Here is a 230686-nt window from a genome sequence, read left to right as displayed (position 1 = left end):
CTTGCCGTTGCCGAGGCTGATCGCCACGTGCGCGGCCGACGGGCGACCACCGGTCATCGGGTCGGAGGAGAAGCTGAAGAGCAACGCGCCCGGGGTCTTGAGCGCCTGCTCCACCGACATGGTGGTGCCTTCCTTGGCCAGCTCCCGGTACTGCAGCCACGAACCGTCGGGCATCTTCACGCCGGCCTGGGCCGAGGCCCATTCGACCAGCTCCGAGCAGTCGAACACGCTCGGGTTGGGGTCGTTGGCGTTGACCTCGTGGCCGAAGACGTACTTGTCGCCGGTCTGGGCGACCGCGGAGTTGAGGAACGTCTGCAGCTTGCTCGCGTCACCGCCCGCCACCTGCTGCTGCTGTGGCACGACACCCTGGTTGGCCACCGGCGAAACAGGGGTCGGCGCAGGTGCCGCGGCGGACTGCGCCGCCGCCGCGAGCTGCTCGTCCAACGGAACGCCCGAGGCCGCGCCCCGGTCTCCGGCACCCTGCGCGGGAACGCCGGGAACGCCCGGCTGGCCAGGAACGCCCGGCTGGCCAGGGACACCGGGCACGCCGGGTTGACCGGGTATCGCGGGCTGGCCCGGTATCCCAGGCTGGACCGGCACATTGCTACCCGGCTGGACCGGGACACCGTCGCCTGGTTGGACCGGCACGTTGCTGCCGGGTTGGGTGGGCACGCCGGTGCCGGTGACGCCTTGCACGTCCTGTGTCCCGGGGGCGCCGGTGCCTGCCGGCTGCGCAGTACCCGGGTTCGCAGCAGTGCCGAGCGCCGCGTCGCGACCGGCGAGCAGGTCCGAGTCCAGCGGGACACCGGACGCTTCACCGTGCTCGATGCCTGCGGCTGCCGCGTTGGGCGCGGCGACCTGCTGGACGTTCACGTTGTCGCTGGCAGCTGCGGTCGACGTGGCGGTGGATGGCGTTGGCGCTACGCCTGGACCGCCGCCACGCGCATCGCCTGCGGACGTGTGGTCGCCGTAGCCGGACACGCCCTCCCACATGCCACGGTTCGGGCCGTCGCCGTACGAGGCTGCTGCGGCTTGCGCTTCCATCTTGTAGCGCAGGTATTTCGCGGCCGCGCCCTTGTGCGTGGTCGTCCAGGGCGAGATGTCGTCGCCGCCGTGGGAGACCTTGAACGCCGCGCGGGCGTTCTGCACGGGGTCGAACAGGTCCACCGACTCGAAGGCCGGGTGGGCCCGCTGGTTGATCTGCCAGAGGCCTTTGCTGTTCTCCCCGACCGGATTGTGTGCTGAGCTGTTCCCCCTGGACTCGGCCAGGGCGATCGCAGTCATCGTCGCGGCACGATCCGGGGAGAAACCGGCTTCGCGCGCGAACGCGTAGATCTGCTCCGCCGTGTATCGCGCCATACGTCCATTATGTTTGACGTGACGGGTGCGTGGGTGGCATTTCGTGTGCCCAAAAGGGCACGGTTTGCGCTGGTTGGCCCCGGTTGGTGTTAACTTCGGCCAAAAGCCGTGAAAGGGCCGGGGGTGACGTGCGCGACGAGGACCGGCTGCGATCAGCGCCGCCGTGGCAGGTGATGGCCGATACGCTGCTGCAGCGCGAGGCTTTGGTGTGCCGGTTGGGCGAAGGCCTGTTGCCGCACGACTTCGCGGGCCTCTACATCGGACACGACGAGGTCGACCGGATCCTGGCCGAGCTGCCCGGCGCGTCCGGCCCTGCGGCGCAACGCGTCGAGGCGTTGCTGCAACAGCTCGAGCCGGAACTTGTCCTGGCGCGTAAGCAGTTCAGCGAATCGCTCGCCGAAGAGCGCTCCACATTCGACCGGCTCGTCCGTACTGCGCAATTGGACGAGCAGGCCGCGCAAGCGTTGGCTTTGCTGCTGGCGGTGGAACGCTCGCCGCACCGGATGCGGCTGGTCGCGTATTTCCAGGACAACGTGCAGTTGCCGCGGCTGACCGTCGCGAGCCTGTCCCGCATGCTCGAATCCGGGGCCCGTTGTGTCGCACCGGACGCGCGGCTGCGGACGGCCGAGCTGATCGAGATCGGCACCGAAGGCCCATGGGCGACCAGGATGTGCTGGCCCGCGCCCCGGCTGACGTGGGCGCTCGCCGGGGACGACTCGGCCGACACCGGCCTCCCGGCCGGTACCCGGCGCTTGGATCCCGTTGGCAGCGGCCCGGTTTCGGCGGAGCTGCTGCTGGTCACCGGTGCCGACCCGGACAGCAGGCTGGCCGCGGTGCGCGAACGCTGGCCTGGCAAGGCTTTGCTGGTCTGCCCAGTCCCGTCGTCGCCGGCCGAGTGGGCCGCGGTGGTCCGGGAGGCCGGGGTGGGGGACCGGGCGATCGTGCTGGAGCTGGAGGATCCGCCCAGCCGGACGGCGGCCGACCGGATCGATCGGGCCGCGCATCTGAGCTGGGTGCTCAGCTCGCCGCGGGAGCTCGCGCTGGACGCTCTGCCGCGTCGATCCTGGCAGGAGGTCCGGCTGGAGTCCGGGCTGGCCGAGGAAGCGGACTGGCGGCAAGCCCTTGGCGTGCCGCCGGATCCGGCTTTCCCGTTGTCCCGTGAGCAATTGCGGCTGGTGACCGCGGCTTCCGCGGGCAACGCGGCGCAGGTCGCGTCGGGCGTGCGGCGGCTGGCCGGTGGGCACCTCGACGGCTTGTCGGTCCGAATCCGTCCGAAGAGGACGATGTCGGACCTGGTGTTGCCCGGTGATCAGACCGCGCAGATCCGGGAACTGATCGCCCGCTACAAGCGTCGCTCCTTGGTCTACCGGGAGTGGGGATTCTCCCCATTGCCGTCGACCGGCGTGGTCGCGCTGTTCTCCGGGCCGTCCGGTACCGGAAAGACGCTCGCCGCCGAGATCATCGCCGGTGAGCTCGGCCTGGATCTGTACAAAGTGGACCTCTCGTCGGTGGTCAGCAAGTACATCGGCGAGACCGAGAAGAACCTGGAACGGATCTTCGGCGCGGCCGCGGCGGGCGACCTCGTGCTGTTCTTCGACGAGGCGGATTCCTTGTTCGGCAAGCGATCCGAGGTCAGCGACGCGCACGACCGATACGCCAACATCGAGGTCGCGTACCTGTTGCAGCGCCTGGAGTCCTACGACGGGCTCGTGGTGATGGCCACCAACCTGCAGCGCAACATCGACGACGCGTTCCTGCGTAGGATCTCCGTGGCGATCGACTTCGAGGCGCCGGACGAGCCGCAGCGCAAGCAGATCTGGCGCCAGGCGTTCCCCGCGAGCGCGCCCGTGCACGACCTGGATTTCGACTTCCTGGCCAAACAGTTCCGGATCACCGGCGGGATCATCCGCAACGCCGCGCTCGGCGCGGGTTTTCTCGCCGCCGACGAGGCCGGCCCGGTGACCATGGAACGCGTCGCCCTCTCGCTGAAGCGGGAATTTCAGAAACTGGGGCGGCTGCGGACCGAGGCCGAGTTCGACCGCTATTTCAAACTGGTGAATGGGGACGGCGATGCTGAACCTGCTTGACGAGTCCCTTGAGGAGTTCCTGCGCGCGGTCGTGCCGTTGCCCAAACGCGAGGTGGACATCTCCTTCGACGCGCCGGACAAGGACTGGTCGGCCCGGGTGTCCCGGCCGACGATCAACATGTACCTCTGGGACGTGCGCCGCAACATCACCGACCGTGAGTTCGGTCTGGAGACGGTGCACGACGAGAACGGCCGCCCGCACCGGCGTTTCCCGCTGCCCAGAGTGGACTGCCGGTACCTGGTGACGGCGTGGACCGCCGACATCCGCGACGAGCACTCACTGCTCGGCGCGACGATGTCGGCCCTGTTGCTGCACAGCGAGATCGAGACCGAGTACCTGCAGGGCTCGTACCAGAAGATCCAGCCCGTGCCGACGATCGAGATCGCCTCGGGCGACGGCCGGGACAACTCCGACTTCTGGTCGGCGCTGGGCGGACAGCTCAAACCGGGTCTCGACGTCAAGGTGACGGCCACAGTGGACAGTGCCATCATGCTGCCCGTCGGCCCGCCCGTGCACCGCTACGCGATCATCACCTCCGCCGGCGACACCGTCTCATCGGAACGCAACTTCGTCGCCGGCCAGACCACCGAGGAGCCCGGCACGATCATCGCCACCGAGCACGGCGCCGCCGAGATCGACGAGGACGGCAAGTTCTTCGTCCAGGCCGAACCCGGCGACAAGATCACCGTCAACGGCAAGCCACGCGGTGAGGTCCCGGCAACCGGCCCAGTGGAGCTGAAGGCCCCGCCCGCCGCGAAGCGAGGCCGACGCACGTCTTCCTGACCCGTGTTACTGGGAAGCCGCCGTGAGGTACTGCATGGCGGCGGCTTCATCGGTGAGCCAGCCGGTGTAGTCGCTGGGATCGTTGAACAGTTGAGCGAACCGGTGCGCCACCGCGGGGACGGTCTGCGCGGTCGCGAGGGTGGCCACGACGTGCCGGGGCGCCGGTAGCAGCAGGTCGTTGGAGAAGCGGGTGGCGTGCTGGGCGGTGTCCCAGAAGCGATCGAAGCTGCGGCGCATGAACTGCTCGTCGAAGGGTTCGGCGCCCTGCTCGAGGATTGTGCGCTGATAGGCTGCGGCGCAGTGGGCGGCCATGTTGGCGCCCTGACCGGCGATGGGGTCGTTGGTCACGGCTGTGTCGCCCATGGCGAGGACTTTCGCGCCGGAGTCCAGCGTGCCGACCGCGTCGCGGACCACCGGGCTGATCCTGCCGTGCAGGAAGTCCAGCGGCCCGGCGGGTTGCGTGCCCTCGGTGATCGGGGCCAGCCAGGGGAAGTGGTTGCGCAGGACCTTCTCGGCCTGCTCGAAGAACTGGCCGGCGTCGGTGATGTCCGACCAGCAGTCGATCGGGCCGCCGTTGATACCGGAGAAGTACAGGCCGTGGACCGGTCCGTTCACGCTCAGCACCGGCAGGGAGAAGAACTCGCCGTCGGCGCACAGGCCGAACGTGACACCCTGATACCAGTCGGGTGCCTCAGAGCCGGTCGGCACCACGTAAATCAGTGAGATCCCGCGCTGCGGTTCGGAGAACACCGAACGGGAATCGTCGCGGGCGAACAACTTGCCGAACTGCGGGCCGCGGCCGGCCGCGACGAGGACGAGTTCGAACTCCCGGGCCAGCTCTTCGAGATCCTCGGGCGTCATCCGGCTGAACCGGACTTCACCGCCGCGATCGGCGAATTCGGTCAACCAATCGGACATCTTGACGCGCTGGTCCACCGACTGCCCGGGGTTGTCCAGCGGTGCCTGCCAGGAGATCGCAGGGCTCGTCGTGCCAGCCTCACCGGCAGCACCGAACGCGATCCCGTTCACCGGCGGGACCCGACCGTCCCAGAAATTCAGTCCCTGGTCGCGTTCGAACCGCAAAGCCTTGTCGAACATGCACTGGTTGGACAACACACGACCGGTCCGCAGCTCCTCGGCGGACCGGTCGGTGACGACGGTGATCTGGTATCCATGTCGCTGGAGTCCCAAGGCGAGCAGCATTCCCGCTTGTCCGGCCCCCACGATGACGATTCGGCGCATGCTTGTGAGTACATCACCAACGAGACTTCCCGCGTGGACCGAAAGAGTGTACGAAGGGGTCCGGTTGGTCAGGTCCCGGCTGCGGCCGCCGCCATGAGTTTGGCCCGGACCTGCTCCAGCATGGAATCGGTGGCCTTGCTTGGGTGGCCCGTGTCGTACGGTGGCTGCGGGTCGTATTCGATCTCCAGTTGGATACGTTCGGCCTCCTGCGGGCCGTGGATCTGCCCGACGAGCCACAACGCGAGATCGATGCCCGCCGACACCCCGGCGGCGGTCGCGATCTTGCCTGCCTGCACGATCCGCTTGTCCGGCTGGGAGATCGCGCCGAAATGGCCGAGCGCGGACTGGGCGATCCAGTGCGTGGTGGCCGGTAGTCCCTGCAGGAGCCCGGCCGCCGCGAGAATCAGCGCGCCCGAGCACACCGACGTCGTCCAGGTGGTCGCCGGATGGACGGCACGCAGCCAGTCGAGCAGTTCCTGGTCGGCCATCGCGGCCTGGGTCCCGGTTGATCCACCCGGCACGAGGACCAGGTCGGGCGCAGGCGTGTCGGCGTACGTATGGGTTGCGTTCAGAGCGAGGACGCGGCTGTCGGTGACGACCGGCCCTGGCATGCCGGCGACGAAGCGGAGCTCGGCGTCCGGCATCGCGCGGAGCACTTCGTATGGGCCGATCGCGTCTAGAGCTGTCATTCCTGGGTACAGAACAAATGCGAGCTGCATGCAGTTGACGGTATCGCCACGAAGGCGTCGTTTTCGGACATCTCGCCCACGCTCGCTGCCATGCGTACTTCGCCGTCGTCGGTTAAAATAGTGAGCGTTGGCAATATATGGCGTGTGCAACAATTGTTCACGCCGGTAGTCATGCTGAAAGGACCTTCGCAGTGCCGGAAATCCCGACCATCAGGCTCAACAACGGTGTGGACATGCCGCAGCTCGGCTACGGCGTGTTCCAGATCCCGGAGGCGGAGACCACCGAGGCCGTCACCGCCGCGTTGCAGGCCGGCTACCGCAGCATCGACACGGCCGCCGCGTACGGCAACGAGGAAGGTGTCGGCAAGGCGATCGCTGGCTTCCCAAGGGAACAACTCTTCATCACCACCAAGCTCTGGAACTCCGACCAGGGGTACGACGAGACACTGCGCGCCTTCGAGAAGAGCGTGTCGCTGCTCGGCCTGGACTACCTGGACCTCTACTTGATCCACTGGCCCGCGCCTGCGCAGGATCGCTACGTCGGCAGCTGGAAGGCCCTGATCCGGCTGGCCGACGAGGGCAGGATCAGCGCCATCGGTGTGTCGAACTTCCAGCCCGCGCACCTCGAACGGATCATCAACGAGACCGGCCGCGTGCCCGCGGTCAACCAGGTCGAACTGCACCCGTTCCTGCAGCAGAGCGAACTGCGAGAGGTGCACGCCAAACTCGGCATCGCGACCGAGGCCTGGAGCCCGTTGGGTCAGGGCGGCGAGCTGCTGACCAACCCGGCGATCACCGCGGTGGCGGAGAAGCACGGACGCACAGCGGCCCAGGTGGTCCTGCGCTGGCACCTGCAACTGGGCAACGTGGTGATCCCGAAGTCGGTCACGCCCAGCCGGATAGCCGAGAACATCGACGTGTTCGGCTTCGTGCTGGACGAGTCCGACCTGACCGCGGTGTCCACACTGGACATGGGACACCGGATCGGGCCGGACCCCGACCACTTCGCCTGAGACCTAAGGCGTGTCGATGTGCAGCGTGATCGCTGAGACGTCAGCGGTCACGTGCTCGATCGTGCCTTCGCCGCGAGCCGAGGCGTGGATACCGGTGCCGCCGACGATGGCCAGCGGATGCAGCTTGCCAGGCTCAGGCACCAGCCGGACCTGCATGCTGCTCGCGTGGATCTCCCCGCCGGGCAGCCGGAAGACCAGCTTGAGGTGCACGACCAGCTTCGGCGGGACAGTGACGATGACGTCGACCACCATCCCGGTCAGTGACCCGTCGCCGATCGACGCGCCCGTGGCGTCCCGCAGCGCCAGATACATGATGAAAGGTGCGCCCACCGGCGGGCTGAGCGGAAGCGTGTTCTTGGCCCTGGTCGAATTGAAGCTGACAGTCTGAATGGATCTCGGGCCTGCGGTGACGGCGGCCGTCCCGGCCGCGGCCGCGGGCACTGCGAGAATCGCCGACCTGCGCGACAAGCCACCCATGTTCAAGACCACTCCCTTCTCGCGTGCGCTCCACATCGGACGTTAGGAGGGGAGAGGCCAGAACAGGCCGAATTTCAGTCCACCACCAGGTGATTAGGCCGAACGAGGGCGGTATTGGCGACACTCCGTCGCGGAAGTTCACCATTTCGGCTTAAGGCCTAGGCTGGAGCACCCCATCCACAAAGGTGTCGACCTTCTCGTTGTAAAAAGCGACCAGCCCGGCGATCTTCTGGCTCTCCGGCAGAGGAGTGTCGTAGTACCAGGCGACGTCCTCGTGCATCCGATCGCCGACCTTGGCAGAGTAGTACGACGCCTCACCCTTGTACGGACAAGCGGTACGGGTGTCACTCGGCTCAAGAAGGTCCATCCGAACAGCAGTCTTCGGCAGGTAATACCTGGTCGGCAGACTGGTCTCGAACAGCAACCGGGCATTGCGGGACTCAGCCACCGTCACACCGTCGATCTTGACCCGCACATGCCGCGAACTCGCCAGAATGTCAACCCGCTTGTACGGATCTCGAGGATGAACATAGATCTCCTCATCCTCCTCGAACCAGGAATCCATCGCCGCGAAGTCAAAACGAACCAAACCCCGCAACTCCTCAATAGGAGAGTCAGCGTAGATGCGGGCGGCGTCCACAGCCTCCTTGCCACCAGCCTTGACCGTGAACAAAGTCGCCTCACCCCGGCTCGGCGAACGATCAGTATTACCCGTACCGATCAGTTCGACCCGAACATCCTCCCGCGGAATGTAGTACGCAGGATAATAAGGAATCTCCCAGACAAACACCGGGGTCAACGTATCGGCGACCAACACCCCACCGAGATAGACCCGAACACGCTTGGCCCCCTGCTCCACCCGGACTCGCCCACGCGCAGTTGCGTTCATACCCTCCTCAACCCCACCCCCACACCAAAGATTCCGCCCCAGACCCGTGGCCCCGAACGGAAACCAACCCTGAAGGTCTGGCGTGCCGGGTTCGCGTCCAGGGGCGCTGCCCCCGCCTGCCAGGACGCTTCGGCGGGGCGTGCCGAAACAGGGAATCCCGGCGCGAATGGGCCGTTCGCGCCGGGATCACCTGAATGGAGGCGGGTTATGGTTCGATTGTCACCTTGATTGCCTCGCCGGTGCTGACTGTGTGGATTGCGTCGAGGACTCCGTCGAGGGGCATGCGGTGGGTGATGAGGTCGTCGACGGGGACGGCGCCTGATGCGATCAGGTCGAGGGCTCGTTTGTTGTGGTCTGGGCTGGAGCCGTTGGCGCCGACGATGGTGAGTTCTCGGTAGTGGACCAGGTTTGAGTCGCAGGCGATGACCGGGTTGTCTTTGGGCAGGCCGCCGAAGAAGCTGATCCGGCCTCGGCGGGCGGCCATTTTCAGGGCTTCTTCCTGGGCTTTGCCTGCTGCGGCCGCCGTGATCACCACGTCGGCGCCGCGGCCGTCGGTCAGGCGCATGATCTCTTCGGTGGGGTCGGCGTCCGCCGCGCAGATCGCCGCGTCCGATTTGACCAGGGCGGCGGCCATTTCCAGGCGCTGGCGGGAGAGTTCGACCAAGTAGACTGCTTCCGCACCACGCGAGCGGGCCAGTCGCACGTGCAGGCAGCCGATTGGGCCCGCCCCCACGACCACGACTGTGTCGCCCTCGCCCACCCGGGCCAGTTCCTGTCCGTTGAGGACGCAGGCGAAGGGTTCGGCCACTGAGGCTTCGGCGTAGGACAACGAATCGGGGATTCGGTTGAGACCGTCCACTTTGAGCACAGCGTGCGGGACGGTCATGTACTCCGCGAAGCCGCCGTCGTAGTGGTAGCCCATTGAGCGCTGGTTCGGGCAGATGGTCATCCAGCCGCGCTTGCAGTCCGGGCATTCGCCGCAGGGGATCGCGGCGATCACCTGGACACGATCGCCCGGTGTCCAGCCGTCCACTTCGGAGCCAACTTCTACTACTTCACCGGCTATTTCGTGGCCGATCACGCGGGGTGGGTCGATGTGGTGGTGACCGTGCCTGAAGATCTTCAGGTCGGTTCCGCACGTGGAACAGTTGTGCACCTTGATCTTGAGCTCCTGGCTGCCGGGCGACGGCTCCGGTGCCTGCTCGATCCGGATGTCCCCGGGCGCGTAGAAGCGCGCGACCTTCACGTGTCGTTCTCCTCGTCCATTGTGTGCAACAGGCCCAGCACTGTGTCCGTGTCCTGGGCGTCGCGCAGCTGCGCCGCCTTCTCGGAGTCCATCAGGATCATCGCCAGCGACGAGAGGATCCCGACCTGTTCGGTGCCGTTGGCCGCGATGCCTACGCAGAGCTTGGCCTGGTTGCCTTCGCCCCAGTCCACTCCGTCCGGGAACTGCAGCACGACAAGGGAAGTCCGCAGTACGTACTCGCGGGACTTGTCTGTCCCATGAGGAATCGCGACGCCCTCGCCGATGAATGTCGAGACCGACGCCTCGCGTTCGTGCATTGCCGCGAGGTAGCCCGCCTCGACCGCGCCGATGTCCAGCAGGGCGCGACCGACCTGGTCGATCGCGTCCTTCTTGCCGGTCGCGGTGCGGCCGAGGTGGACGCCCTCGGCGGAGAGCAGCGTGGCGCGCTCAGTCGGCAAGGGACCCACCGTCCCGGATCACAGCCTCTACCTGGTCGAAAACCGGGTCGCCGAGGAAGCTCTGGAAACCGAGGACCACGGTCTCACCGGTCGTCTTGCGCGCCCGGGCGAGCAGAGTCGTCTGGCACAGCACGACATCCGCGTCGGCCGGGATCTCGTTGACCGGGGTGTGGGTCACGGCGACCTTGTAGGGCTTGAGCCGCTTGGCGAGCTGGGAGGCCACCATCACACTGCTTCCCATGCCCGCGTCGCAGGCGATCACGACCTTCTTGATCGCCGAACCCTCGATGCTGCTCATCGCTGCGAAACTCCTTTCAGGACTTGACTGTGCCGCCGCCCGCGATCTGCTGTTCGCGTTCGGCCTCCTTGTTGCCCCGGCCGAACTTCATCAGCAGTGCGGCGATCACGAAGGACACTGCTGCCGAGATGGCGATACCCGCTATGACGCCGAGGTATCCGCCCTTCGGTGTCACGGCGAGGACCGCGAAGATACTGCCCGGCGACGGCGAGGCGATCAGTCCGGCACCGGTGATGCTGAAGACGAACACGCCGGCCGCGCCACCGGCGATGGCAGCCAGGATCAGCCGCGGGGCCGCCAGGATGTACGGGAAGTAGATCTCGTGGATGCCGCCGAGGAACTGGATCACGATCGCGCCGGGTGCGGTGGACCGCATGGCCTTCACGCCGAACAGGGTGATCGCGAGCAGGATTCCCAGACCGGGACCGGGGTTGGGCTCGATCAGGAACTCGATCGCCTTGCCGGTCTCGGCCGAGTGCGTCACGCCGAGCGGGGACAGCACGCCGTGGTTGATGGCGTTGTTGAGAAACAGCACCTTGGCCGGTTCCACGATGATCGACACCAGTGGCAGCAGCCCGGCGTCCAGCAGGAACTGCACGCCGTTGCCCAGCGCCTTGGTGATGCCCTCGACGACCGGGCCGATGGCGATCGAGCCGACCACGGCCATCGCGCCGCCGATGATGCCTGCGCTGAAGTTGTCCACCAGCATCTTGAAGCCGGCGCCGACCTTCGTGCCGACCGAGTTGTCCCACAGCTTCAGCAGGAACGCGGTGAGCGGGCCGATGAGCATGGCGCCGAGGAACATCGGGATGTCCGCGCCGACAGCGATACCGACTGTGGCCACGGCACCGACCACGGCTCCGCGCTGCCCGTGCACCAGCCGGCCGCCGGTGTAACCGATCAGCACCGGCAGCAGGATCTTGATCATCGGATCGACGAGTTCGGCCAGCTGGGCGTTGGGTGTCCAGCCGGTCGGGATGAACAGTGCGGTGATCAAGCCCCAGGCGATGAAGGCGCCGATGTTGGGCATCACCATGCCGGCGAGGTGCCCGCCGAAGCGTTGCACGGAGGCGCGGAGCTGGTGCGCCTTGCTCGGCGCGTCGTCAGTCTTTGTCATCGTCGACACTTCCTGTTGCTCGCTGTGCGTTCAGTTGTCCCCGCGAAGTTCCCGGCCTGTCGTGATCCTCGGATGCACCTCGACCAGATGCGGCCGGAGGTCGTCCGGTCTCGGCATGGTGCTGCCCGGCAACGACACCGCTGCGGCACCCCACGCCACCCCGGATACCAGCGCCTGCTTGCCTTTCCCTCCCGCGGCCAGGAAACCGGCGAGCATCGAGTCACCGGCCCCGACCGAGCTTCGTGCCAGTACAACGGGTGCCTCCGCGTGCCAGACGCCCTCACTGTCCACAAGCACCGCGCCGTCCCGGCCGAGGCTGGCCAGAACGGCCTGGGCCCCCAGATTCCGGAGCTGCTGGGCCGCGCTGATCACGTCGTCGACCGTCGACAGTGGACTCTGCACGGCTTCTTCGAGCTCGTGGTGGTTGGGTTTGATGAGCGCGGGTCCCGCGGACACCGCGGCGCGCAGAGCCGGTCCGCTGGTGTCCACGGCGACGTGGACGTCGTCGTTGGCCAGCCGGTGGATCAGCTCGGCGTAGAAGTCGGGGGAGACGCCCGGGGGCAGGCTGCCCGCGAGGACCACCCACGACGCGTCGTGCGACGCGTTGATCACCGCGTCGGCAAGGGCTTTGGCCTCGGCCGCGGTCAGTCGCGCGCCGGGTTCGTTCAGCTTGGTGACCGTGGCGTCGGGCTCGATCACGCTGACGTTCATCCGGACCGGGCCGAGTGCGGCGACCCGCACGACCTCGATGGAGTAGTCACTGAGCAGGCTGATCAGCTGCTCGCCTTCGGCGCCGCCGGCCGGTACGACCGCGCGTGCCTTGATTCCGTTGCACACCAACGCTCTTGCGACGTTGATGCCCTTGCCGCCGGGCTGGACGTGCACGGCGGTGGCACGATGCAGGCCGCCTCGCACGAGCGCGCCTACCTCGACCGTCCGGTCGATGCTCGGGTTTGCCGTCACCGTGACGAACACGCTCGCGTTCACCTCCATGGCCCCGGAGTTGGGTTTAAGTGATTGTGCATGTGTTCATGTTGGTTTGCAAGGGGCTGTGTTGCTGACGGGCAGTAACCAACATAAAGTCACATCATGTACGCGGAGGAACGGCAGCAGGTGATCCTCGAACGCGCCAGGGTCAAGGGGCGGGTGGACGTCGCCGCGCTGGCCGAGGAGTTCGATGTGACCACGGAGACCATCCGGCGGGACCTGACTGTGCTGGAGCGGCACGGGGTGCTGCGCCGCGTGCACGGCGGCGCCATTCCGGTGGAACGCCTGGGTTTCGAGCCCGCGCTGTCGGTCCGGGAAACCGTGATGACCGACGAGAAGGACCGGATCGCCAAGGCCGCCCTGGCCGAGTTGCCCGACTCCGGAACGATCATGCTGGACGCCGGTACGACCACCGCGCGCCTGGCGGACGCGTTGCCGGTGGATCGCGAGCTGACGATCGTGACGCACTCGGTGAACATCGCGCTCACGCTGATCACCCGTCCAAATGTGACGGTCATGCTGGTCGGTGGCCGGCTCCGCAGTCGGACGCTCGCTTCCGTTGACGCGTGGGCATTGCAGGCGCTGCGCGACACGTTTGTGGAGGTCGTGTTCATCGCGACGAACGGGGTCTCTGTCGATCGTGGACTGACAACGCCGGACCCTGCGGAGGCCATGGTCAAGCGTGCCGCGATCGCCAGTGGGCGCCGGTGCGTGCTGCTTGCCGACCACACGAAGGTCGGCAACGACCACTTCTCCCGGTTCGCCGATCTGAGCGACATCGACACGTTCATTACCGACGGCAGCATCGACGGCGAGGTTGCCGCCGAGATCGCGGCTGCCGGCCCCAGGGTCGTCCAAGCTTAACCACTTAAAACCAACTAAACCCACCCGTAACCCTTGCTTAACCACATGGGGTGTGGTTACCGTGGGCTTCTCTACAGCTCTCGCGACAGAGGAGCGACATTGGCGACCATCCGCGTGAAGATCGGGTCCTCGGTCGGCCTGCACGCCCGTCCCGCCGGCCTGTTCGTCCAAGCCGCCGCCAAGCAGCCCGTCCAGGTCACGATCGGCCGGACCGGTGGCAAACCTGTGCCGGCCGCGAGCATTCTCGCGGTGATGGCGCTGGGCGTTAAGCATGATGAGGAAGTCGAGCTCACCGCGGACGGCGACGGCGCCGACGCCGCTCTCTCGGAGCTGGCAGCCCTGCTCGCCCGCGACCTCGACGCCGAGGAGCCCGCCGCAAGCTGAATATCGGTCAGTGAATACGGACCCCTAGCCGTTGTCCTGACACACCAAGGCCCCCGCAACGCTGCGGGGGCCTTGGTGTGTGATCGCGAGGATCAGCCGCCTGGCTGCACCACGCCGTTGGCCGTCAACTTGTACGGCGCGTACTGCGCGACCTGCTCAGTCGGCTCGTCGTAGGCCACGACCGCGACCACTGTCGGGAATGCCGACATCAGCAGCAGCTGGGTGCGGTTGAGGTTGATCGTGGACTTGCCGTTCGACTCGAGCTGCAGGGCGAACGAGTACTTCTCGTTGATGCCGATCAGCTTGACGTTCCAGTTGTGCACCGGGGTCGGGCGGATCTGCGTCGGGGACTTGAACGCGGCGATGTTGGCACCGTCGCTGACCGCCGCGCCACCGAGGGTGACGTCGTCGATCTTCAGGCCGCCTTCGTTGACGCCACCGTCGCTGACGTACTGGAAACCGAGCAGCACGGTCTGTCCGGCGTATGCGGACAGGTTGAACGTGTGCGGCTGGAAACCGGCCGTCGTGCCGTTCAGGCCGGGGCCGAGCGGCGCGGGGACGGTCTTGTCCCCGGCGACGGGTGTGTAGGTCGCGCCGCCGTCGGTGGAGACGACCACGTAGCCGTAGTCGAATCCGAACTCGGCGCCGTACTTCGCGAGGAAGCGCAGCGTCGGGTCGGCCGTCGGGACGGTCACGGACAAGACCGCGGTGGCGTTGGTGTTGTTGCCGTCGCCGGACCACAACACCGCGTTGCCTGGACGGTCAGCGTCGTTGGTGACGCTGGTCCACTTCAGTGGCAGCGACGGGAGCGTCTTGGCTCCCTCGAAGGACAACGACCGCAGGTTCCACCCTGGGATCACCTTCTTGTCCGCCCCCTGCAACGGCACGTAGTCCGCGCCGTTGGGGGCCGCACCCGGCGTCCGGTTGAGGGTGGTGTTGGCCAGGTTCAGCGTCGAGCGCAGGCTCGGCGTGGTGACCCGCTTCTTGTCGACACCGAGCACGATGCCGTGCCTGGACTCGACGATCTTGTCCAGCAGCGCCATCGACTGGAAGTCGTGCAGGACCTTGTACATGTCCGGCGCGCCTTCGGCGTCCAGCGCCGCGTCCAGGCTCGCCAGGCCCTGCTTGGCCCCGTCGCGGTGCAGCTTGGACATGATGTCCAGGCCGTACCGGTCGTAGAGGAAAAGCATGAACGAGTAGGCGATGCCGTAGTCGGCGAGCACGGCGTTCGGGTTGTCGCCGTCGCCCCACAGGTTCAGCGAGTTCTCCGGACCGCCGCAGTCTCGCGGGTTGGTGTTGAACGGTGTCTGCACGATGCCGAAGCCCTGGAAGCAGTACAGGTGGCTGTCGGCGCCGCGGTCGAACACGGTCGCCTTGCCGTCGACGTAACCGACCAGGGTCTGTGCGAAGTCCGACAGGCCCTCGTTGATCCAGTTACCTTCGAACGGGTCGGTGTAGTAATGCAGCAGGTGCTGCCATTCGTGGGCGAACACGCCTTCGTAGAGACGCGGCCGGGCCGGCCTGCTGGTGCACAGGTCGTTGGTCGGCGCGTCGACCGGATTGGCACCGGTACGGTGCGCCCAGTCGAAGGCGTCAATGGTCATCACGTTGCGGTCGAACACCTCGTTGAAGAACGCCGAGAAGAAACCGGCGATCTGCGTCGGGTGCGCCGGGAAGTCATAGAAGTTGTCATCCCGGACGTTGTCGATCAATGTGACCGTTTTGTCGCCATCGCCGGTGAAATCACCCGCGATAGTGGCGTGGCTGCCGTCCCGGTCGGGTGGCGTCGAGAATGCCGACGTCTCCTTGGGGAACATGTTGTTGTCGAACTCGTTGATCAGATCGGCGACCTGCGCGTCGGTGACGTCGGTCGATCCGGGGATCTGCGCGCGGCAGTCACCCGCCGGGTACGCCCGGTCGTTGGCGACCCAGACCTCGATCTTTTGGCCGACACCACGCAGCGTGTAATCCTTGCGGTACGCGCTTCCGGTGGTGTCGTCCAATCCCAGCCACTGCCGGACCGTGCCCACAGGCGGCGTCGCGGCCGCCGCGGCGGCCCTGCGCTGCGTGGTCCTGGCCTCGTAGCGTTGGGGAGTTTCTACCTTCACCCCGTTGATTGTGGAAGGTTCCCGGGTCAGATGTCTGATATCGCTCGGTGCGGCCGAGGCAGGTGGTGCCGCGGCGGCAGGCGATGCCGAAATTGCCGGGATGAGTGGAACGATGAGGACTGCGGCTGCTGCCCCGACTATGCGGCGGCGTGCCATGAAACCCCCTCCGGGTTGCTCTACTCGATCGTGGGTCCCACATTCAAACACTGCGCAACGCGGGATGATAGGGCGAAAAGGTGGCATCTACTCGCTGTCAATTACCGGGCGGCACGCATGGGTGTAGAACATTGTTTTTGTAACGTTATCCGGATCATTTGGCGATAGGTGTGGGCTGCTTGCCCCGCCTGCAATGAGACTGCAACGAAACGGAGGAGGGTGGTAGCCGCAAAGCCCAGGACGGGGGAGCGGTGAAGGGACTCAAGCGGGCGCACATCAGCGTGACGGCTGTTGTCGCGATGCTGCTTGGCGGCATTGTCGTGGCCAGTACCGGTGAGGGGGAACCGGCCAACGACGTGCGCCTGTTGTCGGGAGCGGCTTGGCTGTCGTCGTCCAAGGTGGGGCAGGTGACCCTGCTGGACGGCAGTTCGGCCGAGGTCGCCGCGCAGGTGCAGGTCGCGTCCCCGGGCACCGCCCTTGAAGTGGCACAACTGGGCACCACGGCGTACGCCGTCGACCAGTCCGCGGGCACACTCCGCCGGGTCGACGGCGCCACATTCGAGATCGGCGCGCCAGGAGCACCTATTCCGGGCACCAGCGCGGGACTGACCGCGATGCCGGGCCGCGATGTTCTGTACACATTGGACGAACGTCGTGGTGTCCTGGCCAACGCCGACCCGCGCACCCTGGCCCGCCGCGGCGACCTGGTGCCGCTCGCCAGTGAACTCAGCACGGGCTCCGCGGTGGTGGACGCCGCGGGCACATTGTGGGCCATCGACAAGCTCACAGGCGATCTCACGTATGTCGCGAACGGCCAACGCAGGGTGCGGGAAAAGGTGGCCAAATCCGGGGCGAGCATGCTCGCGATCGTCAACGGTAACCCCGTTGTCGTGGACACCACCGCGCGTAAGACGATCAAGATCGACCGGGCCAACGGCCGCACCGGCGGCACCATCGATCTCGACCTGCGCCCGACCGACACCGTGCAGGTGACCGGGTCCACCCACTCCGACAAGCTGTATGTCGTGGCCAGTCGCGGTGTGCTCAACGTCTGCGACCTGGCAGCCGAGACATGTGAGAGCACGATCCCGCTCAACGCCGACAGCAAGTACGGCCCGGCTGTCGAAGCGGGAAACCAGGTGTTCCTGCCGGACTACAGCACCGGCCAGGTCCTGATCGTCGACGTGGCCAGGCGTCAGATCACCGCGAAGCCGACCGTGCTGTCCCCGCCGGTGCCCTTCCAGCTGTTGACCCGGGACGGCGTGGTCTTCTACAACGACACCAATTCCGAACGTGCCGGCGTGATCGAGTTCGACGGCGGCATCCGGCGGGCGGCCAAGTACGACCCGGCTGATCCTGGCCGTGGGGTGAGCAGTCCGGTCAAACCCGTCAAACCCCAGGCCCCGCAACCCGCCCAGCCTCAGCCGAATCAACCCCAGCCTCAGCCGAACCAGCCGGCTCCGGCGACCTCCGCGAAGGTGCCGCCGCCGACCGGGCCGGATCCGTCAGGTCCTGTTGTTTCCCCGCAGGAACCGGACAGCGGCAACCCGGCCGATGCTCCGACCGGTGTCACACCGCAACCGCAAGACCCGCAACCGCAAGACCCGGCGCCGGACCCCGTAGAGCTGGAAATCACGATGAGCAAGGCGACGCCGACCGCGAACGAGCCGATCACACTGCAGGTCGCCAACAAGAAGGGCGCCGCACCCAGGAGTGCACAGTGGACATTCGGGGACGGCGACGAGGGCACCGGACTGACCACGACACACAAGTGGGCAACGGCCCGGCCGACGCCATACCTGGTCACCGTGACCGCGTTGATGCCCGACGGCCGGACCGCTACGACTTCGGTCAATGTCACAGTGACCGAGATACCCCGCTTCCGGATCACGGTGTCCCCGCCGGCCGGGGGAAGGATCACCGGCGGCGGAATCAACTGTCCCGGCACATGTTTCGTGGATCTGCAGCAGCACACGCAGATCACGCTCACAGCTCAGCCGGACGACAAGCACCTGCTCGGCAATTGGGGCGGGGCGTGCGGCGGGAACGTCGCGACCTGTGATGTGACAGCCGACGCGGCCAAGACCGTGTCCCACACTTTCCAGCCACGCCCGGACCCGAAGTTCACCCTGACAATGGTCGCGCCGAATGGCGGGGCGATCGTCGCCAACGGCATCAAGTGCCCGCCGACCTGCCGGGCCGACTTCGATCCCGGCACCCAGGTCCGGGTGACCCCGGAATCGCGGGGCCGCACTTTCTACCTGTGGACCGACGACTGTGCCCAGTCGCGCAACAATCCCGGCTGCACTCTGACGATGTCCGCAGACCGCAGAGTTTCCGCGACATTCCTGGTCAACCCTTTCCTCAACGGGGTCTCGTGTACGGTCCAGCCGGGAAAGGCCTTCCGCTGCACGGCGGATGCCGGTCCGCAGGAGTTCTCCGAAGGAACCACCTGGACCTGGGGCGGCGAAGGCCATATCACCCACAGCTTCGTCGAAGGCGACAAGTGCCCTGAGACGAACTTCGACGTCACCGTGAGATTCGCCGGCACCAGCAGGTCGACGAGGGTTCAGAACTGCCGGTGAATCGCTAGAGGGGGAACTCGGCCAGGTTTTCGAAGTGCGGACGGCCCGGGCTGGAACGGTCGGCTATCAAAGCCACCGATTCCGCCTGCCAGCTGCCTGTTATCGGCTCGCCTGCTATTTCCTTGGGAACATGGCCCCGGGCCACGACTATGTCGGCCTGGAAGGGCTGAGGATGGGTCACCGGGACCAATGCCACGGTGGCGTCGAATACCGCCGCGGCCAGGTCGTCAAGGCCGGATACCGGAACGCCCAGCCATTGCCCGCCCAGTATGCGGGTTTCCGGGCCGAGAGTGCAGCCGGCCGGTTCGGCGTCCGCCAGTTCGTCGGCCAGGGCTGTGGTCAGGGGGCCGACCAGTCGTAGGTCGACGTGTCCCAGTGGGCGGAGTTTTACCATCCACTGCTCCGGTTTCGACCAGTTGACGCCTGGTTGGCGCGGCAATCCTTCCAGCGTGGCCACTATCTCGGGTGGTGGCCAGACCGCCACAGCCAACCGCGTCATCGGCGCTCACCAACTCGATTTGCGTACTCCCGGCAGTTCTCCCTTGTGCACCATCTCGCGCAACCGGATTCGTGACAACCCGAAGGCGCGGAAATAGGCGCGTGGACGTCCATCGACCGCGTCACGGTTGCGCAGCCGGGTGGGGCTCGCGTCGCGAGGTTGCTTGCGCAGCTCATGCTGGGCGGCCGCGCGCTCTTCGAAGGTCGAGCCGGATGAGCTGATGATCTGCTTGAGCACGGCCCTTCGTTCGGCGTAGCGGGCGACCACCTGCTTGCGCTGCTCGTTCTTCGCGACCTTGGACTTCTTGGCCACCGAACCTCCTGATAACGACATCCATTTTCAAGTAGGGTAGCATGCTGGTCGCAGTGACCACAGTGGACGGCCGGAGCCTGATGGTGCGCGCCGATTGGTCCAGGCCTACCGCAGGGGCCTGGTGCGCTAAGTTCCCGGGTCGGATAGGGCACCAGTCCCTGTTGCCCGGGATACCGGGCGCCCCATGCTGTGATCTATCCGAGGGGTGAGCAATAGGTGGCCGTCGCAGCGGGGTCCGCGACGGCCACCTGTTTGGATGTCGGTGTGACCATCGCCGTCGGGATCTTCGAGCTCTTCACCTACGCGATTCCCGGATCGCTCTATCTGGCCTTCTTCGCCTACGTCGTGGGCCGGGCGCACTGGATCGACCTTGCCGCGGTGACCCGCATGCCGGTGTTCCTGCTGGTGGTCGCCATCGTGCTGATCAGCTACCTGATGGGCTACCTGGCCTATCCCGTGGGCGAGCTGGCGAACAAGATCGTTCCCCGGCACCGGCAAAACCACACACGCAACGACTTCCTCCGCCGCAACCCGGCCGCGAAGGACCGCGAGTACGTCAACGCGGACCCATTCCTGTTGCTGGCCGCCTTGCAACTACACGACAACGAGGTCGCCACCGACGTGACCCGGCTGCGCGCGACCGGCCTGATGCTGCGCAACAGCGCGCCACCGATGCTGTTGGCAGCCATCGCCGCGATCGTCGAACTGTTCGTCGGCCACAGCCCGGTGTTCGCCAGTACCTGCGCGGTGCTGTTCCTCGCCGGGTTCTTCGCATTGATCGTGCAGGCCCGACGGCTGGGACGCTGGGCAAGCATGCGCACACTGGAGTTCGGCTTCTGGCTGCCGGACATCGACGAGAAATTCCGCGCGGACTCGTGAAAAACGCAGGCGCGATCTGCTGGCCGGGTTCTAAGGTTCGCCAGTGCGCTTGCTCGCTGTGCTGATGATTTTCGCTGTGCTCGGCTGTGCTCCCGCGCCGGGTCCTGACCAGGCACCGCTCGATCCCGCCGATCCCGCGAGCCTGCAGTCACACTGGTGGAGCTGGGCTGCGTCCGCGCCGCCCGAGCGGGATCCGGTGAGTGACGACTCGGGCGAGTTCTGCGCGGACCGTCAGCCTGAACAGGTGTGGTTCGTCGCGGGTTCGTTCGGCGAGCCGGTCCAACGCACCTGCGATGTCCCGGCCGGCCGGAAGATCGTCGGCCCCGTGATCAACCTGTGGGCCAAGACGGACGGGCACTGCGTCAAGTTCATGCTGGAAGCCGAGGACAGGGCCACCCTGGACGGGATTCCGGTCCCGGTCACCACGCTCGACGCGGTGCCGATCAGCATCAAGGGCGTCGAGGGCAACAACATCACCGGGACAGGCCGGACGATGCGAGTCCAAGGCTGCGGGTTGTGGTTCACGATTCCCGCGCTGCCGGAAGGCGAACACGCGCTGGTGATCAGCGGCACCAGCGGTGACTTCGCCGTCGATGTCAAGTATCGGCTGATCGTGGCAGCGGGAGTCTGACGGCGTTCGTATCATGGAGGCATGAGCCGTAAGCCGTTCGGCGTCAGTTTCGAGACATGGATCGACAAGCAGATCCGTGAGGCGACTGAGCGCGGCGAGATGGACAACCTTCCGGGAGCGGGCAAGCCGCTGCCTGGTGCGGGTCGGCCGCACGACGAGCAGTGGTGGATCAAGAACTACCTGAAGCGGGAAGGCCTCACAGCTGAGTCGATGCTGCCGACGCCTTTGCAGCTGCGCAAGGAGATCGAGCGGTTGCCGGAGACGGTCGCGCAGCTGGCTTCGGAACGCGATGTCCGCGAGGTTGTGGCGGATCTGAATCGCCGGATCGTGGAATGGCTGCGAGCACCGTCCGGGCCGCTCATCCGGGTGGCCAGGGTCGATGTGGATGCTGTTGTCGAGCAGTGGCGTGCGGACCGGCCTGTGCCTCCGGAGCCGCCTGCGCGGCCGGAGCCGGTGCGGAAGAAAGCCCGATGGTGGCGGCGGCTCTAGGAGATCGACTGGCGACATCCCGGCCTGGCTTGCGAAAGCCAGGCCGGGGGCGCGCATCACCGGACGACTGCGACCACTTCGACGTAGTCGTTGGGGGCGTCCAGAGTGCCGTCGGTGGCGCGGTTGTAGCTCTGGTAGACGTCTGTCAGGTCGGCGGCGAGACTGGCCTGGCCTTCGGCGTCCAAGGCGGCGAAGGCCATCCGGGTGGGGCCGTACCAGGTGCGGAAGTAGTCGAGCATGTGGTCGGCCGACCGGTACTTGAACGGGTACTGGCGGACGGTGACGCGCAGGCCGGTGATCCGGTCGCCGAACAGTTCGCGCAGCCGGTCCTCGCTGCCCCATTCGATCGCGGGACGGACGCCCGCGGGCGGCGGGACGTGCTTGCCGGTCACCCGGAACACGTCGCCGATCAGCGATTTCGGCGCCCAGTTGACCATGCCGACGCGGCCGCCCGGCCGGCAGACCCGGACCAGCTCGTCGGCGACCTTCTGCTGGTCGGGGGCGAACATCGCACCGAAGGTGGACAGCACCACGTCGAAGCTGTTGTCGTCGAACGGAAGCTGTTGCGCGTCGGCGATCTGCGTGCGCAGCGGCAGTCCGTAGGCCTCGGCGACCTTGCGCGCGGACTCCAGCAGGTGGTCGACGAAGTCGGTCGCGGTGACATCCGCCCAACGCCGTGCGGCGGCAACGGAAGCCGCGCCGTTCCCGGCGGCGACGTCGAGCACCTGCTCGCCGGGACGGATGTCGACGGCCTCACACAGCAGTTCGCCGTGCAGCACGATCCGCGAGCCGATCCGGGCGAAATCCCCGGCAGCCCAGGTCGCCTGCTGGCGGTCGGTGATGGCCTGGTAGTTCGGGACGATGGCGGTCATGGGTGGAGCTCCTCGATCGGGGTCTGGTCCATCCCACAGTGCGCCACTCACCCATAACATGAATCCGTTGTGGATACCTAGGTCGTCACGCCGGCATACCTACTTCTCCCCGGGCGAAAGTCCCAGCTCAGTCAGTCGGGCGGCGATGTCACGCCGCGTGCGTGCGCCGAGTTTGTCGAACACAGCGGCCACGTGGTTGTCGACGGTACGCACGGACACCACGAGCTTCTCGGCGATCTCGCCATTGGTCATCCCCAGCCCCAGCAGCCGCGCCACTTCCAGCTGCCGGTCGGTCAGCCCGGCCGGATTGATCCGGGTGCGGGTGACCGGTCCACGGGGAATCCGGGCCACGCCCAGCTCACGCAACTGCGCACGCACGCGCCGGGCAAGCGGTTCGGCACCCAGCCCGTCGAGTGCGGCCAGCGCGATCAACATCTGCTCCGGCTCGCCGCTTTCGGCCAGCGCCAGGGCGTGTTCGTACGGACTGCCGCCCAGCTGCCACGCGGACGCCGCCTCCTGCCAGCGGCCCACGCTCAGCAGCGCCCATGGGTGGCGGCTCGCTGTGTCGTGGTGGACCTTGCCTCCGGCCTTGCTCAGCCAGAACCCCAGCTCGGCCCGGATCGCCACAGAGCCGGAGTCCCACGCCTCGGTGTACACAGGTTCGAGCAACGCACGCATTGCAGCGTGGTCGCCGTCGAGCCATGCGGCCTCGGCGAGCGCGCCTGCCACGGGGCCGATGTACTGCAGTTCCCGGCTATTGTGGGCCAGCTTCTCCGCCTCGGTCAGAAGGGCCATACCGTCCGGCTGGCCGCGGCGGATCTGGACCCGGCCGTAGGCCAGCAAAGCGGGGCACAGGGTCGGCGGCGCGTCCGCCGCTGCCGCCATCGAGGACTGTGCGTCCGCGACAGCCTGCTCCCAGGCGCCGGTGGCCAGCCCGATGGCGGCCCGTAGCGCGGTGAAGTGGCTGAAGTACATCAGGTTCTCGGACTCGCCGGCCAGTTCCAGCGCGTCCGGCAGGTATTCGCTGGCCTCGTCGGGCAACGCGTCTTCCAGCAGGGCGCAGATGATGTTCACGTGTGCCCGGCAGGCGTCGTCGATGGCGCCCGCGGCCAGCGCCACCTGCAGGCTTTCCTCCACCATTTCCCGGCCCTTGGTGGAATCCAGGTGCCACAGGGCGGAACCGACGTTGTTCAACGCGTGCGACAGGATGGCCGGGTCGTCGACGTTGCGGGCCAGCGCGATGGCGAACTGGCCGATCCGGATGGCCTCCTCGCTGCGCCGGGCCAGCATGTGCAGCTGGCTCTTGTTGCTCAGCGCGAGGGCCAGCAGCCGGTCGTCGCCCGCGCCGGACAGGACCTTGATCGCCTCGTCGGCGCTGGCCTGCATCTCCTCGGTTTCGCTGATGGCCCAGCAGATCCGCGACAGCCACCGTAGATCGGCACCGAGCTTGAGCGGATCGCCGAGCCGGCGCCGCAGTTCGATCGCCTTTCGCTGCGCGAGCAAGGCCGTCTGCGACTTGCCGATGGTGTGGCACTCGATCGCGTACATACTCATCAGGTCGGCCCGCTCGGCCTCGGAGAACCGGTCACACCGCTCGAGCACCAGCCTGAGGTGCGCGGCGGCCTGCCGGTGCGAGCCGACCTTGGCCGCGTCCCGGGCGGCTTTCGGTCCGTAGTGGATGATCGCGTCGTCCGCGCCCGCCTCGGCGGCGTGGTGCATGATGCGGGAGAGGTCCGTGCCCTCCCGGGCGGTGAGGGCGTTGAGCACGCGCTGGTTGAGCTCCATCCGCCGGCCGCCGGGCAGGCCGTCGGCGATGGCCCGCCGGATCAGCTCGTGGCGGAACCCGGTCCGGCTGGGCGAGACGTCCAGCAGGCCGCGCTGTTCCGCGGCGGCGATCGAGGAGATACCCCCGGGCAGTAGCGCCTCCAGCAGTCCGCGATCCACAGTGGACGGTATGACGGCGAGTTGTTCCAGCGCCTGCTGGGTTTGCGCGTCCAGGGTCTGGACCCGGGCGGTGACCGAGTCCACGATGGTGACCGGTACCCGGCTGACGTCCGCCGAGGCGAGGATCTCGGTGACGAAGAACGGATTGCCGCCGGTGACCTCGTAGACCTCGCGCGGATCCAGACGGCTGGGCGCGGTCAGCCGGAGCACGGCCGGCTGGGACAGACGGGGGAGCTTGAGCCGCCGGACGCGAGGCGCCCGCGCGGCCAGTCCGAGCACACGCTGCAGCGGGTGCATGGCGTCGATGTCCTCGTCGCGATAGGTCAGCACGAGCACCGCGGGCATGTTGGCCACCCGCCTGACGAGATAGCTCAAAGCGTCCAATGTGGCGTCATCGGCCCAGTGCACGTCCTCGATCGCGAGCACGCTCGTGGTCGCCGACCAGCTCAGTTCCGCCTGCAGGGCGTCGAACACCCGGTCGCGGTCGCGGCCTTCGCGCAGTGCCGTGGCAAGGTCGGATCCGACTGAGCCGAGCAGGTCGCGAAACGGGCCGAACGTGCGGGGTGTGGCGAGGTCGTCGCAGTAGCCGACGAGCAACCGGCCCTGCGGCGGCAGCACCGCCCGGACCGCGTTGATCACGCTCGACTTGCCGATCCCGGCCTCGCCGAACACCAGCACCACCGAGCCGGTCCCGGCGGCCGCCTCTCGCGCGGCCGCCTCCAGTTCGGCGATCTCGTGTTCACGCTCGAGCACCTGGGGCACGCCATGATGGCCTCCTGCATGGAAACCACGCTCGGCGCTCACTGGTCACTCTCCGCTTCACAAGTGCTGCCCGATCGCTCAGACATCGATTTCGCGGAGTGACACGTTATCAATTCGCGCCAGAATCACCGCTCCTGCGGGCGGCTACTGCGCGGCCAGCAACGCGATCGCCTCGGCGCGGCCGGCGACCCGCAGCTTGGCGTAGATCGACGAGAGATTGTTGCTGACAGTCTTGGGCGCCAGGTACAGCTCGCGCCCGATCGCGGCGTTGGTCATCCCGGTCCGCAGCAGGCCGGCGATCTCGTGCTCACGAGTGGTCAGCGTGTCCACGCCGACGGGGGAGCTGAGCAGCCTCGTGATCCGGCTGGCGATACCGCGGCCGAGAATCACCTCACCGGCCGCGATGCCCAGGATCGCGGGCGCGACGCTGGCCCGTTCGCCCTTGACCAGATAACCGCGGGCGCCCGCACGGAACGCGGTACGCACCGCGGTGTCGTCGTCCACGGCCGTCACGACCAGTACGGCCGTCTTGGGAGCGGTCTGCGCGACTGTGCGGATCGTGGTGGCGCCGTCCGCCAGCTGCGGGTCCAGGACGAGCACGTCCGGTCTGTGCCGCAGCACGGCACGAACAGCCTCGCGGCCGTTCCCGGCCGCGGCCACCACCTCGATATCGTCCACTGTGGATAATGGCGCCCAGTCGTGCGGCCTGCTGTCGGCGAGCACCACCGTCACGGCGGCCGCGCGGGCATGCCGGGTGACAACAGGTACTGCGGACATGGCTGGCATTGTCCTCAGCGGTGTTGCAGTTTCTTTGCAGTCGATCAAGGCGTCATCCTGCCGTAGGGGTGGCGACGGCCGTGGTCTCCCGCAGGATGGCCACATGCAGCCCGCGTGTGGCCGGTGCCGGGTCGACGCCGAGTTCGTGGGCAAGAGTCATTCGGAGCCGGTGGTACACCTGGAGTGCTTTGGATGTCTGGCCGGCGGCCTGGTATGCGCGCATCAGCAGCCGGCAGGCCGCCTCGTCGAACGCGTCCGCCGCCATCGCGGCCTCGGCCGCCGACTGTGCCGAGGACACGTCGTCCATGTGCAGCGCGGCTTCCGCGGCCGCGTGCCAGGCCTGGCGGACCAGGTGCGTGCGCTGGGTCCGGGCCGGCTCGGCCCAGTCGGCGTCCGGGAACTCTGGCAGCACGAGTCCACGGTCCAGCAGATGAGTGGCCCGCCAGGCGGCCATCAGTGCCGCCGCGGGCTGGCCCGCGCTGATCCGCCGTTCGGCCTCGCCGACCAGTCCGGCCGCCTGGTCGAGATCGATGCGGACCTCGTCGTCGAGCCGGTATCCGCCGCGGCCGCCCAGAATCGCCGACGCGCCAAGCGATCCACGCAACCTGCTGATCAGAGTCGCGATGTTCGCGGCCGGATCCCGCGGCGGCCGCTCGCCCCAGACGGCGGCTGCGAGGCGGTCGACCGACTGGTATCCGCGGCGCACAGCCAGGCACGCCAGCAGTGAGCGTCCTTTCCGGCTGCTGATTTCCGCGTCCTTCAAAGCGGATCCGTTCACCGACACGGCCAGGCCGCCGGCCAAGCGCACGCTTATTGCGGCCGGTGGCTGATCGGTCAGTCTGCCGGTGGCGACTCTTCGTGCTGTTCTGGTCACTTCTGCGACCTCCCCCTGCATTCCACGGTGATGTCCGATGTCTACCGGTGGAAGTGATCCATCCGCATCCGATCGCGGTACCCAGATCAGCGGGGGTGGTTACCTATTTCGGCCGGATCGGCTGCCCGGCGGCCATTTCCGGCGGGGGATGGACCTGAGGTTAGCGCACCGATCGCACTGACGTAAGAGTCCGGCGGGTGGTAACTCTTCGACGTCAGTGCGGGAAAGGCTTTCACTGCAACGCAACTGCAACCTTTTCGGTGATCCTGCTTGAGTCACAAGCAAAAGCGAAAACTCCCTGGAGTCCCGGATGTCCGAACACCAGCCGCCCGCGGCCCCGCCGCCACTGAATCCCCAGCCCGCACAGCAGTCCCGGCGCGGCAAGATCATCAGGTTCGCGGTCCTGATGGTGATCCTCTGCGGCCTGGTGGTGGTCGCGATCGTCGCCGGCCGCACCTCCGCGACCAACGCCGAGGTCGGCGAATGCGTTGAGCGCACGGGTGACAACTCGCTGTCCATGGTGGAGTGCGGGGATCCGGCCGCGCAGTACAAGGTCGTCGGCCGCAAGGAGAACCTCAAGCAGTACGGCAACATCAACGTCTGCGACGAGTTCGACGACGCCACCGACCGCTACTGGGAGGGCGAGCAGGGCGGCGAAGGCTTCTTCCTCTGCCTCGCCCCGGTCAAACGTCCCTGACGGCCGGGTCCGGTGATGTGCGCAGCGCCGACACCATGCGGCTGATGACGGCGACATACTCGGCTTTCAGTCGTGGTTTGTCCTCATCGGTCGCCTCGGCCAGCGCCATCCCGGCCGCGCCGAGCGCGCTGTACAACACCCTCGTCAGGCTCTCCAGCGGCAGCGGTTCGATCGTGCCGCTGTCGATCAGCACCCTGATCCGCCGTTCGACGTGCCTGTACGCGAGGTCCTGACCGGCAAGCTGCCAGTGCACCAGACCCAGCGCGGCCGGTGCCTCGATCCACACGATGCGGCCGTAGACCGGGTCACAGCTGCGCTCCAGGAACGCGTCGAGCGCGGCGAACGCTGCCGACCACGGGTCGCTCGCCTGCTCGGCCGCGGCGTCGGACAACGCCATCACCTCGATCTCCAGCTGCTCGAACACCGCCGTGAACAACGCGGACTTGCTCGAGTAGTGGTGGTAGATCGCGCCGCGGGTGGCCTGGATGTCGCCCGCGATGTCCTCCAGCGACGTGCCGGCGAAGCCGTGCTCGGCGAAACGCCGGGTCGCTGCCGCCAGCAGAGCGGTGCGAGTGGCCTCCGAGTACTGCTCCCGGCGGCTCTTCGTGGTCGACATGCGCAAAGCATAGGACATACACTGCGTATGTCACCGACGCGGTGTATGTCGCGTCACCCTCGGTCACAACAGTTTGGGGACTCTGATGACCGACCTGATCGAGCCTGATGCGTTGCTGTTCAACCCGTTCATGCCCGGTTTCTTCGAAGACCCGTACCCGCAGTACAAGATGCTGCGCGACGAGGACCCGGTGCAGAACCACCCGCTGGGATTCTGGTTCGTCTCCCGCTTCGACGACGTCTCCGCGCTGCTGAAAGCCGGTCTTTCGGTGGAGGTGGGCAACCTCGCGCCGGGGGTGATGATGGATCAGCTGGACTCGCTGGGCATAGAGGACGGCAAGCACGGCGTGCTGAACATGTCCATGCTCGACCGTGATCCGCCTGATCACACCCGGCTACGTTCGCTGGTCACGAAGGTGTTCACACGGCGGGCCGTGGCCGCGCTCGAACCGAAGATCGTCGCCCTGGTGGACGCCGTGCTCGACCGGATGGCCGAGAAGGGCAGCTTCGACCTGGTCGAGGAACTGGCGTTCCCGCTGCCGTTCGCGGTGATCTCCGAGATGCTCGGCATGCCGCCGACCGATCACGCCCGCATCCGTGAGCTCAGCGGAACGCTGGTGCGGTCGCTGGAGGTCGTCACGGACGAGGAGGTCGCGCGGGCGATCGTGAACGCGGACATCGAGCTGGCCGCGATCACCCGTGACCTCATCGAATGGAAGCGTGCCAACCCCGGTGACGACCTGCTGACCGCGTTGATCGCGGCCGAGCACGAAGGCCAGGTGCTCAACGGGGACGAGCTTGTCGCGCAAGTGGTCCTGCTGTACGTCGCCGGACACGAGACCACGGTCAACCTGATCGCCAACGGCGTGAACGCGCTGCTGCGTAACCCCGATCAGCTGGCGTTGTTGCGTGAACGGCCCGACCTGGCGGGCAACGCGGTCGAGGAGTTCCTTCGTTACGACTCGCCCGTGCAGCAGACCCGGCGCATCACCACAGCGCCGTACACACTGCGGGACAAGGAGATTCCGGCCGGCACGTTCGTGCTGGCATGCCTCGGCTCGGCCAACCGGGACGAGCGGTTCTTCGGCGCGGACGCCGGTGAACTGCGGATCGACCGGCCGGAAGCGCGCCACCAGGTGTCCTTCGGCGCCGGGCCGCACCACTGCCTCGGGGCGGCCTTGGCCCGGCTGGAAGGTCAGGTCGCGGTCAGCCGTCTCGTGCAACGGTTCCCGGACCTGGCCTTCGACGGCCAGCTGGAGTGGAACGGCCGGATCAACCTGCGTGGCCCGGCGAAGTTCCCGGTTCGCGCCACCTGAACCGGCCCGCAGCGGCCAGCAGTCCAAGGGGGACGGTCGTCGCCGCGGCGATGAAGAAGATGGTGCCGTAAGCACCGGCTTCCGCCAGGCCGGCGACCGCCCCCGCGGCCGCGGCGCTGCCCGCGAACAGTGCGGTGGCGAACAACGAGATCATGGTCGCGCGGGCAGCCGGCACAACCTCGGTCGCCCAGGTCTGGATCGACGAGTGCATGGCCGTCCACGCCAGGCCGAACAGCAACGCGGCCACAACCGTGACCGCGGGATTCCGTGAGACCGACAGCAGCGCGCAGGCGATGACCGCCGCCGTCGCACCGATCGCGATCAGCTTGGCAGCGTGCAGATTCTTCGACATCCGGCCCACCAACCGCGTCGACATGAACACGGCCAGCCCGTATGTGCCGGTGACCGCCCCGGCGACGGCCGCGCTCGCCCCCGCCGCCTCGACCGCGGGCGGCAGAACAGTCAGCACGCCGAGCAGGACTAGACCCTCGGTGAACGCGAGCAGCAGAACGAACAACGCTGCTTTGGTACTGATCACCTGCCGGACCGCCCGCAGGATTCTGCTGTCCTTGCGAGTCATCGGCGGCTGGGGGAGCCGGCGCAGCACAACCGCCAGGACCAGCGACGACACCCCGGTCAGAATGAATGTGCCACGCCAAGTGACAAGTTGTGCCATCAGTCCGGCCCCCACCGAAGCCGCCGCGATCCCCATGGCAGTGCCGACCATCAGGCGCGTGATCTCCGGCTGCCGCCCCCGCGCGGGCACGGTGTCCCCGACATAGACCAGGCTCGCCGGGTAGGCGGCCCCGAAGAACCCACCGGCCAGCCCTCGCGTGATCGCCAGCCACACCGGTGTCCACACGAAGGCCGCCGCGATCGTCGAGATCGCGGCGGCCAACAGCGTCAACCGCATCGTCCGGACCAGCCCCAGCCGGTCCGACACAGTGCCCCAGACCACCTGCATGAGCCCGTACACAAGGAAGTACACACTCGCCGCCCGCACCACCTCACCCAGCGACACATCCAGGTCCCCGGCGATGGAGATGAGCATCGGCGGCATGGCGAACCGATCCAGCGTGCTCACAAACGTTGTCATCTGAAGCAGCCGAATAGCCCGCATTCCCCGACGGTACTTCACAGTCAAACGTTTGCAGGCACCCTAGCCGCCGAGGGCGACGCGTTCGATCTTGACGGGTTTGGCGGGCAGGCCGTCGAGTGGCCCGCGTTCGCTGGGGATGATGCCGTTGGCGACGATGCGGTCGAGGGCGTCCATGCCGCGGACGACTTTGCCGAGGACGGAGTAGTTCGGGGGGATGTTGGCGAAGGAGTGCACGATGAAGAATTCGGAGCCGTTGGTGCCGGGGCCCTGGTTGCCCATGGCTATGGTGCCGCGCGGGTAGGTTTCCTTGCCGGTGACCTCGTCGGGGAATTTGTAGCCGGGACCGCCCTTTTCCACCTCGATGAGGTCGCCGCACTGCAGGACACCCAGGCGTGCCGAATTGGTCAGCCGGAAGCATTCGGTCTTGTTGTAGAACCTTTGCAGGACAAGGCTGATCATGTTGTGGACGGCGCAGGGGGCGGCGCCTGCCCGGTTGAGCTGCACCACGACCGGGCCGTAGTTGGTCTTGAAGGTGACGTTGACGTGGCCCTTGGTGAGGGCGAACGGCAACGGGCGCAGGACCGGCCGGGCGGCCGGGTTCTCCGGGGTCGGCGTGAACTCGCAGCGCACCAGTGGCGGCGCCGGGGTTGCCTGCGCGGGAACGGTGATCAAACCGGACGTGAACACGGCGGCGACAACTGTGCCGAACAGCCTTCGGAGCTTCATGGCAGGACCATATAGCGGTTACTGATTTTCCGTCTTATTGATATCTTCGCCGAGAGTTTTCCCTTATGGTTCAGGAGGTTCCGCGTGAGAAGGGTACTGGCGATCGTTGCTGCCATGCTCGCGGCAACGGCGTTACCCGCGTCGGCCCAGAGCGTCCAGGCCGCGCAGTCGCACTTCGAGAAGATCATTTTCGACGGTGGTGGCGATGACGTGCTCAACGGCATCCGCTACCACTCGTTCCGCATCCCCGCATTGGTCCGCACCAAGAGCAACACGCTGATCGCCTTCGCCGAGGGCCGCGCGGACAACAACGAGGACTACGGCAACATCAACCTGCTGTACAAGCGGTCCACCGACAACGGTCTCACGTGGTCCAAGCTCGACGAGGTGATCGGCGCCGGTCAGGGTACATGGGGCAACCCGACCCCGGTGGTGGACGGCGAGACCGGCAAGATCTGGCTGTTCATGAACTACCAGCCCGAAGGCCACGACCCTGTCGACTCCTGGGACGACCGCCAGGTCTGGATGTCGGTCAGCAGCAACGACGGTGTCGGCTGGGCCGCGCCGGTCAACATGTCCGAGACCCTGAAGCCGAAGAAGACCGGCAGTGGCAAGGACTGGAACTGGGACGCGGTCGGCCCCGGCGTCGGCATCCAGACCACGTACCGCAACGCGGGCCGGCTCGTGATCCCCGCGCAGCACCGCAACATCTACAGCGACGACAACGGTCTTACGTGGAGGGTGCAGCTGTTGCGCACCGCCGCGAACGCGCCGATGGAACAGACCGGCGAGTCGACGATCCTGGAACTGGCCAACGGCCAGCTGTACCGCAACGATCGGCCGACCACCCCGGTCTGGGAGACGGACAAGCGACGCATGGTGTCACGCGGCACGATCGAATCAGGCTTCACGCCGTTCGCGGCGGCCGAGTGTCTGCTTGACCCGAAGAACGAAGCATCCACCATGCGCTACAACGCCGACGCCCCGGCGCGGCTGGCGTTCGTGAACTCCGCGAGCACGTCCACCCGCACCAAGATGCGGATCCGGATGAGCGAGGACGAAGGCAAGACCTGGAGCTACAGCCGCCCGTTCTCCGACGCGCCGTTGCCGTTGGAGGGCGGCAACTACAAGGAAGGCGGCTACTCCAGCATCGCCAAGACCGCCGACTACCACGTGGGTGCGCTGATCGAGGTCAACGAGAACACCGACAGCAGTTCCACCTCGCACCGGTCGATCGCGTTCCGCAAGGTCAACCTGCCCTGGATTCAGGGCGGAGTGCGTGAGCCGGGCTGCAATGGCGGATAGTAGAAAGGACGCATGACCAGTTCCCACCTTCCTGGCGCGATCCAGTTGCCCGACGGGACCTGGATTCGTGGCCGGGGTCTGCGTAACCCCGAGCCGGACGGCCCTGAGCCGGAGTTCGGCCTCTACCTGGGCGGTTCGAAACTGCGTAGCAGGCACAGCATCCGCTGGCCGCACGAATGGATCGACTGGCCGGACTTCCTGTTGCCCCGGGACACCGATGCCGCGATCCGCAGTATCCGTGCGTTCCACGACCTGGCCAAAGAGGGCAAGCAGGTCGAAGTCGCGTGTGGTGGCGGTGTCGGGCGTACCGGCACCGTCGTGGCGTGCCTGGCCGTCCTGGCAGGCACGCCGTCGGCTGACGCCGTCGCCTGGGCACGCGAGCACTACAACCACCGGGCGGTAGAGACGCCCTGGCAGCGCAAATGGGTCTTGCGCTTCGGTGACCGGGCACAGATCGGCTGACCAAGGACCGGACTGTTGAACCCCCAATGTCCCGTTGGTTGCATCCGGCGCAACCAACGGGACATTGGGGGCACATCACCTAGCCGTTGGGCCATGTGTGGACGGGGTTGTTCTCGTGCATGTGGGCGATGTATCGCTTGAGCATCACCCGCAGGGCCTGGTGCCGCTCCAGGTTCTCCGAATCCTGGATCCGTGCGACTTCGGCGACCTGCCAGGTCGAGCCGTTGCGGCCGGTCAGGCAGCGGTCCTGGATGATGCCCAGCAACCGGTCGCGTTCGGCGGGATGCACGCCCCAGCGGTCGAGGCCCTGGTAGGCCAGCGGCAGCAACCGGCGCAGGACAAGCTCCGCCGCGGGGACGAAACCCACGCCAGGCCAGTAAAGCTGGGCTTCGATGCCGTGCCGGGCACCGGTGTGGAAGTTCTCCTCGGCCGCGCTGAACGACATCTGCGACCACAACGGACGTTCGGCTTCGGCCAGCATGCGCACCACACCGAAGTAGAACGCCGCGTTCGCGAGCGTGTCCACAACGGTCGGCCCGGCAGGCAGGACGCGATTCTCCACCCGCAGATGCGGCGTCCCGGCCACCACGTCGTACACCGGGCGGTTCCACCGGTAGATCGTGCCGTTGTGCAGCCGTAGTTCCGTCAAAGCAGGGATATTGCCGGATTCCAGTGCCTCGAACGGGTCTTCGTCCTCCAGGATCGGCAGCAGCGCCGGATACAGCCGGACGTTTTCCTCGAACAGGTCGAACACCGAGGTGATCCATTGTTCGCCGAACCACACCCGGGGCCGCACACCCTGGGCTTTCAGTTCGTCCGACCGGGTATCGGTGGCCTGCTCGAACAGGGGAACGCGGGTTTCCTGCCACAGGTTCTTACCGAACAGGAACGGGGCGTTGGCCGCGAGCGCGACCTGGACGCCCGCGATCGCCTGGGCGGCGTTCCAGTAGGCCGAGAACTGCATCGGGCTGACCTGAAGATGCAGTTGCGCACTCGTGCAGGCACTTTCCGGCGCGATCGAGTCACAGGTGACTTCCAGGCGTTCGGCGCCTTCGATCGAGATGTGCATGTCCTCGCCCCGCGCGGCGAAGATCTGGTCGTTGAGCAGGGCATACCGCGGATTGGCCGACAACGAGTCGTGCGTCAGGTCAGAGCCGCGCAAGGTCGGCAGAATGCCGATCATCACCATGTGCGCGCCGCGTGACCGGGATTTCACCTCCGCCGCGTTCAGGCTCGCGCGGACCTGCTCCTCGAAGGCGGTCACGCCACCGTCGGCGAGTTCCCGCGGCGCGACGTTGATCTCGATGTTGAACTGGCCGAGTTCGGTCACGAAATCCGGATCGGCGATCGCACCCAGCACCTCGGCGTTTTTCATCGCCGGTTCGCCTCGCTCGTCGACCAGGTTGAGCTCGATTTCCAGGCCGGTCATCGGCCGTTCGAAATCGAACCGGGACTCCTGCAGCATCCGGGCGAACGCGTCCAGGCAACGCCGCACCTTGTGCCGGTAGCGCGTCCGGTCCTCCCGGCTGAACGTCCGGCGCTCGACTTCTTGACCCATCGCCTCAGCCTCCTTGGATCCACAGGCCGATCAGGCCGCGGAAATGCGCGATGAACTTCTCGTGCTCGGCCGGTGGATAGGTCGTCCGCACGGTTTCGACCAGCAGGGCGTCGAAGTCGGGGGAGGATACCCAGTCGCGGACCATGTCGTCCACACTGGACAGAGAGGTGGCGCAGAACTCGTGGTAGCGCGCGGTGTCGAAGTAGTCGTCGGCCAGCTTGAGGTACTCCGCGAGCTTCTCGTCGTAGGCCAGGGCGGAGTCGGCGACCTCGAAGTACCGCCGGGTGTCCAGGTCCAGCTGGGCGCGCCTGCCGGTGACCGCGCAGAACACCGACCACTTCAGCAGGGCCCCGATGGCCCACGGGAAGTAGTAGTGCAGCGAGGTGATCGAGATGTCCGGGCAGGCGTTGGCGTAGTCGATCGGGTAGACCTCGGAGCCGACGACCAGGCTCTCGCAGGAGTTGAACTCCCAGCGGAAGAACGCGTTGATCAGCCGGGAGATGGTGACCACCTCGGTCCCGGCCTGCTCGGAGAGAAACCCGTGCTGCACGGCGTATCGCTCGTGCATCGGCTTCTCCGGCTGGAACCGCATCACCATGGTGTCCGGGCCGATGGTCAGCGACCGCGCGAACGAGTCGTAGCCCTCGACCGAGGCCTGCAGGTGCATCAGCATCTCGCCGGACGAGTCGTAGGCCGAGTGCAGCGCGTCCGCGTCCCCGATCCGGGACACACCCCGCCACGCGCCGCCGTCGTACGGCTTCATGAACAGCGGATAGCCGACCTGCTCGGCGACCGCGTCCAGATCGAACGGCCGGTTGTACTTCGACGCTGTGTAGGCGTATTTGGCGTGATCGACCGGGTTCTTGTACGGCACCAGCCAGGTCGAGGGCACCTTCAGCCCGAGCCGCATCATCGCGCAGTACGCCGCGTGCTTCTCCATCGACTGGAACGTGAACGGGCTGTTGAGCAGGTACACGTCGTCCATCAACGCGATCTTCTTCAGCCATTCGCGCGGCACGTAGTACCAGTACGCCAGCCGGTCGATCACCAAGTCGTAACGCGGTTTCGCACGCAGGTCGAACGGCTCGATCGTGATCCGCTCGGTCCGCAGCGTGTGTTCGGTGTTCCCGGCGCGCACCGGCCCCAGCCGTCGCACCAGCTCCTCGAACGCGCGTGGCCAGTCCTCCTCGGTCCCCAGCAACAGGCCCAGCAGATGTTCCGTGCGATCCGGCATGCGCGCGTCCTCCTTGGGCAGGCAGCTAACAGAAGCGGGGCAGATGGTGGGCGACCTGGTTACGCCACGACGGCCAGTCGTGCGGCACGTCGTGACCCCAGACGTCGAGTTCGCAGCGCAGGCCCTTGTCCTGCAACAGGCCGGCCATGTGCCGGGTGGAGGGCAGCGAGCCGGTGGTGTCCTCCCACTGGCCCTGGCCGACGACCAGCAGGATCGACAGCCGCGACCGCAGCCAGTCGAGATGATCACCGTTGAGGTTCGGCACGAAGTCGGCCGGGTTGGCGAAGTACAGCGCGTCGCCGCGTTCTCCCCAGCCGTGCCAGGAGGACGCGTCGTAGTTGCCGGAGAAGCCGAGCGCGAGCGGGAAGAGGTCGGCCCGTCGCAGGCTGAACAGCACCGAGTGGAACGCGCCCAACGAGCATCCCATTGTGGCCACCTCCCGCGGTCCGCCACTGTCAGCGTGGATCATCGGAAGCACCTGATCAAGCACCCAGGACTCGTACCCGTCGTGTTGCCGGGCGCGTTCCTCCAGCGGGATCGACCGGTTGGACCACGAGGCGCCGTCGTAGGAGTCGACGCAGTACAGCTTGACCCGCCCGTCGTCCAGCAACGGCCGGACGGCGTCGATCATCCCGTTGCTCTCCCAGTCCCACGCCCGGCCCTGCTCGGACGGGAACACCAGGAACGGACGGCCGTAATGGCCGTACGCGATCACCGTGCCGCCGCCCACCTCCACCTGATCACGTCTCAACGTCAGCTCTCCCAGACAGTCCGCAGCAGCTCGGTGAGCGCCGGCTCGAACGCATCCCGCCACCCCACATAGTTGTGCGCGTCCGGCACCTCCACCAGCCCTGTCGGATATCCGAGTGCGACGAGGGCCGCGGCCATCTGACGGTTGTTGGCCAGGTTCTCCTCGGCCAGGCCGCACGTCAGGGTGGCCGGGACCGGCTGCCCGCGCGTGGTGCCCCGCACGATCCCGCTGACGAACCGGGTGACCCTGCCGTAGCGGCTGTACCCGGACTCCTGCGGGTCCAACCGCCGGTCGAAAAAGGACCCGGACTGCAGAAACAGCCCGCCGAACAGGCCCGGCCTGCGCCGCTGGGCGTGCAGCATGCCCAGCGCGCCGAGGCTCGCACCCATCCCGACCACGGGTTTGATCACCGGGACCAACGCGCGGATGGCCGGCAGGACACTGCGCGCGAGCATCCGGGCGTGCGCGGGATTGCCGGAGTACTCGTCGTCACGATCACCTGGTTGGAGCAACGCGACCCGGTGCTTGATCTCGAACGACGCGGCGAACCTGGTCAGCCCGGCAAGCCGGTCGTACTCCGGCCCGTCGTGGGCGACCAGCAGCGGCATCGGGCCTTCACCAGGCGACCACAACCGGACCGAAATCCCTGGGACGGGCACGTCGGCATAGTCTCCGCCGGACGCCTCCAGCCAGGCGGGTGCGCGGTAGTCGGGGAACTCCACGACCGACTTGTCCCCGAAAGCGCCCGGTGCCCGAAGCGGGTTGCCGGGATCGCAGATCTCCTCGAAACCGCCGTCACGGTGACGCAGCTGCAGCCTGTATTCCATCCGCCACACCGGCGGCCGGGACAACGGCAACGTCCAGACGCCGTCGGCGTGGGTGAACTCCAGTTGCGCGTTCGGCAGCGAAAGAGCCGGCAGCAACCGCACACCACTCAGCGTCGCCTGGCCGTCCGGGCCGCTGTCGGGCAGCCGGAACGTCACCGAACCCTCGGTGACCACCGGGCCTGCCTGGACGGTCGTTTCGTCTGCCGTCGATTCCTGCACGGACACCACACTCTCATGGCGCGGCGCGGCGGCGTGAATTCCCGATGGGCCGCGTACCCGGAGATCGTTTCGGCCCGCGTGCCAACGAGATCCACTTTGTCGTCCACAATGTACTGAAAAGCTGTTCGCACGGTGGTACACCAAAGCGGGTACCGTTAGGCCGTGCCGCCTAGTATGCGTCGCGACGCCGAGACCAATCTGCGCCGGGTCCTCGGGGCCGCGGCCGAGGTCTTCGCCGCGGAAGGGCTCGGCGCGACCCTGGCTGACGTGGCCAGACACGCCGGAGTAGGGGTCGGCACGGTTTATCGGCGGTTTGCCAACAAGGACGATCTGATCTACGAGGTCTACCAGGCCAAGATCCGGGAGACCGAGCAGCAGGCCCGGCAGGCCAGCGAGGCCGACGACGCCTGGGCAGCCTTCGTACGGTTGTTCAAGCAGTCGATCCGCGACCTCGCGGCCGACAAAGGCCTGTGTGAGCTGACCACCGGCGGGTTCACCCAGTCGCTCGGCTGGGCCCGTGGCACGCCGCCCGCCCGGCTGGCCGCGTTGCTGCGGGAGAACCAGGAAGCCATGGGCGTGCACCTGGTCAAGCTGGTGCAACGCGCCAAGCAGGCCGGTGAGCTGCGCGAGGACTTCGACGCCGGCGACATGATGGTGCTGTCGGCCGCTGTGCAGGCCACGATCGCGTTCGGCGGCTCGGAGTATCCGCAGGTCTCGCAGCGTACGCTCGGGTTCATCCTGGACGGCCTGCGCCCGGCGGGCGCGAGCAGCCTGCCCGCGCCGCCGCTCACCGAGGACGACCTGGCCAGGCTGCGTCACCGCCTTTGAACGGCGGCGTAGGGTCCGGATATGACGACGAGCGCGGGACTTCTTGTCGATGCCTTCGGCCGGATTCAGGAGGAAGTGCACGCCGCGGTGGCAGGTCTGTCCGCGGACGAACTGGCGTACCGGATCAACGGTGAGGCCAACTCGATCGCCTGGCTGATCTGGCATCTGGCCCGGGTCCAGGACGACCATGTCGCCGGCGCGGCCGGTTTCGCCCAGGTCTGGACGGCTCAGGGCTGGGCAGGCCGCTTCGATCTGCCCTTCGGCGACTCGGAGATCGGATACGGCCAGGACAGCAGGAAAGTCGCTCAGGTCAAGGCCTCGGCGGAGTTGCTCACCGGCTACTACGACGCGACCCACGAGCAGACCATCGGCTACGTCAAAGGCCTTACCAGCAAGGACCTGACGAGGATCGTCGACGAGAACTGGGATCCGCCGGTGACGCTCGCCGTGCGCCTGGTCAGTGTCGTCTCCGACGACCTGCAACACGTCGGGCAGGCAGCGTTCATCCGCGGCCTGCTTTAGAGCACACCGAACTCGTTGCCCTCCGGGTCGGCCATCCCGGCATTGTGTGGCGTTCTGGGCCCCACCGTAAGATGATCGCCGGTTGAGACAAAGCAGCCACCGAGAGATCATCGCCGAGTCCGACCGGCATGCGTGCCGGGCGGCCACACTTAGGGAGACGTGTGGACGTTCTGGGCGCACCCCCGAGAACAGGCCAGCCACTGCGGGTCCTGCTCGTGGAGGACGACGACGGCGACGCCTTCCTCGTTACCGAGCTGCTGGCGGACCTGTCCGAACACATTGTCGTGCGCCGAGTGGACACTCTGGCCAGCGCGGTGAGCGCGCCGCTGCGTGCCGACTGTGTGCTGCTGGACCTGCAGTTGCCGGACGCGGTCGGGCTGACCGCGCTGACCCGGCTGAGACAGCACTCTCCGGAGACCGCTGTGGTCGTGCTGACCGGGCAGCGTGACGAGGCCATCGGCGTGGCCGCGGTGGCTGCGGGGGCGCAGGATTACTTGGTCAAGGACCAGGTCGACGGTTTGTTGCTGGTCAAGGCAATGCGGTACGCCTGGGAACGCAAACGGGCCGAGGAGGCCGAGCGTCAATTGCTTCAGCAGCAACTGGTCGCCGACGAGAACCGCCGGCTGGAGCGTGGCCTGCTGCCCGCGCCGCTGATCAGTGACGAGAACCTGAACCTGGTCGCGCGTTACCGCCCCGGCCGGGACGGATCGTTGCTGGGCGGGGATTTCTACGATGCCGCGGAGCTGCCGGACGGCACGGTGGAAGTGGTCATCGGGGACGTCAGCGGGCACGGGCCGGACGAGGCCGCGCTCGGCGTGGCGTTGCGAATCGGCTGGCGTTCCCTGGTTCTGGCCGGGTTGCCGACCAGCGAGGTGCTCCGGACAGTCGAGAAAGTGCTGCTGCACGAACGTATCAACCACAGCTTCGTCACGCTCTGCACGATCACCATCCGGCCGGACCGCCGCTCGTTGCGGATGCGGCTGGCCGGTCATCCGCCACCGCTGCTGATCGAGGGCGACGCCGGACGGCTGCTTCCGATGGACAATCTCGGCGTCCCGCTCGGCCTGATGCCGGACGCCGTCTGGGAACCTGTCGATGTCGACCTGCGCCCGGGCTGGTCGTTGCTGCTCTACACCGACGGCGTGTTCGAGGGCAAGGTCAAGGGCCAGACCGAGCGGCTGGGCCACGAGAACATGGCAAACCTGCTGATGGCCGACCTGCGGGCGAACCCGGGCTGGCGGCAACGGCCTGGGGTCGTGCTCGACAAGCTGATCGCGGCGGTGGAGGAACTCAATGAGGGCCCGCTCGACGACGATGTCGCACTGGCGCTGTTGAGCCACGGCGAGATCCGATGAAGACCGTTCCCCGGTGGCATATCCGGCGGTGGATGGCAGCGCTGATCGTGGTCGAGTCGGTCATGCTCGCCGCGGCGATCATCGGTGGCGTGATCGGGCTGAACCAGCTTTCCGACGCGCGGGCCCGTGTGGTCGACCAGATCGACCCTGAGCTGATCGAGGCGCAGAACCTGACGAGCGCGTTGCTCAACCAGGAGACCGGCCTGCGAGGCTATCTGCTGACCGGGCAACGGGATTTCCTCACGCCGTTCGACGACGGCCGGGCACAGCAGGACAAAGCTGTCGCGGAGTTGCGGCGCCTCGGCGCGGTCGACGGCACACAGGCAGGCGACGAGCTCACTCGTGTGCTGAACAGCGCGACTGTCTGGCAGGCGACGGCCCAGGAGATGATTGCCGCACCACGGCCGGTCGATCAGGCGCTTGTGGACAGTGGCAAGTCGCAGTTCGACGCCGTACGGACGTTGCTCACCGCCCAGTCCGCGAGCCTGCGGGCGGGCCGGGAGGGCGATCGCGAGCGGCTGAACGAATCCGCGAGGTTGCTCAGTGTGGTCATCGGCGTGATCATCGTGCTGCTGGTCGTGCTGTTCGTGTTGCTGGCGCTGGGATTCCAGCGGCGGATCATGGCCCCGATCCTCCGGCTGGGCAACGAGGTCAAGGCCGCGACAGCCGACATCGACCACCGGATCGTCGGCAGCGAAGGGCCGCACGAACTGGCCGAACTGGCCGCGGACGTCGAAGCCATGCGCCAGCGCATCGTCAACGAGGTCAGCGAGCTGCGCCGGGCCCACCGGCTGCTCGACGAACGCACCCAGGAGCTGCAACGGTCCAATTCGGACCTCGAGCAGTTCGCGTACGTCGCGTCCCACGACCTGCAGGAGCCGCTGCGCAAGGTGACCAGCTTCTGCCAGCTGATCCAGCACCGCTACCAAGGGCAGCTGGATGAGCGCGGCGAGCAGTACATCGAGTTCGCTGTGGACGGTGCCCGGCGGATGCAGGTGCTGATCAACGACCTGCTCGCATTCTCCCGGGTCGGCCGCGGGACCGGCGAGTTCACCGACGTCAGTACCGGCGAGGCGCTGCGGGCCGCGATCGGCAATCTGGAGCAGGTGATCGAGGAGACCGGCGCGGAGGTGACGCTCACCGGCCTGCCCGTGGTGCGCGGCGAGATCTCGTTGCTCACCACGGTGTTCCAGAACCTGCTCAGCAACGCGATCAAGTTCCGCGGCGACGAGCCGCCCGCGGTGCGCGTCAAAGCGGCCCTGGACGCCGGGCAGTGGACGTTCTCGGTGACCGACAACGGAATCGGCATCGACCCCGAGTACGCCGACCGGATCTTCGTGATCTTCCAGCGGCTGCACACCCGCGCGGCCTATCCGGGCACCGGGATCGGGCTGGCGATGGCACGCAAGATCATCGAGTACCACGGCGGCAGGATCTGGCTGGACACCGACAGCGGGCCCGGCCGGACCACGTTCCGCTTCACGCTGCCGCAGAGAACCGAGGAGTCATGACCGAAGCCATGAAGCCCATCGACATCCTGCTCGTCGAGGACGACCCAGGCGACGTGCTGATGACCCGGGAAGCGTTGGAGTACCACAAGGTCCGCAACATGCTGCATGTGGTGAGCGACGGTGTCGAGGCGATGCAGTTCGTGCGCCAGGAGGGGCAGTTCTGCAACATGCCCAGGCCTGGGCTGATCCTGCTGGATCTGAACCTGCCGCGCAAGAATGGCCAGGAAGTGCTCGCGGAGCTCAAACAGAGCCCGGATCTGCGCACCATTCCGGTGGTCGTGCTGACCACCTCGGAGGCCGAGGAGGACATCCTGCGCAGCTATCAGCTGCACGCCAACGCCTACATCACCAAACCGGTGGATTTCGACCGATTCATCGAGGTGGTCCGGCAGATCGACGATTTCTTCCTCACCGTGGTCAAGCTGCCCCGCTGAAACGAGTACGGTGAAAGCGCATGTTCAATACCTGGGGGTAGTGAGCTGTCGCATTTCGAGGTCGATCAGGTGCTTATGCGGCTGATTGGGTGACCGTTTGGGACCGCGGCCACGGCCACACCGGCCGGGCTGTACGGATTCGCCGACCGGGGCCGGATCCGGGCCGGGCTGCGTGCCGACCTCGTGCTGGTCGACGGCGACCCGACCCGCGACATCACGGCCATGCGCGGGATCTCAGCGGTCTGGCGCAACGGCGCCAGGATCACTCGCTGAACAACCCGACGAGCCGTTCACGGGAGATGGCGGGGGAGCGGTTGCCCATGTGGCCGACCATTGTCTGGTTGGTGACCAGGGCGTTGACCACCGCTTCCTCGACCGCGTAGACACTTGCTTGCAGGAACGGCTCGATCCCCGGCCACGGAACGAATTCCATGGTGGTCAGGGATTCCTCCTGGGCTTGCGCGGGGCTGTCGAGTGCGCCGGGATTCCCGGTGGAGAAGGCCAGGAAGATGTCGCCGGACGAGTGCGCGCCCGTGGTTCCGGTCCGGCCGAGACCGAGAGTGGCCCGGCGCGCCAGCGCCGAACACTGCTGGGGGAGCAGCGGAGCGTCGGTCGCGATCACCACGATGGCAGACCCGGCGCCCTGCGGCAGGGACCATCCTGTCTCGGCCGCCGGGCTGTCGTCGGTCATCATCTTGCCGACCGGACGTCCGGCAATGGTCAGCTGCGCGCGTGCCCCGAAGTTCGCCTGGATGAACGCGCCCACTGTGTAGTCGGCGCCGCCGTAACGAACTTTCCGGGAGGCAGTCCCGTTGCCGCCTTTGAAGCCGTAGCAGGTCATTCCGGTCCCGCCGCCGACCGAGCCCTCCTCGATGCTCCCGCCCACGGCGTTGTCGATCGCTTGAACAGCATGCTCGGCGGTGACGTAGGAGCGGTTGATGTCATTGAGAAAACCGTCATAGGTCTCGCCGACGACCGGGAAATCCCAGGGTGTCTTTCCCGGCTGCTCCCGGGCGACCCAGTCGAGCACACCACGGTGGCACGGGCCCACAGCAAAGGTATTGGTGATCAGTACCGGCCAGGCCAGGGATCCGGTCTCCATCAGCCAATGCGATCCGGTCATCTCGCCGTTGCCGTTGAACGAGTGAAACCCCGACGCGCAGCTCACCCCGACGTTCTGCTTGCCACGCGGCAGAAGCGCGGTGACACCAGTGCGGATCGAGTCGCCCTCGATCAGCGTCACGTAGCCGACCTCGACGCCCGGCACGTCCGTGATCGCGTTGAGCGCGCCGGGCTGCCCCTCAAAGGGGATGTTGAGCATCCGGGCCCGAGGTTGTCCTGCCGGCGTGTAGTGCCAAGCGTCGTTCATACAACCAGGATAGTGATCACGGCACGAGGGGAAAGCCGGCCGTGACCGGCTTTCCCGCGGGGCAGGTCAGCTCCAGGTGACCACCCGCAGTCGGCCAGTACCGGTGGGATCTTCCTGCTGCTGTCCGGCGCCGGTCTGGTCTACTTCGGACGGAGGGTCAGGCGGTCTTGACCGCTCCGCCGTCGATCAGGTAGTCCGTGCCGGTGATGTTGTTGGGCGACACGGCGAACACGATCAGCCGGGCGACCTCCTCGGGTGTGCTCACCCGGCCGGTGGAGGCCCCGAGGTTGGCCAGGAACTGGTCGGCGAAGTCGTGCCGATCGACGCCCTGCGCCTTGGCGAGCTGGCCGACAAAGCCGTCAGGATCCTCCCAGACGCCGGTGCTGACCGGGCCGGGTGAGATCCCGATGGCGCGTACGCCCTGCGGGCCGAACTGCTCGGCGAGTGCCTTGGTCAGGCCGTTGAGGGCGGTCTTGGCGATGTTGTAGTCGGCGGGCCCGACGCCCGGGAGCCGGGCCCCGACCGACGACACGTTGACGATCACGCCGTCGCGCTCGATCAGGCTGGGCATGGCGGCCCGGCTCGTGCGCAGCGCGGAGTAGAAGTTGACGTTGAAGGACTGCTCCCACGCGCTGTCGGGCAACGTCAGTACGTTGTTGACCACGCCCTGCACCAGGCCGGCGTGGTCGCCGATACCGGCGTTGTTGACCAGGATGTCGATGCCGCCGAGCGCGGTGAGCGCCTCGTCGATCAGCTGCTTCGGGCCGTCCGGAGTGGACAGGTCGGCGCTCACCGCGATGGCGCCGGTCTCCTTGAGCTCGGCGGTGATCGACCTGGAGCCGCTGACCACGCGGACACCCTCGTCGATCAGCTGACGGACGACCTCAAGCCCGATGCCCTTGCTCCCGCCGGTGACGACCGCGGTCTTGCCGGCAAGTCGCAGATCCATGGCTTGTCCTCCTGCATTCGTTTCGGACCGGACGGTCCCGGACCGATCGGTCCCGATACTGGCCCGGCCGGCCCGGCCTGTCAACCGGGTGTGATCCCCGTTTCGTGAAATGACGTGGGACCGGTCGGTCCGTTAACATGCGGCCATGCCACGCAAGCCGGATCCGACCGCACGGGACCGGATCCTGGAGATCGCGGCGCAGCTGTTCGACTCCGAGGGCGTGCACGCGGTCGGCCTGCAACAGATCATCGACGCGGCCAGTTGCGGCAAGAACACCCTCTACCGCGAGTTCGCCACCAAGGACGAGCTGGTCGCGGCCTATGTCGTCCGCAGCAGGGACGGCTGGACGGCAGCTTTGGAGCGGGCCGCGCAGGCAGCTTCCGACCCGGCGGACCAGCTACTCGTGATCGTCAGCGACGTGGCCGAACAGACCATGGCAGCGGAGTTCCGTGGCTGCGCCATCTACAACGCCCACGCCGAATTCCCAGACCCCACACACCCAGTGAACAAGGCCGCCACCGCAAACTTCCAGCTGATGCACGAAAGCCTGCTGGACATCGCCAGACGCGCGGGCGCAGCCGACCCGCGCACCCTCGCCGACCGAATCATGCTGATCATCGACGGCCTGAAAGCCAACGGCGCCGCCATGGGCCGCACCGGAGCCGCCCCCGCCGCAGTCAAATTCGCCGAAGAGGTCATCCACAACGCCCTCCAGCCCATCAGCCCTGCCTGATAGTCACGCCTGAGCCGAGTGGCTTGGTCGCGCCGGTCGTTTACGCACCGCAACACGCCCGGCATCGCCCCAGCCACGACGACGGCCGACCCCGAGCGAAGAAGCCGGTCGCGTGGGGCGGTGTGGAAACGGCTGGCTTTGGCGACCAAGCCCGCCGAGCGGAGCGAGGCCGTCCAATACTGTCGGACCCCCGGCGTAGGTTGCTGGGCATGGTGATTCGAGTGCCTCCGACCGGTGGCGAGAAGGAGAGCTTGCTGGCCGCGATGTGGCGGCATCGCGAGGCTGTGCTGTGGAAGATCCAGGGCCTGGACGACGAGCAGTTACGCAGGAAGATGACGCCGTCGGGCACGCATCTGCTCGGCTTGGTCAAGCATCTGGCGTCGGTTGAGTACGGCTGGTTCTGTGAGCCGTTCGGCCGGGAGTCGAAGGCTGTGTTCAAAGAGGACGATCCTGAGTTCGACCTTCAGGTACGCCCTGGTGAGACCACTGAAGGCATTGTGGCGTTCTACCGCGAGGCCTGTGCGGCGGCCGACGCCGTCGTCAACGAGGTCGAGCTGACCGAGATCGGCACCTCATGGGACGGCGACAAGGTCACCATGCGCTGGGTGCTGATCCACATGATCGAGGAGACGGCGCGGCACGCCGGCCACATGGACATCATCCGGGAGCTGATCGACGGCGCGGCCGGTGATCACCCGTGGGAGGAGGATGCTCAGACCGCTGGAACGCCGTAGATCAGGCAGAACGTGTGCCCGGCCGGGTCGCGGAACACGCGGAAGTGGTCCTCGCCTGGAGCGTCATGCACCCGGGTGGCGCCCAGGGCGAGCACCTCCCGCTCGGCGATGTCGACGTCCTCGACGTGGATGTCGAGGTGGAACTGTTGCGATCCACAGGGGTCGGGGAACTTCGGCGGCTCGTACTCGGGCGCCAGCTGGAAGGCGATCCGGTGGCCCATGGGCTCGGTGAGCACCACCCATGTGTCGTCGTCCTCGGTCACCGTGCCGCCGAGCAGTTCGGCGTAGAAACCCGCGAGTTTGAGGGGGTCCTTGCAGTCGAGCACCACACTTCGCAGTCGTCCGATCATGGTTGCAGTGTGCCCACCCGGGCGGCCGGGAAACTCAGGACGCCTTCGCCACGGCTTTCTCCAGCTCGGCCCGCTTCATCTTGGACCGGCCCTTGATGTGCAGGTCGCGGGCTCGTTCATCGAGCTCGGACTTGCTCAGCCCGGACAGGTCGGCCGGCTTCCTGCGGCCCTTGGCGGACTCGACGCTCTGGCGCAGGGCCTCCATCAGGTCGGTCACCTCGGTGGCGCCGGGCGGCTCGGCCTCGGCGACGCTCTCGTTGCCCGCGGCCTTGTCCTTGATGAGCTTGTTCACGCGGTCGGTGTACGTGTCGCGGTAGTCCTCGGGCCGCCAGGCCTCGCTCATCGACTCGATCAGTGACGAGGCCATCTTCAGCTCGTTGCGGCGCGGGGCCGGGGCGTCCTCGATCTCGACGGGTTCCCTGATCTCGTCGGCGAAGTACAGGGTCTCCAATGACATCCGGCCGTCCCGGGCCCGGATCGCGGTCAGATACTGCTTGCCTCGCATCACGAAGGTGGCGATGCCCGCCCGGTTGGTCGACTCCATCGCCTTGGACAGCAAGGCATACGGCTTGGCGTACTCCTTCTTGGCAGGCGCCAGCCAGTAGGTCTTCTGGAAGAAGATCGGGTCGATCTCGTCGAGATCCACGAACGTGCTGATGTCGATCGTGCGGGACCGGCCGGGAGCGATGTCGGCCAGTTCGTCCGGCTCGAGAAGGACGAACTGCCCGTCATCGACCTCCCGGCCCTTGACGATGTCGGAGAACTCCACTTCCTCGCCGGTGCGCTCGTTGACCCGCTTGTACCGGACGCGGTCGGAAGTGCCACGTTCGAACTGGTTGAAGTGGACGGTGTGATCCGAGGTGGCGCTGTAGAGCTCCACCGGGATGGTCACCAGGCCGAAACTGATCGCTCCGCTCCAGATCGCGCGCGGCATGGCCGGTTACTCCTTGTCGCGTTCCAGCTCGGCTTTGGCCTCGTCGGCCTCTGCCTCGCCTTCCACCCGCAGGGCCTCGTTGCCGGTGTGCTCGCCCCACTCCTGCTTGACCTTGCCGACGAGCTCCTCGACCAGGTGTTTCGGCTTGTCGTTGGCGGACATAGCCGCTGGTTACCCCGCACGGGCGGCCGGTTAACCAAAGAACCGCCGCAGGTGGGTGACCACCGCCTCGGGCTGTTCCTCGGCGACGTAGTGCCCGGCACCGGAGATCTTTTCGAGCTGGACGTCGACGGCCTGCCGCCGCAACGGCCCGGCCAGATAGTCGAAACCGGGCTCCGAGGCGAGGCCGAGAACGGGCAAAGTCAGCCGTGGATAGGTCTTTCCGTCGACGATGTCCTGGCCGAACGTCTGATACCAGCCGTTGGACGCCCGGATCGCGTCCGGCGAGGCGTAGGCCCTGGCGTAGATCGCGCGGTCACGATCGGTGATGGCGGCCTGATTCTGCAGCAGCAGGCCGCACAGGTGGTCCACGAGCAGCCGGAACCGGCCGGCGAGCAGCTGTTCGGGCAGCAGCTGGACCTGGTTGAACGCGAACCACCACAGGTGGAACTGGGTGGGCTGGGGCAGCAGGGTGAGCTCGTACAGGCCTTCGTCCGGGTGCGGGACGTCGATCAGCGCCAGTTTCCGGATCGCGTGGGGGTAGTTGGCCGCGAAGGCGTGCCCGACCATCGCGCCGATGTCGTGGCCGGCGATGTCCACCTGCGTGTAGCCGAGTTTCTTGACCAGTTCGTAGATGTCACGGGCCATGGTCTTCTTGTCGTAGCCACCGGCCGGTTTGCCCGACAGGTTCATCCCGCGCAGGTCGGCCACGATCACGCGGTACCGCTCGGCCAGCGCGGGCATGATCTTGCGGAACTGCCACCACGTCTGCGGCCAGCCGCCGAGCAGCATGAGCGGCGACCCCTTGCCGCCGATCACGTAGTGCAGCCGGGTTCCGTTGACGTCCGCGTAGGCGCTGCGGAAGCCCAGGGACCGCGCCAGTTCGGCGTCCGAGGGGGTGGCCGCTTCGGCTTCGGCGGTTGTGCCGGTCGCGGCCAACGCGGCGGTCGCGGCGCCCGCGGCCAGCAGAGAACGACGGTCCATCAGAGTTCCATTCTTGACTGATCGGTCTAATATAAGGACAGCAAAAAAGCACTAGTCGAGCAGCGAGAGCGCTTGATCGACGGCGTCTCGCAGACGCTGCCGATCGGGGCGCTTGGCGATCACGCGGATGCCCTGGATCAGGGTGACCAGGAACCGGGCCAGTGCCTGCGGATCTTTGTCCGCCCTGAGTTCGCCCTGGTCGTGAGCCCTGATCAGGGTCCCGGCGATCGCCGATTCGAGCCCGTTGAGACCGATGTCGACGCGCTTGCCCGCCAGTTCGTCATGCGGCAGGCATTCGACCGCGGTGTTGGTGACGAAGCAGCCTTTGCGGTCGGGATCGGTCAGGGCGTCCTCGGCGAACGACCTCACCAGCTCCCGGACCGCCGGCAACGCCGGTCCCGCCGGGGCCAGTGTGTACGCGTTGCGGCCGGCCATCTCCTCGCAGTACCGATCCAACGCCCGCAGGTACAGCTCGTGTTTGGTGCCGAAAGTCGCGTAGATACTGGCCCGTCCGATACCCAGGTGTTCCACCAGGTCCTGGATCGAGGTCGCTTCGTAACCCTTGCGCCAGAACAGGTCCAACGCGGACCGCAACGCGGCGTCCGGGTCGAACTCCTTGGTCCTGGCCATGCGCCTATCCAACCCATATCTAGAATGATTGGTCAAGAAAGATGTCCGGAAATAGTACCGAGCCTCACACGCCGCCTGCGCATGCCTGGGCCAAGATGGACGCATGATCGAGACCACTGACCAGGACGGTGTCGCGGTTCTGCGGCTCAGCAACGGCCCGGTGAACGCGCTGGACCTGGACATCCTGACCGAGCTGCCGGGCGTGCTGGCGGCTGTCGCCGACGCGAAGGCAGTCGTGGTCACCGGAGCAGGAAAGTGCTTCTCGGCCGGGGTCGACCTGAAGCGGATCGTCGAGGACGGGTCTGACTACATCGAGAAGTTCATTCCAGCCTTGGGCGCGGCCGCACTGGCGTTGTTCGAACACCCGAAGCCGACGGTGGCGGCGGTCAACGGGCACGCGCTCGCGGGCGGCTGTGTCCTCGCGGCTGCTGCGGATGTTGCTGTCATGTCGGGCGGCACCATCGGGTTGACGGAACTGACGGCAGGCGTGCCGTTTCCGATTGTGCCGCTGGAGATCATGCGTCACGCAGTTGGTCCCCAAGTATCGACGCTTGTGCTCACGGCCAAGACACTCAAGCCCGAGGAGGCCGCGGCGATCGGGTTGGTCGACGAGGTCGTTGCCCCTGACGACCTGCTGCCGGTCGCGCTCAAGCACGCGGCCAAGCTCGGCACCATCCGCAGCGACGTATACGCGTTCAGCAAGCAGCAGCTGCAGCAACCCGCGCGGGCCAGGATCGACGCGGGCGACGACCGGCAGGTCATCGAGATGTGGAGTTCCCAGGCCACACGCGATTTCCTGCGCGAGTTCATGGCGAGCCTCAGCCGCCGGTAGGCGCCACAACATCTTCACAACACCCCCGGCATATACATGGGCGAAACCACTGCGGACGGGGGAGTCAACACATGAGGTACGTCTCGCTAGCCGTGGCCACGCTGACGGTCATGGCCGGACTCAGTCCGGTCGCGGCCTCGGCCACGATTGCGCCGTGCATTCGTACGGTCAGCATCAACGACGTGACCGAGGCTGAGGGCGACCCATTGCCGGGAGGGCAGCGCACGCCTCCCAACGCCTTCACCTTCACGGTCTCCACTGGTGGCTGCGCGCGTGCCGGCGGCGTCATCTACTCGGTGATGTCGACGCAGACCGAGCCGGAGGATCACTCCAGGCCCAACGGCATCCTGGAATGGGAGTCCGGCGACACCGCGCCCAAGAAGATCAACGTCTACGTCTACCGGGACAACCACCAGGAGCCGACGGAGGATTTCTCGGTCATGGCCTGTCCGTCGGCCGGTGTCCTGGTCGAACGCAGCGGCCACGGCAAGATCCTCAACGACGACGGGCTGACCCTGCCGAGCGGGCCTGCCCTTCCTAACTATCACTGTCCACAGTGACACCTGCCAGCTCGTCCGCCTCGGCCACCGCGTTCGCCTTGATGTAGAGCTGAACCGCGTGGTCGCGGTGGGTGGCAGCGGCGGCCGCGTCGCCCGACGCGGCCGCAAACCGGCTCATCCACCGGTGCAGGTGGGCTTCCTCGTAGGCATCCGGGAACCGGACACGCAGGTCCAGGGCACGAGTCAGGTGGTGGCGGGCGGCTGGCAGATCGCCCGCCCGCAGGTGCGCCCGTGCGATGTTGCCCAGCGAGATCGCCTCGCAGTGCTGATCGCCGAGTTCCGTGCTGATCTCCAACGCGGTCACGAACTCCGCCAGAGCCTGTGTGTGGTCGCCGCGCAGCAACAGCGCCTCGCCGATGTCGTTGATGCCACCGGGAATGTGCCGTTTGTACCCGATCTCCCGGTAGAGCGCGAGCGACTCGTGCAGGAACGCCAGTGCCTGGTCATGGTCGCCTTTGGCGCGATTGGCCACGCCGAGACTGTGCAGGATCGCGGCCTGCAGGGTCACGTCCTCGGCATCCTTTGCCAAGGTGAGCGCCTGGGTCAGGTGCTTGAGGCCGATCGCGAAGTCACCGTTCTCGGTGTGCGCGTAACCAAGGTTGTTCAACGCCGAGGCCATCGCCGCCGGAGACGTGCCGGTGTGCAGTTCCAGCGCGCGGCCAAAGGATTCGGCTGCCTCGTCGAACCGCCGCAGGCCTGCGTTCGCTACTGCCAGATTGTTGTGCACATAGCCTTCATCGCGGACGTTTCCGCTGGCCTGGGTCATGGCGAGAGCCTCGTGCAGGACGTCGAGGGCCTCGTCGAAGCGCCGGGTGAAGATGCAGGAGACCCCCAGTGCACTGCGCATCAGGCCGCCGAGCTCTGGATCACCAAGCCGGTTCGCGGCCGTCACACCCCAACGGCACGTGGCCACCCAGTCCGTCCAGTGGCCGCGCCGGTCCAGAAACCCCGCCAGCAGATAGGTCATGTGGCACGCGGTGAGCTCGTGGCTTTCGGCGGCCAGGGCGACGACCGGGACGATGTTGCCGCGTTCACCGTCCAGAAAGGCCAGCACTTCGTCCGATTCGGCCGCGAACGGCAACTCGGCGGGTGGATCGGCAATGGCCGCCGTGATCCGGGTGCGGGTGGGGTCGAGCGTGCTGTTGGCGGCGTCCGCGATCGCGAGATACCAGTCGATGATCCGGTGGGCGGCCGCGTCGCGTTGCGCTGTGGTCTCGTCGGTTTTCGCGCATTCGGAGGCGTACAGCCGGATCAGGTCATGGAACCGGTACTGGCCACGCTCGGTCTCCATGATCAGGTGCGCGGCGCTGAGTTCGTCCACGCTGCGCCGGGCGCGACCGTGCGACAACCCCATGACGGCGGCGGCGAGCCGGGTGCCGAAACTCGTGCCTGGATGCAGGCCCAGCAACCGGAACAGCCGGGCAGCAGGTTCACTCAAAGCGTTGTAGGCACTGGCGAACACCGTACGGACGCTGCGGGAATCCCCGGTGACCTGCAATGCATCCAGCCGGTCGTCACTCAGTTCGGCCACCAGGCCGGCGATCGGCTGGCGGGGCCGTGCAGCCAGCTTCGCCGCCGCGATCCGCAACGCGAGCGGCATCCGTCCACACAACTCGATCAGCTCGAACGCGGCTGCCTGCTCACGCTCGACACGCTGAACGCCGAGCACACGGTTGATCAACCCGTGAGCCTCGTCGACAGCCAGTACATCCAGTTCGGCCGACTGCACCGCGTGGTCAATGGCCAGCGCGGACAGCTGGCTGCGGCTGGTCACCACCAACGTGCTCGACACCGTCGGCGGAACCAGCGGCGACACATGGTCGGCCGTGCCGCCGTTGTCCAGGATGATCAGGACCCGCCGGTCGTGCACCAACGAGCGGTACAGCCCGGTCTGGTCGGCCACCCCGGCGGGAATCCGATCCGGCGGCACACCCAGACCCCGCAACACATGCGTCAGCGCATCGGCCGGAGTCAGCGCGGCGTCAGGATCATGGCCACGCAGATCCAGGAATAGCTGGCCATCGGGATAACGGTGTTTGACCTGGTGAGCCCACTGCACAGCCAGCGCGGTCTTGCCAATGCCCGCAGGCCCGGAAACAACCACAATGCACGCCGCAGGATCAGCCAGCGCCGCCAGTTCATCGGTGCGCCCGGCAAAATGACCAACCGGCCGCGGCAGCTGCGCCGGAATCGGCGCGTGCACAGGATTCGGTTTCGGCTCCAGACTGGATTCCCGACGCAGAATCGCCATGTGCAGGCTCTGCAACTTCGGCCCCGGATCAACCCCGAGATCCTCAGCAAGCCGGACGCGGAGGCGTTCGTACCTGTCGAGCGCATCGGAATGCCTGCCACAGCGATACAACGCGAGCATGAGCAAGCCGACCAGGCGCTCCCGAAGCGGCGTCGCGACAAGCTGACGCTCAAGTTCACCAACAGCCGCAACGTGATCACCAAGCTGGACACGCGCGTCCCACAGATCCTCGACCGCATCAAGCCGAACCTCAGTCAGCCGCTGAACCTCGGCCACAGCCCAGCTTTCCAGCCCAGCGTCAGCCAATGCCTCGCCCCGCCACAACTTCAGCCCCGCCGCCAACCGAGCCACAGCATCAGGCACAGCGTTACCAGCCAAGTCAGTCTTGGCGAGCCGAACAGCATCCTCGAACAGATGAGCATCAACATCAGCTCGCGGAACATCCAACACATAACCAGGCCCCCGTGTCACCAACACATCAGGCAACCCACATCCATCAAGAGCCTGCCGCACCCGCGCCACATGACTCTGCAACGTACGAACCGCAGTACGCGGCGGACTCTCACCCCACAGCGCGTCCACCAGCCTGGTCTGCGTGACCACACTCCCGGCATTCAACGCAAGCAAGGCCAGCAAAGCCCGCTGCCGCCCACCAATCAGGACCGCCGGCCCCAGCGGGCCAACCACCTCAACCAACCCAAGCACCCGCACCGGCGGCATGGAGGCCATCGCTCACCCCTTCATCCGCCGACATATCGCCCAACCGGCCGCCAGTGTGTCGGACAGACCTCCAACAGCGCTGACGTTGACCGAAAACAGGCCGCAAGCTCCAACAAGAACTCGGCTGAGCCGAACCCCAGTGCCTACGGGGCGGACGGCCATTGGCGTTCGCGGGACCAGGCGTCGAGGACGATCAGGGTTTTGGTGCCGGTGACCCGGTGGCTGCGGCGGATTTCGTCGATGCGGTCCTGGAGGTGGGCGAGGTCTCGGACGCGGAGCCAGACCAGAGCGTCGGGGTCGCCCGCGATGGTGAAGACGGCCTGGGTCTCGGGCATGGCGGTGGTGGTCTGGACGATCTCGGCGACGTTGGTCGTGCCGGAGAACCTCAGCTCGGTGAAGGCTTCTATGCCCCAGCCGAGCTTGGCGTGATCAACTTGTACGGTGTATCCGAGGATCACACCGGTTTCTTGTAGACGGTCGATACGGCGCTTGACGGCCGCGACCGAGAGCGAAACCCTGCTCGCGATGTCCGACAACGTGCGACGAGCGTCTTCGCGTAGCAACGCCAAGATCTCGTGGTCGGTCCCGTCGAGCTCCATGAGCACCGACACTACTCGCCGCGCAAAAAATTGCCGCCTGTACGGTGGTGGCCTCGTGTTCTTTGCGTCTTTGTCGCGGCAGGCTGACATGGTTGTTGCGCACGGCCGGTCAGCCGTTGTGAGGTGTGCCCCAACCGCGCGTGCCAAGGAGGGCTCATGGAGACCCTGGAAGACCGCTACCTGCAGCCCGAGGGCACTGTCTACCTGACCGGTATCCAGGCCCTGGTGCGGGTGCTGCTCGACCGGGTACGGCATGACCGGGGCCTGGGCCGGACCACGGCCGCGTTCGTGTCCGGGTATTCCGGCTCGCCGCTGGGCGGGTTCGACCTGGAGCTGGCGCGCCGCAAGAAGCTGCTGGACGCGCACGACATCGTGCACCAGCCTGGGCTCAACGAGGAACTCGCGGCGACCGCGGTGATGGGCACGCAGCTGGCGGCCGGACTGGGCACGCAACGCCCGGACGGCGTGGTCGGCATGTGGTACGGCAAAGCGCCTGGTCTTGACCGGGCGACGGACGCGTTGCGGCACGCGAACCTGGCGGGCTCCGACCCGCGCGGGGGAGCGGTCGCCCTGGTCGGCGACGACCCGAACGCGAAGTCGTCCTCGGTGCCGAACGCCTCCGAGCTCGCGCTGGCTGACCTGTCGATCCCGGTGTTCTTCCCGGCCGACGCCCAGGACCTGCTGGAACACGGCCTGCACGCGGTGGAGTTGTCCCGCGCGAGCGGTGTCTGGTCGTCGGTGAAGATCGTCGCGAACGTGGCCGACTCGGCGGGAACGGTCACGTTGCCGCAAGACTGGGCCGCGCCTGACCTGCCGAACGCGTACAAGCACAGCCCGTCCGCGCGTCTGCTCGGCCAGCAGCTCGCCGTTCTGGAGCGCAGCCTGTACGACGTGCGTCTTCCGCTCGCCCTGGAGTACGTACGGGCCAGCGGCGTGAACCGGATCGTCAACCGGGGACCGGCCGACCGGATCGGCATCATCACTGCCGGAAAGTCGTACCTCGACCTGCGTCAGGCCCTGCGCACGCTCGGGCTGACCGAGCAGGATCTCGCGCGCTACGGCATCAGGGTGCTCAAGCTCGGCGTGATCCACCCCGTCGAGCCGGAGATCGTCCGCGAGTTCGCGGCCGGACTGACCGAGATCGTGGTGGTGGAGGAGAAGCGGTCGTTCATCGAGGCGGCCGTCAAGAACATCCTGTACGGCCGGCCGGACATGCCGCAGGTGCACGGCAAGCAGGGCCCTGACGGCCGTACGCTCCTGCTCGAGGCCGGCGAGCTGCATCCGGATCTGATCGCGGGTGCGCTGGCGAAACGCCTGCCCGCCGACATCGAGCCGGTGCAGGCCTGGCAGCAACGCCGCCGCCGCGAGCGGATCGCGATCCCGTTGCTGGCCCGTACTCCCTACTTCTGCTCGGGTTGCCCGCACAACTCGTCGACCAAGGTGCCTGACGGCACGCTCGTCGGCGCCGGGATCGGCTGTCACACCATGGCGTTGTTCATGGAACCGGAGCAGGTCGGCAACGTCGTCGGACTGTCCCAGATGGGTGGCGAGGGCGCGCTGTGGATCGGCATGAGCCCGTTCGTCGAGTCCAAGCACCTCGTGCAGAACCTCGGTGACGGCACGTTCATGCACTCCGGCAGCCTCGCTGTCCGGGCCGCGGTCGCCTCGGGCGCGAACATCACCTTCAAGTTGCTGCACAACTCCGCGGTCGCGATGACCGGCGGGCAGCAGGCCGTCGGCGCGCTCCCGATCGAGCGGATCGCCGCGTTATTACTGGTCGAAGGCGTCCGTAAGGTGATCATCACCAGTGACGAGCCCAAACGCGTCCGCAAGCTGAAGCTGCCCGCCGGGGTCGAGGTACGTCACCGCGACGAGATGCTCCGCAGTCAGGACGAACTCGCGGCCATGAGTGGCGTGACGGTCCTCATCCACGACCAGGAATGCGCGGCGGAGAAACGCCGGAAACGCCGTCGCGGCAAGGTGGAGACGCCACCGGCCAAGGTCGTGATCAACGAACGTGTCTGCGAAGGCTGCGGCGACTGCGGCGCCAAGTCCAACTGCCTGTCGGTGCAGCCGGTGGCCACCGAGTTCGGCCGCAAGACCCGCATCCACCAGTCCTCGTGCAATGTGGACTACTCCTGCCTGGCCGGGGACTGCCCGTCGTTCCTGACCGTCATCCCGGGCAAACGTTCGCGGTCACACCTCGTCGGCGACATCGCGTCCGAAGAATTGCCCGAGCCGGCCGTGCGTTCAGGGGACTTCACGGTCCGGATCACCGGCATAGGCGGGACCGGCGTCGTGACCGTCGCGCAGATCCTGGGCACGGCCGCGTCGATCGCGGGCAGGCACGTCCGTACGCTCGACCAGATCGGCCTGGCCCAGAAGGGCGGCGCGGTCGTCTCGGACATCAAGGTCACGACGCAACCCCAAGAGCAGGCACCGAAACTCGCCGCGAGCGAAGCCGATCTGTATCTGGCGTGCGACGCGCTGGTCGGTGCAGACCCCACGCACCTGTTGTCGGCGGACACCGAGCGGACCACAGCGGTCGTGTCGACCACCGAGGTCCCGACCGCGAGCATGATCGTCGACACCAGCGTGTCCTATCCGGACTCCGCCAGCGTCCGATCGGTCATCGACGCGGCGGCCGCGCGAACGGTGTACCTGGACGCCCGTGGCCTGGCCGAAGCGTTGTTCGACGATGACCAGTACGCCAACATCCTGCAGCTCGGTGCGGCCTTCCAGACCGGTGTGGTCTCGTTGCCCGCGGACGCGGTCGAACAGGCGATCCGGCTCAACGGCGCCTCAGTGGAGCGCAACCTGCAGGCGTTCCGTCGCGGCCGCCAGGCAGTCGCCGACTCCGCCGCGCTGGAGGCCTTGCTGGTCCAGCCGCCCGCGCCGGTTGCCGTGCACCCGTCGACCGCGCGGATCGCGGGCATGGTCAACGCCCCCGAAGGCTCGGAGCTCGGCCGTCTGGTCTCGCTGCGAGTCACGGATCTCATTGGCTACCAAGGCGAACGCTACGCCGAGACGTACGCTTCGTTCGTCGAGCAGGTCCGCGTTTCGAGCACGCCCGAGATCGCCGAGGCTGTCGCCCGGAACCTGTACAAGCTGATGGCGTACAAGGACGAGTACGAGGTCGCCCGGCTCTCGGTCGAACAGTCCCTTTCGGACACCATCGAGGCGCAGTTCGGTGCCGGTGCCAAGGTCTCCTACCGGCTGCACCCGCCGGTGCTGCGGGCGATGGGGATGAAACGCAAGATCAGCCTGGGTCGCTGGTTCCGGCCGGTCTTCCGGCTGCTGGCCGCCATGCGCAAACTGCGCGGCACCAAGCTCGACCCGTTCGGCTACGCGCACGTCCGGCGCGTCGAACGTGCGCTGATCACCGAATACCGCGAGATCCTGCTGACCGCCCTGGCCACCGGCGGCGATCCGGCGATGATCGCGGAGCTGGCCGGCCTGCCGGACATGGTCCGCGGCTACGAGCAGATCAAGCTTGACAACGTCACCGCCTACCGGGAACGCCAGCAGGAACTGCTGATCAGCCTCACCCAGCCCACCAGCCCGGTCACCACCGCGGCATAGCCTTAGGCAAGCGTGTAGAGCAATCTGTTGGGAGTGTCCGGTCTGACGTTGCAGACCACGTCCTTTGTGGACTGCGCGATCAGGGCGGCTGCCACCTGGGCCGGGGTGGCGGTGGGGTGGTCGGCGAGGTAGAGCCCGGCGCCGCCGACGACGTGTGGCGTGGAGAAGGACGTCCCGCTGAGCGTTGTGGTCGCGGTGTCCGAAGTGGCCCATGGGCCGCTGATGTTGACGCCTGGCGCGTACATGTCGATCGCCGGGCCGTAGTTCGACGCCGAGTGCGCGCAGTCGTTGATGTTCGTGGCGGCTGTGGTCAGCGCCTCGGCAACGCGGGCGGGCGAGAAGTTCCTTGCGTCGCTTGCGGAACTGCCGGCCGCGACGCCGTAGGTCACGCCGGACGCGATCGAATTGCGAACCGCGGCGTCCAGTGCGGCGTTCGCCGCGCCACCGATGCTCATGTTGGCCACAGCGGGTTTCCGGGCGTTTCTCGTCACCCAGTCGACGCCCGCGATGACATCCGCCGTGGTGCCGGAGCCCTGGGCGTTGAGCACCCGCACCGGCACGAGCTGGATCTTCTTGGCCACACCGAACCGGGTGCCGCCGATGATCCCGGCGATGAACGTGCCGTGCCCGTTGTCGTCATTGGGATTGCCGTCATCATCCACCAGATCGATCCCGCCGCCGACGCGGCCGCCGAAATCGGTGTGCGTGGCGCGGATTCCGGTGTCGATCACGTAGGCAGAGACATTCGATGCCTCGGTGATCCATCGATATCGGTTGTCCAGCGGGAGCCTGCGTTGATCAATACGATCCAGACCCCACGACGGCGGGTTGAGCTGCTCACCGAGCGCCTGCACCCGCGCGTCCGGCTCGATGGCCGCCACGGATTTGTCGGCGGCCAGTTTCCGCAGCTGAGACGGGCTCAGCCAGGCTGAGAAGCCCTTGATCGCGGTGTCGTAGACGTGGTCGACCCGCATCGGGACGCGCTGGGTGAGCGCGCCGAATTCGGCGGCCGGGTGCAACATCACGATATAGCGGCTCGCCGGTTCAGCGTTCGACTGAACCGGCGTTACCATTGCGGCTAAGGCCAAAGCGGCCACGATCCCGGCGCGTCTCATATCTAGTCGTCTAGTCGAGCCCAGCCGGTTGGGCAAGGTTCACCAATTACCACTAACTGCTGGTGACAAAGGCCCGGCGGCGTTCCAGCATGGCCAGGCCGAGCGCGCAGACCCCGCCGAGCACGGTCAGACCGATCCAGCCCGCGGCCGGCGCGATGTCGAAAACCGTTCCGGCGAAAAGATTTCCCAGCATGATCCCGACTCCCACAATGGTGTTGTAGAGCCCGTAGTGGGTGGCCACCAGCTGATCGCCCGACAGCCGGACAATGGTGTCCATCTCGAACGGGAACACCACCACGGTGCCCAGGGCGAGCATGGCCGACGACAGGATCAGCGCGGCGATCCCGGCCGGGCTGTCGGCGGCCAGCAACGGCGGCAGGAAAGCGGATGCCAGCAGGGCCGCGCCGATCACAATGGACCGGCCGGGGCCCCATCTGTCCCGGAACCACGCGGTGATCCGCAACTGCCCAGCGATCGCCAGGACCGCCGACACCACGAACAACGCCGTGACCAGCGCCTCGGACCCGGTGATCGCCTTGGCCCGCAACGGAAGCGCCAGATAGATCTGGAACGACAACACGTTCGAGCCGATCATCGCCAGCGCGAACAGCAGGAACGGCCGGTTGGTCAGCACCAGCCGCCAGTCGCCCAGCACCGACCGTTGTTGCCGCACAGCGGTATGCCTTGGCAGCGACCGGATCTGCAGGACCGTCAGCCCGGCGAACACCCCGGCCGCGACCAGGCACGTCAACCGGAAGTCCACGGCGGTCAGCAGCAACCCGACCACCGGCCCGAGCAGGATGCCGCCCTGGTAGAACACGTTGAACAACGCGAACGCCGAAACGCGGCGCTCACCGGCGTCGGCGGCGAGGTAGGCCCGGACTGCGGGGTTGAAGAGCGCGCCGGCGAATCCGGTCGCGGCGGACGCGATCATCAAGGTAGGCAACGACTCCACGACACCCAGCAACGCGAATCCGGCTGTCCGCAACACACAACCGGCCACGATCAACGGCTTGTAGCCGAACCGGTCGGCGAGCGTCCCGCCGAGCAGGAACATGCCCTGCTGGGAGAAGTTGCGTACGCCGAGCACCAGGCCGATCGCCCAGCCGGCCAGCCCGAGCGGCCCGGCGAGATAGCCCGCCAGGTACGGCATCAGCATGTAGAAGCCGACGTTGATGGTGAACTGGTTGACCATCAGCAGCCGGCTGGGCCGGTCGAACGACCGGAACTCGGTGACCAGGCGCCTCACCGGCCGGCCCCCAACGGGTCGACGACCGTGCCGCAGCGGGTCCATCGCTCGACGATCCGGTCCGCCGGATCGCCCATCTCATCCGGCTCGGCCGCGGCCGGATGCCCAAGAAGGTCGTGCTCACGGCAGTAGTCGTCGTTGTAGACGGTGTCGAAGTACCGGTGCGGGCCGTCGGGGAACACCGCTGCGATCCGGGTTTCCGGCTCGAGTGTCCGGGCCAGCCAGCCGGAGACGAGCGCGACCGCGCCCACGCTCCAGCCACCGCTCGCGTGATGTGTCGACGCGAGTTTGCGGCACGTCCAGACCGCTTCGGCCGGAGCCACCCAGTGGACCTCGTCGAACGCCGAGTAGTCGACATTGCTGGGGTAGATGCTCGATCCCAGGCCACGCATCAGCCGCGTACCGGCCGGCTGGCCGAAGATCGTGGAGCCGACCGTGTCCACGCCGACCAGCCGCAACTGCGGGCAGAACTGCCGGAGCACGCGGGCGATCCCGGCGGAGTGCCCGCCGGTGCCCACCGAACAGACCAGGACGTCGACCCGTCCGAGCTGGGCGACGAGCTCCATCGCGAGCGATGCGTACGCCGTGACGTTGTCCGGGTTGTTGTACTGGTCAGGACACCAAGAGCCTGGGTACGAGGCCATGACCTGTTCGACCCGGTCACGACGGGCCTGTTGCCAGCCGCCAGCCGGATGCGGTTGTTCGACCATCTCGACGTTCGCGCCGTACGCGGTCAGCAGCCGGTGCACGATCGGTTCCATGCCCGGGTCGGTGACAAGCGTGACGGGGTGGCCATGGACGGTCGCGGCCAGGGCGAGCCCCAGGCCGAGGGTGCCGCTGGTGGACTCGACGATCATCGCGCCTGGTGTGAGTTCACCGCGTTGCCTGGCCTGCTCGACCATGTGCAGCGCGGGCCGGTCTTTCATGCCGCCGGGGTTGTGGCCTTCGAGTTTCGCCCAGTAACCACGGCCGGACTCGCCGATCCACAGCACCGGGGTGTTGCCCACGGCGGTGGCGGGGGAGTGGCAGCTCGCCGCGGTGGTCAGCAGCTGGGCGGGCGTGGGTGTGGAGAGAACTGTCTTCATCGGACCTGTCTCGTCGAAGCAGCGGGGTATGAGGGCATGCGGCTACCACCACAGGGAGTCGTCTGTGGGTAGCCGAAAGTTCCTGGGAAAAAGGGAGCCCTCAGGTCCGCGCTATGGCCGACTCGAGCAGGACCTCGCGGCCGGAACGGCATCGCGATCGACTGGTTATGGGTTGTGCAGCCGTTTCAGGCTGTCCATTGTGTATCGATTGGAGTGGCGTGACGGGTGCTATGTCCAGAGCGTCGTTGCGGGATGGCGGTGCGAGAACGTACTCGTGCGTGTGCGAGTCCGTATCGTGGTGGCATTGACCATCATGCGTGGACGACGCGCTCGGGGCGTCGCTGTGCGCCTCGGCGGGCTCATGTGGAGCGCACGCCAAAAGTTGAAGCCAAAGGAACGACAACAGTACGAAGAAGGCGAGCCGTCGTGTCCTCATCGTGACCCAGGCTACCAGTCCGCAGTCGATCAGTCACAGACTGTCAGAGCCAGCCGTTTTCCCGCGCGGCACGCAGCGCCTCCGACCGGGTCGTGACGCCCAGCTTGTTGATCACCGCGGCGATGTAGTTGCGCACGGTTCCGTTGGACAGATGGGTTTGCTTGGCGATCACCGCTACCGGTGTGTCGAATTCCGCGAGCCGGAGTACTTCCAGCTCGCGGGGTGTGAGCGGACACTCCGGCGCGGTCAGCGCGTCCGCGGCCAGCGACGGGTCGACGTACCGGTCGCCGCCGTGCACCCGCCGGATCACGTCGGCCAGCGCGCCGCCGGGTGCACCTTTGCGCAGAAACCCTTTCGCGCCTGCGGAAAGCGCGCGACGCAGATGCTGCGGGCGACCGTGGCCTGTCAGGATCACCACAGCGCACGCGGGCAGCGCGGTGGCCAGCTCGCTCGTGACTTCCAGGCCGTCGAGTTCAGGCATTGCCATGTCGATCACCGCCACGTCCGGGCGATGCGCGAGTGCCGCGTCGACAGCGAGTCGGCCGCTGGCCGCGTGCGCGACCACCTCGATGTCCGGCTCAAGGCCGAGCAGCGCGCCGAGCGCTGTGCGGATGAGGTCCTCGTCGTCAGCGAGCAGGACGCGGATCACGCTCGGACCGTGGCCCGCAGAGTGAAGACGCCGTCTTCCTGCCAGGTCCGCAACCGTCCGCCGGCCTCGGCCAGCCGGTCCGCGAGCCCGGTCAGCCCGGAGCTGTACCGGTCCGCCTTCGCGTTTCCCGCGCCGTCGTTGGCGACCGTCATCCGCACCTCCCCGCCATCGTGCGTCACCTCGATCGTGCACCACTTGGCTTGGCTGTGCCGCAGCATGTTGGTGCTCGCCTCACGCAGCACCGGGGCGAGCCGCGCGGCGGCATCCGGCGGCAGGTCGGCCTCGGGCTGCGTGACCGTGCAGCGTACTCCGGATGATCGCAGGACTTCGACGATCGCGGCGAGCTGGTCGCGAAGATCCACGACGCGGTAGCCGTCGACCGCGCTGCGCATCTTGGTCAATGCCTCAGCGGCCAGCCGCTGGACCTCGCCCGACGCACGGGCCGCGACCCCGGGATCGACCGGGGCCAGCCGGGAGGCGAGCTCCGCTTTCAACGCGATCACCGACAGGTCGTGGCCGAGCACGTCATGCACGTCGCGAGCGAACCGCAACCGTTCCTCGGCCGCCGCCAGCTTCGCCTGTGCCGACCGGCCTTCCTCGGCCTGCGTGAGCAGATCCCAGAGCCAGACGTAGACGACGCTCATCCCGCCGACCGCAAGCGCCAGGCCGGCCGCCCGCCACAGTGACCCGGACACGGATTTGTCGGCCCACACAGCGGTGGCGGCCGTGACAACGAATGCCGCCACTGCCACGACGATCGCAGGCGTCCGCCGCACTCGGAGCAAAGGCATCGACCCGGCGATCGCGCCGCCCACCCACGCCCACGTGTACCAGATAGCAGGCCCCACCGGCGCCAGCAACGGCACCGACACCACCGAAGCCACCCCGAACAGGACCAGCAGCCTGCGACTGACCTTCTCAGTCAGCCATGGCGTCATCGTCGCGTACAACGCACCCGCCTGAGCAGCGGTGAAGAACAGCACCCCGACCGCCCCGAGCACAATCCACAGCGGCCGCTGCTCAAGCAGCACACCCACACCCGGCAAGATCAAACCAGCGAGCACGGCCACACCGAGCGAGGCCAGAGTGAAGACCCTGGCCCTGCGCAGCTGCTTGTTCTCCACGTGCAGGATGTTATTGGTCATGCGACCAGCACGGCTGCCGCAACCAGTACATCGGTCACAATGCACGCCTCGGCGTACCACTTGGGCACGACCGGCAGGAAATACGTGGTGAAGCCGAACGGCTGCCATGGAGTGAAGTTCAGCAGGCCGATGCCGGCCCCGAGGAGCAAAGGCCACCGGTGGCTCGCTTTCAAGGTGTGAGTTGTCATGTACCCAGCCTGGGCACGGCGCCGCACAAGCCCCATATGCAGGTTGTCATCAATCGACCATGCACAATCCCCGCTGCTTAACCCATTGGGGTGATGTTTGATCTGCGAGGCGGGTGGGTTGGGCGCATGCTCGGGGCATGACGAGCCAGCCGCATGAGAGTCCGCCGACCGATGAGATCCCGGTTGCCGAACCGCCACCTGCCCCGGGTGTCTCGCCGATCAAACGGACCAGGATCAGCGGCACCTGGATCGCGGTCATCGTGGCCGCGGTCCTGATGATCTTCTTGCTGGTCTTCATTCTGGAGAATCTGACCACGGTCACGGTCGGCTTCCTGGGGATGGAAGGCAATCTGCCGCTGGGGGTGGCCTTGCTGTTCGCCGCGATCAGTGGGGCATTGCTTGTGGCGCTTGTGGGTGGGGCGAGGATTCTGCAGATCAGGCACCGGGTGCGGCGCAGCGACAAAGGCTAGCCCTTGATGATCTCCTCGTTGATCGCGCGGACCTCGGAGAAGTCCATTTTGGCCACCTGGCGGTCGTAGGTGAAGAAACCGTTGAGCTCGTGTTCGACGTCGGTGATCTGGGTGTAGATCGCGCCGCTGAGGCCGAGTTCGCGGGCTGCGTGCAGCAGGTCCCGCTGGTTTTCCACGTATCGGCGGGTCAGGGTGGGGATGTCCGGGGTCATTTCGTAGGCATCGCCCTCGCCGAACCACATGTGTCCTTCGACTTCGAGGCCGATGCCGCCGTGTTCGCCGTCGAGGGCGAACCGGGTCTCGTCGGGTGCGGGACGGGCTGGGCCGACGTAGTCATGCAGGTCGACGACGTCGCCGTGACCGGAGTCGCCGAATGAGTCGGGCAGGTTGAAACCGCTGTGCGCGTTGACTATCCGGGCCGGGTCGAGGGCTTTGACCTCGTCGGCGATCCGGCCGGTCGCCGCCAGCGACCACTCGCCCCAGCCTTCGTTGAACGGGATCCAGCCGAGGATGCACGTCCAGTTCTTCTTCTGGGCCACCAGTTCGTGGAGCTCGGCCTCGAACTGCGCCTGCGCCTCGGCCGGGGGACGCCCGATCTTGGTGCACGGCATGTCCTGCCAGACAAGCAGTCCCAGTTTGTCGGCGTGGTGATACCAGCGGTCCGGCTCGGTCTTGATGTGCTTGCGGACCGTGTTGAACCCGAGAACTTTGTTCTGTTCCAGGTCGAAGCGCAGGGCCTCGTCGGTCGGCGCGGTGTAGATCCCGTCCGGCCAGTAACCCTGGTCCAATGTGGACATCAGGAACAGTGGCTCGCCGTTCAGGGTGAAGCGAGGTTTGCCATCCGGGCCTGCTGCGATGTCGAACTCGCGCATTCCGAAGTAGGACGTCACCCGATCAACGACCGTGTCTCCTTGGCGCAGCACGACTTCGAGGTCGTACAGGAAAGGGGAGTCCGGTGACCATGGTTTGACGCCCGGGACCGGCAGTCGCAGGCTTGTCGAGCCGGTCGTCCGGCTGACAATCTCGTCGCCGTCGCGGACAATGGCCTCGACTGCGGCATCGCCTTGTGTTCTGACAGTCAGCGCGAGCGACTCGTCCGACAGCGACGGGACCATGTCCAGTGTGGACACGAATGCCGGGCCGACCGGTTCCAGCCACACCGTTTGCCAGATGCCTGACGCGCCGGTGTAGAAGATGCCGCGATCAGGCACGAGCCGCTGCTTGCCGACGGGCTGCCATGTCGCGTCGGCCCGGTCCTCGACGCCGACGATGATCTCCTGCGGGCCCTGTGCGTGCAGCGCTGCAGTGACGTCAAAGGAGAATGACCCGTACCCGCCCTGGTGGGAGCCGATTTCCTGGCCGTTGACGTAGACCGTCGCGCGGTAGTCCACCGCGCCGAAGTTCAGCCGGACCGCGCCTTGCCAGGACGCCGGGAGTTCGAAGGTCCGGCGGTACCACATGAAGTCCTCGTGCCGGGCTATCCCGGACAAGCCAGACTCGATGGGGTAGGGAACGAGCACGTGTTCGGCCAGCGTCCGGCCGGTCGGCGGTGCTTCCCCCGCCGCCGCGGCGGCGAATTCCCAGACTCCGTTGAGGTTCAGCCACTCCGGCCGGACCAGCTGCGGCCTGGGATACTCGGGCAGGGCGTTGGCGGGGGACACCAGGTGCGTCCACGGCGTGGGCAGCCGTGGCTCGGCCATCATCCAGTTGGCAACCATCACCTCGACGTTAACACGGCGATCGGTCAGTCCGTGTGCGGGATCTTGTCGCCGGGGATGACGCCGAACCGGCCGGACTGGAAGTCGTGCATGGCCTGCAGGATCTCATCGCGGGTGTTCATCACGAACGGGCCGTACTGCACGACAGGCTCCCGGATCGGCCGGCCACCGAGCAGCAGGATCTCGAGGTTCGGCTCAGCGGCCGGCTGACTGGTCGCGGCTTTCAGGGTGAGGGCGTCACCCTTGCCGAAGACCGCCAGCTGTCCTTTTCGGACAGGACGGGCCTCGGTGCCGACGGTTCCGTTGCCCGCGAGGACGTACGCGAGGGCGTTGAAGTCCGTGCGCCACGGCACCTGGAGCTCCGCGCCCGGGCTGATTGTGGCGTGCACCAACGTGATCGGCGTGAACGTCGAGCCCGGACCAGGGTGCCCGGCCACGTCACCGGCGATCACTCGCAGCAACGCGCCGCCGTCCGCGGAGGAGAGCAGCGAAGCCTGCTTCGCGCGGATGTCCTGGTAGCGTGGCGGGTTGAACTTGTTGGCACTGGGCAGGTTCACCCAGAGCTGGATGCCGTGGAACAGTCCGCCGGACATCACCAGGTGCTCCGGCGGCTTCTCGATGTGCAGGATGCCGCTGCCCGCGGTCATCCACTGCGTGTCGCCGTTGGTGATCGTGCCGCCGCCACCGTGTGAGTCCGCGTGCTCGAACACGCCATCGATGATGTACGTGACCGTCTCGAACCCGCGATGCGGGTGCCAGGCCGTGCCCCTCGGCTCACCGGGGGCGTATTCGACCTCGCCCATCTGGTCCATGTGGATGAACGGGTCGAGCTCGGCCGCGGCCACGCCGGCGAACGCGCGGCGCACCGGAAAGCCTTCGCCTTCGAAACCGGAGGGTGCCGTCGTGACCGCCCGCACCGGCCGCTGCTGAGCCGTGGTCGGGGGCGTCGCGATACGCGGCAAGGTCAAGGTGTCCGCGGTAACGGCCGGCATGGCTGACTCCTTGTCAGGTTGTTGAGCGTTCAACTTATCATGCCCAACGTGAACCTGCCGCCGCCCATTCCCGGTTTCGCGACCGGTCGTCACGGGGTAGTCGGCGATATGGGGTTCTTTCCGGGATTTACGCTGGACCTGGTCGACGTGCCTGGCGTTCGGCTGAGGGTGCGGCACGGCGGCACGGGAACGCCGGTGGTGCTGGTGCACGGCCACCCGCGAACGCACACCACCTGGTACCAGGTGGCTCCCATGCTGGCGGAGGACCACTTCGTGGTGTGCCCGGACCTGCGCGGATATGGCCAGTCAGGCAAACCGCCGAGTACCGACGACCACAGTCCGTACTCGAAACGGGCGATGGCCGCCGACATCGTCGAGTTGATGCGGGAGTTGGGGCACGAGACCTTCGCGATCGTGGGCCACGATCGTGGCGCCTGCGTGGCCTACCGTGCCGCGCTGGACCACCCTTCGGTCATCACGAAACTCGTGGTGATGGATGGCGTGCCGGTGGTCGAGGCACTCGATCGGTGCGACGCGACGTTCGCCCAGATGTGGTGGCACTGGTTCTTCTTCGGCCAGCTGGCCAAGCCCGCCGAGCGGGTGATCAGCGCCGATCCGGAGACCTGGTACAACGCTTGGACCAGCAACGGGCCCGACTGGCTCGGCACGCAGAACCACGCCGACTTCCTCGCCGCGATCCGTGACCCGGCGACCGTGCACGCGATGATCGAGGACTACCGGGCCGGGCTGGACGTCGACCGGCAGCACGACGAGGCGGACCGGGAGGCCGGGCGGCAGATCACCTGTCCCACCATGATGTTGTGGGCGCTGCGGGACGACATGGAAGAGCTCTACGGCGACCCGCTCGAGATCTGGGAACCGTGGTGCCCGCAGATCACCGGCCACGGCATCGACGCGGGCCACCACATCGCCGAGCAGGCGCCGAAGCAACTCGCTCAGGATCTTCGCGACTTCCTCGACTGACAGGCCGGCGACCCCAGGTCGCTGGCCTGTCAGTTCATGGTCACCGGACGCAGGGCGGGCCCTGGGGGGACGGTCCTGTGATGACGGCCGAAGGAGGAGGCGCTGCCGGTGTGCCGGCCAGGAAATTCGCCGTGAAACTGTGCGCCGTCGCCGGGTCGGCGGTGAGCATGTTGTCCGTGGTTACGCTGTTCACGACTGGGATGGTCACGAACGCCATGCTCGACTTCGCGGTCAGCCGCTGTGCCAGGCCCGCGATGTCCAGGCCCTGGTCGGCCACCACCTTCGACTTCACCACGGCTACCAGCCTCGCCAGACGCGCTGGGTCGGCGGGCAGGGCCGACACCTTGCTGAGCAGCCCTTGCAGGAATACCTGCTGACGCCGTAGGCGGTCCAGGTCCCCGTTCTCCGTGGTGCGGTTCCGGATGAACGCCAGGGCCCGGTCGCCGGCCAGTGTCTGCGGCCCGGCCGGGAAGACGAGCTGCTTGTCGATTCGGTCGGTGAGTGGCGCGGTCAGGCACACCTCGACGCCGCCGACCGCGTCACTCAGCTCGCCGAACCCGGCCATGTCGAGGATGACGTAGTGGGCGGGCTGAACCCCCGTGAGGTCCTTCACCGTCGTCATGAGCTTCTCGGCGCCTGCCGCGACAGGATCTGTGCCAGCTCGTTGCGCAGCCGTGAACGCGTCGAGATACACGGAGTTCAACCGGGCGCCTGTGCTGACCTTCGTGTCCCGTGGCAGCGAGACCCCACGGAAAGAGCCGTCTGCGCCGAGACGGGCCAGGACGACGGCGTCCGTGCGGTTAGTGCCGTCCGTCCCGACGAGCAGGATGTTCTGGTCGTCGGTGGTTCCCGGGGCAGACGCGGCGGAACCTGCCGGCGGCACCTCGTCACGTGAGGCGGCCAACGGCACGACGACGGCCACAACCGCCGCAGCGACAGCGAATCCGGCAACAGCCACGAGCATTGTCCGGTTGCGCTTGGGGTTCCGGCCTTCTCGCAGGTTGGCCCGCACGATGCCGGGATCGACTCGTTGCTCCGCCTCCGCAGTGATCGCCTGGCGGATAAGAACTTCCTCGTTCATGACACCTCCACGAGGCGATCGGCCGAGCGCAGTGCCTGCAGCGCTCGGGACAGGTGACTCCGGACTGTTCCCTCGGTGCAATTCAGCACGGTGGCGATTTCGGCGTCCGTACAGTCCTCGTAGTAACGCAGCACGATGGCTGCACGCTGCTTGCGCGGCAGCACGGCGATCCTTGCGCGCATGGCGTCGCGTTCGGCGTGCCGTATGGCGGGATCGCTGACGGGTGGTGCGAGCGTGTCGAGCGTTTTACTGGAGGTGGCGATGTCTCTGGCTGCCTTACGGCGACGCCATGACAGGTACTCGTTCGTCACCATCCTTTTGACGTAGAGGTATGGCGCGTCCATCGCCGCGATCCGAGCCCATCTGGGCTGCGCACGCAGCAGTACGTCCTGAACGATGTCCTGGGCCAGGTAGCGGTCACAGGTCAACGCGGTGGCGTACCGCAGCAGCCGATCGAGCCGATCAGTGACGAACTGGTCATAGCCGTCCGGCACCGCCGCTCCCTTCTGCCGAATGTCGATGTTGTGGCCGGGAAACCCATCAGCACCCTACGAATGTTGAATGCTGTGACCCGGCTCACACTCGACTTCAGGAAGGGGCCTGCTCCGACTGCCGGGCCACCAGCCGGGCATACCGGGTGCCCGCGCCGAGCAGGATCAGCCCGGCCCCGAGGAACGCGGCCACCCTGGCCAGCCCGTCCAGGGCGGCCAGGTCGAACAGGACCAGCTTGACCACCGCGGCGCCGACCAGCACCAGACCGACCACGCGGACAGGCTTGACCGCGATCCCGCGCAACAGCAGCACCAGCGCGGCCACGGTCCAGGACACGGTGATCGCGACGTGGCCGAGCAGGAACCCGGTCCGGTCCGGCTGGATCAGCAACGCGGTGCACAGCACGAGCCCAGCGGCGCCGTACAACGCGGCGATACCAGTGAGCAGCCACGGCACCAAGGACTTCGGCGTGTTCGCCCACGGCAGCAGCACGGAGATCGCCACGATCAGTCCGGAGGCCAGCAACCCGGCGGTGAGTGCGGCGGTCTCTGGCTGGACCGGATCGAGCAGCAGCAGACTGGGCGGCACGTCGTTGATGACCGCGAGCAGGCCGCCGAGCACGCCGAAGCCCAACCCGCCCCACCAGGCGACCTTGGTCCGGGCCAGCATCGCCACCAACGCGAGCAGAACGGCTTCGCCCATCAGGATCGCCGACCGTGTCGAGCCGTCGAACGCGATGGCCGTGGCTTGCAAGCCCGCGACCAGCGTCGCGGCGCCCGCGATCACCTCGACCCGGCGAGGCCACCACTTCCTCGCGCACCAGACGACGAGCATCAGGCCCGCGACCCCGCCTGACACGGCGACGGCCTGAGCCTTCGTCAGCACGACCACGGAAACGAGGGCAGGGATGGCCGCCATCGCCAGCAGGATCGGCCCGGCGTCGCTGTCCGGCTTGTGCCGCACCGACACAAGGCCCAGCACAGCGGCCGTCAGGGTGGTCATCAGCGCCAGCAACGCGTTCAGCATCGGGTCGGTCCCGGTGAAGCTCTGGTAGGACGTACCGAGCGCCGACGCGACGATCGCCGGGATACCCGCCGCGACCGGAATCGCCGACCAGCCCCTGGTCAGCTGCACGGGAACCGACGCGGCCTGGACCATCAGCAGGAACGCCACCAGCTCCGGGGAGAATCCGTCCGTGATCATCGGCGCGCACACCGCGCAGCCGATGATCACCGCGATCGCCAGCCCGATTTCGTTCCATTTGGCCGCCAGCAACTGCCCGGCCAATGCGATCACCAGCGCCAGCAACAGGCCCACGAATCGCGGCATGTCGTCGAACAACGTGGTCGCTGCGATCGTGTCGAGGTACAGCGCCGCGATGCCGGTGGCTGCCAGCGCGAGCGCGCCGGTCCGTCCGGCGGGGGAGCGATGCACCCACAGCCCGATCCCGATCAGTGCTCCGCCCAACGCGGCGCCGCCCAGCACCCGTGGCAACGGGCCGAGCCAGCCGCGTTGCACAGCAAGCACAAGCAGCAGCACAACGCCCAGCAACGTGACCGCACCACCAACCCACGCGAGCACGCGGCTGCCTGCACCATCCTTGCCGAGCGTCTCGAACAAAGAGGACTTCTGGCGTGGCGCAGGCATCCATTCCTGCGGGTACACCGGCGCAGGCATGACCGGCGCCGGGGGCGCCGGGGCAGGTTCGGCGATCGGCCTGGTCAGCTCCTCCGGCTGGTAACCGCGCAACTCGATGCTGATCTGGTCCAATCGCCGGCTGAGCTCGCTGACCTCGTCGGCCAGACGCAGTAACGGGTGCATACGGGCAAGAATCCCGGCCGGTGGCCGGCACGCAATCCGTAGCACTACTCATTCCCAGGTCACGATTGGGCACACTCCGGGGCACCACGTATCTGGCGACCTTCTCGCGGCCTCTCTTCCGGATATCCCCGTGACGGATTTCTCCGCACGGCTGCCGCTAGTGAAAACACTGTAAGGAAAGATCATGGACACCATTTCGTTGCCGGGCCGATCGGAGCCGAGCGGCATGGGCTGGCTGCCCGACCGGCCGGACGTCCGCGACCTGACGTTCGACTCACCCCAGGTCCGCAAGGTGCTCGCGGCCTCCGCCTCCAAGTCGCTGCAGGCGCTGGGCGAGAGCTCGGCGGACACTGCCACGGAACTGCCCGCGTCGGCCGACCTGCGTGAGTGGTTCTCCCCGGTCGAGGACCAGCGTGACCTCGGTTCGTGCACGGCGAACGCGGCCTGCGGGATCGTGGAGTACTTCCAGCGCCGGTCGTTCGGCAAGCACGTCGACATGTCCCGGCTGTTTCTCTACAAGGTCACCCGCCAGTACCTCGGCCTGACCGGCGACACCGGCGCGTACCTGCGCAGCACCATGGGCGCGTTGGCGCTGTTCGGGGTTCCGCCGGAGCGGTTCTGGCCCTACGAGATCGCCAAGTTCGAGGACGACCCGCCCGCGTTCAGCTTCGCGTACGCGCAGAACTTCCAGGCGCTCACGTATTTCCGGCTCGACCCGCCCGGCTCGACCGGTGAGCAGGTGCTGGCCACGGTCAAGAGCCACTTGGCCGCCGGGGTACCGGCGATGTTCGGGTTCACTGTGTACTCGAGCATCAGCAGGCCCAAGAACCCCGGTGAGATCCCGTATCCGGCGCGGGGCGAGAGTGTCGAGGGTGGACACGCGATCGTGGCCGTCGGCTACGACGACGCGAAGACCGTGAAGAACCCCGTGGACGGCAAGACCCAGACCGGTGCGTTGCTGATCCGCAACTCGTGGGGCGAGTCCTGGGGTGAGGACGGTTACGGCTGGCTGCCGTTCGAGTATGTGCGGCAAGGACTCGCCGAGGACTGGTGGGCGATGACCGCCGCGGAGTGGGTGGAGACGTCCGCGTTCGACGAGTGAGTCCTACTGTCCATTGAGGATCTCGTCGTGCGCCCGGCGCAGCTGCGCGCCTGGTTCGATGCCGAGCTGGTCCACCAGTGCCGCCCTGGCCCGCTGGTAGACCTCCAGTGCTTCGGCACGCCGCCCGGCATCGGCCAGCGCGCGCATGAACTGGGCCGCGAACCGTTCCCGTAACGGGTACTGCCGCACGAGCGCGTCGAGCCGGCCGAGGACCTCGGTCGCCCGGCCGGCCGCGAGCTCGGCATCGACCCATTCCTCCACGACCGTGATGCGTTCGGTCTCCAGCCGGATCGCCTCCAGTTCCAGGTGGGGCTGGTCCATCGCGCACAGTTCCGGGCTGCGCCACTGCTCCAGCGCCTGCCGGAAGTGCCGCGCGGCCAGCGCGTGGTCACCGTCGCGGGCCGCCCGGCGCCCGGCGTCCACCTCGGCGTGGAACGTCAGCAGGTCGAGGTCGGCGACGTCGACCGTGATCCGGTAGCCCCCGGTGACCAGGTCGATCGGGATCCCGCGGTCACGCAGGCGGGACACGTAGGTGTGCAGGTTCGACGCGTACGACTTCGGCGGCGTGTCGCCCCACAGCACTTCCACCAACCGGCGGACCGGGACCGGGCGGTTGGCATGGAACAGCAATTCGGTCAGCAACGCCGGCAACCTGTTGCCGCGCAAGGCGACGGGGGAGCCGTCGCCGGCGGACACGGTCAGCGGCCCCAACACGCCGAACCTGATGTCGGTCTCCTCTGCGGTCTTCGTCATGACAGCCATCACCATGCCCCCAGTTCCTGTCGGTGTTCCGTGGCCAGTTCGTGTGTTACGCCGAAATATGACCACGAGCGTGTGAACTCTGTCAACACGAGTTTCGGTGATGAGGTATGTTTCCCCTGTCTGGACGTGTGAACTTGGAAGGGAGCGAGGCCGGTGTCGAACGAGGCTGCCGTCACGGCGGCGGACATCGCCAGGCTGGCCGGGGTGGGCCGGGCCGCGGTGAGCAACTGGCGCCGCCGGTACGAGGACTTCCCCACGCCTGTCGGCGGCACCCCCAACAGCCCGCTGTTCACCCTTGCCGAGGTTGAGAAATGGCTGCGTGAGCAGGGCAAACTCCAGGCCGTCTCGCCGTGGGAACGACTGTGGCAGCTCATCGAGGCCCATCGCGGCGACCAGGAACCGGCCGACGTGCTGGCCGCGATCGGTGCCTACCTGCTGCGCCGGTCCGACGGCGAACCGGTCGCCCCCGCGCTGATCCACGAGGTCGCGGCGCTGGCCAACGAACACGGCGCGCTGGCCACGGCCGAGGCGCTGTGGGAGCGGTTCGTGCAGGCCAACGCCCGCTGGATGGCGGTCACGCCGCCGGAGATGTCCAAACTCGTGGCCGAACTCGCCGGCCTGTCGACCGGCTCGGTGTTCGATCCGGCCTGCGGGGCTGGTTCCCTGCTCGCGTCGGTCGCGGGCCGGACCGGGGGACCAGTGCGGTGCCTCGGCCAGGAGATCGACCCGGGCCTGGCTTCGCTCGCCGAAGTCCGGCTGACGCTGCGGGGCGTGCCGGTGTCGATCACAGCGGGGGACTCCCTGCTGCACGACGGCTATCCCGGTGAGCTCGCCGACCTGGTCGTCTGCGACCCGCCGGTCGGCGAACGCCAGTGGGGCCACGAGGAACTCATGCACGACCAGCGTTGGGAGTACGGCGTCCCGCCGCGGATGGAGTCCGAACTCGCCTGGGTGCAGCACGCGTTGTCGCACGTCAAACCCGGCGGCCTGGTCGCGATCACGATGCCGCCGTCGGTCGCCGCCCGCCGCTCGGGCCGCCGGATCCGAGCGGAACTGCTGCGCCGGGGCGCCTTGCGGGCAGTGCTGGCGCTTCCCGGGCCCGTGCACCTGTGGCTGCTGCGCCGGCCGGGGCGTCCGGTCGAGCCGAATTTGCTGGTCCTTGAGGCGACAACGCTGCAATGGGAGCACGCGTCCGGCCTCGCGATCACAGCATGGAGGGCGTTCGACGCGCCCGACCGGGCCGTCGAGGAGGAGCCGGGCGTGTCCCGCACGATCCCGGCGCTGGAGTTGCTGGGGGAGGAGGTCGACCTGACCCCGGCCCGCAACCTGCCGATCTCCGCCGCGCCGGACACCGCGGAGAAACTGCTTGCCGGGCACCGGGAGCTGACCAAGCGGCTGGGTGCGCTGGCGCCCATGCTGCCGGCGTTGGACTGGACCGGACGCAACCGTCAGCACCTGGCGATGACGACCGTGGCCGAGCTGCTCAAAACGAGTGCTTTGGTGTTGTTGCAATCGGATGCGCCCACCACGCTGTCCGGCGACGCGCTGCCGGTGCTGGACTTGCAGGACGTCCTCGCCGACCGGGCCGCGTCCCGGCGGATCTCCCGTGAGCTCGCCGGCAACGCTGTGCGGGTCGAGCCAGGTGATGTCGTACTGCCGACGTCAGGACACCGCCTGGTCGCGCGGGTTGCGGTGGACGCGGGCGCGGTCCTCGGCCGGGGACTGTGCCTGCTGCGGCCCAACCCGGAGGTGCTCGACCCGTGGTTCCTCGCCGGGTTCCTGAGCGGGTCCGCCAACTCCCGGCAGGCCAGCACCCATCTGTCCGCGGCTGCCCGGCTGGACGTCCGGCGGTGCGAGATTCCTAGGATGCCCCTGGCCGAGCAGCACCGGTATGCGGCAGTCTTCTGCGCACTGGGGACGTTCGGCACCGCGCTCGGCCGCGCCGCGGCGCTGGCCGGGCAGGTTGTGCAAGCCACTGTGGACGGTCTGGTAGACGGGTTGGTCACGCCAGAGAGGAACTAGAAGTGCAGCGCATCGTCGGTGACCGGTACTCGCTCGTCCGGCCGTTGGGCCGCGGCGGAATGGGCGAGGTGTGGCTCGGCCGGGACACCCGTCTGGACCGGGACGTGGCCGTCAAGCTGCTGCGGCCGAGTTCGCTGCCCGCGGGCGCCGACGTGGAGGCGCTGATCAACCGGTTCGCGCGGGAGGCGCGGCTGACCGCGAAGCTGGAGAACCCGGGCGTTCCGGCCGTCTACGACACCGGCCAGGACGAGGACGACCTGTTCCTGGTGATGCAGGTGATCGGCGGTGCCGACCTGGCCGAGTTCCAGGCGGAGAACGAACCCGTGCCAGTGGGCTGGGTGGTCGCCATCGGCGCGCAGATCGCGTCGGTGCTCGGCGCCGCGCACGGGGCCGGGTTGATCCACCGGGATCTCAAGCCGCGCAACGTGATGATCACCGAGAACGGTGAGATCAAGGTGCTGGACTTCGGTATCGCGGTACTGCGGGACGTCGACATGACCCGGATCACCCGCACTTCGGAGGCCGTCGGCACGCCCGCGTACATGGCGCCGGAACAGGCGATGCACGGCCAGTTCAGCCCCAGCAGCGATCTCTACTCGCTCGGATGCGTGCTCTATGAGCTGCTCACCGGCAAGTACGTGTTCGACGCGCAGACGCCGCTCGCGATGATGCACCGGCACTTCGCCGACACGCCTGAGCCGGTCCTTTCGCTGCGCCCGGATGCCGGGCCTCGGCTGGCCGACCTGGTCGCGCGGCTGCTGGCCAAGAAACCGGAAGCGCGGCCCGCGGACGCCCGCGAGGTCTACGACACGCTCTTGCCGCTCTTACCCCCGCCGGTGCACAACGGCGCCCGCATCCCGATGGACCCGACCCGGCCGTTCCGCGACCAGCTTGCCGTGCCGCAGCGCCCCGAACGGTCGCTTTCCGTGCAGGCAGGGCCGGTAGACCCGCCCACGATGCCTGTCCTCCGGCCGGTCACACCCGCGCCGACTCTGATCACGCCTCCGCCGATGGCCCAGCCTTTCACGAACCCGCCTTTCGTGACGCCACAGCCGATGCCTGCCGGCGTGCCCACGCCCGTCCCGATGGCCCCGATCGACACGCCGGGCAAGCGGATGTGGGAAGGCACGCTGCTGTCGATCGGATTCACCGTGCTCGCGGTCCTCGCAGCCGAGATGGTGGGGCGCAAGAGCGTGCCCGACCCGGCGGCGACGATCTCGATCGGCGTCATCCTGCTGTTCTTCGGGCTGCGGATGCGCCAGCGCCGGATGCAGCTGCGGTACTTCTTCTCGATCGGCGGATTCCGCAAGCCGCCGCGCCTGACCAGTCGCACCGAGCGCATCCTCGAACGGGTGCTGCTGATCATCGGCGCGATGATGTTCCTGGTCTACACCATCTCCACGATCATCTACCTCAACGGCGGCACCTGGGACTTCACCTCCACGACACCGGCCAGCGGCATCATCTTCAGCCTGGCCGCGCTGATCCCCGGCGTGCTCATGCGCCAGCACCGGCTGGGCAAGCCCTATCCCTGGACCCCGTAGTACGAGTGGACCGCGGGTTGTCCGGTGTAGTTGGGTCCCGCGTCCTTGTCCGCGCCGAGATATCGCAGGCCGAAGCCGACCGGCCCGGTGATCCGGATTCGCTTGTTCCGGCCGTCGTAGTGAACACCGTTCTGGCGTAGAACCTTGGGCCCCATCGGGCGGATCGACTGTGCGTCGAGGTTCGCCACCAGGACCCCGCCCGGCGTGAGCCACCGCGAGGCTTTCTCCAGCAGACCGAGTTTGTCGCCCACATAGTGCAATCCGTGGACACAGGTGATCAGGTCGAAGTCTGCATCCGGCTGCCACTCACCGGCGGACGCCGCGATCAGCGTGACGTTGGGCGGCACCGGGCCCGCGAAGAAGCCGACCAGGTCAACCCCGGTGATCTCCGGGACGAGCGGTGCCGCCTCGATCAACGCACGGCCGCTGCCGCAACAGAGGTCCAGCCACCGTCGCGGCTGGTGACCCGCGATGTCGAAGCCCAGCACCGCGGCGTATCCATCCCGTCCGGTCAGGTCCCGGGTCCGGTTCATCGCCCGGTTGGCCACCACCGACGATCGCGCCAGTTCGGCGTCGTCAACCAGATCCACCAACCCATTCTTCCGCCATTGCGGGGTCTGGGCTAGTACGCTGGGTGACGTGCGAATCCGCTCCGCAATCATCGCGGCGGTGGCGACTGTGGGTCTCGGTGGCGCCGGTGAGGCGTCGGCCCAGCCCTCGGCCGGTCCGCTAGGTCCGCTCGCTGATGTCGCTGCCAGCCGGATACTGCTCGGCGACAAGGTGGCTGCCGCGAAGTTCGGCACCACGCTGCCCATCGACGATCCCGTCCGGGAGCAGCAGGTTCTCGACACGGTGGCGGCCAAGTCCACGGCCATGGGGCTGCCGCCGGAGACCAGTGTGCGGTTCTTCCGGGCGCAGATCGAGGCGAACAAGATCGTCCAACGTGGACTGTTCCGGTACTGGACGCGGCACCCGGACAAGGTGCCTGCCCACCGGCCTGACCTGGCAGGCGAGGTGCGCCCGCAACTGGACCGGATCACCGGGGAGATCCTGGATCAATTGCGGGCAACACTCACGATTCGCCGCCCCAGCGTGGAGTGCCTCGTGTGGCGGCTGGAGGCGGAGCTGTCCGCCGATATAGTTCATCGGCTGGACAAATTGCACCGCGACGCGCTGTCGGTGTCGTTGCGGCCGTCCTGCGATCGCTGAGTTCTTTTCACGTTCTTGGCACTTCACTCTCTCAGTCGAAGTCGCAGCCCGGGTTCGGCGCGTCGTCGGACAGCGGGCTGCCCGCGGGCAGAACGTAGAGAACTTCCAGCACAACAGGCTTCTTTCCGAGATTGCGCCCGATGTGCACATGGTCCGTCCCGGACGGTTCGGTGAACGCGCTGCCCTTCGGGTAGACGTCCGTGCTCGTGCAGTCGGACTCCGTGTGGGTCAGGGTTCCCGCTCGTACCAGGGCAAACAGCGTGCCGCGGTGGTAGTGCCAGCCGGTCGAACCGCCGGGGTCGAGTGTGATCTCGCGGACGATGTAGTCCTTGCCACCGAACGTTGTCTTGCTGATGATGGTGCCGGTGACACCACGGGACGGGGTGGCGTTCGCCGCTGTGACCGACAGAGCGAGTGTGCTGACCACCGCCCCGATGAGTGCGGCTAGGCGCATATTCGCATCCTCTCGTGGCCGGGACTGGTCATTCTGCCGGACATCCGCCATCGTGGACTGTCCACAGTTGACGCTTATCCTGGCGGATGCCCGAATTGCCACTCCGAACTGCGCGAAAACTCCAGGCGGAGCGCCTCGTCGGTGGCCTTTTGCGGTGTAGCGTCGGCATTGTCGCACTGTGATGGGGTGCGACGTCGAAAGAATCCGCTTGGTAGAGCCAGTACGAGGGCAGGGCTCGTGCTTGTTCATCTCCGGCTGCCGTCACCCCCTTCGGCATCCGGCAGCCAGCGGGGCAGCCTGGTGTGGTGTCGGCGCTGGCACCACACCGGGTGATCTAGGAGAGCTAGTCCTTGTGACCGGGAGTCGTGCAGAGATGAAGTCCACAACCACATCGCGTGTCGTCATTCTGGACAAGGAGCAGCGGGAACTGTTGCGGCTGCTCGCAACCGGCCTGCCGGACACCGCGATCGCCCGCCGGATGTCGCTGGCGCCACGCACCCTGGCGCGCAGGATCTCCAGCCTGTACCAGATGCTCCAGGCGGACAACCGCTTCCAGGCCGGTGCCGCCGCGGAACGTCTCGGCCTGCTGTCGGGCGCTCGTACCGGCGAAAGCCAGAAGTCGATCGCCGTCTGACGATCTGTTCGAACACGTGTTCGACTCCTGTGGTAGTTTCTGGTGACATGCGGAGTCGAGTGATCAGGGTCTATCAGCCGTGGCCGACGCCAGTCCGGGCTGCCCGCTACAGCGATCCGGCCGTACTGCCGGAGATCGGCGCCTGGGTGACGAGGTTGCGTGACCAAGGACTGGTCCCGCCAGACGTCGGCTTCGTCATCCGGGACGGTGCAGCCGGCCCGGTTGGTGTACTGGGCGACCGGGCCGGTGAGCACGAGTTACGGCCTGCGGGCTTTCTGGTCTTCGGCCGTGGCCGCCTGCAGGTCCTCGACGAGTCAGCCTTCTTCGGCCAGTACCACGACCCGGCCCGGGACGAGATCTGACGAGAACCTGTTCTAGGCGCGGCCGGTCAGTTCGACCGCCGGACTGTTGAACCGGCGTTCGCGCTCGCGGATTGTGAGGTCGGTGAAACCGGCCGCGGCGGCCTCGGCGCTGAGTTGAGCGGCGGTGACGGGCAGGACGTGGCGGTGCGCGGTGATCACCAGGCGGCCGCCCGGTCGTAGTACCCGGCGCAGCTCGGCGAATCCGGCGGAGCGGTTCCAGAGCATCACGTTGTTCACCGAGATCGCCGCGTCCATGCTGTTGTCGGCACATCCGGTCTGATCGGCTGTGCGGCCGCGCAGTTCCACCACGCCCGACTTGATCTCGGTGGCGCATCGTGCGGCGGCCATGTCCCGCATCGCAGGTGAGGGGTCGATGCCAATGACGTGCCCGGTCGGGCTCACGGCTTTGGCGGCCAGTTCGAGCCCGATGCCGGGACCGTGCCCGACAACGACGACGTTCTCGCCTGCTTGCAAGCCGGCCTGGTCGGTGGCTTGACGCTCCTGTTCGGCGTTGCCGCGGGCCATGATTCTGCCGCCGAGCCGGCCGAGCGGCCCGTGTGGCCGGCCGAACGTGACGTCCAGTAAGCGGGTGAGCATGGTCCCAGTGCATCACCGTGCTGGTCCGGTCGCCATTGCGGAACTGAAACACGTTCTAATATCGTGGCGGTGTGAAATACGGGATCGTGCTGTTCACCAGTGACCGCGGGATCACCCCGGCCGCCGCGGCGGCCGCGGCTGAGCAAGCCGGGTTCGACTCGTTCTACGTGCCTGAACACACGCACATCCCGATCAAGCGGGAGTCGCCGCACCCACGCACAGGCGACGCGTCGCTTCCCGATGACCGGTACAAGCGGACGCTCGACCCGTGGGTCGCACTCGCGACCGCCGCGTCGGTGACCACGCGGATCAGGCTCGCCACGGCGGTCGCGCTCCCGGTCGAGAGCGACCCCATCACGCTGGCCAAAACCATTGCCAGCCTTGACCACCTCTCCGGCGGCCGGGTCACGCTCGGCGCCGGATTCGGCTGGAACGTCGACGAGTTGACCGACCACGGCGTGCCCGGCGCGAAACGCCGGACAGTCCTGCGCGAGTACATCGAAGCAATGCGTGCACTATGGACAGACGACGAAGCGAGCTACGCCGGCGAGTTCGTCTCGTTCGGCCCCAGCTGGGCGTGGCCGAAGCCGCTGCAGTCCCGGATTCCCCTGCTGATCGGAGCCGGCGGCACCGAGAAGACCTTCCGCTGGATCGTCCGTTCGGCCGACGGCTGGATCACCACACCATCCGATGTGGACATAGACAGCCAGGTCGCCATGCTGCAAGAGATGTGGCGCGACGCCGGACGGCACGGCGAACCCCGGATCATGGCCCTCGGCGGCCGCCCCGACCCGGACCGCCTGTCCCATCTGGCCGGAATCGGCGTGACCGAAGTGATCTTCGGCCTGCCGGACCGGGCCCCCGCCGACGTCGCCGACTGGATCGGCCGCCTCGCCGGAAAACTCGGCATGAGTTCCTAGCAGAGTCAGGGCTTGCTGGTTTCGCCCAGTCGTGTGATGGGGACGAGCATCAGCAGGCCGAGGCCGCCCAACAGGCCGAACGCGAGCTGGAAGTCGCCGGCAGCGTCACGCAATGCGCCCACCAGCAGGGGAGCCAACGCGGCGCAGGCGTAGCCGATGAAGAAGGCCATCGCGCTGATTCGCCCCGCTTCGCGCGGATCGCGGCTGACCACCACGGGAAGCGTCAGCACAAGCGTGAACAAGCCACCGTGCTGCACAGCTGCGTCACGCTCAGCCAGAGCCGAGAGCCGGTACCGGCGGCGCGACTGGCCGAACTGCACGGCACCCCGCCCGCCTACACAGCCAAGCACCTCCAGGCGCTGTCCAGGGCCGGCATCGTCCACTCCACCGCCGGACAAGTCGGCGGATACATCCTCACCAGGTCCGCCTCAGCCATCAGCGTGCTGGAGGTAGTGCACGCCATCGACGGCGACCAACCGGCCTACCGATGCACCGAGATCAGGCAGCGCGGACCACTCGGCATCCCCGAAACGCAATGCACACGCCCCTGCGCAATCGCCCGCGCCATGACAGTCGCCCAGAACGCGTGGTCACAAGCACTCGCCCGCACCTCCATCGCCGACCTGGCCACCGACATCGACTCGGACAGCAACGGAACCGCCATGGCCGACGTCCGCCAATGGCTGTCCACCCCCTGAAAAGGCAACCAAACCCCGGTCCGCTCAAAGACCAGGCGTTGATCAGTTCGGCCAGTTCCCAGCGCGACAGCGATTCGACGACATTGCCGCAGAATTGCTGCCTTACGTTTGAACGATATGCCGGACAGTGTCGCGGAGCGTGGACGGAGCAGTGGGTTGCCGATTGATCTGGTCGGCGGTTCTCGCCAGCAGAGTGACGGCGCGAGCCGAGCCGATGCCACCAGCGTTCGCTGCGAGTTCCTCGGCGATGTCCTGAGCGTCTCGCCAGGCCTGTGCCTTGATCAGATCGGACAATAGCCGCGCGGTGAAGACCACCCGGTAGCGGGGCGTTTCCTTCTTTGCGGCTTTGACTACGCCATAGAGCAAAGGAATGCCGCGTCCAGGGTCGCCCAGTTCGCTGTATGCGGCGCCGTGTTGCCCGTCGATTTCGTGAGCATCGATCCACCACGCCCATGCAGGGTCAGACTCGGAAACTCCGTCCAGGAACAGTGACTGTGCCTGGTTGAATGCTTTGAGACTGTCGGCGCGGCTACCGGCACGGGAGTAGGCGCGAGCCTGGCGAATCAACGACATGGCATGCACGCGCGGAGAAATCCTTCCGCCATCGATGATCGTCTGGGCGATCAGGATGGATTCTCTGGTGCGACCCAGGTAACCGGCCTGCATGCCGGCGTTCAGCAGGGTCAGATGCTCGATGTCCTTGTCGCCGGCCAGCCGGGCAAGGTGAAGCGCTTCATGGTTCAGTTCGGTCGCGAGTGCTTGCCGGTCCGCGTCGAAGGCGATCCATCCGGCCACTTCGGCCAGCTCAGCCCCAGCTGAGTAGAGGTCACGTTCCGCGCCTGGCAGATAGTTACCGCTGTGGACGCGTTGCCGGACAACCCGAAAGGCGCGGTTCGCCAACCCCGCGACCTCGATGCCACCCCACTGGTTGTCCAGTTCGATCAACTGCTGTGAGGTAACCCGCACTTGCGTCACATAACTTTGATCAGCCGGGACTTCAGGGTTCCACGAAGGCAGCGACATACCTGCGCACCCGTTGGTGATGGCCGGTTCAGCGTCCGACGCGCCTGCTGGGCGGTCAACTCGCGCTGTGTGTCCACGCCGCCGGAGATGGTCATCCGCCTTCTCCGGCGAGACGTAGGGTGCCAGCAGCTCGGCGGCTGTCCATCCTGGAAAAATAGCCTCCAGGACAACACAGTGCTCATCGCGGGGCAGGTTCTTCACCCGGCCGGTCACCCACCGCTTGTACGTCGCATCGCTCGGATATGAATCCGCCAGATTCTTGTCCAGCTTCCGTGCGGCTTCCTGATATGCCCGCTTGAATCGGCGATAGCTGGTGAGATGCTTTTCCCGCAGCAGCGCTTTCAGCATGGTTCGCGGCATGGGTGCCGACTCGCTTGACCTCGTCGGCTGCTGCGCCGCCTCATCACGCATGTTGGCCCCTTGTCCCCGCTGTCTCATGCTTCGCATTCAGAGTAGCCCTGACTGGGCTGGAGCACGGACGCCATCAAGATCGGCAAAGCGGTGTCGCCGAGCGCCCCTCAATGAGCCGAAATGATCTCGATATGCACTCCAGGTGATCGCGCGCCGGCGGCGATACTCACAACGTCCAGCGACCTACTGCCACCGGAGCTCAACTGTGTCCCAGTCGACCGACACTCCCAATGCCGACCGAGGCCTCGCCGGCGACACCGAATTTTCCGCGCTGGTTGTGGAGATGGTTGCCGATCAGGCGCCTCGCGTGTTCGCGGTCGTGCACGCGTACGGTGATTGCGTCGGTGCGGAGATCGTCGCGTGGGGTATGGCGTTTGATGATGGCGCCTACGTGACCACGGTCGATGGCTGCAATCAATACTCCTTGCAGGAACCCGAAAATGCCCTGAACTACATCCGTGGCGGTGACGATGTCACTGTGCGTCTTCTCTGGGCCGATTCGTAGTGGCCAGAGCCAGTCTCAGTCTTCCGTTCAGTGGTGCCCGGCTGCGGCATTGGCGTGAACGGGCCGGACTGACCCAGCAAGCGCTCGCCGACGCGTGTGGCCTGTCCCGGTTTCAGATTTCGCGCTGGGAAACCGGTGACGCCAAGCCGGAGCCCGGATCGCTGAATCCGTTGGTGCGCGGACTGGCCAGTGCGTTGAAGGGTGCTGGCCAGGCGTCGTTGTTCACGTTGGCTGATCTGCTTGAGCAGAAGTAGCGGCTTCTGCCGTCTCCTGGAAGTCGGCGATGGCCCCGCCGTGGTCCCTCGCCCAGTTTGTCAGGACCTCGATGGGTTCGACTAGGGTCTGGCCGAGATCGGTGAGGCTGTACTCGACCTGCCGTGGCGCTTCGGCATGGCGTTCGACCAGACCGTATTGCTGGAGTCGGCGCAGCGTCTGGGTGAGGACTTTGCGCGAGATGCCGCCGATGAGGTCGACGAGCTCACCGTGCCTGCGGGGCTGGTGGCTGAGCCCGAAGAGCACGAGCACGGCCCATTTCTCGGAGATGATCTCGACTGCCAGGCGCGTGGGACAGTCGGCGAGGAAGGCTGGTCCAGCCGCGTTCTGCATGAAAATCGAAGGTACCAGGAGGTAACTCAGGGCTCCGTAACGTCGTCCGCAAGCAACGAAACGGAGGAGTCACCAATGCCACGAGTCATCATGTTCGACGAGTTCGGCGGGCCGGATGTCATGCAGGTCGTCGAGGAGCCGGTCGTCGAGCCCGCTGCCGGCGAGGTACGGGTCAGGATCGAAGCGTTCGCCGTCAACCCGCTTGACCAGATGATGCGTTCCGGCACCTCGCCCGCGATCGTCCCCCTGCCGCGCGCTCGCCTCGGCGTCGAAGGGACCGGCGTTGTCGACGCGGTGGGTCCCGAGGTCACCGGGCTGGAGATCGGCGATCCGGTCATTCTCACGGCCATTCCGGACGCGAGCGTCAGGGGCAGCTACGCCGAATACACCACGGTTCCCGCGAGCCGGGTTGTCGCCCGGCCAGCCGGGCTCGGGATCACGGAGGCGGCGGCGATCTGGGTCGCGTACTCCACCGCCTACGGCGCGCTCGTCGAGAAGGCGGGGATGCGGCCCGGCGACCACGTCCTCATCACTGCCGCGTCCGGCGGTGTCGGCCGGGCGGCGATGCAGATCGCCAATCAGATCGGCGCCGTGCCCATCGCCATCACTCGGCACACCGCGAAGAAGGACGACTTGATCGCCGCCGGCGCTGCCGCGGTCATCGCCACCGACCACGTGGACGTCGTCGAAGCCGTCCGCCACCACACCGGCGGGACCGGCGCCGACATCGTCCTCGACGTTGTCATGGGCCCCGGCCAGCAGGATCTCCTGAAGGCGGCCCGCCCCGGCGGAACACTGGTCGCGGCGGGCTTCCTGGACCCTCGGCCCGCACCCTTCCCGACAAGCATGCCGCTCACGATCTTCGGCTACCGGAGCTTCGAGCACACCGTCGACGCCGTGGTGGTGAAGCGCATGGCGGCCTTCCTGAACGCCGGTGTACGCCTTGGTGCACTGCGGCCCGCCATCGACAAGGTGTTCGCCCTCGACGACGTCGTCGAGGCACACCGCCACCTCGAGAAGGGGCTCCACGCCGGGAAGAAGATCGTCGTCACCGTCTAGGAACGGACCGCCGGGAAGACCTGCATCACAGCAGGTTCCAGGCCTGGGTGAGGACCTTGCGGAGGATCTGCTCGATCTCGTCGAACTGGTCCTGGCCGCAGATCAGGGGCGGGGAGAACTGGATGACGGGTTCGGCGCGGTCGTCGGCGCGGCAGTAGAGGCCGGCGTCGAACAGCGCGCTGGAGAGGTAGCCGCGGAGCACGCGCTCGGACTCGTCAGGGGAGAAGGTTTCCTTGGTGGCCTTGTCTTTGACCAGTTCGATGCCGTAGAAGAAGCCTGCGCCGCGGACGTCGCCGACGATCGGCAGGTCCGTCAGTTTGTCCAGTGTGGAGCGGAAGGCTGCCTCGTCGGACAGGACGTGGTCGTAGATTCCGTCGCGTTCCATCAGGTCGAGGTTGGCCATCGCGACCGCGCAGGACACCGGGTGGCCGCCGTACGTTGAGCCGTGCAGGAATGTGGTTGTGCCCTGGAGGAACGGTTCCATCAGGCGGTCACTGGCCAGTACCGCGCCGAGCGGGGCGTAACCCGAGGTGAGGCCCTTGGCGACGGTGATCATGTCGGGCTGGTAGCCGTAGCGTTTGGCGCCGAAGTCGTGGCCCAGCCTGCCGAACGCGCAGATCACCTCGTCGGAGACGAGCAGGACGTCGTACTGGTCGCAGATTTCCCTGACGCGCTGGAAATAGCCGGGAGGCGGCACGAAGCAGCCGCCGGTGTTCTGCACCGGCTCCAGGAAGACCGCGGCTACCGTGTCCGGGCCTTCCATTTCGATGGCGGCCGCGATCTGGTCGGCGGCCCACCGGCCGTAGGCGACGGGGTCGTCGCCGTACACGGGAGCGCGGTAGATGTTGGTGTTGGGGACCTTGATGGTGCTGGGCACCAGCGGTTCGAAGTCCTGCTTGGCCGCAGGGATACCGGTGATCGACAGGGCGCCCTGGGACGTGCCGTGGTAGGCCAGGGAGCGGCTGATCACCTTGTGCTTGGTGGGCTTCCCGGTCAGCTTGAAGTACTGCTTGGCCAGTTTCCACGCCGTCTCAACGGATTCGCCACCGGACACGGTGAAGAACACCCGGTTGAGGTCGCCTGGCGCGGCCGCGGTCATCCGTTCGGCGAGCTCGACCGCCCTGGGGTGCGCGGTGCCCCACAACGGGAAGTAGGCGAGCTCACGCGTCTGCTTGGCCGCCGCTTCGGCGAGTTCTTCCCGGCCATGACCGACCTGGACGGCGAACAGGCCGGCGAGACCGTCGAGGTATCGCTTGCCGTCCGCGTCGAAGATGTACGCGCCCTCACCGCGCACGATCACCGGGGGCGGTGTGTCGGCGAAGGTGGAGTGCCGAGTGAAGTGCATCCACAGGTGCTCACTCGCGGAACGTGCCAGGTCGTCAGCGCCAGTCATGCTTGCTTTATCGCACACCTCACCCCCCGAAAGCAAGCGAATCAGTGGTCTGTGAAGCGTGGAACAACGAAATTCGTCACCCAGGTGGGTTAGTTCTGCGGATTTCGTTGCTAGCGGGTGCCCCACTGGTACGACTGCTTGCGGAGCTTGAGGTAGACGAGGGTTTCGGCGTTGCGCACGCCCTTGATCGTGCGGATCCGGGTGGAGATCAGCTCGAGCAGGCTCGCGTCGTCGGTGCAGATCACCTCGCACAGGATGTCGAACCGGCCGGCGCAGACCACCACGTAGTCGATCTCGTCCATCTCGGCCAGCGCGTCGGCGACCGGCTCGAGCGGCCCGTCCACGCTGATCGCGATCATCGCCTGGCGGAACAGCCCGACCTGCATCGGATCGGTGACCGCGACGATCTGGATCACGCCGGTGTCCGACAGCCGCTGCACCCGCTGGCGGACCGCCGCCTCCGACAGGCCCACGATCTTGCCGATCGTCGAGTACGGCATCCGGCCGTCCTGCTGCAGCTGCTCGATGATCTGCTTGGCGGTGTCGTCCAGCAGCGGGGCCGCCTGCCGCTCGGGCGCCGAGTTCTTCCGATTCACGCCTCGCATTATCGTCGGCTCGCCCGGCTGGCACAGACGGCACACGCCCACCGTTGATTCCGGTAGCCCAACCGGCTGAAACAACGGATTTCGTTGCCAATGACCCGTTGACATTGCTGGATTCGCGTTGTTCGATGCGTCTCACGACCGAGGAGGGCGCGTATGACCGGAACAGCGATCCCACCGACGCCCACCGCCACCGCGCCGCCGCCCGACGCCGGGCCACGGCCGCTGACCAGGTCGATCGGTGTTTTCGGCGGGACCCTGCTCACGTTGAGCTGCCTGACCCCGGCTTCGTCGCTGTTCGTGGTCGTACCGCCGTTGCTGGGCGACCTCGGCACAGGCACCGCGCTCACGATCGCGCTGGCCGCGCTGTTATGTATCGGAGTGGCGCTCTGCTACGCCGAACTCGGCACGCTCGTGCCCAGCGCGGGTGGTGAGTACGCGATGGTGGGCACGCTGGCCGGCCGGTTCGCCGGCTGGATGATGTTCGTGCTGTCGTTCATCATCGTGCTGATCATTCCGCCGATCATCGCGTTGGGCACCGCCGACTACCTGCATGCCGTGCTGGATATCGACCCGCAGGTCGCCGGGGCGGCCGTGATGCTGCTCGGCACCCTGATGGGCCTGCTCAACCTGCGCGCCAACGCCTGGATCACCGGGATCTTCCTGCTGCTGGAGATCGTGGCCATCGCGGTGGTGTCGTTTCTCGGCTTCGGCAACGCCCAGCGTCCGGCCTCGGTGCTGTTCGAACCTGCCACCGCCGAACCCGTGAACACGGTCACGATCATCGCCGGTCTCGCGGTCGCTCTCTTTGTCCTGCAAGGCTTTACGACCGCGGTGTACCTGTCGGAGGAAATGCGCAACCCACGCCGGACTGTCGTGCGGACCGTGTTGTGGACCTTGGGCATCGGCGCGGCCGTGGTGATCGTGCCGGTCGTGGCGATCATCCTTGGCGCGCCGGACACGGAGACGCTCGTCGGCGGTGACATCGCCGCGATGGTCACGAGCTGGAGCAACACCGGCCTCGGTGTGTTCGTCAGCCTGAGCATCGCGCTCGCGATCATCAACGCGGTGATCGTGATGGTCATCCAGAACTCGCGCGTGCTGTACGCCTCCGCCCGCGACCGCGCCTGGCCACAGGCGATGAACAAGGCCTTTGGCACGGTCAGCCACCGGTTCTCCTCGCCGTGGGTTTCGACCCTGGTCGTCGGTGTGGGCGGTGCCGCATTGTGTTTCGCGCCAGTCGACACGCTCAGCGGCGTCACCAGCGTGGTCGTCGCCGCGATGTACCTTGGCGTCGCGGTGGTTTCGCTGGCAGGCCGCCGTGGTGAGCATCGCGAGAAGCCTGCCTGGCGGATGAGCCTCTGGCCGGTGCTGCCTGTGCTGATCGCCTTGGTGCTGCTGTATGTCGTGACCCAGCAGGCCGTACTCGATCTGCTGATCACAGTTGCCGTGCTCGCCCTGGCCGCGGTGTACTGGCTGTTCTACCTCCGACCGCGACCGGCGGACCGCTGGGTGGTCACCGTACCTTCCGAGTAACTGCGCCGACCACGTAATTCTATGACCGGAGATTCTGGTGTCTGACAAGCAAGTCTTCCGCAATTTCATCAACGGCAAGAGCACCGACGCGGCCGACGGGCGCACACTCGACCTTGTCAACCCGGCCACCGGCGAGGTCTACGCGACCTCCCCGCTGTCCGGCGAGTCCGATGTGGACGCGGCGTTCGGTGCGGCCGGTGCGGCGTTCGAGACCTGGCGGGACACCACTCCGGCCGAACGCCAGCTGGCGTTGCTGCGGATCGCGGACGTCCTGGAGCGGCGCGCCGAGGAGTTCGTCGGCGCCGAGGCCGGGAACACCGGGAAACCGCTGGCGGTGACCCGGGTCGAGGAACTGCCCGTCGCGGTGGACCAGATCCGGTTCTTCGCCGGTGCGGCCCGGATCCTGGAGGGCAAGTCGGCGGGGGAGTACCTCAGCGGTTTCACCTCGTACGTCCGGCGTGAGCCGATCGGGGTCTGTGGCCAGGTCACGCCGTGGAACTACCCGTTGATGATGGCGATCTGGAAGATCGCGCCCGCGCTCGCCGCCGGGAACACGGTGGTGCTCAAGCCGTCCGACACGACCCCGGCCACCACGGTCATGCTGGCCGAGCTCGCAGCGGAGTTCCTGCCGCCCGGCGTGTTCAACGTCGTCTGCGGCGACCGGGACACCGGCCGGTCGCTGGTCACGCACCCGACTCCGCAGATGGTGTCGATCACCGGCTCGGAGCGTGCCGGTATCGAGGTCGCCGGCGCGGCCGCCGCGGACGTCAAGCGTGTCCATCTCGAGCTGGGCGGCAAGGCCCCGGTCGTGGTCTTCGACGACGCCGACATCGCGGCAGCCGCGAAGGCGATCGCCGCCGCCGGGTACTTCAACGGCGGCCAGGACTGCACTGCGGCCACGCGCGTGATCGCCGCCGCTGGTGTGCACGACGAGTTCGTAGCGGCCCTGGCAGAGGCGGCCAAGCAGACCAAGACCGGCGGCCCCGACCAGGACGTCGACTACGGCGCCCTCAACAACGCCGGCCAGCTCGCCCGGGTCACCGGGTTCATCGACCGGCTGCCCGGCCACGCGACCGTCCACAATGGTGGTTCCCAGGTCGGCGACCGTGGGTTCTTCTACGCGCCGACAGTGGTTTCAGGCCTCCAGCCCGGCGACGAGATCGTCACCGACGAGGTGTTCGGCCCGGTGATCACCGTGCAGAAGTTCACCGACGAGGCCGAGGCCATGCGGCTGGCCAACGGCGTCCGCTACGGCCTGGCCTCCTCGGTCTGGACCCGGGACCACGCCCGTGCCATGCGGACGTCCCGGCGCCTGGACTTCGGCTGTGTGTGGATCAACACCCACATTCCGATGGTCGCCGAGATGCCGCACGGCGGTTTCAAGCACTCCGGCTACGGCAAGGACCTGTCCATGTACGGCCTGGAGGACTACACGCGGATCAAGCACGTGATGTCAGCGCTGGACTGACGTTGCTGAGCTTGTCCAGCGCCTGTTCGACGTCCGCCCAGAGGTCGGCCGGATGCTCGACGCCCAGTGCGATGCGGACCATGTTCGGGCTGACCCCGGCCTGCCGCAACGCTTCGGCGTCCATGTCACGGTGTGACGTGGTGGCCGGGTGCATCACGATCGACTCCGTGCCGCCCAGTGACGGCGCGTTCAGGATCAGCTTCAGGGCACGCATGAACGCCCGTGCGTCGGTGGTTTCGGCGGCGAAGGTGCCGCCGAAGCCACCCAGCAGTCGTTTTGCCCGGCTGTGACTGGGATGCGTGGGTAGGCCGGGGTGGTACACAGTGGACACAGCGGGGTGTTCCGACATCCGTTCGGCGAGCAGCAAAGCGCTCTCGCACTGCCGGGCGACGCGCAGTGGCAGGGTTTTCAGGCCGCGCAGGATGAGCCAGGCCGCGAACGGGTCGGCGGTCACCCCGAGTCGCACCGAGTGCCGCCAGGTCTCCTGATAAAGGCTTTCGTCGGCGAAAACCGCGATCCCGCCGACGACATCGTGGTGCCCGCCGAGGTATTTGGTCGCCGAGTGCAGCACGACGTCGGCGCCGTGCTCGATCGGCCGGCAGAGCAGCGGGGTCGCGAAGGTGTTGTCGACAGCCGTGATCACGCCGTTGCGCTTGGCTTGCGCCGCGAGTGCAGGGATGTCGGGAACGTGCCCGGTCGGGTTGGCGATGGTCTCCAGGTAGAGCAGCTTCGTCGTCGGCCGCAGGGCTTCGGTCACCTCGGCCGGGTCGGCGCCGGTGATGTAGGTGACTTCGAGGCCCCAGCGGTCGGTCATGTTCTTCAGGATCGAGAACGTGCCGCCGTAGAGCTCCCGCTGGGCGATCACGTGGTCGCCCTGCCGCAGGACGGCCTGCAGCACCGAGTTGACCGCGCCCGTTCCCGAGGCCGTGACCAGCGCCTTCGTTCCGCCTTCGAGGTCGGCCATGGCGTCTTCGAGGGCACGGCTGGTGGGGTTGCTGTGCCCGGTGTAGCTGAACGAACCGGGCCCGGACATCGCCTCGGCGACCTCGTCCGGGCCGTCGAAGACGAAGTTGGCGGTCTGGTAGAGCGGCACAGCCAGGGGCCTACCTGGGCCTGGAGCAGTCAGCCGGGCAGCACGTGTTTCGCGGTGGTAGGTCATGGACAGAGTCTTGATCCCGAATTGGCCCTATCCCAGAGCCAATCTGGCACAATTGGTTTGGTGTCGACTCCACCGGTGACTGATCTGGTCACGCTGCTCGGCCGCTGGTCAGCCGGGCGCGGCCCGCTCTACCTGCTGCTGGCCGGCCGGATCAGGCAGTTGATCGACGACGGCGAACTCGCCCCTGGCACGCTGCTGCCGCCGGACCGCACGCTCGCGAACGCGTTGGCGGTCGGCCGGACCACGGTCGTGTCCGCGTACGACCTGCTCACCCAGGACGGGAAGATCGTCCGCAGGCAGGGCAGCGGCACACGGGTCGCACCCGCCGCGCTGCGGCCCGACCAAGGACGCCCGGTCGACACCGCGAACCCGCTGTTCGTGCACCTTCTCGACCCGCTTGACCGGATCATCCAGCTCACGTGCGCCGCGCCGACAGTGATCCCGCCCGCGGTGAGCGAGGCCTACCGGAACGCCTTGTCCGTCGAGGTCGTCGACGACATCGGCTACCACCCGGCGGGCCATCCCGCCCTGCGCGAAGCCCTCGCACAGCGGTTCAGCGAACGTGGCCTGCCCACGGCTCCCGGCCAGATCCTCGTCACCACCGGGGCGCAACAGGGATTGGCCTTGCTGGCAAAGCTTCTCGTCGCGCCGGGGGACAAGGTCGTCGTCGAGAGGCCTACCTACCCCGGCGCGCTGGAGGCGTTCCGCGAGTCCTCGGCGGTTTTCCGGACCGTGCCGCACGGCGACGTCGAGGCGATGATCCGGACCATGCGCACCGAACGGCCCGAGGTCCTGTACGTGATTGCGTCGTACCACAACCCGACCGGCACCGTGATGTCCACTTTGGCCAGAAGACGGCTCGCCACGGCGGCCGCGGAACTCGGCGTCCGGCTGATCGAGGACGAAGTGCTCGCGGACCTTGGATTCGCCGGTGAGATCCCGGCTCCTGTCGCCGCGTACGGGCCTGCGGTGACCGTCGGCTCGTTGAGCAAGGTCGTCTGGGGCGGGCTGCGGGTCGGCTGGGTCCGCGGCCCGGAATCCGTGATCAACCAGCTGGCCCGGCTCAAGGCCGTGCACGACCTCGGCAGCAACTTCCTCGCTCAGCTCGCCGCCGCCGAACTCGTCGCCAACCTGGAGACGCTGCGACGCCAGCGAGTCGCCGACCTCAGGATCCAGCACGACCGGCTGTGCGCCGAGCTCACCGAACACCTGCCCGAATGGCAGTTCGCGCCCGCCGCCGGCGGCCAGTGCCTGTGGATCAGGCTTCCTTATGGTGACGCGATTTCCTTCGCGCAGCTGGCTTTACGCCACGATGTCGCGGTGCTTCCCGGCGGTTCGCTCGACGCTTCGGGCGGCAGCAAGGACTATCTCAGAATCCCGTTCCTCGGCACCGCGGACATCCTCAGCGTGGCCGTCCGCAATCTGGCTGCCGCTTGGCGTGAGTACGTGCCCAGCGGGGATTCGGCCGCGCTCACGACTCTTGTTGTGTAGCCTGGGAAAGACGGGCCGCGAGCTCGCGTACCCGAGTGATGAGTTCCGGCGGTTCGTGCACGGTGAAAGGGAAATCGAACAGCCCGACGTAGACGACGATCTCGTCCAGGGAGTTCGATCCCGTGTGCAGCAGGCAACTGCGCTCATCGACAGCCTCGATCACACCGACAGTCGGCGACACGCGCTCTGCCGCGACCTCGGCGGGAACCTGTAGCGTGATCTTCGCCTGGTAGCGGTAAACGGACGTGGACACGCCACGGGACAGGTGCTCTGCGGCATCCGGGGCATCACGCGGGGTGAAGCGCGGGCCGGTCGGAATGCGCGGCCGGACTCTGTCGACCCGGAAGGTGCGCCAGTCCGCGCGATCGATGTCCCAGCCGACCAGGTACCAGCGCTTTCCGGTGTGTACCAGTCGATGTGGCTCGGTCGTGCGCAGCGATTCGCTGCCGTCATGGGAGACGTAGTCGAATCGCAGGCGCATGTGGTCACGGCAGGCAGCCGCCATCGCGGTCAGGACATCAGGATCCACCACCGGGCCGCGGGACGGCAGCGTCACGGTGACCGAATTCAGCATGCTGACCCTGTGCCGCAACCGGGACGGCAGGACCTGTTCGAGCTTGGCCAGCGCACGCAGCGAACTCTCCTCGATACCGGCGATCGTGCCGGTGGCGGCGGTCCGCAGGCCCACCGCGACCGCGATGGCTTCCTCGTCGTCGAGCAGCAACGGCGGCAACTTGGCGCCCGCGCCCAGCCGGTATCCGGCGAGCCCGGGGGTCGCGATCACCGGATAGCCGAGATTGCGGAGTCTCTCGATGTCCCTGCGGACCGTGCGGATGTCCACTTCGAGGCGTTCGGCCAGGTCAGCGCCGGTCCAGTCGCGGGTGGTCTGCAGCAGGGACAGCAGTCGTAGCAACCTCGCCGAAGTCATTTCCGAAGTCTGTCATCCGGTTAGGACCGAAACTGTCCTAACCGGGTCCTAACGTTGTCCTCATGAGCGAAGAGATCACCCCGTTCCGTATCGAGATCGCCCAGGACAGGCTCGATGACCTGCAAGAACGCCTGGCGAGGACGCTGTGGCCGGCCCCGCTGCCCGGCGACGACTGGGACACCGGCGTGCCGACCGTGTGGCTGCGGGAGCTGGCGGAGTACTGGCGCACGCAGTACTCGTGGCGGGACGCTGAAGCCAAGATCAACGAATATCCGCAGTTCACCACTCAGATCGACGGGCAACGGATCCACTTCGTACACGTACGCTCCGCCAACGAGAACGCGTTTCCGTTGCTGCTGACGCACGGCTGGCCGGGGTCGTTCATCGAGTTCCTCGGCATCATCCCGATGCTGACCGACACCTTCCACCTGGTGATCCCGTCCTTGCCGGGGTTCGGATTCTCCGGCCCCACAAGTGATTCCGGGTGGGACACGGCCAGGATCGCCCGCGCCTGGGCGGAACTCATGCGCAGGCTCGGCTACGAGAAGTACGGCGTGCAGGGCGGCGACATCGGTGCGGCGGTCAGCCCGGAGGTCGCCCGGGTCGCACCCGACCAGGTTGTCGGCGTACACCTCAACGGTCCCATGGCGATTCCCGATTTCCCGGTCGCGGAGTGGGACGAGCTCACCGAGCTGGAGCAGGATCGGCTCAACCGGATCCAGGCCTTCCACCGTGAGGAGTTCGGCTACATCGCCATCCAGTCGACCCGGCCGCAGACCCTGGCGTACGGGCTGCTGGACTCCCCGGTGGGACAGCTGTCGTGGATCATGGACAAGTTCCGCGAATGGACGCACCCCAGGCACGTCACGCCCGACAAGATCCTTGACCGGGACTGGCTGCTGACCAACGTGATGATCTACTGGCTGACCGGCACCGCCGGGTCGGCGGCCTATGTCGGCTACGCGCAGGCAGGCTGGGGAGCGGAGAAGGTCAACTCGGGAGTACCCACAGCGGCGATCGTGTTCGCCCACGACGCCGGCGTGCGGCGGTATCTCGAGGCCGAGCACACCATCGTCCGGTGGGTCGATGTCGACCGCGGCGGCCACTTCGCTGCGCTCGAGGAGCCGGAGATTCTCGTCGGCGACATCCGCGAGTTCTTCGAATCCCTTACGTGAGGCCGGACTGGTAGGCGAAGACGACGAGCTGGGCGCGGTCGCGGGCGCCCAGCTTGATCATCGCGCGGCTGACGTGGGTGCGGGCGGTGGCCGGGCTGACCACGAGGCGTTCGGCGATCTCGTCGTTGGTCAGGCCCTCGCCGACCAGGCCGACGATCTCCAGCTCGCGCTGGGTGAGCGTGCCCAGCCGGGGGTGGGGTTTGACCGCGCGGGACGGCCCGGAGGCGAACTCGGAGATCACGCGGCGGGTGACCGAGGGCGAAAGCAACGCACCGCCACCGGCGACGAGCTTGATCGCCTGGATGAGCTCGTCCGGTTTGGTGTCCTTGAGCAGGAAACCGCTTGCGCCGTACCGCAACGCGTCGAACACGTACTCGTCGAGCTCGAACGTGGTCAGCACGATGATCCTGGTGTGGTCCAGGTCCGGGGTGGCGATGATCCGGCGGGTCGCCTCCAGGCCGTCGATACCGGGCATCCGGATGTCCATCAGCACGATGTCGGGCCGGGTCTGCTGGGCCACGGTCACCGCTGCCAGCCCGTCGGCGGCCTCACCGGCGAAGTCCAGGCCGTCCTCGTTCTCCACCAGGGTGCGCAGGCCGAGCCGGATCAGGTCCTGGTCGTCGACGATCATCACCCTGATCACTGGCTGTCCCCGTCCGTTGGAATCGTGGCCCGCACTTCGAACAGGCCGTCCTCGGTCGGCCCCGCGCTGAATTCTCCGCCCAGCGCGGTCACCCGTTCACGCATTCCGGGAATTCCGAAGCCCGCACTGGGCAGCACCGGCCCGGACGACGGGTTCGACACCTTGATCCGCACCGAGCCGGGCTCGTAGCCGACGCGGACGGTCGCCCGTTTGACCGAACTGTGTTTCAGGACATTGGTCAGCGACTCCTGGACCACCCGGTACCCGGCAAGGTTCACCGCTGCTGGCAGATCTCGTTGTGTGCCAACGACATTCAGCTTGACCTCGACACCGGCGTGGCTCATCCGGTCGGTCAGGTCCGGCAGCAGGCCCAGTCCCGGCGCGGGTGCCCGGCCTCGCACGACGGTCAACGTCGCGCGCAGTTCGTCGAGTGCCTCGGTGGAGGTCTGGCTGATCGCCTTGAGTGCGATCTCGGCCTGTTCGGGTTTCTTGGTCAGCAGGTGCAGGGCGATGTCCGCCTGCATCTTGATCGCCGCCAGACCGTGCCCGACGACGTCGTGTACCTCTTGGGCGACCCGCAGCCGCTCGTTGGAAACGCGTTCCCGGATGGCCTCGGCCCGAGCGAGCTCGAACGCTTCCCGATTGGCCCGCACGATCACGCCGAGGGCGAGCGGGATGAGCACGAACCCGGTGACCGGGATGAGCCCGTACAGCCCAGGCAATGCGGATTTGTTGGTCAGCAGGTGCACGCTGAACACCAGCCAGCTGACGACCGCTACGGGCACGGACTTCGACAGCGGTTCGTAGCGGCCGACGGCGTACACGGCGGCGAGGAACGTGAAGACAACCGGGCCGTACGGGTAGTTCAGCGTCAGGTACAGCGTGGTGAACGCGGTCGTCGTACCCAAACTGACCAATGGCCACCGCCTGCGTGCGATCAACGCCATACCGGCGCCGGCCGCCAGCACCAGCCCGAGCACGTCGATCGTGAGGCCGGCATGGGTGATCCGGGACGCGACCGCGCTGCCGACGACGCTGATCACCGTCGCCAGCAGCGCGAACGCGATGTCAATGGCCTTCATCGCTCCCCAGCCTCAGTTGATGTCTCGCCGCTGCAGCAGCCAGCCACCCAGCAGGGAGAATGCCAGCAGGTAGGCCGCGATGACCATGGTGGCCTGTCCGCCGCCGACGATCGCGTCGACACCCGGCGGGCCGGAGCCCCCGATCAGGGATGCCACGAGTGCGCCCGCGTTCGGCCCCGGCAGCCCCTTCTGCAGGGTGTTCACCCAGGCCAGCAGCGGTGCCGCGATGGCCGACAGCAGGTTCTGGATCGCCAGCATCCACACCAGGCCCAGCCCGATCGGCAGTGCGACGCCCCGGAACACGATGCCCAGCAGCAGACCCAGCGCACCCCACATCATCGTGACCAGCCAGCCCGCGCCGAGCCCGGTGACGATCTCGGTGAACCCTGGCCAGGTCGTCGGCTGGTCTGCCAGACCGGCCACGATGACGCTCGCACCCGCACAGAACGCCAGCAACGCCACCACGAACACGAACACGCCGATCGCGACGGTGGCGAGCTTGGCCGTGTACACGCGAACCCGTGAAGGTCGTTGTGCGAGCACGGTTTTCCACGTCTCCCAGCCGTATTCGCTGCCTGCGGTGAGCACGCCGAAGATCAACGCCAACGCGCCGACGAACAGCGGGAGCCCGCCGATGGCGCTGGTGACGAACTGGTCCGGCAGCATCGCGGCGAGCCCGCGCTCCACCGGTCCGGACGCCGTGCCGGTGTATCCGGCATAGGGGATCACGTAGGCGAAAGTCAGGGTCTGCACGACGGCGATCACCAGCAGCAGCCAGATCGCCGGCCGGCTGACCTGCTTGGTCAGCTCTGCCCTCAGATCAGAGAACATCACGCGCACCTCCGGTCAGCTCGAGGAAGGTCTGTTCCAGGTCGGGCTCGTGCCAGCGCAGTTCGCTGACCGAGACCCCGGCGCCGACGAGCCCGGCGTTGATCTTGGCGGACTGGCCCGGGTCGACCTCCAGGTCGAACACGGTTCCGCTGGCCTGGACGCGGGCCTCGCCGATCATGGCCGTCAGGACGTCTCGCGCCTGGTCGACCGGATGCGCAACAACCCTTAGCGTCCCGCCCGAGCGCAGGTCAGCGACTGTCGTCTCCGCGACCAGCCGGCCGTCGGTGATCACGCCGACCCGGTCGCAGATCTGCTCGACCTCGGCCAGCAGATGGCTGGACAGCAGGACTGTGCAACCGCTTGCGGCCAGGTCACGGATGGTGACGCGCATGTCGGCCATCCCCGCTGGGTCGAGGCCGTTGGTGGGCTCGTCCAGGATCAGCAGCTGCGGGTCCTTGAGCAGGGCCGCGGCCAGGCCGAGACGCTGCTTCATGCCGAGCGAGTACGTCGAATACTTGTCCGCGGCCCGACCGGCGAGGCTGACCACGTCCAGCACGGTCTCCACCCGGGAGCGCGCCACACCTGCATGGTCGGCCAGGACCAGCAGATTCTTGCGGCCAGAGAGGTACGGATAGAAGGCCGGTCCTTCGATCAGCGCGCCGACCCGGTCCAGGCTGCCCGGTGGCTTGCCGAGCAGCCGGACCGAGCCTGACGTCGGGCGGATCAGGCCGAGCAGCATCCGCAGCGTGGTGGTCTTCCCGGCGCCGTTCGGGCCGAGGAATCCGTAGACCTCGCCGGCGCGCACAGTCAGATTCAGGTACTTGACCGCGGCGATGTCGCCGAACTGCTTTCTCAGCGCGGTCGTCTCGACAGGGTTCATGGCTTTGCCTTCCGGACGCGCCCCCAGGGCTTGAACACCGAGATGACGGTGGCGAACAGCAACGAGACCGTGGACACGATCGGCGGGAACACCATGTCGCCGGGTGCGGGCCCGGTCATCGTCCGGCCGTACTCCGCGGCCTCGTGCACGCCGCTGCGCAGCGCGAACAGCACCAGCACGCACAGCACCACGTTGAGCATCAGCTTCACGGCCACCCACCAGTAGCGGACCAGGCCGTACTTGGTGCCCAGACCCAATACGACTCCGCTGATCAGGCAGATCACGCCCGCGGTCAGCATCGGCCACACCGCGAAGAGCTCAAGTGCCTGGTAACACAGTGCGGCGGTCTGCGGGTCGCTGGTCCACATCGCGGTGAACACGAGCACGGCCATCACCAGGTCCATGCCGATCCACGCACCCGCCGACACGATGTGCATCACCAGCCAGCCCTTACGCGGATTCTTGGCCAGCTTCGTCCCGATCGGCCGCGCCGGAGAGAGTGTCGCTGTCATACCCGACAGCGTGGCCGGGTGGTTCGGGTAAATCGTCCGCGTGCGAGCGGTTCCGGGCATACGCAGATTTACGTACGTGCCCGGTGGTCCACTGTCGACGGTGGCAGGAATAGGCCGGCCGGTGTGGTGGTTACCCGGACGCTCGAGAAGTTCGATCCGTTCACGGAGGCTGCGATGCGTGCCCTGGTCACCACCCCAGATACCAAATTCGGCCTGAAGCTGACGCAAGCACCCGACCCGGTGGCGTCCCCCGATCAGGTGATCATCGACGTGCGATTCGCGTCACTCAACCACGGCGATGTCGGCTACGCGGCCACGACGCCCGAAGGCAAGGTCATGGGCTGGGACGCGGCCGGTGTGGTCACCCAGTCCGCGGCCGATGGCACCGGACCTGCGGTCGGTACGAAGGTCCTCACGTTCGGCTCAGACGGCGCGTGGGCCGAGCGGCGCGCGGTGTCGGTGAACGAGCTCGCGGTCGTTCCGGACGGCGTTGACCTGGCCGTTGCCTCGACTCTGCCGGTCGCCGGAGTCACCGCGTTGCGTGCGCTGCGGGCGTCCGGTCCGTTGCAGGGCAAGCGAGTTCTCGTCACTGGTGCGTCCGGCGGCGTCGGCCGGTACGCGATTCAGCTCGCGACGATCGAGGGCGCGCACGTCGTCGCGCTCGCCCGGCGCGGTGAAGGTCTCGCCGAGCTCGGCGCGCAGGAAGTTGTGTCCGATTTGGACGATGTCGAGCCGGTGGACGTCGTGCTGGAGAACGTCGGCGGCCCGACCCTGGTGCGGTCGTGGGAGCTGCTGAAGACCGGCGGCGTGCTGCAGAGCATCGGCTGGACCTCGCTCGAGCCCGCGGTCTTCCCTCCCTATGCCACCGTCGCGCCGGCGAAGTCCCTGGTCTCCTTCCAGTCCGGCAACGGCTACAGCGCGGACCTGGCGCACCTGCTCAAACTGGTCGCCGAGGGCAAGCTGACCGTCGACATCGGCTGGCGGGGCTCCTGGAACCAGTTCGACGAGGCCGCCGCCGCACTGTTCGGCCGTCAGGTCACCGGCAAGGCCGTCGTGGAAATCGACTGACCTGGCCCGCCGAAAGTCCGCCGGTAGCTGTCAGGGCTGACGCGGTGCCCATCCCCGACCGTTGCGCCACCCGGGCCACCGTGAGTGGTGTGGTCTCCAGAAGTCGTTGTGCCAGGCGGATTCGCTGCACTGACAGCCAGCGTCCAGGGGTGCTGCCGGTGGCGGCCAGGAAGGCCCGGTGGAACGTCCGGCCGCTCATCCCGGCATGCCCGGCCAGGTCGCCGATGCCGATCGGCTCGCCAAGCCTGGCCATCGCCCAATCCACTGTGGACGCTATACTGGCTGGTGGCCGCTCGGGCACGGATGCGTCCACGTACTGGCGCTGCCCGCCGTCCCGGGCCGGCGGCATCACCAGGCGCCGGGCCAGTTTGGTGGCCGCCTGGGCGCCGAAGTCCTTGCGTATCAAGTGCAGGCAGAGGTCCAGGCTACCGACCACGCCCGCCGACGTGAAGACCGTGCCGTCCTCGGTGTACAGGACATCGCCCTGGATGTCGCTGTCCGGCGCGACTTCAACGAGGCCGTCGAGCAGGGTCCAGTGCGTGGTGGCTTTCCTGCCGCGCAGCAGCCCGGCGGCGGCGAGCGTGAAGGCGCCTGAACACAGCGATGCGACCGCCGCGCCTCTCGCATGCGCTGCTTGCAGTGCGTTGATCGCGTCTTGCGGGACCTCCGCGTGTGGATCCGACCGCCCGGTCGCGATCACGAGATCGCAGTCATCGAGCCCGCTCAGGTCGTGCGTCGCGTCGATCGACCCGAACGGATGCATCGGGAGTGAGACGCCGCCCGGGGAGCAGATACGCATCTCGAACCGGTCGAAATCAGGGCGTTGGATGCCCCAGATCTCCGTGGCCACCGCGGTGTCGAACGCACGGCTGCCCGGCAGGATCAACAGGCCGACGATCTGCATGGCGGAAAAGTACCCCATCGCGCATGTTTTGCCACTCCCTGCCGGCCGGTGATCCCGGGCAGGCTGAACGCCATGACAACCCGAGCTTTGATCGTGATCGACGTGCAACGTGGCTTCGACGACCCGGCCATGCCGCCGCGCAACAACCCTGACAGCGAGGCGAACATCCGCACGCTGGTGACCGCCTGGCAGGACGCCGGTCAGCCGATTGTCGTGGTGCGCCACGACTCCGTGGACCCGGACTCGCCGCTGCGCGCCGGCACCCCCGGCAACGAGTTCAAACCCGAACTCGACGGCATCAGGCCTGCGCTGTTGTTCTCCAAGTCCGTGCACTCGGCCTTCCACGGTTCGGTCGACCTGGCGAAATGGCTGACCGACCGGGGCATCGAGGACATCGTGGTGATCGGCATCCAGACGAACTGGTGCGTGGAGACCACATCCCGGGTCGGCGGCAACCTCGGCTTCAAGGTCAAGGTGGCCATCGACGCGACGCACACGTTCGACGCCACCACCCCGGACGGCGCGGTCGTCACTGCCGACGAGCTGGCCCGCGCCACGGCCGCCAACCTGCACTCCGGCGGTTTCGCCGAGGTGACTACCACCAAGGCTGTGCTGGAGCTGCTCTAGATCGCGAACCGGCGCCGTGGGTTGCCGGTGTCGCTCATGGCTGTGATCAGGTCGTCGCGGGCTCGCGCCACGCGTGACCTGATCGTGCCGACTGGGCAGTCGCAGACTTCGGCGGCGTCGGCGTAGGACAGGCCGAGTGTCTGGGTGAGCACGAACGCCTCGCGCCGGTCGGCGTCCAGCGAACGGATCAGCTCCTCCAGCACGACGCCCTCTTCGAAGCCCGCGGCAGGTTGCGTGCGCTCGGCGACTTCCTGCCAGTCGGCGACATCCGCGTGCCGTGGCCGGACCTGGGCGGCCCGGATCTGGTCGACGACCACCCGCCGGGCGATCGACAACAGCCAGGTCCTGGCGGACGAGCGCCCCTCGAACCGGGCCAGGCTGCCCAGTGCGCGCAGGTACGTCTCCTGTGCCAGGTCGTCGGCGAGCCTGGGTTCGGCCAGGTGCGCGACGAACCGCCACACGTCCCGCTGGGTGGCGCGGATGAACCGCTCAAGAGAGCTCCGGTCACCGCGCCGGGCGGCGAACGCCCACTGGGTGATCTCGCTGTCGGTCGGCCTCACAATTACGACAACGTACTGGATCGATCCGTAGTTCAAGAACGCACCCAAGTCAGGAATGCATGCGGCCCGTGTCGCGTCAGTACAGTGACTGGACGATTGTTCTCACCCGAGAAGGACATGATGGCTGACGAATCGGCACGGGTTGTCAGGAACGACGAGAAGAGCCGCTACGAGGTCTGGCTGGGAGAGTCGCTGGCGGGCTTCAGCGCGTTCACCGTTGACGGCGACCAGCTCGTCTTCACGCACACCGAGGTCGACGACGAGTTCGCGGGCAAAGGCCTGGGCAAGGCGCTGGCCGCGGGTGCCCTGGACGACGTCGTGGCCCGCGGCGAGGTGATCGTGCCCGTCTGCCCGTTCATCGCCGCGTTCGTACGCAAGAACGAGCAGTACAACGACCACGTCAAGTGGCCTCAGTGAGCAACCTGGAGGCCAGCCCGCAGGTCACGCCATGCGAGTCGGCGGGCTCGCATGGCGCGGTCGCCGAGTTCTTCGTGGCCCGTGAAGTTCCGTTGGGCGGGGTCCGGGGGATCAAGGTCAACCGCGCGTTGCCACAGCGTTCGCTGCCTACGGTTGGCGCGTGGTGCTTCCTGGACAAGTTCGGCCCGCACAACGACGGCATGCTGGTCCTGCCGCATCCGCACATCGGGCTGCAGACCGTCACCTGGCCGTTGGCGGGGGAGGTCCGCCACCGCGACAGCATCGGCAACGACGTGGTCCTGCGTCCCGGTCAGCTGAATCTGATGACGAGCGGCCGTGGCGTGTCGCACTCCGAGGTGTCTGCGCCCGGCACGGTGCTGAGCGGTTTGCAGTTGTGGGTCGCGCTGCCCGCTGAAGCCACTGGCATGGCCCCTGACTTCGAGCATCACCCGAAGCTGCCCGTGTTCCGGAGCCCAGGTGTCGAGGCCACGGTGTTCATGGGCACGCTTGGCGACGCCACTTCACCGGCGACCACCCACACGCCGTTGGTGGGTGCTCAGCTTTCGGTGGCCGGCGGGACGATCCCGCTGCGGCCCGACTTCGAGTACGCCCTGCTCCTGCTGGACGGATCGGTGCAGGTCGCGGATGTCGAACTGACGCCAGGACCGTTGCTGTACCTGGGAACTGGACGTGAGTCGCTGACGTTCGCCGGGACCGCCGAGGCGATTCTGCTGGGTGGCGAACCGTTCGCGGACGATCTGGTGATGTGGTGGAACTTCGTGGGCCGCAGCCACGACGAGATCGCCGCGGCCCGTGCGGACTGGGAAGGTGCTGACCCACAACGGTTCGGAGTCGTCGCCGGGCACGGCCCGGACCGGATTCCCGCGCCGGGACTGCCGAATCTCCGGCTCAAACCGCGCCCACGAAGGCCGTCCTGAGCAGGGTTACGAACGGCCGGTTCTGGCCATGTCCTGAAGGCGTTCACGCAGTTCGCAGCGTCGGTGTTTCCGGCTGACGAAGCGGTATGCCAGCGCGACCTCGTCGAGAAAAGCGATGTCTCCGGCGAGATCGTGGCCGCCGGAGACAGCGACCGGTGAGGGATCTGACGGCGGGTCGTTCCCCGCTCGGGCGGCCTGCATCGCGGAGTAGAGGGTCGTTGCTTCCACGAGGGCGTCAAGTTTTTGCCCGGCCAGGCCCCGGCCTGCGGCTTCGGCCCGTGCCGCCTCGGCCACCCGGGGGTCGATGTGCTCGCGCAGGGCGAGCCTGCCGTCCCGGATCTCCACCACCCGGCGGTAGAGCCGCAGTTCCAGGTCGCGGAGGTTGAGCAGTTCCAGCACCAGTGGACGTGGTGGCACCAGGGCGATCCGCGGGTTGACGCGGTAGAGGGCCAGCCAGAGCGGGCGCAGCCGCAGGAGTTTGCGGCAGGCGCCGAACACGTCCGGGGACCGCCAGTTCGGCAGGGTGACACCGATGAGGACCAGGATGGCCGCGGCGAGCGTGAGATACCTGTCCAATGGCATGCTCAATGCCTTCGGGTAGTGGATCCCGAAGCGCCTGGCGGCGAAGAACAGTCCTTTGTGGATGTGATACGCCACCGAGCACAGCACACCTATGCTGATCAGCCGTAATCCCAGACGTACCGCGGAATCCGTTGCCATGCCGGCATAACGGGCGGCGAGCCGGGCACTGTTGAGGAACGCCGGCAGCATGCCCGCGAGATAGACCAGCCAGTACTCCAGCACGCCAGGCGTCCTGCCGTACCTGCCGGCGAACCTGACGTCGTCGACCGGCGTTCTGGTGAACGCGAACAGCACGCACATCCCGGTGAAGGCCAGGGCTATCCAGACCGCGTGCGGCAACGACCGCTGCCGTGCCTCCTCAGGATGGTTGATGTGCAACAGGATTCCCAGTGCACCCCAGCCGGCGACGAGGATGCAGCCGTGGTCGATCAGCCTGCCGATGTTCGGTATCCCGGTCAGCTCGCTGACCGCCTGGTACACCAGGGGCGCCTTCACCGTGAGCGAGAGCGCGATGGCCAGCAGGACGATCCAGCCCATCGTGCTGGTGGCGGTGCGGTGGTGGCGACGGTGGCGGGCCAGCCGTACGACGATGACGGCACACGCGAGCAAAGCCGGGCCGTTGTGCCGGAGCAGCTCACCCATGTGTGTCGCGCGGCCAGTCGAACGCGGCCCTGATCCGGCCGTTGATCGAGTCGGACCGCACCAGTCCGGCCCGCTGCCTGATGATCGAGGCGAGCAGTTCGGCCTCCTGCTCCTCGGCGGCAACATACGACGTGCGCCGGAGCATCATCCGGATGACCTTGGGATCCAGATGCGGGATGAGTTCACGCAGGTGGTCGGCTGCCGTGGTGTCCTCGCGGTAGTGCCCGCAAAGCAGGTGGCTCAGCTCGTGCAGGATGATGTGTTCCTGATGCGGCAACGCCGTACCGGCCTCGTAGAAGAACAGGTCCGCGGAGTCGGTGGCCAGCCACAGGCCGTGCGCCTCGGACATCCCGTTGATCGGCATGAGGTGGATCGGGCGGCCCTGGCGAAGCGCGACCAGACGGCATAACTCACGCACGTCGAAAGGCTTCACCAGCGGCAATTCCGCCGCGATGGCCTCACATCGGCGGCGCAGCCGTCGCAGCTCCGCGCTCAACACACCTCCAGGGACGGGCAAGGGGCCTGTCCCTCATAGTGCCTGAAACCCGATATCCGGGATGGTGCGGATGGCGATTGGACCGTTCGGCCGTGTCACGGTGCGTCCGGCAGGCCCTCGATCTCCCTGGCGCGTTCCACCATCTCGGTGATCGCGCCGAGGCTTTTGGACGACAGGCCGGACGCCCGTAGGGCGATCTGCCGCACGTTGGAGTCGCGCAACGCCGCCAGCAGCGCCAGCTCCGCGTCGACCTGGCTGGTGGTGGAGGCGTCGAAGAAGTAGGAGGGCGGGACACCGAAGAACCCGGCCAGCGCCTCAAGGTGCCTTCTGGTCGGGTTGTCCCGCAGGCCTTTACGCAGCTGCCACAGGTATGTCGCCGAGATGGTCGGGCCGCCACCGGCGCGGATGGTCTCCGCGACCTCCTCGAAGCTGTACTCCTTGCCGCTGCGGGGCCGGACTGTGCGGAAGAGGTGGTCCACCTTCGCCGCCAGGGTGTCTTCGTTCGCCGACGAAGTATCCGCCATGGATCCCTCCTCCCGGGGGGTCAAGTGTAGCAACGTGTCAACTAGCCTGAAGAACACGGTTTTATTTCGTCCACGCCAGTTGACGGCTGGATTTACGCCAGTTTATGCTTGTTGGCGAAAACATGAACTCAAGTGAGCTTAGTCATGTGCAACCACGGGAGGAAGGTTGGACACGCAAGGCAAGCAGCCCTCGGGCGGCGAAGGAGTTCACCAGCGGGCACTGTCCAGGCAACTGGACAACGGCGCCGGATGGGGGCGGTTGCCACACACGACTTCGACCAGACGCACCAGCTTCAGTCTTCCGCCGGGTGTCGAGATCCAGGAGTGGAGCAGGATCGGTCACCAGATCAACGCCGTCTCGGTCTCGTCGGCCTGGTGGCTGGGCGACTGGTTGATCTACGGCCAGGCGCAGTACCCCGATCTGTACAAGCAGGCCATCGAGCAGACGTCCCTGGACTACCAGACGCTGCGCAACTACGCCTGGGTCGCCCGGCAGTACGCGGTCGCCCGCAGACGACCGGCGCTGAGCTTCCAGCACCACGCCGAACTGGCCGCGTTGACACCGCTCGAGCAGGACCAGTGGCTCGACCGGGCGGAGAAGTTCGGCTGGTCGCGCAATGAACTGCGCAACCGGGTGCGGGCCAGCCGCAAGGCCGGCCGCGACGCGGCGGCGGCCGATCGGATCCTCAAGATCCAGATGACTGTGCCGCCAAGCCAGAAGCAGCGCTGGATGCGGGCCGCGGCGTCGGACACCGAGAAGACGTTCGAAGACTGGATGGTCGGCGTGCTCGACAACGCGGCGGCCGAGGTACTGCAGACCGCGGGCCGGCAGAACGTCCTGGACAACTGAGAACGCGGGGTACGGGTGATGCCGGCAGTGGTTCGCCACTGTCGGCATCACCCGTCAGGCCTTACTCACGGCCGGTGCTTCGCGGCGAGTTCTTCAAGCTGCGCAACGAACTGACTGGCTGAGGGCATGGCGAGCATCTCGTCACGCAACTGTTCGGCGCCTTGCCGGAAAGCGGGTTCGTTGAGCAGCCGGACGAGGTTGTCGCGAACCGACGCTCCGGTCGCTTCGGCGGCCGGCACCATCAGGCCCGCCCCACTCTTGACAAGACTCTCGGCGATCAACGGCTCGTCGAAGTCCCACGGCAGGGCGAGCTGCGGCACGCCGTACAGCGTTGTGGTGGCGAGAGTGCCGGCTCCGGCGTGATGGATGATCGCGGAGCACGTGGGGGCGAGATGGTGGAGGGGCACGTACGGAACGACGGTGACGTTGTCGGGGATGGTCCCCAACGTGTGCCGTTGGCTGTCGTCGACGGTGGCGACGATCTCGATGTCGAGGTCGGCGATCGCGTCGATGATGTCCTGGATGTTCACCGCGTAGCGGTCTTGTTCCGCGGGCAGGCTCAGGCCGAGAGTGAGGGCGACGCGCGGCCGCTCGGGCTGCGTCCAGAGCCAGGCGGGGACGGACGCGGGGCCCCCGTACGGGGTATAGCGCAGGGACACGTAGTCCAGCTGCTTGGCGTGGAACTGGACTGACGGCGGGAGTTGCTCGATGGTGAACTGGCCGTCGGCCATGTCCTCGCTGTACTCGGCGCCGTGGCGGGCGGCCTCCTCCGCGAGCCACTCGGCGAGGGGATCCTCACGGTCTGCTTGCGGCCGTTGATCTTTCAGCCGCAGGTAGTGCTCCCGGGTGACTCCGAAAATATCCAGGCACCACAGGATTCGCGCATGGGCGGCGCCGCTCGCCTTGGCCGCGACGGCCGCCGCGTAGGCGCCGGGTTCCCAGATGACCAGATCAGGCTTCCATTGCTGGGCGAAGGCCACTAGATCGGGAATGAGATCCTCGTTCAGGAGCTTGTGCCATCCGACGACGGCTTCGCGGTATCCGGTCAGCATGTGGTCCCAATCGACGCTCTCCGGAGACACAGCCGCGTCATAGGGAGGGGGTACCTGGCCGTCTTCTTCGTCCTCGTCTTCGTCCTCGTCCTCGTCCATTTCCTCGGCGCTCGGGCCGATCGGGACGGCGGTGAGTCCGGCGTTGGTGACGTTCTCCACGAAATCCGGTTCGCACGCCACGCGTACCTCATGGCCGGCCGTGCGCAACGCCCACGCCAATGGAGTCATGAAGTACAGCAGGGTGGGACTGGCAAGCGTGGTGAAAAGGACGCGCATGGTTCTCCTGATCGCTGGACAGCCAGTTGTGTTTTTCGGTCGGTTTTGTCGCGGCGGTTTTCGGCTCGGCTGCGGATGGCAGGGGCGCGAACGCCGTCCAGCGGCGCGTGGCACGGGCCCCGGCGGTCAAGGATTTCGATTTTCCCGGCCGTTCGCAAGAGTGATCATTGTTGTGATCCCGCGGAAAGCGTCCGCACGCCGGTCGTCCCGCCGGCGAGACAGCATTGGCGGGAAAGACTGCCGCCGGATTCGGCGCCGTGGCTTCCGGCGTCAGTATGATGGCGTCCGGGGTATTGGTTGATCGCGCCTTTCCGCGTATCGATTTCGGCTGCCGATGCGGCGTCGACTGGAGGAACCGGGTGGACCGGAAAGAATCCGAGACTGACGAGACCGACGAGGTCAGTGTATTCACCTTGTCGGCATGGCGAGAATTGCTCGGTTATGCCCGTCCGTATCGCTGGACAGTGGTGCTCGGCGGTGTGCTGGGCCTGCTCGGCGGCCTGACCGGGCTACTGGAACCGATGGTCACCAAGGAATTGGTGGACGCGCTCGAGCGCAACGAGACGGTGGGGGGACTGCTGCTGTTGCTGACCGTGGCGGTGCTCGCCAGTGCGATGTTCTCCCTGCTCGGCAGCTTTCTGCTCGGCCGTACCGCGGAGTCGGTCGTCCGGGACGCCCGGCTGAAGCTGATCCGCCGGATCCTGCGGTTGCGGGTGTCGCAGTTCGCGAGATTCCCACCGGGCGACCTGATGTCCAGGGTCAGCACGGACACCACCCTGATGAACCAGGCGGTCAGCCACGCCCTGATCGACTCGGTCAAGGGCATCCTGATGATGGTCGCGATCCTGACGGCCATGGTCGTGATGGAGCCGGTCCTGGTTCTCGTCACGCTCGGCGTGCTCGTCGTGTGCGGAATCCTGGTCGGAATCCTGGCCCCGGTCTACACCCGCTACAACGTCACGGTCCAGGAATCGCTCGGGGACATCGGCAACACGTTGGAACGTTCATTGGGGGCGTTCCGGACGATCAAGGCAACCGGTGTCGAGACACAGGTGGAGGCCAACGCGGTCGCGGCTTCCGACCGCGCCTGGAAGTACGGTGTGAAGCTGGCCCGGATGGACGGCGCCATGGGCGCGATCGCCATGATGGGGATCCACCTGTCCTTCCTGGCAGTGCTTGGCATCGGCGGCGCCAGGGTGGCCTCGGGCGACACCGCACTCGGCACGCTGATCGCGTTCCTGCTGTACCTGTTCTACTTGATCGAACCGGCGACCGAGCTGCTCGACTCGGTGGCGCAGTTCAGCGCGGGCGTCGCGGCTGTGCGCCGGATCCGTGACGTGCAGCAGCTCGACGTGGAAGCTGACATCGAACATCGGGCGCTGCCTGGCGACGACACCCGCACGTCCGCGTCGCTGCGGTTCGAGGATGTCGTCTTCCGGTATCCGGACACCGAATCCGCGGTGCATCACGGTGTGAGCTTCGATGTCCCGCCGGGCGGGGTGACCGCGTTCGTCGGCGCGTCCGGCGCGGGCAAGTCGACGCTGTTCGCGCTGATCGAACGGTTCTATGAACCCGACAGCGGACAGATCACCCTCGACGGGCGCGATATCGGGCACTGGCCGTTGGGCCGGTTGCGGTCCGCGATCGGCTATGTCGAACAGGACGCGCCGGTACTGGCCGGCACACTGCGGGAGAACCTGCTGCTGGGCGTCGACGACGCGAGCGACGAGGACATTGATCGGGTGCTGGTGAGTACCCGGCTCGACGGCCTGGTCGCACGGCTGCCGGATGGGCTGGACACCAAGGTCGGCCATCGTGGCAACACACTGTCCGGCGGTGAGCGGCAGCGGATCGCCGTCGCCCGAGCGTTGCTGCGAAGGCCGCGACTGCTGTTGCTGGACGAGGTGACATCCCAGTTGGACGCGTTGAACGAGCTCGCGCTGCGTGAGGCGATCGAGCACGCCGCCAAGGAGACCACCGTACTGGTAGTCGCGCACCGGCTGTCCACTGTGGTCCGCGCGGACCGGATAGTGGTGATGGAAGCCGGGCGGGTGCGGGCGATCGGTGCGCACCACGAGCTCGTCGAGAACGACGATCTCTACCGTGAACTGGCGGCGACGCAGTTGATCGCCGCCCAGTAGCCACGGCGTCCGCAGTGGACTGTGAGGGCCAGGATGTCGCGGCCCTCACAGTCCTTACAACGAGCGGTAGTGTTTGGCCAGTTCGTGGAAGGCGGCCTTCGGTTCCCAGTAGCCGCTTGAGTACGGCCGCTCGGAGCCGTCGGGATAGACCTTGACCACGCTGTAGCCGGCCCGGTCGAGGTCGTGGCGCGGATCCGGCGAATAGGGCGAGGCCGGCTGGATGAACTCGAAGGCGAACGCGGCGAACACGTTCTCCGTGGAATAGATCTTGACCAGCTCGGCGATGTACCGGGCCTGTACGGCTTCTTTCCTCGGCGGTGCCGACTCCAGTACCGCCAGCTTGCCGGGACTGGTCCAGTCGACCAGGCGCTGTGCCCGTGGCCCGTCCTTCTCGGCTCCGCGGTAGCTCCCGCAGCCGAACTCCAGAATGGCCACCGGCTTGCCGTACCGGTGCAGCCTGCGAAGGTCGCGCAGGTAGCTCGCCTCGTTGAACTCGTGCCGGTAGTGGTTCGACCCGACGATGTCGAACGGGGTCCAGTCGACCTTCTCCCACAGGCCGGAGCCGTACGTGATCGCCCCCTTGAAATGCGATCGCGCCACCACCGCGGCGTTGGCGAGCAGGACGTTCAGCCGTTTGTTGAACAGTGGCAGCAGAGGCCACCAGCGCGGTGAGCCCAAGGGGAAGCCTTTTTCCATGAAATCCTCACCGGGAATGATTCCGGTGGTGTAGAGCGAATACTCGCAACCGATGTTCAGGATCAGGTCTTCATGGTGTGTGCGCAGTTGTTCGGCGGCCCGTGCGGTCTCCGTCAGGTGGTCGAGAGTTTCCGCTGTGGTGCCGTCGAACAGCCGGGGTTGCAGCCACACGGTGAGGCCGAGTGACAGTGCGATGCCCGTCGCCTCGATCAGCCGGGGGATCTCGGTGCCGTAGATGCTCACCGAAGTGCAGTTCAGCTCGTCGCGGATGACCCGGAGTTCCTGTTCGACGAGATCTGTCCGCCATAGTTCACGGGTACACCCATCGCCGACATGGTTCATGCCGACGCTGTAATTTATTCCTTTGTGGACAAGACTTGACCCCATAATGCGAAAATAGCACACTATGCGCGATGCTTGAAGGTGAGCTCTTCGATTTCCGGAATGGCATCCCGTGGTGCGGCCATGGCCAGCATTTCGTCGCGCAGCCGCTGGGCCGAACTCGTGAAGGAAGGTTCCTCGAGAAGCCGGAGCAGGTTCCGCCTAATGGTTTCGGCGGTCGCCTCGGTGGGATTCATGGCCAAGCCGGCGCCCTGCGTGGCGAGATTCCGGGCCAACAGCGGTTCGTCGAATTCCCACGGCAGCGTCAGTTGCGGTACGCCGTACAACGACGTGGTCGCCAGGGTTCCGATGCCCGCGTGATGGATTATCGCCGCACACGTCGGTGCCAGGGCGTGCAGTGGGACATAGGAAACGATGGTGGTGTTCGCCGGGACGTCCGGCACCATGCCTCGTTCCTCGTCGGCGATGGTGGCCACGATGTCGATGTCCAGACCGGCGAGGGAATCCAGAACGCCCCGCAGGTCGAAGTTGTACTCGGCGGGCCGTTCGGCGATGAGGCTGCTGCCCAGGGTGATCGCGACCCGGGGACGCTCCGGCGGGGTCCACAGCCAACGCGGAACACTCGCCGGCCCACCGTACGGCACGTGGCGCACGGGGACGTAGTGCAGGTCGGCCTCGATGCCCAGCGACCGCGGAAGCTGGTCGATCGTGAAGTGGCCGGTCGCCATGTCCTCGGAGAAGTCCACGCCGTACTTCTTGCCGTACTTCGTGAACCACTCGGCCAGGGCGTCGCCGCGGTCGTCCGGCGGTTGCCGCTGCTTGAGTCCGAGGTAGTGACCTCTGGTCACGCCGAAGACGTCGAGGCTCCACAGCATCCGGGCGTGCGCGGCACCGCACGCCTTGGCCACGATCGGCCCGGCGTAGCTGGTCGGTTCCCAGATGACCAGGTCGGGCCGCCACTGCCGGGCGAAGGCCACCAGGTCACCCAGGACCGGCCCGGTGAAGGCGGTGAACCACCCCGGGACGTCCTGCTCGTACCCGGCTTTCATGTACTCCCAGGTTGTTTTCTCCGGCGCCTCGACCACGTCGTACGGCGCGTTGAGTCCGGTGTCCACATCGGACTCGTCTGCCTCGTCGCCGAGGTTGAGCAGGCGGACGTTCCGGCCGGCCGCAACGGCGGTCAGCCCGGCCTGGGTGATGGTGCCGGCGAAGTCCGGGTTGCTCGCGACGCGCACCTCATGACCCGCAGCACGCAGAGCCCACGCCAACGGCACCATGGGATAGAAGACGGTGTTGCCCGGATGAGTCGTGACCAGGACGCGCATGGTTTGCCTCCCCAGGGGATCGGTCAGTGCTGCCCGGCGGAGGCGCCGTGGTGCCGGGCGGTGAGCTCTTCGAGGTCGCGGACGACCTGGTTCGGGGCGGGCATGGCGAGCATCTCGTCGCGCAGCCGGCCGGCGGCCTTCCGGAACGACGGCTCGTCCAGCAGCCGGAGCACATCCCGCCGGACCGTGTCGCCGGTTGCCAGTGCCGCGTGTGTCGTGAGTGCCGCACCCTGCCCGGCGAGCATGTCGGCGATGGCCGGTTCGTCGAATTCCCATGGCAGAGCGAGCTGCGGTACGCCGTGCAGCGTAGTGGTGGCCAGGGTTCCCGGACCGGCGTGATGAATGACGGCGTCGCAGGTCGCGGCCAGCTCGTTGAGCGGAGCGAACGCCACAACGGTGGCGTTGTCCGGAACAGAGCCCAGTTTCCGCTGTTGCTCTTCGGCGATGGTGGCCACGACGTCCACATCCTCCTCGGCCAGCGCGGCGAGGATCTCCCTGATGTCGAGGATGTGCCCGCCAGGGTGTTCGTAGACGACACTGCTTCCCAATGTGAGGGCGATTCTGCGCCGCTCAGTGGTTTTCCACAGCCAGGGCTGAACGACCGACCGGCCGCCGTAGGGCACGTGGCGCATGGGAACGTAGTGCAGCCGGCCGGACTGGATGCGCAGGGATTCCGGGAAGGTGGTGATCGTGGCGTGCCCGCACACCATGTCCTCGGAGTACTCCACGCCGTTGCGGGTGGCATGGAAGGCAAGCCACTCGGCCAGCGGGTCACCCTTGTCGTCCGGCGGTTGGCCGTTCTTCAGCCGCAGATAGTGTTCCCTTGCGACGCCGAAGATATCCCGGCTCCACAGCACCCGGGCGTGCGCGGCGCCCACGACCGTGGCCGCTATCGCGCCCGCATAGCACCCGGGTTCCCAGATGACCAGGTCCGGCCGCCAGTGCTTGGCGAACTCAACCACGCCGGCGATCACTGGGAAGTTGACCGGCTTGTAGAACTCGTCAAGCTGCTGGCGGTACCCGGTCTTCATGTGCTGCCATGTGGTTCGCTCGGGATGATCGACGACGTCGAACGGCGCGCTCATGACGTCGTCAGGTTCGTCGGGACCGATGGTGGCCATGAAGTTCCGGCCGACGGGTACGGCGGTCAGGCCGGTTTCGGTGACCTGCGGCGCGAAGTCCGGCTGGCTGGCGACACGAACCTCGTGGCCGGCGGTGCGTAGCGCCCAGGCCAACGGCACCATGAACTGCAACAGGGTGTACCCCGGCTCAGTGGCGAACAGGACGCGCATGGCTCTGCCTTCCGGTGGTGAGTTCTTCCAGCCGCGTGACGATGTCGTTGGGGGTGGGCATGTCGAGCATCTCGTCACGCAGCTTCTCGGCGCTGGCACGGAAAACTGGTTCGTTCATCAGGCGTAGCAGGCCGTCTCGGACGGTCTCACCCGTGGCGGCTGTGGGGTCGAGGGTCAGTCCGGTGCCTTGTCGCGCGAGTTTGCGGGCCAGGGCCGGCTCGTCGAAATCCCAGGGCAATGTGAGCTGGGGAACCGCGTGCAACGATGTTGTCGCCAGGGTTCCGGGACCGGCATGGTGGATGACGGCCGCGCATGTCGGGACCAGGGCGTGCAGTGGGACGTACGGGACGATCCTGGCGTTGCCGGGAACACGGTCCAGCTTGTGGCGTTCCTTGTCCGCGACCGTGGCCACGATCTCGACGTCCAGATCGGACAGTGAGTCGAGAATCGACGGGAGATTCACTGTGTAGCCGTCGAAGTGGTCGGTCGCGGTGATGCCAAGCGTAAGCGCGACCCGGGGCCGCTCGGGTGGAACGGTCAGCCACTGCGGAACGGCGGCGGGCCCGCCATAGGGCGTGTACCGCATCGGCACGTAGTCGAGATCGGCGGACATGCGCAGTGAAGACGGGAACTGGTCGATGGTGAACTGCCCGGTCACCAGGTCCTCGGAGAACTCCACGCCGTGCTTGGCCGCGTTGGCCGCGAGCCACTCGCGCAGCGGGTCTCCCGCATTGTCCTCAATGGACTTCATCCGCAGAAAGCGTTCGCGGGTGAGACCGAAGACGTCCATGCTCCACAGCAGACGGCCGTGCGCGGCGCCGACGGCCTCGGCGGCGATGGATCCCGCGTAGCTGACGGGTTCCCAGATGACCAGGTCCGGTCGCCAGTGCCGGGCGAAGGTCACCAGCTGGTCGACGATCGGGAAGTTCTCGGCCTTGTGCCACCAGGTGACCTGATGGTCATAGCCCTTGATCAGGTGCTCCCAGGTGACGTCCGGCCGTTCCACCACGTCGTAGGGCTCGAGCAGACCGGCCCGGACCGCACGGCGTTTCTCCGGGTTGCGCGACAGCGCCTGCCAGATCCGGTGGTCACGGCCAAGGGGGACCGCGGTCAGTCCGGCCTGGGTGATCGTGTCGGCGAGCTTGGGCTGGCTGGCCACGCGCACCTCGTGCCCGGCCGTGCGTAGTGCCCACGCCAACGGCACCATGGAGTAGAAGAGGCTCTTGTCCGAGCAGACGGTCAACAGGATCCGCATGACTTCCTCTTACCTGGCCGCGAGTTTTTCCAGCTGGGGGACGACTTCTGCGGGCGTGGGCATGGCGAGCATCTCGTCGCGCAACTTCCCGGCCCGTTCGCGGAAGGACGGCTCGTGCAGCAGGCGGAGCAGGTTCTCACGCACGGCGGCGCCGGTTGCCTGGAAGGCGGGAACGGTGAGCCCGCCGCCCTGCTCGGCGAGTTTGTGCGCCAATGCCGGCTGATCGGAGTTCCACGGCAGGGACAGTTGGGGTACACCGTCGAGCGTGGTGGTGACCATGGTCCCGATGCCGGCGTGGTGGATCACTGCCGCGCAGGTGGCGGTGAGCGCGTGCAGCGGGACGTAGGGGACGAGCCTTGTGTTGTCCGGGATGTGGCCCAGCTTGTGGCGTTCCTTGTCCGCGACGGTGGCGACGATCTCGATGTCCAGATCGGACAGTGAGTCGAGAACGTCCGGCAGGTCGACGATGTAGCCGTCCCTGCGCTCGGCGATGATGCTCTGCCCCAGCGTGAGACCGACCCTGCGCCGTTCGGGCGGGACGGTCAGCCATTTCGGGACCACGGCAGGCCCGCCGTAGGGCACGTACCGCATGGGGACGTATTCGAGATCGGCCTGCATGCGTAGGGACTCGGGGAGTTGCTCGATGGTGACCTGACCGGTGACCAGCTCTTCGGAGAACTGGCCGCCGTACTTGGCCGCGTAGTCGGCGAGCCAGCCGGCCAGGTGGTCGACCCGGTCGCCGGGCGGCTGCTGGTTCTTCACCCGGAGATAGAGATCCCGCGCGACACCGAAGTAGTCCACGCTCCACAGCAGACGGGCATGGGCAGCGCCGACGGCGGCGGCGGCGATCGCCCCGGCCGGGCAGAACGGTTCCCAGATGACCAGGTCGGGCCGCCATTGCCGGGCGAAGGCCACGAGGTCGGCGATGAGCGGGAAGTTCTCGGCCTTGTAGTCCCAGGTGACGTGGTCGGCGTCGAAGCGGGACTTGAGTTTCTCCCAGGTGATGTCCTGTGCTGATCGCTCGATCACGTCGAATGGTGGGGGCACTGTCCATTGCGCCGCGTAGGACGGCTCCTCCGGGTCGTCGTCGTGGTCCGGCCCGCCGTGTGTCCGGCCGACGGGTACGGCGGTCAGTCCGGCCTGGGTGATGACGTCGGCGAACTTGGGCTTGGCGGCCACCCGCACGTCGTGCCCCGCGGCGCGCAGCGCCCACGCCAGCGGCACCATCGTATTGAGCACGGTGTTGCCGGGCTGGGTGGTGAACAGGACGCGCATGGGTCGTTCCTTCGGTCAGACGGTGACAGTGGCAGCGAGGTCTTCCAGTTGGGTCACGACCTCGCCTGGGGAAGGCATGGCGAGCATCTCGTCACGCAGCCGTCCGGCGCGTTGGCGGAAAGACGGTTCGTGCAGCAGGCGGAGCAGGTTCTCACGGACGGCCTGGCCGGAGACCTGACCGGCCGCAATGGTGAGCCCGGCGCCTTGTCCGGCGAGACTTCTTGCCAGCGCTGGTTCGTCGAACTCCACCGGCAGTGCCAGCTGTGGCACGCCGTATGACGACGTGGTCGTGAGTGTTCCGAAGCCGGCGTGGTGGATGACCGCCGCGCAGGTGGGTGCCAACGCGTCCAGCGGTACGTGCGGGAAGATCCTGACGTTGTCAGGGAGATCGCCCAGGTTGTGCCGGTGGGAGTCCGCGATGGTCGCGATCACCTCGATGTCCAAATCGGACAGTGCGTCGAGGATCCCGGTCAGTCCGGTGGCGTAGCCGGCCGACCGTTCGGCGACTTCGGTGATTCCGAGCGTAACAGCGACTCTGGGCCGCTTGGGCGGGACGGTCAGCCATTTCGGTACGGTGGCGGGCCCGCCGTACGGGATGTAGCGCATCGGGACATACCGCAGGTTGGCCGGCGTGTGCAGTGAGCCTGGTAGCTGGTCGACGGTGAACTGGCCGGTGACCATGTCCTCGGTGAACTCGAAGTCGTACTTCGCGGCGTAGCGGCTGAGCCAGTCGCCCAACGGGTCGGCCCGGTCCTCGGGTAGTTGTTGCTCGCGCAGCCTCAGATAGTGATCCCGGGTGACGCCGAACACATCCAGTCCCCACAGCAGCCGGCCGTGCGCGGCCCCGCAGGACTTTGCCGCGATCGGGCCGGCGTAGCTGATCGCTTCCCACAGCACGAGGTCAGGCCGCCAATGCCGGGCGAAGGCGACGAGATCGGCGGCGACCGGCATGGCGTCCGCGCGGTGCCAGTCGACTGCCGTCTCCCGATACCCGTCGGTCAGGTAGCGCCACGTGGCTTTCCCGGGTGCTTCGGCCACGTCGTACGGCCGGATCAGATCCGCCGCGTCACTTGGCTCGCTGTCTTGTTCCTGGTCGCGCTCCACCTCGGCGGTGTGCCAGAAGCTCATCCTGTCCCGGCCGACCGGGACGACGGTCAGTCCGGCTCCGGTGACCACGTCCGCGTTGCTCGGTGGGCAGGCGACACGCACCTCGTGGCCCGCGGTGCGCAGTGCCCACGCCAGCGGTACCGAGGACAGGAAGATGCTCTTGTCCGACCCGGTGGCCAACAACACTCGCATGGGTTCTCCTTATCAGCGGAGTTCTTCCAGCCGCGCAACGAGTTCGTTGGGCGACGGCAGCGCGAACATCTCGTCGCGCAGGTGCTCGGCCCGCTGCCGGAAGGTGGGTTCGTTCAGCAGCCGCAGCAGGTTCTCCCGGACAGTCCACCCGGTCGCCTGAGTGGTACTGACCATCAGACCGGCACCGTGTTCGGCGAGCTTTCTCGCGTAGATCGTCTGGTCGAAATGGAACGGGATGGCCAGCTGCGGGACACCGTGCAACGACGTGGTGGCCAAGGTGGCCGCACCGGCGTGGTGGATGACCGCGGCACAGGTGGCTGTCAGGGCGTACCACGGCACATACGGGACGACTCGCGCGTTGTCCGGGATCTTCAGCCCGCGCCGCTGATCGTCGGCGACCGTCGCGACCACTTCGATGTCCAGATCGGACAGTGCTTCGAGGATGTCGCCCATCCCGACGACATAGCTGTCGTAGTGCTCGGTCGCGCTGAGGCCCATGGTCAGGGCGACCCTCGGGCGTGGTGGTGGGATCCGCAGCCAGTCGGGGACAACGGCCGGCCCGCCGTAGGCAACGTACCTCGTGCGCAGGTAGCGCAGGTTTGACTGCTGCTGCAGCGAAGCGGGGAACTGGTCGATGGTGGCCATGCCGGTGGTCATGTCTTCGGTGAACTCGAAGCCGTACTTCTTGGCGTAACCGGCAAGCCAGTCGGACAGCGGGTCGTCACGGTCCTCGGGCGGCCGGTCTGCCTTGTGCCGGAGGAACTCGCTGCGGGCGACCCCGAAAACGTCCTGGCCCCACAGCATCCTGGCGTGCGCGGCGCCGGCGGCCTTGGCCGCGACCGCGCCGGCGAAGGTCATCGGTTCCCAGATGACCAGGTCGGGACGCCACCACCGGGCGAAGTCCACCAGGTCGGTGACGATCGGGAAGTTCTCGGCCCGATGCCACCAGCCGACGTTGTGCCTGTACCCGGAGTGCAGGTATTCCCAAGTGCTCTTCTCCGGGTGCTCGGCCACGTCGTATGGCTTGGGCAGACCCGCTCGTTCCGCGGCCCGCTGAGCCGGGTTCTCCAGTTCCGAGGTCGGGGTGTCCCGGCCGACCGGCACGGCGGTCAGGCCGGCCTGGGTGATCACACCGGCGAACTTCGGCTGGGCGGCGACGCGAACGTCATGGCCCGCGGTGCGCAGTGCCCACGCCATCGGCGCGAGGTACTGGAAAATGCTTTTGTTCGGGCAGACGGCGAACAGCACGCGCATGCGCTACTCCCTCGGCGTGTCAACGGGTGCCGCGGTACTTGGTGGTCAGTTGCTCTAGCTGGCCGACGACTTCGTTGGGCGACGGCGTGTCGAGCATGTCGTCACGCAGCCGCGTCGCGGCGTCCTGGAAGGCCGGCTCCCGCAGCAGCCTCAGCAGGCTCTCCCGGACGCTTTCGCCGGTTGCCTGGTCGGAGTGGATCGTGATCCCGGAGCCGTGCTCGGCCAGTTTGCGGCCGAGCGCCGGCTGGTCGAAGTGGAACGGCAGGGCGAGCTGGGGGACACCGTGCAGCGAAGTGGTGGCCATGGTCGCCGCGCCCGCGTGGTGGATGACCGATGCGCACGTGGGCACCAGCGCGTGCAACGGGACGTACGGCACGATCCTGGCGTTGTCCGGAACGGTACCGAGCCTGTGCCGTTGCGAGTCGGCGATGGTGGCGACGACCTCAAGGTCGAGATCGGCCAGTGCGTCGAGGATGTCCCGGACGCCTACCGAGTAGCCGTTGAACCGTTCCGTGGCCGACAACCCGAGCGTGAGCGCGACCCTGGGCCTGTTCCCGGACTTCCAGAGCCAGTCGGGTACCACGGCCGGTCCGCCGTAGGGGACGTATCGCACGGGAACGTAGTGCAGATCGGCGGTCGTCTGGAGCGGGCCGGGAATCTGGTCGATGGTGAAGTGACCTGTGGCCATGTCCTCGGTGAAGTCCTCGCCGAACCTGGCTGTGTAGCCGGAGAGCCATTCCGCGAGCGGGTCGGCGCCATCCCCTTGCCGCAGCCGCAGGAAATGCTCGCGGGTCACACCGAAAACGTCCACGCTGTAGAGCATTCTGGCGTGCGCGGCGCCGACGGCCTTGGCCGCGATCGGCCCGGCGTAACTGGTGGGTTCCCAGATGACCAGGTCGGGCCGCCAGTAGTCGGCGTAGCCGAGCAGGTCCGCGATCATCGGGACGCTCTTCATCTTGTACCACCAGTTCACCTGGTGGGTGTATCCCGTCAGCAGGTACTCCAGGCTGAGCCTGGCAGGCTCGTCCACCACGTCGTAGGGCTCGGGCAATCCCACACGTGACGCTTCGCGCTCCTGCATCTTGTGCTCGGCCAGCCGCCACATGTCACGGTCGCTGCCGATCGGCACTGCTGTCAGCCCAGCCTGGGTGATGACGTCGGCGAACTTCGGCTGGCTGGCCACCCGCACGTCGTGCCCCGAGGTGCGCAGCGCCCATGCCAGAGGCGCGAAGTACTGGAAGATGGTCTTTTCCGGGTAGCTGACGAACAGGACACGCATCTGGTTCCCCCTCAGGCGGTGTCGCGGTACTTCGCGGTGAGCTCTTCGAGGTGCCCGACGAGCTCACCGGGCGTCGGCATGGCGAGCAACTCGTCGCGCAGCGCGCGAGCCCGCTCGCCGAACTCGGGCTCGTTCAGCAGCCGCAACACGTTCTCCCGGACGAGCGTGCCAGTGGCCTGTTCGAGGATGGTCAAACCGGCGCCCTGCGCGGCGAGCGCGCGGGCCAGAGCCGGCTCGTCGAAGTGGTACGGCAGGCTGAGCTGCGGGACCGCGTGCAGGCTGACTGTGGCCAGGGTCGCGGCGCCGGCATGGTGGACGAACGCCGCGCAGGTCGGGGCGAGTGCCTGCAGCGGAACGTACGGCACCAGCGTGGCATTGGCCGGGATGCGGTCGAGCTTGCTTTGCTGCTCGTCGGAGATCGTGGCGACGACCTCGATGTCCAGATCGGCCAACGAGTCCAAAATGGACTGTACCGGGGCGGTGTAGCCGTCGAAGAAGTTGGTGGCGGCGATGCCGAAGCTCATCGCCACCCTGGGCCGTTGCGGAGCCTCCCACAACCACCGGGGAACCACGGCCGGGCCACCATAGGGCGTGTAGCGCATCGGCACACGGTGCAGTCCCGTCTTCATCAGCCGCAGCGACTCGGGGAGCTGGTCGATGGTGAAGTGGCCGGTGGCCATGTCCTCGGAGTACTCGGCCCCGTAGTGCAGGGCGTTGGCGCCGAGCCAGTCGGCCAGTGGATCGTCGCGATCCTCCCGCAGCCGCAGGAAATGATCGCGGGTGATGCCCAGGACGTCCGTGCCCCACAGCAACCGGCCGTGCGCGGCGCCGACGGCCTTGGCCGCGATCGCACCGGCGTAGCTGGTGGGTTCCCAGATGACGAGGTCGGGCTTCCAGTGCCGGGCGAACTCCACCAGCTCGGCGACGATCGGGAAGTTCTCCGCCTTGTGCCACCACGTGACCTCGCGGTCGTATCCAGCTTTCAGGTGCTCCCAGGTGATGTCGTCGGAACGCATGTCCACCACGTCATACGGCGGATGCAAACCCGCGCGTGTGGCTTCGAGCTGCTGCGGGGTGACCCGCGCCCACGGATCGCGGTCGCTGCCGACCGGCACGGCGGTCAGCCCGGCCTCGGTGACGTTGCCGGCGAAGTTCGGCCGGCAGGCCACTCGAACCTCATGGCCGGCGGCGCGCAGTGCCCAGGCCAACGGGACCATTGTCAGCAGAAAGCTCCGCACCGCGGCGGTGGTGAAAAGGATGCGCACGCTCACACTCCTGCTCGTAGTTCGGCGGTGAGTCCGTTGAGATGGCCGGCAACCTCGCGTGGCGTCGGCATGGCGAGCATCTCCTGGCTCAGCCGGGCGGCTTGTCTGCCGAAGGCGGGGTCTTTGAGCAGGTGCAGCAGGGCGTCCCGGATGCTCTGCCCGGTTGCCTGGCTGGAATGCAGCTGCATGCCGGCGCCCTGCTCCGCGATGCGACCGCCCAGCGGTGGTTCATCGGCGTAGACGGGCAGGATCAGCTGAGGCACGCCGTGCGAGGCGGTGACGGCCAGGCCGGCCGGGCTGGGATGGTGCACGACAGCCGCGCACGTGGGCACAAGCGTGGACAGCGGCACCGGGGGAGCGGCGGTTGTGTTGTCCGGTAGCCGGGACGGCAGGTCGCCCAGGCCCGTGGCGATGATGTCGATGTCGAGATCGCACAGCGCGTCGAGGATTTCCGCCGGCTTGACCGGATAGCCGCCGAACGCCTCGATGCCGGCTCCCTCGAGCGAGAGCGCGACGCGAGGGCGTGCGGGAGTGGCGCTCAGCCAGGCAGGTGCGACCGCATTGTCCTCATAGGACATATAGCGCATCGGGACGTGGCGCAGGGCGGCGGGAGTGCGCAACGAGCCCGGCAGCGGGTCGATGGTGAACTGCCCGCATGTCATGTCCTCGGTGAACTCGGCGCCGAATCGGCCGGCCTGATGCCCAAGCCAGTCGGCCAGCGCGTCCCCCCGCGCGTGGCGCCGCTGTTTCGCCTTCAGCCGGAGATAGTGGTCTCTGGTGACACCGAAGACGTCCAGGCCCCACAACAGCCGGGCGTGCGCGGCGCCGGTGGCCTTGGCCGCGATCGCTCCGGCGTAGCTGGTGGGTTCCCAGATGACGAGGTCGGGCTTCCAGTGCCGGGCGAAGCTGACCAGGTCGGAGATCACCGGGAAGGCGTCCATCTTGTGCCACCACGTGACGTGGTAGTCGTACCCGGCCTTCAGGTACTCCCACGTGACGTCCGGCTGGACCGCCGCGTCGTACGGTTCCAGCAGAGCTGTGCGCAGCGACGCGAGCTCCGCGGGATGCGCTTCGAAGGACTGCCAGATGTCGCGGTCGGTGCCGACCGGCACAGCGGTCAGCCCGGCCCGTGTGATCACTTCGGTGAGCCTGGGCTGGGCTGCCACACAAACCTCGTGCCCCGCGGTACGCAGCGCCCACGCCAGCGGCACCATGCTGCGGAACACGGTCGGCTCTGGGATCGTGGTGAACAGGACGCGCATCGGGCCGGTCACCGTGACACGACGGCCTGTTCGGCGGATTCCGTGGCCACCGCGGCCACGCTGCGTTCCAGCGCCTCGCCGAACGTGACTGTCGGGGACCAGCCTGTCGCCTGCTGGAAGGCCGCGGGGTCGAGAACGAAGTCGAGCAGATCCGTCGGGCTGGAATGGTCGGCGGGCTCGACGCAGACGACGGGGACCGCGGTCTGTCCATTGTGGTCGGACACCGTCCTGGCGATCGCCCGGAACAGATCGCCGACGGTGGTGGCCACGCCGGTACCGACGAGCCAGTGCTTGCCGGCCAACGTCTCCCCGTGCTCCGCGGCTGCCGCGAAGGCCCGGGCCGCGTCGTCGACACAGAGCAGATCCCGCTTGACTGTCCCGTCATGCCACATGGTGAGAGGCTGTCCGGCCAGTGCACGGCGGATCATCGCCGACACCACGCCGCGATCGAGAGCAGTGGAGTCCGAGCCCTGGGTGTACAACGTCGCCAGCCGCAGGGTGGTGGCGCGCAGCACTCCTTCGGCAGTGGCCGCTTCCAGCGCTTGTTCCGCGGCCAGTTTCTGGCGGTCGTACACGGTCAGCGGTTCGTCCGGGTCGGTGCCGTCGATCCGGGCCGAGGTGGATCGGCCCACCTGCGACATCGAGCCCGCGAAGATCACCACCGGCGGCTTGGCGCGCCGCTGGGCCCGGCAGACGTCGATCAGGTCGTGCACCAGTCCGAGGTTGACCCGCTCGGCGATCCGGTCGCCCTCGCTCACCCGCCAGGTCGCCGGGCCCGCGATGTGCGCGACCAGATGGATCACCACGTCGGCGCCTGCGACGGCGTCCGCGAGTGCGCCTGGGACAGTCAGGTCAGCCCTGTGGACCTCCACGTCCGCCTGGCTGCCGGGTGGGATCACGGTCGGCCTGCGGCCCACGGCCCGCAGCCGGACCGGCCGGGCGGCGAGTTGTCTGGTGACCGCGGTTCCCAGCAGGCCCGAGGCGCCGAGCACGACGACCAACGGCCTGGCGACGGCGTGTGTCACGGATTCTCCCCTGAGTCTCGCACCTCGGACCTTTCTTTTCGCCTGTTTCAGCCGGTTTTGTGATCGTCGTCGTCGCTGTTCGCGGCCAGTTGGACGATGGCCTCGGCCAGGTCTTCGAAATTCTCTCCTTCGAAGTCCTCTAGGTCTTCGATCAGTTTGACGCCGTAGGTGTTCTCCAGTTCGAGAGCGATCTGAACGAAGGAGAACGAGTCGAGATCGCGAATGGATTTCGGCTCCGCGACGCCCGGCTGTTCGGCGCAGATCATCCGGGCGGTATCGGCCACCGTCTTGGTGACTTCGTCCTTGTTGAGGATAGCGGTCATCTCGGGCAAAACCTTCCTCGAGAATATGACGAGTTTTCTCGGCAATGGCTGGTCGAGTGGATTCGTACCGCCGGCGGGACACGGCGGAGACCGCCGGGATGTAACCCTGGCGCCGGAGTATCCGGTTGGTCAAGTAGGTATACGTGGCGAGTTATTCGCTACAGGCTGGTGAACCGCCTGCCGAAACTGTCGGTCTCCCGCCAGCGGTCCCATCTCATCCGGCCGGTGGCCGTGGGCAGCGCGTCGAGTTCGCGGAGGTCCTCGGGGCTGAGCCGCACGTCGAGCGCGGCCACGTTCTCCTCCAGCCACCGTAGCGTCCTCGTGCCGGGAATGGGCACCACCTGGTCCCCCTGGGCCAGTACCCACGCGATAGCGACCTGGGCGGGCGTGGCGCCGATCCGTTCGGCGACCGACCGCACGCCCTGGACGATGATCCGGTTGGCCGCCATCGCGTCCGCGGTGAACCGGGGGTCCCCCGTCCGGGAGTCGCCGTCGCCGATGCCGGTGAGGTTGCCCGAGAGGTAGCCGCGCCCGATCGGGGAGAAGGCCACGAACGTCACATCGTTGTCCTCGCACCAGGGCAGCACGTCGTCGCGCAGGTGCGGAGTCCAGACCGACAGTTCGTACTGGACGGCCGCCATCGGGAAGATCGAGTGCACCATCGTCAGCTCCGGCACGGTCGCGTGCGAGATCCCGAGCGCCCGCACCTTGCCCTCGACGACGAGGTCGGCCATGGCGCCCCACGTCTCCGCGAGTGGCACATCCGGATCGACCCGGTGCAGCTGATACAGGTCGATGGCGTCCACTCCGAGCCGGCGTAGCGAGTTCTCGCAGGCGGCCCGGACGTGCTCCGGCCGTCCGTTGCGGCTCAGCGTGCCGTCGGCCGCCGCGATCAGGCCGCACTTGGTGGCGATCACGACATTGTCCGGCCGCCCTCTCAGCGCCTGGCCGAGCAGCCGCTCGTTGCTGAACGGGCCGTAGACGTCGGCTGTGTCGAACAACGTGATCCCGAGTTCGGCAGCGCGGTGGACAACGCGAATCGACTCCCGGTCGTCGCGGTCCGCCGGCGCGTAACCGCCTGACATCGACATGCAGCCGAGGCCGATTCTCCCGAGTTTGAGGTCTGCAGCGATCAGAGTTTTCCGCATAGGAACCTGCGCATCTTTCGATGGGGATGGAGGTACACCCGATGGAATGCGGTCGAACGGTGCCATCCGGTCATGAGCCGGTCCATGGGGAATGATGTCGTAACTGTGGCCGCGAAGGCAACGATTCCATTGACCGTTGTTTCGGTATTCCGATTCGGCCGGTACCCGGCGCGATTGATCGTACGCTCGGTTTCGACCGTCCCGCTGGCGGGACGAGCGGCACGCCGTGGGTTGTCGGTATCCTGGCCGGGTATTAGATTGCGGAGCTGGGTGCCTCCTTGCGGGATCTCATTGTCAAGTCCCCTGTGAACGCTGCCGGGTGTCTCTTTTCCTGGAGAGGAATTCCATGCGGGTTCTGTTCGCCACATACGCGGTGAAGACCCATTTCCAGGCCATGGTGCCGCTGGCATGGGCGTTGCGGAACGCGGGTCACGACGTGCGGGTGGCCGGCCAGCCGGAACTGGTCGGCGTGATCACGAAAGCCGGGCTCACCGCGGTCGAAGTCGGGACCGACCACAACCTGTGGCGTACCGCGAACCGGTTTCTGACCAGGCGGTATGCCGAGCTCAACCCGGAGGTGTACCGGTCGGTGCGGGAGGCCAGGGTGCTGCCGTTCGACCGGGCGGAATCGGCGCCCGGAGAGCTGACGTGGGACGAGCTCGCGCCGGCGTACGAGAACCTGGTCCAGTCCTGGTACCGGATCGTCAACGGCTCGATGGTCGACGACCTGGTGGACTTCACCCGGCACTGGCAGCCCGACCTGGTGATCTGGGAGCCCAACAGCTATGCGGCGCCCGTCGCCGCCGAGGTCGCCGGTGCCGCGCATGCCCGATTGCTCTGGGGCGTGGACATTTTCGCCGTCACCCGAGCACGTTTGCTTGAGCTGCAAGGCGATCGCAGTGACGCGCTGGGGGAGTGGCTCGCCGGCCAGATCGGCGTGTACGGCCATGACTTCGCTGAAACCCTGACTACGGGCCACTTCACGATCGATCAGTTGCCGACGCCGCTGCGGATGACCGCGGACCTGCACTACGTGCGAATGGGATACGTGCCGTACAACGGGGTAGCGGTCGTGCCGAAGTGGTTGTGGGAGCAGCCGGAGCGGCCACGAGTCGCACTTACCCTTGGCGTCACCGCGACGGAGAGCTTCGGCGGATACGGCGTGGGCGTACAGGATGTGCTCGACTCACTGGCCGATCTGGACATCGAAATCGTGGCCACGGTCGCCGAGCACGAGCAGCACAAGCTGGGACAGGTACCGGCCAACACCCGGATTGTGCCGTCGGTTCCGCTGCACGCGTTGCTGCCGAGTTGTGCCGCGGCTATCCATCACGCGGGTTTCGGCACCTTGTCCACCAGCCTGTACTACGGCGTTCCACCGATGTCGTTGCCTGAGCGGTTCGACGAGCCACTGCTGGCGCGCAGGGTCGAGGCGCACGGTGCGGGACTGCAGGTGCACATGGCCGAGGCGACCGGAGACCAGGTACGGGCCGGGATCCAGCGGCTGCTGGCGGAGCCGTCATTCCGGCATGGCGCCGAGTCCTTGCGCACAGAGATGCTCAGCATGCCCTCGCCAGTGGATCTGGTGGCACAACTGGAAGAACTCGCCGCGGGGTACCGGCCGCGCCCGAAGGCGAAACAACTGGCCGTCACTCGTTGAATGGAACGTGATGAAGGGGATCATCCTCGCCGGCGGAAGCGGATCCAGGCTCTACCCGCTGACCGCCGCCACCTCGAAGCAACTGCTGCCCGTCTACGACAAGCCGATGGTCTACTACCCGCTGTCCGTGCTCATGCTCGCCGACATCCGGGACGTACTGATCATCTCCACCCCGGCGAGCGTGCCGGCGATGCAGGTCCTGCTCGGCGACGGCGCGCACCTGGGCATGAACATCAGCTATGCCGTGCAGCCCGAACCGAACGGGATCGCCGAGGCGTTCCTGCTCGGCGCCGACCACATCGGCGGCGAGGACTCGGCGCTCATCCTGGGCGACAACATCTTTCACGGCACCGGATTCCCCGGGCTGCTGCGTGACACCCGCAAGAACCTCGACGGGTGCACGCTGTTCGGCTACCCGGTGTCCGATCCGGAGCGCTACGGCATCGGTGAGCTGGACGAGCGGGGCAACCTTGTCTCGATCGAGGAGAAGCCGAAGCAGCCGCGGTCGGACAACGCGATCACCGGGCTGTACTTCTACGACCCGGACGTGGTGGAGATCGCCAAGGGGTTGAAGCCGTCCGACCGTGGCGAGCTGGAGATCACCGATGTCAACCGGGTGTACCTGGAAGCCGGCCGGGCCCGGCTGGTCCGGCTCGGCCGTGGATTCACGTGGCTGGACGCCGGGACCCACCAGTCCCTGCTGGAGGCCAGCCAGTACGTGCACGTCCTGGAGAACCGGCAGGGTGTGCGGGTCGCCTGCCTGGAGGAGATCGCGCTGCGGATGGGTTTCATCGACGCGGACGAGTGCTATTCGTTGGGCGACAAGATGAAGAACTCCCTGTACGGGCAATATGTCATGACCGTCGCGCGGTCGGTGGCGTGAGCGCCCGTCCCGCCAGCGAGACAGCCGGTTTCCCCGAGCTCGCCGCACATGAGCTGCTGTCCGCCGGATTCGAGACGATCACCGGCGAGCCCTGGCTTTGCCGCTGGGACAACGTTTCCGGCATCGAGGACCTGGTGCTCGGCGCGTTGCCGGACACGATCGCGACGCACACCTCCGGGACTACGGGCCCTCGTCAGGAGTGGCCCCGGACTAAAGAGCAGCTGTGGGCGGAGGCCGGGCTGCTGGCGGATCTGCTGCGCCCCTACCGGCCCGAGGCGGTCATGTCGTTCGCCCCGCCGCGCCACCTCTACGGCGCGTTGGTAAGTGTGCTGGTGCCAGCCCAGCTGGGTGTTCCGGTCTGGTATCGCTCGGGATTCTTCGGATCCCTGCCACCCGCCGGGGAGCGCCGCTGGGCCGTGATGGCCGTGCCGTGGATTTTCCGCCTGTTGCTGGAGCATCCGGACTGGGTGCGGTCCACAGCGGATCTGACGGTGCTGCACAGCACCGCGATGCTGCCCGCGACAGCTTGGGATTTCCTTGCCACATCAGGAAACTCGCGGATCGTGGAGGTGTTCGGGTCGACCGAGACGGGCGGCGTCGCGCATCGCCTGCAGGACGGGGGAAACCCGCCGTGGGAGCTGTTCGGCGATGTGTCGCTGGAGTTCTCCGGCGAGCCTTCTGACAGGGACACAGCGGGCGAGGTTCCGTTGGCGGTGCGCAGCCCCAGGCTCGCGGCGGGCGCACGGACCTGGCGGATGGACGACTTCGTCAAGATCATCGACGACCGGCGGTTCGAGTTCGCGGGTCGTCGTGGCCGGCTGGTCAAGGTCAACGGCCGCCGGCTGAATCTCGACGAGCTGGAGGTCTCGCTGCGTGCCGTGATCACGTGTGCCGACTTGGCGATCGTGCCGGTCGGCGACGCGATGACCGGCGAACACGTCGACTTGCTCGTCGTCCCTTCGCCTGGCGAGCAGTTCGACCTGGCCGCGGCTATCTCCGTGCTGGGGCTGCGGCCCCGCCGGGTGCACGTCCTCGACCGGATCGACCGGACCGAGACCGGCAAACTCCGGCGGGTCAACGCGTGAGCGGACTGGCTGCCTTGGTGCGTCAGGCCGGCTGGGATGCCGTCCTGCCGCCCTGCTCGTCCGAGGACATGGACCGGATGGCCGAAAGTGCTGCCACGATTGACAAAGCACTCGTCGCCGGTCGCCAGATCTACGGCCTCACCCAGGGTTTCGGGCCGCTGGTCACCTTCGCCGCCGCGTCCGAGGCCGAGCAGGGCTCGAGCCTGATCTCGCATCTGGGCACGGGACAGGGCAGGCCGCTGGAGCCCGATGTCTGCCGGTTGATCGTCTGGCTGCGGCTGAACAGCATGCGCAAGGGCTATTCGGCCGTGTCACCGGACTTCTGGCAGAGACTGGCTGATCTGTGGAATCGCGGATTCATACCGGCGATTCCGCGCGACGGCACGGTGAGTGCGAGCGGAGATTTGCAGCCACTGGCACATGCCGCACTTGCCTACGCCGGTTTCGGTGAGGTCTGGACGCAGGTGGGCGGGCAATGGGTGATCCGGTCCGCGGCCGACGAGCTCGCGAAGCTGTCGGCTGAGCCGATCGAGTGGCCGGTGCGGGAAGCGCTGGCCTTTGTCAACGGGACCGGCGCGAGCCTGGCGCTCTCGATCCTCAACCAACAGTCCGCCGTTCAACTCGTGCGGGCGGTCGCGTTGCTCACGGCTCGCTGCGTCTACCTGTTGCGGGCCAACCCCGAGCACTACCAGCCGGGAATCGGGGTGGCGCGCGGCCAGACAGGGCAGTTGACGGTGGCCGGCTGGCTGCGGGAGCACCTGCCGCCAGACCTGCGCCGGGATCCCGTGCGGCCGTTGCAGGAGCCGTACAGCTTGCGTTGTGCGCCGCAAGTGCTGGGCGCTGTGCTGGACCAGCTGGGCTTCGCGGGTGACGTCCTGCTGGCCGAAGCGCTTGGCTGCACTGACAATCCGATCACGTATGAAGGGGAAGTGCTGCACGGCGGCAACTTCCACGCCATGCCGGCCGGGCTCGCGTCCGACCAGATCGGGCTCGGCGTGCACCAGGCCGCGTACCTTGCCGAGCGCCAGCTCGGGCTGCTCTGCGATCCCGGCACCAACGGCGGGCTGCCACCGATGCTGACGCCACGGCCGGGACGCGGCTGCGGGCTGGCCGGTGTGCAGATCAGCGCGACCTCGTTCATCGCCCGGATCAGGCAACTGGCCTATCCGGCGTCGTTGACGTCGTTGCCCACCAACGGCTGGAATCAGGACCACGTCCCGATGGCGCTCAACGGGGCCAACTCGGTGTCCGACGCGCTGGAACTGGCTTGGCTGACAGTCGGTTCGCTCGCGGTGGGCGTCGCGCAGCTGGCCGCGATGGTGGGGGACGAGCCCGCTGGCCCGTGGGCGGAGCTTGCCACGGTGTCGCCGCCGCTGACGGTGGACCGGCCGATGGCCGGCGAGGTCCGGGCGGCGCGTGAGGTGATGCGTAAGACCGCTGTGGAACTGCTTGATTGATTTCAGGCGGAGTGAATTTGTGTGGTCGAAATCCGGCCGGAACGTTCAGCCGGACCGGGGGATACGGTAATTTTGTCCCCAGTCAACGGTCCGGCGCGGAGTCGAGGAGATCAGATATGCCGGTCACATCCCAATGCCGTATCTGCGACGGCACCGTTCAGGAGTTCTACGACTTCGGACGCCAGCCTTTGTCGGATGCGTTCGCCCTGCCGGAGAAGGCGGGCAAGGATGAGTTCTTCTTCCGGCTGGCCACCGGGATCTGCACGTCCTGCACAATGGTCCAGCTGATGGCGGAAGTCCCCCGTGAGGAGATGTTCCACGAGGACTACCCGTATCTTTCCTCCGGGTCGTCGTTCATGCGTGAGCACTTCGAGAAGCTCGCGGAACGGTTCCGTACAACCGAGCTGACCAGCGAAGACCCGTTCATCGTCGAACTCGGCTGCAATGACGGCGTGATGCTGAAGGCGCTCGCGGAGCGCGGTATCCGGCATTTGGGTGTCGAGCCTTCCGGTGGCGTCGCGGATCTCGCGGCCGCCAAAGGCATCACGGTCCGCAAGGATTTCTTCGAAGCGGAGGTCGCGGCCGATATCCGGGCCAAGCAGGGCCCAGCCGATGTCATCTTCGCGGCCAACACGCTGTGCCACATCCCGTACATGGGATCGATTCTCAGCGGCGTGGTGAATCTGCTGGCGCCCAACGGGGTATTCGTATTCGAGGACCCGTACCTCGGTGACATCGTGCGCCGCAACTCGTTCGACCAGATCTATGACGAGCATTTCTTCTTCTTCACCGCGCAGTCGGTGCAGAAGATGGCCGAATTGCACGGGCTGGAACTGGTCGACGTCGAGCGGCTGCCGGTGCACGGCGGCGAGGTCCGCTACACCCTCGCGCTGGCCGGGGCCCGCAAGCCGAGCGCGGCGGTGGCCGAGCTCATCGCCGCCGAGCAGGAGCAGAAGCTGACCGACCTGAGCACGCTGGAAGGCTTCGGCGCCAACGTCACCAAGATCCGCACCGACCTGGTCGCGCTGCTGGAGGACCTGAAGGCCAAGGGGCACCGGGTGGTGGGCTACGGCGCGACGGCCAAGAGCGCCACGGTCCTCAACTTCTGCGGCATCGGGCCGGACCTGATCGAGTTCATCTCCGACACGAGCTCCACCAAGCAGGGCAGGGTCACGCCAGGCTCGCACATCCCGGTGCGGCCGCCGACCGAGTTCGCGGCCCGTTACCCCGACTACGCGGTGCTCTTCGCGTGGAACCACGCCGAGGAGATCATGGCCAAGGAACAGGACTTCCGGGACGCCGGCGGCAAGTGGATCCAGTACGTCCCCGACGTGCACGTGGTCTGACGCGGACAGGCCACTCACGACACCGGGGTCGTGAGTGGCCTGGCAGGTCTAGGAGGCTCGGTCGGAGGCGTCGTCCAGAACCGACGCGATCCACGTGAGCAGGTCCTGATCGGTGGTGGCGGCCGCGTCCTGCCAGCGTTGCTGCTGGTCGGGGATGACGTTCACCTGCAGCCGCAGGACTTCGTCCGGTTTGGGCGCCGACGAGCCCCGCAGCGCCTTGCGGCTGGCCTTGAGCCGGTTGCGCAGCTCGTTGCGTGACCAGCCGGATTTCTCCGCCTGGTCGAGCCACTCGTCCTGGTGGCCGGCCGGCAGGCTGGCGAGTTCCGCGTGGTGCTGGAAACTGACCGTGTCACGCCTGCGCTCCGGCGGGAACTGCCGGGCTACCCAGGCATAGTTACGCAGCGTCTGGTAGTCCAGACCGGTCTCGGTGATCGCCCGCTTGTAGCGGTCGGGATAGTTCGCCTGCCCGTAGATGAGCCAGTCACCCAGCCACCACGTGGACGATTCGGATATCGCGAAGATCTGCCGACCTATTCTCCTCCATTCGTCCAGTGGAATCGTGGCGGGCAGCGTGAGGCTCGTCCGCCTTGTCAATGCCGCCCCCGCTGCGATCGGCGGTCGATTTTCCGACGATAACGGCGTGAGGTGAAGTCGCTGTTCATCCCCTGTGCGAACAGCGCGGCCGTTCGTGTTCGGCATCGGTTACCAGCCCCAGTCTTTCTCCCCCGGTGTTTCTCCCCATCGGCGAGTTTCCACCTCATAGGAGGTGGCCCCCCGCTCATGTTGCCAGGGGTTGTCTGCCGCTGGCAACATGGCTGTACCACGGCCGGAGTAACGCGGATCACCGCCTCGTCCCGCTGGCGGGACGGGTGTCAGAGGTCCGATGATCGGAATTAGGCAACCCGGAAAATTGACTGAAGCTGTTCGCGGGGATAGTTTCCCGATAGCTCTCGGCAATCGCCGAATCGTCCTTGATCGGCCAATGCGATCGTTCGCACACCAGTAATTCTGAAGCCCACCGCGCTGGAGGATGACGTCGACCATGGTTCAATATGTCTGGGGTTATCTGGACGAGTACGAAACCGAACGCGAGGAAATCCTCGCCGCGGTCGACCAGGTCTTCCGCTCGGGCAAACTCGTGCTGGGGCCGAGCGTCGCGGGGTTCGAGCGTGAGTTCGCCGACTACCACGGGGTCGCGCACGGCGTCGGTGTCGACAACGGCACGAACGCGATTGTGCTTGGCCTGCAGGCGATCGGTGTCAAACCGGGCGACGAGGTCATCACGGTCTCCAACACCGCCGCGCCCACCGTGGTCGCGATCGACTCGGTCGGCGCCACGCCGGTGTTCGTCGATGTGCACGAGGACACGTACCTCATGCGGGTCGACCAGGTCGAGGCGGCGATCACCGAGCGGACCCGGTGCCTGCTGCCGGTGCACCTGTACGGGCAGTGCGTGGACATGGCCCCGCTCGAGGCCATCGCGGCCAAGCATGGCCTGCCGATCCTGGAGGACTGTGCCCAGTCGCACGGCGCACGCCACCACGGCCGGATCGCCGGCTCGATGGGCCTCGCCGCGGCGTTCTCCTTCTATCCCACCAAAGTCCTTGGCGCATACGGCGACGGCGGCGCGACGATCACCAACGACGAGGGCGTCGACGCGGCACTCCGCAGGCTGCGTTACTACGGCATGGAGGACGTCTACCACGTCGTGCAGACGCCTGGTCACAACAGCAGGCTCGACGAGGTGCAGGCGGAGATCCTGCGGCGCAAGCTGACCCGGCTGCCCGAATACGTCGCCAGCCGGCGTGCCATCGCCGACCGGTACGTGGAAGCCTTGTCGGACACCGAGATCGTGCTGCCGGTCACCGCCGAGGGCAACGACCACGTCTACTACGTCTACGTGGTCCGGCACCCGAAGCGCGATCAGATCATGGCCGCGCTGCGGGAACGCGACGTCCACCTCAACATCAGCTACCCGTGGCCGGTGCACACCCAGAAGGGGTTCGCGCACCTGGGGATCAAGCCGGGTTCGCTGCCGGTCACCGAGCGGGTGGCCGACGAGATCTTCTCCCTGCCGATGTACCCGTCGCTCTCCCGCGGCGCGCAGGACAAGGTCATCGACGCGTTGCGTGAAGTGCTTGCCACCATCTGACGAAGGGGAGACGCCGTGACGTTCACCGCCGTCCAGGCCGGCGTGCTGAGCACGATGGCCGAGTTCGACCACTGGTGGTCGCAACGCCACCAGACCGGCCGCTTCGAGGTGACCAAGGTCCCGTTCGCCGCGCTGGACGCCTGGCGGTTCGATCCGGCCACCGGCAACCTGGGCCACGACAGCGGCCGGTTCTTCACCATCGAAGGGCTGCAGGTCGAGGTCGGCGGTACGGCCACCCGCTGGCAGCCGATCATCAACCAGCCGGAGATCGGCCTGCTGGGCATTGTGGTCAAGGAATTCGACGGCGTCCTGCACTGCCTGATGCAGGCCAAGATGGAGCCGGGCAACGTCAACACCCTGCAGCTTTCGCCGACCGTCCAGGCGACCCGCAGCAACTACACCCAGGTCCACAAAGGTGCCACCACGCGGTATCTGGACCTGTTCATCGGGCCGGGCCGTGGCGAGGTCCTCGTGGACGTCCTGCAGTCCGAGCAGGGCGCGTGGTTCTGGCGCAAGCGCAACCGCAACATCGTCGTGAAGGTCACCGGGGACGTCGAGATCAACGACGACTTCCGTTGGCTGCCCATGCATCTGGTGCGGGAACTGATGCAGATCGACAACCTCGTCAACATGGACGCGCGGACTGTGTTGTCCTGCATGCCGCTCGCGCAGTCCGGCGCGGACGAGACCGGCACGCCACTGCACAGCTCGAGTGCCGTGCTGAGCTGGTTCACCGAGGCGAAGACGATGTGCGACTGGAGTGTCCGGCTCATCGCGCTCAACCAGGTGCGCGGCTGGTCGGTGACCGAGGACGAGATCGCCGACCACGCCGGGCGGGACTTCCAGATCATCGGTGTGCAGGTGGCCGCCGGCAACCGGGAGGTCGCTTCCTGGACGCAGCCGTTGCTGGCGCCACGCGGTCAGGGCCTGGCGGTCTTCCTGACCCGGCCGATCAACGATGTGCTGCACGTGCTGGTGCGGATGCGGCCTGAGATCGGTCTGCTCGACCTGGTCGAGATGGGCCCGACCGTGCAGCTGCTGCCCGGTGAGGACCCGTCGGCGGTCGACGATCCGTTCGTCAAAGAAGTGGCGTTGGGCGGACTGGGACAGGTCCGTTATGACACAGTGCACTCCGAGGAAGGTGGGCGTTTCCATCACGCGCTCACCCGTTACCGCGTGGTGGAGGTCGGCGAGGAGTTCCCGGTCGAGGTACCGCCGAACTTCTGCTGGCTGACTGTGCGGCAGCTGATGGACCTGTTGCGGCACGGGCATTACCTCAACATCGAGGCGCGCAGCCTGCTCGCGTGCGTGCACAGCCTTTGGTGATCGTCTGACAAGGAGGTCTGCTGATGCAGGCGCGGAAACTGGCCGTGGAAGGCGCATTCGAGTTCTCGCCGAACGTCTTCGCCGACGATCGCGGCAACTTCGTGTCGCCCTATCAGGAGGCCGCGTTCGTCGCCGCGGTCGGCAAGCCGCTGTTCGCGGTGGCACAGACCAACATCAGCCTGTCGAAGCGTTCGGTGGTGCGGGGCGTGCACTTCACCCTGACCCCGCCGGGCACAGCGAAGTACGTCTACTGCACGCACGGCAAAGTGCTCGACATCGTCGTCGACATCCGGGTGGGATCACCGACCTACGGCAAGTGGGACGCGGTGATCCTCGACCCGACGTCCTACCGGGCCTCCTACCTGCCGATCGGCGTCGGGCACGCGTTCGTGGCGCTCGAGGACGACTCTGTGATGTCCTATCTGCTGTCGCAGAGCTACATTCCGGAGAACGAGCACGCGTTATCGGTGCTGGACCCGGCGCTCGGCCTGCCGATCTCCCAGGACATCGTGCCCGTGCTGTCCGAACGGGACGCGGCCGCACCCACCCTGGCCGAGGCCCAGGCCCTCGGCATGCTGCCCGACTATGAAACGTGCATGCGGATCGAGGCGAGTCCCTTGGTGAACTCGCGACCCGCCTGACCACTCGCCGAATCGAGGAAAGGTCGACATGCGTCTGCTCGTCACCGGTGCGGCCGGTTTCATCGGCTCGCACTTCACCCGCTACTGGCTCCGTGAACACCCGCAGGACACCGTCGTCGCGCTGGACGCCCTGACCTACCGGGGAACAGAGACCAACCTGACCGATGTCCGTTCGCAGATCACGTTCGTGCACGCGGACATCGCCGACAGCGTCACCGTGGAACGCGTCCTGACCGAGCACTCCATCGAAGTGGTGGTGAACTTCGCGGCGGAGTCCCACAACAGCCTGGCGGTCCTGGACCCAGCCCGCTTCTTCCGGACAAACGTCCTGGGAACCCAGTCCCTGCTGGAATCCTGCAGGCGCGCGGGCGTCCAACGCGTGCACCACATCTCAACCTGCGAGGTCTACGGCGACTTGGCCCTCGACGCCGAGACCGCATTCACCGAGGAATCCCCTTACCTACCACGCACCCCATACAACGCCAGCAAAGCCGGCGCCGATCACGCGGTGCGCTCGTACTACGAAACCTTCGGCCTACCCATCACCATCACCAACTGCGCGAACAACTATGGGCCGAACCAGTTCCCCGAAAACGTGATCCCCCTCTTTACCACCAGGGCCCTGGACGGCGAACCCCTCCCGGTCTACGCGTCGAAGCACAACCGCCGCGAATGGATCCACGTCGAAGACCACTGCAGCGCAATAGAAGCGGTCCTGACCCGAGGAACAATAGGACAGACCTACCACGTCGGCACCGGCCTGGAAGCAAGCGTCGAACAGATAGCCGACCTGGTCCTCGACGAGCTAGGCCTGCCCTCAACCCTGAAGACAACAGTCCCGGACCGCCCCGGCCACGACCGCCGCTACCTCCTGGACTCGACAAAAATTCGCCGCGACCTCTCCTGGCACCCCAAAACCCCCTTCGAAACAGGCATCCGCAACACAATCCGCTGGTACAAAGCCAACCGCCCCTGGTGGCAACCCCTCCGAGACCGAAGCCCAGTAAACGAATCCGCCTGGACCATCAACCCACCTAGCCGAGCCCAGCTCGGCTGATCGGAGCCGGAAGAGGAAGCAGCTCAGGCTACTGGAAAGCAGCCTGGAGGACCGGAAAATATCTCTTCCGTTCCCACGGCGCTAAGCGCTGGAACGTAACCAACAGAAGGTAACCAGCGCTGGTTTGGCAACGTTTGGCTGGAAGTCGAACTCCAACGTAACCAACAGCGCTAACGTGCCCAGCAATGACCCCTGGAAACCACAACCGCAACACCGCGTTGACCGTAAACAGGCAGCAAGCTCCAACAAGAACCCAGTCATCGGCTTCAAGCCGTGAGGCTGCTTGGGGTCGTGTCAGAAGGGGGCGGGTTCGTAGGGTTCGGGTGTGGTGGTGTGTACTCGGTGGGCGGGTGTGCGGAACACCAGCGTGCCCGGCAAAGGCTGGGTCATGTCCCAATCACCACGCTCGCGCATCAGATTGTGTTTACGACACAAGGCATTGGTGTTGTCCACTGAGGTCACACCGCCATCGGCGTAGCGCACGGTGTGATCGATCTCCGAGCGATCCGCTGTCCTGCCGCAACCAGGTTGGCGGCAGGTCCGATCCCGTAGTCGGATGTGCCGTGCCAAGGCTGCCGAGGCATACCGTCGCCGACTGACCTCCAACACCTGGCCGTGCTCGTCGGTGATCACCCGCCGCCACATCGCATCCCGCGCGAGCTCGCTGGCGTACTCGGCCGTGATCGGGCCATAACCGCTGATCTCACCGGGTAGCCGGGTCAACCCCAACAGCGTGGACATGGGCACGGTGACGTTGAGGTTCACCCGCAGCCGCTCGTTGTTCTTGCCCAGCACCAGATCCATGAACACATCAGCCCGGCACTGAGCCAAGGTCTTGTCCGGTGTTTTGACCTTGTTGGCCAGCATGTTGATCTGGTCATAGGCAGCCTGGGCTTCATGCGGCTCAAGCGTGATGGCCAGCTGGCCCATGCCGTCGGACAGATCCCGGCCGGTCACATCACGGTCGGCCTTCGCGGTACGACGCAAACGTTCCGCAGCCGACGGATCCACGGCGATCACGTGGTAGCGCACGCTTTGCCGAAACCGGCTGGGGTTGGCGCGCTTGCCGAAAGCCAGAACCTTCGACTCCACCCGCCGGGCTTGCTCTTCGGTCAGTACTGAGGTGAGGTCGTTCATGGCCTTCGCGCGGACGTAGTCGATCTCACCTGCCTCCAGTGCGTCGGTGGTCGCGGGCAGGCGGGTGACCAGATCGCGGGCTTGGGAGATGTGGATGGCTGCGGTGTGCGGGTTCATGGCCAGTTCGAGGGCGACTTCCTCAGGGGCGCCGTCGGCGAGGTCGGTTCCGGCACGCTCAGGTTCACGGAGTTCGGCGAACCGGGCCAGGAGCCGGGCTTTGCGTGCGTCGCAGAAAGCCCGCGCCTTGTCAATGTCGATCAGGCTGTCGAGGACCTGGTTGGCGTTCATGGATTTAATCGGGATGTCTGCCGGCGGGTTGATGTCCCGGAGGGCAAACAGCGTGTTCTCGCCCATATGTTCACAATACCGGGATAGTCTAAAAATGGCATCACTCTATTGGGTGTTCTTGTTGGGGCTTGCTGCCTGTTCCGGTCAATGCGGTATTGCGGTTGTGGTTTTAAGGGGGCATTGCTGGGCGCGTTAGCGCTGTTGGTTACGTTGGTGTTCCCGGCTTCCAGCGTCTTTTTCGGCTTCCGGCGCCGGTCGTATTGTGTTGGTTACGTTCCAGCGCGTTAGCGTCGTGGGAAGGGAAGGGATTTTTTCAGTTCTTCAGGTTAGTTTTTCGGCGTGGCCTGTTAGAGGGATGCTCCGGCGCAGACTGTTAATGTTTGGCCGGTTATGCTTCGGGCGGTTTCGCTGAGCAGGAATGAGACTGTTCCTGCTATTTCGTTGGGGTTTATCAGGCGTCCCATGGGTGGGAGGCGTGGGGGAGTGGCTGCGCGGGCTGGGTCCTGGAGCATGGGGGTGTCGGTGGGGCCTGGGGCTACGATGTTCACGGTTATGGCGCGGTCGACTAATTCGGCGGCCCAGGAGCGGGCTAGGCCTGCGAGGGCGGCTTTTGTTGCGGCGTATTGGCTTTTTCCGGGTACGCCGGTCATGGTTCGGCTGCCTATGAGTACGATTCGGGCTCCGTTGGGCATTCGGTTCACGGCTGTGTCGACCAGTACGGATGCTGCCTCTACGTGTACGCGCCACATTGCTTCGCCGTCCTGTGTGGACAGGTTGCCGAGGCGGGCTGATCGTTGGAAGCCTGCCGCATGGACTATGGCGTCTACTGTGGATAGCGAGGATACGGTTTCGTGTAAGGCGGAAAGGTTGTTGAGGTCGGTTTCGATCCAGGTTAGCCGGACTGGTGGTTTTGTTCGGCTCAATCCGGTGACTTCCCAGCCGTCGGCGAGGAGACGGCGTGCGGTGGCGAGGCCGATGCCGGAGCTGACGCCGGTCACTAGCGCTTGTTTGGTCACTGGACCCAGTCCACTGGGACCCGGACGTGCTTGATTGTCTGCCGGAAATAGGTGAATGCGATGTCCAGGGTGCCGTCTGACGTTTGGCAAACAGTCGGGTACGAGTACTCGCGGTTGAGGCCGTCGCGGGAGTTGTTGGTCAGGCAGTAGCCGTCGCCGATTTCCAGGTTTCGTAGCAATGGCCATGTGAGGCCGCCGTCATCGGACAGTGCGAGTGTCATGGGTGCGCGTGGTGCTCCCCAGAATGCGGTGCGTTCGCCGAAGTCTGCTGGGGGTGGGGCTTGTTCTGCGAGGCCGTCGTCGTCGATTTCGTCGTAGAGCGACAACCTGCGTTCGGTGGCGTCGCGAGCGCTGCTGTTGTTGAACACCAAGGCAAGCCGGGAGTCGGCGAGCTTGATTACCTGGATGGATGAGTTGTTGTTGGGGAGATCGATCGGCTGTGGCGCGCTCCAGGTCTCGCCATCGTCTGTGGACGTCGACCGGTAGATGAAATCCGCCCAACGGCTGCGGTAGAACGCAGCCAATGTACCGCCGGTCAACGGCACGATGTTCATGTGAACGCAGCCCGTGCTGTCAGGTACGGCGACCTCGCGCCATGTGGCGCCTGTGTCGTCGGAGATCAGGACTGCGCTGGTGTCTCGGTCGCCGACCCATCGCCTGCCTGGCACGGACACGCAGTGGAACACAGGTAGCAGCCAACGGCCTGAGTCGAGTACCACGATCGGCTGCCGGACGAATACGCCGCCGGTCTCGCGGGCAGGGATCAGCGTCGACACAGGTCCCCACGAGTGGCCGCCGTCGTATGAAATCCGGCGGCGTACTTCGGAGGTGTCCTGGTTTCCTGCGATCTGTGCTGTCCACAGTAGCCATACGGAGCCGTCAGGTGCGTTGAAAAGCACAGGATTCTGTTCTGAACGCGTGTCGTCGTCGGACAGACGCACTGGGGCGGACCATGTGTCGGTGGACAGCCGGGAGAACCAGATGCTGATATCCGGCACACCTTCTTGCGTGCCACCGAACCACACGCACGCGAGGTCACCCCCCGGCAGTATCGCCAGGTTCGCGGCGTGGCTCTGCACGGTCGGCGCGGGGAGCATGGCGTCACTACGGAAAGGATCATCGATAAGCGGCCGCAGGACCCCGTCGAATACCAGGGATGTCATGAGTCCTCCAGAGTGACGGAGAGGTGTGCCGCCGCCGCGGCCTCCAGGTGGACCACGTCGCACGAGACTGTGGCGAACGTGAAGCCCTCGGCCAGGCGCTTCGCCGCCGTGGTCCCGTCAGGTGTGTGGATTCCGGCCGCGATGCCTGTCGCGGCAGCAGCCTCGCGGATGCGCGTGAGCGCTGCCTCGAATTCCGCTGCCACAGCCTGGTCGGCCGCATGCGCCCCACCAATGGCCAGGCGTAGGTCGGATGGGCCCACGTAGACGCCGTCCACGCCTGGTGTCGCGCAGATTTCCTCCACGTTCGCGAGGCCCTGTGCTGTCTCGATCATCAGGAGGACGACCGTGGACGCGTTGGCGTCAGCTGGAGTGGGGCCGATTCGCAGCATCGAACGCATTGGCCCGTATGACCGGATGCCTTCTGGGGCATACCGGGCGGCGGCGACTGCGGCAGCCGCGTCTTCTGTATTGTCGATCAACGGGACGATCACGCCTGCGGCCCCCGCGTCGAGTGCTCGGCCGATCGGGGTGGGGTTGTTGGCCTCCACCCGGACCAGGCCGACGGATTTTCCGCCCGCGTCGATCGCGGTGAGTCCGGCGAGCAGTCCCGAGTAGCCGATCAATCCGTGCTGGCCGTCCAGGCAAACATAGTCGTAGCCCAGACGGGCGATTCGCTCGGTCGCGACCGGTGCATCCAGCACGCACCAGTAGCCGACCGCGCGTTCGCGAGCACGGATCCTGCGGGCAAAGTCGCTCGCGGACATTGCTTCTCCTCCAAAGGTTTCAGCGGTTGTAGGCGGGCATCGGACCGCGCAGGGCGTCGCCGGCCTCGTCGCACGCGGCCAGCACATCAGCGGGCAAAGGTCCACCGGCCGCGGCCGCGATGTTGGCTACGAGGTGTTCGACGCGCGATCCGCCGAGGAGCAACGAGTCAACGCCGTTCCGGCTGAGCAGCCAACGCAACGACAGCTCTGTCAAAGGGATTCCGGCACCCTCGGCGACGGCGGACAACGCGGTCACGGCGGCGAACAAGCGGTCGTCCCAGTATCGCTCGGTGTACATCGCCGCGAGCCGGGAGTCGCCGAACCGGCCGTGCTCCGGGCGCTGCCCGAACGTGTGCCGACCGGTGAGCAGCCCACCGCCGAGCGGGTTGTAGACCACTGTGCTCAGGCCGGTGACCTGCGCGAATTCCAGGTACTCGTCCTCCACCCGCCGGGCCAGCAGGTTGTACAACTGCTGGGCGACCACCGGCCTGGGCACGCCCTGAGCATCGCATTCCCGTGCGATCTCGCCGATCTGCCACGCGGCGAAGTTGGACACGCCGATCGCGGACACCAGGCCTTCGGCGACGAGCTTGCCCAGTTCGGACACGGTCTCGCTGATCGGCGTCGCCCGGTCGGGCTGGTGCAGGTAAAAGAGATCCACATGATCGACGCCGAGCCGGCGCAGGCTGCCCTGCAGGCATTTCCGCAGCGCGATCGGCGACAGCGGCGGCGCGCCGTCCGCGTCCGGGTGGGGAATGCCTGCCTTGGTCGCCAGGACGACGCGTTCGCGGCGGCCGGGCAGGAGGTCTCGCAGGATCTCCTCGGACGCACCGCCCGCGTAGCCATTGGCAGTGTCGATGGCCGAGATGCCTGAGTCCAAGGCGGTGTCGACCATGCGACGGGCGGTGGCGGCGTCCACGGTGTCACCGAAGGTCATGGTGCCCAGCACCAGCCGGGACAGGGCGAACTTGGTCACGCGGGAACCTCCTCTCGCGGTGCGACGAGCGCACGCGGCTTACGGCCGGTCATCGTGGCCGGGTCGAGCGCGGCACGACGCAGCGCACGGGTGTACGGCTGGGTGGGCGCGGCGAGCACCTCGGCTGTGGGGCCGGACTCGACCACCTTGCCCGCGCGCAGCACCACGAGGTCGGCACTGATCTGTCGTACCACACCCAAGTTGTGCGAGATGACGATGCAGGTCAGGCCGGTGTCGCGTTGCAGATCCTCCAGCAGGGCCAGCACCTGCGCCTGCACGGACACATCGAGTGCGCTTGTCGCTTCGTCGCACACCAGCAGGTCCGGGCTGCTGGCCAACGCCCGCGCGATACCGATGCGTTGCCGTTGCCCACCGGAGAATTCAGGGGGACGACGATCCAAGGCACTCGACGGCAGCCCGACGCGATCGATCAGCTCGGCTGCTTGCTTGCGCCGCTCGGCCACTGAGCGGACACCGCGCAGCCGCAACGGTTCCGCGACGATGTCCTGCGCACGAAGGTGCGGATCCAGCGACGCGTACGGGTCCTGGAAGACCATCTGGACCCGTGAGCGCAACGGCCGCAGCCGGCGTTCGGGCAGCGCGGCGATGTCGGTGCCGTCCAGCAGGATCTCGCCGGAGGTCGGCTTGATCAGCCGCACGATCGCACAGGCGATTGTGGACTTCCCGCACCCGGACTCGCCGACCACGGCCAGGGTGCGGCCTTTGTGGACGGTGAAGCTGACGTCGTCGACCGCGCGGAACCCGCCGCCGCGGACCTGGTAGTCCACAACGAGGTTGCGCACGTCGAGCAGTGGCGTGTCACTCATAGCTGATCCTCGTCCCATGGTCCGAGCGCGGGCACGGCCGACAGCAGCTTGCGTGTGTACTCGTGTCGTGGGGTGTCCACGACGGACTCGACATCCCCGGACTCGACAAACCTGCCTTCCCGCATGACGTGCACGCGGTCGGACATCAGCCGGGCCACACCGAGGTCATGCGTGATCATCAGGATGCCGATGCCGGTGGTCTCCTGTAGTTCCAACAATAGTCCCAGAATGCTTGCCTGGACCGTGACGTCCAACGCGCTCGTCGGTTCGTCGGCCACGAGCAGCTTGGGTTCGCCCGCGAGTGCGATGGCAGTCAGGACACGCTGCAGCATTCCGCCGGACAACTGGTGCGGATACCTGCTGACCTGCTCGGCCGCACGTGGTACCCGGACCAGGTGAAGCAGTTCGACGCCACGCTCCTGAGCGTCCTTTTTGGTCATGCCGGGCTGGCGCAGGCGGACCGCCTCGACGAGTTGCCGGCCGATCGTGTGCACCGGGCTCAGCGCGGTCATCGGATCCTGGGGGATCAGCGATGCCGTCCGCCCACGCACCTTGTTGAGTGCCGAAGGATCGGCGATCACGTCGACATCGCTGAACCGTACGGATCCCGACACCACTGCGAGGTCGTCGGGCAGCAGGCCCAGTACCGCCATCGCCATGGTCGACTTGCCGGAGCCGGACTCGCCGATGACGGTCACCGACTCGCCTTCGTTGATCGTGAAGCTCACGCCGTCGACGGCACGCACCACGCCCGCCGCGGTGATCAGCTCGACCTGCAGTTCGGCAACGTCCAGTAATGCGCTTGTCATGCGGCACCAGCCTTTCGCTTGCGGGCGCCGTCGCGGAGACTGTCGCCTAGCAGGTTGACGCCCACGACCAGCACGACAATGACCAGGCCAGGCAACGTGACCATCCACCACGAGGTCGTGATGTAGTCCTGCCCGTCGGAGATGATGCGGCCCCACGTGGCGAACGGCCGTTGCGGTCCGGCGCCGAGGTAGGACAGCGCGCTTTCCAGCAGTACGGCTTGGGCCAGCAGCAAAAGCACGACCAGGCTGGCCTGCCGCACGATGTTCGGCAGGACGTGCCGCATCAGGATCGCGAGCCGGTGCAGGCCCAGCACCCGGGCCGCGGCCACATAAGGCTTCTCGCGTTCGACGATCACCAGCGACCGCGTCAGCCGGGCCACTTCAGGCCATTGCGCGATCGCGATGACCAGTGTGATGACCGGTACCGAGGGACCGAACAACGCCACGACAAGCAGCAGCATCATCAGCAACGGCAACGACAACTGCGCTTCCAGCAGACGTGACACGACCGCGTCGATCCAGCCGCCGAAATACCCTGCCGCAGCACCCAAAGCGATGCCGATCAATCCGGACACCACCACGGCGAGCAAGCCCACGAGCAGGGACACCTGACCGCCGTGCAGAACACGCGACAGCAGGTCCCGGCCGAGCTGGTCAGTGCCGAACAGGTGTCCCTCAGTCAACGGCGGCAGCCTGCGGCTGCCCAGATCCTGCTGGTCAGGACTGGGCAACGGCAGCAGTTGGGCGAGCGCGACCGGTGCCACCACCAGCAGGGTGCAGACGAGGCCGATCCAGAACTTCAACTGGGCACCCCGGCGTTGCCGGGTGACTTTCGCGCGGGCCAGGTGCTTGGCGGTAACGGCACTGGGCCGCGAAGCCGGTGGTTCCACACGCGCGGAGCTGGGATGGGTGATGCTCACGCCGACACCTTCTTCCCGAGGCGTACCCGCGGGTCCAGCAGCGGGTAGGCGAGGTCGACAAGGAGTTGGACGGCGACCGCGAGCGCCGCCGTGATCAGGACTGTGGCCTGGATGAGCGGGTAGTCGCGGGTCTCCAGGGCCCGGACCACCAGCGAGCCGACGCCCGGCCAGGCGAACACGACCTCCACGACCACGACGCCGTTGAGCATCGACGCGAACCGTGTCCCCAGCGCCGTGAGCACCGGGATCGAGGAGTTGGCCATGGCATAACGCCAGACGAGCGCGCGTTCGGACACCCCACGCGATCGCGCGACCGTCAGATACTGGGCGTTGAGATTACGTGTCATCTCAGCGCGTACGAGCCGTGAGATGAGCGCGATCTGCAGCACCGCAACGGTGATCGCCGGTAGCACCAAGCCGCCCCACGTGGCGAAGCCGGACGCCGGCAGGACCGGGATGACCACGGCGAACACCGTCAGCAGCATGATGCCGCTCCAGAAGTCCGGCATGGACTGACCGGCGATGGTCAGCACGTTCGCCGACAGTTCGCGCTTGGTGTCCGCACGGCGGGCCATCCATACGCCCAACGGGATCGCGATCACCGCGGTCAGCAGGATCGCGGCCACGGCCAGGGTGAATGTGTACGGCAGGCGGTCGAGCACCACGTCGACCGCGGGCGCCCGGAACGAGTAGCTCGTGCCGAGGTCGCCGGTCAGGATTCCCTTGAGGAACAACAGGTACTGGCTGAACACCGAGCCGTCGAGGCCGAAGTCCGCGCGGATCTTGGCGAGGTCGTCGCTGGTGGCCAGCGGCCCGGCCATGGCGGACGCCGGGTCTCCTGGCACCATCCGGATCAGCACGAACACGGCCGAGATCGTCAGGAAGACCGTGAGAACGCTCTGACCTAACCGCTTGAGCAGATAGGGGCCCATTCCTCAGCCCTCCAGACGCGTGGACGCGAGGTCGTAGGAATTGGTGGGCACCAGCGAGACATCGCCGACCCGGCTACGGGTGGCGAGTACGACGTTGGGCACGAACGCCCAGAGGCATGGCCACGTCGCCCACACCGCGCGTTGTGCCTCGCCCAGCAGTTGGGCGCGACGTGCGCTGTCCGGCTCGGCGGACGCGGTGATGATCTGAGCAGCGATCTCCGGGAACACATAGCCCTGATAGGTGTCGCGGGTCTGTTCCTTCTCCGGTGTTCCCGCGTACATGCCCTGCAGGATGCTCGCCGCCAGACCGGTCGGGCTGGGGAAGCCGTTGCCGAGCACGTCCCAGTCGCCTGCCTTGCCCTGCCGCCACGACAGGATGTCGCCGCCGGGCTGGAACTGCTGGAGCTGTACGCGCACGCCGACCTGGCCGAGCATCTGCACGACCGCTTCCATCACCGAGGTGTCGCCGGCGAACTCGCCGGTCTCCCAGATGATCTTCAGTTCCAGGTCGCGGACGCCCAACGCGTCCAGCCGCTGCCGCGCCTGCGCGGGGTCGTACACGTATTCGCCGGTCTTGACCGCGCCTGCCAGACCGGTCGGCACGACGCCGTCGGCCTGGGTCACCGATCCCACGAGCACGTCCTGCACCAGCGCCCGGCCGTCGATGGCGTAGGTCAGTGCCTCACGCACCCGCACGTCGGCCAGGGGATGCCCGGCGGGTTTGCGGAAGTTGTAGAACAGCTGGTTGATCCGGGTGCTCGGGATGCGCGTGATCCGCACGCCGGGCAGGCCGGCGAGCTGGTCGGCGGAGTCCGGGGTGATCGAGTCGATCACGTCGACCTCGCCGCTGCGCAGCGACACGACCCGGCTCGACTCGTCGGGCATGAACCTGACCTGCACATTGGGCACGTTCGGCTTGGTGCCCCAGTAGTTGTCGTTGACCGCGAACGTGTAGTCGCCGGTACCGCGGCTGCTCGAGCGCACGACATACGGGCCGGTCCCGAGACCGCTCTGCAGCTCCTCGGGCCGGTTCGCGGCGGCAGGCGTGATCAGGATGTTGGCCATCAGGTAGTCCAGGACCGGGATCGGACGGCTGGTCTGAAGGGTGAACGTGCGGTCGTCCACCGGCACGACCGTCGGGAACTCGGGGAAGAACCCGGCGATGAACGACCCGTTGACCTGCTTGTACATCTTCAGCGCGGTGGAGACGTCCTCGATGGTGACCGGTGAGCCGTCGGAGTAACGGACGCCTTCGCGCAGACGCACTGTCCACTGGGTCGGCGCGGTCAGCTCGAACCGGTCGGCCAGCACGAGGCGTGGCTTGAGGTCGGGGCTGACCACGGTCAGCCCTTGGCGCACGCCACGCTGGACGGTGACGGCGGCGTCGAACTGGTTGAGCTTGTTGTCCAGGCTGACCAGCGATCGGTTGAGCGCGAGCGTGAGAGTGCCCGGACCAGGGGTGCCGGTGGGGCCGGCACACGCGTTGAGCAACGGGGCCAGCGCCGCGCCGGCCCCGGTCATCACACCCCACCTCAGAAGACTGCGGCGGGAAAGGTCCCGGCCGCGTCCGGATTGGGTCATCGTCGACCTCGCAGTGATTCGAGACAGTGCTTCGGGGGAGCCCGGTGTTGCCCGTGCCACACTGGCACGTGTTGCGTGTTTCGCGCAAGAGTCTGGTGCTGTTGGCGCGTTCTGTGCAATTCTGGTGACCGAAGGCGTCCCGGAGGAGGTGTGTACGGAATGCGAAAAGTCCTGGTTATCGCCGATGACCTGTCCGGCTCGGCCGAAGTGGCGGCTGCGCTGAGCTTGCGCACAAAGCGCAGTCTGGTGCTGCTCTACGCCGAATCGGAGCCTTACGAACCTGTAGTCGTCGTCGACGTCGACACCCGTTCCGGTGACGCCTCCACAGCCGAAGCGAAGACCGCGCAAGCTGTCGCGGCGCTCGGCGCGGACCGTCAGGTGTTCCTCAAAATCGACTCCCAGCTGCGCGGTCATGTCGCCGCGGCTGTCGACGGGGTTGGTGGCTTCGCCGTGGTGTGCCCGGCGTTGCCGCGTCTGGGGCGCACGATGCGTGACGGAGTCGTGCATGTGGACGGCGTGCCCTTGCACAAGACGCAGGCGTGGCGCGTCGAGCCCGTTGCGCCACCGCATTCGGTTGCTGACCTGCTCGCGCCACGATCGTGTGACGTTGTGGACCTGTCCTGTGTGCGCAGTTCGCGCAATGAGTTAGTCGCCCGTCTGCGCGAGATCCGCGCGAGTGGGGCCATCGCCGTGTGCGACGCGGAGACCGATGCTGATCTTGAGGCCGTGGCGCAGGCAGGTACCGAAGTCGGTGCTGTGCTGGTCGGATCGGCCGCACTGCTGGCACGCGGCGCAGAGGTGGCCGCGACCGTGCCGGCGCGGGACATCGGCGTCCTGGTTGTCGTCGGGACTGCGGCCGCCACTGCGCAGGTCGAGCATCTGCGGGCGTCAGGCGCGCGTGTCGTTTCGCTGCTTCCGTCCGAGATCCTGGCTCGGCCCCAGGTCGCTGTGGACGGTGACGTGGTCGTGCTCGCTGTCGACCCCTCCGAGGGAATCGCGCCATCCGCAGCGCGCGATCTCGTTGCCGCGTTCGCCGACATCGCGGCCGATGCCGCGCGCTCTACCAACGCCGACCTGCTCCTCACCGGCGGCGAGACCGCCCGCGCCGTGCTGGACCGCCTCGGCGTCACCCGCCTTGACGTCCACGGCTCCATCCCCGCCGTGTACGGCGCCGTCGTGAGTACGACTCCTGACGGGCGCCGAGTCGTCACGAAGCCTGGGAGCTTCGGCGACATGAGTTCTCTCACCGACATCGCGATCTGCCTGGGAGGCAAACACGTGAGCACCACCAGCAGCCACGACACCCGTCCGTTCATCGCGTTGACGATGGGCGACGGCGCGGGCATCGGCCCCGAGGTGATCGTCGGCGCGTTGCTCGACGGAGCCGTTGCCGAGTACTGCAGGCCCGTCGTAGTGGGTGACCTGGCACGGCTACGGCTGGCCGCCGAGGTGCTCGGCGCGCAGGCCGACATCGTGACCGTGGAGACCGTCGCGGACGCCGTGTTCACGCCGGGCCGGATCAACGTCATCGACCTCGCGCTGCTGCCCGCCGACCTGCAGTGGGGCGAGGTGTCCCCGGTCGCGGGCGACGCGGCGTACCACTACGTCCGTGTCGCCTCCGAGCTGGCGATGTCCGGGCAGGTCCAGGGCATCTGCACGGCCCCGCTGAACAAGGAGGCACTGCACGCGGGCGGCCACATCTACCCCGGCCACACCGAGTTGCTCGCCGCCCTGACCGGCACTGAGGAAGTCTCGATGATGCTGTCGACACCCAAGGTGAAGGTCATCCACGTGACCACGCACATCGGCCTGGTCGACGCCGTCCGCCGGATCGAGCCCGGTCTGGTGGAACGCACCGTCCGTCGTGGACACGCCGCGATGGTCCGGGCCGGCATCGCGAACCCGAAGATCGGCGTCTGCGCGATCAACCCGCATGCGGGGGAGAACGGCCTGTTCGGGCAAGGCGAAGAGGAAGAGAAGATCGTCCCCGCCATCACCGTGCTGCAGGCCGACGGCATCGACGCGCGTGGCCCGCTCCCCGCGGACACCGCGTTCTTCCTGGCCGGTCGTGGGGACTACGACCTGATCGTCGCGATGTACCACGACCAGGGCCACGGCCCGGTGAAGGTGCTGGGCATCGAGGCGGGCGTGAACATCACGGTGGGACTGCCCGTGATCCGTACGTCGGTCGACCACGGCACGGCGTTCGACATCGCGGGCAAGGGTGTCGCCGACGCACGCAGCATGGTGGAAGCTTTGCGCCAGGCCGCGCAGCTGTCGCCCAGCCCGGGCGAGGTCCGCGGATAATCTTGCGACAGTTTCTTCACGAGGCTCTTCAAGAGGGGCAGTGCATGGCGGGGATGCGCACAGACGAGCGACGCGAGGAGATCGTCCGCCTGGCCAAGACAACAGGCCTGGCGAGCGTCGAGGAGCTGGCGGAGACATTCGAGGTCACGGCGTCGACAATCCGCCGCGACCTCGCGCGTCTGACCGACGAGGGCAGAGTCGCACGCACCTACGGCGGTGCCATGGCCCTGCACGCACACCCTGAGCCGTCACTACGCCAACGCACCGGGGAAGCCTTCGCCGAGAAACGCGCAATGGCCCGCTGGGCCGCAGCGGAGATCCTCTCCGGCGAGACAATCCTGCTCGACGCCGGGACCACAGTCGGAGCATTGGCTCGCGAACTGCGTGACGGCCCCAAACTGACCGTGGCGACAACAAGCCTGACCGCACTGGAGGAACTGGCCGGGGCGGAGAACGTGCACGTGGAATGCCTGGGCGGCACACTGCGGCACCTCAGCCAGGGTTTCGTGGGCCCGCTGACCGAAGCCGCCCTGGAACGCATGACCTTCGACCGCGTCTACCTCGGCGCGGACGGCGTCACCCCCGACAACGGGCTCTGCGAGGCAGATCTTCAGCAGACCAGGCTGAAGGAACTGATGATCCGCCGCGCCAACACCGTCTACGTCCTGGCGCACGCGGCGAAACTCGGCCGCAGCCCCTTCCACTCCTGGGTCCGTATGCCCGCACAGTGGACTCTCGTCACCGACACCAGCGCTGATCCCGGCTTACTGGCCGAATTCACCGCACGCGGCGCATCCGTGGTGACTGTGCCACCGTCGTGACTTAGTCGGCGATGAACAGCGCGATCTCGTAGGCCAACGGGGTGAAGGCAAAGAGGCCGTACGCGACTGTGAGCGCGGTGCCTGCGATGCACCAGCGGTAGAGCCGGGCCGGGCAGGAACGGCGAACCCGCACCAGCGCCACGACTCCGGCGATCCCGAGAACAACGCCGGGCACCGGTCCGAGCAGGGTGATGTAGTGGCCCGGCACGCCGAGCAGCCAGCCCGGCACGATCAACATCCAGGTCGGCGGAGACGGCCGCGGATGCCACAGGTAAGGGACGATGGCCGTGGCCAGGTAGGCCGTGAGTGTGTACAGCTGGACAACGACCAAGATTCGAACACGCGCGACGGTCGATGCATCTGTCGTTGGTGGCGTTGTCACGCGTTGGTGGGCACATCCTCGCGGGGCGCGGGGGCCGCTGCCGGGACGGTGGCCGCGACGTCGCGGGCGCGGGCCAGCTGAGCCACGCCGTAGCCGCTGAGCAGGGCGCAGATGACGGCGAGGGCGATCTGGAAGTTGGTGGTGGCGATGCTTTCGCCGAGCAGAGCCACGCCGATGATGGTGGCGCTGGCGGGGTTCACGAGGTTGGTGACCGCCAGGGGCGCGCTGAGTCCGTTGCGGTACGAGCGCTGGGTGAGGATGGTCGCGACGACCGCGAACGTGCCGATGGAGATCATGGCGAAAATCGTGATGGGGCGTAACAACGCGCCCGCCCCGGCTTCGTCCACGGTCACCACAACGGTCTGGCACAGGGCGGAGCAGACACTGAAGGCCAGGCCACCTGCGACGGCCTCCCACAGCGTCGAGGCGTTCGGCCGCCTGCCGAGCAGACCGAGCACGGTGACCAGGACGACCGTCGCGACGATGAGTCCGATGAGCTCAGGCGTGGTGAGCGTGTCGGGCTTGCCGCCGGTGGTGATGAGCATCGCGAGCCCAGCGAGGCCGATCACCGTGTAGACCGTGCCGGTCAGCTCAAGCCGGGTCGCCCGGCGCCGCGCCGTGATCGCCGCCAGCGGGACCGCGATCACCAGCGTGAGCACACCAAGCGGCTGGATCAGCGACAGAGGACCGAAGTTCAGCGAGGTCACATGCAGTGCGGCGCCGAGTCCGTTGAGGCCGATCGCCACCCATAACACCGGTACCCGGACCAGTTCGAGAACAGTGAGATGGGCGAACCGGGCCTGAATGAGCGCGGCCACCGCATACGCGATGGCAACGGCGACACACAGCGCGATCGCGATGATCAAGTCAGTCATGGCCGGCAGTCGCCCAATCTCGGTTCGCCCGACGGAACGGGTGTTCTCAGCGTCCTCGCACGGACGTACCAAGGTCCAGGCGAACCGGGACACTCACTTCGAGCGTAGCCGCGTCAAGCCCTCCGCGCCGCAAATCCGCGAAACGTGATCATCCGCACTCGGACAGCGATTTGGCCCAACGACGTGGCGTGCCACCGCCTGTACACATCGCGCGAAGGCCCGACCGTCTCAGCACACCTGTCACATCCCTGGTCAAGGGCCACCCGTCATACCATGATCATTGGGACCCTCGCTTGCTCTCTTCCGAGCATGACCATCGCCGGGTCGAGCATCCATCCGTTGTGTCTCAATGGAAATATCATCCCACACGTCAAGACGTGGCCGCTCCGACACGATCACTGAGAACGGACAGCTGCAGTAGATGCAGGCAGAGTTGACCGTGCAGGCAGCCGTGCAGCAGTTGGATGGTGAGCAGGTTGAGGCCGTAGTCGAGCGACTCGAAGTCGGCGGTTGAGACATCGGAACCAGATCGGCGCTAAGCGATGATTGCGCTGGTCAGAGGCTTGCGCGTCCTTGCCCATCCGCGATGCCGACGCTGCTGGTGTTCCTGGCCGGATGCAACCGGAGCGCACAGCGCAGCCGGTAGTGCCTGTGTACACCAGGGCGTTCGGCTCATCCCCGGTCTTTCTTGGCTGGCTGTCTCCATGGCGTGCGGAGGCCTTGGCGAAGGCTCCGGCCATCGCCGAAGAAAGGCAGGAGAAACACGCCGTGCGCGAGGTACCACCAGGCCAGGGACCGGTCCAGACGCGAGGCCCAAAGAACGGCGCCGACAACTACGCAGAAGAAAGGTCCGGCGATGGCCACACCCGCAATCTGACGTCCCGTCATTGTCCCTTGGGGAAGCACTGATGTACGCCACGCCATCCTGTCGATCGCGATATGAGTTACGGTACGGATGCGTTTGAGCACCATTACGTGCGCCGACTCGTGCAAGGCGAACGAGCCCACCAGGCCCAGGGCCGCCGCCTTGAACAACCACCACGCCATCTCCGCCGGCGTGCTGTCACCCGACCTTGCGAGCCAGGCCAGCGCTATCGCCAGGAAGGCACCCAGAAATACCAGCAGCGGCCAGACTTGGGCGGCCACGGCCACGGCCACTGTGCGGATCGCCAGGTCGTCTCGACCGTAGATCCTCGGTTCAGGTGCCGGACGTTTCCTTGATGAGCTGCTCACGGCGCTGCTTCAACCCCCGGTAGATCGTCTGGGTTGTCGTCAGGACTACGACGTACACAACGAACGTGATGATCAACGGCGCGGGGTTCGCTACGCCCATGGTGACGCCAGTCGCTCCCGCGCTCGTTTCCTGCGTCTTGAGGAAGAGCGACCCGAATAGCCCTTCCCGGTAGACTGGCTTGTCGCCGTCCGTTGAGAACATGAGGTACAGAAGCGTCCCCACCGCGGTCGCTAGAGTCAGCAGAGCGGACCCGACGACGGACGTCACAACCGATAGTCCCTTTCTCATTCCTTCTCCTCGATTCGCTTGTTCGAATTCCTTGCACGGCGTACCAGGCGAACAGCACGGATGCCCCGGCAAGGCATCCCGTCACTGCCCACGGCGGCAGACTGAGCATTCCCAGCCCGATGGCTGATAGGGCGAGAATGACGCCGACCACGGAAAGCCCCAGGAACACGGAGAACGGATTGTCCTTCTCCGCCGGAAACACGATGCTGATGCAGGTCGTCATGACCGCCGCGCCGAGACAGCCGAGGAGAGCCGGTCCGCTCTGGGCAAACGCGTGCGGGGCGAGGGCACCGAGTATCCCAAGCCCCGGTACGGCGAACACGGCGAGCAGGACAACCTGTGCCTTAACCAGACGCCCGTAGATCCGCCAGGGAGATGCTGAGGCGCTGGATATCATCCGTAGCGGCTGGGTGGCGGTGAACTGGTAGAGGCCACCCAGCGACAGGACGGTGAAGCTCCACATGGGATTCATCACGGGATGCAGCGCCAGGTACACGAACAGCGCGACGGCCATCGATGCACCCACTGCGGTCTGGGAGTTACGCAGGAGACACCAGTCATACGGGCCGAGAACACGAGTCAGCCGTCTGCCGGCCGGGATGTTCAGGTAGCGGGACTGGCGGACGTGCTGGTTCGGAGTGAGTGCCAGAGTAAGGGCCATGAGCGCAGCCGCGAGGAGCACCGCGGCGGCGAAGGCCGGATAGGCCCCGTACCGGTGCCATGCCCATGACACCGAGGTGACCCACACATAGCGGCTCTGCTCGTGCAGGTACGCCTGGCTGATGTCCAGGATCAGCGCCTTCATCTGGCCGGAGTACAGCGCCAGCAGCGCGAACAGGGCCAGGACGGACAGAACGTTCGCGATCCGCCTGAGCCCTATCAGGGCCCACAACCGTGTCAGGACTTGGTAGAGGACGCTCAGGGCGAGATAGGTCAGGACGACGGGCAGAATGACAGACGCTGCGAGATGCGGGGCAGCGGCCGGACCGAGCAGGAGCAGCGCGCTCACCGCGAGGGAGATGAAGCCCGCCCCGGCCACGACTCCTGTCATGCTCGCCTCGTACATGAGGAACGCCGCCGAGCGTTCACGGTTGGTCAGCGGCAGTTGGTAGCTCAGCGCGAGCATTCCTTCCGCGTTGATGAAGAGCACCTTCACCAGCAGGAACGCGATCTGCACCCACAGGACGAGGGAAACCGTTGCCGTGTCGAACAGAAGACGCCAGACGGCCATGTCTGCGGCCAGCGGCTCGAGGAAGAAATACGCCGAGGCACACATAACCCCCAGAAGTAGGACGGCGACCGATACCGCGAAGATCCTCACCGAAGCGGAGCGGAGGACTCCCATCCTCAGGACCCTGCGTCTGAAGAAGACAAGCAGCATCCGGGCCAGGGCGGCGGAGTGCCGCAGCCGCATGGTCATCGGTCCTCCGATCCGAGGTAGTCGAACACCATCGCGGTCACCGAACCGTGCTCGGCAATCAAGTCTTGCGTAGGCGCATCACGCACTACCTGCCCCAGGTCGAGGAAAACGATGCGATCGGCCAGCCGCTCCAGAATGGCGAAGTCATGCGTGCACAGCAGGATGGACCGCCCCTCGTCGCGGAGACACCGAAACTCCTTTTCGCTGAGATGAAGCGCCTCGAGATCGATCCCATTGAGGGTCTCGTCGATGACGGTCAGGGGCCGGCGCATGACGAGCGCGGACACCAGTTGGGTCTTCTTGCGCATGCCGTGCGAGTAGTCCTCGATGACATCGTCATAACGTCCATCCATCGAGAACCGGCGGAACAGATCACGCGCTTGGGAGTGGTCGACATCGACACAGAACAGACTCCCCAGCAGGGAGATGTACTCGCGGGCGGTGAGGAACTCCGGCAGGTAGTCATTGCTGGACAGATACATGCCCAGGGACTTCGCCTCTACGGAGGCGTGCTCGTAGCCGCCGACGCGCAGAGACCCCGACTGAAAACGCAGAAGATCGAAAATGTTCTTGATCAGTGTGGACTTGCCGGATCCATTGGGACCGACGAGACCGACGATTGCCTCTTCCTCGACCGAGAAAGAGACGTCCGCAAGGACGTTGATGACGCCGTCGTAGGAGTAGCTGACGTTCTGAACATCCAAGAGGTTCACTGTCCGTTGACCTTTCACTGAGTTCGTCCGGCGGCAGTTGCCCAGGCAGCCTGGCGGTACATCGTGGCCAGGCTGCCTGGGCACCGCACTGAGGAGATGTCAGCCCTCCATCTGACGGTCTACGCCACTTCCATTCGAATCAGCCGACCATTTGACGGTCTGCTACCTGCATTCGAAGTAGACCTTCAGACCGAAGTTCTTGAACTCCCAACTGCCGGTGAACGTCTTGTGCTGTTTGACCACACACCAGACCGCCATCCCCGCGAGCAGGACGGCGCCCAAGGCGAGGATGACCGCTACGAAGACCAGGAACCAGGCGTCGTAGCGGACGAGTCCGTTGTCGATCTTCGTCTTGATCGACTCGACTACGCGCGCGGACATTCCAGGCATGTGCATGGTGACGGATTCCGGCACCAGGGTAGGTGTAGACACAGTTTTCTTCCTTCCTTCGGTTGGTTTATTGACCTGAGGCTTCGAGTTGGTCGCCCCGTTTAGGTCACCTATCTTGGTAAGCATCGCAGGGTTGACTTACCAAGTCTTTAATCGTTTTGCGAGTTTGGGTAGCGGTTGATCTGGTAATACGCAGATTTACGTCGCAAACCCGTTCAGGGCGCGACCAGCAGCGTGTATTCGGACATCCTGAGGTCTGGGTGTTTGGTTGTGTGTCAAGAAGATGCTTCGGTTCTGCGATTCTCACCCTTGGCCGTGTCAGCGTGTGGTGGACACGGCCAACGGCCGCGGCCGGCGGCGATGGCCTGGAGCATGGCCAACTCGCGCCGCGAGAGGTCCAAGCCTGCTGGTGCCGTCGTGGACACTGGTCGTGCTCCTTGTCCAGTAAGGAAACGCGGAAGTGAGTCGTTCGACTCGTCGTGTCCACTAGTGCACTGACAGCCGATTGCAATGGCGCTGCAGACCGGATGCAGCTCACACAATCCGATATCAACGAGGTGTTAGCGGCCAAGCGTTTGCCGTGTCATATCAACGCCGAGCCCCTCGGAAGGCCGCAGGCGCCGATCAGACACGGTCACAGCGATCGTCACAGCGGTCGATGTACCGTGCCTGCGGGCGTGGGTGGTTGCCGGAGAACGAGCCTGGAGACCACGCCTGTCCTCCAGACCAGTGATCCAGTGATCCAGTGATCCAGAGCTTGTCAAGCATCACTGCACGGGGCCAACACGGACATGAACGGATCACCTAAACGTCGACGAGAGATAACGTCGCAGAGACGGCGGTGCCCAGGGAAGGCAAGGGAAATTTGCGGGAAGGCAGAGTCTTCTCACCCCAGCCGCCTGGTCGATCCGACGTTCGTCGACCGTCGGTCATATGGTGGGTGGCTCGGCAGTGGAGTGCGATGGGGGCGCCGCAGGCAATCGGTCGTTGGTCCGGGTGAGTTTGGTGCGGACCTCGTCGGCCTCGGGGTAGCCGAGTCGGTCGAGGATGGTCAGTGCCTGCTGCCAGGTGTAACGGGCGGCGGGGTGGTTACCGCTGGCATGGTGGGTGTCGCCGAGGCGGTGGAGGGTGGCGGCTTCCTCGTAGTGGTTGCCGAGGCGGCGGTACAGGACGACGGCCTGTTGATAGTGAGTGATGGCCTGTCGGTGGTGGCCGAGGTGATGGTGGGCGTACGCGAGGCTGTCCAGGGTCAGGGCTTCCCCGTTGGGGTCATCGAGGTCCCGGTGCAGGTTCAGGGCCTGGTCGCAGTAGGTAAGGGTTTGCGAGTAATGGCCGAGCCGGGCGTGGCACCAGCCGACGTGGTTGAGGGCACGGGCTTGTCCTGCATGGTGGCCGGCGGCGCGGTAGAGGTCCCAGGCGTGCAGGGTGTGGGTGAGTGCTTCGGTGTAGCGGCCCTGCTTCTCGTAGACGAAACTGAGGTCGTAGTGGGTGCACGCTTGGTCGATCTGTTCGCCGAGCTGCCGGAATATGGCCAGTGCCTGCCGGAGGTGGTTGAGGGCGGCGGCATGGTGCCCCAGCCAGGTACAGGCGGTGCCCAGGAGGCGGTGGGCGTGGGCTTGGGCGGTGCGATCGCCGAGCCGGTCTGCGGCGGCTAGGGCGGTTTGCTGGATGGCGGCCCAGTCGTGCCAGTGTCCGCGGCGACGGAGGAAAGTAGTGAGAGTCCAGGGCAGTTGCCAGGCGTGGATGTCCATCCCGGTGCGGGCGGCATGATCGACGGCGGCGAGCAGCGCGGCGCGTTCCGTGGTGAACCAGTCCACAGCCTGCTCGTGGTTGGCGATCATGCCGGGGGTGACTCCTGGGCGTGGGGTAGCTAGCACGAGGGCATCGCGGTAGTGGTCGAGGTGCCAGTCCGCGGCCGAGCTGGTCTGCAGGTAGTAGTCCAGCAGCCGCTGCACCGCCGCCCGCTGGTCCTGTTCGGTCTCCTCCTGTGTCGCCTGTTCGGCGGCGTAGGCACGAAGCAGATCGTGGAACCGATAGCGTCGGGGGGTGTGCTCGTCGAGCAGATGTGCCCGGGCGAGCTCGGTGAGCGACGCGCGTGTTTGTGGGGTGGGGATGCCAGCGAGGTTCGCGGCCGCGGGCAGGCTGATATCGGGTCCGGGACACAGGCCGAGCAGCCGGAACAGGCCGGCAGCCCTGGAAGTGAGAGTGCGGTAGGACCAGGAGAAGACCGCTCGCGGGTTGAGGTCGGCGTCGCCGAGGTCGAGGACATCGAGTCGGGCGCGTTCGTCGCGGAGCTGCTCGACCAGTTGGCTGAGCCGCAGGCGAGGCTGGTTGGTGGCGCAGGCGGCCACGATGCTCAACGCGAGGGGGAGCCGGGCGCACAGCTCGATCAGCTCGGCCACTGCATCGGGCTCGGCCTCCACTCGTTGGTGGTCGATGCGGCTGGTCAACAGCGCGACCGCCTCGTCAGTGCTGAGCAGGTCGAGAATGAGGCGGTGGGCACCTTCCCGCGCTGCCAGGCTGTCCAGCCGGTTGCGACTGGTGATGATCACCATGCAGGTGGAGCTGGCTGGAAGTAGTGGACGGACATGCTCGGTGTCGCGGGCGTTGTCCAACACGATCAGCATCCGCCGGTCCGCGAGCAGGCTGCGGTACAGGGCGGCCTTCGCGTTCCGGTCCGCGGGGATGGCGTGCGGGTCCACCCCGAGAGCCTGGAGGAATCCGTCCAGGGCCTGACCGGGATCGGTGGGTGCTTGCGGGTCGAATCCTCGCAGGTTGATGTACAGCTGTCCGTCGGGAAAGCGGTGGGCGATGTGATGGGCCCAGTGCAAGGCCAAGGTGGTCTTGCCGATCCCGGCCGTGCCGGCGATTGCCGAGACCACCACCGCGGCCGGCGTGGTCCGGTCTTTGGCCAGCGCGGCGTCCAGTTGCCCGAGTTGACCGGTCCGGCCGGTGAAGCCGGCGATGGTGGGCGGCAGTTGCGCGGGCACTATCCGTGGCCGGTGCGGACTCGATACGCCTGCGTGATCATCGGCTGAGGTTTTTCTGGGCAGGTCGAGCTTGGGGTCGGCGGTGAGGATGGCAGTTTCCAGTTGGCGCAGACGCGGTGCTGGTTCGATGCCCAGCTCGTCGATCAATGTGGTGCGGGCGCGTTGGAACGCCGTGAGCGCGTCGGCTTGGCGGCCCGCGCGATACAGGGCGAGGATCAGCAGTTCCCACAGCCGTTCCTGGAAGGGGTGCTGGCTGACCAAGAACTCCAGCTCACCAATCGCCGTGGCGTGTCCGCCCAGGGCCAGCTGCGCGCTGAGCAGGTCCTCGGTCGCGGCCAGGCGGACCTCACCTAGCCGGGTGACCTCGGCGCGCTGCCACGGCCCGGCGCGGCAGTCGGCCAACGCCTCGCCGCGCCACAACGCCAGCCCCGCCCGTAACCACTCCACTGCCACCTGGGCTTCGCCCGAGGCCAGTGCTTCCCGCCCATCGGCGGCGAGGATCTCGAACCGGACAGCATCAACCGCATCCCTGGGGGCGTGCAGGACGTAGCCCGGGCCCTGGGTATCGATCAGGTCGACCAGACCGGCCTCCCGCAGCCGACGACGCAACCGCGCCAGATAACTACGCAGAGTCTTCATCGCCGTGGGCGGCGCCGCATCTGCCCACAACACGTCGATCAGCGCCGCGCAAGACACCGTCTGCCCCGACGACAACCCCAGACGAGCGACCAGGGTGCGTTCACCACCCCCATGCAGCACCACTGCACCACAGGGACCGATCACCTCCACCGGCCCCAACACCCGGATATCGATACCATCGGGCATCGCTTGCCCCGGCTAAATCACCCTTCCCAAGCCCCACGTGTAGACCCATCCAACCTATCCGACCATCTGCGCAAGAAAGGGCCCCGGTGCGGCCAAACAACGCCACTGACACAAATCGCACGCCAGAGGTTGACGACCGGTAGTACGCAGGGGCCAGAACCAGCGGCGGCTGATGCCTTGATCATCCTGCGAGTTCGTAGCGTGCGTATCGCGGCAACTTGTCCGATGCATGCTCATAGCCGCATAGCGAGCGTTCTCGGAGGCGCTAAATCGCTGCCCCCGTCCCGGTCATAACCGCCATCGGGCCCGCTGCTGAAGAAGTGCCACGGAACTGAGACTGATCTTGGACGTCGCGTCGTGAGACTGCCGGGAAGTCGCAGGTCAAGCACGATCGACATGTCATGCGCGGTGAGACCCTACAGTTGTTGTAGGTTCTCAGTGATCTTGGCCCTTTCTCAACGATCTTGGCCCCTCGACGGCCCATGGGCCAATATGTGAAACCGACTGTCCGTTTTCAGTGGAGTTTGCAGAGTCTCACCGATCACGCGAGTCGTCCCATCAAGGGTGTCGGAATCTCATCCGACACGGCAGATCGTCGGCTGTCGCCACACGCGATCCCCGGTCTGTCTCAACGCACTTGTCACAGCACTGGTCAGGACCTCGTGCCACGCCATGATCTTCGAGACCACGCTGTTCCCCGGCCGCACGTGCCCCTGCGCCAAAGCCGCCGCCCATCCGTTGTGTCTCAACGGAGATGTCATCCCGCACGCCAGGACATGGCCACACTGACATGATCGTTGAGAACGGACAACCAGGCTGCTGTGGCGGGATTCTCGTTGGACGGCGAATCGCGGTCGCCACTGTGGAGCTCGCCGCTGGTCGCAAGCGTCGGACGACCGCAAGGTGTTGTGCGACATCCTGTTTGTGTTCCACACCGGCATTCGGTGGGAGTTTTCTGCCGCAGGAACTGGCGTTCGGCTGCGGGATGACCTGCTGGCGGCGCCTGCGTGACTGGCACGAGGCGGGCGTGTGGCGGCGGCTGCACGAACTGCTGCTGGCCGAACTGCATGCCACGGGACTGGTCCAGGGTCGGTCCGGGGCAGTGATCGACAGCTCCCACTTCCGGGCGCTCAAGGGCGGCCCAAAACCGGACCGAGCCCGGTCGACCGTGCCCTAGCAGGCTCGAAACACCACATGATCACCGAAGCGCACGGCATTCCGCTGGCGGTGTTGTTGACGGGCGTTGCTCGAGACTGTTCCGCCGTGCGCGGCCGGCGTGAGCGGCCCGCCAGGGCACTCTGGGCTTCGTGCGGCACATCAACAAGGGGTGACGCATTGTGGCCATGTCGCAAACTGGTCGCTCGCCAGCATCACAGCAGTGACAGGCTAAACAGCTTCAGAGCCCACAGCGTGGAGTCCACCTGGTGCTCGAGACCGGACGGCCGAAGCGCTATCTCGAGCTGCGAGGGCTTATGGGTGGCGCTGCGGAAGATTCAAACCCCTTCAGACCAGGGAGTAAGAGGGGGAGGTAATACCGTGACCGATCGAGGTGATATGTCCGGCGGAGTGGGCGGGCTTGCCGGGGCGTTACCTGCCGGGAGCGGGTCGCGGCGGTTCGGTCTCGCCTCTGCCATGGCGCTGGTTGTGGGCAACATCATCGGTGTCGGCGTTTTCAACCTGCCTACCTCCTCGGCGGCATACGGTCCGATCAGTCTCGTCTCGATGGCACTCACCACCGTTGGCGCGCTGGCGCTTGCCATGCTGTTCGCGGCGCTGTCCCGTCGTGTGCCCGCCAGCGGCGGGCCGTACGCGTACGCGCGGATCGCCTTCGGCAACCGCCTCGGGTTCGCCACCGCCTGGTCCTACTGGATCACGGCATGGGCCGGCAACGCCACGATCGCGGTCGGCTGGGTCCTGTACGTCGAGCATTTCGTCAACACCGGCCACAACGAGCTGTTCTCGGCGCTGCTCGTGCTTGCCGGGCTGTGGCTACCGGCGGCGATCAACCTGTCCGGCGTGAAGAACATGGAATGGGTCCAGGTAGCCACCGCCATTCTGAAGTTCGCGGCTCTCGCGGTCATGTCCACTGCCGGATTTTTCTTCATCGAGAGCACCAACTTCACCCCATGGAACGTCAGCGAGGAGGGCACGATCGCCGCGATCGGCGGCGGGATGGCCATCGCCTTGTTCAGTTACCTCGGTCTGGAAACCGCCGCTGTGGCCGCCGGCAAGGTGCGTGAGCCCGACCGGAACATCCCCAAGGCCACCATCCTGGGCACGATCGCGACCGCCGTTGTCTACCTGCTCTCACTCGTCGCCGTGTTCGGCATCCTGCCCAACTCACAGCTTCAATCAGCCACCGCCCCGTTCTGCGACGCGGCCAACGCGATGTTCGGTGGTACCTGGGCCGGCGACGTGATGGCCATCGCGGTGATCATCTCCGGCTTCGGGGCGCTCAACGGAGGCACCATGATCGCCGCGGAGATGCCGCTGGCCGCCGCGAACGACGGTCTGTTTCCCGAACAGTTCAGGCGCATGTCGGAGAAGAAGGTGCCTGGGGTCGGGATCATCGCCTCCACCGTGCTCGCATCGGTCGCAGTGGTCGTCAACTACCTGGGCTCGGCCGGCGCGACCGTCTTCACTACATTGGCCTTGATGGCCGGCATCACAGCCGCAATCCCTTATGGCTTCTCTGCACTCGCGCACATGAAATGGCGTTGGATCGATCACCGGACTCCGGACATCCCGCGGTTCGTCCGTGACACGACCGTGGCCGTGGCCTCGCTGGTGTTCTCCGTGCTCTTCATCTGGTATTCACGCAACACCGGCCATGGCTTCTGGGTGTACTGGGCACCGTTCCTCCTGGCCGGCGGCGCGCTTCTGCTCGGTATCCCCGTCTATACCGCCCAGCGCCGCCATCTGACCCAGCCGGCGCCCATGCCGCGTTACCGGTAAGACCGGCTGATCATCGAGCGAGAAGGCGCGGATGCGGATCGTGATAGCGCTGGGCGGCAACGCGTTGGGCAATGATCTGACGATCATATCCACAGTGGACAATCGATGGGTCGGTCTCTGTTCGTTGTGGACAACGGTGACCGAGCGCGGCTCGTCATGCCGGTCGCCGGCCCCGAACCGGCCAGGATCGACTTGCTTGACGTCCTGCGCCGATAGCGGCAGAGACCCGATCGCGTCCGGCCGGTTCGCGACCAGCTGGCACATCAGGAACGGCGGCTCGCCGAGCGACGCGAGATGCTCGAGCGCTATCTCTCCGCGCCGCGGTCCCGGGCAGCCCTGCGCATTCCTGGGCAGAACAGCCCTCGGCCCCGGAGGCGTGAGGACCTCCGGGGCCGAGTGTCTACTTAGGTCTTAACGCGGGACTGCCGTCCAGCGTTGGTTGGGACCGTTGGTCGGGCGGTAGAGGCCGATGCGGGCGCCGTCCTCGCGGGATTCGCCGATGACATCGAGCAGCTGGCCGGTGGCCGCGTTGATGAAGGTCCAGGTTCCGTTGCCGGTGGTGGACAGGATCCAGCGGGAGGCCGCGTTGTCGGTGCGGGCCGGGGCGAGGGTGACCGCGCCGTCGGCTGTGCTGAGGACCTGGCGTGTGCCGGTGTTGGTGATGGTGTACTGGTCGCGGTTGCCGTAGCAGCCGGTGCGGTTGGTGAGGGTCCAGGTCTGGGCCGGCGCTGAGGCGTCGGTCGTGCGCTGGAGGAGCGAGCCGTTCTCGGCGCTGAGTGACTTGCCGCTCTGCACGCCGGTGAAGGTGAACGGCTTGCCTGAGCCGATTCCGGTGCCGGCGGCGGTGAAACTGACGCCGTTCACGACGAAGCTGGTCACCGAACGGGCCGGGACGCGGATGGTCGCCTTCTTGTTGACCACGCGGACTGGTTTGCCGCGTTCCAGGACCTTGTTGACGTCCGTGACCACCGGGGTGACGGACGCGCCGGGCCAGACGAGCCCGAAGCCGGACAGGTCGAGCACGACGTCACGGTCGGCCGCGGTGGCGTTGGTGTGGACCACGGTGGCCAGGCTTTCGCCGCGCATCGCGACTGTGCTGGCGGTGTCGTTCACGCCGATGATGCGGTCACCCGGCTTGATGTAGTGGGTGAAGTTGCGCATCGTGTTGTACTTCGTGTTCGTCCTGATCGGACACGTCTTCAGCGTCGCGTTGCGGGCACAGTCGAACGGGATCTGGATCTCGCCCCAGTTGATGCCCGCCGGGGTCTCGCCGCCGGGCTTCATGTTGTTGTAGTCCTCGATGGGCTGCCAGCTGACCCACGCCTTCGGCTCCAGCTCACGCAGGTCGCCGGTGATCTGCGCGGCCATCCCGAGACCCGGGTCCATGCTGGTGAAGTCCTGGCGGTCCAGCCAGCTCCCGCCGACCTCGCTCATCCACAGCGGTTTCGCCGCGCCCTTGGCGATGTCCCTGGGCACAGGCCGGTTTCCGGTGCCGTAGGTGTGCACGTTGAGCTGGCCGACCTTCGCGCGGGACTCAGCCGACCAGCCGTTCCAGTCGTCGGCGAAGATGCTCGGGTTGGTCTCGTCCGGCCCGGACACCGTGGCGCGGGTTCCCGCCGCGGACAGTGCCTGTGCCATCGCCGGGATCACCTGCGACTGCACAGCGGGCCCGATATGCGCACCCTCCTGGCGGCCACCGGTCGGGTTTCCGTTGCTGCCGAGAGTGGTCTTCCAGTAGTTGGTGTTGGGCTCGTTGAACGGATCCACCGTGGAAACAGTGATTCCGTGCGCGCGCTCGAGGGTCTTGGTGACCTTGGCCAGGTAGGCGGTGTAGTCGCCGATCTTGTCGGTCCGCAGTTGCTCGTCGGTGGCGTTGAAGCCACCGGAGACGTACCCGGACACGGTGTGGAAGTACGGCGGGGAGTTGCTGAACGTCTCCCACTTGGTCACGCGTTTCTTGATCCGGTCGACCCACCATCGCTGGTTCGGGTCAGCCGCGGCGTCGAACTCGCGCGGATCGTTGGGGGACCACCAGTCCTTGTCGTTACGGGTCGTGCCCGCGGGCGCCTTCCACCAGCCCGGCACGGCACCGCCCGCGCGCAGGTAGGGCGGTACGTCCGGGGCGTTGCCGCCGCCGATGTTGAACCGGGCGATGTTGAAGTTCAGCCCTTCCGGGCCGTAGACCATGTCGGCGAGCTTGTTACGGATCGCGTCGGGGTAACCGCCGGTCGCCTCGGCCATCCACGCCAGACTCGCGCCCCAGCCCTCGAAGGGCTGCTGCCGGTAGGTGGGATCAGGCCGCACGGTGACCGAGTCGACCGCCGCCCCAGTGGCAGACACAGGGGCAGGCACGGCGACGGCGGTGACCAACGGGACACAAAGGACGGTGAATAAACGTCGGAGGTTCATCTTCGAACGACCCTTCGTTCAGGCTTCGGTGTGTCCGAGCAGGGGATGGGGCACGAAACGCACGTCGGGTTCGAGCATCGTGCCCAGTTCGAGCACGACGATTTCGTTGGCGCCGGCCCGCACCACGGGGCTGGGGACGTACAACGTCCGTTGCGGGCCACGCCGCCAGTAGCGGCCGAGCGGGAAACCGTTGATCCAGGCCATTCCCTTGCCCCAGAGGCCGGTGTCCAGGAACAGGTCCGCGGGCTGGTCGAGGTCGAACTCGCCGCGCAGCAGCGCCGGTCCGGCCGTCGGCCCGAACACGGCCGCGCTGTCTGCTCGCAGGTCCGGCACAAGGGCCATGTCGATCGGCATAACGTCCCAAGTGGACAAACTCTGTCCGTTGAGGACCGCGCCGTCGATGATGCCCTTGGCCTCACCGATCCGCGTGCCGTAGTCGACCCTGCCCTGATCCTCCACCAGTACCAGGAGTTCGCCGTTCGCCCGAGGCAGGGCGATCGCGCGGTCGTGGTGCTCCCTCAGCAACGTGCCCACGTGATCGCCGTCGAGGAACACCGCTGCCCGGTCGCGAACCTCGCCGAACGTCAGCACTCCCGGCTTGTCACCGGTGATCCGGGTACGCAGCAGGACAAGCTGGGGGATCGGGCTGAGCTCGTCGAACGTGGGCAAGTGGTCGTACGTCTGCCAGGTGCCCCAACGCTGTGGTGCATCGAGCAGGCGGACGGGATCACGCAACAATGCCGTCGGTGTGGGCGCGGGCTGCGCCGGAGGCGGAACGCTGTCGGGAACCTTGTGATAGCGGGCGATCACGTCCCGGAAAGCGTGGTACTTGGCCGTCGGGTTGCCGGCTTCGTCCAGTGGTGCGTCGTAGTCGTACGAGGTCACCAGCGGCTGGTAGACGCCCTTGTCGTTGGCGCCGTTGGTAAGGCCGAAGTTGGTGCCACCATGGAACATGTAGAGGTTGACCGACCCGCCCGCGGCGAGCAGGGCGTCCAGATCGGCCGCCGACTCCTCGACCGAGGTGGTGTGGTGGTGCGCGCCCCAGTGGTCGAACCAGCCGTTCCAGAACTCGCTGCACATGAGCGGTCCGGTGGGCTGGTGGGCGCGCAGGGTCGCGAGCCGTTCGGTGGTGCGGGAGCCGAAGGAAGCGGTGCGGTGCAGGCCTTCCAGGCTCCCGGCTTCCAGCATCTCCGGGGTCGGCTGGTCCACAGTGGTCAGGGGAACCGTGATCCCGGCTTCGCGCGTGTACTCGGTGAGCGCGGCGAGATAACGCTTGTCGTTGCCGAAAGCGCCGTACTCGTTCTCGATCTGGACCAGCAGAACCGGTCCGCCGCGGTCGATCTGGTGCGGCACGACAACGTTGTAAACTTGGTTCAGATATTCCCGCACGGCCGCGAGATAGCGCGGCTCGTACCGGCGGACGCCCACTTCGGGATCACGGAACAGCCAGGGTGGCAGGCCGCCGTTGGCCCACTCGGCGCAGATGTACGGGCCCGGCCGCACAATGGCGTACATCCCGGCCTCGGCGATCATGCGCAGGAACCGGTCCAGGTCCAGGCCGCCGGACAGGTCGAACTCGCCGGGCTCCGGCGAGTGGGCGTTCCACGGGACGTAGGTCTCGATGGTGTTGAGGCCCATCTGACGGGCCTTGCCGATCCGGTCGGCCCACAGGTCGGGATGCACCCGGAAGTAGTGCAGGGCACCGGAAAGGATCTTCAAGGGCCGGCCGTCGAGCAGGAAGTCGGTCTCGCCGATCGCGAACTCAGGCATTCTGGCCCACCAGGGGACGCAGGCGCAGGGCGGTCCAGGACAGCGGCGGGAGTGTGCCGGTAATGATCGTACCTCCGTGGTGCGGGGCAGCGGTCACACCGGACAGCCGGATGGGCTGAACCGGTTGCGACTCGGCGGTATTGGTGGCGTGCCGGGTCAGGCCGTCGGGTGTCGTGACGGTCCAGGCGTTCTCGACGTCAAGGCCCGCGCCGCGGATCCACAGCCGGACCTCGGTGGCCGACGTGGTGGCGCGGTTGGTCAGGAAGACCGCACAGTTACCGGATTCCTCAACGGTCACGGCGGCGTCGACGATGTCGACTTCGCCATGCCGAGCAGTGCTCACGCGATCGCCGTCCACCGTCAGCTTCAGGCTCGACCCACGGGCGGACGCGGCGACCAGCTGGAAGGGGTGGAAAGTCGTCTGGCGCCAGGCGGGGCCGCCGGGTTCGGAGCGGATGGGCGCGATGACGTTCACCAGTTGGGCCTGGTTGGCCATGGTGACCCGGTCGACGTTGCGCAGCAGGCAGTTCAGCAACGATCCGACCACGACGGCATCGGTGACCGTGTAGGTGTCCTCGATGATCCGCGGCCGGGTGTGCCAGCCCTCAGCACCGAGCTTGGCGGAGTCGACCTCGTTCCACCGGCGCAGATCCCAGGTGTTCCACTCGTCGACACTGATGCCGATCTTCTTGTCCAGCCCCAGTTCCGCCAGGGTCTCGTCGATGATCCCGGCAGTGGTCCGGATGTAGCTCTCCAAAGCGGCGCCGCTGGCGAGATAGCTGTCGGCGTCGCCGTCGAACTCCTGGTAGTAGGCGTGCAGCGAGATGTGGTCCACCAGCGCGGCGGTGTGCCGCAGGACCGTGCGTTCCCAGGAGCCGAACGTCGGCATGTCCTGGCTCGAGCTGCCCGCCACGACCAGTTCCACAGTGGAATCGATCATGCGCATGACACGAGCGGTCTCGGCGGCCAGCCGGCCGTATTCGTCGGCCGTCTTGTGACCGATCTGCCAGGGCCCGTCCATCTCGTTGCCCAGGCACCAAAGCCGGAAGCCGAAAGGACTGTCGGCGCCGTTGGCGCGACGCTGCTCGCTCAGTGCGGTTCCACCGGGGTGGTTGCAGTATTCGAGGGCATCCATGGCCTCCTGGATGCCCCGCGTGCCGAGGTTGACCGCGTACATGGGCTCCACGCCCGCTTCCGCGGCCCAGTCCGCGAACTCGTGCAGGCCGAACTGGTTGGTCTCCACACTGTGCCAGGCGGGATCGAGCCGTACGGGCCGCCCGGCGGCGGGCCCGACGCCGTCCTCCCAGCGGTAGCCGGACACGAAGTTGCCGCCGGGATACCGGACCACGGTCGGGCCGAGCTCACGTACCAGATCCAAGACGTCACGGCGGAACCCCCGCTCATCGGCCGCAGGATGCCCGGGTTCGTAGATCCCGGTGTACACACTGCGCCCCATGTGCTCGACGAACGACCCGAACAGCCGGGGTGGTACCGGGCCGATCGGGTCGTTGACGTCCGCGTTGATGTGGACGGCCATGCGGTCCTTCCTGGGGGAGGGCTCGGTGGGCGCCAGGCGGAGCGCCCACCGAGCCGGGTCGTTTATCCGGCGCTGACGGTGAAACCTTGCTGGTTGCCGTATTCGACCAGGGCCTTCTGCCAGTCGGCCAGCCCGCCGTCGAGCGCGGAGCTGTTGAGGTATGCCTTGCCCACAGTGTCGCCGTAGATGGTGTTGGCGTACAGCTGGTACGGCAGGTAGGTCCAGCCCTTGGCGACCTCGTTGGCCGCCTGGGTGAGCACCTGGTTGATCTTGACGCCGCCGAAGTACGCGTTCGGTGCCTCAAGGAACGAGCTCGCGCTCAGGTCGGCCTTGGTGGCCGGGAAACCACCGCTGTCCAGGAACGGCTTGATTCCGTTGCCGTTGTTGAGCCAGCGCACGAACGCCGCCGCGAGCGGCTGGTTGGCGCTCTGCTTGAGCACCGACTGGGTGCTGCCGCCGTTCTCCGCGGTGACCGGCTTGCCGTCATACGTCGGGATCGGTGCCACGGCCCACTTCCCGGCGCCGGCGGCGACGGATTCCTTGAGCACACCCGGGAACCAGGCGCCGGCGAGCTGGGTGGCGATCGTGCCGTCGCCGAGCGCGCGGTACCAGTCGTCGGTCCAGCCCTTGATGCCGGACAACAGCTTGCCCTGGACCAGCTGGTCCCACTTGGCCGTCCACTTCTTGGCGCCCGGGTCGGCCAGGTTGATCTTCACGTTGCGGCCGTCGGTGGTGAACGGGTGGCCGCCCGCCTGCCAGATCATGCTCGTGGTGAAGCCGGCGTCACCGGTGTCGGCGGTGATGGACTTGGCCGGGTCGGCCGCGCGCAGCTTCTTGGCCACGTCGATGTACTCGTCCCAGGTCTTGGGCACCGTGAGGCTGAACTTGTCGAAGACCTCTTTGTTGTAGAACAAGGCCATCGGGCCGGAGTCCTGCGGCAGGCCGTAGAGGCCGTTGCCGACCTTGACACTTGACCACGTCGAGGCGGTGTAGTCCTTCTCGAACGTGCTGTAGCCGTACTGGTTGAGGTCGACCAGCGAGTCGGTCAGCGCGAACTGCGGCAGCGCCTGGTACTCGATCTGGGCCACGTCCGGCGCGCCGGACCCGGCCTTGATCGCGTTCTGCAGCTTGGTGTAGTGGTCGTTGCCGGTACCGGCGTTGACGTAGTTGACCTTGACCTTCGGGTATTCCTTCTGGAAGGCCGCGACCTGCTCCTCGGCCGAGGGGGTCCAGCTCCAGTACGTGATCGTCCCGCCGGCCTGCAGCGCGGCGTCGACGGCGTCCTGGTTCCCGGTGGCAGCGGGCTGTCCGGCGGGAGTGGTCCCTCCGGACGAGCATCCGGCGACCATGGCGGTCACCAACGCCGCTGCCGCGGCGATCTTCATGTGGCGGCGGATCATCGATTTTCCTTCACGACAATGTGGATAGGAGGTCGGGCTGGTTACTGCTTGACACTTCCCGCGCTCAGTCCTGACTGCCAGAACCTTTGCAGGAGAAGAAATGCGATCACGAGCGGCACGATGGTCAGTAGCGAGCCGGTGACCACGAGGTTGTAGACCGGACGGGCGGCGGCCCCCTGGGCCTGCGCGTTCCATTGGTTGAGCCCGACGGTCAGCGGGTACCACTTCGGTTCGCTGAGCATGATCAGCGGCAGGAAGTAGTTGTTCCATGTGGACACGACCGCGAACAGCGCGACCGTGACGATCCCGGGCATCAGCTGGCGCAGCGCCACCTGGAAGAAGATCCGGAACTCCCCGGCGCCGTCGATGCGGGCGGCTTCCAGCATCTCGTCGGGGACCGAGTCCACAGCGTAGATCCAGATCAGGTAGAGCCCGAACGGGCTGATCAGCGACGGGATGATGATCGCCAGCGGCGTGTTGGTCAGGCCGAGATCGCTGAACAGCAGGAATGTCGGCACGGCCAGTGCCGTGCCGGGGATCGCGATGGCGCCGAGGATGACGGCGAAGACCGCCTTGCGTCCGGGGAACTGGTACTTGGCCAGGCCGTAGCCCGCGACAGTCGCCAGGAACGTCGCGCCACCCGCGCCGGCCACCACGTACAGCAGTGTGTTGCCCAGCCAACGGAAGTAGATCCCGTCGTTGTAGGTGAAGGTCTGGATGATGTTGTCGAACAGGGCGAACGAGCCGCCGAGTGCGAACCCCGGGGTGGACAGCAGGTCGCTCTGGGTCTTGGTCGAGCTGATCACCAGCCACGCCAGCGGCGCCAGCGTGTAGATCAGGTACAGCGACATGATCGCCGTCAGCACCCGGGACCTGCGGGGCCTGAGCACGGAAATGGAGCTCATCACATGCCTTTCCGCGCACCGCGCAGTTGCACGACATAGGCGATGACCGCGGTGAGCACGCCCATCACGATCGCGACTGTCGCGGAGTAGTTGTACTGCTGGCCACCGAAGGACAGGTTGTAGGCGTACATGTTCGGCGTGTAGAAGGTGCTGATCACGTTGGGCACCAGCGTCCGCAGGATGTTGGGCTCGTTGAACAGCTGGAAGCTGCCGATGATCGAGAAGATCGTGGCGACCATCAGCGCGGGCCGCAGGGCGGGCAGCTTGATGCTCAGGATGGTGCGGAACGTGCCCGCGCCGTCGATCGCCGCCGCCTCGAAGAGGTCCGTGGGGATGACCTTCAGCGCCGAGTAGAAGATCAGCATGTTGTAGCCGACGAACTCCCACGTGACGATGTTGCCGATGGAGGCGAGCATCCAGTCACCGGACAACGGTTTGATGGCGTTCGTGCCGAACAGGTGGTTCAGGTCCGCGGCGAGCCCGAAGTTCTCGCCGTACATGAACCCCCACATGAGCGTGGCGACCACGGCAGGCACGGCGTACGGCAGGAAGATAACGATTCGGAAGAACCCGGACGCGTGCAGCCGCGCGCTGTCGATCGCCAGTGCCGCGACCAGCGCCAGCAGCAGCATGATCGGCACCTGGATGGCCAGGAACAGCACGACCCGCACGAACGACTCCCAGAACTTCGTGTCCGCGAAGACCAGTGCGTAGTTGTCGAATCCGACGAACGCCGAGCCGCCGAAGAAGGCCTGCGTGCGGTACAGGCTGAGGCCGAACGCGTAGATCACCGGCGTGAGGAACACCAGCGCGAACACGAGCAGGAACGGCGCGACGAACAGCCAGCCGCGCCACTGACGGCGCCTGCGCGGCTTGGTCACCGCGCGGTGCGGCGGGGCCGGCGGTGCGGCTGTGGACGTCATCGTCATTCAGGTTCCCAGCTGCCGGATCAGATGGCCCGGCGAAAAATGTTTACGTCAACATGAACGCGCAGAAGATAACCTGTTGACGTAAACATGTCCAGAACGACTGAGGAGTTGACTCGTGACGCGGCGTAGCCCCGACGCTCGACGCAGAGGCCCGTCCATGGCCGACGTGGCGCGCGAGGCGGGGGTGTCAGGCCAGACGGTCTCCCGCGTCGCCAACGGCAAGACGAATGTGGACGATGCCACCCGCGAACGGGTGCTGGCCGCCATGCGCAGCGTGGGCTACCGGCCCAACAGCGCGGCCCGCGCCCTGCGTAACGGCCAGTTCCGCAGCATCGGCGCGATCATCTCGGCACTGCCGACCTTCGGTAACAGCCGTACCCTCAGCGCTGTCGCCAGTGCGGTCGCCGCCGAAGGGCTCACGATCGCGCTCATGCCCGTGACCCAGTCGACCCAGAGCGAGGTCACCGGCGCCTTCAGCTGGCTCAGCGAGCAGGCGGTCGACGGCATCATCATCCTCATCGAGCAACACCAGCTGGACGAGAACGAGATCGAACTGCCCAAGGGGCTTCCCGTCGTCGTCATCGGCGCTGATGCCCGCCACGAACACCCGGTGGTGGACACCAACCAGGCCGAGGGCGCCGCCTTCGCGACCAACCACCTGCTTGACCTCGGCCACCGGACCGTCTGGCACATCGCCGGTCCGCCCCTGTCCTACGCCGCTGAACGACGCCAGAGGTCTTGGCGCGCAACGCTGGAGCGGGCCGGGCGGGAGACACCTCCGGTGCTCACCGGCGACTGGTCGGCGAATTCCGGCTACTGCCACGGCTTACGGCTGGCTGAGGATCCCTCGGTCACCGCTGTCTTCGCAGCGAACGACCAGATGGCGTTAGGCCTGATGCGCGCCCTGCACGAAAAGGGCCGTACCGTGCCCGGCGACGTGAGCGTCGTCGGATTCGACGACATGGAAGAAGCCGCCCACTTCTGGCCCCCGCTCACCACTGTGCGCCAGTCGTTCGAGGCAGTCGGCCGCAACGCCGTCACCGCCCTGCTCGCCGAGATCGCCAACAACAGCCAGGGCACTGCGGTGGTCGAGGTCCCCACCGAACTCGTGGTCCGATCCAGCACGGCAGCACCGGCGGGCTGAACAGGCCGGATGATGCCGGCCCTGGTGTTGTCCTACTCTGGAGTCATGCCGGTCAGGTCGAGAACCTGGATCGCCGCGTCAGGAGGGCTGGCGCGGCTGGTCGTCATTCTCGGTCTGCTGGTCGGCCTGACCGCGTTGCAGGGCACCCACAGCCGGGAGGCTTTCCGGCCGTTGGCGCACGCTGCGATGTGTCCCACCACAGTGCACGGCGCCGATGCGGGGACTGAGCAGATCATCAGCCCGCATGGTGCTGCTGTGCTGTATGACGCGGACACAGCGCATACATCGGAGCCGCATTTCCCCGGAGTCATCGGGATGTGTGCGGTTTTGCTGGTCGCCGTGCTGTTCCTGCTGATCTCGATCGTTCGTCCTGGTTTCCTCGGCTTCGCGTTCTGGCGGGCCGGGCCTCAGCGGGCTGTGAAGCGTCGCGAGCATCGCGCGCCCAGCCTCGCGATGATCTGCGTGCTGCGCACGTAGGCCGGACAGAGCCCGTCTCGCACCAAGCCCACCCTTTCCGCGTGCGGCTTGTCACGGCCGCATGCCCTTTCAAGGAAACGAAACCATGACTTCGAATACCAAGATCTCCCTGACGGTCCTCGCCGTCGTCGCCGTGGTGGTGACCGGAATCCTCCTGCTCAACCGGCCGGATACGCCACCGAACACCGGATCGCAGGCGCAGCAACCGAATGCGCCGGCCGCTCAGCTCGTCCGTCCCGACAGTCATCGGCTGTCCAATGCCGCTGACGGCAAGGTGACTGTCGTCGAGTTCCTCGACCTGGAGTGCGAGGCATGTGGTGCCGCGTACCCGGGAGTGGAGAAACTGCGTGCCGAGTACGGCGACAAGGTCACCTTCGTGATGCGTTACTTCCCGATTCCCAGCCACCGCAACGCCGAGCTCTCGGCGCGTGCTGTCGAGGCAGCAGGTCAGCAGGGGAAGCTGGAGGGGATGTACAAGCTGATGTACGAGAACCAGCCGCTGTGGGGCGACCAGGATGTCTCGCACCGCGACACGTTCCTGGGCTTCGCTCGCCAGCTCGGTCTGGACATGCCGGCTTTCGAGGCCGCGCTGGATGCCAAGGCCACGCTTGACCGGGTTCTCGCCGACCGCAACGACGGCACCGCACTCGGAGTGCGTGGCACGCCGACGTTCTTCATCAACGGCACCAAGTTCGCCGGACGGCCTTCGTATGAGGCGTTGAAGTCGGCCGTCGACGCGGAACTGGCCAAATGACTCAGGTACTGGAGCAGAAACAGTTCACCGACCGGCTGCTGCCCTGGATCCTGGCAGTGGGCGGGGCGGTCGGGCTGATCGCGGCGTTCGTCCTGACGGTCGAGAAGATCGCGTTGCTGCGGGATCCGGGTTATGTCCCCAGTTGCAGCATCAACCCGGTGCTCAGCTGCGGCTCGGTGATGAAAACCCCGCAGGCGGAGGCGTTCGGCGTGCCCAACCCGCTGCTGGGCATCGCCGGGTTCGCGGTCGTGACCGCAGCCGGTGTGTCCATATTGGCCGGTTCCAGGTTCGCGCGCTGGTTCTGGCTGGGGTTGCAGGCCGGATGCGTGTTCGGCGTGGTGTTCGTGCACTGGCTGATTTTTCAGAGCCTGTACCGGATCGAAGCGCTGTGCCCGTACTGCATGGCGGTCTGGGTCGTGACGATCCCGATCTTCTGGTACGTGACGCTGCACAACCTGCGTCAAGGTAGTGGACCTTGGCGGCGGGCGGGGGAGATCCTCACCCGGTATCACACCGTCGTCCTCATTGGATGGTACGCCGTCATCGGCCTGGCAGTGCTACAGGCCTTCTGGTCGTACTGGATTACATTGCTGTGACCGATACCCCCGTTGGGCTCTTGCTCAACGGGGGTATCAACCAGCTTTCTGTCCGGTGGGGCCGACGGCGAACCAGGCTCCGTCGACACCGTTGCCGTTCGCCTGGCCTGCGCCTTCGTCGTTGGTGTTGCGGTAGAGCGGCCAGCCGCCCAGAGTGACCTGCTTGAGGCCGTTGCCCCGCTCGACCGTGCCGAGCAACGTCTGGTCGATTCCCTGCGCGTTCACCTTGCCGCTGGCCGACAGCAGCGGAGACCAGACCAGGATGCACTCGGTCTCAACGCAATTGGACTTCGGCGGCTGTGCGGTGTCCTTGTCGTACCGGTAGAGCGGGAAGCCGTCGTCGTCGCTGACCACACTGCCGATTCCCGCGATCTGCACGACCTGCAGATTCGCGGTGTCCAGCGGCAGGTTCCGGGTGGTGGTGACAGCAGGCTTGCCGCTCGGCGCCGGCGGCGGGGCACTGCTGCCCGTGTCCGCGGACAGCGACGAGGAGGACGAGCAGGCTGTCAGAGCGCCTGCTAGGACGGTAAAGGCGAGCATCAACTTCCTGGCCACATCTGTGTCTACGAGGAACCATCGTAGGTGGTTGAACAGACGGGTCGTCGTTATCGTTTTGTAACCTCGTAGCGGTGTGGTCACCGGCTTGGCAAGTACCGTGGTGGCAGAGGTGATGTTCGTGACGCAGCCAAGCCGCGACGAGCGCATCGAGCAGTCTCGTCGGTACTGGGACAAGCACGCGTCGGCGTACGACAAGTCGATGGCGTTGCTTGATCGGACCGTCTTCGGGCCAAGCCGGGACTGGGTGTGTTCGCAGGCGCTGGGGCGAACGCTGGAAGTCGGCGTCGGTACCGGCCTGAATCTGTCCCGGTATCCCGCGGACGTGCGGTTGACCGCCATCGATCTGAGTCCCGAGATGCTGGCGGTCGCCCGGAAACGGGCCGCCGCGCTGGGCCGGGACGTTCGCCTGGAAGAGGCCGACGCACAGCGGCTTCCGTTTGAGGACGGCAGTTTCGACACGGTCACGAGTACGTTGGCGCTGTGCGCGGTACCTGACGAGCGGCTTGTGGTGGCCGAAATGTACCGGGTGCTGAAGCCGGGTGGCCGGCTGGTGCTCCTGGATCATGTGCGGCCGAGTTCGCCGCCCCTGCGATGGCTGTTTCGCGGGCTGCAGGCAATGGTCAATCGGTTCTCTCCGGACAGTGGCGAGCACTTCCTGCGGCGTCCGATTGAGACAGTTGTGGCGCAGGGCTTCACCGTCGAGCACAGTGAACGGTTCAAGGGTGGCGTGATTGAACGGGTGACCGCCCGCAAAGTCCGATAACGTCGTTTGAATTCCGCTGCCCCAAAGGGAAATACTCCGCCGAATGATGCCAGGAATGGCGCGGGTCCGTTCAGCCGAACGGTGGTGTGGACCAGTTGCGGGCGTCAGTATCCTGGCTTCGACGTGCGGGGGTTGGGCTGTGCGCAGCATGTTCTGACGGGGAGTGGCCGGTGGGTGCAGGGTGGGGAGTTTTACCGGCGCGGCCCGGTGGACCTCTGACTATGCTTGTGGATATCCCGGCTGTCCAGGCCCGGCGAACCCTTTGACGGCACGCTTGTCATTTCGGCGGCGCCGCAATCAACTGTTTGTTTCCTCGAATTCTTGGCGCTGGGGTAAGTGCTGGACAACGCGAAGGGAACGAGTGGCCGAATGAACCTGCCGCTGTCGTTCGGACAGGAGCAGCTGTGGTTCCTCGACCAGCTGTCACCAGAGGAGACGACGTACAACCTCTACACCGCACACCGGCTGCGTGGGCCGTTGGACGCCGACGTCCTGCGGCGGTCTCTCACCTTCGTTCTTGACCGGCACGCGGCACTGCGCGCGTCGTTCGGCACCATGGACGGCGCGCCGTTCCAGGTGATCGCGCCGTCGCGGGAAGCCGAACTCGAGGTCGTCGATCTCGGCGGGGAGTCCGAGATCGAACCGGCGGTCAAGGCCGCGGTGTCCATCCCGTTCGATCTGTCGCTCGGCCCGTTGTACCGGTTCCGGCTCTGGCGCCTGGACGCCGGGGACCATGTGTTCCTGGCGTGTTTCCACCACATCATCACCGACGGCTGGTCGAACGGGATCATCGACGGCGAACTCGGTGTGGTGTACCGGGCGCTGGCCGAAGGGCGTCCGCCGCAACTGCCTGAGCCGGCCATGACGTTCGCCGATCACGTTCGCGCGCAACGTAAACGGTTGCACGGCGAGGTGCTCGAAGAAGAACTCCAATACTGGCAACGGCAATTGGACGGGCTTGCGGTACTGGAGCTGCCCACCGACCGGTTGCGGCCGGCGATGGCCAGCTACGCGGGCGACTCCGTGTGCGTCGACTTCCCCGCAGACCTCGTGCACGGCGTGCGGAGGCTCGCACACGAGCAAGGCACGTCGCTGTTCATGATTCTCACCACCGCGTTGGCCGTTGTGCTGCACCGTTACAGCGGGCAGGACGACATCCCGATCGGTGTGCCGATGCTCGGCCGGATCGAGCCTGAGCTGGAGAGCGTTGTCGGCCTGTTCGTCAACATGGTCGTGCTGCGCACAGACCTCTCCGACGACCCGGCGTTCGCCGAGCTGCTGGAGCGTGCCACCGAGGCCAGCATGGACGTCTACGACCATCAGGAAGCGTCGTTCGAGAGAGTGGTCGAGCGGGTGCAACCGGTCCGCGACCCCGGGCGTAACCCGCTGTTCCAGGTGTCCATCCAGGTGGTCCCAGACGAGACCGGCGGCCTCGATCTGCCTGGCGTGCGGGCCGAACTGCTGATCCTGTCCGCTGTCCGGGCGATGTTCGACCTGGTGGTCAACGTCTTCGAGGGCCCGGAATCCGTGCGTACCCACGTCACCTTCGCGACGGCGTTGTTCGACCGGTGGCGAGTGGAAGCGATGGTCGGCCACCTGACGCAAGTGCTGACCGCCGTGGTCGAGGACCCGTCGATCCCGCTGTCCCGGATCCCCATGCTGAACGACGATGAGCGGGAAGAGCTGCTCGCAGCCGGGCGCGGCGAAGAGGTGGCGTACACAAGCGAAACGTTGCATGCCAGCATAACGAAGGTTGCGCAGGCCAATCCCGACGCGGTGGCAGCGGTGTGCCGTGGCGTCGAGATGACCTACGGCGAACTCGACCGGAAAGCGGATCTGCTGGCCGCGCATCTGCGAACTCGCGGCGTACAGCATGAGCAGATCGTTGCCATCGCGATGGACCGCGACCTGGACACGCTCGTGGCGATGCTGGGCGTGCTGAAGGCGGGTGCGGCGTTCGCGATGATCGATCCGTCGCTTCCGGTCAAACGGCTCGAGTACATCCTGAGCGACACCAAAGCATCACTGGTGATCGCTCGGTCATCCACTGTGGACAAACTGCCGGAGCCGGCAGGCTGGAGCGTGGTACTGGCCGATGCCGGCGAGGCCACTGTGGAGCCCTTGGCCGAATGGGCCACACAGGACTCACTGGCCTATGTGCTCTACACGTCGGGTTCGACGGGACAGCCCAAGGGGGTGCTGATCGAGCATCGCGCGTTGCGGTGTTTCGTCGAGGCATACCGGCGTTCCTTCGACATGACGGCCGACGACAGGATGCTGCAGCTGCCCGCGTTGACGTTCGACGCCTCGATGGGGGAGATCTTCACCGGCCTGACGATCGGGGCGACACTCGTCCTGGTCTCGCCCGAGGAAGGGTCGGCGCCCGACCAACTGGCCAAGCTCATGCGCGAGCAACGCGTGACGTATGCCGACATGGCGCCCGCCATCCTGTCGATACTCGAAGCCGGGCCCTATCCGGACTTGAAGTACGTGGTGAGCGGCGCGGACGCGGTACCAGCCGAGATGGTCAACAAGTGGAACCTGCCAGGACGGCGGTTCCTCGACCTGTACGGCCCGACCGAAGCCGCAGTGGCCTGCACCGAATACGAGTGCGAACACAAGGAATGGGTGTCCCCGCCGCCGATCGGGCATCCACACGTCAACCGCCTGGTCTACGTGGTGGACCAGCACAATAACCTCGTTCCCCGCGGTGTCCCGGGTGAGCTCTTGATCGGCGGGGACGAAGGGCTGGCCCGTGGCTATCTCAACCAGCCCGAGCTGACCGCGGAGAAGTTCGTCCCGGACCCGTTCCGGCCGTCCGGCCGGGTCTACCGCAGCGGTGACCTGGTGCGTTGGCGTGAGGACTTCGAGCTGGAGTTCCTCGGCCGGATCGACACCCAGGTCAAGCTGCGCGGGCTACGCATCGAACTGGGCGAGATCGAGTCGGTGATCCTCAGCCACCCGCAGGTGCGGATGGCGGTCGTGCTGCTGGGGGCCGACTCCCGCGGCGAGCAGCGGCTTGTCGGCTACTACACGGCGACCACAGCCGACCCGCCGAGTCCGGCCGACCTGCGAAGGCACCTGAGCGAGCAGCTGCCGGAGTACATGGTGCCCACAGCGTGGGTGTCGCTGGCCGAGTTCCCGCTGACGACCGCGCGGAAGATCGACCGCAAAGCACTGCCAGAACCGGTCGACACTGCCCAGGCGCGGGAGTTCATACCGCCGAGCACAGCCACCGAGATCCAGGTCGCCGCAGTGTTCGGGGACGTCCTCGGGGTGGCGCGGGTGGGCGCGAACGAGAACTTCTTCGACCTGGGCGGCAACTCGCTGCAGGCGATGCGGGTGGTGAGCCGGATCAACAAGGCGTTCGGCGTGAAGGTGAACGTGCGGCTGCTGTACGGGACGTCGACGGTTGCCGCCATCGCGTCGAAGATCGATGGCGCTGCGGGTGAAGGGAAGTCGCGTGGATAGTGTCGTGGACACGCTCGTCGCGATCAAACCGAGCGGTGCCAAGCCGCCGTTGCATTGCGTGCCCGCAGTGTCGGGTTCGCCTTACGCCTACAACGGTCTGGCTCGTCTGCTGGACAAAGAGCAGCCGCTCTACGGTTTCGAAGCTCCCGGGTTCGACAACGAGCGCGCCCCAGTGGCCTCGTTGCGTGAGCTGGCCGCCGAGTACACCGAGGCGCTGAGGAGTGCTCAGCCTGGCCCGTACTGCCTGCTCGGCTGGTCCATGGGTGGCGTGATCGCGTTCGAGATGGCGTTGCGCCTGACCGAAGCCGGGCAGGAGGTCCCGTTGCTGATCCTGGTCGACGCCGTTACCCCGTTGAAGGCCGACACGCCTGATCAGGCCGACATGACGAAGTCGTTCCTGTACGACCTCATGGCCGCCGCGGCTGTTGAAAAGGACACAATGGACAGTGTGCTCGCCGGAGCGGCGGCAGAGCCAGATGCTGCCTTCGGGTGGATCGAACGGGCCGGGCTGTTGCCGGAGGAGCTCGACGCCGAGTTCCTGAGCGAGCGCTACGCGGTGTTCCACGCGCACATCGAGGCGTCGTACGGCTACGAGACAGATGAGATCTACCGCGGCGGCCCGGTTCTCGCGATCAAGGCAGCCGCGACTCCGCCTGACCGGATGCGGTGGGAGCGCTTCGCCGCCAACGTTGAGGAGCATGTCATCGACGCGGACCATCACTCGATCTGGCAAGGGGACCGGCTGATCGAGCTGAGCCAGGTCGTGCAACGCCGGCTTGACGGGGAGGCCGGGTGACTCAGGCGCAGCCCAAGGCCCGCAGTTCCCTGCTGCGTAACGGCGATTTCCTCAAGTTCTGGGGTGGTGAGACCCTGTCGCTGTTCGGCGCTCAGGTCACCACGCTCGCATTGCCGCTCACCGCCGTGCTGGAGTTCCAGGCCGGTCCGGGGGAGCTGGGCCTGCTGGGCTTCGCGCAGTGGTGTCCGTACCTGGCATTGGCGCTGGTGTTCGGGGTGTGGGTGGACCGGGGCCGGCGCCGGCCGATGATGATCGCGGCGAACCTGATCCGGATGGTCCTCATCGGACTGGTGCCGCTGCTGGCCGCGTTCGACCAGCTGGAGATCGTCTCGCTGGTGATCATCACCGCCGGGGTCGGGATGGCGTCCGTACTGTTCGACGTGAGCTGGATGTCTTACGTACCAACGCTTGTCAAGGGCCCGGAGAACCTCGTCGAGGCCAACGGCAAGCTCGGTGCCACATCCGCGGCGGCCGAGACGGCGGGTCCCGGCCTGGGCGGCCTGCTCGTCAGCGCGTTGACAGCGCCGATCGCCATGGCGGTGGACGCGGTGTCCTACCTGGTGTCCGTGGTGACGTTGTCGCTCATCAAGGTGCGGGAACCACGGCCGGAACGCCCGGAAACCCGGCGGCGGCTGCTCCCGGAACTCGCCGAAGGACTGCGCTGGGTCGCCGGCAACCGATACCTGCGCGCGATCGCGCTGATCGGCTGCTTCTGCAACTTCCTGACCATCGCGAACAACACGCTGTTCGTGCTCTATGCCCTGCAGTCACAAGGCTTCCAGCCCAGCCTGATCGGGTTGACGATGTCGCTCGGCGCCATCGGCGGTGTCATCGGCGCCGCGTTCTCCGGCCGGGTCCTGGCCAAGCTCGGTGTCGGCCGGACGTACTCGGCCATGGTGTCGACGGTGTTCGTCGGTCTGGTGCTGGTACCGGTCGCGGGCGGCCCGCTGCCGGTCGTCGTCGCGGTGTTCGTGCTGGCGTATTTCCTGATGTACGGCGGGATGTCGGTGGCCAACGTCGTCATCCTGAGCCTGCGGCAGACCATCACCCCGAGCTCGCTGCTGGGCCGGATGACCGCGGCCATGCGGACACTGATGTTCACCGGCGGTGCACTCGGCGCGCCGGCGGCCGGCCTGCTTGGCAGCGTGCTCGGCCTGCACGGCGCACTCTGGTGCATCGCGGCCGGTGCCGGCCTGATGATCGTCGCGGTGGTGTTGTCGCCGGTCGGCCGCCTGAAGGAAATGCCTCCGGCGGCCGAACCAGCCTCTTAGGATTTCGCGGCGGTGAGTTCGTCGACCGCCCCGGCGATGGCGCGGACTGTGCTGTCGCCGTAAAGCAGCCGGACACTGACCTTGATACCGAAGGTCTTGTTGATCCTGCTGACCACGCGGGTGGCGTGCAATGAGTTCCCGCCGAGTTCGAAGAAGTTCGCGTCCGGGTCTTCGACCGGCTTATCGAGAACGGTCTGGAGAATGCTCGCCACGGTCGCTTCGGTCGGCGTGGCGGGTGTGGTTACGGCGCCATCGGTGTCCGGTTTCGCAGGTTGTCCGGGTGCGTCGTTGTCGAGAATCTCCAATTGCCAGTCCTCGGTCCAGTGCGCCACGTTCCCGCTTCGGAAAACAACGCTGTTTTGCTTGAACGGGTTCGGTTCGAAATGCTCGGCCGACTGTTCCTGGCGGGTTTTCTCGTCAGCGTTCACCAGCAGTTCGCCCGGCACACCGCGGGGCAGCAGGTTGCCTGCCGGGTCGACGACGTAACACAGTTCGATGCCTTCGACCTGATGCCCGGCGGCCAGCGCCCGGTCGTGCTCGGCCTCGGTGAGCAGGCAGATCCGCGAGACGGGCTGGGCGGGGTTCTTCATCGCCGAGCGCAGCACCTGCTCGACGTGCCCGAGGAACGCCTCGATCCGCCACTGGCCGAACATGTCCGCCGGGTAGGACAGGTGCCCGCGCATGCCGTCGGCGGTCTCGAAGAAGTTGATGTTCATATCGAAGGACGCCCTGGTCGTGGCCGGTTCCAGCCACTCGACTGTCAGCCCGGGCAGGGTGAACCCGGCGGGGGAGTTGCTCGCGCCGAGCACCTGGACGGAGACCTGGAACAGCGGATTGCGGCCAGGCACGCGGACCGGGTCGAGCCGTTCGACGACCTTCTCGAACGGCACGTCCTGGTGGTCGTAGAGGTCGAGAGACGACTCGGCGAGCTGCTCGAGCAGCCCGGCGAACGACGGGTCGCCGGACAGGTCGGCCCGCAGCACGACCATGTTGACGAACATGCCGACGACATCCTCGAGATCCGGGTCGGTACGCCCGAGCATCGGCACGCCCAAGGGCACGTCCAGCTGCCTGGTATACCGGCCGAGCACGACCCCGATGGCCGCCGTGACCAGGATGAACAACGACGTGCCCTGCTGCTCGGCGAACGACCGGAGCTCCTGGTGGAAGGCCGGCGGGTAGTCGAGGACCAGGTCGCCGCCCGCGCGGCTGCCGGTGGCCGGCCTCGGCTGGTCGGCCGGCAGATCCAGCTCGGTCAGCCCGGCCAGGCGCTCGGCCCAGAAGCCGAGCTGGCTGTCCAGCTCGGCCACAGACACGCGGTCGCGTTGCATGGCAACGAAGTCCCGATAGCGCAAGGCCGGTTCGGGCAGGTCCGGCTCGGCCCCGGCCATCAGGTCCCGGTAGACGACGGCCAGTTCGCGGTTGACGATCGCGACCGACCAGCCGTCGATGACGATGTGGTTGAAGCTCAGGGCCAATACGTGGTCGTCGTCGGCCAGCCGGACCAGCGTGAACCGGTAGAGCGGCCCGGTGACCAGGTCGAACGGGATCGCGGCCAACGCGCCGAGCTCACGACTGACCGCTTCGTCCCGATCCTCGCCGGTGCGGTCGATGACCGTGAGCTCGACCTCGGCGGGTGGGCTGATCAGCTGATATGGGGTGCCGTCCGCGTCGTGGAACGTCGCCCGCAGGGTCTCGTGCCGCGCGACCAGCAGGGTCAGCGATCGCTGCAGCACCTCGACGTCGAGCGGGCCACGTAACCGGTAGCCGATGTCCACGTTGTAGAAGGTCTCGCCGGGTGTCAGCTGGTCGAGAAACCACAACTGTTCCTGCGCGTACGACAAAGGCAGCCGCTCACCAATCGTTCGATCGGTCATCGCGCTACTCCGTTCGTGGATTCCAGGCCATGAGTGAATGCCCCCGCAGTGAATCGTATCGAACTTTTCTCCGGCCGGAGACGGCCGATTCGAATGCCATTGGTCTGCCCGAAAGGGCAGTTGTCGCATTCCGGCCGGGGGTATGATGATCGACAATTGTGCCTAAGCCGAACGGCTTATTCGAAGCGTCTGTTCATCCTCTTCTTCCGGTGCCGGTGGGTGACGTACCGTTGGTCCTGCAAACGTGGGGTTCGTTTGCGCGATTCCCGCGTGTTATCCCATTGGCTGGGGTCAGCTCATCCTGGAGCCATCACTGTGGAACAGAACGATCAGTACTGCGTTGTGCGCAATCACGAGGAGCAGTTCTCCATCTGGCAGGCCGGACGGCCGATGCCGGCCGGGTGGAGCCAGGCCGGGGTGACCGGCACGAGGGCGGAGTGCCTGGCGCACATCGAGCAGGTGTGGACCGACATGCGGCCGCTCAGCCTGCGCTGAGCCATCAAAGGGGATCGACGGAGGACTGTCGTGTCAGAACACAACCTGATCCATTGCTCGGTGGAGCGCGAGGCGCGGGATTTCCCTGACGCCATCGCGGTTTCGGCCGAAGAAGGCAAACTCACCTACGGCGAGCTCAACGCCAGGGCCAACCGCCTCGCCAGGCGGTTGCGCGACAGCGGGGTCGGCATCGAGTCGCGGGTGGCGGTCGCCGTGCCGCGGTCGATCGACTTCGTCGTGGTCGTGCTCGCCGTGCTCAAGGCCGGCGGCGTGTACGTGCCCATCGATCCGGAGTACCCAGAGGAACGTCGCGCGTTCCTGCTGTCGGATTCGGACGCGGCTCTGGTCGTGACGACCGGCGCGGGATTCTCGGCGCCGGAGAACGTCGACGTCATCGCCCTGGCCGACTGGGACGGCGGAGGCGCCTGTGAGAACCTCGGCATCGAGGTGAGTCCGAGCCACCTCGCGTACATCATCTACACCTCGGGTTCGACCGGCGTGCCCAAGGGCGTGGCGATCAGCCACGCCGACGTGATGGACCTCGTGGACTCCGATCCCCGGCTCGCGGTCGGCCGCGGCGACGTGGTCGCCCACCTCGCGCCCACCGCGTTCGACGCCTCGACGTTCGAGATCTGGTGCGCGCTCGGCCGTGGCGGTCAGGTCGCGGCGCTGCGGCAGGACCAGATCTCGGTGGGAGAGCTGGGAACCGCGTTGCGCGCGGTCCGTCCCGACTGGATGTTCCTCACCTCCGGGCTGTTCCATCTTCTGGTCGAGCACGACGTGGAGATGTTCCGCAGCGTCCGGGTGCTGTTCACTGGCGGTGATGTGCTGTCGCCGCAACACGTCCAGTCCGCAGCCGGAGTCATCGGCGACACGGTCTACTCGTGCTACGGGCCGACCGAGACAACGGTCTTCGCCTTGGCGCACAAGGTCGACGCCACCGGCAGCTACGAGCGGATGCCGCTGGGCAGCCCGCTGCGCAACAAGATCGCGTACGTGCTGAACGAAGATCTGACAGAGGTGCCGCGGGGCGAGGTCGGCGAGATCTACCTGGGTGGCACCGGGCTGGCCAGGGGATACCACCGCCGGCCGGCGCTGACGGCGGAACGCTTCTTGCCGGACCCGTACTCGTCGGCCCCTGGCGCACGGCTGTATCGGACCGGCGACCTCGGCAGGATGCTCGACGACGGCGAAGTCGAGTTCATCGGCCGGGTGGACCGCCAGGTCAAGATCCGCGGATACCGGGTCGAACTCGGCGAGGTGGAGGTCACGCTCGCGGCCAACCCCTCGGTGAGCGCCGCGGCCGTGATGGTGGTGGGCGACAACGAGGTGGACAAGCGCTTGGTCGCGTACGCCGCCCCGGCCGGTACGGCGATCCTGACCGCGGCCGCGTTGCGCAACTGGATGGCCGACCGGCTGCCCGCCTACATGGCGCCGTCGCACTACCTGCTGCTGGACAAACTTCCGTTGGACCACAACGGGAAAGTCGACCGCAAGGCCCTGCCCGAGCCGTGGCGGACCCGGGGCGAGCTCGGTGTGGGCCCGCTGGTGGCGGCCCAGTCCGAGACGCAACGGATGATCGCGCAGGTGATGGCCGACGTCCTCGCCCTCGACGAGGTCGGTATGTCGGACAACTTCTACGAGCTGGGCGGCGACTCGCTGCGCAGCATGCGTGTGCTGGAAAGCCTGCGGGTACTGGGAATCACGCTGAGCGCACGCCAGTTCATCGGCACACCCACCGTCGGTGGCCTCGCCGAGCTGATCGACACCACGGCCGGGGGATCCCGGTGAAGATCACATCGCCGGCACTCGACGCGCGGGTGCCGCTGGACGACGTCGACATGTACGACCCGACGAGATATCCGGCCGAATGCCAGCACACGCTGTGGCAGACCCTCCGGCACGAAGAGCCGGTCCTGCGGCAGGTGGCGCCCAACGGCACGGAGTTCTGGTCGGTCATGCGCTACTGGGACTGCGACCGGCTGCTGAAGGAACACGAGACGTTCACGTCCGAGTACGGCACGATCCTGCAGTCGGTGGGCGTGGGTGACATGGGCCGCAACAAGACCATGACGGTCAGCGACCCGCCGCAGCACGGCCAGTTCCGCAATCCCGTGCTGCGCAAGCTGAGCCGCGAGGTGATCAGGCGCTGCACCGAGGAGATGACCGAGCGGATCAACCGGCTCATCCTGCCGCTGCTCGCCGACGGCGGCGGCGAGCTGATGACGGTGCTGCACAAGATGCCGATGGCGATGCTCGCGCCGATGATGGGCATCCCCGAGGAACTGGCCGACGACGTCGCGCACTGGACGGCCGTGAGCGTGACGCCCGACGAGCCCTCGCTCAACGGCGGGATCAGCGCGCACGCCGCGTCGATGCAGGCGCACATCCAGATGCTCGAACTGTTCGACGTCGCGATCAAGAACAGCCGGGAGAACCCCGGCGACGACGTGATGACCGCGCTCACCCAGCTGCTGCTCAACGGCGAACCCCTCACCGACGAGGAAGTTCAGCTCAACTGCTACAGCCTGATGATGGGTGCGCACGCGACCACACCGCACGTGGCCAGCCAGACCATCATCGCGATGATGGACCGGCCGGCGTTGTGGGACACCGTCCGCGAGGACCCGAGCCTGGTGCCGGACCTGGTCCACGAAGGCACCCGGTGGACCTCGCCGACCAACCACCTGCTTCGCCGGGCGGCCAAGGACACCGAGCTCGGGGGTGTGCCGATCGCCGAGGGCGACTGGATGTGCGGCTGGGTCGGGTCGGCCAACCGGGACTCCGAAGTGTGGTCGGACCCGTACGAGTTCCGGCTGGACCGGTCGCCCAGGACCCATCTCGGATTCGGTGTGGGGCCGCACTTCTGCATCGGTGCGATGGTCTCCCAGGCGGCGCTGACGATCCTGTTCGAGACACTCGCCCGGCACGTGCACCGGTTCGAACTGGTCGGTGAGCCCAGGCACCTGGTGTCCAACTGGATCAACGGGATGAGCGAGATGACCATCTCCGTCGAGGTCGATCGGGCACCGGTATGAGCCGCTGGTTCCTGCAGCAGGTCCCGGCGGGCGGCGACTTCGTGGTGTTCGGGCTGCCGTACGCGGGCGTGGGCGCGTCGTCGTTCGGCGACTGGCCACGCAAGATCGGCAACGGCTGGTTCTGCCCGCTGCAGCCGCCCGGCCGGGAGAACCGGATGCACGAGGAAGTCCTTACGCATCAGCAGTTCGCCGAGCAGCTGACCGAAGCACTGGCGGAGCACACTTCCCGGCGCTACGGCCTGATCGGGCACTGCGGTGCCGTGCCGTACCTGCTGCAGACCGCCGGGCACCTGGAGAAAGCCGGACTACCCATCCCGTTGCGGTTGTTCGCTTCCTCCTGGGGCGCACCGGACAAAGGACTGTACGGCCCGCTCAACTTCGTCGATCTGGACACTGTGGACCTGATCGCGGAGATCAACGCACTCTGCCACGCGATGGGCCGCACGATCATGCCCGAACTGGCGGAGATAGCCGCCGAGACGATGCTTGCCGACCTGCAGGTCCAGCGCGGCTACCGGTACGATGACACACTCCCCACCAGCAGCAGGGTGTGTGTCATCGGCTGGACCAAGGACGAAGTGGTGCCGGTGGACCAGGTCTGGCCGGGATGGCAGGACTGTGTGGACGCGACCTCCCATGTCCTGGAAGGGGATCACTGGGAACTGCTGCGTTGCCCACCGGCACTCGTCGACCTGATCGAACAGGAGATGACTGCCTAGTACTCCCAGCGTTGCCCTGGCGGCAGGCAGACGACGTCGAACCCGGTCGCCAGGGCCCTGGCTTCTTCGGATGATCCATGTTTGCGGAAGATCAGGGAGAGCGGATCTTTCGCGTGGGCCTCGTGTATCGGAACGAGAACCTGCGCGCCCAACGCCGCTGTGCCTGCTACGGCTTGCTTCGGGCCCATGACCAAAGGTGGACCGAGGAGCGGGCGTAATCCGTTGACGGGCAGCAAGGCGACTGCCACGGGTGCGCGCCGGGATCGGTAGCTTTCCAGCAAGGCCACGTCCTGGATCTCGCCGCCGAAGAAGATCCGGGTCTGCCCGCTGGTGAACACGTAGGCGTTGTTGGGCCACACCATGGTCTTCCCGGCGGGGACGGCTTCGATGGACAGTGCCGGGGCAAGGTCGCGGGTTTCGTTCCAGGGCAGGACTTCTGCCATCCGGTAGCCGAAGGTGCGGGCCTGGCGGGCCATCCGGGACGTGCTGACGTACACCGGTGTCGAGGTCTTGTGGGGGTATTCGCGCAGGGCACGCAGATCCCAGTGGTTGGCGGCGAAGCTTGTGGCGACGATGGCTGTCAGCGCCGGGAGTTCGGCGACGGTCAGGCCGAGTGGTTCACCGCGGCGCAGGTACCAGCGTTCGGTGAACCACGGGTCGGTGAGAATGGTGTGCCCGTTGAGTTCCAGTAGGGCACACGCGTTCGCGACCCGGGTGATCGCAAGGTTGCTCATACCGGGGACGGTGCAGGTTAATGTGCACATGAAGTCAAGCGGGATGACCATCGGGGAGCTCGCGGGCCGGTTCGGGCTGGCCACGCATGTGCTGCGGCACTGGGAGACCATGGGGTTGCTGGCGCCCGGCCGGGTCGCGGGCGGGCAGCGCCGTTACGGCCAGGCCGATCTGGAACGGGTCGCGATCATCCTGATCGGCAAGGAGGCGGGCCTTGGCTTGCGGCAGTTGAGTGCGCTGCTCTCGACGTCGAATCCGATGGATCGCCCGGATCTGCTGCGCGAGCACGTGGCCGAGCTTGAGCGTCGTATCGCGCAGGCCCAGACGGCGAAGGAACTCATCGAGCACGCGTTGTCGTGCCCGCACAGTTTCGACGAGTGCCCGCATGCCAATGAGCGGATCGCGTCCCGGATCCCTCCGCCGTGATCGGAGGTTTTTTGGGGATGGGCAAGACGTGCCCCCGGCCCGTAGCATGCCCGGAGGCCTATACATCCGATGTCTTGCTGCGCTGGAGGGCCCATATGGCGACGAATGCCCGCTCTGCAGGCGCCTGCCTTGCAACGCGTGATCTGGGACGGCCTCACCGAAGCCCGCCAAGTCGCCGCGCAGGTCCGTGCCTACCCGGACAAGGCCACAACCGGCGAGTGGAACTGGGTCGTCGACGCAAGCCAGGCCGATCTCTACTACACAAGGATCTCTGCCGGCTGGGACCGTTACGGCAACATCAAAGTCCCGCAGCCGCTCTGATCATCGACGGCGAGAGTTCTTGCGCAGACCACTGCGCAGGACGTCACGTTCCCGCTCGGACACCGACGAGGCGAAATGCATCAGGACCGCCTCGGCGTCCCCGGACGACTCGAGCACCTCGCGCAGCGCACGGGCGGCGGCCTCCTCGCGGCTGAGCGCAGGCTCGTAGAGGTACGCCTTGCCGTCCAGTTCCCGCTGTACCCAGCCCTTCCGGTGCAGGTTGTCCATGACGGTCATCACGGTGGTGTAGGCCAGTTTCTTGCCGGTGTCGAGGGTGTCCAGCACGTCCCGGACCTTCACCGGCTCGTCCGCCTGCCAGAGAACCGTCATCACAGCGGATTCGAGGTCGCCGAGCCCGAACATGGCACCTTCCCCAATGGACACCGGCCGCCGGCCGCGACCTGCTAAGAAGCATAGTCGTCACGGGTCACGCGGATCGGGCGGTCGACGGGCCTGGCGGTCACGAAGACGCCGGCGCTTCGTGATAGCCAATTGCGCGATCGTTCAAAATCACAAGAACATCTGAAACACAATGTATTTATACGCAGACAGACGGCCGGGTGTGCTCTGGTTGCCGGAGACAAATATTGATCTATTTTTCCTCCCTCTGTTGGCGCCTTGACAAACAAGAGGTTCGCTGCGGACCACCCTTCTGGGTATCCAGATTCCGGACTGCGGGAGGTTGATATGTTCGCTGGTCAAAACATGGGCAACGTGATCGGTGTACAGGCCGGTGGCGGCGGAGGTGATGATGGCGGAGCGGGCGGCGAGTAGGTAGAACGCGATCCTGGCCGGGCGGAGTCACGTTATGGGTGCTGAACACCGGTCGATCACAACTCCACTCCGTCCGGTCTATGCTGGGTTTTTCCCTCGATTCAACCCTGAAGAGCTTGTTTGCCGCGTGAGTCGTCTTCCGGTTCATCTCGCGACTCAGCTCAACCCTTTCAATCTGACTACCTATGGTCAACTGTACGGCTGGGGCTGGTTTGATTGGTACGTGCGGCAGTCGGCGTCGGTCCGCCGTATTCTCCTGGCTGAGGTGCTTGAGACTGTCGGCGTCAAGCCTCGCTTCTTGGAAGTATTTCGCAGGATTGATCGTCACGCCTTTTTCTCTGCGCAATTTCGGACCCTGGCGTATTTGAACTGGAGCATCCCGGTCGGTGCGGGTACCTGTGTGAGCTCGCCGGGTATCATCGCGTTGATGTGCGCCAATCTCCCGGATGAGATCGGCGGTCTCGGCTCGGAAGTCGGTCTTGGTACTGGTTACCATGCCCAAATATTGCTCGGTATCTATCCCGAGCTTTCCATCGTGGGTTACGAGTCCTCCGCTTTTGCGGTCAAGATCGCGCGTCAGGCCGTCGCGGCGTCTGGTTGTGCCAGGCTGACCATAGTGAATCAGTCGTTTATGGAGTCAGTTCGTTTCGACCATGCGCTGGCATTCGCGTACCACACTGCGGCCTCTGCGCTTACACCATTGGGAAACATCGTCAATGTTTTGCGAGAAGGTGCGATGTACGTGGCGCCCCGCGCACTCACTGTGGAAGAATTTAGTGCGAGCCCACAGGACGGATGGCTGCACGAACAGTTTCCGAGTTATAGCGACTACCTCGGATCTGGCACCTCCGTCGCAAGTGTACTGGCCACCTATCAGGTGAAGCAAGGACGGTTGGAGTCGGTCGACGCACTGTATGGAGTAGCATTCGTCGGATGGCGAGACAGGGTCGTCGATGGTAGCAGTCCTATGTCGAACCAAGGCCTGGCTCGGTTGATGAAAGCGTATACGGCCAGAGAACGCTCAGGAGGAGACTGAATGCTCAATGCCTTTGATATGTTTCAGGCTTTCTTTCTCATGAATGGAACTCGATGCGCGCGCCGTATTCACCTGGAACAGGAATTGAAGAGGGACCTGAGTGAGTTTTCGTTCTCAACGGAAGGTCTTCAAAAAGGGCTTGAGAGTCTGACGGTCGAAGGTAAGGAGATGGCGGTCGACGAGGAGGTGAGAAGGTACTACGCCCTGCGAGAGCTGCGTACTGTCGTCGACATTGTTCGACGTGGGGGAGACCATGTTTCGGAGATACTGAATTTCGAGCCGATTCAGGATCGCCTGAATCGGATTCGTGATCAGGTGGCAGAGTTCTATACGACTCTGGGGGTTGATGTCGCTGAAGTCCCCGTGCGAGTTGTCGAAAGCCTGCCAGAGCCATACGCGACCAAAGGGTTTTCCGCACTTACTGCTGATCTCGGTGACAAGAAGAGGCATGGTATTGAGCCTGGAATCTACTTTCTCCGGGCCGCTACGTCGCCATTTCTTGCGGAGTACTTTGTCGCACATGAGATCATCCATGTGTGGCTGGGGACGATGAGTCCGGATGAGTCCTGCACTCTCTTCGAAGAAGGATTCGCGGAGCTTCTGAGCATTTTCGGTTATATTGCGCAAAAATATACCACTGACGTTGCCGCCGGTTTTTACAGAATCTTCCGGCTGAACTCCAATGCGCATACAAGGTTTGAGTCGTACGTCGACGGTTTGAAGCAGGTCGTCTTTGCGGTGGACGATCTCGGAGGTGTTCCGGAGCTCATCGACAGGGCGCGCGTTGGACGGCCGTCACTGAACGCGTCGTTGAACGGCGAAGGCTCGTCGGCCCGTGAGCGCTCGCCTATGCCCGTTGAGCCGGGTGCACGACAGGGGATGGACGATGCGGCACGTTCCTTGCTCCTGTTTTTTCCTCGTTCCCTTGTCGTCAGCGCACCTGCGTTCAGGGTGGCGCAAGTCGCGCAGGATGGCATGACTATTCGCGAGCTGAGCAATCAGGCATCGATGACAGTCGAACTTACGGCCAAGGCTCTGGATGAGTTGGACGCGCGAGCCTTGACGACCTTGCGCAAAGACGGCCAAGTAGTTTCCCGCAATCTCGCTCGAGAACACCTGGAACGAGGACACCTGAGATTCGACTTTCGAGCCGTGGGCTCGACCGGATGACGGGACAACTCGCCCTTAAACGTTGGAAGGTCTACCTTGTTCTGATTCTTGTCCTGTACGTTGGCGTGCTTCTTCTCCTGGTCGACACAGCGAGCCGGCGGACATGTGAGAGTGGATGAGAACGATCTTGCTGTGGAGAAAGCCGATGAAATTTGGTCGAACTCGTCGGGCGATATCGCGTCGATCCGGTCGCATGCGGCGTCGGATTCATCGTTGAAATCATTGGTGGGAAACAGTGCGCGAATCGCTTATTGTTACGTTGTGAAGGTTCCGAAACTTGGCCACCTGTTGCACTTTCCGGTCGCTCAGACCTGTGAAGGGGTCAACTATGAGTTCGATCTTGGCGATGTGGGTATTGAACGTGCGACTGTTGTTCCGTTCTTCCTCAGCGCGTCGAGCCCGTTGGTTCGAGAGGTGAAGTTCAAGGGGCGGACTGTCATCACTGCTGCCACGACGAGCTGGGTGCTTCCCGGGGGAGGAATAGCGCTCGTCTGGAAACTGAAGGAAGAAACAGCTGATGATTTTGTTCGTGCGGTGTATCGAAGAAGCTGATGGTGCCTCTGCTCCTTGCTCCAAGACAGTCCGTGGCGACCGGACCCTCGAGCGAGGACTTTTGGTGCTTTCAGCGTGGCTTTCCTGCTTTCCGGACGGCGGTGTCCTCGGGGCGGACGGGCTCGCGTAGTGAGCGCAGCATGAGCCAGCCCAGGGCAGGCAGGACGATCAGCGGGGCCAACGCGGTCTGCAGTGAGGTCGTGTCGGCGATGGTGCCGACAAGAGGGCTGACGAGGCCGCCGATGCTCACTGTGAGGCCGAGTGTCACGCCGCTGGCTGTGCCGACGTGGCGTGGGAGGTAGTCCTGGCCAAGGGTGATGTGCAGGGAGAAGGGGACGTAGAGGCCCGCTGAGCTGAGGGCGATGAACAGCAACAGAGCAGGTCCAGGGACGAACACGACTCCTGCGACGGCCAGCACGGTCAACGCGTAGGACCATCGGACGACTCGAAGACGGCCGAACCGGTCAGCCAACTTGCTGCCGGTCACTGTGCCTATCGCTCCGCCGAGGTAGAGCACGAAGAGGGCGGCGGCGCCGACTATGTTCCCGCCGCCGATGCGTTGGTGGGCATAGAGGGCGACGAAGGCGCTCAGGCTGACGAAGACAATGGAGCGGCACACGATCGCGCCGGACAGCCATGCGAATGACGACCAGTCGTCGCGGCCGAGTACGGACTGGTGGGCGTGCTCACGGGGTGCCGTCGGTTTGTTCATTGACCGTAGTGCGGCGATGCATAGGAGTGTGCCGGCGAGTGCCGGGATGACCAGCAGTGGTGACGCTGTGAGGCCCCAGGTGGCGACCACTGCGGAGACCAGGAGTGGCGCGGCGGCGAATCCGAGGTTGCCGCCGAGGCTGAACCAGCCCATCGATGTGTGGCTGCCGCGGCTGGCGATCCTGGCCACGCGGGCGGCTTCCGGGTGGTACGCGGCCACGCCGATGCCGGAGATGGCGATGACGGCCAAGGTCAGGGCGTAGTGATCGGTGACTCCGCACAGCGCGACGCCGACGCCGCCTGCGAGCGTGCTCACCGGTAGCAGCCAGGGCAACGCCCACCGGTCGGTGATGGCGCCGAAAAGCGGCTGCACGACCGAGGACAACAGCGACGCGGCCAGCACGAGACCGGACGCCGCCGCGTACGAGAAGGCCCGTTCGGTCACGAAGAACGGCACCAAGGCGGCGACGGAACCCTGGTAGACGTCCACACACGCGTGGCCGACCGACAGCAGCGTGACCGGACGGGATCGCTGAGGCATACCTGGAAGCATCGCCGCCGTACCCGCTGTCGCGCTTCCGATAAAATGACAGATCATGCCGGAAATCCGCCACCTTCCCCTGGCGCCGACGCGGACACGGGAGTTGCCGCACAAGGCGGATATCAGCGCGCACCGTCATGACGATCACCAGATCGTGTACGCGGGCTCCGGCGTGGTGGCGGTGACGACAGACGCGGGCACCTGGTTCGCCCCGGGCACGCAGGCGATCTGGGTACCGGCGGGCACAGTGCACGCGCATCGTGCGCACAGCCGTGTCGACCTGCATCTGGTGGGCCTGCCCGCGCGTACCAACCCGCTTGGTCTGTACGAGCCGACCGTGCTGTCGGTGAGCCCGCTGTTGCGAGAGTTGATCGTGGCGTACACCCGTGAGCCGGTCGAGGACGGTCCAGAGCGGCGGCGGTTGCGTGCCGTGCTCCTGGACCAGTTGCGCACGTCGCCACGGCGGGCCGTCCAGCTCCCGGCTCCCCGTGATCTCCGGTTGGTCGAGCTCTGTGCGCTGTTGCAGGACAATCCGGCCGACTCACGCACTCTCGCCGAGCTGGGGGCGTCCATCGGTGTGGGGGAGCGGACCCTGAGCCGCCTGTTCCGCGCCGACGTCGGGATGACGTTCCCGCAGTGGCGCACCCAGTTGCGCCTCTATCACGCCCTGCGGATGCTGGCCGACGACTTGCCTGTGACCACTGTGGCCCATCGCTGCGGGTGGTCGTCGGCGAGCGCGTTCATCGATGTCTTCCGTCGCTCGTTCGGCCATACCCCGGGCGCTTTCCACAGTTGACATCGGTACTCATGCCTGATCTCTCGGAAGCCGAGTTTCCCGCTCCACGGCGGCCGGGTCCAGGCCCAGGAACATCGGGATCCTGGGCTTCCAGATCGGCTCGCTGACCGCCCGCGCGGTGACACCTTGCTGCCATCGGCTTCGCGTCCATGGCAGCAAGATGGCATGGGACGTCCCATCTGTCCGTGTCACTGTTGGAGGGTGGAGTCCGCTGGCGAGCCTGGCCCAGCCGTCCCGATGATTGGGGTCATTGTGCGTTGCCTGCGGATTCTCTTACCAGTTCTCCTGATACTCGCGTTCGTTCCGGTGACCGCAGGCGCCAGCGGTGTCAGCGTCGTCGGCTCGCACCAGGTGCTGTATCGCGGTGGCACCAACGGTTACGGCTGTTTCCGGATCCCGGTCCTCAGCCGGACCACGTCCGGGACGCTGCTGGCGTTCGCGGAGGCCCGTAAGTCGCCTACGTGCGCCGATCGCGGCGACATCGACCTGGTGGTCCGCCGGTCCACCAACGACGGCCGGACCTGGGGACCGATCCGGGTCGTCGCTCAGGGAAACGCGACCGACCAGTTCGCTCCCTTCACGCGTGGCAACCCGGTTCCGGTGGTCGACCGGACGACCGGGAAGATCTTGCTGATCACCACGTCCAACGAGGCGACGCCGACCGGCAGGCGGCTGCCGTGGATCCAGCAGAGCGCCGACGACGGACTGACCTGGACGGCGCCGAAACCGTTGGGCGCCAGCATGGACGGTACCAACAACGGCTGGTTCGCCACCGGTCCGGCACACGGCATCCAGCTGGAGCACGGTGCACACGCGGGACGTCTGATCGTTGGCGCGCACCAGAAGCCGGGCTCCGAGGTCGTACTGGCGGGAGTGCTGTACAGCGACGACCATGGCGAAACCTGGCAGGCGAGCCGGACTGAGAACTCCTACGTGAAGGATGTGCTGAGCCCTGGCGAGATCGTCGTGACCGAGCTGCCCGACGGCTCGCTGTACGCGGGAGCGCGAAACGAGGTCGATGACAGCGACCACAGGGCGAGGGCGGTCAGTACCGACGGCGGCACCACGATGCCGAAGTTCTCCCTGGTGCCGTCCCTGGTCACGCCGAACGTGCAGGGTTCGGTACTGGCACTGAAGAACACCTACCGGACCACCCCTGGCGACGTCCTGATCTTCTCCTCCCCGGGCGATCCCCAGGACCGCAAGCAGATGCGGATCCGGTACTCCACCGATCGCGGCACCACGTGGGCCAGCGCGTCGAACGGGCTGGTCACCAACGATCGTTCGGGCTACTCGGACGTGGCAGAGCTGACCGGCGGCGAGATCGGTCTGCTGTACGAAGGCGGGACCTCGTTCTCCGCCGACGAGATCCGGTTCACCCGGTTCACTCCGGCCCAGCTCGGCCTGCCGGGCACAACCCATGGAACGCCCTCCAGCCAACCGGCCCAGGCCGCCGGACTGACCACTCCGGACAGTACGGTCGAGGCGAATGACGCGTACCTCAAAGGGAACGCGACCGTGAACGACGGTCTGCTGCTTGACGGAACCGGCGACTACGCTGACGTGCCGTACTCGCGGACGATCGATCCGGGCAGTGGCGATTTCACACTCTCGCTGCGGTTCCGTTACCAGGCAACAGATACGACCCGTAACCAGGTCTTGTTCTGGGGTTACGGCACGGGCGCCAGTGTTCCGCAGATCTGGATACGTCTTCAGCCTGATGACGATCAGGTCACCGCGTGGGTCGAGGGTGCCAGTGGCGGTGCGAACGTTTCGGTGAAGGACGGCAGCGCCGCAGTCGCGTTCGGGGACGACACCTGGCACCAGCTGACCGTTGTCCGGACTGGCGGCCAGATGCGGCTCACGGTGGGCACGGCGTCGGTGACCGCGGACGGCATCGCAGGGCCGGTGAGCGCAGGCGTGACCGGGATTCGCCTTGGTGGCAAGCAGGATGCGGGCGTCAGCGACGCGTTGGCGGGACGGATCAAGGACGTCGAGCTGACCCGGGGCGGCAAGCGTGTGCTGCACCTGGCGATGACGAAGATCGACCGCGCGGCCGTGCCCGGCAGGACGGCGACGCCGATCACCGAGGACGTTTCCGGGCACTGTGCGACAGCCACAGTCCTCGGCGGGATCCAGACCGATGTGGGACGTCCCAACAGCAGGGCACTGAAGGTCGACTCGTCGCATCCCGGTGTGGAAACGCCGTTCTCGTCGACCTTGGACCTCGGGGCGGGCGACTTCACGATGGCCGCCTGGTTCAAGTACAGCGCCACGGTACGCCCCTCCAATCAAGCGCTTGTCTGGGCCTACGGCACGACGTCGGGCAAGCGAGCGCTCTGGGTCCGGGCCCAGCCCAGCCAGGACCGGTTGTACGCGTGGGTGGAAACCGGCACCGATGCCGTAGGTGTCGAACTGCTGGACACCACGAGCCGGACGGCGTTCGGTGACAACGCCTGGCACCTGCTCGCCCTGACCCGTACCGGCGGCCAGGTCCAGCTCAGTGTCGACGGTGGAAACCCCGCGACGGCAACAGGTTTGACCGGATCGGTGAGCGCTGACCAATCCGACGACATCAAGGGCCTGCGACTCGGGTCCAAGATGGACGGAACCGACGTGATGCAGGGCATGCTGGACGACTTCCGGCTGTATCACCGGGCCTTGACCGCCGCCGAGCTCGACACCGCGGCGACCGGCCGCTTCCCGGGCGACATGCCCGCCTTGTGGTGGACCTTCGAGAACCAGAACACCCAGGCGCACGACATCGCAGACCCGGTGACCGGACCGCAGACCCCCGATTCCTCCGTGCATTGCGTCAACGCCAAGGTTCTTGGTGCCCCCGCAGTTGTCGCGGGCCGATACGGTACGGCGTTGCAGTTCGACGGCACGGACGACGAGGCCTACATGCCCTACCGTCCGAGCATTGCGTTGGCAGACAGTGACTTCACGGTCTCAACCTGGGTGAAGTACTCCGCCACAGACACAACCGCTGATCAGGTCATCCTCTGGGCCTACGGAACCGGCGCCACAGAAAGGTCGATGTGGCTACGCGCCCAACCCGGCAAGGACCGGATCTACGGCTACCTGCAGACCGACACCGGTGCCTACGAAATGGCTGTCGCCGACCTCTCGGCAGCCATCGGCTTTGGCGACAACACCTGGCACCTCGTCACGATCCGGCGGTCCGGCAATACCTTGGAGTTGCTCGTCGACGACAACCGGTCGACTGGCCAGGTGGCGGGGTCCTTGACCTACGGTGACGCGTTCGCCGTCGACGGCATCCGCCTCGGCGTCAAACCCGATGGCACCAACAGGTTCAAGGGCTCACTGGACGAGTTCCGCATCCACCGCCGGGCCCTGACCGACGCCGAGCTGGCAGGCAACGTGGACCTCGGCCCGGTGACCGCGGTACACCTGCCCTTCACCAACGCCTCATGATCGCGGGGCCAGGCCTCCGGGCCTGGCCTCGCTGCAAGAATTCTGCAAGGGTCCGCCGCCATAATGGACCGGCGGACCGAAGGGGGATCTCAATGCTCACGCGTGTCGGCGTGCTCGTCGCCGGGGTACTCACAGCCAGCGTGGCCATCACAGCACCGGACATAGCCGAACCGCACGCCTGCACATGGTCAGTCCAGGCCGCCTCCCTGACCGGCCTGCCAGCAGTCTGGCTGGACAACACCCTGCACAGCGGCACACCCCTGCCGAAGGACGTCTACGTCATCGGCGACCACGACACCGTCCTCGGCATCACATCCAGCAGTGGCGCGGTCCGCTGGACCTGCTCGTAGCCTCCTATGTGGACCCCGCCGGCCACCCGTAACGCTTCCCCCTGAGCGGAGATCTACCGACATGATGTCGGGCCGGGCGCGCACCAGGCAAGGGAGGCTCTCACAGTACCTGTGTCACCAGGGTCTCCCAGACGTCCAAAACGCCTGTCAACCTGGTTGAGCCGGCTCCCAGCCACACCGGGGAGAAGTAATGGATCTGGGTTTGCATTATCCGTTACGACCCTCGATGTGCTTTCGGGTGGCCGTGCCCTACTCGGACTCGGCGCATTCTTTCACGACAGAGGTTACGGAGACCAATGGCGGACAACCAATTCACCACTCACACAGAACTTTTCGATCTGAGTGGGAAGTACGCCCTTGTCACTGGCGGCACCAGGGGCATTGGGATGATGATAGCGCGCGGCCTTCTCCAGGCGGGCGCCCGCGTCGTCATCAGCTCACGCAAGGCAGACACGTGCGCGGAGGCACAGCATCTACTGTCCGAATTCGGCGACGTTCAAGCAATCCCCGCCGACCTGTCCAGGCACGACGAGTGTCAGCGCCTCGCTGATCTTGTCAAGGCCGACTCGGAACGCCTGGACATCCTTGTCAACAACGCGGGAGCGATGTGGCGCGAGCCGCTGGCGACGTTCCCGGACGAGGCCTGGGACGCAGTGATCGACCTCAACCTCAAGTCGCCGTTCTGGCTGGCGCAGGCGCTGCTCCCGGCACTTCGCAGGGCGGGCACCGCCGATGATCCCGCGCGGATCATCAACATCGGCAGTATCGCCGCCATCCACGTCGCCGATTCGCCCAACTACTCGTACGCCGGCAGCAAAGCGGCACTCCATCAACTCACCAGAGTGCTTGCCAGAGAACTGGGCCCACAGCACGTCACGGTGAACGCGGTAGCCCCAGGACCGTTCCCGTCGCAGATGATGGCGTCCACGCTCGATGCCGTCGGCGACACGATCGTGGCGAAGGCCCCTCTGCGCCGGCTCGGCCGCGACGACGACATGGCGGGTGTCGCCGTGTTTCTCGCTAGCCGGGCTGGGTCCTACCTCACGGGCGCCATCATCCCGGTAGACGGCGGCATCGCGACGACCGCATCGGGTACCTAGGCGTCGGGTCTCGACGCAGTCGTCGGGGTACCCGCAGTGCCTCCCTCAGACTGCGGGACGGGCTTACGGTGAGGGGATGGCCACGATGGATCCACGCACCGATATCCGGGAGTTTCTCAGCTCGCGTCGCGCCCGCATCTCACCCGAGCAGGCGGGCCTGCCCGCTTACGGCGGCAATCGTCGGGTCAAAGGTCTGCGTCGCGAGGAGGTAGCGCTACTGGCGGGGGTATCAGTCGACTACTACGTGCGCATGGAGCGCGGCAGCCTCGCCGGTGCCTCCGATGGCGTGCTCGACGCGTTGGCCTCTGCCTTGCAACTCGACGAGGCCGAGCGCGACCATCTGTTCCACCTCGCGCGCCAATCCGGGGCGCCCAGCGGCCCACGCCGGCGCAGGCCCGCCGTGAGGGTGCGCTCGACGCTGCAGCAGGTGCTCGACGCCATCTCCGATGCGCCGGCCTGGATCTGTAACGGACGTTATGACGTGCTCGCCATGAATCAACTCGCCCGCGCGCTGTTTTCACCGGTGCTGGCCGACCCGCGACGGCCCGCGAACACAGCGCGGTTCGTCTATCTGGCTCCCGAGGCGGCCAAAGATTTCTTTGTCGACTACGACCAAGTTGCCGGTGACGCGGCCGCGAAGCTACGCATGGAAGCCGGCCGCAATCCGCACGACGAGGAGCTGATCGCACTGGTTGGCGAACTGTCGACGTGCAGCGAGCTGTTCCGGCAGCGGTGGGCATCTCAGGACGTGCGGCTGCACCGGTCCGGGCGCAAGCGGGTGCACCATCCGATCGTGGGCCGGCTCGACTTGGACGTCGAGTCCCTGGAACTGCCCGCCGAACCCGGCCTGCTTCTCAACGTCTACACCGCACCCGCGGGCACGCCGACCGCTGACAACTTGGCGCTCCTGGCGTCGTGGGCGGCCACCCAACAGACGCTGGCGACCGAGTTCGAAGCACACAACGGATAGTCCACCCCTTCAGCCGTACTAGTCAGCTGACCGTGCAGTTGGCTGTCGGTGGTGTGTTGCTGCCTGTCCAGCTTGCCACGAAGCCGAATGTGGCTGAACTTCCTGGTGTCAGGGCACCGTTCCAGTTGACGTTCCGTGCGGTGACTGCTGCTGCGGTCTGGGTGACGGTGGCGTTCCAGGCCTGGTTGATCTGCTGGCCGTTGCCGAAGCTGAATGTGGCTGTCCACGAGGATGTCGCCGCGGTTGTGCCGTTGCGGACGCTGACTTCACCTTGGAATCCGCCGGTCCATTGGCTGACCACGCGGTAGGTCGCGGTGCAGACGCCGCCGGGTGGCGGGTCCGGTGGAGTGGTGCCGCCGATGGCCGACGCTGTGGCCGGGTACCAGCGATTGGCCATCTTCTGGAAGCCGGAGTCGATCGGGTGCACGCCGTCGTTGGTATCGGTGGCCGCGTTGAAGCCCGTCCATTGGTCCACCACGACGATCGGGGACTGTGACGTCGACTTTCCCGCGGCCCAGCCCGGGATCGCGTTGTTGAGCGCCACCACTCGCTGCGCGCATCCGGTGCAGTTGGCGGGCTCCATGGGGATGATCTGGGCGACCAGGATCTTCATGTTCGCGTTGCTCGCCCGCATCTGGTCCACGAGTTTCGAGTACGCGGCCAGGATCGCGTCAGTGCCGATCGTGCCGCCCCACAAGTCGTTGGTCCCCAGGTGCATCAGGACGATGTCCGGCCTCGTGGCCTGCAACCAGGGCGGCAGTTGGTTCTGGTTGGCGATGCCGGTCGCCGAGTATCCGCCGTGCCCCTCGTGGTCGCCGTCATGGGGAACCGAGCAACCGCCGCCTGTCTGGGTTCCCACGAAGTCGATGTTCGTGTACCCGGCGCGCTGCAGGCGATCCCACAGCAAGGCCCGCCAGCACCCGGGACCGGCGGTGATGGAGTCACCGAGCGGCATGATCCGGACCGGGGCGGCCGCGTACGCGGGCTGCGCCAACGTGATCGTCAGCAACGCGGCGAGCAATGCGAACAGCAAGGGCCTGCGAGGCATTGTCGACTCCTTTATGGAGTGAGGGCGAGCAGATGCGCCCGGAAACCTTCACCGAAGGTCCGCGTGGGCGTGCCGTTGTAGTCCTCGATGAGCACGTTGCCCTGGCCACAGCCCCACGGGTTCCACGTCCAGGCGGTGTAGCCGAGGCCGCGCCCGTCGAGCCAGGTCGTCACCTGGTCGATGTAGTCGTGTGCGCACGTGTTCTGGCCGATCTCACCGGCGTGCACCGGCACCTGCGCGGCGACCGCACCGACCTGACTGTCCCAACAGGACACGGTAATGCAGGCGTTGAAGTTGTAGGAATGCCACGACGCCATCAGGTTGCCGGTCGGGTCGGCCGGGCGATAGGCCAGCCACTGGCTGAGGTCGTTGGTCCAGGTGAGCCCGGCAGTCATGATCACGTTCGTGGCACCGGTCGCGCGGACGGCGTCCACCAGGTCCTGCATGCCCGCCACCTCGAAGGTGATGCCGGTGCAGGTACCACCGTCACGCAGGCAACGCCATGCGGCGGCCATGTCCGACCAGTTGTTGGCCGCGTCCGGGTAGGGCTCGTTGAACAGGTCGAAGACGACCGCGTTGTTGCCCTTGAACGCGTTGGCGACCTGGGTCCAGAACGCCGGCGTGTACTGCATGCTCGGCATCGGCTTCTGACAGGTCGCGTTGACGTCCGAGCAGGCCGAGACGTTGCCGGTGTAGACGCCGTGCGTCCAGTGCAGGTCGAGGATCGGGTTGATGCCGTTGGCCACGAGCAGGTTCACGTAGTCCTTGACGGCCTGCTGGTAGGTGCTGCCGCTGGGCGAACCGGACAGGCCGAGCCAGCAGTCCTCGTTCAGCGGAATCCGCACCGCACGGATGCGCCAGGCCTTCATCGCGTTGACCGACGCCTGATCCACCGGGCCGCTGTCCCACATTCCCTTGCCCTGAACGCAGGCGAACTCGCCACTGGCCCGGTTCACGCCCAGCATCCGGTATGCGGCCCCACTCGCCGTGAGCAGTTTGTTCCCGGACACCTTCAGTGCCGGTGCGGACGAACCTGGCGGCGGGGGTTCGGTCGGGGGAGGAGTGCCGGTGCAGGCGGCGCCGTTGACCGCGAAGTCCGTCGGTTTGGCGTTGCTGCCGCTGTAGGAGAAGTTCCCGCCGGGGCTGACGCTGCCGTTCGCGGGGATGGTGGCGTTCCAGGTGGTGCCGGCGACCGTGATCTGCTTGCCGGACTGGGCCCAGACGCCGTTCCAGCCCTGCTGCAGAGTCTGGTTGCCGGAGTAGGAGTAGGTCAGTTTCCAGCCGGTGACCGCGGACCCGCTGAGGTTGCTGATGGTGACGGTGGCGTTGAACCCGTTGCTCCACTCCGTCGTGGCGTAGTCGACCTTGCACGCGAACGCGGCGGCCACAGCGCTGTCCGCAGACACCGCCGATGCCGGCAAAACCGTGCCTGCCATGGACAACGCGGCGCCCAACGCGACAAGCGCTCTTCCCGCCATCGGCACTCCCTTGTGCACCAAGTCTGTAGGCGCCGTCTGGGAGCGCTCCCAGACGGCAATTGACACACTCCTGTCCGGACCCCTCAATTGTCAACCAGTCAACAGGGGAACGGACATAGTTCACCCGACTGACCTAACAACACTGCGCCGTTCAGGCCCGCTTGGCGATTGATTAATTACCCGCGGTGGCGAATCGGAATGCTGATTACAGAGGGTGACTATCAGCTCTGGGAACGCTCCCAGTGTTGCCCGGCTTGGAGTTCTGCCGAAGAGGGCGATGTGCCAGGGGTTCCCTGTCTGCCCGGTCGCGCATGGTTGGTGATGAAGCGACCGTTCCGGGAGCGGGGCATCCGGCAACGCGGCTAATGGGCAATGCGTCCCGCCGATACATGTGCACAAAGCTTGTCTGCTTGACGGATCGGAGGCGATCTCATTATGGCGCCTGAGTTTGTCCAGGAGGAGAAGGACTTTCTCCACTCGTTTCTTGTTCTGCGCCGATGGATCGGGATCATCGGTATGGCACTGCCTGTTTTCCTTGTCGTGGCCACCAAGGTCAGAGGGCGGGGCCTGCTGGATTCGGTCAGCGGGTACTACTACAGCGACCTGCGGAACGTCTTCGTCGGCAGTATGTGTGCCATCGGCGTTTTCCTGATCTTCTACAAAGGGGTCGGAAAGGCCGACGACAGGTTGAGCACTGTCGCCGGGGCGATGGCTGTCCTGGTGGCGCTGTGCCCGACCTGGCCTCCGGGTAAGCACGCGATGACGCGCTGGGAAGAGTTCATCGGTTGGGCCCACATTGTGTCTGCGGTGGCATTTTTCTTGATCCTGGCGGTGTTCTGTTTCCTGTTCACCAAACGTGAGCGGGTGCCCCTCCCGGATCCTCAGCGCAAGCGTGTGCGCAACAGAATCTATGTCGGATGCGGCTGCCTTATCCTGCTGTGCCTGTTGCTCATTCTGATCTTCTTTGTTTCTGACGGCGAGTGGAACCTCTGGTGGCATCCGATCCTGTGGTTCGAAGCCTTCGCGATTTTCGCGTTCGGTGTTTCCTGGCTGATCAAAGGAGGGACATTGGTGCCGGACCGGCGATGAGCGTCAGTGTGATTCGCGGCTTACCTTCCAGCCGCTGGAGCCGATGAGGAAGTCGAGGTCGGCACCGGTGTCGGCCTGCTGGACGTGGTCGATGTAGAGGCGTTCCCAGCCGCGCCGGGGATTGGCGAAACCTGTGACTGTGGCGTCGTTCGGGGTCCGCCGTGCCCAGTCCTCTTCGGACACTTCGACGTCGATGCGGCGGGCGGCGACGTCGAGGACGACCATGTCGCCGGTTCGGACGAGGGCGAGTGGGCCGTTCGCGGCCGCCTCAGGAGTGACGTGCAGGATGACTGTGCCGTAGGCGGTCCCGCTCATCCTGCCGTCGCAGACGCGCACCATGTCGCGGATTCCTTGCTCCAGCAGCTTTTTCGGCAGCGGCATGTTGGAGACCTCGGGCATGCCGGGATAGCCCTTGGGGCCACAGCCGCGCAGGACCAGCACCGAGTCCGCGGTGACCGCCAGGTCCGGGTCGTCGATCCGGGCGTGGAAGTCCTCGATGCTGTCGAACACCACGGCCGGTCCACGATGCTGGAGCAGGTGAGGCGAGGCCGCCGCGGGCTTGATCAGGGCGCCGCCGGGAGCGAGATTGCCGCGCAGCACAGCGATGCCGCCCTCGGCGACCAGGGGCGCCGAGCGGGTGCGGATGACCTCGGGGTCCCAGATCGGGGCGTCCGAGAGGTAGTCCACGAGCGGCGTTCCGGTGACGGTCAGCGCGGTGGGGTCCAGCAGGTCCTGGACTTCCCGCAGTACGGCAAGCAGGCCACCGGCGCGGTGGAAGTCCTCCATCAGGAACCGGCCGGCCGGTTGCAGATCCACCAGTACGGGAACGTGCGAGCCGATTCGGTCGAAGTCGTCGATGGTCAACTCGACGCCCAGCCGTCCGGCGATCGCCAGCAGGTGGACCACCGCGTTGGTGGACCCGCCGATCGCCGCGAGGGCGACGATCGCGTTGTGGAAGGAGGCCTTGGTCAGAAACGTGCTCGGCCTGCGGTCGGCGGCGAGCATGTCCACGACCAGACGCCCGGAGCCGTGCGCGGCTTCCAACAGTCGGCTGTCGGGGGCCGGAGTTCCGGCGACACCCGGAACGACTGTGCCGAGAGCCTCGGCGACGAGTGCCATCGTCGACGCGGTGCCCATGGTGTTGCAGTGGCCACGGCTACGGATCATCGCCGATTCGGATCGCGAGAACTGTTCCTGGGAGAGCGTGCCCGCGCGGACCTCTTCGGACAGTCGCCACACGTCCGTGCCGCAGCCCAGCGGCGCGCCACGGAAGGTGCCGGTGAGCATCGGGCCGCCGGGCACGACCACGGCGGGCAGGTCGACGGACGCGGCGGCCATGAGCAGTGCGGGAATGGTCTTGTCACAGCCACCGAGCAGAACCACGGCGTCGATCGGGTTGGCCCGCAGCATTTCCTCGCACGCCATCGCGGCCATGTTGCGCCACAGCATGGCGGTGGGCCGTACGTTCGTCTCGCCCAGCGACACCACAGGCAGTTCCAAGGGGATGCCGCCGGCTTCGTAGATGCCGTTCTTCACCGATGCGGCGACCTCGGTGAGGTGGGCGTTGCACGGTGTGAAATCCGAGGCGGTGTTGGCGATCGCGATCTGCGGACGGCCGGTGAACGCATCGCCTGGCACACCGCGGCGCATCCATGCCCGATGGATGTACGCGTTGCGGTGTTCGCCTGCGTACCAGTGCGCGCTCCGGAGCTCCATTGCCGACCGCCTTCCCATATTCGGTACGGATCATCACGTACGCTACCGAGATGATCCGCGAAGCGACAGCGCCGGTCGCCGGCAGTCCGAAGTCGACAGTCGGGAAACCGCGGCCATGAGGGCATTCGTACTCACCGGACCCCGCGAATACGCCGTGCGGGAGGTCCCCGCGCCGGTGGCCATGCCGGGCGAGGCGGTGATCGACGTCGAACGGGTCGGTGTCTGCGGCACCGACGTCGAGTTCTTCACCGGCGAGATGGCCTACCTCCATCAAGGGCACTCCTCGTACCCGTTGCGCCTGGGCCACGAGTGGGCCGGTGTCGTGTCGGCGGTGGGGGACGGGGCCGACCCGGCGTGGATCGGCCGGCGGGTCATGGGGGACACCATGATCGGCGACGGCACGTGCCGTCGCTGCCGCCGTGGGAACCAGCACGTATGCGAGAAGCGGCAGGAAGTCGGCATCCGCGACGGCCGCCCAGGCGCGTTGGCCGAACAACTCGCCGTGCCGGTCTCCGCTCTGCATGTCCTGCCTGACTCCGTCGACTCGGTGCTCGGCGCGTTGGTGGAGCCAGGTGGCAACGCCCTGCGCGCGGCGCAGGCCGCGAACGCGGGCCCAGGAGACCGCGTGCTGGTGCTCGGCCCAGGCACGATCGGTCTGCTCGTGGCGATGTTCGTCCGTGCGGCCGGAGCCGAGGTCCACCTGCTGGGTGTCACGCCGGACTCGTTGGCCTTCGCCAGGTCCCTGGGATTCGACCACACCTGGACCGAGCGGGACCTGCCGGAACTGCCGTTCGACGCGGTGATCGACGCCTCCAACGCCGCCCACCTGCCCGCGCTCGCCCTCGACGCCGTCCAGCCTTCCGGCCGTCTTGTCTACATTGGACTTTCCGGTAGTCCGAGCACTATTGATACACGGACGTTGGTGTTGAAGGACGTCACCGCCATCGGCGTGCTTTCGGCCTCTCCAGGGCTGGCCGCGACCATCGAGGCGTACGCCAAGCGGGTGATCGACCCGCGACCGCTGGTCGGCGGCACGGTCGGGCTCGACCAGGTCGGCGCCGTGCTCTCCGGCGAGCGCCCGCCAGGCACCGGTCCCGGGCCCAAAATCCACGTCGTCACGTCCGTCTTTGATGCAACCGGTCACAAAAATGGAGCCAAACCCGGGGAGACAGTCGACGCTGTGAGCTGACGGCGATCATCTGCTGGAAAGGATCCCTGCATGAGCCGACCGGTCGAGGAGAATGCAGCAGCGGTCATCGACACAGGTCGTTACCCGCTCTCGGATCCGGGCAGCGCGGCATGGCTGGAGGCAGTCGAGCACGCCAGACGGGAACTCGACCGCGTGGGCTGCTGTGTGCTGCCTGACTTCATCCGGCCTGACCTGCGCGACACGCTGCGGCAGGAATGCGCGGGCGTCGCTCCGCAGGCCCATGACCAGGTCGAAGTCGTGAACGCCTACAACATCGCGACCGACACGCCGTTGCCCGACGGTCATCCGGGACGCGTGACGATGGAGCGCGGCAACGCGTTCGTGTCCCGCGACCACATCCCCGCGCATTTCGTCATTCACCAGCTCTACACGAGCAGGGCATTCCAGCATTTCGTCGCGGACTGTTTCCAGCTGCCGGCCGTGCACGAGCTCGCCGATCCGCTGTCGGGCCTGTGCCTCAACGTCATCGCGCCCGGCCGGGCGCATCCGTGGCATTTCGACACGAACGAGTACACGGTCAGCATGCTCACACAGGAATCCTCGGACGGCGGCGTTTTCGAGTACTGCCCGAACATCCGGTCGGCGCAGGCGGAGAACTTCGGCGACGTCGCGGGCGTCCTGGCTGGAACACGGCCGGATCTGGTGCACCGGCTGACGCTGAATCCCGGCGATCTGCAGCTGTTCAAAGGCCGGTACTCGATGCACCGGGTGACCCAGGTGGCCGGTGAGGTCGCCCGGCACACGGCGATCTTCGCCTACAGTGAACATCCTGGGGTGATCGGCAGTGTCGAGCGCACCAGGCAGCTTTTCGGCCGGGTGCTGCCCGAGCATGTGGCTGCCGAGGCCCGCGCGGTGCGGGGCGACCAGCTGCTCGACTGACCGGCCTTCCCGATCCAGAGGAGAACGGCGCGTGCCATTCGACGCAACCGGAAAAGCCTCGCTCGACCACATCTACACCGAGCCGGATCCCCGCGCGTACTTCACCACGCTGCGCGACCTCGAGTACGGCATCCCGCAACTTGCCAAGCCGTACTTCGCCGACCAGATCCGCAGGCACCGGCAGGTACAACCCGGCCGTACGCCCAGGATTCTGGACCTCGGCTGCTCGTACGGCGTCAACGCGGCGCTGCTGAACGGCGACGCCACCATGGACGAGCTGTACCAGCGATACGCCGACCCGGCTGTACAGGTCATGAGCCGGGACGAACTGATGGCCCGTGACCGCAAACGTTTCGCAGATCGCCGGGCGCGTGCCCGGATCGTGGGCCTGGACAGCTCTCAGCCCGCATTGGACTACGCGCTCGGGGCCGGTCTGCTCGACGACGCGGTCTGCGCCGACCTGGAGACCAACGAGCTCACGCAGTCGCAGCGCGCCCTGCTGGCCGGTACCGACCTGGTCATCTCCACCGGCTGTATCGGCTACGTCGGCGCCAGCACGATCGCCAGGATCGCCACGGCCGACGGCGATCATCGGCCGTGGATGGCTCATTTCGTGCTGCGCATGGTGCCGTTCGACCCGATCGAGGACAGCCTGCGTGAGCTGGGCTACGACATCGAACACGTGGACCGGCTGTTCCGGCAGCGCCGGTTCGTCTCCAGCGAGGAGCAGGACCAGGTCGTGGACTCGCTGCGATCGGCCGGCATCGATCCGGGCGGGCTGGAGGACACCGGCTGGTTCTATGCCCAACTGCATCTGTGCCGGCCGCGAGCGGTAGGAAGTAGCGTCGATCTGACCCCGGCCACAGACCGTGTGGCGGGCCACCATCGAGGACAGGGATGATCGTGAACGACACCAGCGCCTGGTCCACCCGTACGTTCGGCAACGAGGACCTGCTGCCGCGCGTGCCGCTGCCGACGCTGGAGGACAGCTGCGCGCTGTTGCTGGAGTGGTGTGCGCCGCTGCTCACCGCGGACGAGTTGACCAAGACCGAGGCAGCGGTGACCGAGTTCCTGGCGGAGGACAGCCCTGCCCGCGTCCTGCACGCCGATCTGGTGCGTTACAACGCGAGCCCGGGTGTACGCAGCTGGCTGGACGACTTCTGGCGCACGAGGTACCTGGGCCGCCGGGACCGAATCGCGCTCAACGCCAACTTCTTCTTCCTGTTCCAGGACTCCGAGTCGGGCGGCCAGGTGGACCGGGCGGCCGGCCTGATCGCGTCGGCGCTGTCGTACAAAGTGGCGCTGGACTCCGAGCAGGTTCCGCCGGTATTGCTGCGCGGTCAGCCCCAGTCGATGGAACAGCACAAATATCTGTTCTCCACCACCAGAATCCCCGGCACGCACCAGGACACAGCGCGGGTGCCCTCCGATGAAGGGGCACAGGCCAGGCACATTGTGGTGTTCCACCGCGGCCGGATGTTCCGGATGGACGTGCTCGGCGAGGACGGCCAGCCGCACACGCTTGAGGAACTCGCGGACGGCCTGCGCACGGTACTCAGCACCGAGGAACCGCAGCAGTTCCCCGCCGGTCACCTGACCACCAAAGCCAGGGCCGAGTGGGCGGCCAGCCGGGAAGCCCTGCTCGCCGTGGACCCGGCCAACGCTGACGCGCTGGACACCGTCGAGTCCGCGCTCTTCTGTCTGTCTCTTGAGGACTCGTCACCGGCTGACAAGCTGGCCGCGTGCGACGCCCTGTTGCACGGCGACAGTGCCAACCGGTGGTTCGACAAGGCGGTGTCGCTTGTCGTCTTCGCCGACGGGCAGGCCGGTATCAACGTGGAGCACTGCTTGCTCGACGGCACAACGATTCTGGCGTTCGTCGACACCCTGCTGGGTACGCAGGCCGCACCCGGTGGGTTGGCCCAGGGGACACCCAAGGTCGAGCCTGTGCGATTCGTCGCGGACGACGCGCTGCAAGCCGACGCAAGGGCTGCGGGCCAAGCGTTTGCGGACTACGCCGCCGCCACGGCGACCACCGAATTGTCCTTCGAGGACACCGGTACGAGCATGATCAAGAAGCTGGGCATGTCGCCCGACGCCTTCGTCCAGTCCGCGTACCAACTCGCGCATCTGCGTAGCAAGGGGCTGACCGGAGCCACCTACGAGTCGATCGCCACCCGGCGGTACCAGAACGGCCGCACCGAGGCGATGCGTGTCGTGACACCGGAAATGGTCCGATTCGTGACCGTCATGCAAGATCCCGACGCCGACGCGGCCACCCGGCGGGAAGCGTTGCGTGCCGCGGGTGCCAAGCACGTGGCCCGCGCCAAGCAGTGCCAGGCCGGCCAGGCGCCCGAGCAGCACCTGTGGGAACTGCAGATGATCCAACGTCGGCGCGGAGCCGAACTGGGCGCCACACAGCCGCTTGCGCTGTACGACTCACCAGGCTGGCTGATCATGCGCGACGACTACCTCAGCACAAGCTCGGCCCCGTCGCACTCGATCCAGTACTTCGGGTTCGGATCGACCAGCAGCCGCTGTATCGGCGTGGCCTACGTGCTGCTGCCCGACCGCCTCAACATCTACCTGAGCACGCCGCAAGCCGTGTCCGAGCAGATGTACGCGTTCGCGGACGCTCTGCGTGACGCCCTCGACGAGCTGGCTGATCTCCTGGCGAACTGAGAACCTTTTGGCCTCCCGCACCCGTCGATAGGGCAGAGGGGCTGAAGGGAGCGGAAATTGCATGCGGACCTCGAACGTGAGTACGTCGAGTACGTACAGGCCCGGCTGACCGACCTGCGTCGTGCCGCGTACCGGCTGTGCGGGGACCCGCACAGCGGGGACGACCTGGTCCAGCAGGCGATCACCAAGTTGTACGTGAACTGGCGGCGCGCTCGCGTGGTCGCCAACATGGACGCCTACGTTCACCGGATCCTGGTCAACGTCTTCCTGGACGAGCGCCGGTTGCGCTGGTCGAGGGTCTCGTTGTTCTCCTCGGCGCCGGAGGTGGCCGGGCCCGTCGACTCACAGGCCGACGACCGGGCCACCCTCCGGGCGGCGCTCGGCCACCTGCCTCGACGGCTGCGTGCGGTGCTGGTGCTGCGCTTCCTGCTCGACTTCTCCATTGAGGACACCGCACGCGCGCTTGGCTGCAGCAGCGGCACTGTCAAGAGCCAGACCTCCCGTGGCCTGGCCGAGATGCGGCGGTTGCTGCCCGCCCAGCTGAAGGAGGCCTGACCATGGAACGACTGATCGAGTCGCTGCGGGACGACGACCCGTTGCCGCCATCCACTGTGGACATCTGGCAGGCGGTCCGTGCCGGACGGAGGCGTATCCGGGCCCGGTGGGCAGGGGTGGGCACGGTTGTGCTGGTGGTGCTCGCCGTCGTGATCCCTGTCCTCTCACAGACGGCCACCGGCGGCATGCCGTTGGAGCCGGCCAACAGGCCCGCGTCCGCGCCGGGCTTCGACCCGTTGCGCAAGGTCATCTCGGTCGGCGAAGTACCGGGTACGACTCCGTACTCGTACGGAACCGCCAAGTACTGGCAGCAGTACACCCTGACCATCGGCACGAGTGGAGCCGCGCAGGCGATCGTGTACGCACCAGGATGGCCGGCGACGTATCTGTCGGGCAGCGTTGTGCAACCGGAGACCGGCACCCAGGCCGAGCCCGTCGCCGGGCGGCAGGCCTACTGGCTCAACCGCACTCTGGACAGCGACACGGGTGCCATGCTCGCTTGGGAGTGGACTGACGGTGCCTGGGCATTCGTCCAGCCCCAAGGCCCTGAGGAAACCCAGCCGGACAAGGAGATGATGCACCGGATCGCGTCGGCCGTACGGGTCGATGGCGGCACGCAGTTGGCCATGCCGTTCACGGTTCCTGTGCCCGCAGGTCATCATCTGGTGGGCACCACGACCATGACCCGTCCGCACAACGACCCGTACGTCAGGACCGGGCTGCTCTTCGACACCGAGGATCTCGGCGATCCAGGCCGGTTTGCGACCACCCAGCGCGGTTTCAACGTGGCTGTCGAGAACGGCTGGAAAATGGGGCAGAAGGCCGGGACGAACGAACAAGTGGACGGTCACGAAGCCAGGGTCGTCGACGGCCAGGTGCAGATCTTCGACGTGGCCGACGGTTTCGCGATCGACGTCCAGGGCGCGGCGGACAAGGAAACGCTGCGCGCCGTCGCCCGGTCAGTCCAGCTGTCCAAGACGCCGAGCGACTGGTCGACCTGGGTCACTCAGCCGCTACGGTGAAAATCTCAGCCGCCCTTGCCCAGCCGGTCGTTGATCCGGCGGGCAAGGTCGGCTGTGATCCCATTGGCGGGCACCGGATGCCCCAGTGCGGTCGCGAGCGTGTCGAGATGAGTGTCGACAGTGGCTTCCATCAACGTGGTGAGGGCCTCGGTGGCCGACCGCGTCCGGCGCCAGCCCACCAGGGCCGCGCCGAATCCGGCTATCGCCGCCGGGTACCACCAGAATCCGAGAACCATGTACAGCACGCCCCAGCCGACAAGCGTGACGGCCGACCTGAACCGGGATTCGGCCGCCTGCACGGGCGTGCGGACGGATTCCGGGACCAGCAGCCACAACCGCGGCCACACCAGGCCAAGCTGGAGGCCGTGATACTGGGCGGTGATCCGGGAATTCAGCAGCCGGAAGCGGTCGCCGATCCAGGTCGGCTGCCGGGGCCGGTACACCGACACCGGATTCACCTTCGCCTTGGCGCCGGCGCGGTCGAACAGCTTGCCCCGCAAGGCAACCACAGGTCGTGCCACCCACTTCGCCGGTCCACGCCACGGATTGACCCACACCGCCTCAACCAGCCGCCCGACCGCCTGAGCAGCCATGGCCGCCGCACCGGCGCCGAGCAACAGGCCGATGGCCGTCGCCGCGATCGGCAGACGTGACGCTTCGCGGACGCCCCAGTTGGTCAGTGGCACGAAGTCGAACGCGTCCCGATGACCCAGCTGAACCGCGCACACCACTGCCACGACGAACAACGCCCCTGGCAGTACGAGAGTCGTAACCCACCGCTCGGCAAGCTTGCCGCCCAGCGACGACAGGAACGGGTTCACGGTCCGGCGTCCGTCGGTTGCATCGGCTCGTTGTCGAACAGGGCACACACCGGCGGGTGGCCCTTGTCGTCCCGTTGGTCCATCCGCGCACACAACCTGCGCGGGCAGCCGTAGTTGCCGCGTCCGGTCAGCGGCGGGCGCGAACCGCGCGGCCTGGGGTACACATGCCCGGAACCGGGGTCGGCGTCCCTGGTGGGCGACTCTTCCGGCTCCTCGTCGAGCTGGTCGAACTGCCTGCACGCGTCCAACGCAGAACCACCTTCACGGACCCGGACGACAGCCCTTTCGAGCCGATCGGTCCACCGCCCGGCCATGGCCTCCTTGCGCAGCTCCGGCAAACGGGTGCACCACAGGATGAGTGCATCTCCCTCGTCGAATCCGGCCACCACACGCCTCCCCCTATGTCACGCTGAACCGTAGTGGATGTCACGCAAGGGAGACGCTATGCAACGCGCGTTTCTTCCTCGCCGTCGCACAGCGCTCGCTACGGTGGTCACGTTTCGCATTGGTGAGTCGCGCAGAAGATAGGCCGTTCGGCCGGTACTGTATTCCGATGGGAATGTGAAGCCTGAATCCAGGCCCGACACGGTCAGCGGTACACCACCCATGTCGGGCTGCGGTGCTAAAAGAAGACGCTGAACCAAGAGAAGCCTGGCGAGGTGATCGAGTGAAGGTCACCCGGATCGCGTATTCGAAGGACCTCGATCCGGGCAAGTACGACCAGCTCACCGAGCAGGCTCGCAGGCTAGGTCGTGTTCGCAGCGAGGTGTGGCAACGCTATGGCTCAGTCAACGGCGCTGGACTGTCCGATCGAAAGATCCGCGACGCCTGGATGGCTGAGAGCACCGCCGCCCGGTTCGGGGTATTGGCCAACGCGTGGAAAGAGACCGTGCGGGACGCTCGCGGATATCTCCGCGAACCGGGCTGCGGCCAAGGCACAGGTTCGCAAGGTGGTCAATCGCCGAGTCTTCGACACGGCTGGGCGCAGGCGCCTGTTCGCCGCGTTGAAGACCGACACCTGGGTTGAGGATCCGTTGCTGTCTCGACAGATGCGCAAGCACTGGAAACGCGGCCGCAACCGCACCCATAACCAGATCGTGGTCCGCTCGGACCAGTACCGCACCTTCACCCTCACCGAGCGTGGCACTAGCTGGCTGGCCGTTCCCGGCCTGGAGCGGCGCCAGACTGCCGATCCCGGACTCCAGCCCACGTTGCGGGCGGAGAGCGAAATATCCGAACGATCAACACTGATCAACAAGTAGGAAGCAGGAGCGACATCGCACTTGTCGATCGCATCCGTCATGTCCTTCAGACCGGTGATGGCAGCGCGGTGCTGGAGATCGAGGCGCTGGTGGAAGCCGCTCGCATGGTTCTGCCAGCCATCGGCACGGACATCGCTCCGGACGTCCTGCGTGAAGTCGCGTGGCTGCACTGGTTGCGGCATTGTGCCTTGCTGCCGGAGAGTGACGGGACCGATATCCAGATCTGCCTGGACTTGTTCAGCCCGCTTGCCGTGTCCTCGCCAGCTGAGGTGCCGCCGCCGGTACTGAGCTGGCTTGAGCAGAATCCCGGTCCACGGTTGACGCTCGCCGACATGGGGGCGTTCTACGCGACGGTGATCACCAACGCGGCTCTGGCGCTCGGCGATTCCACCCTGACTGACCTGGGGATCTCCGCCTGCCGGGCGGCGGCCGCAAGCCGGGACGACGCCGATCGTCCGTCGCACCTGTTCAACCTGATGATCCTGTTGCATCAGCGGTACGAACTGACGGCCGCCGAGGCTGATCTGAATGAGGCCGTCGAGGCGGGCCTCGTCGCGTCCGGTTACTCCGATCACCCGATCGCCGAGGTAGCGCGGTTCCGGCTCGGCTTGGCCCGGCTTGCCCGGTTCGAGCTGCGCGGGCAGGAGCCTGACCTGAGCGAGGGCACGATCCTGGTGCGCGCGGCCTTGGCGTCGACGCCGCCGCAGTCCCCGGACCGCGTCATCTGCCTGTCCCAGCTGGCCGTCGCCTTGCAGATGCAGTGCAGTCTCGGCGGCGAGCTCTCGGTGGTCGAGGAGTACGCCGAGGTGACAAGCGAGTTCCTGGCTCTCTGCGCCGAGGACGACCCGATTCACGCCAACGCGCTGATCCTTCGCTGCAACGCCTTGCGGGTCAGATTCCTCCAGGTCACCGACACCGCCGATATCGCCGAGAGCATCCGGTGCGGCCGGGCGGCGGTGGTGGCGTGTCCACCCGACCACGAGCTTCGCGTCGGCGCGCTGCTCAACTTGGCGGGCTCGCTGCATGTCCGCTATGGCTATACCAGGGCATTCGTCTCAGAAGACCTCGCCGACCCGGCCGACTTGACCGAAGCGATCGAACTGGCCCGGGAGGCCGACGCGGCAGTCCCGGCAGGTCATCCTCTGCGGTGGGAGGTCGACACCACGCTGGCGGCCGTGCTGCGGGTCAGGAGCCCGGATCGGGCCGGGGCAGTTCAGGCAGCGAGGGCGACCTTGACGGGACTGCCTGCCGACAGTCCACATCGGGGCAACGCGTTGCTGGCGCTCGGCGACGCGTTGCGCGTCTGGTACAAGGAAACCGGTGCCGCGGACACCATCCGGGAGTCCGTGGCTGTCCTGCGGGCGGCGAAGGCGGCTGGTGCGACCGGTCAACTGGGCTCGATACCCGCGCTGATGACCTTGTCGATGGCGCTCCACGAGATGATCAAGGTGGACCGGGCGGCCGGCAGTGACCTCGGCGAAGACCTTGATGAGGCCATCGAGGTCGCCCGGCTGGTCGCCGGTGGTCTCGCCGACCCGGAAATACGTGGCCAGCAGCTCTGGCAGCTGTCGGAACTGCTGCAGTGGCGCTTTCAGCGTGCCGGGAATGCCGCGGACCTCGACGAGCGGATCGAAGTGATCCGGGCGGTCGTGCCGCTCGCACCGAATGCCACCGCGCTGACCCGGTGTCTGTCCATGCTCGCGGCATTGCTGGGCAACCGGTACTCACGCGCCCGGAATCCGGCCGACATCGACGAGTCCGCGAACACCTGGTGCCGTGTGGTCGAAACCCTGCCCGCGGACAACTCTGAACTGCCTGACATGCAGGCTGAGGCCGCGTTGGCACTACTGCAACGCTTCGAGGTCACCGACGAGCCGGCCGACCAGGAGACAGCCCGTCGGCTGATTCGCGCGGCGCTTGACGCCACGGCGCAGGAGCAGCCCAAGATGATCGGCATTCTGGGCGCGATCGAGAACGCGACCGCGATTCCCGGGCACGACGTCGGGAAACTGGGCGAGGTCATCGAGATGTGCCGCGCGGCGGTAGGGCTGGCCTCCGGCCCGGAGGTGTTCCTGAGCCTCACGTTGGGCAACGCGTTGATGGCCCGCTACGAGAACACCGGGCACCTGGCGGATCTGGAATCGGCCACCGAGACGATGCAGGGGGTACTTCCCCACGTCACAGGTCCTGGCCGCGGCGTGGTCGTGAACAACCTCCTGCTCGCGTGCCGCTACCGGTTCTACCTCGACAGCGATGTCGCCGGGCTGACCGAAGGCATCGGCGACGCCAAGGCCGTGCTGCGGGAACTCACGCCCGGCACCGCCGACGCACTGCTGCTCGCGGCCAATATCGCGGCCCTGCAAAGCGATCGGTACGAGCGGGTCCGTGATCTGCCGGAACTCACCGAGGCCATCGACACCCTGCGGGCGGTGATCAGCCAGGCCGCAGCCGACAGCCGCGCCGTGACGACGTTTCGCCTGTATCTCGGCAACGCTCTGCGGGCCCGTTTCCAGACCATGGCCGAGCCCGCGGATCTGGACGAGGCCGCCACGGTCCTGCGGGCCGGGCTCGCCTCGGCCCCGCGCGGCGACACAGAGCTGGTGTTCGGCCTGATGCTGGGATTCGTGCTGTCGTTGCGCGGGCAGTGGACGCATGATCCGGCCGCTCTCGCCGAATCGGCCGAGTTGCTTCGGGCCGCGCGGGCCGGGCTGTCGCCGGAGCACACCAGGTACGGCACGTCGGGAGTGGTCCTGGCCAGTACGCTCCGGTTGCTGTTCGTCGACTCCGGCGATCTGGCGCTGCTCAACGAGGCGATCGAGATCACCCGTGACGTCATCGCGCGTACTCCGGACGGCCACATCAACACTTCGCCCGCACTGATCATGCTCGGCATCCTGTTGACCCTGCGATTCGAGCGGACCGGCGAAATCGCCGACGTGACCGAGGCGATCGAGGCACTGCGCGGCGCAGTCGCCGCCGCGGGCGCTAACAACGCGGTGCTGGTAGCCGCTTTGCCCGAGCTGGCGAACGCGTTGCGGGCCAGGCAAGGTCGTCTGAACGACCCCGCGGATCTGGATGAGGCGATCGCCGTCGCGCGGCGTGTGACGACTTTGCCGGAGGCGAGTCCGGCCGAACGAGGCGTCAGCATCACCGCGTTGGCCACCGCTCTGCTCACCAGGTCCATGCAGACCGGTGATCTCGACGACCTGAACACCGCCATCGACCTGAGCCGCGCGGCCATGCGCATCCCCAACTGGCACATCGCCGGGGCGGTGAACCTGATGACGCTAGGGCTGGCACTGTGGATCCGGTTCGACCGCAGGGGAATCGTCGAGGACCTGAACGCGGCCATCGACTCGTTGTTCGAGGCTGCTGCGGTCGCGGCCCCCGGGCACACGATGCGGCCCATCATGCTGACCAATCTATGCAACGCGCTGAGAGCCCGTGCCGCCCTGCTCGGCTCGCCGACCGACCTTGACGCCGCGGTGGAAACGGGACGGGCGGCTGTCGCCGCCGCACCGGAGGATCACCCGGCGGTGCCGTTGTGCTTGATGAACCTAGGGATGGCGTTGCTCGTCCGGCACGCGGAGAAGCGTGACGACGCGGACCTGGACGGGGCTGTCGCGGCCGCGAGCGAGGCGGTCGACCGCAGCACGCCGCACAGCCCGAACCGGGCGGAGATCCTGCTGAACCTGGCCGGACTGCTACGCCTGCGGCGTGGTCGCGGCGCGGATGACATCAACCGTGCGGTAGCCCTTGTCCGGGAGGCCATTGCGATCACCGATCCGGGTCATCCGTTGATCCCGCAGTACGTTCTCAACCTTTCGATCACGCTCCGGACCAGGTACTCCCGCGAAGGTGACGACGCGGACGCGGCCGAATCGATCGAACTCGCCCGCCAGGTGATCGACACTTTCGCCGCGGCCGGCGACCCCCGCCTGGCGTTGGCCTGGATGACGTTGGGCCAGTTGCACGAACGCAGGAACGTCGGCGAAGGGTCCGATTTGGACACGGCGTTCGCCGCTTACCGGACTGCGGCCGAACTCCCGGCGGCGGCACCGATGATCCGTGCGGGCGCTGCGAGGACGTGGGCCGAGCTCGCTGTGCGGCGTCGCGACTGGACCGCTGCGACGGAGGCGTTTGGCGTCACTGTCGCGCTGTTGCCGCAAGTGGCCTGGCACGGAGTGGAACGCGACGCACGTGAGCGCAGGCTGACAATATGGGGCGGTTTGGCCACGGAAGCCGCTGCGGCGGCGTTGGCCGCGGGCGATCCCAGCCGTGCGGTGGAGTTGCTCGAACAGGGCCGCTCGGTGCTGTGGTCGCAGGCGTTGCAGACCAGGGACGACCTGTCGCTCCTGCGGGAGCGTGATCTCCCGTTGTACGAACGGCTGCGTGCCGTGGCGACAACACTGGCCGCGATGTCCACACCGGACATACCCGATGTTCCCGCCGCGATGGACCCGTGGAGCAATCGGACACAGCCCGAGCAGTACGACCGGATCAAACTGGCCGGGGACTGGGACCGGCTGCTCGCCGAGGCGCGGGCGTTGCCAGGCCTGGAACACCTGTTGCGAGTCCCGCCATTGACCACTCTGCGCGACGGACTGCCGGACGGTCCCGTTGTCCTGCTCAATCTCGACAGGACCCGGTGTGACGCGTTGATCGTGCGCCGGGATCGCGATGTCGAGCACGTCCCATTGCCGGACCTGTCAAAGAAAGAAGCGGCACAACGCGCGGGGGAGTACCTGAATGCGTTGAAACTACTGGGAAGGCCGGGCGCGCCGGTCGGTGCCAAGCAGATTCTGCACGCGACACTGGAATGGCTGTGGGACACCGTTGCCGATCCCGTGCTGACCCGGCTGGGGTACACCGGTCACGACGACCCGCTGCCACGGCTGTGGTGGTGTCCCACCGGATCGCTGACCCTGCTTCCGTTGCACGCAGCCGGTTACCACGATCCCGCCGACACGCCCGCTGGGCGTACCGTGATCGACCGTGTGGTTTCCTCCTATACGCCGACATTGCGTGCGCTCGCTCGTGCGAATGCGGCACGTGACGCCGAACCCGGAGACGGCCGAGTCCTCGTCGTCAGCATGCCGGAAACGCCTGCCCTTCCGACTGCGTCCCCGCTGCCCGGTGCTCGTGCGGAAGCCGAGTTCTTCGCCCGTACGCTGCCGGAAGCGCACACATTGCGTATCGCTGACAGCGCCACGCACGTCACAGTCACCGCTGACCTACAGACGCACGCGTATGCGCATTTCGCCTGCCATGGCGGGCAGAATCTGCAACAGCCGTCAACCGGCGCGCTCTACTTGCAGGACAAACCGCTGACTGTGCTTGACGTCGCCGAACTGGACCTCTCACACGCCGAACTCGCCTACCTGTCGGCCTGCAGCACCGCTGTCGGCGGCACAGCCTTGCCAGACGAGGCCATCCATCTCGCCGCCGCGCTCCAACTCGCCGGCTACCGGCACGTGATCGCAACCCTGTGGACCATCACCGACCGAACCGCGGCCGAGGTGACCACCACGATGTACACAGGTCTGTTGAGTCCAGCAGGCATACGGCTGGATCGCACCGCACGCCTGCTGCACCGCACCGTCCGCGCCTTGCGCGACTCAGCTCCACGCAACCCGGCCGTCTGGGCGTCATACATCCATTTCGGCCCGTGACCGAGGGCATATCAAGTCCGCGGAAATCAGGTTGCCGTCCACTCGGGAGTCGGTACACTCGCCACGAACCGCGCTGCCGGATGGGCATAGCGCGCCGCGACGAGTGAGGGGAGCCGGCCATGCGTAGTCGCACGGTCGTTGTTGTTCCCCCGTCGCGGTACGAGGTGATCCTGATGTCTTCGGGCCTCCGGTGCGGGCTGCGCGGCCTGCTCCGGACTCCGTGACGAGTTTCCCCAGCCCGCTGGACCCCTTGCTCGTCGCGTGAATCGCGCTGCCATGTTCTCGGATCATTCCCGAAAGGCCATGTGCCGTGCGTACCGACCTACGACAGCTGACCGGCGTTCGCAATCTGGGCATCCTCGCCCATGTCGATGCCGGCAAGACCACCGTCACCGAACGGATTCTCTATGCCACGGGTACCACCTACAAACGTGGTGAGGTCCATGACGGGACGACTGTCACCGACTTCGACTCCCAGGAGCGTGACCGTGGCATCACCATCTTCGCCGCGGCGGTGAGCTGTGACTGGGACTCCCACAGGATCAACCTGATCGACACCCCCGGGCACGTCGACTTCGCCGATGAGGTCGAGCGTTCGTTACGGGTCCTCGACGGCGCGATCGTCGTGTTCGACGCCGTGGCGGGTGTTGAGCCGCAGAGTGAATCGGTGTGGCGGCAGGCTGATCGGCACCGGGTTCCGCGGATCGCCTTCGTCAACAAACTGGACCGTGCAGGTGCTGATCTCGACATGGCTGTGCGGTCGATCCGGGAACGGTTGCATCCCGTTCCACTCGTGGTCCAGTTGCCGATCGGTGTGGAGGACGGCTTCACCGGTGTGGTCGACCTGCTGCGAATGCGGTCGCTGATCTGGGCCGACGGCCGCGAAACGGCCGAGGAAGGCCCGGTTGCGGACGCTCTGCTGGAGGAAGCCCGCCGACGTCGTCGACTGCTTGAGGAGACCGTCGCCGAGTTGCACCCGGTGGCATTGGAGGAGTTCTGTGGACAGTCCACGATTTCCGCGCCGACGCTGGCCGCGGCACTGCGTGACCTGACCCGTACTGGCGAAGGTCTGGTGGTGTTGTCCGGTTCGGCCTACCGCAACCGCGGTATCGAGCCGTTGCTGGACGCCGTCGTGGCCTATCTGCCGTCCCCGCTGGACGTTCCGGCGGTGCGCGGCATCGAAGGCGAGCAACGGGCTGCCGATCCATCGGCGCCGTTCGCCGCTTTGGTGTTCAAAGTGGACTCGACGCCGACCGGCCGGATGACATATCTGCGGGTGTACTCGGGAACGATCCGAAAAGGACAGGAGGTGATGGACGCAGGCGCGCGGCGCACCGAACGGGTTGCCCGGATCCTGCAGGTGCAGGCCGACCGGCACACCGAGCTGGCCCAGGCGGTGGCGGGCGACATCGTCGCTGTCGCCGGAGTCAAGGCCGCCCACGTCGGAGCCACACTCGCCTCGCCTGCTGACCCGTTGGTTCTCGAACCGCCGTCCGTGGCTGATCCTGTTGTCACCGTTGCTGTCGAAGCCCGCAAGAGCTCCGACACCGACCGGTTGGCGTCGGCATTGGCCCGGCTGGCCGAGGAAGATCCGTCCCTTGTGGTCCGTAACGATCCGCAGACCGGTCAGACGGTGCTGTCGGGCATGGGTGAGCTGCATCTGGAGGTCGCGGTGGAGAAGATCCGTCGCAGCCGTGGGCTGGATGTCAGCGTCGGCCGGCCGAGGGTGTCCTACCGGGAGACGGTCGCTCGCGGGGTGTCGGGGCTGGTTTACCGGCACGTCAAGCAAGACGGCGGCGCCGGTCAGTTCGCGCACATCGTCCTCGACGTCGAGCCGTTGGACACGGAGGACTTCGTGTTCGAGTCGACCGTCGTCGGTGGACGGGTGCCGCGCGAGTACGTCCGAGCGGTGGAAGCCGGATGCCGGGACGCGCTGTCCGAGGGACCTCTCGGCGGCCACTCGGTGACCGGGCTGAAGGTCACCCTGACCGACGGCGCGACCCACTCGAAGGACTCGTCGGAGATGGCGTTCCGGACGGCGGGCCGCTTCGGCCTCCGGGAGGCGCTGCGATCCTGCGTGATGCAGCTCCTCGAGCCGGTGGCCGAGGTCGTCGTGACGGTGCCTGATGACGTCGTAGGTGGCGTGCTCGGTGACCTCGCGGCACGCCGCGGCCGGGTGTCGGGTTCGGCCACGCGATCGGGCACGTCCGTGATCACCGCGGTCGTGCCCTTGGCGGAGCTGTTCGGTTACTCGGACAAACTGCGCAGCCGGACGCACGGCCGGGGAAGTTTCACCACCCAGCCGGCCGGTTACGCACCGGCGCCGCAAGAGGCACCGGTCCGGTAGTCCCTGATGGGTTGGCCCTGTCTGACAGGCAGGGCCAACCTTGTCAGGCCATTTGGACTGTCGCGGGTGCGCCGGGACCGGTGATCGGCGGGACCGGAACATCTACGGCGCGAACCAGGCGTGGGCCGTCGGGACCGTATGCCGCGCGTGGTTCGGGGAACAGGAAGAGCAGGGTGAGAAACAGGACGGCGGCGATGGCGATCGACAGGGGAAGGCCGATGTCCACGCCACCGGCCAGATCGCCCAGCGGTCCGACGAACTGCCCGGGGATGTTGGTGAACAGCACGCCCGCGACCGCCGCGACCCACCAGGCGGTCATGCCCCGCCAGTTCCAGCCGTGCGTGAACCAGTACCGGCCGCCACGCTGGCGCCGGTTGAACACCTGCAGCGCCTCCGGGTCGTACCAGCCGCGCCGGGTGAACAGGCCGAGCATCATCACGATCATCCACGGCGTCGTACAGGTGACGATCATGGTGGCGAACGTGGAGATACTGCGGACCAGGTCGAGACCGAAACGGCCGATGAAGATGAAGACGATGGACAGCAGGCCGATGAGCACGGTCGCCTGGACGCGCGACAGGCGCGGGAACACCGACGAGAAGTCCAGGCCGGTGCCGTAGAGCGCCGTGGTCCCGGTGGACATGCCGCCGATCAACGCGAGCAGGCACACCGGCAGGAAGAACCATTGCGGCGCGATCGCCAGCAGGCCGCCGACGAAGTCCGGAGCTGCGGGGTCTACATAGGACGGAGCCTTGGTCGCGATGATGCTGGCTGTCGTCAGGCCGAACACGAACGGTACCAACGTGGCCACTTGGGATAGAAACGCGGCACCGACGACACGGCGGCGCGGCGTGCTCGCCGGGATGTAACGGGACCAGTCGCCGAGGAACGCGCCGAACGAGACCGGATTGGACAGTACGATCAGCGCTGCTCCGATGAACGACGGCCAGAACAGGCTTTGGGTTGCCGCGTCGGCGGTGGGGGAGAAGGTACCGGCGTATGACGGGTCGAAGTCACCCGCGAAAGCCACGGCGCCGAGCACGAAGAGCAGTGTCGCCGACATGACCGCGATCTTGTTGACGAACAACATGAAGCGGAACCCGTAGATACACACGGCGAGCACGAGGAAAGCGAACACCGCATACGCGATCGCGTAGGAAATTGTGCTGCGTGGCAACCCGAGCAGTCGGTTCGCACCGCCGACCAACGCGTCGCCTGAGCTCCATACAGCGAGCGAGAAGAACGCCACCGCAGTGAGCAGCGACAGGAACGAGCCCACAACGCGGCCGTGCACACCCAGGTGAGCTGACGACGAGACAGCGTTGTTCGTGCCGTTGATGGGACCGAAGGCCGCCATCGGGCAGAGGATCAACGCACCGGCGAGCACCCCGAGCAGGGTGGCGGCCAGTCCCTGCCAGAAGGAAAGCCCGAACAGGATCGGAAAAGCGCCGAGGACACAGGTGGCGAACGTGTTCGCGCCGCCGAAGGCGAGCCGGAACAGGTCGAACGGTGTCGCGGTGCGGTCCGCGTCGGGAATCCGCTCGATACCGTGGCTTTCCACCTCGGTCAGTGCTGGCGGGGCTGTGGGGCTCCCGGTCATGATGGTCACCTGCCAAGATCCGGTGCGGCGGTTGTTCGCTCGAACGTAGAGAGCTACGCCACACCGTGCCATTGGGCAAAACCATCAGACCGCGAGTCGCAGTTGGACGAACCATCCAACGGCTCAGCGCCCCCTGGAGTGCTTGATCTTGATGGTGCCCATGCCGACTGTGGCGTGCATGTGCAGGATCGGCATGGCGGGGTCGGGTGCGTCGTTGGCCCTGTTCACCACATTGCCCAGGCCGGTGGTGATGTCTTCCATCCGCACCAGCCACCCTCGTGGCACGATCACCAGGATCGTGCCGGACCCGCAGGTCGCGTGCAGGGTGACGTGCTTGTGCGGGCATCGCGCATGGGTGAAGTCGACGTGGACGGTGCCCATCGTGCATTCCGCGTTGATCCTGCTCGGCACGACCCAGTCGCCGTTCTGCTTCACCGTGCCGGTACGGGTCCGGAGATTCATGGTGTCGTTGGCAGGGGGTCGGGCGGTAGCGGTAGGTGCCTCGGCGTGCACGAGGCCGGGCAGGTCGATCACGACACTGTTCAGTTCGCCGCGGGTGCGTGCGGCCAGCGCCTGGTCGGTGCGTTGAGTGAACTCGTCAAGAGTGAGCATGCCCTGCCCGACCGCTTTCTGCAGCACCTCGGCGATGTGCTGGCGGTCGGCGTCGGAGACCCGGATGTTGCGCGGGTCGAACGCGTACGGCTCGGGCTGGTTGTTCTCACTCACGGACCTACCGTATCTGAGTCCCGCCCGTATTTGAGGAGGGCGCGACCCGGGAAATCAAGGCCCGTTCCACGAGGTGATCGGCTGCGCCGAGGTAACCGTCCGGGTCGAGCAACCGCTTGAGCATGTCGATGTCGAACAGGGCGGCCACGGACGGCTCCTGCGCGAGGTTCTCCGCGAGCGTCGTACCGCCTTCGGTGACACGGCTCGCGGCCGCTGAGACCACGCGTTTTGCCTCGTCTTTGCCCAGGTGCGGGGTCAGATGGGCGGACAGGCGCTCGGCGACGATGGTTCCGTTGGTGATCGCGAGGTTGGCCCGCATCCGGTCGGGGTGGACGCGCAGGCCGGTGATCAACTCTGTGGCGGTGTGCGTGGCCGCGCCGGCCAGGCGCAGGCATTCCCGCAACGGCTGCCACTCGGCATGCCACGTGCCGCCGGACCGCTCGTCCTCGGCGAGCATGCAGTGCGCGAGAGTCGCGACAAGTCCGGGGACCTGCAGGGCTGCGGCGCGGATCATGGTCGCCAGGGCCGGATTCTGCTTCTGCGGCATCGCCGACGAGACACCCCGGCCGGCGGCTGCGGGCTCGCCCAGTTCAGCGACTTCGGTGCGGCACAGGGATTGCACGTCCACAGCGATCTTGCCCAACGCGCCCGTCAGCAACGCGCACCACCCGGCGACATCCAGGAACGGGGTGCGCAACGCGTGCCACGGGACCACGGGTTCGCACAGTCCCATTTCCTGTGCGTACGCGGTAATCAGGTTCGCGGCGTAGTCGTCAGGCAGCACGCCATCGCCGTGCAGGGCCGCGTGTTCCAGGTACGCGGCCATGGTGCCTGCCGCGCCACCGATCTGCACCGGGAGGCTGCTCAGCAGGTGAGCGGCCCTGTCGTCCACTTGGCGCACGAGGTGCAGCCAACCGGCGGCTTTCAGTCCGAATGTCGTGGGCACGGCGTGCTGGGTCAACGTGCGGCCGGGCATGGCCGTCAGCCTGTGCCGGTCGGCCAGTTCCGCCAGGGCGTCGGTCAGCTCGGCGAGGTTCGCGCGGACGAGTTCGAGTACGCGGGCAGCGACCAGGCACGCGGCGGTGTCCAGAATGTCCTGGCTGGTGGAGCCGCGATGGACGTACTGCGCGGCGGCGGGGTCGATCGCGGCGACCCGCGCGGTGAGCTCCTGGACCACCACGACAACCGGATTCGCCGCGCCACGGGACCGGACGGCCAGATCGGCGAGATCGAAACTCTCGGCCCCGGCGACCTTGGTGATCATCTCGGCGGCGCCGGCCGGGACGGTGCCCAGCTTGGCCTGCGCGCGAGCGAGTCCTGCCTCTGCCGCGCACATCGCACGCAGCCAGGCCTCGTCGGAGGTCAGCGTCTCCACCGGAACCCCGGCCCGCACCGGTGACAGCAGGCCTGTGTCGAGGGTCATGCGGATCTCTCCAATATCGCTCTGGCGATCGCGTCGGCGTCCCCGAGGATCGCGGAATCCGAACAGGGCCGGATCCCGACCGCGGTGGCCCAGTGGACCGACTCGGTCGGGACGCCGAGCGCGTACAACCCTTGCGCGGGAACACCATCGGCCGAGATGACCCGGCCGGGCCGGGGCGTCACGTCGAGGCCCCCGGTCTCCAGGAGGCCGCCGTCGGCGTCGGGTACGCGATGCGTCCGGCACAGCCCTGATGCCAGGAGACGTTGGAGTAACTCGTCATCGCTGGTGCGAATGTCGGCACTGGCCATGCGCGCGTCCACGACCACCCGCACGGACACCGACGTCCGCACCACGTCGGACGCGGCGACGAACGTGCCAGTGTCGTCGTCGGCGCGCACGGTGGTGCCGGGACCGAGGACCGTCAACACACCTGCCGAGATCAGCGCGGCCATCTCCTCGATCCGCCGTGCGGGCGGCCCGATGGACAGGAACGCGTTGAGCGGGCTGAACCAGCGTTCAAGGTCGTCGCGGTGGGATCTGCCGTGCAGGCCGCCGTGGTCGACCACGGCTCGGATCTCGTTACGCAAGTCGCGCAGCACATCCAGCGCGGCCTTGACCGGACCTCGGACGTTGCCCTGGGTCGCGTGTTCCACATCGGTGCGCAGGTGCCGCAGCAGCCAGGTCCGGAAGTGCTCGGGCGAGCTGAAAGTCATGCGGCTCAGTGGATTCTCCACCTGCGCCCAGTCCCAGCGCGACCCGACGTGGTACTCGTCGAGCAGTGCGGTCTCCTCCTCGGGAGCGCATTCACGGTAACGACTGGCGAAACGAGCGAGTTCGTCACCGGACAGCATGGGAGACAAGGCCGTTGTGTAGTAAACGGTCTCGACTTCTTTGGCTATCAAGGGCCATAGGTCGGTGCGGAAGTCCACTGGCTGCGACCGCAGGGCCTGCACGACGTCCGCGGACAGCACGACCGGGAGATGACGTCCATGGGCCCCCTTCTGGTTCTCGCCCCGCGCATGCAACGGTAGGCCTCGGCGTGAACCTGCGTACAACGACGGCTCCTCGCCCGATGGGCGGTAGACAAGGACGCCACCGTGACGTACGAACGTCCCGCCGCGAGCTGTCGTCAGTGTCGCCAGATGATCGAAGAAATTCAGGCCGAGTCCGAGCAGGAGTACCGGTTCGCCGGGTTCCACTGAGGACAGATCGGCGTTTCCAGGGTTGCCCGGCGGCATGTACAGCAGGTTGTTCGTGGCGGCGAACGCGCGAAGTTCCTGTTCCCGCGCATTGCTCTGGGCCGGTAAATGGCCCTGTGCAAGGACAACGGCGTTCAGCGAGCTCAGCACTTCACCGTCGGCCAGCCTGACTGTCCATTCGGTCGACTCCTGCGTGACCTCAACAGCCAGCTGCCGATGATGTACGACGCGTACCCCGGAGGGCGCGCGGCGGATCACCTCGTCGAGTGCCCACATCAGATAGTGTCCGTAGAACGCCCTTGTGGCATAGGAATCCGGCCCCAGCGCGCGTGCCTCACTCCTGATCGCGTCGTTCGCGGTGCCAGGGCTCGCTGTCGAGGCGACCGTGCGGGACCATTCGTAGAGCGATGGCCCGATCCGGACCGGGCCCTCCATCCGCACGCTCTCATCGGTGAAAACGGTGACCTGCGAGCAGACTGTGTTCATCAGGAAGTGCGTCGGCTGCTTGGTGTTCCACACCGCGCCGGGGCCGTGTTCGGCGGGATCGGCAAGGTGAATGACCAACCGCTCGTCCGGTGACCGGTTCGAACACAGGCGCTCCAGTACCGAGAGCCCTCTCGGGCCCATTCCCACGATGCAGATCCGGTGTTCTTTCATGGCGTTCCATCCGCAGTGCGGGCACGAATAACCACAAGCGTGCTGGTTCTCGCGTGAGGTTCACGTGAGGAAATCAGTGCCGGAAAGGGTGAACCGGATCGGCTGCCAGTACGTACGAAGTAAAGTGAAACACCGGTTGCACACGGCCGTGCATGATGGCGCGGTCAGCCCCGAACGAGTGTTCGCGGAATTGTACGCGGCGTCCGTGCGCGCATTCTGGCTGGAGCGCGCCTCGCGTTTTTCCTACCTGGGCGATGACACCGGTCCGCTCGCCGAGTTCTGCCGTTACGACGCGCGCAGCGGAGTGCTGGAAGTGGAGCGTGCCGGTCACCCCGTGGCCAGGTCGCACGAGGACGCGGCCGGCTATCTGCGACGAGTCATGACGCAGCGTGAGTGCGTGCCGCCGAAGCTGCCGTTCGACTTCAAGTGCGGCTGGGTCGGCTCGGCGAACGGCAAGTGGTTGTTCACCGATCGGGTGGTCGTCATCGATCACGTCGAGTTCAAGACCTACCTGCTGTGTCTGGCGGAGGACACCTCGTCCGCGCACGCCCAGGCGACGATGTGGCTGGATGTGACGTGCGCGTTCCTGGCGACCTTGACCCTGCACGAAGCGCAACCGACTCCTGTCCGGGAGCGCTGGCTGCTGCGGGATCAAGGTGCGTACATGATGTCCTGGAAGGAGGGATCGCGTGCCGGGAACAGATGACGAGCCGCTGTTGGTGGCCGATTCGTGGCTGGTGCTCGACGGCGCGGTGCGGGCGATGCAACGGCATGTCGACCGGTTCACCCGTTCGTGCCTCGCACTCGGCGTGGTGACCACCGTCGAACTGCAGGAGTTCTGGTCCGCCGCGGTGGCCGGCCTGCCCAGGTCCGGCGCGTGGTTTCCCCGTGCCGAGCTCGTCGCTTCCGGACTTCAGTTGCGGATGCGCCCGGCGCCGGTCCGCGGCGATAGCGTACAGGTATGGGTGCCCGACAAGCCTGACCGGCGCATACACCCCGATCGCAAGGGCCCGGACATCGAGGCGCTGGGTCAGCTGCGCAAGGAAGCCGAGCACCACGGCGCGCAGGAAGCCCTGCTCATGACACCCGATGGTGTTGTCGTGGAGGCGTCGAGTTCGTCTGTTCTGTGGTGGGAGGACGACGTGCTGTGCGCGCCGCCCGAGGGCATCCCTGCCCTGCCGGGGATCACCGCGACGCTGGTCTGGGAGCTGGCGGTGGAACTCGGAATCCCGACCGATCGCCGGGCGCGGCGCCCGGCTGAGCTGTCCGGCAAGGAGGTGTGGCTGCTCAACGCGCTGCATGGCGTGCGGCTCGTCACCGGGTGGGCGGAGGACGCGATCACCCCGGGTGCGGGAACTCGTTTCAGTGAGTGGCGAGAACGTGTCGAGCAGTCACGCGTGCGGCTCGGCGGGCTATGAATATTCCGAATTACCTACCACCCGGGCCGGTGCGGCAATTAGAATTGCGGGTATGCCCCTTCAAGCAGTTGACTCCAGAGTCGACCTGAAAGCGCTTACCGCCGATGTTTCGGCGGCCATGCGTGCCTTGCACCTTTCTTCCGCCGAGGCTGCCCAGCAGGCCGGGCTGAATCCCGCGCTGCTGGAGTTGATCAGGATTCGGGTTTCCCAGATCAATGGCTGCGCATTCTGCTTGGACATGCACACCCGGGACGCTCGGGCAGGCGGTGAGGACGAACGGCGTATCTACGCCCTGAGCGCCTGGCAGGAAAGCCCGTTCTTCACCTCCGGGGAGCGCGCGGCGCTCGGCCTGGCCGAAGCGGTCACCCTGGTCCACGACGGCCGCGTGCCCGACGAGGTCTACCGCGCCGCGACCGAGGAGTTCACCGAGCCGCAGGTCGCCGCACTGATCTGGGTGAGCACAGTCATCAACGCCTACAACCGCATCGCGATCTCGACCCGGATGACCCCTCGCTGAGCCTGACTGACCATTGTGGACTTGACGCTGACGAGGTGAGCGCGCCTGCACCGGGAAACGAGATCTCGTGCAGGCTTGCTCGACATATCGGGCGAACACGAGAATGCGTTGCAACACCGGCAAACGGGACGTTCGGCGTTTTCTGTGACGATGTCCGCGAAGCTGCGGCGAACCATGATCAAAACGACGTAGTCTCACGTCATGTCAAAACTCCACTGGGGCCCGGCCGTCGCACTGCTGGCCGCGTTGTTACCAAGCATCCTGTTACCGGGCACCGCTGCCGCGGCCGGTCCCCGGCACACCGTGATCGCCGCCCCGAGGCCCGAGATCGGGTCTCTCTCCGACGGCGCCAACCCCACCAGCCACGGCTGCTCGGCGAGCATCGTCGCCAGCCCGAAGGGCAACATCATCGTCACCGCCGCGCACTGCGTGGCCGGCAAGCGCAACGTGTTCTTCACGCCCGGGTACCACGACGGCCAGGCCCCGTACGGCACCTGGCAGTCCGCGGCGATCCACATCGACCCCGGCTGGGCCACCAGTAGCGACGTCAAGGTCGCCGGCTCGCCCTACGACTTCGCGTTCGTCGTGCTCCAGCCTCGCAACGGCAAGAACGTCGCCGAAGTCACCGGCGCCTCGCTCAACCTCAAGACCGACGCCACCCTGCCCGTGGACCTGAATGTCTACGGCTATCCGGCGTCCGGGAACCCGAAGTACCAGGACAAGCCCTACGTGTGCGACAGCACCGCCAACAGGGACGGCCAGTACTGGGAAATCCTGCAGTGCACCGGCATCCCTGGCGGCTTCAGCGGTGGTCCCTGGATCGTGGGCGGCAGGGACGTCATCGGTGTCATCGGTGGCAAGGGCCAGAGTCTGCCCGACACCGATCCGCGTAACTACAGCGTCCGCTTCGACAGCCGCGTCAAGGCGTTGTACGACAAGGCTGTCGCCGCACCTGTCCCGCCTGGCAACGGCAATCTCGGTTACCCGCTGGGCAACGGCCCGCTGTGGAAGCACGCCGATCTGATCACGAGCGGTAACTTCACCGGCAGCACCCAGCTCGACATGATCGTCAAGTGGAGCGACGGCGAAGTCACCCTCTACCAGGGCGGATCGAGCACCGACCCGCAGAAGCCGTTCGCAGGCGAAACCCAGCTCGCGGCGCCCAAGAGCACCTGGAGCCACGCCAAGGGCATCGCCACCGTCAACAACGGCGTCGTCGTCACCTGGAGCGACGGCGAAGTCACCTACTACAGCACAGTCACCAAGAGCGGCTTCAGCGGTGAGGTCCAACTCGCCGCGCCCAACGCCCTCTGGCGTGACCACGCCTCCTACATCGCAGGGCTCGGCGGTGACCTCGTTGTTGTCTGGAACGACGGTGAAACCACTCTCTACCAGGGCATCGCCGCCAACGGCATCCGCTCCGAACGCCAACTCGTGGCGCCCAACAGCACGTGGACGCACGCGCAGACGATCTCCGGCGGCAACTGGGTCGGCTCCGGCACCCGGGACCTGCTGGTGCGCTGGAGCGACGGCGAGTTCACC

General features: G+C 66.6%; 211 protein-coding genes and 2 pseudogenes (2 of these 213 only partly in view). 96 read left to right on the top strand and 117 right to left on the bottom strand.

Annotation, left to right across the window (positions count from 1 at the left end; translation table 11 throughout):
• Window positions 1–1359, bottom strand: the 5' portion of a protein-coding gene (locus tag JOF56_RS50615; protein ID WP_209646591.1) for an NlpC/P60 family protein. Its footprint begins 477 nt before the window's first position; only the first 1359 of its 1836 coding nucleotides appear in the window; its start codon is at window positions 1357–1359; the stop codon falls past the left edge of the window.
• 128 nt (window positions 1360–1487) lie between these two features.
• Between JOF56_RS50615 and JOF56_RS50610 the strand changes: the two genes are divergently transcribed.
• Entirely contained in the window at window positions 1488–3446 is a 1959-nt protein-coding gene (locus JOF56_RS50610) for an ATP-binding protein (protein ID WP_307855644.1), read from the top strand.
• Entirely contained in the window at window positions 3430–4230 is an 801-nt protein-coding gene (locus JOF56_RS50605; protein WP_209646590.1) for a Pvc16 family protein, read from the top strand. Before JOF56_RS50610 ends, JOF56_RS50605 begins: the two co-directional genes overlap by 17 nt.
• 6 nt (window positions 4231–4236) lie before the next feature.
• Here the strand turns inward: JOF56_RS50605 and JOF56_RS50600 are convergent, their stop codons facing one another.
• The gene (locus JOF56_RS50600; RefSeq protein ID WP_209646589.1) at window positions 4237–5472 is read right to left on the bottom strand and encodes a styrene monooxygenase/indole monooxygenase family protein; all 1236 of its coding nucleotides are present in this window, start codon (window positions 5470–5472) and stop codon (window positions 4237–4239) included.
• Window positions 5473–5540: 68 nt separating this feature from the next.
• Complete coding sequence (locus JOF56_RS50595) at window positions 5541–6191, bottom strand: DJ-1/PfpI family protein (RefSeq protein ID WP_209646588.1); 651 nt, start codon at window positions 6189–6191, stop codon at window positions 5541–5543.
• Window positions 6192–6352: 161 nt separating this feature from the next.
• Between JOF56_RS50595 and JOF56_RS50590 the strand changes: the two genes are divergently transcribed.
• On the top strand, window positions 6353–7174 hold the full coding sequence (locus JOF56_RS50590) for an aldo/keto reductase (RefSeq protein WP_307855643.1): 822 nt from the start codon (window positions 6353–6355) through the stop codon (window positions 7172–7174).
• A gap of 3 nt (window positions 7175–7177) precedes the next feature.
• Here the strand turns inward: JOF56_RS50590 and JOF56_RS50585 are convergent, their stop codons facing one another.
• From JOF56_RS50585 to pfkB, 7 genes are all read right to left on the bottom strand, one after another.
• Entirely contained in the window at window positions 7178–7651 is a 474-nt protein-coding gene (locus JOF56_RS50585) for a hypothetical protein (RefSeq protein ID WP_209646586.1), read from the bottom strand.
• A gap of 151 nt (window positions 7652–7802) precedes the next feature.
• Window positions 7803–8540, bottom strand: a complete 738-nt coding sequence (locus JOF56_RS50580) for a DUF427 domain-containing protein (protein WP_209646585.1) — start codon at window positions 8538–8540, stop codon at window positions 7803–7805.
• Between the two features lie 205 nt (window positions 8541–8745).
• Window positions 8746–9786 carry a zinc-dependent dehydrogenase gene (locus tag JOF56_RS50575; protein WP_209646584.1) on the bottom strand — a complete coding sequence of 347 codons (1041 nt, stop codon included), beginning with the start codon at window positions 9784–9786 and terminating at the stop codon, window positions 8746–8748.
• Window positions 9783–10244: a PTS mannitol transporter subunit IIA gene (locus JOF56_RS50570; RefSeq protein WP_209646583.1), complete on the bottom strand. Its 462-nt coding sequence runs from the start codon at window positions 10242–10244 to the stop codon at window positions 9783–9785. The genes JOF56_RS50575 and JOF56_RS50570 overlap by 4 nt, the downstream gene beginning before the upstream one ends.
• Window positions 10234–10542 carry a PTS lactose transporter subunit IIB gene (locus JOF56_RS50565; RefSeq protein ID WP_209646582.1) on the bottom strand — a complete coding sequence of 103 codons (309 nt, stop codon included), beginning with the start codon at window positions 10540–10542 and terminating at the stop codon, window positions 10234–10236. Before JOF56_RS50565 ends, JOF56_RS50570 begins: the two co-directional genes overlap by 11 nt.
• A 16-nt stretch (window positions 10543–10558) precedes the next feature.
• Window positions 10559–11659 (bottom strand): mannitol-specific PTS transporter subunit IIC, encoded by a 1101-nt coding sequence (gene mtlA, locus JOF56_RS50560; protein ID WP_209646581.1) that lies wholly within the window; start codon window positions 11657–11659, stop codon window positions 10559–10561.
• Window positions 11660–11689: 30 nt separating this feature from the next.
• On the bottom strand, window positions 11690–12646 hold the full coding sequence (pfkB, locus tag JOF56_RS50555; protein ID WP_307855642.1) for a 1-phosphofructokinase: 957 nt from the start codon (window positions 12644–12646) through the stop codon (window positions 11690–11692).
• A 102-nt stretch (window positions 12647–12748) separates the two neighbouring features.
• Between pfkB and JOF56_RS50550 the strand changes: the two genes are divergently transcribed.
• Window positions 12749–13510, top strand: coding sequence for a DeoR/GlpR family DNA-binding transcription regulator (locus JOF56_RS50550; protein ID WP_209646580.1), 762 nt, complete (start codon window positions 12749–12751; stop codon window positions 13508–13510).
• Between the two features lie 99 nt (window positions 13511–13609).
• Window positions 13610–13894 carry an HPr family phosphocarrier protein gene (locus JOF56_RS50545; RefSeq protein WP_209646579.1) on the top strand — a complete coding sequence of 95 codons (285 nt, stop codon included), beginning with the start codon at window positions 13610–13612 and terminating at the stop codon, window positions 13892–13894.
• A gap of 92 nt (window positions 13895–13986) precedes the next feature.
• Here the strand turns inward: JOF56_RS50545 and JOF56_RS60555 are convergent, their stop codons facing one another.
• The gene (locus tag JOF56_RS60555) at window positions 13987–16002 is read right to left on the bottom strand and encodes a choice-of-anchor J domain-containing protein (protein WP_209646578.1); all 2016 of its coding nucleotides are present in this window, start codon (window positions 16000–16002) and stop codon (window positions 13987–13989) included.
• Between the two features lie 407 nt (window positions 16003–16409).
• Between JOF56_RS60555 and JOF56_RS60550 the strand changes: the two genes are divergently transcribed.
• Window positions 16410–18743 (top strand): PKD domain-containing protein, encoded by a 2334-nt coding sequence (locus tag JOF56_RS60550; protein WP_209646577.1) that lies wholly within the window; start codon window positions 16410–16412, stop codon window positions 18741–18743.
• 4 nt (window positions 18744–18747) lie between these two features.
• On the opposite strand, the gene JOF56_RS50530 is transcribed toward JOF56_RS60550, so the two are convergent.
• A complete protein-coding gene (locus tag JOF56_RS50530; protein WP_209646576.1) occupies window positions 18748–19242 on the bottom strand; it encodes a 2'-5' RNA ligase family protein in 495 nt (164 codons plus the stop codon).
• A gap of 6 nt (window positions 19243–19248) precedes the next feature.
• Window positions 19249–19554 (bottom strand): 30S ribosomal protein S14, encoded by a 306-nt coding sequence (rpsN, locus tag JOF56_RS50525; protein ID WP_209646575.1) that lies wholly within the window; start codon window positions 19552–19554, stop codon window positions 19249–19251.
• A 216-nt stretch (window positions 19555–19770) separates the two neighbouring features.
• On the opposite strand from rpsN, the gene JOF56_RS50520 reads away from it, so the two are divergent.
• The 3 genes from JOF56_RS50520 to JOF56_RS50510 are packed head-to-tail and all read left to right on the top strand — an operon-like array spanning window position 19771 to window position 21553.
• Window positions 19771–20433, top strand: a complete 663-nt coding sequence (locus tag JOF56_RS50520) for a hypothetical protein (RefSeq protein WP_307855641.1) — start codon at window positions 19771–19773, stop codon at window positions 20431–20433.
• Window positions 20434–20476: 43 nt separating this feature from the next.
• A complete protein-coding gene (locus tag JOF56_RS50515) occupies window positions 20477–21064 on the top strand; it encodes a hypothetical protein (RefSeq protein ID WP_209646574.1) in 588 nt (195 codons plus the stop codon).
• A 21-nt stretch (window positions 21065–21085) separates the two neighbouring features.
• Window positions 21086–21553, top strand: coding sequence for a DnaJ family domain-containing protein (locus JOF56_RS50510; protein WP_209646573.1), 468 nt, complete (start codon window positions 21086–21088; stop codon window positions 21551–21553).
• 56 nt (window positions 21554–21609) lie between these two features.
• On the opposite strand, the gene JOF56_RS50505 is transcribed toward JOF56_RS50510, so the two are convergent.
• The 4 genes from JOF56_RS50505 to JOF56_RS50490 form a co-directional block, all read right to left on the bottom strand.
• Window positions 21610–22425 carry a class I SAM-dependent methyltransferase gene (locus tag JOF56_RS50505; protein ID WP_209646572.1) on the bottom strand — a complete coding sequence of 272 codons (816 nt, stop codon included), beginning with the start codon at window positions 22423–22425 and terminating at the stop codon, window positions 21610–21612.
• 99 nt (window positions 22426–22524) lie between these two features.
• Entirely contained in the window at window positions 22525–25131 is a 2607-nt protein-coding gene (locus tag JOF56_RS60545; protein WP_209646571.1) for an ATP-binding protein, read from the bottom strand.
• A gap of 144 nt (window positions 25132–25275) precedes the next feature.
• Window positions 25276–25908, bottom strand: coding sequence for a LuxR C-terminal-related transcriptional regulator (locus JOF56_RS50495; protein WP_209646570.1), 633 nt, complete (start codon window positions 25906–25908; stop codon window positions 25276–25278).
• A gap of 52 nt (window positions 25909–25960) precedes the next feature.
• Window positions 25961–26782, bottom strand: a complete 822-nt coding sequence (locus JOF56_RS50490; RefSeq protein ID WP_209646569.1) for an AfsR/SARP family transcriptional regulator — start codon at window positions 26780–26782, stop codon at window positions 25961–25963.
• Between the two features lie 310 nt (window positions 26783–27092).
• On the opposite strand from JOF56_RS50490, the gene JOF56_RS50485 reads away from it, so the two are divergent.
• Window positions 27093–27479 carry an LppU/SCO3897 family protein gene (locus tag JOF56_RS50485; protein ID WP_209646568.1) on the top strand — a complete coding sequence of 129 codons (387 nt, stop codon included), beginning with the start codon at window positions 27093–27095 and terminating at the stop codon, window positions 27477–27479.
• Here the strand turns inward: JOF56_RS50485 and JOF56_RS50480 are convergent.
• On the bottom strand, window positions 27466–28095 hold the full coding sequence (locus JOF56_RS50480; protein WP_209646567.1) for a TetR/AcrR family transcriptional regulator: 630 nt from the start codon (window positions 28093–28095) through the stop codon (window positions 27466–27468). The two genes, JOF56_RS50485 and JOF56_RS50480, sit on opposite strands and share 14 nt — an antisense overlap.
• An 85-nt stretch (window positions 28096–28180) precedes the next feature.
• Between JOF56_RS50480 and JOF56_RS50475 the strand changes: the two genes are divergently transcribed.
• Window positions 28181–29410 carry a cytochrome P450 gene (locus JOF56_RS50475; RefSeq protein WP_209646566.1) on the top strand — a complete coding sequence of 410 codons (1230 nt, stop codon included), beginning with the start codon at window positions 28181–28183 and terminating at the stop codon, window positions 29408–29410.
• On the opposite strand, the gene JOF56_RS50470 is transcribed toward JOF56_RS50475, so the two are convergent.
• On the bottom strand, window positions 29367–30506 hold the full coding sequence (locus tag JOF56_RS50470; protein WP_209646565.1) for an MFS transporter: 1140 nt from the start codon (window positions 30504–30506) through the stop codon (window positions 29367–29369). The genes JOF56_RS50475 and JOF56_RS50470 overlap by 44 nt on opposite strands.
• Window positions 30507–30569: 63 nt before the next feature.
• Complete coding sequence (locus JOF56_RS50465; protein WP_209646564.1) at window positions 30570–31235, bottom strand: peptidylprolyl isomerase; 666 nt, start codon at window positions 31233–31235, stop codon at window positions 30570–30572.
• Between the two features lie 84 nt (window positions 31236–31319).
• On the opposite strand from JOF56_RS50465, the gene JOF56_RS50460 reads away from it, so the two are divergent.
• Window positions 31320–32540, top strand: a complete 1221-nt coding sequence (locus JOF56_RS50460) for a sialidase family protein (RefSeq protein WP_209646563.1) — start codon at window positions 31320–31322, stop codon at window positions 32538–32540.
• A gap of 12 nt (window positions 32541–32552) precedes the next feature.
• Window positions 32553–33002 carry a phosphatase domain-containing protein gene (locus tag JOF56_RS50455; RefSeq protein ID WP_209646562.1) on the top strand — a complete coding sequence of 150 codons (450 nt, stop codon included), beginning with the start codon at window positions 32553–32555 and terminating at the stop codon, window positions 33000–33002.
• 79 nt (window positions 33003–33081) lie between these two features.
• Here JOF56_RS50455 and JOF56_RS50450 read toward each other — a convergent pair whose 3' ends face one another.
• From JOF56_RS50450 to JOF56_RS50435, 4 genes are read right to left on the bottom strand one after another with little or no spacing between them, the layout of a single operon-like run.
• Window positions 33082–34560 carry a glutamate-cysteine ligase family protein gene (locus tag JOF56_RS50450; RefSeq protein ID WP_209646561.1) on the bottom strand — a complete coding sequence of 493 codons (1479 nt, stop codon included), beginning with the start codon at window positions 34558–34560 and terminating at the stop codon, window positions 33082–33084.
• A 4-nt stretch (window positions 34561–34564) separates the two neighbouring features.
• Window positions 34565–35794: an ATP-grasp domain-containing protein gene (locus tag JOF56_RS50445; RefSeq protein WP_209646560.1), complete on the bottom strand. Its 1230-nt coding sequence runs from the start codon at window positions 35792–35794 to the stop codon at window positions 34565–34567.
• A gap of 25 nt (window positions 35795–35819) precedes the next feature.
• Window positions 35820–36545, bottom strand: a complete 726-nt coding sequence (locus JOF56_RS50440) for an esterase family protein (protein ID WP_209646559.1) — start codon at window positions 36543–36545, stop codon at window positions 35820–35822.
• Window positions 36546–36547: 2 nt separating this feature from the next.
• The gene (locus tag JOF56_RS50435) at window positions 36548–37597 is read right to left on the bottom strand and encodes an alpha/beta hydrolase (RefSeq protein WP_209646558.1); all 1050 of its coding nucleotides are present in this window, start codon (window positions 37595–37597) and stop codon (window positions 36548–36550) included.
• 156 nt (window positions 37598–37753) lie between these two features.
• On the opposite strand from JOF56_RS50435, the gene JOF56_RS50430 reads away from it, so the two are divergent.
• From JOF56_RS50430 to JOF56_RS61050, 6 genes and pseudogenes are all read left to right on the top strand, one after another.
• A complete protein-coding gene (locus JOF56_RS50430) occupies window positions 37754–38419 on the top strand; it encodes a TetR/AcrR family transcriptional regulator (protein ID WP_209646557.1) in 666 nt (221 codons plus the stop codon).
• Between the two features lie 21 nt (window positions 38420–38440).
• The gene (locus JOF56_RS50425) at window positions 38441–38941 is read left to right on the top strand and encodes a mycothiol transferase (RefSeq protein ID WP_209646556.1); all 501 of its coding nucleotides are present in this window, start codon (window positions 38441–38443) and stop codon (window positions 38939–38941) included.
• A gap of 128 nt (window positions 38942–39069) precedes the next feature.
• Entirely contained in the window at window positions 39070–40296 is a 1227-nt protein-coding gene (locus JOF56_RS50420) for a PP2C family protein-serine/threonine phosphatase (RefSeq protein WP_209646555.1), read from the top strand.
• Window positions 40293–41807 (top strand): sensor histidine kinase, encoded by a 1515-nt coding sequence (locus tag JOF56_RS50415; protein WP_209646554.1) that lies wholly within the window; start codon window positions 40293–40295, stop codon window positions 41805–41807. The genes JOF56_RS50420 and JOF56_RS50415 overlap by 4 nt, the downstream gene beginning before the upstream one ends.
• Window positions 41804–42241: a response regulator gene (locus JOF56_RS50410; protein ID WP_209646553.1), complete on the top strand. Its 438-nt coding sequence runs from the start codon at window positions 41804–41806 to the stop codon at window positions 42239–42241. Before JOF56_RS50415 ends, JOF56_RS50410 begins: the two co-directional genes overlap by 4 nt.
• 117 nt (window positions 42242–42358) lie before the next feature.
• A pseudogene (locus JOF56_RS61050) lies at window positions 42359–42514 on the top strand (amidohydrolase family protein); the annotation flags it as partial.
• Here the strand turns inward: JOF56_RS61050 and JOF56_RS50400 are convergent.
• Both JOF56_RS50400 and JOF56_RS50395 read right to left on the bottom strand, forming a co-directional pair.
• Window positions 42504–43610, bottom strand: coding sequence for a DmpA family aminopeptidase (locus JOF56_RS50400; RefSeq protein ID WP_209646552.1), 1107 nt, complete (start codon window positions 43608–43610; stop codon window positions 42504–42506). The pseudogene JOF56_RS61050 and the gene JOF56_RS50400 overlap by 11 nt on opposite strands.
• Before the next feature lie 157 nt (window positions 43611–43767).
• Window positions 43768–44559 (bottom strand): SDR family NAD(P)-dependent oxidoreductase, encoded by a 792-nt coding sequence (locus JOF56_RS50395; protein WP_209646551.1) that lies wholly within the window; start codon window positions 44557–44559, stop codon window positions 43768–43770.
• 145 nt (window positions 44560–44704) lie between these two features.
• On the opposite strand from JOF56_RS50395, the gene JOF56_RS50390 reads away from it, so the two are divergent.
• Both JOF56_RS50390 and JOF56_RS50385 read left to right on the top strand, forming a co-directional pair.
• Complete coding sequence (locus JOF56_RS50390; protein WP_209646550.1) at window positions 44705–45292, top strand: TetR/AcrR family transcriptional regulator; 588 nt, start codon at window positions 44705–44707, stop codon at window positions 45290–45292.
• 209 nt (window positions 45293–45501) lie between these two features.
• A complete protein-coding gene (locus JOF56_RS50385; RefSeq protein WP_209646549.1) occupies window positions 45502–46026 on the top strand; it encodes a DinB family protein in 525 nt (174 codons plus the stop codon).
• Here the strand turns inward: JOF56_RS50385 and JOF56_RS50380 are convergent.
• From JOF56_RS50380 to JOF56_RS50360, 5 genes are read right to left on the bottom strand one after another with little or no spacing between them, the layout of a single operon-like run.
• The gene (locus JOF56_RS50380) at window positions 46005–46376 is read right to left on the bottom strand and encodes a VOC family protein (protein ID WP_209646548.1); all 372 of its coding nucleotides are present in this window, start codon (window positions 46374–46376) and stop codon (window positions 46005–46007) included. The two genes, JOF56_RS50385 and JOF56_RS50380, sit on opposite strands and share 22 nt — an antisense overlap.
• 34 nt (window positions 46377–46410) lie before the next feature.
• Window positions 46411–47310 (bottom strand): non-homologous end joining protein Ku, encoded by a 900-nt coding sequence (gene ku / locus JOF56_RS50375; RefSeq protein ID WP_209646547.1) that lies wholly within the window; start codon window positions 47308–47310, stop codon window positions 46411–46413.
• Window positions 47311–47316: 6 nt separating this feature from the next.
• Complete coding sequence (locus tag JOF56_RS50370) at window positions 47317–47472, bottom strand: CsbD family protein (protein WP_209646546.1); 156 nt, start codon at window positions 47470–47472, stop codon at window positions 47317–47319.
• Between the two features lie 30 nt (window positions 47473–47502).
• On the bottom strand, window positions 47503–48453 hold the full coding sequence (locus tag JOF56_RS50365) for an alpha/beta fold hydrolase (protein WP_209646545.1): 951 nt from the start codon (window positions 48451–48453) through the stop codon (window positions 47503–47505).
• A 51-nt stretch (window positions 48454–48504) separates the two neighbouring features.
• Window positions 48505–49083, bottom strand: coding sequence for a TetR/AcrR family transcriptional regulator (locus JOF56_RS50360; protein ID WP_209646544.1), 579 nt, complete (start codon window positions 49081–49083; stop codon window positions 48505–48507).
• Window positions 49084–49186: 103 nt separating this feature from the next.
• Here JOF56_RS50360 and JOF56_RS50355 point away from each other — a divergent pair, with 103 nt between their 5' ends.
• Together JOF56_RS50355 and JOF56_RS50350 are read left to right on the top strand one after the other, a co-directional pair.
• Entirely contained in the window at window positions 49187–49915 is a 729-nt protein-coding gene (locus JOF56_RS50355) for an enoyl-CoA hydratase/isomerase family protein (RefSeq protein WP_209646543.1), read from the top strand.
• 71 nt (window positions 49916–49986) lie between these two features.
• The gene (locus JOF56_RS50350) at window positions 49987–50475 is read left to right on the top strand and encodes a hypothetical protein (RefSeq protein WP_209646542.1); all 489 of its coding nucleotides are present in this window, start codon (window positions 49987–49989) and stop codon (window positions 50473–50475) included.
• On the opposite strand, the gene JOF56_RS50345 is transcribed toward JOF56_RS50350, so the two are convergent.
• Both JOF56_RS50345 and JOF56_RS50340 read right to left on the bottom strand, forming a co-directional pair.
• Window positions 50453–53446, bottom strand: a complete 2994-nt coding sequence (locus tag JOF56_RS50345; protein ID WP_245380984.1) for an AfsR/SARP family transcriptional regulator — start codon at window positions 53444–53446, stop codon at window positions 50453–50455. The two genes, JOF56_RS50350 and JOF56_RS50345, sit on opposite strands and share 23 nt — an antisense overlap.
• A gap of 143 nt (window positions 53447–53589) precedes the next feature.
• Entirely contained in the window at window positions 53590–54045 is a 456-nt protein-coding gene (locus tag JOF56_RS50340) for an Lrp/AsnC family transcriptional regulator (protein WP_209646541.1), read from the bottom strand.
• A 156-nt stretch (window positions 54046–54201) separates the two neighbouring features.
• On the opposite strand from JOF56_RS50340, the gene JOF56_RS50335 reads away from it, so the two are divergent.
• A complete protein-coding gene (locus tag JOF56_RS50335) occupies window positions 54202–57627 on the top strand; it encodes an indolepyruvate ferredoxin oxidoreductase family protein (RefSeq protein ID WP_209646540.1) in 3426 nt (1141 codons plus the stop codon).
• A gap of 2 nt (window positions 57628–57629) precedes the next feature.
• Here JOF56_RS50335 and JOF56_RS50330 read toward each other — a convergent pair whose 3' ends face one another.
• The 6 genes from JOF56_RS50330 to JOF56_RS50305 form a co-directional block, all read right to left on the bottom strand.
• On the bottom strand, window positions 57630–58700 hold the full coding sequence (locus tag JOF56_RS50330) for a S8 family peptidase (protein WP_245378753.1): 1071 nt from the start codon (window positions 58698–58700) through the stop codon (window positions 57630–57632).
• Window positions 58701–58794: 94 nt separating this feature from the next.
• Complete coding sequence (locus JOF56_RS50325; RefSeq protein ID WP_307855639.1) at window positions 58795–59991, bottom strand: MFS transporter; 1197 nt, start codon at window positions 59989–59991, stop codon at window positions 58795–58797.
• The gene (locus JOF56_RS50320) at window positions 59988–61076 is read right to left on the bottom strand and encodes a PLP-dependent cysteine synthase family protein (RefSeq protein ID WP_209646537.1); all 1089 of its coding nucleotides are present in this window, start codon (window positions 61074–61076) and stop codon (window positions 59988–59990) included. The genes JOF56_RS50325 and JOF56_RS50320 overlap by 4 nt, the downstream gene beginning before the upstream one ends.
• Window positions 61077–61555: 479 nt before the next feature.
• Window positions 61556–62161, bottom strand: a complete 606-nt coding sequence (locus tag JOF56_RS50315) for a response regulator transcription factor (RefSeq protein WP_209646536.1) — start codon at window positions 62159–62161, stop codon at window positions 61556–61558.
• The gene (locus JOF56_RS50310; protein WP_209646535.1) at window positions 62158–63306 is read right to left on the bottom strand and encodes a sensor histidine kinase; all 1149 of its coding nucleotides are present in this window, start codon (window positions 63304–63306) and stop codon (window positions 62158–62160) included. Before JOF56_RS50310 ends, JOF56_RS50315 begins: the two co-directional genes overlap by 4 nt.
• Window positions 63303–63494, bottom strand: coding sequence for a hypothetical protein (locus JOF56_RS50305; protein WP_209646534.1), 192 nt, complete (start codon window positions 63492–63494; stop codon window positions 63303–63305). The genes JOF56_RS50310 and JOF56_RS50305 overlap by 4 nt, the downstream gene beginning before the upstream one ends.
• Before the next feature lie 137 nt (window positions 63495–63631).
• Between JOF56_RS50305 and JOF56_RS50300 the strand changes: the two genes are divergently transcribed.
• The gene (locus tag JOF56_RS50300) at window positions 63632–63964 is read left to right on the top strand and encodes a LapA family protein (RefSeq protein ID WP_209646533.1); all 333 of its coding nucleotides are present in this window, start codon (window positions 63632–63634) and stop codon (window positions 63962–63964) included.
• Here the strand turns inward: JOF56_RS50300 and JOF56_RS50295 are convergent.
• Together JOF56_RS50295 and JOF56_RS50290 are read right to left on the bottom strand one after the other, a co-directional pair.
• Window positions 63961–65682, bottom strand: coding sequence for a glycoside hydrolase family 2 protein (locus JOF56_RS50295; protein WP_209646532.1), 1722 nt, complete (start codon window positions 65680–65682; stop codon window positions 63961–63963). The two genes, JOF56_RS50300 and JOF56_RS50295, sit on opposite strands and share 4 nt — an antisense overlap.
• A 26-nt stretch (window positions 65683–65708) precedes the next feature.
• Window positions 65709–66674 carry a pirin family protein gene (locus JOF56_RS50290; protein WP_209646531.1) on the bottom strand — a complete coding sequence of 322 codons (966 nt, stop codon included), beginning with the start codon at window positions 66672–66674 and terminating at the stop codon, window positions 65709–65711.
• Between the two features lie 48 nt (window positions 66675–66722).
• Here JOF56_RS50290 and JOF56_RS50285 point away from each other — a divergent pair, with 48 nt between their 5' ends.
• Window positions 66723–67658: an alpha/beta fold hydrolase gene (locus JOF56_RS50285; protein WP_307855638.1), complete on the top strand. Its 936-nt coding sequence runs from the start codon at window positions 66723–66725 to the stop codon at window positions 67656–67658.
• A 40-nt stretch (window positions 67659–67698) separates the two neighbouring features.
• On the opposite strand, the gene JOF56_RS50280 is transcribed toward JOF56_RS50285, so the two are convergent.
• From JOF56_RS50280 to JOF56_RS50270, 3 genes are all read right to left on the bottom strand, one after another.
• Window positions 67699–68739, bottom strand: coding sequence for an LCP family protein (locus JOF56_RS50280; RefSeq protein WP_209646530.1), 1041 nt, complete (start codon window positions 68737–68739; stop codon window positions 67699–67701).
• Complete coding sequence (locus JOF56_RS50275) at window positions 68736–69233, bottom strand: SigE family RNA polymerase sigma factor (protein ID WP_209646529.1); 498 nt, start codon at window positions 69231–69233, stop codon at window positions 68736–68738. Before JOF56_RS50275 ends, JOF56_RS50280 begins: the two co-directional genes overlap by 4 nt.
• Window positions 69234–69327: 94 nt before the next feature.
• A complete protein-coding gene (locus JOF56_RS50270; RefSeq protein WP_209646528.1) occupies window positions 69328–71052 on the bottom strand; it encodes a DUF2339 domain-containing protein in 1725 nt (574 codons plus the stop codon).
• A gap of 184 nt (window positions 71053–71236) precedes the next feature.
• On the opposite strand from JOF56_RS50270, the gene JOF56_RS50265 reads away from it, so the two are divergent.
• Window positions 71237–72154: a C1 family peptidase gene (locus JOF56_RS50265; RefSeq protein ID WP_209646527.1), complete on the top strand. Its 918-nt coding sequence runs from the start codon at window positions 71237–71239 to the stop codon at window positions 72152–72154.
• Between the two features lie 3 nt (window positions 72155–72157).
• Here the strand turns inward: JOF56_RS50265 and JOF56_RS50260 are convergent, their stop codons facing one another.
• Complete coding sequence (locus JOF56_RS50260; RefSeq protein ID WP_209646526.1) at window positions 72158–72907, bottom strand: AfsR/SARP family transcriptional regulator; 750 nt, start codon at window positions 72905–72907, stop codon at window positions 72158–72160.
• Window positions 72908–73069: 162 nt separating this feature from the next.
• Here JOF56_RS50260 and JOF56_RS50255 point away from each other — a divergent pair, with 162 nt between their 5' ends.
• Complete coding sequence (locus JOF56_RS50255) at window positions 73070–74938, top strand: N-6 DNA methylase (protein WP_209646525.1); 1869 nt, start codon at window positions 73070–73072, stop codon at window positions 74936–74938.
• A 2-nt stretch (window positions 74939–74940) separates the two neighbouring features.
• Window positions 74941–76482, top strand: a complete 1542-nt coding sequence (locus JOF56_RS50250) for a serine/threonine-protein kinase (protein ID WP_209646524.1) — start codon at window positions 74941–74943, stop codon at window positions 76480–76482.
• Here the strand turns inward: JOF56_RS50250 and JOF56_RS50245 are convergent.
• A complete protein-coding gene (locus JOF56_RS50245) occupies window positions 76464–77072 on the bottom strand; it encodes a class I SAM-dependent methyltransferase (protein WP_307855637.1) in 609 nt (202 codons plus the stop codon). The two genes, JOF56_RS50250 and JOF56_RS50245, sit on opposite strands and share 19 nt — an antisense overlap.
• 49 nt (window positions 77073–77121) lie before the next feature.
• Between JOF56_RS50245 and aroQ the strand changes: the two genes are divergently transcribed.
• On the top strand, window positions 77122–77691 hold the full coding sequence (aroQ, locus tag JOF56_RS50240; protein ID WP_209646523.1) for a gamma subclass chorismate mutase AroQ: 570 nt from the start codon (window positions 77122–77124) through the stop codon (window positions 77689–77691).
• 31 nt (window positions 77692–77722) lie between these two features.
• Here the strand turns inward: aroQ and JOF56_RS50235 are convergent, their stop codons facing one another.
• Window positions 77723–78145, bottom strand: coding sequence for a cupin domain-containing protein (locus JOF56_RS50235; protein ID WP_209646522.1), 423 nt, complete (start codon window positions 78143–78145; stop codon window positions 77723–77725).
• A 373-nt stretch (window positions 78146–78518) separates the two neighbouring features.
• Here JOF56_RS50235 and JOF56_RS50230 point away from each other — a divergent pair, with 373 nt between their 5' ends.
• On the top strand, window positions 78519–78779 hold the full coding sequence (locus JOF56_RS50230; protein WP_209646521.1) for a LuxR C-terminal-related transcriptional regulator: 261 nt from the start codon (window positions 78519–78521) through the stop codon (window positions 78777–78779).
• A gap of 47 nt (window positions 78780–78826) precedes the next feature.
• Window positions 78827–79141 carry a hypothetical protein gene (locus JOF56_RS50225; protein ID WP_209646520.1) on the top strand — a complete coding sequence of 105 codons (315 nt, stop codon included), beginning with the start codon at window positions 78827–78829 and terminating at the stop codon, window positions 79139–79141.
• 12 nt (window positions 79142–79153) lie between these two features.
• Here the strand turns inward: JOF56_RS50225 and JOF56_RS50220 are convergent, their stop codons facing one another.
• Window positions 79154–79738: a methyltransferase domain-containing protein gene (locus JOF56_RS50220; protein ID WP_209646519.1), complete on the bottom strand. Its 585-nt coding sequence runs from the start codon at window positions 79736–79738 to the stop codon at window positions 79154–79156.
• A gap of 71 nt (window positions 79739–79809) precedes the next feature.
• Here JOF56_RS50220 and JOF56_RS50215 point away from each other — a divergent pair, with 71 nt between their 5' ends.
• Window positions 79810–80658 (top strand): LLM class F420-dependent oxidoreductase, encoded by an 849-nt coding sequence (locus JOF56_RS50215; protein ID WP_209646518.1) that lies wholly within the window; start codon window positions 79810–79812, stop codon window positions 80656–80658.
• A 5-nt stretch (window positions 80659–80663) separates the two neighbouring features.
• On the opposite strand, the gene JOF56_RS50210 is transcribed toward JOF56_RS50215, so the two are convergent.
• Window positions 80664–80900: a hypothetical protein gene (locus tag JOF56_RS50210; protein ID WP_209646517.1), complete on the bottom strand. Its 237-nt coding sequence runs from the start codon at window positions 80898–80900 to the stop codon at window positions 80664–80666.
• Between the two features lie 6 nt (window positions 80901–80906).
• Here JOF56_RS50210 and JOF56_RS50205 point away from each other — a divergent pair, with 6 nt between their 5' ends.
• A complete protein-coding gene (locus JOF56_RS50205; RefSeq protein ID WP_209646516.1) occupies window positions 80907–81356 on the top strand; it encodes an RrF2 family transcriptional regulator in 450 nt (149 codons plus the stop codon).
• Window positions 81357–81458: 102 nt separating this feature from the next.
• Here JOF56_RS50205 and JOF56_RS50200 read toward each other — a convergent pair whose 3' ends face one another.
• Window positions 81459–82727: an NsdA family TPR-like regulatory protein gene (locus JOF56_RS50200; protein WP_504739857.1), complete on the bottom strand. Its 1269-nt coding sequence runs from the start codon at window positions 82725–82727 to the stop codon at window positions 81459–81461.
• 268 nt (window positions 82728–82995) lie between these two features.
• On the opposite strand from JOF56_RS50200, the gene JOF56_RS50195 reads away from it, so the two are divergent.
• Both JOF56_RS50195 and JOF56_RS50190 read left to right on the top strand, forming a co-directional pair.
• Entirely contained in the window at window positions 82996–83295 is a 300-nt protein-coding gene (locus JOF56_RS50195; protein WP_209646514.1) for a hypothetical protein, read from the top strand.
• Window positions 83295–83549, top strand: coding sequence for a helix-turn-helix domain-containing protein (locus JOF56_RS50190; RefSeq protein ID WP_209646513.1), 255 nt, complete (start codon window positions 83295–83297; stop codon window positions 83547–83549). The genes JOF56_RS50195 and JOF56_RS50190 overlap by 1 nt, the downstream gene beginning before the upstream one ends.
• Here the strand turns inward: JOF56_RS50190 and JOF56_RS50185 are convergent.
• Window positions 83518–83901, bottom strand: a complete 384-nt coding sequence (locus JOF56_RS50185; RefSeq protein ID WP_209646512.1) for a winged helix-turn-helix transcriptional regulator — start codon at window positions 83899–83901, stop codon at window positions 83518–83520. The genes JOF56_RS50190 and JOF56_RS50185 overlap by 32 nt on opposite strands.
• Before the next feature lie 75 nt (window positions 83902–83976).
• Here JOF56_RS50185 and JOF56_RS50180 point away from each other — a divergent pair, with 75 nt between their 5' ends.
• A complete protein-coding gene (locus JOF56_RS50180; protein WP_209646511.1) occupies window positions 83977–84960 on the top strand; it encodes a zinc-dependent alcohol dehydrogenase family protein in 984 nt (327 codons plus the stop codon).
• A gap of 25 nt (window positions 84961–84985) precedes the next feature.
• Here the strand turns inward: JOF56_RS50180 and JOF56_RS50175 are convergent, their stop codons facing one another.
• Together JOF56_RS50175 and JOF56_RS50170 are read right to left on the bottom strand one after the other, a co-directional pair.
• Window positions 84986–86353: an aspartate aminotransferase family protein gene (locus JOF56_RS50175; protein WP_209646510.1), complete on the bottom strand. Its 1368-nt coding sequence runs from the start codon at window positions 86351–86353 to the stop codon at window positions 84986–84988.
• Window positions 86354–86463: 110 nt separating this feature from the next.
• On the bottom strand, window positions 86464–86949 hold the full coding sequence (locus JOF56_RS50170; protein WP_443667637.1) for an Lrp/AsnC family transcriptional regulator: 486 nt from the start codon (window positions 86947–86949) through the stop codon (window positions 86464–86466).
• 162 nt (window positions 86950–87111) lie between these two features.
• Here JOF56_RS50170 and JOF56_RS50165 point away from each other — a divergent pair, with 162 nt between their 5' ends.
• A complete protein-coding gene (locus JOF56_RS50165; protein ID WP_209646508.1) occupies window positions 87112–88491 on the top strand; it encodes an APC family permease in 1380 nt (459 codons plus the stop codon).
• A 37-nt stretch (window positions 88492–88528) separates the two neighbouring features.
• Window positions 88529–89959 (top strand): gamma-aminobutyraldehyde dehydrogenase, encoded by a 1431-nt coding sequence (locus JOF56_RS50160; protein ID WP_307855636.1) that lies wholly within the window; start codon window positions 88529–88531, stop codon window positions 89957–89959.
• Here the strand turns inward: JOF56_RS50160 and JOF56_RS50155 are convergent.
• Window positions 89931–91118 (bottom strand): trans-sulfuration enzyme family protein, encoded by a 1188-nt coding sequence (locus tag JOF56_RS50155; RefSeq protein ID WP_209646507.1) that lies wholly within the window; start codon window positions 91116–91118, stop codon window positions 89931–89933. The genes JOF56_RS50160 and JOF56_RS50155 overlap by 29 nt on opposite strands.
• A 60-nt stretch (window positions 91119–91178) precedes the next feature.
• Between JOF56_RS50155 and JOF56_RS50150 the strand changes: the two genes are divergently transcribed.
• The gene (locus tag JOF56_RS50150) at window positions 91179–92609 is read left to right on the top strand and encodes an aminotransferase-like domain-containing protein (RefSeq protein ID WP_307855635.1); all 1431 of its coding nucleotides are present in this window, start codon (window positions 91179–91181) and stop codon (window positions 92607–92609) included.
• On the opposite strand, the gene JOF56_RS50145 is transcribed toward JOF56_RS50150, so the two are convergent.
• The gene (locus tag JOF56_RS50145) at window positions 92590–93537 is read right to left on the bottom strand and encodes a helix-turn-helix transcriptional regulator (RefSeq protein ID WP_209646506.1); all 948 of its coding nucleotides are present in this window, start codon (window positions 93535–93537) and stop codon (window positions 92590–92592) included. The genes JOF56_RS50150 and JOF56_RS50145 overlap by 20 nt on opposite strands.
• Window positions 93538–93599: 62 nt before the next feature.
• Between JOF56_RS50145 and JOF56_RS50140 the strand changes: the two genes are divergently transcribed.
• Complete coding sequence (locus JOF56_RS50140; protein ID WP_209646505.1) at window positions 93600–94712, top strand: epoxide hydrolase family protein; 1113 nt, start codon at window positions 93600–93602, stop codon at window positions 94710–94712.
• On the opposite strand, the gene JOF56_RS50135 is transcribed toward JOF56_RS50140, so the two are convergent.
• From JOF56_RS50135 to JOF56_RS50115, 5 genes are read right to left on the bottom strand one after another with little or no spacing between them, the layout of a single operon-like run.
• The gene (locus JOF56_RS50135) at window positions 94705–95355 is read right to left on the bottom strand and encodes a response regulator (protein WP_209646504.1); all 651 of its coding nucleotides are present in this window, start codon (window positions 95353–95355) and stop codon (window positions 94705–94707) included. The two genes, JOF56_RS50140 and JOF56_RS50135, sit on opposite strands and share 8 nt — an antisense overlap.
• Window positions 95352–96437, bottom strand: coding sequence for a sensor histidine kinase (locus JOF56_RS50130; RefSeq protein ID WP_209646503.1), 1086 nt, complete (start codon window positions 96435–96437; stop codon window positions 95352–95354). Before JOF56_RS50130 ends, JOF56_RS50135 begins: the two co-directional genes overlap by 4 nt.
• Before the next feature lie 12 nt (window positions 96438–96449).
• Window positions 96450–97268, bottom strand: a complete 819-nt coding sequence (locus JOF56_RS50125; RefSeq protein WP_209646502.1) for a DUF2705 family protein — start codon at window positions 97266–97268, stop codon at window positions 96450–96452.
• Window positions 97258–98148 carry an ABC transporter ATP-binding protein gene (locus tag JOF56_RS50120; RefSeq protein ID WP_209646501.1) on the bottom strand — a complete coding sequence of 297 codons (891 nt, stop codon included), beginning with the start codon at window positions 98146–98148 and terminating at the stop codon, window positions 97258–97260. The genes JOF56_RS50125 and JOF56_RS50120 overlap by 11 nt, the downstream gene beginning before the upstream one ends.
• Window positions 98145–98660, bottom strand: coding sequence for a hypothetical protein (locus JOF56_RS50115; protein WP_209646500.1), 516 nt, complete (start codon window positions 98658–98660; stop codon window positions 98145–98147). The genes JOF56_RS50120 and JOF56_RS50115 overlap by 4 nt, the downstream gene beginning before the upstream one ends.
• Window positions 98661–98834: 174 nt before the next feature.
• Between JOF56_RS50115 and JOF56_RS50110 the strand changes: the two genes are divergently transcribed.
• Entirely contained in the window at window positions 98835–99728 is an 894-nt protein-coding gene (locus tag JOF56_RS50110; protein ID WP_209646499.1) for a zinc-binding dehydrogenase, read from the top strand.
• Here the strand turns inward: JOF56_RS50110 and JOF56_RS50105 are convergent.
• Window positions 99697–100632, bottom strand: coding sequence for a GlxA family transcriptional regulator (locus JOF56_RS50105; RefSeq protein WP_209646498.1), 936 nt, complete (start codon window positions 100630–100632; stop codon window positions 99697–99699). The two genes, JOF56_RS50110 and JOF56_RS50105, sit on opposite strands and share 32 nt — an antisense overlap.
• 72 nt (window positions 100633–100704) lie before the next feature.
• Between JOF56_RS50105 and JOF56_RS50100 the strand changes: the two genes are divergently transcribed.
• The gene (locus JOF56_RS50100) at window positions 100705–101259 is read left to right on the top strand and encodes a cysteine hydrolase family protein (RefSeq protein WP_209646497.1); all 555 of its coding nucleotides are present in this window, start codon (window positions 100705–100707) and stop codon (window positions 101257–101259) included.
• On the opposite strand, the gene JOF56_RS50095 is transcribed toward JOF56_RS50100, so the two are convergent.
• Complete coding sequence (locus JOF56_RS50095; protein ID WP_372448410.1) at window positions 101256–101822, bottom strand: sigma-70 family RNA polymerase sigma factor; 567 nt, start codon at window positions 101820–101822, stop codon at window positions 101256–101258. The genes JOF56_RS50100 and JOF56_RS50095 overlap by 4 nt on opposite strands.
• Window positions 101823–101903: 81 nt before the next feature.
• Here JOF56_RS50095 and JOF56_RS50090 point away from each other — a divergent pair, with 81 nt between their 5' ends.
• Both JOF56_RS50090 and JOF56_RS50085 read left to right on the top strand, forming a co-directional pair.
• Entirely contained in the window at window positions 101904–102236 is a 333-nt protein-coding gene (locus JOF56_RS50090) for a GNAT family N-acetyltransferase (RefSeq protein ID WP_307855633.1), read from the top strand.
• Window positions 102233–103174 (top strand): pirin family protein, encoded by a 942-nt coding sequence (locus JOF56_RS50085; RefSeq protein ID WP_307855632.1) that lies wholly within the window; start codon window positions 102233–102235, stop codon window positions 103172–103174. Before JOF56_RS50090 ends, JOF56_RS50085 begins: the two co-directional genes overlap by 4 nt.
• Before the next feature lie 6 nt (window positions 103175–103180).
• On the opposite strand, the gene JOF56_RS50080 is transcribed toward JOF56_RS50085, so the two are convergent.
• The 3 genes from JOF56_RS50080 to JOF56_RS50070 form a co-directional block, all read right to left on the bottom strand.
• Complete coding sequence (locus JOF56_RS50080) at window positions 103181–104398, bottom strand: MAB_1171c family putative transporter (protein WP_209646495.1); 1218 nt, start codon at window positions 104396–104398, stop codon at window positions 103181–103183.
• On the bottom strand, window positions 104391–104894 hold the full coding sequence (locus JOF56_RS50075) for a hypothetical protein (protein WP_209646494.1): 504 nt from the start codon (window positions 104892–104894) through the stop codon (window positions 104391–104393). The genes JOF56_RS50080 and JOF56_RS50075 overlap by 8 nt, the downstream gene beginning before the upstream one ends.
• 95 nt (window positions 104895–104989) lie before the next feature.
• A complete protein-coding gene (locus JOF56_RS50070; protein WP_209646493.1) occupies window positions 104990–105418 on the bottom strand; it encodes a helix-turn-helix domain-containing protein in 429 nt (142 codons plus the stop codon).
• A gap of 166 nt (window positions 105419–105584) precedes the next feature.
• Between JOF56_RS50070 and JOF56_RS50065 the strand changes: the two genes are divergently transcribed.
• Window positions 105585–106268 (top strand): LmbU family transcriptional regulator, encoded by a 684-nt coding sequence (locus JOF56_RS50065; RefSeq protein ID WP_245378749.1) that lies wholly within the window; start codon window positions 105585–105587, stop codon window positions 106266–106268.
• A 65-nt stretch (window positions 106269–106333) separates the two neighbouring features.
• Here JOF56_RS50065 and JOF56_RS50060 read toward each other — a convergent pair whose 3' ends face one another.
• Complete coding sequence (locus JOF56_RS50060) at window positions 106334–107596, bottom strand: activator-dependent family glycosyltransferase (protein ID WP_209646492.1); 1263 nt, start codon at window positions 107594–107596, stop codon at window positions 106334–106336.
• Window positions 107597–107955: 359 nt separating this feature from the next.
• Here JOF56_RS50060 and JOF56_RS50055 point away from each other — a divergent pair, with 359 nt between their 5' ends.
• On the top strand, window positions 107956–109737 hold the full coding sequence (locus tag JOF56_RS50055; RefSeq protein WP_307855631.1) for an ABC transporter ATP-binding protein: 1782 nt from the start codon (window positions 107956–107958) through the stop codon (window positions 109735–109737).
• A gap of 54 nt (window positions 109738–109791) precedes the next feature.
• Here JOF56_RS50055 and JOF56_RS50050 read toward each other — a convergent pair whose 3' ends face one another.
• From JOF56_RS50050 to JOF56_RS49990, 13 genes are all read right to left on the bottom strand, one after another.
• Entirely contained in the window at window positions 109792–110775 is a 984-nt protein-coding gene (locus JOF56_RS50050; protein WP_209646491.1) for a glycoside hydrolase family 113 protein, read from the bottom strand.
• Between the two features lie 62 nt (window positions 110776–110837).
• Window positions 110838–112100, bottom strand: a complete 1263-nt coding sequence (locus tag JOF56_RS50045; RefSeq protein ID WP_209646490.1) for an activator-dependent family glycosyltransferase — start codon at window positions 112098–112100, stop codon at window positions 110838–110840.
• 23 nt (window positions 112101–112123) lie between these two features.
• Window positions 112124–113392, bottom strand: a complete 1269-nt coding sequence (locus tag JOF56_RS50040; protein ID WP_209646489.1) for an activator-dependent family glycosyltransferase — start codon at window positions 113390–113392, stop codon at window positions 112124–112126.
• On the bottom strand, window positions 113370–114647 hold the full coding sequence (locus JOF56_RS50035; protein WP_209646488.1) for an activator-dependent family glycosyltransferase: 1278 nt from the start codon (window positions 114645–114647) through the stop codon (window positions 113370–113372). The genes JOF56_RS50040 and JOF56_RS50035 overlap by 23 nt, the downstream gene beginning before the upstream one ends.
• Window positions 114648–114656: 9 nt before the next feature.
• Entirely contained in the window at window positions 114657–115922 is a 1266-nt protein-coding gene (locus JOF56_RS50030) for an activator-dependent family glycosyltransferase (RefSeq protein WP_209646487.1), read from the bottom strand.
• 15 nt (window positions 115923–115937) lie between these two features.
• Complete coding sequence (locus JOF56_RS50025; RefSeq protein ID WP_209646486.1) at window positions 115938–117221, bottom strand: activator-dependent family glycosyltransferase; 1284 nt, start codon at window positions 117219–117221, stop codon at window positions 115938–115940.
• 12 nt (window positions 117222–117233) lie between these two features.
• On the bottom strand, window positions 117234–118475 hold the full coding sequence (locus tag JOF56_RS50020) for an activator-dependent family glycosyltransferase (RefSeq protein ID WP_209646485.1): 1242 nt from the start codon (window positions 118473–118475) through the stop codon (window positions 117234–117236).
• 19 nt (window positions 118476–118494) lie between these two features.
• Window positions 118495–119754 carry an activator-dependent family glycosyltransferase gene (locus JOF56_RS50015; RefSeq protein WP_209646484.1) on the bottom strand — a complete coding sequence of 420 codons (1260 nt, stop codon included), beginning with the start codon at window positions 119752–119754 and terminating at the stop codon, window positions 118495–118497.
• An 11-nt stretch (window positions 119755–119765) separates the two neighbouring features.
• Window positions 119766–121019 carry an activator-dependent family glycosyltransferase gene (locus JOF56_RS50010; protein WP_209646483.1) on the bottom strand — a complete coding sequence of 418 codons (1254 nt, stop codon included), beginning with the start codon at window positions 121017–121019 and terminating at the stop codon, window positions 119766–119768.
• 2 nt (window positions 121020–121021) lie between these two features.
• A complete protein-coding gene (locus JOF56_RS50005) occupies window positions 121022–122281 on the bottom strand; it encodes an activator-dependent family glycosyltransferase (RefSeq protein ID WP_209646482.1) in 1260 nt (419 codons plus the stop codon).
• Window positions 122282–122289: 8 nt separating this feature from the next.
• Window positions 122290–123306, bottom strand: coding sequence for an NAD-dependent epimerase/dehydratase family protein (locus JOF56_RS50000; RefSeq protein ID WP_209646481.1), 1017 nt, complete (start codon window positions 123304–123306; stop codon window positions 122290–122292).
• Window positions 123307–123353: 47 nt separating this feature from the next.
• Window positions 123354–123629 (bottom strand): hypothetical protein, encoded by a 276-nt coding sequence (locus tag JOF56_RS49995; RefSeq protein WP_209646480.1) that lies wholly within the window; start codon window positions 123627–123629, stop codon window positions 123354–123356.
• Between the two features lie 158 nt (window positions 123630–123787).
• The gene (locus JOF56_RS49990) at window positions 123788–124777 is read right to left on the bottom strand and encodes an aldo/keto reductase (protein ID WP_209646479.1); all 990 of its coding nucleotides are present in this window, start codon (window positions 124775–124777) and stop codon (window positions 123788–123790) included.
• A 346-nt stretch (window positions 124778–125123) separates the two neighbouring features.
• Here JOF56_RS49990 and JOF56_RS49985 point away from each other — a divergent pair, with 346 nt between their 5' ends.
• The 5 genes from JOF56_RS49985 to JOF56_RS49965 all read left to right on the top strand — a co-directional run bounded on the left by JOF56_RS49985 (window position 125124) and on the right by JOF56_RS49965 (window position 131208).
• Window positions 125124–126437 (top strand): activator-dependent family glycosyltransferase, encoded by a 1314-nt coding sequence (locus JOF56_RS49985; RefSeq protein WP_209646478.1) that lies wholly within the window; start codon window positions 125124–125126, stop codon window positions 126435–126437.
• Window positions 126438–126447: 10 nt separating this feature from the next.
• Window positions 126448–127320, top strand: coding sequence for a glucose-1-phosphate thymidylyltransferase RfbA (gene rfbA, locus JOF56_RS49980; protein WP_209646477.1), 873 nt, complete (start codon window positions 126448–126450; stop codon window positions 127318–127320).
• A complete protein-coding gene (locus tag JOF56_RS49975; RefSeq protein WP_209646476.1) occupies window positions 127317–128405 on the top strand; it encodes an AMP-binding protein in 1089 nt (362 codons plus the stop codon). The genes rfbA and JOF56_RS49975 overlap by 4 nt, the downstream gene beginning before the upstream one ends.
• Window positions 128402–129862 (top strand): aromatic amino acid lyase, encoded by a 1461-nt coding sequence (locus JOF56_RS49970; RefSeq protein ID WP_307855630.1) that lies wholly within the window; start codon window positions 128402–128404, stop codon window positions 129860–129862. Before JOF56_RS49975 ends, JOF56_RS49970 begins: the two co-directional genes overlap by 4 nt.
• Window positions 129863–129978: 116 nt before the next feature.
• Window positions 129979–131208: a class I SAM-dependent methyltransferase gene (locus JOF56_RS49965; protein WP_209646475.1), complete on the top strand. Its 1230-nt coding sequence runs from the start codon at window positions 129979–129981 to the stop codon at window positions 131206–131208.
• A gap of 48 nt (window positions 131209–131256) precedes the next feature.
• On the opposite strand, the gene JOF56_RS49960 is transcribed toward JOF56_RS49965, so the two are convergent.
• Window positions 131257–131802, bottom strand: coding sequence for an LmbU family transcriptional regulator (locus tag JOF56_RS49960; protein WP_245378748.1), 546 nt, complete (start codon window positions 131800–131802; stop codon window positions 131257–131259).
• A 448-nt stretch (window positions 131803–132250) separates the two neighbouring features.
• Between JOF56_RS49960 and JOF56_RS49955 the strand changes: the two genes are divergently transcribed.
• Genes JOF56_RS49955 through rfbB form a run of 4 tightly spaced genes read left to right on the top strand, consistent with a single transcriptional unit; the run spans window position 132251 to window position 136384 of the window.
• A complete protein-coding gene (locus JOF56_RS49955; RefSeq protein ID WP_209646473.1) occupies window positions 132251–133360 on the top strand; it encodes a DegT/DnrJ/EryC1/StrS family aminotransferase in 1110 nt (369 codons plus the stop codon).
• A gap of 15 nt (window positions 133361–133375) precedes the next feature.
• Window positions 133376–134686, top strand: a complete 1311-nt coding sequence (locus JOF56_RS49950) for an NDP-hexose 2,3-dehydratase family protein (protein ID WP_307855629.1) — start codon at window positions 133376–133378, stop codon at window positions 134684–134686.
• Between the two features lie 23 nt (window positions 134687–134709).
• Window positions 134710–135327: a dTDP-4-dehydrorhamnose 3,5-epimerase family protein gene (locus JOF56_RS49945; protein ID WP_209646472.1), complete on the top strand. Its 618-nt coding sequence runs from the start codon at window positions 134710–134712 to the stop codon at window positions 135325–135327.
• A 28-nt stretch (window positions 135328–135355) separates the two neighbouring features.
• Window positions 135356–136384, top strand: a complete 1029-nt coding sequence (gene rfbB, locus JOF56_RS49940) for a dTDP-glucose 4,6-dehydratase (RefSeq protein ID WP_209646471.1) — start codon at window positions 135356–135358, stop codon at window positions 136382–136384.
• Window positions 136385–136678: 294 nt separating this feature from the next.
• Here rfbB and JOF56_RS49935 read toward each other — a convergent pair whose 3' ends face one another.
• The 10 genes from JOF56_RS49935 to JOF56_RS49895 all read right to left on the bottom strand — a co-directional run bounded on the left by JOF56_RS49935 (window position 136679) and on the right by JOF56_RS49895 (window position 146737).
• Window positions 136679–137875, bottom strand: coding sequence for an HNH endonuclease signature motif containing protein (locus JOF56_RS49935; RefSeq protein WP_209646470.1), 1197 nt, complete (start codon window positions 137873–137875; stop codon window positions 136679–136681).
• A 281-nt stretch (window positions 137876–138156) separates the two neighbouring features.
• A complete protein-coding gene (locus tag JOF56_RS61045) occupies window positions 138157–138807 on the bottom strand; it encodes an SDR family NAD(P)-dependent oxidoreductase (RefSeq protein ID WP_372448409.1) in 651 nt (216 codons plus the stop codon).
• A gap of 14 nt (window positions 138808–138821) precedes the next feature.
• Window positions 138822–139988 carry a sialidase family protein gene (locus tag JOF56_RS49925; protein WP_209646468.1) on the bottom strand — a complete coding sequence of 389 codons (1167 nt, stop codon included), beginning with the start codon at window positions 139986–139988 and terminating at the stop codon, window positions 138822–138824.
• Window positions 139985–140752, bottom strand: coding sequence for an HpcH/HpaI aldolase family protein (locus tag JOF56_RS49920; protein ID WP_209646467.1), 768 nt, complete (start codon window positions 140750–140752; stop codon window positions 139985–139987). Before JOF56_RS49920 ends, JOF56_RS49925 begins: the two co-directional genes overlap by 4 nt.
• Before the next feature lie 19 nt (window positions 140753–140771).
• On the bottom strand, window positions 140772–141728 hold the full coding sequence (locus JOF56_RS49915) for an aldo/keto reductase (protein ID WP_307855628.1): 957 nt from the start codon (window positions 141726–141728) through the stop codon (window positions 140772–140774).
• Window positions 141725–142555 carry an ATP-binding cassette domain-containing protein gene (locus tag JOF56_RS59180; protein ID WP_245378747.1) on the bottom strand — a complete coding sequence of 277 codons (831 nt, stop codon included), beginning with the start codon at window positions 142553–142555 and terminating at the stop codon, window positions 141725–141727. The genes JOF56_RS49915 and JOF56_RS59180 overlap by 4 nt, the downstream gene beginning before the upstream one ends.
• The gene (locus JOF56_RS59175) at window positions 142552–143364 is read right to left on the bottom strand and encodes an ABC transporter ATP-binding protein (RefSeq protein WP_245378746.1); all 813 of its coding nucleotides are present in this window, start codon (window positions 143362–143364) and stop codon (window positions 142552–142554) included. Before JOF56_RS59175 ends, JOF56_RS59180 begins: the two co-directional genes overlap by 4 nt.
• Complete coding sequence (locus tag JOF56_RS49905) at window positions 143361–144284, bottom strand: ABC transporter permease (protein WP_307855627.1); 924 nt, start codon at window positions 144282–144284, stop codon at window positions 143361–143363. The genes JOF56_RS59175 and JOF56_RS49905 overlap by 4 nt, the downstream gene beginning before the upstream one ends.
• Window positions 144281–145216 carry an ABC transporter permease gene (locus JOF56_RS49900; protein WP_209646466.1) on the bottom strand — a complete coding sequence of 312 codons (936 nt, stop codon included), beginning with the start codon at window positions 145214–145216 and terminating at the stop codon, window positions 144281–144283. Before JOF56_RS49900 ends, JOF56_RS49905 begins: the two co-directional genes overlap by 4 nt.
• Window positions 145217–145219: 3 nt before the next feature.
• Entirely contained in the window at window positions 145220–146737 is a 1518-nt protein-coding gene (locus JOF56_RS49895) for an ABC transporter substrate-binding protein (protein ID WP_245378745.1), read from the bottom strand.
• Window positions 146738–146956: 219 nt separating this feature from the next.
• On the opposite strand from JOF56_RS49895, the gene pdxA reads away from it, so the two are divergent.
• Window positions 146957–149104 carry a 4-hydroxythreonine-4-phosphate dehydrogenase PdxA gene (gene pdxA / locus JOF56_RS49890; RefSeq protein WP_209646464.1) on the top strand — a complete coding sequence of 716 codons (2148 nt, stop codon included), beginning with the start codon at window positions 146957–146959 and terminating at the stop codon, window positions 149102–149104.
• Between the two features lie 44 nt (window positions 149105–149148).
• On the top strand, window positions 149149–149925 hold the full coding sequence (locus JOF56_RS49885) for a DeoR/GlpR family DNA-binding transcription regulator (protein ID WP_245378744.1): 777 nt from the start codon (window positions 149149–149151) through the stop codon (window positions 149923–149925).
• 1 nt (window position 149926) lies between these two features.
• On the opposite strand, the gene JOF56_RS49880 is transcribed toward JOF56_RS49885, so the two are convergent.
• From JOF56_RS49880 to JOF56_RS49850, 7 genes are all read right to left on the bottom strand, one after another.
• Window positions 149927–150256 carry a hypothetical protein gene (locus JOF56_RS49880; protein WP_209646463.1) on the bottom strand — a complete coding sequence of 110 codons (330 nt, stop codon included), beginning with the start codon at window positions 150254–150256 and terminating at the stop codon, window positions 149927–149929.
• 47 nt (window positions 150257–150303) lie between these two features.
• Window positions 150304–151182, bottom strand: a complete 879-nt coding sequence (locus tag JOF56_RS49875) for a DMT family protein (protein WP_209646462.1) — start codon at window positions 151180–151182, stop codon at window positions 150304–150306.
• A 672-nt stretch (window positions 151183–151854) separates the two neighbouring features.
• The gene (locus JOF56_RS49870; protein WP_209646461.1) at window positions 151855–152340 is read right to left on the bottom strand and encodes a hypothetical protein; all 486 of its coding nucleotides are present in this window, start codon (window positions 152338–152340) and stop codon (window positions 151855–151857) included.
• A 71-nt stretch (window positions 152341–152411) separates the two neighbouring features.
• The gene (locus tag JOF56_RS49865) at window positions 152412–154124 is read right to left on the bottom strand and encodes a hypothetical protein (RefSeq protein WP_209646460.1); all 1713 of its coding nucleotides are present in this window, start codon (window positions 154122–154124) and stop codon (window positions 152412–152414) included.
• Window positions 154121–154837, bottom strand: a complete 717-nt coding sequence (locus JOF56_RS49860) for an ATP-binding cassette domain-containing protein (protein ID WP_209646459.1) — start codon at window positions 154835–154837, stop codon at window positions 154121–154123. The genes JOF56_RS49865 and JOF56_RS49860 overlap by 4 nt, the downstream gene beginning before the upstream one ends.
• Before the next feature lie 162 nt (window positions 154838–154999).
• Window positions 155000–155269, bottom strand: coding sequence for a hypothetical protein (locus JOF56_RS49855; RefSeq protein WP_209646458.1), 270 nt, complete (start codon window positions 155267–155269; stop codon window positions 155000–155002).
• Window positions 155270–156156: 887 nt separating this feature from the next.
• Complete coding sequence (locus JOF56_RS49850) at window positions 156157–159042, bottom strand: AfsR/SARP family transcriptional regulator (protein WP_209646457.1); 2886 nt, start codon at window positions 159040–159042, stop codon at window positions 156157–156159.
• Window positions 159043–159936: 894 nt separating this feature from the next.
• Here JOF56_RS49850 and JOF56_RS49845 point away from each other — a divergent pair.
• Window positions 159937–160284 (top strand): annotated as a pseudogene (locus JOF56_RS49845) (transposase); the annotation flags it as partial.
• A gap of 294 nt (window positions 160285–160578) precedes the next feature.
• Window positions 160579–161997, top strand: coding sequence for an APC family permease (locus tag JOF56_RS49840; RefSeq protein WP_209646455.1), 1419 nt, complete (start codon window positions 160579–160581; stop codon window positions 161995–161997).
• Window positions 161998–162408: 411 nt separating this feature from the next.
• Here JOF56_RS49840 and JOF56_RS49835 read toward each other — a convergent pair whose 3' ends face one another.
• The 6 genes from JOF56_RS49835 to JOF56_RS49810 form a co-directional block, all read right to left on the bottom strand.
• Window positions 162409–164337, bottom strand: coding sequence for an RICIN domain-containing protein (locus tag JOF56_RS49835; RefSeq protein ID WP_307855626.1), 1929 nt, complete (start codon window positions 164335–164337; stop codon window positions 162409–162411).
• A gap of 87 nt (window positions 164338–164424) precedes the next feature.
• The gene (locus JOF56_RS49830; RefSeq protein ID WP_209646453.1) at window positions 164425–166176 is read right to left on the bottom strand and encodes a glycoside hydrolase family 35 protein; all 1752 of its coding nucleotides are present in this window, start codon (window positions 166174–166176) and stop codon (window positions 164425–164427) included.
• The gene (gene arfA / locus JOF56_RS49825) at window positions 166169–167713 is read right to left on the bottom strand and encodes an arabinosylfuranosidase ArfA (protein ID WP_209646452.1); all 1545 of its coding nucleotides are present in this window, start codon (window positions 167711–167713) and stop codon (window positions 166169–166171) included. Before arfA ends, JOF56_RS49830 begins: the two co-directional genes overlap by 8 nt.
• 62 nt (window positions 167714–167775) lie before the next feature.
• Window positions 167776–169113: an ABC transporter substrate-binding protein gene (locus tag JOF56_RS49820; protein WP_209646451.1), complete on the bottom strand. Its 1338-nt coding sequence runs from the start codon at window positions 169111–169113 to the stop codon at window positions 167776–167778.
• A 41-nt stretch (window positions 169114–169154) separates the two neighbouring features.
• Window positions 169155–170018 (bottom strand): carbohydrate ABC transporter permease, encoded by an 864-nt coding sequence (locus JOF56_RS49815; protein WP_209646450.1) that lies wholly within the window; start codon window positions 170016–170018, stop codon window positions 169155–169157.
• Entirely contained in the window at window positions 170018–170941 is a 924-nt protein-coding gene (locus tag JOF56_RS49810; protein ID WP_209646449.1) for a carbohydrate ABC transporter permease, read from the bottom strand. Before JOF56_RS49810 ends, JOF56_RS49815 begins: the two co-directional genes overlap by 1 nt.
• Window positions 170942–171104: 163 nt before the next feature.
• Between JOF56_RS49810 and JOF56_RS49805 the strand changes: the two genes are divergently transcribed.
• The 4 genes from JOF56_RS49805 (at window position 171105) to JOF56_RS49790 (ending at window position 173918) form a co-directional block, all read left to right on the top strand.
• Complete coding sequence (locus JOF56_RS49805) at window positions 171105–172091, top strand: LacI family DNA-binding transcriptional regulator (RefSeq protein ID WP_209648957.1); 987 nt, start codon at window positions 171105–171107, stop codon at window positions 172089–172091.
• Between the two features lie 45 nt (window positions 172092–172136).
• Window positions 172137–172568, top strand: a complete 432-nt coding sequence (locus tag JOF56_RS49800) for a hypothetical protein (RefSeq protein WP_209646448.1) — start codon at window positions 172137–172139, stop codon at window positions 172566–172568.
• Between the two features lie 85 nt (window positions 172569–172653).
• The gene (locus JOF56_RS49795) at window positions 172654–173322 is read left to right on the top strand and encodes a DsbA family protein (protein ID WP_209646447.1); all 669 of its coding nucleotides are present in this window, start codon (window positions 172654–172656) and stop codon (window positions 173320–173322) included.
• Complete coding sequence (locus JOF56_RS49790) at window positions 173319–173918, top strand: vitamin K epoxide reductase family protein (RefSeq protein WP_209646446.1); 600 nt, start codon at window positions 173319–173321, stop codon at window positions 173916–173918. The genes JOF56_RS49795 and JOF56_RS49790 overlap by 4 nt, the downstream gene beginning before the upstream one ends.
• Before the next feature lie 36 nt (window positions 173919–173954).
• Here JOF56_RS49790 and JOF56_RS49785 read toward each other — a convergent pair whose 3' ends face one another.
• Complete coding sequence (locus JOF56_RS49785; RefSeq protein ID WP_209646445.1) at window positions 173955–174458, bottom strand: hypothetical protein; 504 nt, start codon at window positions 174456–174458, stop codon at window positions 173955–173957.
• A 136-nt stretch (window positions 174459–174594) separates the two neighbouring features.
• Between JOF56_RS49785 and JOF56_RS49780 the strand changes: the two genes are divergently transcribed.
• From JOF56_RS49780 to JOF56_RS49765, 4 genes are all read left to right on the top strand, one after another.
• A complete protein-coding gene (locus tag JOF56_RS49780) occupies window positions 174595–175239 on the top strand; it encodes a class I SAM-dependent methyltransferase (RefSeq protein WP_307855625.1) in 645 nt (214 codons plus the stop codon).
• Window positions 175240–175608: 369 nt separating this feature from the next.
• Window positions 175609–178710: a non-ribosomal peptide synthetase gene (locus JOF56_RS49775; protein WP_209646444.1), complete on the top strand. Its 3102-nt coding sequence runs from the start codon at window positions 175609–175611 to the stop codon at window positions 178708–178710.
• Window positions 178703–179506, top strand: coding sequence for a thioesterase domain-containing protein (locus JOF56_RS49770; RefSeq protein WP_209646443.1), 804 nt, complete (start codon window positions 178703–178705; stop codon window positions 179504–179506). The genes JOF56_RS49775 and JOF56_RS49770 overlap by 8 nt, the downstream gene beginning before the upstream one ends.
• Window positions 179503–180777 carry an MFS transporter gene (locus JOF56_RS49765; RefSeq protein WP_209646442.1) on the top strand — a complete coding sequence of 425 codons (1275 nt, stop codon included), beginning with the start codon at window positions 179503–179505 and terminating at the stop codon, window positions 180775–180777. The genes JOF56_RS49770 and JOF56_RS49765 overlap by 4 nt, the downstream gene beginning before the upstream one ends.
• On the opposite strand, the gene JOF56_RS49760 is transcribed toward JOF56_RS49765, so the two are convergent.
• The gene (locus JOF56_RS49760; protein WP_209646441.1) at window positions 180774–182654 is read right to left on the bottom strand and encodes a condensation domain-containing protein; all 1881 of its coding nucleotides are present in this window, start codon (window positions 182652–182654) and stop codon (window positions 180774–180776) included. The genes JOF56_RS49765 and JOF56_RS49760 overlap by 4 nt on opposite strands.
• 315 nt (window positions 182655–182969) lie before the next feature.
• Between JOF56_RS49760 and JOF56_RS59170 the strand changes: the two genes are divergently transcribed.
• From JOF56_RS59170 to JOF56_RS49740, 4 genes are read left to right on the top strand one after another with little or no spacing between them, the layout of a single operon-like run.
• A complete protein-coding gene (locus tag JOF56_RS59170; RefSeq protein WP_372448331.1) occupies window positions 182970–183149 on the top strand; it encodes an MbtH family protein in 180 nt (59 codons plus the stop codon).
• A 30-nt stretch (window positions 183150–183179) separates the two neighbouring features.
• On the top strand, window positions 183180–184940 hold the full coding sequence (locus JOF56_RS49750) for a non-ribosomal peptide synthetase (RefSeq protein WP_209646440.1): 1761 nt from the start codon (window positions 183180–183182) through the stop codon (window positions 184938–184940).
• The gene (locus tag JOF56_RS60540; protein WP_209646439.1) at window positions 184937–186187 is read left to right on the top strand and encodes a cytochrome P450; all 1251 of its coding nucleotides are present in this window, start codon (window positions 184937–184939) and stop codon (window positions 186185–186187) included. The genes JOF56_RS49750 and JOF56_RS60540 overlap by 4 nt, the downstream gene beginning before the upstream one ends.
• Window positions 186184–186906, top strand: coding sequence for a thioesterase II family protein (locus JOF56_RS49740; RefSeq protein WP_209646438.1), 723 nt, complete (start codon window positions 186184–186186; stop codon window positions 186904–186906). The genes JOF56_RS60540 and JOF56_RS49740 overlap by 4 nt, the downstream gene beginning before the upstream one ends.
• On the opposite strand, the gene JOF56_RS49735 is transcribed toward JOF56_RS49740, so the two are convergent.
• Window positions 186903–187640 carry an MBL fold metallo-hydrolase gene (locus tag JOF56_RS49735; protein ID WP_209646437.1) on the bottom strand — a complete coding sequence of 246 codons (738 nt, stop codon included), beginning with the start codon at window positions 187638–187640 and terminating at the stop codon, window positions 186903–186905. The genes JOF56_RS49740 and JOF56_RS49735 overlap by 4 nt on opposite strands.
• A gap of 28 nt (window positions 187641–187668) precedes the next feature.
• Between JOF56_RS49735 and JOF56_RS49730 the strand changes: the two genes are divergently transcribed.
• A complete protein-coding gene (locus JOF56_RS49730) occupies window positions 187669–188064 on the top strand; it encodes a MerR family transcriptional regulator (protein ID WP_209646436.1) in 396 nt (131 codons plus the stop codon).
• Window positions 188065–188169: 105 nt separating this feature from the next.
• Entirely contained in the window at window positions 188170–188385 is a 216-nt protein-coding gene (locus JOF56_RS49725) for a hypothetical protein (protein ID WP_209646435.1), read from the top strand.
• On the opposite strand, the gene JOF56_RS49720 is transcribed toward JOF56_RS49725, so the two are convergent.
• Window positions 188386–188748 carry a BlaI/MecI/CopY family transcriptional regulator gene (locus JOF56_RS49720; RefSeq protein ID WP_209646434.1) on the bottom strand — a complete coding sequence of 121 codons (363 nt, stop codon included), beginning with the start codon at window positions 188746–188748 and terminating at the stop codon, window positions 188386–188388.
• Window positions 188749–189193: 445 nt separating this feature from the next.
• On the opposite strand from JOF56_RS49720, the gene JOF56_RS49715 reads away from it, so the two are divergent.
• The 3 genes from JOF56_RS49715 (at window position 189194) to JOF56_RS49705 (ending at window position 191917) form a co-directional block, all read left to right on the top strand.
• A complete protein-coding gene (locus JOF56_RS49715; RefSeq protein ID WP_209646433.1) occupies window positions 189194–190195 on the top strand; it encodes a hypothetical protein in 1002 nt (333 codons plus the stop codon).
• On the top strand, window positions 190196–191365 hold the full coding sequence (locus JOF56_RS49710) for a hypothetical protein (RefSeq protein WP_209646432.1): 1170 nt from the start codon (window positions 190196–190198) through the stop codon (window positions 191363–191365).
• Between the two features lie 111 nt (window positions 191366–191476).
• Window positions 191477–191917 carry a hypothetical protein gene (locus JOF56_RS49705; RefSeq protein ID WP_209646431.1) on the top strand — a complete coding sequence of 147 codons (441 nt, stop codon included), beginning with the start codon at window positions 191477–191479 and terminating at the stop codon, window positions 191915–191917.
• Window positions 191918–191987: 70 nt separating this feature from the next.
• Here JOF56_RS49705 and JOF56_RS49700 read toward each other — a convergent pair whose 3' ends face one another.
• Entirely contained in the window at window positions 191988–193169 is a 1182-nt protein-coding gene (locus JOF56_RS49700; RefSeq protein WP_209646430.1) for an MFS transporter, read from the bottom strand.
• A gap of 55 nt (window positions 193170–193224) precedes the next feature.
• On the opposite strand from JOF56_RS49700, the gene JOF56_RS49695 reads away from it, so the two are divergent.
• From JOF56_RS49695 to JOF56_RS49675, 5 genes are all read left to right on the top strand, one after another.
• Window positions 193225–193965, top strand: a complete 741-nt coding sequence (locus tag JOF56_RS49695) for a helix-turn-helix transcriptional regulator (RefSeq protein ID WP_209646429.1) — start codon at window positions 193225–193227, stop codon at window positions 193963–193965.
• A gap of 306 nt (window positions 193966–194271) precedes the next feature.
• The gene (locus JOF56_RS49690) at window positions 194272–197403 is read left to right on the top strand and encodes a LamG-like jellyroll fold domain-containing protein (RefSeq protein ID WP_209646428.1); all 3132 of its coding nucleotides are present in this window, start codon (window positions 194272–194274) and stop codon (window positions 197401–197403) included.
• Between the two features lie 92 nt (window positions 197404–197495).
• Window positions 197496–197753 (top strand): hypothetical protein, encoded by a 258-nt coding sequence (locus tag JOF56_RS49685; protein ID WP_209646427.1) that lies wholly within the window; start codon window positions 197496–197498, stop codon window positions 197751–197753.
• A gap of 296 nt (window positions 197754–198049) precedes the next feature.
• Window positions 198050–198853 carry an SDR family oxidoreductase gene (locus tag JOF56_RS49680; RefSeq protein WP_209646426.1) on the top strand — a complete coding sequence of 268 codons (804 nt, stop codon included), beginning with the start codon at window positions 198050–198052 and terminating at the stop codon, window positions 198851–198853.
• A gap of 76 nt (window positions 198854–198929) precedes the next feature.
• On the top strand, window positions 198930–199823 hold the full coding sequence (locus JOF56_RS49675) for a helix-turn-helix transcriptional regulator (protein WP_209646425.1): 894 nt from the start codon (window positions 198930–198932) through the stop codon (window positions 199821–199823).
• Window positions 199824–199845: 22 nt separating this feature from the next.
• On the opposite strand, the gene JOF56_RS49670 is transcribed toward JOF56_RS49675, so the two are convergent.
• Together JOF56_RS49670 and JOF56_RS49665 are read right to left on the bottom strand one after the other, a co-directional pair.
• A complete protein-coding gene (locus tag JOF56_RS49670) occupies window positions 199846–200871 on the bottom strand; it encodes a cellulose binding domain-containing protein (protein ID WP_209646424.1) in 1026 nt (341 codons plus the stop codon).
• 11 nt (window positions 200872–200882) lie between these two features.
• Window positions 200883–202349, bottom strand: coding sequence for a cellulase family glycosylhydrolase (locus JOF56_RS49665; protein WP_245378741.1), 1467 nt, complete (start codon window positions 202347–202349; stop codon window positions 200883–200885).
• A 540-nt stretch (window positions 202350–202889) separates the two neighbouring features.
• Between JOF56_RS49665 and JOF56_RS49660 the strand changes: the two genes are divergently transcribed.
• On the top strand, window positions 202890–203438 hold the full coding sequence (locus JOF56_RS49660; RefSeq protein WP_307855624.1) for a DUF998 domain-containing protein: 549 nt from the start codon (window positions 202890–202892) through the stop codon (window positions 203436–203438).
• Between the two features lie 3 nt (window positions 203439–203441).
• Here the strand turns inward: JOF56_RS49660 and JOF56_RS49655 are convergent, their stop codons facing one another.
• Complete coding sequence (locus JOF56_RS49655) at window positions 203442–205154, bottom strand: IlvD/Edd family dehydratase (protein ID WP_209646422.1); 1713 nt, start codon at window positions 205152–205154, stop codon at window positions 203442–203444.
• A 115-nt stretch (window positions 205155–205269) separates the two neighbouring features.
• Between JOF56_RS49655 and JOF56_RS49650 the strand changes: the two genes are divergently transcribed.
• The 6 genes from JOF56_RS49650 to JOF56_RS49625 are packed head-to-tail and all read left to right on the top strand — an operon-like array spanning window position 205270 to window position 211502.
• Window positions 205270–206343, top strand: a complete 1074-nt coding sequence (locus JOF56_RS49650) for a zinc-dependent alcohol dehydrogenase (RefSeq protein WP_209646421.1) — start codon at window positions 205270–205272, stop codon at window positions 206341–206343.
• 30 nt (window positions 206344–206373) lie between these two features.
• Entirely contained in the window at window positions 206374–207243 is an 870-nt protein-coding gene (locus JOF56_RS49645) for a HalD/BesD family halogenase (protein WP_209646420.1), read from the top strand.
• Between the two features lie 31 nt (window positions 207244–207274).
• The gene (locus tag JOF56_RS49640) at window positions 207275–208144 is read left to right on the top strand and encodes a class I SAM-dependent methyltransferase (RefSeq protein WP_209646419.1); all 870 of its coding nucleotides are present in this window, start codon (window positions 207275–207277) and stop codon (window positions 208142–208144) included.
• Window positions 208141–209925 carry a choline/carnitine O-acyltransferase gene (locus JOF56_RS49635; RefSeq protein ID WP_209646418.1) on the top strand — a complete coding sequence of 595 codons (1785 nt, stop codon included), beginning with the start codon at window positions 208141–208143 and terminating at the stop codon, window positions 209923–209925. The genes JOF56_RS49640 and JOF56_RS49635 overlap by 4 nt, the downstream gene beginning before the upstream one ends.
• Window positions 209926–209982: 57 nt before the next feature.
• On the top strand, window positions 209983–210480 hold the full coding sequence (locus tag JOF56_RS49630; protein ID WP_209646417.1) for a SigE family RNA polymerase sigma factor: 498 nt from the start codon (window positions 209983–209985) through the stop codon (window positions 210478–210480).
• A 2-nt stretch (window positions 210481–210482) separates the two neighbouring features.
• Entirely contained in the window at window positions 210483–211502 is a 1020-nt protein-coding gene (locus tag JOF56_RS49625) for a hypothetical protein (protein ID WP_209646416.1), read from the top strand.
• 5 nt (window positions 211503–211507) lie between these two features.
• On the opposite strand, the gene JOF56_RS49620 is transcribed toward JOF56_RS49625, so the two are convergent.
• Both JOF56_RS49620 and JOF56_RS49615 read right to left on the bottom strand, forming a co-directional pair.
• A complete protein-coding gene (locus JOF56_RS49620) occupies window positions 211508–212323 on the bottom strand; it encodes a hypothetical protein (protein WP_209646415.1) in 816 nt (271 codons plus the stop codon).
• The gene (locus JOF56_RS49615) at window positions 212320–212709 is read right to left on the bottom strand and encodes a hypothetical protein (protein WP_209646414.1); all 390 of its coding nucleotides are present in this window, start codon (window positions 212707–212709) and stop codon (window positions 212320–212322) included. The genes JOF56_RS49620 and JOF56_RS49615 overlap by 4 nt, the downstream gene beginning before the upstream one ends.
• Window positions 212710–213273: 564 nt before the next feature.
• On the opposite strand from JOF56_RS49615, the gene JOF56_RS49610 reads away from it, so the two are divergent.
• The 3 genes from JOF56_RS49610 (at window position 213274) to fusA (ending at window position 221604) form a co-directional block, all read left to right on the top strand.
• The gene (locus JOF56_RS49610; RefSeq protein WP_209646413.1) at window positions 213274–213585 is read left to right on the top strand and encodes a hypothetical protein; all 312 of its coding nucleotides are present in this window, start codon (window positions 213274–213276) and stop codon (window positions 213583–213585) included.
• Window positions 213586–213653: 68 nt separating this feature from the next.
• Window positions 213654–219257: a CHAT domain-containing protein gene (locus JOF56_RS49605; protein WP_209646412.1), complete on the top strand. Its 5604-nt coding sequence runs from the start codon at window positions 213654–213656 to the stop codon at window positions 219255–219257.
• Window positions 219258–219567: 310 nt separating this feature from the next.
• Window positions 219568–221604: an elongation factor G gene (gene fusA / locus JOF56_RS49600; RefSeq protein WP_209646411.1), complete on the top strand. Its 2037-nt coding sequence runs from the start codon at window positions 219568–219570 to the stop codon at window positions 221602–221604.
• A gap of 43 nt (window positions 221605–221647) precedes the next feature.
• On the opposite strand, the gene JOF56_RS49595 is transcribed toward fusA, so the two are convergent.
• From JOF56_RS49595 to JOF56_RS49580, 4 genes are all read right to left on the bottom strand, one after another.
• Window positions 221648–223204, bottom strand: coding sequence for a purine-cytosine permease family protein (locus JOF56_RS49595; protein ID WP_209646410.1), 1557 nt, complete (start codon window positions 223202–223204; stop codon window positions 221648–221650).
• Window positions 223205–223327: 123 nt separating this feature from the next.
• Entirely contained in the window at window positions 223328–223930 is a 603-nt protein-coding gene (locus tag JOF56_RS49590) for a DUF1707 SHOCT-like domain-containing protein (protein ID WP_209646409.1), read from the bottom strand.
• A gap of 4 nt (window positions 223931–223934) precedes the next feature.
• Window positions 223935–225353: a nitrosuccinate lyase gene (locus tag JOF56_RS49585; protein WP_209646408.1), complete on the bottom strand. Its 1419-nt coding sequence runs from the start codon at window positions 225351–225353 to the stop codon at window positions 223935–223937.
• Window positions 225350–227209, bottom strand: coding sequence for an FAD/NAD(P)-binding protein (locus tag JOF56_RS49580; RefSeq protein WP_209646407.1), 1860 nt, complete (start codon window positions 227207–227209; stop codon window positions 225350–225352). Before JOF56_RS49580 ends, JOF56_RS49585 begins: the two co-directional genes overlap by 4 nt.
• 76 nt (window positions 227210–227285) lie before the next feature.
• On the opposite strand from JOF56_RS49580, the gene JOF56_RS49575 reads away from it, so the two are divergent.
• The 4 genes from JOF56_RS49575 to JOF56_RS49560 all read left to right on the top strand — a co-directional run.
• Entirely contained in the window at window positions 227286–227915 is a 630-nt protein-coding gene (locus JOF56_RS49575; RefSeq protein ID WP_209646406.1) for a hypothetical protein, read from the top strand.
• Window positions 227899–228627, top strand: coding sequence for an aminotransferase class IV (locus JOF56_RS49570; protein WP_209646405.1), 729 nt, complete (start codon window positions 227899–227901; stop codon window positions 228625–228627). Before JOF56_RS49575 ends, JOF56_RS49570 begins: the two co-directional genes overlap by 17 nt.
• A gap of 52 nt (window positions 228628–228679) precedes the next feature.
• Window positions 228680–229144, top strand: a complete 465-nt coding sequence (locus tag JOF56_RS49565; RefSeq protein WP_209646404.1) for a carboxymuconolactone decarboxylase family protein — start codon at window positions 228680–228682, stop codon at window positions 229142–229144.
• A 201-nt stretch (window positions 229145–229345) separates the two neighbouring features.
• Window positions 229346–230686 carry the 5' portion of a trypsin-like serine peptidase gene (locus JOF56_RS49560; protein WP_209646403.1) on the top strand. It continues 195 nt past the right edge of the window, so 1341 of the gene's 1536 nt are visible here — the first part of the coding sequence; its start codon is at window positions 229346–229348; its stop codon lies beyond the right edge, outside the window.

Origin of the sequence: Kibdelosporangium banguiense (assembly GCF_017876405.1) — a bacterium.
GTDB lineage: Bacteria > Actinomycetota > Actinomycetes > Mycobacteriales > Pseudonocardiaceae > Kibdelosporangium > Kibdelosporangium banguiense.
The sequence above is the reverse complement of the archived record's forward strand: the minus strand, read 5'-3'. Positions and strand labels throughout refer to the sequence as shown.

Bases quoted from the DNA above. Each gene is read 5' to 3' on its own strand.
- JOF56_RS50605 (WP_209646590.1), top strand. From the start codon at position 3,430: ATGCTGAACCTGCTTGACGAGTCCCTTGAGGAGTTCCTGCGCGCGGTC.
- JOF56_RS50600 (WP_209646589.1), bottom strand. From the start codon at position 5,472: ATGCGCCGAATCGTCATCGTGGGGGCCGGACAAGCGGGAATGCTGCTC.
- JOF56_RS50595 (WP_209646588.1), bottom strand. From the start codon at position 6,191: ATGCAGCTCGCATTTGTTCTGTACCCAGGAATGACAGCTCTAGACGCG.
- JOF56_RS50585 (WP_209646586.1), bottom strand. From the start codon at position 7,651: ATGGGTGGCTTGTCGCGCAGGTCGGCGATTCTCGCAGTGCCCGCGGCC.
- JOF56_RS50580 (WP_209646585.1), bottom strand. From the start codon at position 8,540: ATGAACGCAACTGCGCGTGGGCGAGTCCGGGTGGAGCAGGGGGCCAAG.
- JOF56_RS50565 (WP_209646582.1), bottom strand. From the start codon at position 10,542: ATGAGCAGCATCGAGGGTTCGGCGATCAAGAAGGTCGTGATCGCCTGC.
- mtlA (WP_209646581.1), bottom strand. From the start codon at position 11,659: ATGACAAAGACTGACGACGCGCCGAGCAAGGCGCACCAGCTCCGCGCC.
- JOF56_RS50550 (WP_209646580.1), top strand. From the start codon at position 12,749: ATGTACGCGGAGGAACGGCAGCAGGTGATCCTCGAACGCGCCAGGGTC.
- JOF56_RS50530 (WP_209646576.1), bottom strand. From the start codon at position 19,242: ATGACGCGGTTGGCTGTGGCGGTCTGGCCACCACCCGAGATAGTGGCC.
- JOF56_RS50510 (WP_209646573.1), top strand. From the start codon at position 21,086: ATGAGCCGTAAGCCGTTCGGCGTCAGTTTCGAGACATGGATCGACAAG.
- JOF56_RS50505 (WP_209646572.1), bottom strand. From the start codon at position 22,425: ATGACCGCCATCGTCCCGAACTACCAGGCCATCACCGACCGCCAGCAG.
- JOF56_RS50495 (WP_209646570.1), bottom strand. From the start codon at position 25,908: ATGTCCGCAGTACCTGTTGTCACCCGGCATGCCCGCGCGGCCGCCGTG.
- JOF56_RS50485 (WP_209646568.1), top strand. From the start codon at position 27,093: ATGTCCGAACACCAGCCGCCCGCGGCCCCGCCGCCACTGAATCCCCAG.
- JOF56_RS50480 (WP_209646567.1), bottom strand. From the start codon at position 28,095: ATGTCGACCACGAAGAGCCGCCGGGAGCAGTACTCGGAGGCCACTCGC.
- JOF56_RS50475 (WP_209646566.1), top strand. From the start codon at position 28,181: ATGACCGACCTGATCGAGCCTGATGCGTTGCTGTTCAACCCGTTCATG.
- JOF56_RS50470 (WP_209646565.1), bottom strand. From the start codon at position 30,506: ATGACAACGTTTGTGAGCACGCTGGATCGGTTCGCCATGCCGCCGATG.
- JOF56_RS50465 (WP_209646564.1), bottom strand. From the start codon at position 31,235: ATGAAGCTCCGAAGGCTGTTCGGCACAGTTGTCGCCGCCGTGTTCACG.
- JOF56_RS50455 (WP_209646562.1), top strand. From the start codon at position 32,553: ATGACCAGTTCCCACCTTCCTGGCGCGATCCAGTTGCCCGACGGGACC.
- JOF56_RS50450 (WP_209646561.1), bottom strand. From the start codon at position 34,560: ATGGGTCAAGAAGTCGAGCGCCGGACGTTCAGCCGGGAGGACCGGACG.
- JOF56_RS50445 (WP_209646560.1), bottom strand. From the start codon at position 35,794: ATGCCGGATCGCACGGAACATCTGCTGGGCCTGTTGCTGGGGACCGAG.
- JOF56_RS50425 (WP_209646556.1), top strand. From the start codon at position 38,441: ATGACGACGAGCGCGGGACTTCTTGTCGATGCCTTCGGCCGGATTCAG.
- JOF56_RS50420 (WP_209646555.1), top strand. From the start codon at position 39,070: ATGCGTGCCGGGCGGCCACACTTAGGGAGACGTGTGGACGTTCTGGGC.
- JOF56_RS50415 (WP_209646554.1), top strand. From the start codon at position 40,293: ATGAAGACCGTTCCCCGGTGGCATATCCGGCGGTGGATGGCAGCGCTG.
- JOF56_RS50410 (WP_209646553.1), top strand. From the start codon at position 41,804: ATGACCGAAGCCATGAAGCCCATCGACATCCTGCTCGTCGAGGACGAC.
- JOF56_RS50400 (WP_209646552.1), bottom strand. From the start codon at position 43,610: ATGAACGACGCTTGGCACTACACGCCGGCAGGACAACCTCGGGCCCGG.
- JOF56_RS50395 (WP_209646551.1), bottom strand. From the start codon at position 44,559: ATGGATCTGCGACTTGCCGGCAAGACCGCGGTCGTCACCGGCGGGAGC.
- JOF56_RS50390 (WP_209646550.1), top strand. From the start codon at position 44,705: ATGCCACGCAAGCCGGATCCGACCGCACGGGACCGGATCCTGGAGATC.
- JOF56_RS50385 (WP_209646549.1), top strand. From the start codon at position 45,502: ATGGTGATTCGAGTGCCTCCGACCGGTGGCGAGAAGGAGAGCTTGCTG.
- JOF56_RS50380 (WP_209646548.1), bottom strand. From the start codon at position 46,376: ATGATCGGACGACTGCGAAGTGTGGTGCTCGACTGCAAGGACCCCCTC.
- ku (WP_209646547.1), bottom strand. From the start codon at position 47,310: ATGCCGCGCGCGATCTGGAGCGGAGCGATCAGTTTCGGCCTGGTGACC.
- JOF56_RS50370 (WP_209646546.1), bottom strand. From the start codon at position 47,472: ATGTCCGCCAACGACAAGCCGAAACACCTGGTCGAGGAGCTCGTCGGC.
- JOF56_RS50365 (WP_209646545.1), bottom strand. From the start codon at position 48,453: ATGGACCGTCGTTCTCTGCTGGCCGCGGGCGCCGCGACCGCCGCGTTG.
- JOF56_RS50360 (WP_209646544.1), bottom strand. From the start codon at position 49,083: ATGGCCAGGACCAAGGAGTTCGACCCGGACGCCGCGTTGCGGTCCGCG.
- JOF56_RS50355 (WP_209646543.1), top strand. From the start codon at position 49,187: ATGATCGAGACCACTGACCAGGACGGTGTCGCGGTTCTGCGGCTCAGC.
- JOF56_RS50350 (WP_209646542.1), top strand. From the start codon at position 49,987: ATGAGGTACGTCTCGCTAGCCGTGGCCACGCTGACGGTCATGGCCGGA.
- JOF56_RS50345 (WP_245380984.1), bottom strand. From the start codon at position 53,446: ATGCCGCCGGTGCGGGTGCTTGGGTTGGTTGAGGTGGTTGGCCCGCTG.
- JOF56_RS50340 (WP_209646541.1), bottom strand. From the start codon at position 54,045: ATGGAGCTCGACGGGACCGACCACGAGATCTTGGCGTTGCTACGCGAA.
- JOF56_RS50335 (WP_209646540.1), top strand. From the start codon at position 54,202: ATGGAGACCCTGGAAGACCGCTACCTGCAGCCCGAGGGCACTGTCTAC.
- JOF56_RS50330 (WP_245378753.1), bottom strand. From the start codon at position 58,700: ATGGTAACGCCGGTTCAGTCGAACGCTGAACCGGCGAGCCGCTATATC.
- JOF56_RS50320 (WP_209646537.1), bottom strand. From the start codon at position 61,076: ATGAAGACAGTTCTCTCCACACCCACGCCCGCCCAGCTGCTGACCACC.
- JOF56_RS50310 (WP_209646535.1), bottom strand. From the start codon at position 63,306: ATGACCAATAACATCCTGCACGTGGAGAACAAGCAGCTGCGCAGGGCC.
- JOF56_RS50305 (WP_209646534.1), bottom strand. From the start codon at position 63,494: ATGACAACTCACACCTTGAAAGCGAGCCACCGGTGGCCTTTGCTCCTC.
- JOF56_RS50300 (WP_209646533.1), top strand. From the start codon at position 63,632: ATGACGAGCCAGCCGCATGAGAGTCCGCCGACCGATGAGATCCCGGTT.
- JOF56_RS50295 (WP_209646532.1), bottom strand. From the start codon at position 65,682: ATGGTTGCCAACTGGATGATGGCCGAGCCACGGCTGCCCACGCCGTGG.
- JOF56_RS50290 (WP_209646531.1), bottom strand. From the start codon at position 66,674: ATGCCGGCCGTTACCGCGGACACCTTGACCTTGCCGCGTATCGCGACG.
- JOF56_RS50280 (WP_209646530.1), bottom strand. From the start codon at position 68,739: ATGAACGAGGAAGTTCTTATCCGCCAGGCGATCACTGCGGAGGCGGAG.
- JOF56_RS50270 (WP_209646528.1), bottom strand. From the start codon at position 71,052: ATGCACCCGTTACTGCGTCTGGCCGACGAGGTCAGCGAGCTCAGCCGG.
- JOF56_RS50265 (WP_209646527.1), top strand. From the start codon at position 71,237: ATGGACACCATTTCGTTGCCGGGCCGATCGGAGCCGAGCGGCATGGGC.
- JOF56_RS50260 (WP_209646526.1), bottom strand. From the start codon at position 72,907: ATGACGAAGACCGCAGAGGAGACCGACATCAGGTTCGGCGTGTTGGGG.
- JOF56_RS50235 (WP_209646522.1), bottom strand. From the start codon at position 78,145: ATGCGCCTAGCCGCACTCATCGGGGCGGTGGTCAGCACACTCGCTCTG.
- JOF56_RS50230 (WP_209646521.1), top strand. From the start codon at position 78,519: ATGAAGTCCACAACCACATCGCGTGTCGTCATTCTGGACAAGGAGCAG.
- JOF56_RS50225 (WP_209646520.1), top strand. From the start codon at position 78,827: ATGCGGAGTCGAGTGATCAGGGTCTATCAGCCGTGGCCGACGCCAGTC.
- JOF56_RS50220 (WP_209646519.1), bottom strand. From the start codon at position 79,738: ATGCTCACCCGCTTACTGGACGTCACGTTCGGCCGGCCACACGGGCCG.
- JOF56_RS50200 (WP_504739857.1), bottom strand. From the start codon at position 82,727: ATGCTGAAAGCGCTGCTGCGGGAAAAGCATCTCACCAGCTATCGCCGA.
- JOF56_RS50185 (WP_209646512.1), bottom strand. From the start codon at position 83,901: ATGCAGAACGCGGCTGGACCAGCCTTCCTCGCCGACTGTCCCACGCGC.
- JOF56_RS50180 (WP_209646511.1), top strand. From the start codon at position 83,977: ATGCCACGAGTCATCATGTTCGACGAGTTCGGCGGGCCGGATGTCATG.
- JOF56_RS50175 (WP_209646510.1), bottom strand. From the start codon at position 86,353: ATGACTGGCGCTGACGACCTGGCACGTTCCGCGAGTGAGCACCTGTGG.
- JOF56_RS50165 (WP_209646508.1), top strand. From the start codon at position 87,112: ATGACCGGAACAGCGATCCCACCGACGCCCACCGCCACCGCGCCGCCG.
- JOF56_RS50155 (WP_209646507.1), bottom strand. From the start codon at position 91,118: ATGACCTACCACCGCGAAACACGTGCTGCCCGGCTGACTGCTCCAGGC.
- JOF56_RS50145 (WP_209646506.1), bottom strand. From the start codon at position 93,537: ATGACTTCGGCGAGGTTGCTACGACTGCTGTCCCTGCTGCAGACCACC.
- JOF56_RS50140 (WP_209646505.1), top strand. From the start codon at position 93,600: ATGAGCGAAGAGATCACCCCGTTCCGTATCGAGATCGCCCAGGACAGG.
- JOF56_RS50130 (WP_209646503.1), bottom strand. From the start codon at position 96,437: ATGAAGGCCATTGACATCGCGTTCGCGCTGCTGGCGACGGTGATCAGC.
- JOF56_RS50125 (WP_209646502.1), bottom strand. From the start codon at position 97,268: ATGTTCTCTGATCTGAGGGCAGAGCTGACCAAGCAGGTCAGCCGGCCG.
- JOF56_RS50120 (WP_209646501.1), bottom strand. From the start codon at position 98,148: ATGAACCCTGTCGAGACGACCGCGCTGAGAAAGCAGTTCGGCGACATC.
- JOF56_RS50115 (WP_209646500.1), bottom strand. From the start codon at position 98,660: ATGACAGCGACACTCTCTCCGGCGCGGCCGATCGGGACGAAGCTGGCC.
- JOF56_RS50110 (WP_209646499.1), top strand. From the start codon at position 98,835: ATGCGTGCCCTGGTCACCACCCCAGATACCAAATTCGGCCTGAAGCTG.
- JOF56_RS50105 (WP_209646498.1), bottom strand. From the start codon at position 100,632: ATGCAGATCGTCGGCCTGTTGATCCTGCCGGGCAGCCGTGCGTTCGAC.
- JOF56_RS50100 (WP_209646497.1), top strand. From the start codon at position 100,705: ATGACAACCCGAGCTTTGATCGTGATCGACGTGCAACGTGGCTTCGAC.
- JOF56_RS50080 (WP_209646495.1), bottom strand. From the start codon at position 104,398: ATGGGTGAGCTGCTCCGGCACAACGGCCCGGCTTTGCTCGCGTGTGCC.
- JOF56_RS50070 (WP_209646493.1), bottom strand. From the start codon at position 105,418: ATGGCGGATACTTCGTCGGCGAACGAAGACACCCTGGCGGCGAAGGTG.
- JOF56_RS50060 (WP_209646492.1), bottom strand. From the start codon at position 107,596: ATGCGCGTCCTTTTCACCACGCTTGCCAGTCCCACCCTGCTGTACTTC.
- JOF56_RS50050 (WP_209646491.1), bottom strand. From the start codon at position 110,775: ATGAACCATGTCGGCGATGGGTGTACCCGTGAACTATGGCGGACAGAT.
- JOF56_RS50045 (WP_209646490.1), bottom strand. From the start codon at position 112,100: ATGCGCGTCCTGGTCACGACTCATCCGGGCAACACCGTCTTCTATCCC.
- JOF56_RS50040 (WP_209646489.1), bottom strand. From the start codon at position 113,392: ATGCGCGTCCTGTTCGCCACTGAGCCGGGGTACACCCTGTTGCAGTTC.
- JOF56_RS50035 (WP_209646488.1), bottom strand. From the start codon at position 114,647: ATGCGGATCCTGTTGACCGTCTGCTCGGACAAGAGCCTCTTCTACTCC.
- JOF56_RS50030 (WP_209646487.1), bottom strand. From the start codon at position 115,922: ATGCGCGTCCTGTTCACCACCCAGCCCGGCAACACCGTGCTCAATACG.
- JOF56_RS50025 (WP_209646486.1), bottom strand. From the start codon at position 117,221: ATGCGAGTGTTGTTGGCCACCGGGTCGGACAAGAGCATCTTCCTGTCC.
- JOF56_RS50020 (WP_209646485.1), bottom strand. From the start codon at position 118,475: ATGCGCGTGCTGTTCGCCGTCTGCCCGAACAAAAGCATTTTCCAGTAC.
- JOF56_RS50015 (WP_209646484.1), bottom strand. From the start codon at position 119,754: ATGCGTGTCCTGTTCGTCAGCTACCCGGAAAAGACCATCTTCCAGTAC.
- JOF56_RS50005 (WP_209646482.1), bottom strand. From the start codon at position 122,281: ATGCGCGTCCTGTTCACCACGATCCCAGAGCCGACCGTGTTCCGCAGC.
- JOF56_RS49995 (WP_209646480.1), bottom strand. From the start codon at position 123,629: ATGACCGCTATCCTCAACAAGGACGAAGTCACCAAGACGGTGGCCGAT.
- JOF56_RS49990 (WP_209646479.1), bottom strand. From the start codon at position 124,777: ATGCGGAAAACTCTGATCGCTGCAGACCTCAAACTCGGGAGAATCGGC.
- JOF56_RS49985 (WP_209646478.1), top strand. From the start codon at position 125,124: ATGCGGGTTCTGTTCGCCACATACGCGGTGAAGACCCATTTCCAGGCC.
- rfbA (WP_209646477.1), top strand. From the start codon at position 126,448: ATGAAGGGGATCATCCTCGCCGGCGGAAGCGGATCCAGGCTCTACCCG.
- JOF56_RS49965 (WP_209646475.1), top strand. From the start codon at position 129,979: ATGCCGGTCACATCCCAATGCCGTATCTGCGACGGCACCGTTCAGGAG.
- JOF56_RS49955 (WP_209646473.1), top strand. From the start codon at position 132,251: ATGGTTCAATATGTCTGGGGTTATCTGGACGAGTACGAAACCGAACGC.
- JOF56_RS49945 (WP_209646472.1), top strand. From the start codon at position 134,710: ATGCAGGCGCGGAAACTGGCCGTGGAAGGCGCATTCGAGTTCTCGCCG.
- rfbB (WP_209646471.1), top strand. From the start codon at position 135,356: ATGCGTCTGCTCGTCACCGGTGCGGCCGGTTTCATCGGCTCGCACTTC.
- JOF56_RS49935 (WP_209646470.1), bottom strand. From the start codon at position 137,875: ATGGGCGAGAACACGCTGTTTGCCCTCCGGGACATCAACCCGCCGGCA.
- JOF56_RS49925 (WP_209646468.1), bottom strand. From the start codon at position 139,988: ATGACATCCCTGGTATTCGACGGGGTCCTGCGGCCGCTTATCGATGAT.
- JOF56_RS49920 (WP_209646467.1), bottom strand. From the start codon at position 140,752: ATGTCCGCGAGCGACTTTGCCCGCAGGATCCGTGCTCGCGAACGCGCG.
- JOF56_RS59180 (WP_245378747.1), bottom strand. From the start codon at position 142,555: ATGAGTGACACGCCACTGCTCGACGTGCGCAACCTCGTTGTGGACTAC.
- JOF56_RS59175 (WP_245378746.1), bottom strand. From the start codon at position 143,364: ATGACAAGCGCATTACTGGACGTTGCCGAACTGCAGGTCGAGCTGATC.
- JOF56_RS49900 (WP_209646466.1), bottom strand. From the start codon at position 145,216: ATGGGCCCCTATCTGCTCAAGCGGTTAGGTCAGAGCGTTCTCACGGTC.
- JOF56_RS49895 (WP_245378745.1), bottom strand. From the start codon at position 146,737: ATGACCGGGGCCGGCGCGGCGCTGGCCCCGTTGCTCAACGCGTGTGCC.
- pdxA (WP_209646464.1), top strand. From the start codon at position 146,957: ATGCGAAAAGTCCTGGTTATCGCCGATGACCTGTCCGGCTCGGCCGAA.
- JOF56_RS49885 (WP_245378744.1), top strand. From the start codon at position 149,149: ATGGCGGGGATGCGCACAGACGAGCGACGCGAGGAGATCGTCCGCCTG.
- JOF56_RS49875 (WP_209646462.1), bottom strand. From the start codon at position 151,182: ATGACTGACTTGATCATCGCGATCGCGCTGTGTGTCGCCGTTGCCATC.
- JOF56_RS49865 (WP_209646460.1), bottom strand. From the start codon at position 154,124: ATGACCATGCGGCTGCGGCACTCCGCCGCCCTGGCCCGGATGCTGCTT.
- JOF56_RS49850 (WP_209646457.1), bottom strand. From the start codon at position 159,042: ATGCCCGATGGTATCGATATCCGGGTGTTGGGGCCGGTGGAGGTGATC.
- JOF56_RS49830 (WP_209646453.1), bottom strand. From the start codon at position 166,176: ATGCCTGAGTTCGCGATCGGCGAGACCGACTTCCTGCTCGACGGCCGG.
- arfA (WP_209646452.1), bottom strand. From the start codon at position 167,713: ATGGCCGTCCACATCAACGCGGACGTCAACGACCCGATCGGCCCGGTA.
- JOF56_RS49820 (WP_209646451.1), bottom strand. From the start codon at position 169,113: ATGATCCGCCGCCACATGAAGATCGCCGCGGCAGCGGCGTTGGTGACC.
- JOF56_RS49815 (WP_209646450.1), bottom strand. From the start codon at position 170,018: ATGAGCTCCATTTCCGTGCTCAGGCCCCGCAGGTCCCGGGTGCTGACG.
- JOF56_RS49810 (WP_209646449.1), bottom strand. From the start codon at position 170,941: ATGACGTCCACAGCCGCACCGCCGGCCCCGCCGCACCGCGCGGTGACC.
- JOF56_RS49805 (WP_209648957.1), top strand. From the start codon at position 171,105: ATGGCCGACGTGGCGCGCGAGGCGGGGGTGTCAGGCCAGACGGTCTCC.
- JOF56_RS49800 (WP_209646448.1), top strand. From the start codon at position 172,137: ATGCCGGTCAGGTCGAGAACCTGGATCGCCGCGTCAGGAGGGCTGGCG.
- JOF56_RS49795 (WP_209646447.1), top strand. From the start codon at position 172,654: ATGACTTCGAATACCAAGATCTCCCTGACGGTCCTCGCCGTCGTCGCC.
- JOF56_RS49790 (WP_209646446.1), top strand. From the start codon at position 173,319: ATGACTCAGGTACTGGAGCAGAAACAGTTCACCGACCGGCTGCTGCCC.
- JOF56_RS49785 (WP_209646445.1), bottom strand. From the start codon at position 174,458: ATGCTCGCCTTTACCGTCCTAGCAGGCGCTCTGACAGCCTGCTCGTCC.
- JOF56_RS49775 (WP_209646444.1), top strand. From the start codon at position 175,609: ATGAACCTGCCGCTGTCGTTCGGACAGGAGCAGCTGTGGTTCCTCGAC.
- JOF56_RS49760 (WP_209646441.1), bottom strand. From the start codon at position 182,654: ATGACCGATCGAACGATTGGTGAGCGGCTGCCTTTGTCGTACGCGCAG.
- JOF56_RS49740 (WP_209646438.1), top strand. From the start codon at position 186,184: ATGAGCCGCTGGTTCCTGCAGCAGGTCCCGGCGGGCGGCGACTTCGTG.
- JOF56_RS49735 (WP_209646437.1), bottom strand. From the start codon at position 187,640: ATGAGCAACCTTGCGATCACCCGGGTCGCGAACGCGTGTGCCCTACTG.
- JOF56_RS49730 (WP_209646436.1), top strand. From the start codon at position 187,669: ATGAAGTCAAGCGGGATGACCATCGGGGAGCTCGCGGGCCGGTTCGGG.
- JOF56_RS49725 (WP_209646435.1), top strand. From the start codon at position 188,170: ATGCCCGCTCTGCAGGCGCCTGCCTTGCAACGCGTGATCTGGGACGGC.
- JOF56_RS49720 (WP_209646434.1), bottom strand. From the start codon at position 188,748: ATGTTCGGGCTCGGCGACCTCGAATCCGCTGTGATGACGGTTCTCTGG.
- JOF56_RS49715 (WP_209646433.1), top strand. From the start codon at position 189,194: ATGGGTGCTGAACACCGGTCGATCACAACTCCACTCCGTCCGGTCTAT.
- JOF56_RS49710 (WP_209646432.1), top strand. From the start codon at position 190,196: ATGCTCAATGCCTTTGATATGTTTCAGGCTTTCTTTCTCATGAATGGA.
- JOF56_RS49700 (WP_209646430.1), bottom strand. From the start codon at position 193,169: ATGCCTCAGCGATCCCGTCCGGTCACGCTGCTGTCGGTCGGCCACGCG.
- JOF56_RS49695 (WP_209646429.1), top strand. From the start codon at position 193,225: ATGCCGGAAATCCGCCACCTTCCCCTGGCGCCGACGCGGACACGGGAG.
- JOF56_RS49685 (WP_209646427.1), top strand. From the start codon at position 197,496: ATGCTCACGCGTGTCGGCGTGCTCGTCGCCGGGGTACTCACAGCCAGC.
- JOF56_RS49680 (WP_209646426.1), top strand. From the start codon at position 198,050: ATGGCGGACAACCAATTCACCACTCACACAGAACTTTTCGATCTGAGT.
- JOF56_RS49675 (WP_209646425.1), top strand. From the start codon at position 198,930: ATGGCCACGATGGATCCACGCACCGATATCCGGGAGTTTCTCAGCTCG.
- JOF56_RS49670 (WP_209646424.1), bottom strand. From the start codon at position 200,871: ATGCCTCGCAGGCCCTTGCTGTTCGCATTGCTCGCCGCGTTGCTGACG.
- JOF56_RS49665 (WP_245378741.1), bottom strand. From the start codon at position 202,349: ATGGCGGGAAGAGCGCTTGTCGCGTTGGGCGCCGCGTTGTCCATGGCA.
- JOF56_RS49655 (WP_209646422.1), bottom strand. From the start codon at position 205,154: ATGGAGCTCCGGAGCGCGCACTGGTACGCAGGCGAACACCGCAACGCG.
- JOF56_RS49650 (WP_209646421.1), top strand. From the start codon at position 205,270: ATGAGGGCATTCGTACTCACCGGACCCCGCGAATACGCCGTGCGGGAG.
- JOF56_RS49645 (WP_209646420.1), top strand. From the start codon at position 206,374: ATGAGCCGACCGGTCGAGGAGAATGCAGCAGCGGTCATCGACACAGGT.
- JOF56_RS49635 (WP_209646418.1), top strand. From the start codon at position 208,141: ATGATCGTGAACGACACCAGCGCCTGGTCCACCCGTACGTTCGGCAAC.
- JOF56_RS49625 (WP_209646416.1), top strand. From the start codon at position 210,483: ATGGAACGACTGATCGAGTCGCTGCGGGACGACGACCCGTTGCCGCCA.
- JOF56_RS49595 (WP_209646410.1), bottom strand. From the start codon at position 223,204: ATGACCGGGAGCCCCACAGCCCCGCCAGCACTGACCGAGGTGGAAAGC.
- JOF56_RS49585 (WP_209646408.1), bottom strand. From the start codon at position 225,353: ATGACCCTCGACACAGGCCTGCTGTCACCGGTGCGGGCCGGGGTTCCG.
- JOF56_RS49580 (WP_209646407.1), bottom strand. From the start codon at position 227,209: ATGAAAGAACACCGGATCTGCATCGTGGGAATGGGCCCGAGAGGGCTC.
- JOF56_RS49565 (WP_209646404.1), top strand. From the start codon at position 228,680: ATGCCCCTTCAAGCAGTTGACTCCAGAGTCGACCTGAAAGCGCTTACC.